We start from the raw sequence: 195,193 nt of genomic DNA on the forward strand, positions 1-195,193 counted from the left end.
CGAGGGCGTGTCGATCGTCTTGATCGAGTCCAGCAGGACCGCCGGACCGTTCTCGTCATTGATCTTGATGGTGCGCTCGAAGGAGAACTTCACGTCCTCCGAGGTCAGCGCCTCACCGTTGCTGAACTTCAGGCCCCCGCGCAGCGTGCAGTCGAAGGTCTTGCTGGCCTCGTCGGTGAACTTGCAGCTCTGCGCGGCCTCGGGCTCGGGCTTGGTGGCGCCCTTGGGGAAGCTCAGCAGCGACTGGAAGACGTTGTTGAACACGATCCAGGAACCGACGTCGTAACCGGCGGCCGGATCGACCGCGGTCACCTTGTCCGTGATGCCCATCGTGAGGGGGTCCCCGTCGGCCCCGCCGTCCGACCCTCCCGTACCACAGCCGGCGACCACGACCGCGGTCATGGTCGCGGAGAGCGGGAGCGCCAGTCGTTGGACTCGATTCCTCACGAGACTTCCCTCACTGCTTCGTGGTACGGGGCAGGCCCGTGCCGGCCGGACCGCGGGAATTCCCGGGTCCGGCCGACCGGTGGCTCATCCTGTCACACCGCGACCAATCTCCCAGAACTGGGCGCTGGAAGAGGAGTTGAGGAACCATTCGGCTCCCGTGATGCCGTCGCGGCTGGCGACGAACTGCTTGTCCTGGTACAGCGGGATCATCGGGAGGTCCTGCGACAGGATCTCCTGCATCTGCCCGAAGTCCTTGTCCGTCTTGCCGCGGTCCGCGGACCGGCGGGTGGCCGGCAGGAGCTGGTTCTTGATGGTCTCGCCCTTGTAGTTGAGGTCGAGGAATCCGTCGTCAGCGAAGAAGGGCGCGATGTAGGTCTCGGCGTCCGGGAAGTCGGGGAGCCAGCTCAGCGAGTAGGCGGCGAACTGCCCGGTGGCGGCACCCTTCAGGAACTTCTTCCAGGTGATCGGCTGGAGGCTCACGTCGAACAGCCCGGTGGCCTCGAGCTGCTTCTTCAGGTTCTCGGCCTCCTCCTTGTCCGGCGTGGAGGGGTGCTCGGTCGGGTAGGTCCAGGTGAACTTGACCGGGGTGCTGATGCCCGCGTCGGACAGCACCTCGGCGGCCTTGTCGCGGTTGGGCTCGCCGTAGGCGTTGAAGTACGCGTTGGTGTGGCCGGTGATGCCGGTCGGGACGGCGCCGAACAGCGGGGTCGCGGTGCGGCCGGTCACGTCGCGCGTGAGGCTGTCGCGGTCGACGAGGCGGGCGATGGCCTCACGGACGGCCTTGTCCTTCACCGAGGAGTCCTCGACGTTGAAGAACATGTAGCGGGCCGCGAGACCCGGGGTCTCGGTCAGCTTGACGTTCTCGACGGTGCCCTGCTCGATCTTGTTGATCTGGTCCGACTCGAGGGTGCGGTTCACCAGGTCGACGTCACCGGCGGCGAGCGCCTTCATCATCTCGGCGGCCGAGGGGAAGAAGTGGACCTCGACCTTCTCGTTGTTGCGCTTGCCGATCAGGCCCGTGTAGTTCGGGTTCGCGCTGAGGACGGCCTTGCCGTCCTGCCACGAGTCCAGCTTGTACGGACCGGAGCCCTCCATCTTCAGGCCCTTGAGCGGCTCGGTGGCGCTGTAGACCTCGCTGTCGACGATGGCCGCGGCCGGGGTCGCCAGCTTGTAGGGGAAGGTGGCGTCGGAGGTCTTGAGGTGGAAGACGACGGTCTTCGGGTCCGGAGCCTCGACGCTGTCGATGTTCACCAGGAGGCTCGCCGGGCCGATGTCGCTATTGATCTTCAGCACGCGGTCGACCGAGAACTTGACGTCCTCCGAGGTGAGCGCGTGGCCGTTGGCGAACTTCAGGTTGTCCCGCAGCGTGCAGCGGTACGTCTCCGACTTGGTGTCGGAGAAGGTGCACGACTTGGCGGCGTCGGGCTCGGGGGTGGTGGAGCTGCGCGTGTAACCGAGCAGCATCTGGAAGGTGTTGTTCAGGAAGCTGTACGTGCCGCCGTCGTACGCCGTGGCCGGGTCGAGGGGGGAAGGCTGGTCCGCGGACACCTCGAGGGGGTCCGTGGAGCCGATGACGATCGCGTCACCGCCACCGCCACCACCGGTCGAGTCGCCGCACCCGGCGAGTACGGGCGCGGCGAGGCCCAGCAGCGCCGGCAGCACCAGTAGCTTGCGATTCATCCTCGTTGTTCTCCCTCTTCCGGCCCTTGGCCGCGCAGTGTTGAGCGGGGCGACGATACCTGTAATTGCCGGGCCCCGGCATTCCGGCGGACCGCCCCCGAACACGGAGAAGTTGAGCCCACGTCACGGGCGGATAACAGGGCGTGGCGCACCGAAATCCGGGCAGCGGAACGAACAGCGCGCGGCTCCCCAATCCGGACACAACCCCACCGACTTCACCGCAATTTGACGGGCCGGAGCACGTCCGGTGCGCGCTGTCGACACCCGCGGATGTGAAAAGTATCACGCCCCGCCGTACTGGCCGGTAAACAATTCGGCACCCTGAATCGTCACGGAAAATAGCCGTGCAAACGCCTAGAGTTTCCGTTCAATTCACGACGACGCTCAGTGAACGGTTGTAATCAGAGAGCGCAGAAAGGGCACGTCGACGCGTTCCAGGGAGGTCACCACGGTCCGCCCGGGGGCCGGTGCGATGGCGGCGATGGACGGGACGGCCACGACCCGGCAGCCGGCGGCCTCGGCGGCCGCGACACCGGTGGGGGTGTCCTCGACGACCACGCACCGTGTGGGGTCGGCGCCCAGCCGCGCGGCGGCGAGCAGGTAGGGGTCGGGGTGCGGCTTGGTCCGCTCGATCTCGTCCCCGGCGAGGGAGAAGGCGAAGTGCCGCGAGCCGAGGGAGAGCATGACGGCGTCGATGATGCGCCGGTGGGAGGCGGAGACCAGGGCGGCGGGCACCCCGTGGGCGGCCAGATCGGTGAGCAGCCGCTGGGCGCCCGGCATCAGCGGCACGCCGCGGCCGATGAGCTCGACGAAACGCAGGTTGATCAGGGTGGACAGCTCGGCGAGCGTGGCGTCCGCCCCGGTGACCGAGATGAGGTGTCCCAGGCTGCGGGCCATGGGACCGCCGACGACGACCTCGCGGTGGGTGTCGTCCAGGACGTGGCCGAGCTCGGCGAAGACCTCGACCTCCGCGTTCCACCAGAAGCCCTCGGTGTCGACCAGCGTGCCGTCCATGTCCAGGAGCACGGCCTGCAGGCCTGCCTCCCGGGCCGGCCGGATCTCGGTGGCGGGAATACCGCTCGTCATGCGCCCCACTCCTCTGCTGCCAGGGGGCACAAAGGCCGGTCGCCTCGCGCCCGGGTGGTGGGGGCGTGCGACCGGCCAGGTGCCGTATCGGACCGTCCAGTGTACGACGTACGTCCGACTACCGCGCGTTGAAGTACTTGGCCTCCGGGTGATGGATGACGATCGCGTCGGTGGACTGCTCCGGATGGAGCTGGAACTCCTCCGACAGGCGGACGCCGATCCGCTCGGGCTCCAGCAGCTCGGCGATCTTGGCGCGGTCCTCCAGGTCGGGGCAGGCCCCGTAGCCCAGCGAGAAGCGGGCGCCCCGGTACTTCAGGGCGAACATGTCCTCCATCGCGCCCGGGTCCTCCCCGGCGAAGCCGAGCTCGGCGCGGACCCGGGCGTGCCAGTACTCGGCCAGGGCCTCGGCGAGCTGGACGGACAGGCCGTGCAGCTCGAGGTAGTCGCGGTAGGCGTCGGCGGCGAAGAGCTCGTTGGCCGCCTCGGAGATCCGGTTGCCGACGGTGACGACCTGCAGGCCGACCACGTCGGTCTCGCCGGACTCCTCGGGCCGGAAGAAGTCGGCCAGGCACAGCCGGCGGCCGCGGCGCTGGCGCGGGAAGGTGAAGCGGGTCCGCTCGGTGCCGTCCTCGTGGAGGATGATCAGGTCGTCGCCCTTGGAGACGCAGGGGAAGTAGCCGTGGACGACGGCGGCCTCCAGCAGCCCCTCGCTCTGCAGGCGGTCCAGCAGGCCGCGCAGCCGCGGGCGGCCCTCGGTCTCCACCAGTTCCTCGTACGTGGGGCCGCCGGCCCGGGACTGCTTCAGCCCCCACTGGCCCTTGAAGAGGGCGCCCTCGTCCAGCCAGGACGCGTAGTCCTTGAGCGGGATGCCCTTGACGACGCGGGAACCCCAGAACGGCGGGGCAGGCACCGGGTTGTCGACGGCGACGTCGGAGCGGATCTGGCCCCGGTTCTCCTCGGGCTCGGGCACGACGCTCTCGCGTGCGGCCACGCGGCGCTGCTTGAGTTCGGGGAGGGTGGCGCCGGGCACGCCGCGCTTGACGGCGATGAGGGCGTCCATCAGGCGCAGTCCCTCGAAGGCGTCGCGGGCGTAGCGGACCTCGCCGGCGTAGAGCTCGTGGAGGTCCTGCTCGACGTAGGCCCGGGTGAGCGCCGCGCCGCCGAGGATGACGGGGTAGCGGGCGGCGAGGCCGCGCTGGTTCAGCTCCTCCAGGTTCTCCTTCATGATCACCGTGGACTTCACCAGCAGGCCCGACATGCCGATGACGTCGGCGGAGTGTTCGTCGGCGGCGTCGAGGATCGCCGAGACGGGCTGCTTGATGCCGAGGTTGACGACGTTGTAGCCGTTGTTGGACAGGATGATGTCCACGAGGTTCTTGCCGATGTCGTGGACGTCGCCGCGGACGGTGGCCAGCACGATGGTGCCCTTGCCGGAGGCGTCGGACTTCTCCATGTGCGGTTCGAGGTGGGCGACGGCCGTCTTCATCACCTCGGCCGACTGCAGGACGAACGGCAGCTGCATCTGGCCGGAGCCGAAGAGCTCGCCGACGACCTTCATGCCCTCCAGGAGGGTCTCGTTGACGATCTCCAGGGCGGGCCGCGTCGTCAGGGCCTCGTCGAGGTCCGCCTCCAGGCCGTTCTTCTCGCCGTCGATGATGCGCCGCTGCAGCCGCTCCTCCAGCGGCAGCGCGGCCAGTTGCTCGGCGCGGCTCGCCCGGACGGACTTGGTGTCGACCCCCTCGAAGAGCTCCAGGAAGCGCTGCAGCGGGTCGTAGCCCTCGCGGCGCCGGTCGTGCACCAGGTCCAGGGCGACCTCGCGCTGCTCCTCGGGGATGCGGGCGATCGGCAGGATCTTGGAGGCGTGCACGATCGCCGAGTCCAGGCCGGCCTCGACGCACTCGTGGAGGAAGACCGAGTTCAGCACCATGCGGGCGGCCGGGTTGAGGCCGAAGGAGATGTTGGACAGGCCGAGCGTGGTCTGCACGTCCGGGTGGCGGCGCTTGAGCTCGCGGATCGCCTCGATGGTGGCGATGCCGTCCTTGCGGGACTCCTCCTGCCCGGTGGCGATGGTGAAGGTCAGGCAGTCGACGATGATGTCGCTCTCGGCAATGCCCCAGTTGCCGGTCAGGTCCGCGATGAGCCGCTCGGCCACGGCCACCTTGGCCTGCGGGGTGCGGGCCTGGCCCTCCTCGTCGATGGTGAGGGCGATCAGCGCGGCGCCGTGCTCGGCCGCGAGGCGGGTGGTGCGGGCGAAGCGGGAGTCGGGACCGTCGCCGTCCTCGTAGTTGACGGAGTTGATCACGGCGCGGCCGCCGAGCTTCTCCAGGCCGGCGCGGAGCACCTCGGGCTCGGTGGAGTCCAGCACGATCGGCAGGGTGGAGGCGGTGGCCAGCCGTCCGGCGATCTCGTTCATGTCGGCGACGCCGTCCCGGCCGACGTAGTCGACGCACAGGTCGAGCAGGTGGGCGCCCTCGCGGATCTGGTCGCGGGCCATCTCCACGCAGTCGTCCCAGCGGCCGTCGAGCATGGCCTCGCGGAACTTCTTGGAGCCGTTGGCGTTGGTCCGCTCGCCGATGGCCAGGTACGAGGTGTCCTGGCGGAAGGGGACGGTCTGGTAGAGCGAGGAGGCGCCCGGCTCGGGGCGCGGCGTCCGGGCGGTGACCTCGTGGCCGCGGACGCGTTCGACGACCTGGCGCAGGTGCTCGGGGGTGGTGCCGCAGCAGCCGCCGACCAGGGAGAGCCCGTACTCGCGGACGAAGGCCTCCTGGGCGTCGGCGAGGCCCTCGGGGCCGAGCGGGAAGTGGGCGCCGTCCTTGCCGAGGACGGGCAGTCCCGCGTTCGGCATGCAGGAGATCCCGACGCGGGCGTGCCGGGCGAGGTAGCGCAGGTGCTCGCTCATCTCGGCGGGGCCGGTGGAGCAGTTCAGGCCGATGGTGTCGATGCCGAGCGGTTCGAGCGCGGTCAGCGCGGCGCCGATCTCGGAGCCCAGCAGCATGGTGCCGGTGGTCTCGACGGCGACCTGGACGAAGAGCGGCAGGTCGAGTCCGGCCTCGGCGAGGGCCTCCTTGGTGCCGAGCACCGCGGCCTTGATCTGCAGCAGGTCCTGGCAGGTCTCGACGAGCAGGGCGTCGGCGCCGCCGGCGACGAGACCGGCGGCGTTCTGCCGGAAGCCCTCCTTGAGGACGGCGTAGTCGACGTGACCGAGTGTCGGCAGCTTGGTGCCGGGCCCGATGGAGCCGATGACCCAGCGCTGGCGGCCGTCCCGGGCGGTGAACTCGTCGGCGACCTCGCGGGCGATGCGGGCGCCGGCCTCGGACAGCTCGACGATGCGGTCGGCGATGTCGTACTCGCCGAGGGCGGAGAAGTTCGCGCCGAAGGTGTTGGTCTCCACGCAGTCCACGCCGACGGCGAAGTACTCGCGGTGGACGGAGGCGACGATGTCGGGGCGGGAGACGTTGAGGACCTCGTTGCAGCCCTCGTGTCCCTCGAAGTCGTCGAGGGTGGGATTCTGCGCCTGGAGCATCGTGCCCATCGCCCCGTCGGCGACGACCACCCGGGTCGCCAGGGCCTCTCGCAGTGCTGCGCCTCGGGCACCGCTCGTGGACGGAAGGGACGGCTGGGCCATGGGTGTGCTCCCTGGAGTGCGACGGCTGTCGGCTTGGTGTGCGCCGGTCCTACTGGTACACACCAGGCCAGCGTAGCCAAGACCCCGGATTCCGCCGCAGGGCATTCCGAGGGGCGGACGGCGGTGCCACACTCTTCTCTGGGATGATGACGGTCGGCATCGTCTGCCATCGTTCAGCATTGTCGAATCAGTCGTATCGGCGCGTGGTCGTTCCTTACGGAGGGGTTGTTCATGCCAGGTCCCATCCAGTCGCTCGCCAGGGCGGCCGCGATCCTGCGCCTGCTGGCCGGCGGAGAGCGCAGGCTCGGCCTGTCGGACGTGGCCTCCTCCCTGGGTCTGGCGAAGGGCACCGCGCACGGCATCCTGCGCACACTGCAGCAGGAGGGCTTCGTCGAACAGGACCCCGTCTCCGGCCGCTACCAGCTGGGGGCCGAGCTGCTGCGGCTGGGCAACAGCTACCTGGACGTGCACGAGCTGCGGGCCCGCGCCCTGGTGTGGACCGACGACCTGGCACGCTCCAGCGGCGAGGCCGTCTACCTGGGCGTGCTGCACCAGCAGGGGGTGCTCATCGTCCACCACGTCTTCCGTCCCGACGACAGCCGGCAGGTGCTGGAGGTCGGGGCCATGCACCCGCTGCACAGCAGCGCGCTGGGCAAGGTGCTGTCGGCCTACGACCCGGTCGCGCACAGCGAGGCGGCCGAGATCAAGCGCGAGCCGCTGACCGCGCGCACCGTCACCGACGACGCGGCGTTCGAGGGTGTGCTGGATCTCACCCGCGCCCGCGGCTGGAGCGCCGACCTGGAGGAGACCTGGGACGGCGTGGCGTCCATCGCCGCCCCCATCCACGACCGGCACCGCATGACCGTGGGGGCGGTGGCCGTCACCGGCGCGGTCGAACGGGTCTGCGCTGACGGCGAGATCAGGCCCCAGCTGGTCGCGGCGGTACGGGACTGCGCCAGGGCGGTCTCCCGCGACCTGGGCGCCGGCCGCTTCTGACGACCGGCCGAACACACCGGGACGACCGGCCGAACACACCGACTCGGAGACCTTTCCGCAACCTGACGAACCCTTGACGGGTCCGGTCACGCAGGAGAACACTCTCGTTCGACGGTCGACATTGTCGAACACCAGCCGACGGAGTCGGTAAGGTGTACGTAACCGTGGGACCGCCGAGGGCCTGGTCACAGGCCCACGGACTCCGGAACGGGACCGGGGTTCGCCTTCCCCTGGACGAAGGACAAAGGAGTCGCGAGTGTCCAGCGACCACATCTTCATCGGCGAGACCATCGGTACCGCTGTTCTGATCCTCCTCGGCGGCGGCGTCTGTGCGGCTGTCACCCTCAAGAGTTCCAAGGCCCGTAACGCCGGCTGGGTGGCCATCACCTTCGGTTGGGGCTTCGCGGTCCTGGCCGGCGCCTACATCTCGGGTTCCCTCTCCGGCGCCCATCTGAACCCCGCCGTCACGATCGGTCTTGCGATCGACAGCGGCGAGTGGAGCAAGGTCCCGGTCTACCTGGCCGGCCAGATGCTCGGCGCGATGATCGGCGCGACCCTGGTGTGGATCACCTACTACGGCCAGTTCCAGGCCCATCTGACGGACGCCGAGATCACCGGCGGTCCGGGGGCGCAGGCCACCGCGGCGGCCGAGAAGCAGACCACGGGCCCCGGCCCCGTGCTGGGCATATTCTCCACCGGCCCCGAGATCCGCAACGTCGCGCAGAACCTCGCCACGGAGATCATCGGCACCTTCGTCCTGGTGCTCTTCATCCTGTCCCTCGGCCTCACCAAGGGCCTCGCGGTCTCCGGTACCGGCACCCTGATGGTCGCGCTGGTCGTGGTCGGCATCGGCCTCTCGCTGGGCGGGCCGACCGGATACGCCATCAACCCCGCACGCGACCTCGGTCCGCGCATCGTGCACGCCCTGCTGCCGCTGCCCAACAAGGGCGGCTCCGACTGGCGCTACGCCTGGATACCCGTCGTCGGCCCGATCGTGGGTTCGGTCCTCGCGGCCGGCCTCTACAAGATCGCATTCTGAGAAGCAGCCCCCGACATCCCAAGGACCTGAGGAGCACACCGTGACCGACGCCCACACCACAGGCCCGTTCATCGCGGCCATCGACCAGGGCACCACGTCCTCACGCTGCATCATCTTCGACAAGGACGGCCGGATCGTCTCGGTCGGCCAGAAGGAGCACGAGCAGATCTTCCCCAAGCCGGGGTGGGTCGAGCACGACGCGGCCGAGATCTGGACCAACGTGCAGGAGGTCGTCGAGGAGGCGGTCAGCAAGGCCGGCATCACCTCCGCCGACGTCAAGGCGATCGGCATCACCAACCAGCGCGAGACCACCGTCCTGTGGGACAAGAACACCGGCGAGCCGGTGCACAACGCCCTGGTCTGGCAGGACACCCGTACGGACGCGCTGTGCAAGGAGCTCGGCCGCAACGTCGGGCAGGACCGCTTCCGCCGCGAGACCGGCCTGCCGCTGGCCTCCTACTTCGCCGGACCGAAGATCCGCTGGCTGCTCGACAACGTCGAGGGCCTGCGCGAGCGCGCCGAGGCCGGCGAGATCCTCTTCGGCACCATGGACAGCTGGGTGATCTGGAACCTCACCGGCGGTGTCGACGGCGGGCACCACGTCACCGACGTGACCAACGCCTCCCGCACGCTGCTGATGAACCTGCACACCCTCGACTGGGACCAGAAGATCCTGGAGTCGATCGGCGTCCCCGCCGCGGTGCTGCCGGAGATCCGCTCCTCCGCCGAGGTGTACGGCTCCGCCGCGGCCGGGGCGCTGGCCGGTGTGCCGGTGGCCTCCGCGCTCGGCGACCAGCAGGCGGCCCTGTTCGGCCAGACCTGCTTCTCCGAGGGCGAGGCCAAGTCCACCTACGGCACCGGCACCTTCCTGCTGATGAACACCGGCGAGAAGCCGATCAACAGCTACAACGGCCTGATCACCACCGTCGGCTACCGCATCGGCGACCAGAAGCCGGTCTACGCCCTGGAGGGCTCGATCGCGGTCACCGGTTCGCTGGTGCAGTGGATGCGCGACCAGATGGGCCTGATCAAGACCGCGGCCGAGATCGAGACCCTGGCCCTGTCCGTGGAGGACAACGGCGGCGCCTACTTCGTGCCGGCCTTCTCCGGCCTGTTCGCCCCGTACTGGCGTTCCGACGCCCGCGGTGTGATGACCGGCCTCACCCGCTACGTCACCAAGGCGCACATCGCCCGCGCGGTACTGGAGGCGACCGCCTGGCAGACCCGCGAGATCGTCGACGCGATGACCAAGGACTCGGGCGTGGAGCTCACCGCGCTCAAGGTCGACGGCGGAATGACCGCGAACAACCTGCTGATGCAGACCCTCGCCGACTTCCTGGACGCCCCCGTCGTGCGCCCGCTGGTCGCCGAGACCACGTGCCTGGGCGCGGCCTACGCCGCCGGTCTGGCCGTGGGCTTCTGGTCGGACACCGACGAACTGCGCGCCAACTGGCGCCGGGCCGCCGAATGGACCCCCCGGATGGACGAGGACGCCCGCGACCGGGAGTACAAGAACTGGCTCAAGGCCGTCGAGCGCACCATGGGCTGGATCGAAGAGGAGAAGTGAACCGATCATGACCACCCTGCAGCGCGTCCCGGCTCTCGGGACGCATCCGACCGCCGGCCGCAACCCGGGCCGCGCCGAGACCCGGGAACTGCTGAGCCGCGCCACCTACGACCTGCTGGTCGTCGGCGGCGGCATCCTGGGCACCTCCGTGGCATGGCACGCCGCGCAGTCGGGGCTGCGGGTCGCGATGGTGGACGCCGGCGACTTCGCCGGCGCCACCAGCTCCGCCTCCTCCAAGCTCGTGCACGGCGGTCTGCGCTACCTGCAGACCGGCGCGGTCAAGCTGGTGGCGGAGAACCACATGGAACGGCGGGTCCTGGCCAGGGACGTGGCTCCGCACCTGGTCAACCCGCTCACCTTCCACCTGCCGGTCTACCGGGGCGGCCCGGTCGGCGCCGCCAAGCTCGGGGCCGGCGTGTTCGCCTACTCGGCGCTGTCCGCCTTCGGCGACGGGGTCGGCAGGGTCATCTCCCCGGCCAGGGCGGCGGCCGCCAACCCCGCCCTGCGCACGGAGAACCTCAAGGCCGTCGCCGTCTACTACGACCACCAGATGAACGACTCGCGGATGGCGGTCATGACGGTGCGCGCCGCCGTCGAGGCGGGTGCCGTCGTCCTCAACCACGCCGAGGTCACCGGTCTTCGCTTCACGCACGGCCGGGTCACCGGCGCCGACCTGGAGGACCGCCTGGACGGCACCGAGTTCGGGGTCGACGCGCGGCTGGTCCTCAACGCGACCGGCCCGTGGGTCGACCACCTGCGGCGCATGGAGGACAAGGGCGCCGCCCCCAGCATCCGGCTCTCCAAGGGCGCCCACATCGTCCTGAAGCGCAAGGCCCCGTGGCGCGCCGCCATGGCCACCCCGATCGACAAGTACCGCATCACCTTCGCCCTGCCCTGGGAGGACCAGCTCCTGCTGGGCACCACCGATGAGGAGTACACCGGCGACCCGGCCGACGTGCGGGCCACCGAGGCCGACATCAGCCAGATCCTGGACGAGGCCGCCCACTCGGTGCGGGACGAGCACCTCTCCCGCGACCTGATCACCTACGCCTTCGCCGGCCTGCGGGTACTGCCCGGCGGCCCCGGCGGTGTGGAGAAGGCCAAGCGCGAGACCGTCGTCAGCGAGGGCAGCGGCGGCATGCTGTCGGTGGCGGGCGGCAAGTGGACGACGTACCGGCACATCGGCCGCACCGTGACGGCCAAGCTCGCCAAGCTGCCCGGCGGTCCGCTCACCGAGGACATGGAACCGCTGGACCGCCTGCCCAGGCGCATCCCGCTGCCGGGCGTCGCCAACCCCAACGCGGTCGCCCACCGGCTGCTGGTGGACCGGGAGCCGGGCCAGCGCCTCGACCCGCTGACGGCCCGCCATCTGGCCACCCACTACGGCGCGCTGTCCTTCGACATCGCCCGGCTGGCCAACGAGGACCCCGCGCTCGGTGAGCGGATCCACCCGGACGGCCCGGAGATCTGGGCCCAGGTCGTGTACGCCCGCGACCACGAGTGGGCGCAGACGGCGGACGACGTGCTGCGTCGCCGCACCACCCTGACGGTGCGCGGCCTGGACACCGCGGACGTCCGGGAGCGGGTCGAGTCACTGCTGGCCGGCCGGCGCGACTGACACCCCCGACCCGTGGGCCCGGGCGCCCCGGGGCGAGCGGAAGGACCTCCCCGCTCACCCCGGACGCCCGGGCCGCCGCGTTGACGGCGGGGCGTAGGCGGCCGCCAGGTCCTGGGCGTCGGCGTACGAGGGCAGGCCCGCCGGGAGCGGTGCGCCCTCCAGGGCGCGGCAGGCGCTGTCCACGGCGGCGTGGAGCGCGGCGCGGAAGAGCAGGGAGCCGGTGCTGACACGGCTCACCCCGAGGGCGGCGAGGCGGGACAGCCCCGGGCCGCCCTGCGGGAGCAGGACGTTGAGCGGGGCACCAAGGCCGTCGGCGAGCGCGGCGATGGCGCCCTCGTCGGCCAGGCCGGGCACGAAGATCCCGTCGGCGCCGGCCGCGAGGTAGGCGGCGGCGCGGCGGCGGGTCTCCTCCGCCCGCTCTGCCCGGTCGTCCGCCCGGTCGTCCTCGGCGGCGCCCAGCCAGTACGTATCGGTGCGGGCGTTGACGAAGAGCCCGGGAGCGGTGCGCTTCATGGCTGTGATCAGCTCGCACTGCAGGGCGGGGTCGGCCAGGCCCGCTCCCCCGGGGCGGCCGTCCTCGATGTTGACGCCGGCGACGCCCAGCCGTTCGAGGTCGGCGGCGAGTTCGGCGACGTCCTCGGGCGTGGCGCCGAAGCCGCCCTCGATGTCGACGCTGACCAGCACGGGCAGCCGGACGAGGTCGCGGGCGAGCCAGAGGGTCGTCTCCCGGGTGGCGCCGGCCGCGTCCGGCAGGCCCGCGGCGGCGGCCACGCCCAGGCTGGTGGTGCCGATCGCGGGAAAGCCGCGGGCGGCGAGGGCGGCCGCGGAGGCGCGGTCCCAGGCATTGGGCAGGAACAGCGGGCGGCCGGCCCGGTGGAGGGCGCGGAAGGCCTCGAAGCGGTTCATGCGGTGGGTGCCTCCAAGGCGTCGGGCGCGATGCCCAGGTGGGTGTGGAGAGCCGTACGGCCCCGCGCGGTGAGCTTCAGGGCCCGTCCGCTGCCGATGCGCACGCACCAGCCCGACGCGAGGGCGTGTCCGCACAGCGCGGCCCCGGCGACACCCGCGAGGTGCGGGCGGCGCTCGGTCCAGTCCAGGCAGGGCCGGGCGAGCGGGCGGCGGCCGGTGCGTGCGGCGGCGAGGTCGACACCGAGCCCGGTGAACCACTCCACGCCCTCGTCGGTGAGGGCGAAGCCGTTGCTCTGATCGAGCAGTCCGCGCCGGGTCAGGGCGTCGGTGACGAGGATGCCGAGGCGTCCCGCGAGGTGGTCGTAGCAGGTCCGGGCGCGGGCCATGGCGCTCCCGGCGCCCGCCTGGGCGAGGGTGCGGGGCGCGGCGGGCGGCGGCCCGGCGTGCGCGGCGAGGTCCTCGACGAGCTGCGCGGTACGGGCGTCGGCGAGGCGTACGTAGCGGTGCCGGCCCTGGCGTTCCTCGGCGAGCAGCCCGCCCGCGACCAGCCGGCCGAGGTGCTCGCTGGCGGTCGAGGGCGCCACCCCCGCGTGCCGGGCCAGCTCCCCCGCGGTCCAGGCCCGGCCGTCGAGCAGCGCCAGGCACATCGCCGCCCGTGTCTCGTCCGCGAGGAGTGCCGCGAGGGCGGCGAGGGCACTTCCCGCGTGGTCGTCTCGCACCATGTCCCCAGGATGCGCCCCGGACGTTTCGGCGCACGCCGAAGTGTCGCGGGCGACCCCGCCGCCGCCCGCACCTTGACAGGACGTCAGCCGAAGCCCCACCCTTTCACCACTTGCTTAGTGAAAGGGTGTTTAGCGCATGGTCGAGTTCCGCATCGACCGCCGCAGCGGTGTCGCCACGTACCTCCAGATCGTCCAGCAGACCAAACAGGCCCTGCGGCTGGGGCTCCTGGAGCCCGGTGACCGGCTGCCGACGGCGCGCGAGGTCGTCGAGGCGACCGCCGTCAACCCCAACACCGTGCTCAAGGCATACCGCGAGCTGGAGCGCGAGGGCCTGGTGGAGGCCCGCCGCGGCCTGGGCACCTTCGTCCAGAAGTCGCTGGGCGCGGGACCGGCCGACTCGCCGCTCGCGGGCGAACTGACCGACTGGATGCGCCGGGCGCGCACCGCCGGGCTCGACCGCGAGGACGCCGCGGCGTTGTTCCAATCCGTGCTCGACCAGGAGTTCTCCGAGGGGGAGAGATGAACCGGCAAGAGGCCGCCGTCGAGGCGGCCGGGCTCGGCATGCGCTACGCGTGGGGCCGGGACCACGTACTGCGCGACTGCACCTTCCGGCTGCCCGCCGGCCGGATCTGCGCGCTCGTCGGACCCAACGGCGCGGGCAAGTCGACACTGCTCGCGCTCGCCGCGGGGCTGCTGCGCCCCACCGAGGGGCAGCTCCGCGTGTGCGGCACGACGCCCGGCGCCGCCCGCACACGGCTCGCCTACGTCGCCCAGGACAAGCCGCTCCACCCGCAGCTCACCGTGGCGGCGACGCTGCGGCTCGGCGCCGAGCTCAACCCGGGCCGCTGGGACCAGGATGCCGCCGAACGCGTCGCGTTCGGCAGCGGCCTGACGCCCGGTGCACGCGTCCGCGCCCTGTCCGGCGGGCAGCGCACCCGCGTGGCGCTCGCCCTGGCGCTGGGCAAGCGGGCCGAACTGCTGCTCCTGGACGAGCCGATGGCCGACCTCGACCCGCTCTCCCGCCACGAGCTGACCGGCGCCCTCATGGCCACGGCGGCGGAGCACGGCACCACCGTCGTGATCTCCTCGCACGTCGTCGCCGAACTGGACGGTGTCTGCGACCATCTGCTGCTGCTCGGCCAGGGCCGGGTCCGGCTGGCGGGCGACACCGACGACCTGCTGGCCGCGCACCGCCTGCTCACCGGCACCGGCGCGGACTTCGGGCCGCACACCGTCGTCGAGGAGCACCCCAACGGGCGCGGGCGCACCGCGCTGGTCCGCCCCGGCGGTGCGCTGGAGGGCGGCGACTGGCTGGTGGAGGAGCCCACCCTCGAGGAACTGGTCCTCGCCCATCTGCGCAACCCCGGGGCGCCCGCCCTGCTCACCGCCGACGCCACGCCCGCACGCCGCGAGGAGATCGCCGTATGACCGCCGTCGCCCCCGCCCCCCGGCCGCCGTTCCTGCGCGGTCTGCCCTGGTCGGTGGTGCGGCTGCACCGTACGGCGCTGTGGCTGTGGATCGCCTTCGTGGCGGCCGGGACCGGCTGGCTCCTTCGCGCCCTGTGGCTGAGCGCGGGGGACGAACGGTACGACCCCGCCTGCGCCCCACGCTGCATCGACCCGGAACCGTTCGACGCCTACATTCCCCTCCACCTGCAGGGCCGCGTGATGGCGATCCTTCCCCTCGCGGTCGCGGTGTTCGCCGGTGGCGCCCTTGTCGGCCGGGAACTGGAGCGGGGGACCGCCGCGCTCGCGTGGGTCCAGTCGGTCACCCCCACGCGCTGGCTCGCCACCAAGCTCGCCGTACCGGCCCTGCTGCTGACCGGCGGCACGACCGGCCTGACGCTGCTCTTCCGCCGGGTGTGGAGCACGGGCCACCCCGAGGACCGCCCCGGCTGGTACGAGAACGACATCTTCCTCTCCACCGGCCCGGTCCTGGTCGCCTACGTCCTGCTCGGTCTGGCACTGGGCGCCCTGGCCGGACTGCTGATGCGTCGCACTCTCAGTGGCCTCGGTCTCGCCTTCTTCGCGACCCTCCTGGTGTACGTCCTGCTCGCCATGGGCCGAACCCATCTGTGGCCGGCAACCCGGTGGACCGGCTTCGAGGCGGCCCGCCTGCCCGGCGACGCCGAACGGCTGGAGGTGGGCGTCATCACAGCCGCCGGGGAATCCGTGCAGGGTCCCGAGTGCAATCTGGACCAGCCCGGAGAATTCGACCAGTGCCTAACGAACAACGAATACACGGACGTATACGCCGTGGGACACCCCGCCTCGCACTACTGGCCGCTGCAGCTCGTCGAGACCGGCATCGTGCTGGCCCTCGCCGCCCTCGCCTGCTGGGCCGCCTTCGCGCTGCTCCGCCGCCGGACGGCCTGAGCCAGGGCCGTAGGGTGATCCGCACAGCATCGTCCCGCCCGGCCCGGAGGCCCGATGACCACGGATCAGCTGCCCATCTCCCGCATCCCGCGCACCGGGCTGCCCGCGCACGCGGTCGTCGTGGGCGATCCGGCGCGCTCGGCGGAGGTCGCCGCCCTGCTCACGGACGCGCGTGAGGTGTCGCACCATCGCGAGTACCGCACCTTCACCGGTACCTGGAGGGGCACCCCCGTCGTGGTGTCCTCGCACGGGGTCGGCGGGCCGGGCGCCATGTGCCTGTTCCAGGAGCTGGCGGAGGCCGGCGTCGGCACGATCCTGCGCCTCGGCACGGCCGGCGCCATCCGCGCCGGCATAGGGGACGGCGACCTGGTGATCGCCGAGGCCGCGGTGCGGGACGACGGCGTGACGCAGCAGCTGCTGCCGCCGGAGTACCCGGCGTTCGCCGCGCCGGAGGCGGTGCTGGCGCTGCAGCGGGCGGCGCGTGCGGTGGGGGCGCCGCACCACCGGGGCGTGGTGTGGACGCGTGCGGCCTTCCAGCCGGGCTTCCTGCCGCTGCCCGGCGAGGCGTACGCGGCGGCCGGGATCGCGGCGATCGAGATGGAGCTGTCGGCGCTGCTGGTGCTGGCCTCGACGCGCGGGCTGGTGGCCGGCGGGGCGCTCGTCGTCGACGGCGCCAACGCCGACGACCTGGTCGACGTGGAGGCCACCGGCGGCTACGACCCGCACCGGGCGGTGGTCGCCGAGGGGGTCGCCCGCGGCAGCCGGGTAACGTTGGACGCCTTGCATCTGCTGGCCACCGAGTACGGAAGCGACGAGAAGTGAGCGCTCAGGACGCCGATCTGCTGGTGCACGGCGGCGATGTGCTGACCGTCGACGCGGCGGGCACCGTCGTCACCGACGGCGCGGTCGCCGTACGGGACGGCGAGATCATCGCCGTCGGACCGGCGGAGGAGGTGCGCGCGGCCCACCGCGCCGCCGCGGAGATCGACGCCTCGGGGTGCCTGGTGCTCCCCGGGCTGGTCAACACCCACACCCACCTGGCGATGACCCTGCTGCGGGGCTGCGCCGACGACGTCGACCTGCAGGAGTTCCTGGCCCGGGTGATCCCCCGCGAGGCCGAACTGCTGTCGCCGCGCGCCGTGGCCGCGGGCGTGCGGGTCGCCGTGGCGGAGAGCGTACGGGCCGGGGTCACCACGGGCCTGGACATGTACTGGTTCCACGAGGCCGCCGAGGAGGCCGCGCGGGCGGCGGGCTGGCGGCTGCTGGCCGGTCCGACCTTCATGGACGTGCCCGGGCCGCCCGACGGCCGGCCGTACGGCGACCGCATGGCCTGGGCCGCGGCCGACCTGGCCGCGCGCACCGCCCCCGCGCCGGGCACCCGGCCGGTGGTCTTCGCGCACAGCGCCTACACCCTCGACCCCGAGCAGCTCGTCGCCATCACCTCGCTCGCCCGCGAGCACGGCGCGCTGCTGCACGTCCACGCGGCGGAGAACGCGGCCGAGGTCGCGATGGTGGTCGAGGCGCACGGCAAGCGGCCGGTCGAGCTGCTGGACTCGCTCGGAGTCCTCGGGCCCGACGTGCTGCTGGCGCACGCCGTGGACCTGACCGACGGCGAGATAGCCGCCCTGGCCAGGACCGGCACGTCCGTCGCGCACTGCCCGGTCTCCAACCTGAAGCTGGGCTGCGGCATCGCCCGCGTCCCCGAGCTGCTGGCCGCGGGCGTCACCGTCGGCCTCGGTACCGACGGTGTGGTGAGCTCCAACACCCTGGACGTCCTGGGCGCGGTGCGGGCCGCGGCGCTGGTGCACAAGGCCGCCGGCGACCCGACGGCCGTCGGCGCGGAACAGGCGGTGCGGATGGCGACGATCGAGGCCGCCCGCGCGCTGGGCCTCGCCGACCACCTCGGGTCCCTGGAGCCGGGCAAGCGCGCCGACCTGGCCGTCCTCGACCTCGGCGGGCCGCACCTCGCGCCGCGCCACGACCCCTGGTCGATGCTGGCCTACGCGGCCGCGGCCGCGGACGTACGGGACACCGTCGTCGACGGCCGGATCCTGATGCGCGACCGGGTGCTGCTCACCCTCGACGAACCGGCCGCCCTGCGCGAGCTGGAGGCACTGGAGCGGGAGCACCCCGCATGACCTCCGCCGTCGAACCCACCCGCGGCTTCACCGGGCGCAGCCGTGCCGCCGACCGCGACCCGCGGCTGCCTCCCGGCCAGTACGACGCCCGCGACACATGGCCGGTCCTGTCCGCCGAGGTCACGCCCACGATCGCCACCGCGGACTGGACGTTCCGGGTGGACGGCCTGGTGGACGGCGCGCGCACCTGGGACTGGGACGCGGCGCACGCGCTGCCCCGCTCCGAGTACCGGGGCGACATCCACTGCGTGACCGGCTGGTCCAAGTTCGGCGTGCGCTTCGGCGGGGTGTCGGTCGACGCCTTCCTCGAGGCCGCGCGCCCCTCCCCCGCCGCCACGCACGTCGTCGCCTGGTCCCACACCGGCTACGCCGCGAACCTGCCGCTCGCGGACGTCACCGGCGGCCGCGCCTGGATCGTCTGGGAGTACGACGGCGCGCCGCTCGCCCCCGAGCACGGCGGCCCGGCCCGGCTGGTCGTCCCGCACCTGTACTTCTGGAAGAGCACCAAGTGGATCGCCGGGCTGCGCCTGCTCGACCACGACGAGTCCGGCTTCTGGGAGCAGAACGGCTACCACCACCGGGGCAACCCCTGGCAGGAGCAGCGCTACGCCCATGACTGACCTCGTCGCCCCCGCGCCCGCCCCGGCGTTCGTCCCGCCGGCCCGGTTCGCCGTGCCCGGCCGGATCGCCGTGCCCGAGGCCGCGTCGTCGGTCTGGCGGCGCGCGGTGATCACGGAGATCCGCCGGGAGACCCCGCGCACCGCCACCTTCCGGCTCGCGGTGCCCGGCTGGGCGGGCCATCTGCCCGGCCAGTACCTGACGCTGCGCCTCACCGCCCCCGACGGCTACACGGCGCAGCGCAACTACTCGGTCGCCTCCGCCCCGGACGACTCCGGCCACATCGAGCTGACCCTCGACCTCGTGGCCGGCGGCGAGGTCTCCGGGCACCTGCACACCGTCGCCCGGCCGGGCGACACCGTCGAGGTCCGCGGCCCGCACAGCGGCTTCTTCGCCTGGACCGGGGACCACCCGGCGCTGCTGCTGGGCGCCGGATCGGGGGTCGTCCCGCTGATGTCGATGGTGCGGCACCGCCGGCTGCGCGGTCTGGACGTGCCGCTGCGGCTGATCGTCTCGGCCCGCACCCGCGAGGACCTGATCTACGCCGCCGAGTACGGCCCGGAGACGAGCGTGCTGCTCACCCGCGCCGAGGGCCGCCTCACCGCCGCCCACCTGGCCCCGCTGCTGGCCGATCCGCCACCGGGCGGCTGGGAGGCGTACGTGTGCGGCGGCAACGGCTTCGCCGAGCACGCCTCGCGCCTGCTGGCGGCCGCCGGGCAGCCGCTCGACCGGATCCGGATCGAGCGATTCGGCTGATCAGCGAGGTTCGGGTATTCTCCTCTTTACGTGATCTTCCGGGGCACCGCTCCGGGGGACCTCACCGGGACGTGGCGCAGCTTGGTAGCGCACTTGACTGGGGGTCAAGGGGTCGCAGGTTCAAATCCTGTCGTCCCGACGGTGATTTCACAGGTCACAGGCCGTGTTCGCAGCAGCGGACACGGCCTTTGCGTGCCCGGCGTGCCGGTACCGCGGTCGGCCCCGTCGAGCGAGCCGCCGTCGAACCGGTTCTGCCGCCCGTGGGCATGCTGCCTCCGTCCTCCGCTCGCCGGCCCGGCGGCGCGATCCCTTTCCCGCGGAAGGTCACCGGCCCCGGAAGGTGCGGGCATAATGGCCCGATACATCGGATGTCCGGGGAGGCGAGGGGCTCATGGCGGTCACCGACGAGGCGATCGAGAAGATCAAGGAGATGATCGTCTCCGGCGCGCTGCGCCCCGGCGACCGGCTCCCCAAGGAGAGCGAACTCGCCGCGGATCTCGGGCTGTCGCGCAATTCCCTGCGCGAGGCGGTCCGCGCGCTGTCCCTGATCAGGATCCTGGACGTACGCCAGGGCGACGGCACCTACGTCACCAGCCTGGACCCGCAGTTGCTGCTGGAGGCGCTGAGCTTCGTGGTGGACTTCCACCGCGACGACACCGTCCTGGAGTTCCTCGCGGTGCGCCGCATCCTGGAGCCCGCGGCCACGGCGATGGCGGCCGCGCGCATCGCCGAGTCCCAGCTGGAGGCCCTGACCGAGCAGCTGGAGGCGCTGGGCACGGCGCCGTCGGTGGAGGAACTGGTCGCGTGCGACCTGGAGTTCCACCGGGGCATCGTGCAGGCCTCGGGCAACTCGGTGCTGTGCTCGCTGCTGGACGGGCTGTCCGGGCCGACCACGCGGGCCCGGATCTGGCGCGGGCTGACGCAGGAGGACGCGGTCAGCCGCACCCTGCACGAGCACCGGGCCATCCTGGCGGCACTGCGCGACCGGGACGCCGAGGCCGCGCGGTCCTGGGCGACGGTGCACGTCGCCAGCGTGGAGCAGTGGCTGCGCTCCACGCTCTGAGACCCGGCGGTTCCCCGCCGGATCCCACCGGCGGGCGAACCGCGCCGTGCCGGGGTGCGTCCGGTCCTTCGTAAGAGTGATCGAAAAGAGGGATCGGATGAATCCACGCTTCAGGCTGCGCCTGCGCCGCCCCTCGGCCCGTACGCTGCGCCGCGGCGCGCTGCTGGTCGTGCTCGCCGTCCTCCTCCCGGTGCTCGCCGCCGGGGTCGCCCTGCGCCTGGAGTACACCGGCGACGTCTCCGGCGCCGGCGGCAACCGCGACCGGAACGCGGTGTGGCTCGGGCACGCCTGGGTCGACGGGGAGCGCGACGAGGCGGACCTGACGGCGCTGGCCCGGGAGTTGCGCGGCAGCGGCACCCGGGACCTGTACGTGCACACCGGGCCCCTGGAGTTCGACGGCAGCCTCGACGCCCGACTGTACCCGGGCGCGCGGGACATGATCGACCGGATGCACACGGTGCTGCCCGGGGTCCGCGTCCAGGCGTGGCTCGGCCAGGTCCTGTCGCACGACGGTTCCGAGGGCCTGCACCTGGACGACCCGGCGGCCCGCGTCCGGGTACGGGACAGCGCCGCCCAGGTCCTGGCGGCCGGGTTCGACGGGGTGCACCTGGACCTGGAGCCGATGTACTCCGACGACCGCGGCTTCCTCGCGCTGCTGGACTCGGTGCACCGGCTCACCGCCGCCCGCGGCGTGCCGCTCTCGGTCGCGACCCACCAGATCGACCCGCTGCCCTCCCTGCACTCGGTGAGCGGCCCGCTGTTCAATCACCCCAAGTGGTGGTCCCAGCGGTACTTCGCGGAGGTGGCCCGGCGCGTGGACCAGGTCGCGATGATGACCTACGACACCGCCCTGCCCCTGGAGGGCCTGTACGGCGGCTACGTGGCCCAGCAGACCGCGCTCGCCCTGGAGGTGACGCCGCCGGAGACCGATCTGCTCGTCGGCCTGCCCGGGTACCACACGAACAATCTGGGCCGCCACGCGTGGGCGGAGACCGTCACGGCCGCCGTGCGCGGCGCCCGGCTCGGGCTCGCCCGCGAGGCGCCCTCCCGCGAGCGCTTCGGTCTCGCGCTGTACGTCGACTTCGCCGCGACCCCCGCCGACTGGGCCGCGTACCGCTCGGCGTGGAGCGGTGGCTGACCGGACGCGTACCTCCGATGACTCTGGGGATCATCCCCCTACGAAGGCGGCGGCACCTGTCCCGCGAAGCCGTAGGCTGGTGCAGCACGCGAAGGAACGGCAGCCGGCGGGGGTGGCACCATCCCCCTTCCGGCCGGAAGGAGGCGCTGGGTGATCGAGCTCGAGGGGGTTCCCGAGCTGATCGACCCGGTCATGGTGGCCGCGTTCGAGGGCTGGAACGACGCCGGGGACGCCGCCTCCGCCGCGGTCGGGCATCTGGACCGGGAGTTCAAGGGCGAGGTGTTCGCCGCGCTGGACGCCGAGGACTACTACGACTTCCAGGTCAACCGCCCCACGGTCTGGATGGACGGCGGAACACGGCGGATCACCTGGCCCACCACGCGGCTGTCCGTCATCCGCATCGAGACCCCCAAGCCACGTGACCTCGTCCTCGTACGGGGCATCGAGCCCAGCATGCGCTGGCGCTCGTTCTGCAACGAGATCCTGGGCTACGCCCATGAGCTCGGCATCGAGATGGTGGTGGTGATGGGCGCCCTCCTGGGCGACACCCCGCACACCCGTCCGGTGCCGGTCACGGCCGTCACCTCCGACCCGGACCTGGCGACCGCGCTCAACCTGGAGGAGTCCCGCTACGAGGGCCCCACCGGCATCGTCGGCATCCTCCAGGAGGCCTGCACCCATGCCGGCATCCCGGCGGTCAGCCTGTGGGCGGCCGTGCCGCACTACGTGTCGCAGCCGCCGAACCCGAAGGCGACGCTGGCGCTGCTCAACCGTCTGGAGGACCTGCTGGACCTGCGCATCCCGCTCGGCGAGCTGCCGGAGGACGCGCGCGCCTGGCAGGTCGGCGTGGACCAGCTCGCGGCCGAGGACAGCGAGGTCGCCGAGTACGTCCAGACGCTGGAGGAGGCCCGCGACACGGCGGAGCTTCCGGAGGCCTCCGGCGAGGCCATCGCCCGCGAGTTCGAGCGCTATCTGCGGCGCCGCGACCCGCAGGCGGGCGAGTCCGACGCGGGCCCCTACCTGCGGGACATGTCGCAGAAGCCCAAGGACGACCGGGACGAGAAGGAGGACGGCGCCGACGGGGAGTGACCCGCGCGGCGCCGCCCCGAAGAACCGGAGCGACCGGAGCGACCGAAGAAAGCGAAGAAAGCGAAGAAGCGAAGGAACCTGCAGAACGGCCCGGCCGCCGCCCCGCACAGGGGGCGGCGGCCGGGCCGTTCCGCGGGGGTGTCAGAGAGCGACGCCCAGCAGCGCGTCCACGGCGCGGGAGACCAGGCCGGGGGCGCCGGTGTCCGTGCCGCCCTCGGTCTCCTGCCGGGCCGCCCAGCGGTCCACGGCGGTGAGCGCGGCGGGGGCGTCGAGGTCGTCGGCGAGCGCCTCGCGGATCTCCTCCACCAGCGCCTCGGCCGGCGGGCCGTCGGGGCGCGAGACGGCGGCGCGCCAGCGGGCCAGCCGCTCCACCGCGTCGGCGAGCACCGCGTCGGTCCACTCCCAGTCCTGGCGGTAGTGGTGGGCGAGCAGGCTGAGCCGTATGGCCGCCGCGTCCACCCCGTCGCGGCGCAGCTGGGAGACGAAGACGAGGTTGCCCTTGGACTTGGACATCTTCTCGCCGTGCAGCGCGACCATGCCGGCGTGGACATAGGCCTTCGCCATGGGGAACTCGCCGGTGAGCACCTGGGCGTGCGAGGCGCCCATCTCGTGGTGCGGGAAGGCGAGGTCGGAACCGCCGCCCTGCACGTCGAAGCCCATGCCGAGGTGGTCCAGGGCGATGGCCACGCACTCGATGTGCCAGCCGGGGCGGCCCCGGCCGAGGCTGCCGCCGTCCCAGCTGGGCTCCCCCTCGCGGGCGGCGAGCCACAGGATCGGGTCGACGGGGTTCTTCTTGCCCGGGCGGTCCGGGTCGCCGCCGCGCTCGGCCGAGAGCGCGCGCATCGCGGCCGCGTCCAGGTGGGAGACGCTGCCGAAGTGCGGGTCGGAGTCGACGTGGAAGTAGATGTCGCCGTCCAGTTCGTAGGCGGCGCCGGCCTGGCGCAGCCGCTCGACCAGCGGGACGATCCCCGGGATGGCCTCGACCGCGCCGATGTAGTGGGCGGGCGGCAGCATCCGCAGGGCGGTCATGTCCTCGCGGAACAGGGTCGTCTCGCGCTCGGCGAGGGCCGTCCAGTCCTCACCGGTCTTGTCGGCGCGCTCCAGCAGCGGGTCGTCGACGTCGGTGACGTTCTGGACGTACTGGACCTGGCGCTTCGTGTCGAGCCACACCCGCTGCACGAGGTCGAACGCGTTGTAGGTGGCCGCGTGACCCATGTGGGTGGCGTCGTAGGGGGTGATCCCGCACACATAGATGCGGGCGACCGGACCGGGGCTCAGGGTTACCGGGCCACCGGTCGCGGTGTCGTGGAGGCGGAGGTCGCGCCCAGTGCCCGGAAGGGCAGGGACGTCGGAAGCGGGCCAGGCATGCATGTCATGAGATTAACCGCCCGCGTGATCCACAAACGACAGGCGGGCTCGCTCGCGACGACGGGCCCGGACCTTCAGATGGGCGGCCAGGGGATGGCGGGCCACTCCCCCGAGGGCTCCGGGTGACGTCCTGAGGCGAGCAGCTCGGCGACGCGGGTCCGCAGCGCGTCCAGCTCGGCGGGCGTGATGAGTTCCGCCAGCCGGGCGCCGAGGCCCCCGTCGGCGAGCTCCGCGGCGAGCTTGCCGAGGACCTCGGCGGTCTCGCCGGTGAGCGGTTCGCCGGCCCAGCCCCACAGGAGGGTGCGCAGCTTGTTCTCCGTGTTGAAGGTCACGCCGTGGTCGATCGCGTAGAGCTGCCCGTCGGCGGCCGGCAGCAGGTGGCCGCCCTTGCGGTCGGCGTTGTTGATCACGGCGTCCAGGACGGCCAGCCGGCGCAGCCGGTCGTCGTCGGCGTGCACCAACAGCGCGGTGCGGCCCTCGCCGACCTCGGCGAAGCCCACCGCCTTCCAGCCCTCGCCGGGTTCCTCGCCCTCGACGAGGGCGAGGAGGCCTTCGCCGCCCTCCTCCGGGGTCTCGATCCACAGCTGCACCATGCCCTCGCCGTACGGCCCGTCCCGCAGCACGGTCGGCGGCACCAGGCCCCAGCCGGTGGCCTCGGAGACCAGGTAGGCGGCGACCTCGCGCTGGGCGAGCGTCCCGTCGGGGAAGTCCCACAGCGGCCGCTCGCCTGCCACCGGCTTGTACACGCAGTGGGCGCGTACGCCGTCGTGCTCGACCGCGCAGTAGAGGACCGCGTTGGAGGCGTCCCGCAGCCGCCCGCGCACGGTCAGTTCACCGTGCGCCAGCAGCTCGGCGGCTATGTCCCCGTTCAGGCCGTCGCCGACCGCCGGTACCCGTTCTGACGCGGGCATACGTGTCCTTCCGGATCCAGGGGCAGGCTGCACAGCGGGCAGGGCGGGCGGCCGGCCGCGACGACGTCGAGGGCGCGCTTGGCGAAGGAGCGGGCCTGGGCGCCGGTCAGGCGCACCCGCAGCAGCGGGGGTCCGTTCTCGTCGTCCTGCAGGAGCATCTCCTCGGCCGCCTCGAGGTCCTCCTCGTCCTCCGCCTCGATCTCGACCAGCGCCTGGGCTTCCAGGATCATCCGTTCCTCGGCGCCGTCCCAGGCCAGGGCCATGGTGCCGACCCGGAACTCCTCGTCGACGGGGACCTCGAGCGGCTTGTTGTCGAGCAGCTCCGTGGGGGCCACGGCGGGCACGGGGGCGGCGCCGCCGGTGCGGCGCACGACCTCGTCCAGCAGCTCGTCGATGCGCTCGGCGAGTGCCTCGACCTGGGTCTTCTCCAGCGCGACACTGGTCGTCCGGCCGGCGGCGCTCGCCTGCAGGAAGAAGGTGCGTTGGCCCGGTTGGCCCACGGTGCCGGCGACGAAGCGTTCGGGCTTGTCGTAGAGGAACACCTGACGAGGCACGTCCTGCTCCGTTAGTTCGGTGTCTTCGGGGTTCGGTCCACCCTACTGCGGAAGCTGATCACGGTGCGCCCGCACCGCCCCCGACCTCCGCGTCGCCCGGGGCCGCGGTGGGCCGCTCCCTGGGACGCAGGCTGTCGAGGCTGCCGGTGTCGCCGAGCCGCAGCAGGAAGGGACGCTCCGGGGTGTAGCGGATCGCGGTGACCGAGCAGGGGTCGACGGCGATGCGCTGGAAGAGGTCGAGGTGCATGCCGAGGGCGTCGGCGACGATGGACTTGATGATGTCGCCGTGGGAGCACACCACGTAGAGGGCGTCGGGTCCGTGGCTCTCCTCGATGCGGGCGTTCCACTCGCGCACCGCGTCCACCGCGCGGGCCTGCATGGCGCGAACCGACTCGCCTCCCTCGCCGGGGAACACCGCGGCCGAGGGGTAGCGCTGGACGACACCCCACAGCGGCTCGTCGGCCAGCTCGGCGATCTTGCGGCCGCTCCAGTCGCCGTAGGCGCACTCCGAGATCCGCTCCTCGATGTGGAGCGGCACGTCGGGCAGTGCGTCCAGCAGCGGCTGCACGGTCTCCCGGCACCGCTGCAGGGGGCTGGTGACGACGGCCGCGGGCGGCAGTCCGGCCAGCCGGGCCGCGAGCGCGCCGGCCTGGTCACGTCCGGTCTCGTCGAGGGCGACTCCGGGGAGCCGTCCGGCCAGCACTTTCTCCGCGTTGGCGGTGGACCGGCCGTGCCGGACCAGGATCACGGTGGGCATGACCGCAACCATACGACCACCGGTTGTCCGGTGTGGCGCCGACGTAACGCGGAAGAAGACAGGTGTGATCGTCGACTGCGCCATTTACCGCGACGGGGAGCGCACTGCCGCCCCCGACGACCTCTCCGACGCGCTCGAGGCGGCGCGGTCGACGGAGGGGGGTTTCGTGTGGATCGGCCTGTACGAGCCGACGGAGAAGGAGTTCGACCTCGTCAGCCGCGAGTTCGGGCTGCACCCACTGGCCGTGGAGGACGCGCTCTGCGCCCACCAGCGGCCCAAGCTGGAGGTGTACGAGGGCTCGCTGTTCCTGGTGCTCAAGCCCGTCTCGTACGACGACGAACACGACACGGTCACCGCGGGCGAGTTGATGATCTTCGTCGGGGACGGCTTCGTCGTCACCGTGCGCCATGGCGAGGCGATCGCCCCGGGTGAGATCCGGCACCGCCTGGAGGCGGAGCACGAGGTCCTCAAGCACGGGCCGACCGCGGTGATGTACGCCATCAGCGACACCGTCGTGGACGACTACATGGTGGTCGCGGCCGATCTCCAGGCCGACCTGGAGGACCTGGAGACGGAGGTCTTCGCCCCGGAGGGCCGCAGGTCCGTCGCGCGCCGGGGCGCCGAGAGCACGGCGAGCCGGATCTACGGGTTCAAGCGCCAGCTGCTGGAGTTCCGGCGGGCGACCGCGCCGCTGATGCAGCCGATGATCCGGCTCTCGGCGGGCACGGTGCCGCATGTGGCGGCCGGCACACAGCCCTTCTTCCGCGACGTGGCCGACCACCTGACCCGGGCCAGCGAGCTGGTGGACAGCCTCGACCGGCTGCTCAGCGATGTGCTGAGCTCCCATCTGACCCAGGTGGGGGTGCGGCAGAACGACGACATGCGCAAGATCTCGTCGTGGGCCGCCATGGCGGCGGTGCCCACCATGATCGCGGGCATCTACGGCATGAACTTCCGCTACATGCCCGAACTCCACCAGGTATGGGGCTATCCCGCGGTCCTGGCGGTCATCGCCGTGTCCGAGATCCTGCTGTACCGGATGTTCAAACGGCACGGCTGGCTCTGAACGGTCTCCCGGCCGCTCGCGGGACGCGGGCGCGGGGCCGGGAGACCGCCCGGACCGGCCGGACCGCTCAGACCGCCGGTTCCGCCGCGGGTTCGGGGCCACCGAGGGCGTCGCGGCGCTGGGGCATGACGAGCCTGACCATCCGCCGCCAGCCGCCCAGGCGTTCGTACGCGTGGACCCCGTGGATGCCGGCCCGCAGCACCGCGGCCTTCGCCCCGGACCAGCCGAGGATCCGGCCCATGTGGTCCATGACGGCGAGGCTGACGTCGCGGTAGATGCGGATCTCGGCGCGGGCGCACTCGCGCAGGACGCGCTCGATGTCGGCGCCGTGGCCGGCCTCGGCGAACCTCAGCAGTTCCTCGTGGCAGTAGGCGAGGTGGTTGTCCTCGTCGGCGGAGATCATGCGGACCGCCCTGCCGATGTCGGCGTGGCCGGCGAAGTGCTTGGTGAGCAGGGCCATCTGCTCGGAGGCGCGCTGTTCGGTGACCCGGCTGTGGGCGAGGTAGGTGACGACGTCCCGCACGGTCAGGGGCTCGTCGCGGCGCAGCTTGTCGTGGGCGAGGCCGATGCCGCCGCGCTCGAGGAGCATGGTGTAGTCGGTCTCCGGGGGGACCGGGACGGGTTCGAGGCCGCGCTTGCGCATCAGGGCGTGGAAGATCCGGCCGTGCTTGTCCTCGTCGGCGCCGTGCCGGGCGATCTTGGGGGCCAGTTCACGCTGGGACTCGGGGACCAGCGCGGCGATCCTGCCGTTCTCCCAGCCGCCCTGCGACTCACCGCTGGCGGCGATCGAGCAGAACAGCCGGAAGGAGTCGTCGTTGTCGAGGATCTCCTGGAACAGACTCCGGGCGGAGAGCATGCCGTACCTCCTGCGCGAATCGGGCATACGCAAAAGACGAGTCAAGTCGCCCGCAAAGCATGAGGCAACAGGCCCGGGCGTCAACTCGGCCGAACGGATGAGGGCCGTACGGAAGCGGAGACGTAACCCCTGGGGCGTCCGGGCGTTGTGTTTGGTGACGGCCGTGGCGGGGAAGACCCCCGAGCCCCCACCACGGCCGCGGAAACCGAGGGGCCCCGCCGCCGGCCGAAGTGCCCGTGATTTCATAGCCCCTCGGAGGGGTTACGACCAAGACATGTTCAGCAAGGCGACGCGCAGCCGGACGACGGCACGCCCCGGAGGCCCGGCGGGATCGGACTGGGCCCCTTACCCACGCCTTGACGACGCGGCACGCGCCTACTTCCTCCACGCCGATGTGGCCCTCGAGGCGATCGACGGCGTCCTGGGCCGGCGGCGGGTCCGCGGTTTCACCCTCGAACGCGTCGTCGACCTGACGGAGGCCGGCACCTCGGTGTGGCAGGAGGCCGCGGTCTGCGACGGGCGGCGGCTCGTCCTGTGGCACAGCGAGGAGGTCGCCGACGAGGACGCACCGGGCGGTCGGGTGGTCGACTCCTCCGTGCAGGTGCTGCCTCTGGAGGCGATCGGCCACGTCGGCATGCGCACCCTGGTGGGCCGCGACGAGCAGGGCCGGCGGATCGACCGCGGGGTGTACGTGGTGCTGGCCACCGCCATGCCGCACGAAATGAGCGCGGTGCGCGGGGACGCCGACGGCACGATCGCCTCTGCCCGCTTCCGCCCGGAGTCCTTCCGCTTCAGCAAGTCCCTCGACGACGGCGGGGCCGGCCAGATAGCGCGACTGATCGCCTTCGGACGGATGATGGGGCGCCTGGTCCCGGGCTGAGCCGGGACCGGCGCCGAAGGCCCTCCGCCGCCGCGGCGGTCCGGCTACTGCGCGAGTCCGGCGCGCTCCAGCGCCTCGACACCCGCGCGCAGTGCGGCGACCCGCTCGTCCAGGGTGAACCCGGCCGGGGCCAGCGTCAGCGTGGTGACACCGGCCGCCGCGTAGGCCTGCATCCGGTCCGCGATCCGCTCCACCGAGCCCAGCAGGGTGGTGGAGTCGATGAGTTCGCGCGGGATCGCGGCGGCGGCGCCGTCCTTGTCGCCGGACAGGTACTTGTCCTGGACCTCGGCGGCCTCCTTCTCGTACCCCATGCGCTGCGCGAGCCGGTTGTAGAAGTTCTGGCTGCGGCTGCCCATGCCGCCCACGTAAAGGGCCGTGTAGGGACGGAAGATGTCGGCCAGCGCGTCGATGTCCTCGCCGACCGCGAGCGGCACCGTCGGGCAGACGTCGAAGCCCTCCATGGTCTTCCCGGCCTTCTCGCGGCCCGCCCGGATGTGGCGGAGCGCGGTGTCCTCCAGGTGGGCGGCGGAGGGGAAGATCAGCAGCGCGCCGTCGGCGATCTCGCCGGTCTGCTCCAGGTTCTTCGGGCCGATCGCGGCGATGTACAGCGGGATGCGCTCGCGCACCGGGTGCACCGTCAGCTTCAGCGCCTTGCCGGGGCCGCCGGGCAGCGGCAGCGTCCAGTGCTCGCCCTCGTGGCTCAGCCGCTCCCGGGACATCGCCTTGCGGACGATCTCGACGTACTCGCGCGTACGGGCCAGCGGCTTGTCGAATGTGACGCCGTACCAGCCCTCGGAGACCTGCGGGCCGGAGACGCCCAGGCCCAGCCGGAAGCGGCCGCCGGACAGGGAGTCGAGGGTGGCGGCGGTCATCGCCGTCATCGCGGGCGTACGGGCCGGGATCTGGAAGATGGCCGAACCGACGTCGATGCGCTCGGTCTGCGCGGCGACCCAGGACAGCACGGTGGGCGCGTCCGAACCGTAGGCCTCGGCCGCCCAGCACACGGAGTAGCCGAGGCGGTCCGCCTCCTGCGCCACGGCGAGGTTGTCGGCGTCCATCCCGGCGCCCCAGTAGCCGAGGTTGATCCCGAGCCGCATGGCGATCCCCTTACCGATGAGTAACGTCCTTGTTCCCCGGACCCTATCGCTCCGGGCGCGCGCCGGCGCCTGTCGGGTACGTCACTCCTGCCCAAAGCTCCCGGACGACCAGTAATCTCACCCCTCATGGAGCAAAGGCACCTCGGCCGTACGGGACTGCGCGTGTCCAGGCTCGGGCTCGGCACGCTGACGTGGGGGCGCGACACCGGCGAACTCGACGCCGCCGACCAGCTCAAGGCCTTCTGGGAGGCCGGGGGCACGCTCGTGGACACCGCCGACGTGTACGGGGACGGCGGCGCCGAGTACCTCCTCGGCCGGCTGGTGGAGGACCTGGTGCCGCGCTCGGACCTGGTGATCGCCACCAAGGCCGGGAGCGTCCCCGACCCCTACCGCCGCTTCGACGCCTCGCGCGGCCATCTGCTGACCGCCCTGGACGCCTCCCTGCAGCGGCTCGGCACGGACTACGTCGACCTGTGGCAGGTGCACGCGTACGACACGACCACCCCGCTGGACGAGACGCTGCAAGCCCTCGACCTCGCCGTGAGCTCCGGCCGGGCCCGCTACGTCGGCGTGTCCAACTTCTGCGGCTGGCAGCTGGCCAAGGCCGCCACCTGGCAGCAGGCCCTGCCGGCGCGCACGCCGCTGGCCAGCACGCAGATGGAGTACTCGCTGCTGCAGCGCGGCATCGAGCGCGAGGTGCTGCCCGCCGCGCTGGACCTGGGGGTGGGGCTGCTGCCCTCCTCCCCGCTGGGACGCGGGGTGCTGACCGGCAAGTACCGGCACGGGACCCCCCAGGACTCCCGCGGCGGCTCCGAGGACATGGCGCCCTTCGTCGCCCCCTACCTCGACGAGACGGCCCGGCTCATCGTGGACGCGCTGGCCATAGCGGCCGACGGGCTGGCCGCCAGCCCGCTGGAGGTGGCCCTCGCCTGGGTGCGGGACCGCCCCGGCGTCACCGCGCCGATCGTCGGGGCGCGCAACGCCAGGCAGCTCGCGGCGGCGTTGTCGGTGGAGACCCTTAGTCTTCCGGATGAGATCTGCCAGGCGCTGGACGACGTCTCTGCGCCGGTGCACCGCTATCCGGACCACGACTGGAGCACGCTGTGATCGGGCCCCGACCGTAGTCCGCCGTACAACGGAGGCCACCGTGACCGAGGACCGCGAAGACCGCGACCGCGAGGACCGCGCCGAGCCGGAGGAGACCGCCGGCGAGGAGACCGCGGCTCCCCGGCGGCCCCGGCCGTCGACCGAGGGCGTCGGTTCGCAGCTCCCCGCCGAACTCACGGACCTGGCCGCGGCGGTGCGGGCCATCGAGCGCGGGGAGCGCCCCGCGGCGCCCGTGAAGCGCGGCGGGCCCGCGCGGCCCGCGGCCGCCCCCTCCCCCGCGCCGGCGCCGGCGCCCGTGGCGCGGCCGTCGCTGCCCGCGCAGCTCAGCGGGGACGCCGTGGCGGCCGCGCGGACGGTGCTCGCGGCGGGCGGGGCCCCGGAGAGCCTGGCCGAGGCCGCCGTGGAGGCACTTGGCGAGCGGGCCGGGGACGCGCTGCGCGAGGATCCGTGGCAGATCCTGGCGCTCGCCGGGATCCGGGTGGAGCAGGCCGACGGCTTCGCCAAGACGCTGCTCGGCGGCGAGGGCGGCCCCGGCGACGAGCGGCGCGTGCGCGCGCTGGTCGTCTGGCTGCTGGAGCGGGCCGCCGAGCGGGGCCACACCGCGCTCGAGTGGGGCACGCTCGGCGCGGCGCTCGGGCAGAACGGGGTCGCCGACGCCGAGGAGACCCTGAAGGCCGCCGTCGCGGACGGCCTGGTGCTGGTCTTCCATGTGCCGGACGAGAGCGCCGGCGCCCGTACGGCGGCCGACGACGAGGACGAGGAGGCCCCGGTGCGGCTGCTCCTCGGTCTTGACCGCTTCGCGCTGGCCGAGGAGAGCCTCGCGGACGGCCTGAGCAGGCTCCTCAACACCTTCGACGCGGACGGCTCGCAGGACTGGGAGGGCGCGGCCGGCGCGGCCCCGTCCCCCTCCGCCGCCGCGCTGGTCCGCGCCGCCGCCGGGAGCGGGCTGGTCGCCCACACCGGCGCGGAGGCGGCCCGGGAGGAACCGGCGGCGCTGGTGGCGGCCGCCCGCTCCCTGGGACTGCGGGCCTGGGCCGTGGCGGCCACCGAGGACGGCAGGCGGCGGCTGGCCGGTGCCGTGGACGCGGATGCGACAGCCACCCTCGCCGGGCTGCTCTCGGGCCACGAGGGCCCCGGGCGGGACGAGGACGGCGCACTGGCGCTGGATCTGCTGGCGGTGCTGGACGCGCCCCAGCTCGACGTGGAGACCGCCGCGACCCTGGTCGAGTCCGTGCCCGACGGGGCGCGCCTGGTGCTCTCCGGCGACCCGGCGGTGCTGTGGTCCCCCGGGCCCGGCCGGGTCTTCGCCGACCTGCTGGCGGCGAAGGTGTGCCCGCAGGTCGCCTCGCGCACGCCCGACCCCGGCCCGGTCGGCGAGCTGGTCTCCGGGATCGGCTTCGGCGAGCTGGCCGAGGTCGACGCCCCCGGGAAGGAGGTCGTGATCGTCCCGGTGCGGGACGCCGGCGAGGCCGTGCACCGTACGGTCCAGCTCGTCGCGGACTCCGTGCCCCGTGTCATCGGGGTGCCCCCGGAGCACACCCAGGTGATCACCCCGGGCCACGGCGGTGCCGCCGGCACCCGGGCACTCAACGCCGCGCTCAAGGAGCGTCTCAACCGCGGGCCCGGCCGCTTCGGCGGCTTCGACCCGGGTGACCGGATCATGTACGCCCCGGCCGCCGGGACGGCCGTGCCGGGCACCGTCGTCTCCGCCGACGCGCAGGGGCTGCGGCTCGACTGCGGGGGTACGCCCGTGGTGGTCGCGCCGGACGCCGTGGCCGCCGAGGTGCGGCACGGCTGGGCCGTCACGGCGCACCAGGCGGCGGGCCGCCGCTGGCCGGCCGCGGTCGTGGTCCTGCCGGGGGACTCCGCACAGGCCCTGACCCGGGCCTGGGTCTACACCGCGTTCAGCCGCGGGGAGCGCCATCTGTCCGTGGTGCAGGGCATCGAGCAGGCGCTGCCCCGGGTCGTGGCGGAGGTCCCCGCCCGGGACCGGACCACCCGCCTGCGCGACATCCTGCGCGAGCAGGCGGCCGCCGCCGCGGCGGAGTGATCCACGGCGCGGGCCGGGGGCTGCTCCCCCTGGCCCGCGGCGAGGCCGCGCCGGCGCCGGATCAGGCCATGCGGTCCAGCTCGTCGGCGTCGGCCTCTTCGTCGTAGACCGCGCTGACGTCGAAGCGGCAGAGCAGATGCCGCGGGTCCGCCTGGTCGAAGGGCGCGGCGAGCCACTCGCCCGGCTCCGCGGGCCCCGCCGCGGTGACCCAGAGCGTGGAGTCGCCCTCCTCCAGACCGAACTCCTTGTGGCGCTCGGCGATCTCGTCGGGCTCGTACTCCCCGAAGAGGGCACCCACCGCCGCGCCGACGTCGCCGCCGCCTTCGGCCGTGGCGGAGTCGGAGACCCGTTCCGCCTGGCGGCGCAGCCGCTGCGGGTCGGCCACCGTGTAGTCCCGGCGGATCAGGACACTGATCGCGCCCGGTTCCTCGGGCCCGGAGTACTCGGGGAGGGTGTCCCCGAGCGGCACCTCGAAGGGCGTGACCTCGTCATAGGTGTCGTAGAGCAGCTCGTCGTAGGCCTCGGCAGCCGAGGCGAGAGCTTCGAAGGCCCCGTAGACCGCGGGATCGTCCTCCCCGGTGCGGTTCTCGATCGCGGCCAGGTGGCGGTCCAGCGCGGCTTTCACCGCCTCGACGGCGGCTCGTACCTCGGCAACGGTGGGCTGCGCGGCATCAGACATGCAGAAGACGCTATCCGTACCGAGGCGTTCCCCGCACAATAGATGCGATGCCTGAATACGAATTCAGAGATGTGTACGTGCCCCGGGGAGTCTCCCGCAAGGAGGCCCAACGCCTGCTGACCGACCACGCGGAGTACGGTCACTGGGAGCTCGACCGGCTCCGCCTCTACCCGGACGGCAGCCGCCGGGTACGGCTGCGCCGCCGGATCATCCGGCAGATACGCGCCACCTGGTGAGATCGCCCCGTACGCGGAACGGGGCCCCGCGAAACGCGGGGCCCCGCTCGAAGGGGTGAGACCGTGACGCTCAGTTCTTGACTGCGCGGGCGCGGCGGAAGAGCACCGCGCCGCCCAGCAGGAGACCGGCGCTGGTCAGCAGACCCGTGGCGATGTCACCGGCACCCGTGCGGGCGAGGGACGGACCGCCGTGGCCCATCGACTGCGGCTGGTTGCCGCCGCCGTTACCGCCACCGCCGTTACCGCCACCGCCGCCACCGCCGCCGTTCTCCTTGCCCGGCTTGTGGTGGTTGCCGTGCTTCCCGGGCTTGTGGTGGTGACCCTTGCCCCCGTGGTGGTAGCCACCACCGGTGTTGGCGCAGGTGTTGCCCGCCGCCGGGTTCAGGATCCCGATGACGTCGATGGTGTTGCCGCAGACGTTGACCGGGATGTTGATCGGCGCCTGGATCACGTTGCCGGACAGAACGCCCGGGGAGCCGACCGCCGCGGCACGCGCGGAGGCGCCGCCACCGCTGTGACCGTAGCCGTCGTCGCCGTAGCCCTTGCCGCCGCCCTTACCGCCGCCGTAGCCCTTGCTGCCGCCCTGGCCGTAGCCCTTGCCGCCGCCGTAGCCACCCTTGCCGCCGTCCTTGTCGCGGTAGCTGCCGCCGGACTTGCCGCCGTAGCCGCCGCTCTCCTTCTTCCCGTAGCCCTTGCCCTGGCCGTAGCCGTGGCCCTTGCCGTGGTCGATGGAGCCGTTGACGCAGGTGTTGCCCGCCGCCGGGTTGAGGAGCCCGACCACGTTGACGGTGTTACCGCAGGCGTTGATCGGAATGTTCACCGGCGCCTGGATGGTGTTGCCGGACAGAACGCCCGGTGAACCGGCGGCGACCCCGGACGCGTGGGAGTCCGCGTAGGCCATGCCGCCGGTGACGGCGAGCACGCCGCCTGTCGCGACTGCCGTGAGCAGCCCCTTTTTCGCGACTTGTCGCATTGAATGTCCCTGCCTCTTGCTTTTTCCGATACGGAAACCGGCGGACTATCGCCCGCCGGGGGAATGAATGACCCCCCGGGGCCGGATAACCGGTGTCCCACCCCTAGCCGGTGCGGCGGCCCCGGAACGCGAAGACGGCGCATCCGGGGCCGCCGGGATCAGGCCTGCAGCAGTGCGGCCCGCCGCGGCGTCAGTTGTTGAAGCAGGCGTTGCCCAGGGCCGGGTTCAGCAGCCCCACGATGTTGATCGTGTTGCCGCACAGGTTGACCGGGATGTTGACGGGCACCTGGATCACATTGCCGGAGAGGACCCCCGGGGAACCGACAGCGGCGGCCTGAGCGCCGGAGTCGGCGACGGCCACGCCGGCACCCGCAGCCACGAGCCCTCCGGTGACAGCGGCAGCAGCGACGACCTTCTTGATCATTTTTCCTCCTTGTTGGCAAAACGGCCCCAACCTCGGACCGCACACGAACCAACGACCAGGGAGGAGGCGCGCTACTGCCGCCGGGATTCATTCACTCTTTTCGGCTAAGCGGCAAGAAATGTCGATGATGCGAGCGTCGTTTCAGCAGTTCGCGAGAAAACGGTCGAGAACGCGCACGCCGAACTTCAGTCCATCGACCGGTACGCGCTCGTCCACGCCGTGGAACATCCCCGCGAAATCGAGTTCCGGCGGCAGTTGCAGCGGAGCGAATCCGAAGCAGCGGATCCCCAGGTCGTCGAAGGACTTGGCGTCGGTCCCGCCGGACAGGCAGTACGGCACGGCCCGGGCGATCGGGTCCTCGGCCTTCAGCGCGGCCTGCATGGCCTCGACCAGGGCACCGTCGAAGCTGGTCTCCAGCGCCTTGTCGGAGTGCACGTCCTCGCGCTTCACCCGGGGGCCGAGGATCCGGTCGATGTCGGCCAGGAACTCCTCCTCGTGCCCGGGCAGGAAGCGCCCGTCGACGTGCGCGGTGGCCTGGCCGGGGATGACGTTCACCTTGTAGCCGGCGCCCAGCATCGTGGGGGCGGCGGTGTTGCGCAGCGTGGCCCCGATGATCTTCGCGATGCCGCCCAGCTTGGCGAGCGTCACCTCCATGTCCTCCGGGTCGAGCTCGGTACCGAGGGCGTCGCCCAGCTCGTCCAGGAAACCGCGGACGGACTTGGTCACCCGCACCGGGAACTCGTGCCGGCCGAGCCTGCCGACCGCCTCGCAGAGCTCTGTGATGGCGTTGTCGGTGTTGGTCATCGAGCCGTGGCCGGCGGTGCCGTCCACGGTCAGCCGCATCCAGTGCATGCCCTTCTGGGCGGTCTCGATCAGGTAGAGGCGGACGTCCTCGTTGACGGTGAAGGAGAAGCCGCCGACCTCGCCGATGGCCTCGGTCACCCCCTCGAAGAGTCCGGGGTGCCGGTCGACCAGGTGCCGCGCCCCGTAGACGCCGCCGGCCTCCTCGTCGGCGAGGAAGGCCAGCACGATGTCGCGGGGCGGACGGCGGCCGCTGCGCAGCATGTCGCGCACGACGGCCAGGGTCATGGCGTCCATGTCCTTCATGTCGACCGCGCCGCGCCCCCACACGCACCCGTCGGCGATCTCGCCGGAGAAGGGGTGGTGGGTCCAGTCGTCGGCGTTCGCGGGGACGACGTCGGTGTGGCCGTGGATCAGCAGGGCCGGACGGGAGGGGTCCTCGCCGGCGATGCGGGCGACGGTGGAGGCCCGCCCCTTGTGCGACTCGAAGATCTGCGGCTCCAGGCCGACCTCGGCGAGCTTCTCCGCCACGTACTCGGCGGCGGCCCGCTCACCCGGCCCGGAGTGGTCGCCGTAGTTGCTGGTGTCGATCCGGATGAGGTCCCGGCAGAGGTCGACGACCTCGTCCTCTGCGGTGGTCGTACGGGCGGCCGAGTTCGACTCACTCACGCTGACTCCTTCGTTCGTCGGTCCCGGCCATCCTCCCCCGCGTCCTCCGCGGCCCGCGAGGGCCCCGGGGCGGCCGTCACGTTCCCGCCACGGGAAGCGTGTGATCGGGGACCTCCGGATGTTTGCTATTGTTTTCCACGTCGCCGGGCCGAGTGCCGGGCGGCGAACACCTTGTCCGGGTGGCGGAATGGCAGACGCGCTAGCTTGAGGTGCTAGTGCCCTTTATCGGGCGTGGGGGTTCAAGTCCCCCCTCGGACACCATGCAGACGCCTGTGGGCGGCACGACCGGGAGACCGGCGGGTGCCGCCCACAGGCGTTTGTGGCGTCTTCGCGTCCTCCGCCGGCTTCGGCTTTCGCTTCCGCTTCCGGTGGCGGGGCCGTCAGCCGCCGAGGATGGCGCGTTTCTGCGTCTGGAACTCCTCCTCGGTGAGGATTCCCTGCTCCTTCAGTTCTCCGAGCTGCTTGAGCTGCTCCAGCTTGCCCGCCATGTCGCCCGTGGGGGCGGGCGGAGGCGGGGCGGCGGGAGGCACGCTGGCGGGCGGCGGGGCGGGCGCGGGCTCCTGGACCGGGGCCTGTCCGTAGTCCTGCTGGGCCCATCGGCCCTGCTGCCGTCGCGCCACACGTTGTGAGACCGCGGTGGCCGTGCCCGCGACGACGGCCGTGCGTACCGCTCCACGCAGTAGACCGGGCATGATGCCGTCCCTTCCGGTGGCTCCTGGGCCTCCATTCGACCACCCTGCCGGGCGTGCCGCACGCCGTGCCGGGGCCGGTGCGTCGCTCCGTCCGGCCGGGCCGTCCGTGAGGGAGCGCCGACGTTCGCGTGCCCCTTCCCGATGACCGGGAAGCCCTGGTGACGGGCGCGAGCCCGGGCACCGGGAGGGACCACCGCGAGCGGGAGGGGGTGACGGGCGATTGAGCCGACTGGTCGCGCCCGGCATGACAGGTCCGGCGCTTCGGGGCAGCGTTGCCTTCGCACCGCTCTCCGCACAGACGAGGACGCTCACCATGGCAGATCTCCGGCGGCACGGCATCCGCGCCGGCGCCCTGTTCCTTCTGCTCGGCGCCGCGGGCTGCTCCGGCCTGACGCCCAAGGCGGTGGGCTCGTTGGTGTACACCACCCCCGACAACAAGGTGGTCCAGCTCGACAGCCCCTCGGTGGACGGCTGCCACCAGCTGCCCCCCACGGGCGCCAGGTCCGTCGCCAACAACACGCTCAACGACGTGATCCTGCACACCGGCCCCGGCTGCAAGAACCTGGAGGGCACGGAGAGCTACTACCTGGCGACGAAGACCAGCAACCCCGGCATGCCCGACGCCGAGCCGTGGATGAGCTTCACCGTCGTCGGCGGCAACGCCTGACCGGAGGTCATCAAGGCCCGGGCTCGCCGGCGTCCAGGGAGGCCAGCACGGCCTGCACGGGGATCCGGCCGCTGGCGACGAGCCTGCCCCCGCCCCGGCGCACCGCGACCGCGAGGGGCGCGGCCCACAGGTTCTCGTAGACCAGGACGGCGGCGGAGCTGCCCGGTTCGAGGACGGCGGCGGCGTCCTCGAGGTCGTCCTCGCCGAGCAGCCCGGAGGAAGCGCCCTGGAACACCTCGAGTTCACCGAGTCCCTCGGCGGTGAGGTCGGCGATCTCCAGGCCGGCGATGCTCCCGTCCGCGTCCTTGCGGACGAAGGTCAGGTCGAGGACGCGGATGAGCCCGCGGTCCACCAGGTCGAGCAGGAGGGGGAAGGCCTCGCCGGTCATGCGGTTGCCGGGGAACTCGATCACCACGTAGTCGATGGGGCCCATCTCGTCGATTGGGTCGCTCACGGCACTGCTCCCTTCCCCCGCTCGATCCCCCGTGCCATTGGACCACCGGGACGGGGCCGGCGCACCTCGGCCCGGGCCCCGCCCGGGAGCTGACGTGCCGCCAGGCGCCGCGCGCCCTCGGGCTCAGGCGGTGAGCTGGTACAGGCTCTTGGAGACCAGCACCAGCCCGATGACCAGGCACAGGCCGATGATCGCCTGGTCCTGGTGGCCGTCGAGCCAGGTGCGCAGGGCGAGCAGCCGGACGCGGGCGGAGCGCGGGGCGAAGAGGGCGTAGACCTCCATCGCCAGCAGGCTGGAGCTGGCGATCAGGCAGTAGGCCAGCAGCGCCAGATAGGACTCGAGGTGGGACAGGTCGGCCTCGACGACGGTCGCGGCGCCCGCCGCGACCAGGCCCCATGGCTGGAGGAGCACCGCGAGGCCCGCGGACGACCAGGCCGAGACCCGCTCCAGGCGGTTCGTCATCCGGGACGGCCGGTGGGGACGCGCCGCGCGGCGCCTGCGGTGCTCGGCGTAGCCCACCAGCCCGACGCCGACGGCGAGTTTGCCGGCGAGGGCGGCCGTCGAGGGGGAGGACTTCGGCTCCGGCGGCTCGCCCCCGGTCAGCAGCAGCACCGCCGCGACGACGGCGACCAGGCAGGCCAGCCAGGCCACGATGAAGGCCAGGCCCTTCCACACGCCGCCGCGGGTGCTCAGCACCAGCACGAACGCCATCAGCGGGAACGGGAACAGGGTGACGGCCAGCCCGATCAGGACGAGGTCAAGGACCATCGCCGCCCCCGCCGGGGGTCGGGGGCACGGAGGAACGGCCGGCCGCGTCCATGCGGTCATGGTCACCGGGGCCGCCCGCGGGCACAACTCCACGGCCCCGGGTCCGACTCGCCGGGCCCATGGGCCGGGCTTACGTTTGAGGTGGCCGGCGCACCCGCTCACTCCAGGCGGGGCCGAGCGGCCCGGAGGACGGTGACCGCGATGACCGTGGACGCCCGGTGGAGATCCCCCGGGGAACGTGCCGCGCACGGCAAGGCGGCCCGCAAGAAGGCGCCGCGTTCCGCGCACGCCGGGTACGAGCCCGCGGCGGACCGGGCCGATCCCGTGGACGTCGTGGCGGAGCAGTCGGCGCGGCGCGTGCCTGAGCTGGTGCCGATCCGCTACGGCCGCATGATCGAGTCGCCGTTCCGCTTCTACCGCGGGGCGGCCGCGGTCATGGCCGGGGACCTGGCGCACACGCCCCGCTCGGGGCTGCGGGCCCAGCTGTGCGGGGACGCGCACATGCTGAACTTCCGGCTGCTGGCCTCGCCGGAGCGGCGGCTGATGTTCGACATCAACGACTTCGACGAGACCCTGCCGGGCCCCTGGGAGTGGGACGTCAAGCGCCTGGCCGCCAGTCTGGTCATCGCGGGGCGCGCGAACGGTTTCTCGGCGTCCGAGCGCGCGGGGGTGGTGCGGGCTGCCGTCGGTGCCTACCGCCGCCGGATGCGCGGCTTCGCGGGGATGGGCAACCTGCAGGTCTGGTACACCCGTTTCGAGGCGGACCAGTTGCAGCAGCAGTTCGCCCCGATGATGGGCGGCGAGGACGTGGTGCGCTGGGAGCGTGCCCGGGCCCGGGCCCGTGCGCACGACACGCTGCAGGCCTTCGACAAGCTGACGCGGGTGATCGGCGGCAGACGTCTGATCGCCCCCGATCCCCCGCTGCTGGTGCCGCTGCGCGACCTGCTCGACGGCGACGCCCGCGCCTCCCTGGAGAAGGAGATCGCCCGGCTCGTCGAACGGTACGGCCACACCCTGCAGCCCGACCGGCGCTTCCTGCTGGACCAGTACCGGCTTGCCGACTGCGCCCGCAAGGTCGTCGGGGTCGGCAGTGTGGGGACCCGCTGCTGGATCCTGCTCCTGCTCGGCAAGGACGACGAGGATCCGCTGTTCCTGCAGGCGAAGGAGGCCGAGGAGTCGGTCCTTGCGCCGTACGCGGGGCCGGGCCCGCACCGTTCGCAGGGCGAGCGGGTGGTCGCCGGGCAGCGCCTGATGCAGGCGACCAGCGACATCTTCCTCGGCTGGGAGCACCTGTACGGCGTCGACGGGCGCCAGCGCGACTTCTACGTACGGCAGTTGCGTGACTGGAAGGGCATCGTGGTGGCCGAGAACCTGACCCCCGGCACGATGACGCTCTTCGGTGAGGTGTGCGGCGCCACGCTGGCCCGGGCGCACGCGCGGTCCGGGGACCGCATCGCGATCGCCGCCTACCTGGGGGGTTCGGACGTCTTCGACCGGGCGGTCGCCGGGTTCGCCGAGGCGTACGCGGACCAGAACGAGCGGGACCACCGGGCGCTCGTGGAGGCCGTCCGCGGCGGACGCCTCCGGGCGGAGAGCGCCTGAGGCCCGCGCGGCGGCGCTGCCGGCCGGCCGTCGTCGGTCGGACTCGCCGGGCGTCTCCTTGGTCGGCGGGTTGTGCTCGACGACGGGCGGGGTGACCTGGCGGGTCCCGGTCCCCGTCCCGGTCCCGGCCTCGTGGGCGAGCCGAAGGACGGTGGGGTGCGGGTTCGTGCCGACGGGGGCGACGGGGCCCACCCCGGCCGAGGGACCGCGGAGTTCACGGGTCCGGCGCCCGTCACGGCCGTGACGACGCGGGACGAGGCGTCCGCCCGGCCGGCGGACGCCCGCCGCCGAGCGGCGGCAGGGGCGGGATGTCCGGGCCCTGGGGCAGCAGTTCGGCCGCCACGAAGGCGACGACCACCGCGAGCACCACGACCGGCACCGACTCGATGTTGCCGAGCAGGAGCACCACGAGCACCACGCTGCTCACCGGCAGGCGCATCGCGGCGGCGGTGGCCGCCGCCATGCCCGCCGCCATCGCCGGTACGACCCCGAAGCCGGGCAGCGGGGCGGCCAGCAGCCCCGCGGCGCCGCCGAGGAAGAGCGAGGGGAAGATCGGGCCGCCGCGCAGGCTGCCCAGGCACAGCGCGTAGCCGGCGCCCTTGCACAGCAGCACCGCGACCAGGGCGCCGGCCGGCCAGAGGTGCGGGTCGGCGGCCATCTGCGCCAGTGCCGTCTGCCCGGAGGAGGCGACCTCCTCCGGTGTGCGGCCGGTGGCCAGCGCGTACACGGCGGCGCAGGCGCCGGCGGCGAGCGCGCAGAGCACGGTGTGCGGCAGCGGCCGGCGGGAGACGAACACCGCTGCGGCCTTGCCGCCGGTGACGACGAGGTGCACGGCCATCCCGACCACGAGGGCGAGGAGCACGCCCCACACCACGTCGCCCGCGTCGAGCGTGGGCGGGCGGGGCAGGCCGATGTCGAGGTGGGACGTCTTCAGTCCCGTCCAGCGGCCGAAGCCGGTGAACACGATGTCGCCCACGCCGCTGGCGAGCAGGGCCGGCAGCATCACGGCGAACAGCTGCGGCCCGCCGACCCCGGCCACCTCCATCAGGAGTACCCCGGCCACCACCGGGTTGCCGAAGATCGTGGCGATCGCCGCCGCGGAACCGGCCGCGCCCACCAGGGCGTTGCCCTGCGGGGTCGCCGGCGTGCGGACCAGGTCGCGGAAGAGCAGCGCCAGTCCGCCGCCGAAGGCGATGAGCGGGGCCTCCGGGCCGAGCACCGCGCCCAGCGGCAGTGCCGCCAGGGCGGCGAGGACCACGCCGGGCAGGGCGGAGGGGGTGAGCCCTCCGGTGTGCAGACCGCCCGCCGGGACGTGGCCGCCGCGGCCGGGCAGGCGGGTGACGACCAGGCCGACGATCGCACCGGCGAGGGTGAGCAGCGGCAGCGGCCACCACCACGGAGGCGTCTGCCAGCCGAACTGCCCCGGCAGCACCTGCCACAGCAGCCGCTCCAGTTCGTGCAGCGCGACGAGGAACCAGAAGGCCAGGAAGGACACCGGGATGCCGATCACCGCGGAGAACACGAGCGTCCTGCGGTACCCCGGACGGCGCAGTATGTCGCGCAGCTGGTCGGCTTCCTGGGGCTGGCTCCCGGGGTGGCTGATCGCCGGCCTCCTCGCTCGCGAATGGGGCGGAACGGGTGATGTCCGGCGAGACTACCGACGCGGGGCCGCACGGAGGCGCAGGCCACGCTGGACGTTAGGGTGAGCCGACCGCGCGAGGAAGCGCGGCCCCGACGTATCTGGAGGTGCCATGGCCGCCCCCACCTGGGTCGCCGTGCCGGACGACTCCCCCTTCGGCGTCCACAATCTGCCGTACGGGGTCTTCACCACCGCGGACCGGCCGCAGGAGCGCCGGATCGGCGTCGCGATCGGAGACCACGTGCTCGACGCGGGCGCCGCCGCCCGCGCCGCCGGAGCGGGAACGGCCGGGCCGGAGGCCGGGCTGCTGACGGCTCCGACGCTCAACCCGCTGCTGACGGCGGGGCGTTCCGCCTGGACGGCGGTACGGTCGCTGATCACCGCGTGGCTCACCGACGAGGCCCACCGGGCGGCCGTCGAGCCGCACCTGCTGCCGCGGGACTCCGTCACGCTGCATCTCGCCTTCGACGTCGCCGACTACGTCGACTTCTACGCCTCGGAGCACCACGCCACCAACGTCGGCCGGATCTTCCGGCCTGACGGGGAGCCGCTGCCCCCCAACTGGAAGCATCTGCCGATCGGTTACCACGGCCGCAGCGGCACGATCGTCGTCTCGGGGACGCCGGTGGTCCGCCCCAACGGGCAACGCAGGGGCGCCGGCCTGTCCGCCCCGTCCTTCGGGCCGTGCGAACGGCTGGACTTCGAGGCCGAGCTCGGCTTCGTCGTCGGCGGCCCGACGGCGCAGGGCGAGCCGGTGCCGCTGGCGGAGGCCGAGGAGCACGTCTTCGGGGTCTGCCTGCTCAACGACTGGTCCGCCCGCGACATCCAGGCCTGGGAGACGGTGCCGCTCGGCCCGTTCCTCGGGAAGTCCTTCGCGACCTCCGTCTCCCCGTGGATCGTGCCGCTCGACGCGCTGTCGGCGGCGCGCGTCGACCCACCGCCGCACGACGTGGGGATCCAGCCCTACCTGGACGACCGGGACACCGGGACGCCGCCGCGCGGGCTCGACATCGCCGTGGAGGTCCGGCTGAGGGGCGAGGTCGTCTCCCGTCCGCCGTTCTCCACCATGTACTGGACGTACGCCCAGATGCTCACCCACATGACCGTCAACGGCGCCTCGTTGCGGGCGGGCGACCTCTTCGCCTCGGGCACCGTCAGCGGCCCGAAGCGCGAGCAGCGGGGCGCGCTGATCGAGCTGACGTGGAACGGCGAGGAGCCGCTCGTACTGGCGGACGGCACGAAGCGGACGTTCCTGGAGGACGGTGACGAGCTCGTCATCTCGGCGACCGCCCCGGGGCCGGACGGCACCCGCATCGGCTTCGGCGAGGTCGCGGGCCGGGTGGTGGCGGGCCCGGTACTCGTGTGAATTGACCTGCTCACGGGTCTGTCCGAGTCCCGGTTCGGCGTGATCTCCTACGCCTGACGGCGCGGCGTCCGGCCACGGCGCGCCGCGCCGTCGCGCGGGTGGGTACGCACGCCCGCACCGAGACGACCCGGACCCGCAGGGGAGCCATGTCCGAGACGCTGCCCTCCGCACCCTCCGAGGACGCCGGCCGTGCGTCCGCACCGCCGCTGCCCCGGCAGGTGCGGATCGGCTACGGCCTGGGGTCGCTGGGCACCGGCACCTTCGGCACGGTGCCGGGGCTGATCCTGCTCTACTACCTCACCGATGTGCTGGCCGTCCCGGCGGCCGTGGCGGGCGCGGCCGTCTTCCTCCCCAAGGCGTGGGACGTGCTGATCAACCCCCTGGTGGGCGCGGCCGCCGACCGCAGCCGGCTGCAGGGCGGTTCGCGACGGCCGTTCCTGCTGGCCGGGGCGCTGACGCTGCCGCCGCTGTTCGCGCTGGTCTTCGCGGCGCCGCCGCTGCGCGGGGCCGCGGCCGCGGCCTACGTGGCGGTGTTCTTCCTGCTGGCCGCCACCGCCTACGCCGTCTTCCAGGTGCCGTACGTGACGATGCCCGCGGAGATGACGGAGGACCCGGACGAGCGCGCCCGGGTGCTGGGCTGGCGCGTGGGGTTCCTCGGGGTGGCGATCCTGCTGTCGGGGGCACTGGCACCGGCGGTCGCCCACGAGAACGGCGACACCCCCGCGAGCTACCGGGTGATGGGGGCGGTCGTGGCGGTGCTGCTGCTGGCCGGGATGCTGGGCGCCTGGCACTTCACCCGGCGCGCCCCGTCGGTCGCCCGCAGCGAGCCGGAACCGTCGCTGCGGGCGCAGTTGGCGACGGCCCGGGACAACCGGCCGTTCCTCTTCCTGGTGGGGATGTGGACGCTGCAGGCGCTCGCCGTGGGGATCATGCTGGCCGGGGTGCAGTACTACGCGACGTACACCCTCGGCGCGGCCGGTGCCGTCACCCCGCTGTTCGTCTGCATGATCGGCCCGCTGGTGCTGGTGATGCCGCTGTGGAACCGGCTGGCCCGGGCGCGCGGCGTGAAGTACGCGCAGTGGTGCGCCTCGCTGCTCTTCGTCGTCGCCGCCGCCCTGCTGGCCCTCACCCCGTACGCGGGGCCGGGCCTGGGCTACCCGGCGGTCGCGGCCGTCGGGATCGCCTACGCGGGGCTGCAGTTGCTGCCGCTGACGATGCTCGCCGACACCCTGGCCGCGGACGCGGTCCGCACGGGGCGGCGGCGGGCGGCCACCTTCACGGGGCTGTGGACGGCGGCCGAGACGCTGGCGTTCGCGCTGGGCGCCGGGGCGTTCGCAGTGGTGCTGGCGGTGAGCGGGTTCCGCTCCTCGGACGCCGCGCACCACGCCGACCAGCCGGACTCGGCCCTGACCGGCATCAACGCCGGTATGAGCGTGCTGCCCGCGGTGCTCGCCGCCGCGAGCCTGTGGCTGCTCCACCGCTACCGGGAGGACCCCGCCGGTCCCGCCCCGCAGACCCCCGCCCGTACCGACCCGCCCGAGGACACCGACGACCATGCCCAGTGAGCCCGTTCCCTCTCCCGCCCTCCCGCAGGGCCGCCCCGCCGGCGAGGTGCTGGCGCGGCTGGCCGAGCTGCGCGCGCAGGACGCCCCCACGCGCGGCGGCCGCACCTTCGCGTACGTCTACGACTCCGGGCTGTCCGGCGTCGACGAGCTGGCCGCTTCGGCGTACACGGAGTTCGCCACCGTCAACGGGCTGGACATGACGGTCTTCCCCAGCGTCGCGCGGCTGGAGAACGACCTGGTCGCCGCCGCCGTGGCGCTGCTGGGCACGCCCGGCGCCCAGGGCACCTTCACCAGCGGCGGCACCGAGTCGATCCTGCTGGCCGTGAAGACCGCCCGGGACCACGCCCGCGCGGTGCGCGGGGTGACCGCGCCCCAGCTGGTCCTGCCCTCCACCGCGCACGCCGCCTTCCACAAGGCCGCCGCCTACCTGGGCCTGGAGGCCGTGGTGGTGCCGGTGGACCGGGACACGCTGCGGGCCGACGCGGCGGCGACGGCGGCCGCGATCACCGAACGCACGGCGCTGGTGGTGGCCTCGGCGCCCTCGTACGCCCACGGGGTGGTCGACCCGGTCGCGGAGATCGCCGCCGCGGCGGCCGGCCGCGGTGTGCTGTGCCACGTCGATGCCTGCATCGGCGGCTGGCTCCTGCCCTACCTGCGGCGCGCCGGGCGGGACGTGCCGGACTTCGACCTGTCGGTGCCCGGGGTGACCTCGCTCTCGGTGGACCTGCACAAGTACGGGTACGCCGACAAGGGCGCCTCCGTGGTGCTCTACCGGGACGCCGCGCTCCGCCGCCACCAGTACTTCGCGCACGCGGGCTGGCCGGGCTACCCCGTGGTCAACCCCACCGTGCAGGGCACCAAGTCGGCGGGCCTGCTCGCCCAGGCGTGGGCCGTGCAGCGGCACATCGGCGAGGACGGCTACCGGGCGCTCGCCGAGCGCACGGCCGCGGCCGCCGACCGGCTGCTGCCGGGGCTGCGTGCCGTCGAGGGGGTGCGGGTGCTCGGCGATCCGCAGGCCGGGCTCGTCGCGTTCACCCTGCTCGGCGCCGACGGCGCGCCGGACCTGAGCCTGCTGCTCCACCTCGCCGACGAGATGCGCGAACGCGGCTGGTACCTGCAGCCGCAGCTGTCCTTCGACGGGCTGCCGCCCAACCTGCACCTGACTCTGACCCCCGCGGCGGCCGGGCTGGTCGACGCCCTCCTCACCGACCTGGTCGCCGCACTGAAGGCGGCGCGCGCCCTGGAACCGGTGGCGGTGGACCCGGCGATCGCGGAGTTCGCGGCCGGGCTCGACCCGGACACCCTGGGGCCGGAGGAGGTGGAGGCGGTACTGGCCTTCGCCGGTATGGGCGGGGGCACCGCGCTGCCGCGCCGGATGGCCCCGGTGCTGGCGCTCCTGGACGCGCTGCCCGTCCCGCTCAAGGAGCGACTGCTGACGGAGTTCGTCGGGGCGGTCTTCCACGTCTGACGACGCGCGCGGCAGCGGGGCTCCGGCGGTTCGCACCGTTCGCCGAATGGACCCCGTTTCCCGGAATCGGCCTCGCGAAATACCCGCCTTCAATACCGGGCGCGCGGTGTGAAACGCGGAGACTGGGCGAGGCATATATCTGCCCCGCCGTCCTCGCTGATTGAATCAGGCGAGCACTTCGGAATCATAGAATCTCAGCGCCGACTTCTGGCATTCTCGTACCACCGCCTCGGGTTCACCGCGCGCCGCCATAAAGATTCCGTGTCGCCATTGGGACATGGCCACGTTGTGCCATGGCGATTCGGTGACAGGCCCCTTTCTCACAACGGATGATTCCGAAGGGCTTGTGAACGGCGCCTGTACAGGGGGTTTGCTCATAACGCGAACTCCCTGGCGGCGGCGTTGACGCCGACTGCATGAGCGTCACCTTCCTGCACGCTCCGCGGACGCGGTCGCAATGGTGCGAGGGGGTGGCCCTCCACGAACTCGTCCCGCAGTTTCAACACCGACGACGCGGTCGGGTTCAACAGCGATGCGCCATGACGTTCACATTCAGACGCCCAACATGAATGCCGGGATGTCAGAGGGGACAGCGACACCAATGAAACAGATCCGCCTGTGGGCGGCGATATCGACGTCGGCGATGGCGGTGGCGGGTGTGATCACGCCCGCCACCGCCCAGGTCCCGACGGACGCCGCGGTACGTACACCGGCGCCGCAGCACCGGCCGGTCACCGTGCGGCTGATCACCGGCGACCGGGTCACCGTCAGCGACGCGCCGAACGGCAAGAAGACGGCCTCGGTGCAGCGCGCGCCGGGCCGTGACAAGGTCTTCTTCCAGATCACCGAGAAGGGCGACACCCTGACGGTGCTGCCCTCCGACGCGGCGATGCTGGTTCGTTCGGGACGGCTGGACTCGGGGCTCTTCGACGTCGCGGGCCTGGTGAACGAGGGATACGACGAGGCACACGCCGACGCCCTGCCCCTGATCGTCTCCGCACCCAAGGGCTCCGCGCGTAAGGCCGCCAAGAAGGCGGACGTACTCGCCGAGTTCCACGACGAATCGGCCGAGCCGCGGCAGTTGCCGAGCATCGACGCCCAGGCGCTGCGCGTGAGTGACGACGATCTCGCCGCGTTCTGGCGAAAGTTGGCGCCTGCGGCAGGTGCGTCCGCGGCAGGTGCGGCGGCCGCCACCCCGAAGATCTGGCTGGACCACAAGGTGCGTCCGACGCTGGACCGCAGCACCGCGCAGATCAACGCGCCGGCCGCGTGGGCGGCCGGTTTCCACGGCGAGGGCGTCAAGGTCGCGGTCCTGGACACCGGCGCCGACCAGGCGCACCCGGACCTGGCGGGCCGGGTCAGCGTGGCCAAGGACTTCAGCGGCAGCGGTTCGACCCAGGACCGCTTCGGCCACGGTACGCATGTGGCCGCCACCGCCGCCGGCAGCGGAGCGGCCTCCGCGGGCCTGCGCAAGGGTGTCGCGCCCAGCGCCGACCTGCTGATCGGCAAGGTCCTCGGCGACGACGGCTTCGGCAGCGAGTCCCAGGTCATCGAGGGCATGGAGTGGGCCGCGGCGCAGGGTGCCAGGGTCGTCAACATGAGTCTGGGCTCGGACATGCAGACCGACGGCACCGACCCCATGAGCCTGGCGGTGAACGAGATCTCCCGCAGCAGCGGCGCGTTGTTCGTCGTCGCCGCGGGCAATGCCGGTGAGATGGGTGAGAAGACGGTGGGCTCGCCGGGTGCGGCCGATGCCGCCCTGACCGTCGGCGCCGTGGATCGCGACGACTCACTGGCCTCCTTCTCCAGCCGCGGTCCCCGTTACGGCGACAGGGCCACCAAGCCGGACATCACGGCTCCCGGTGTCGGGATCGTCGCCGCGCGCGCCGCCGGCACGACCATGGGCGTTCCGGTCGACGACCACTACGTCGCCGCCAGCGGCACGTCGATGGCCACGCCTCATGTGGCCGGTGCGGCGGCGCTGCTGGCCGGGCAGCACCCGAGCTGGACGAGTGAGCAGCTCAAGGACGCGCTGATCAGCACCTCCCACACGGTGTCCGGGCAGGTGCCTACCGAGCAGGGCGGCGGCCGCGCGGACGTCAAGGCCGCCTTCACCTCCCCGGTCACCGCCACCGGCACGATCAACCTGGGCCGGTACGAAACGGACGGTTCGCGGGTGCGGCAGGCCGGCGTGGTCCGCTACACCAACCACTCCGGCGACGAGGTGTCGCTGAAGCTGCGGGCCGCGCTGACGGCCAAGGGCGGCAAGGAACTCCCCGCACAGGCACTGACGCTGGGTGCGGACACCGTCCGCGTCGCCCCCGGCGCGACCGTCGAGGTCCCGGTCGGCGTCGACCCCTCGAAGGCTGCCCGTGGCTCCTACTACGGTTACGTCACCGCCACGTCAGCCGACGGTGCGTCGGTCCACACCACGCTCAGCCTGTGGGTCCGCGCGCCGATGCATCAGGTCACGATCGATTCCCGCGGCCCGGACGGGGAACTAACGGCCTGGGCCCTGCTGGACGTCTTCGGAGGCGACACCGAGGTCCAGTTCACCGACACGGGCGTCGCCCAGGTCGAGGAGGGCACCTACCAGTTCGCCGGCACGCTGCTGTACGGCGGCGGAGGTGCCTCCGGCGTTCAGCTGTACCAGGTCGTCAACCCCGAGGTAAAGATCACCAAGAACACGACCGTCACCCTGGACGCGCGCAAGGCGAAGCAGGTGCGGGTGCGCACCCCCAAGCCCGCCGAGCGACAGAACAACCTGACCTACCAGACGTACCGGAAGATCGACGGCGTCGACCAGACCCTCGGCATCTACTACGAGGACGGCAACGGCAACGTCGACCTGTACGTGACCCCCACGTCCAAGGTCACCGAGGGCGAGTTCGAGTTCAACTCCCGCTGGGAGATGACTGCCCCCCAGATCCGGACCGAGGTCCGCGGCACGGACTTCGGCCTCGAGTCGTTCTACGCCAAGCAGTCCACTCCGTTCGATCCCCGGGGTGAGCAGTTGGTCGCCGTGGACGCGGGGACGCGGGACGAGCCGGACCTCCGCCCCGCCCACGTGCGCGGCAAGCTGGCCGTGATCCGCGACGAGTCCGGGTCCGGCGAACACGAACTCGCGGAGACCGCGGCGAAGGCGGGCGCGAAGGGCGTCATGATCGTCATGCCCGCGGGGCACCTTGCCTGGACCCGCTGGAAGCCGATGAACACCCGCACCGCCATCCCCGTGGTGAGAACGACCGCCACCGACGGCGGCAATCTGCTGCGGTACATGAAGACCCACAAGGCCGTCATCGACATCTCCGGGACGGTCGAGAGCCCGTACCTGTACGACATCGCGGCAAACTGGCAGCAGTACATCCCGAAGGACGTGACGTACACCGTCTCGGATCGCAACACCGCGCAGGTCAAGGCCGCCTACGCCAACAACGGCCCGCTGCGCTGGACCGCCGAGCAGCGCTTCAGCTGGCGCCCCTACACCAGGGTCGCCTGGGAGACCTCGCGATGGGTGCCGACCGGCAAGCCCCGCACGGAGTACGTCACGTCCGGCGACACGCAGTGGATGCACTACGCCGATTTCATGACCGGACCGGAGCTGTACTACGGCGGTCCACTGCTGGCGGGCCTGAACGACGCCCCTCGCACTTTCACGACAGGTGAGAAGGCCACCGAACAGTGGTACAAGGCCGTGGTACGGCCGTCCATCCCGCGCGGCTGGAACCGTCCCGCCGTCCGCAACGGTGACACTCTCAGCCTGTCGATCCCGGAGTACACCGACGCGGTGGCCGGTCACTGGGGCCGCAAGCAGGTTCCTCCCGCAGGGGGTGGCATCGGCGCGGGTGCCGGAACGCGTGCATCGGAGAACGATCCGTCCTATCTCCAGGGCGATACGGTGGCGGCGGTCCTCTACCGCGACGGCAAGAAGGTCAGTGAGGCCGCGGACGCCTGGAGGAAGTTCTCCGTCCCGGCCGGAGCGGCCGACTACCGCCTGGATCTGACGACCTCCCGCGAGACCGAGTTCTGGCGGACCGGCACCAGGACCTCCACGTCCTGGACCTTCCGTTCGGACACCACGGCGAAGGAAACGCTGCTGCCGCTGCTCCAGGTCGACTACGGCGTCCCCGCCGACCTGGACAACACCGTCCGCGGCGGGAAGCGGCACGACCTCGACCTGACCGTCAGGAACCAAGACGGACTCGCCACCCCCACCGGGGTCAAGTTGAAGGTCGAGGCCTCCTTCGACGACGGCGAAAGCTGGAACGGGCGGATCCGCGTCAAGGACCACGGCCACAACCGGTTCACCGCCACCATCGAGCGACCCGGTGACCGGAGCAAGAACGCGTACGTGACCCTGCGCGTCACCGCCACCGACAAGGCCGGCAACACGGTCCGGCAGACCGTGGAACGCGCCTACCGACTCGGCTGAACACTCCTCCGACCGATCCGGCGGGTGCCAGGGGCCAGTCCCCCGGCACCCGCCTCTTGAGGACCGGTGTCGTCCGGAGAGGAACGCGTGGGCGGCGGTCACGTGGGTTCCGGCTCCGCACATCCATGCCGGTCGTGCGGCGCGCCGCAACCGGCGCGCCGCGCGGCGCGTCAGCGTTCGCGGCCGCGGGGCTTCAGGGGTGTCGCGGGGAGTTCCGGGGCCAGGAGGCGGTCGCCGTCGTAGCCGTGCACGGTGCCGAAGGCGCTCCCGGAGTTCCACTCCTCGCGGGCGCGGGCGATCTCCTCGCCGCTGCGGGCGACGAAGTTCCACCACATGACGAGCTTCTCCTCGAACGGCTCGCCGCCCAGCAGCATCAGGCCCGCGTCGGAGTCCGCGCGCAGCGGCAGTCCGGTCCGGCCGCAGCCCAGGTAGAGCATCGAACCGGCCTCCACGGGCACGCCGTCCACGTCGGCCCGCCCGGACATCGACAGCACCGCGTACTCGAAGTCCCGCTCCAGCGGCAGCGTCACGTCGGTGCCCGCGGCCAGGGCGAGGTCGGCGCCGACGATGGGCGTGTGCACGGTGCCGGGCGAGGCCGCGCCGTCCAGCGCGCCGAGGATCACCGTGGCGGTGAGGCCGCCCCCGCCCCGCAGCACCGGCAGGTCGGCGTGGTGCTCGAAGGCGGGGTCCCCGTGCCGTGCGGCCTCCGGGAGGGCGACCCACAGCTGGGCGCCGTGCAGGAGGCGGGCGTGCTCGCGCGGGGACTCCTCGGAGTGGGCGATGCCCCGGCCCGAGGTCATCAGGCCCAGTTCCCGCGGGCGCACGGTCCGCAGGCTGCCGAGGGTGTCGCGGTGCAGCACCTCGCCCTCGTGCAGCCAGCTGACGGTCTGCAGTCCGATGTGCGGGTGCGGGGGCACCTGCATGCCGGGCTGGTCGGCGATGTCGTCGGGACCGTAGTGGTCGACGAAGCACCAGGCGCCGACCATGCGGCGGCCGAGGTTGGGCAGCAGGCGCCGTACGGCGGTGCTCTCGCCGAGCGGCACGAGGCGTCCGGTGAGCAGGTCGTGGACGGGTTTGGCGGACACGTCCTCGCGCCCGCCGCACGTGGCGGGCGCCGGATGGACATCGAGGTTGCTCATGGCGCGATCATGCCTCGCGGCGCTGCCCGGGGACGAGCACCGCGGGGATGTCGGCCTCCAGCCCGCGCAGGTACTCGCCGAGTCCCTTGGCCTGCGGGTCGGGGCGCGTGGAGGCGGCGACGCCCTCGCCGAGCAGGCCGTGCAGGACGAAGTTCAGGGCGCGCAGGTTGGGCAGCTCGTAGCGGCTGACGGGGAGTTTCGCGGCTTCCGGCAGCAGCGCGCGCAGCCGTTCGACGTCGAGCCAGTCGCGCAGCCAGCCGTAGGCGGCGTCGTCGCGGGCCCACAGACCGACGTTGGCGTCGCCGCCCTTGTCGCCGGAGCGGGCGCCGACGAGCAGGCCCAGCGGGGCGCGCACGGTGGGGCCCTCGGCCGGCCGCCCGGGCGGGGCCGGGGGCTGCGCGGGGACGCGTACGGACGTGGCGGGCGGGCGCGGCACGGGGATGCGGGTGCCGTCCTGGAGCACGACCTCGGGGTGGACCAGGGCGGCGGGGACGAGGGCCGGCCAGTGCACGCCGTACTCGGTGGGCCTGGGCGAGAAGTGCTCCATGTGCAGTCCGGGCGCGGTGGACAGGCCCGTTCCGACGACGGCGCCGAACAGGGCGCGGCCGACCTTGTCCTTGTCGGGGTCCTTGACGGTGAGGGTGAGCCGGGCGCCGGTGGCGGTGGGCTCGGTGCGCAGGTCGTACGTCCCGAAGCCGGCCGGGCCGCCGGTCGCGTCGAGCAGGGACGCCTCGGCGAACCGGGCCTTGGCCTCGATGTCGGGGCCGCTGAGCACGAAGGTGGCCGAATTGCGGTAGCCGCCGTGGTGGTTGAGGCACACCTTGAGGGTGTCCGGGGCGGGTTCGCCCCGGGCCCCGCTGACCAGGACGCGGTCGGGGCCCTGCTGTTGCAGGGTCACGGTGTCGAAGCGGGTGACGACGTCGGGGTTGAGGTAGGCGGGGCGGTCGATCTCGTACAGCAGTTGGGCGGTGACGGTGTCGACGGTGACCGCTCCCGCGGTGCCCTCGTGCTTGGTGATGACGCTGGAGCCGTCGGGCCGCAGCTCGGCGATGGGGAATCCGGGGCGCACGGGCCGCTCGATCTCGGTGAAGAAGGAGTAGTTGCCGCCGGTGGCCTGGGCGCCGCACTCGATGATGTGCCCGGCGGTGACCGCACCGGCGAGCCGGTCCCAGTCGTCCGTGGCCCAGTCGAACGCCCACGCGGCGGGGCCGACGACGAGGGAGGCGTCGGTGACGCGGCCGCAGATGACGACGTCGGCCCCGGCGCGCAGGGCCTCGGTGATGCCCCAGGCGCCGAGGTAGGCGTTGGCGGTGAGCGGGCGCACGCCCGCGTCGGCGAGCGGGAGGCCACTGGAGAGGTGGGCGAACGGGTGGCCCTCGCCCTGGAGTTGGGGCAGCCGGTCGAGCAGGTCGTCGCCCTCCAGGTGGGCGACCGACGGGTTCAGCCCCGCCAGGGCGGCCAGTTCGCGGAGTTTGCCGGCCAGCCCGGCGGGGTTGAGCCCGCCCGCGTTGACGACGATCTTGATGCCGCGGTCCAGGCAGGTTCCCAGGACGTCGCCCATCTGCGCGAGGAAGGAGAGGGCGTAGCCCGCCTCGGGGTCGCGCTGCCGGGCCTTCCAGAGCAGCAGCATCGTCAGCTCGGCGAGGTAGTCGCCGGTCAGTACGTCGATCGGGCCGCCCTCGACCATCTCGCGGGCGGCCGACAGGCGGTCGCCGTAGAAGCCGGAGCAGTTGGCGATGCGCAGGGTCTCACGTCGCTGGGTCATGTCCCTCGCCGTCAGCGGTGTCGGTGTTCAGATGTGGGTGGTGGTGGGTGGTGCTCGTGTGCGGGCTCAGGCGGCCGTCGCGCGCAGCGACTCGACGTGGCGGCGGATCTCCTCGGGCGAGAGGTAGATGTCGGTGACCTCGAAGTCCTTCAGCGCGGCCGGCCTGCGGGCCTGGAACCCGGTGCGGACGAAGTCGTCCCCGGCGACGGCGTTGAGGAACCAGCCCGCCGCGGCGCGGAAGCGGGCGGGGAAGGTGCGCAGCGCGCCGAGGTGGTAGCCGCGGGCGACGACCTGGGCGGGGAGGCCGCTGAGCGGGATGCCGAGGGGCTTGGAGACCGCCTCGACCCCGCCGAGGTCCACCACCAGGCCGAGGTCCCGGTGCCGGTACGGCTGGAGGGGGCGGCCGCGCAGCGCCGCGACCACGTTCTCGGCGACGGCCTTGCCCTGCCGCATGGCGTGCTGGGCGGTGGGCGGGCAGACCGCACCGCCGCCCACGTCGAGGTCGGGGACGGCGGCCGAGTCGCCGAGGGCGAAGACCCCGTCGGCGCCGGGGATGCACATCTCGGGGTCGGTGACGAGCCGGCCCTTGACGGTCTCGGTGCCGAGGGTGGTCACCAGGGGGCTGGAGACGACGCCGGCCGTCCAGATGAGGGTGCGGCAGGGCAGCTTGCGCCCGTCGGTGAAGGTCACGGTGTCGGGGGTGACCTCGGCGACGGACACGCCGAGCGAGACCTCCACCCCGCGCTCGCTGACGATCTGCATCGCCTTCAGCCCGAGCTTCTCGCCGAGTTCGGGCATCAGGCGGGGCGCGATGTCGATCAGGTGCCACTTGATGAGGGCCGGGTCGAGGCGCGGGTAGCGCTTGACCGCCGCCGTGGTCAGCCGCTGCAGGACGGCGGCCGTCTCGGTGCCGGCGTAGCCGCCGCCGACGACGACGAACTGCAGCCGCGACTCCCGCTCGGCCTGGTCCGTCGTTGCGGACGCCAGGTCCAGCTGTGCGATGACGTGGTCGCGGATGTAGGCCGCCTCGGCCAGGGTCTTCATACCGCGGCCGTACTCGGTCAGGCCCGGGATGTCGAAGGTGCGGGTCACACTGCCGGGGGCCAGCACGAGGTAGTCGTACTCCCTGACGAGCTCCTCGTCGGTGATCTTCTTGATGACGACGGCCTTGGCGGCCGGGTCGACCCCGATCGCCCGCCCGGGTATGACCTCGCTGCGGTGCACCATGCGGCGCAGCGGGACGGCTACCGCCTGCGGGGTGAGCACGCCGGCGGCGACATGCGGGAGCAGGGGCAGGTAGAGCTGGTGGCTCCAGGGCGTGACCAGGGTGATCTCGGCCTCGTCCTGGGCCAGCCGCCGCTCCAGCCGGTGCACGCACTCCATGCCCGCGAAGCCGCCGCCGACGACCAGGATCCTGGGTCGCTTCATCACTCGCCTCCCGTAGGACCGTTCGGGGCCCGATTCCCTACCCGCGGCGTGTGCGGATACGCCTCCGGCCACGCTCGCACACGCCTCGTCGCGGCGCGAACGGAGCGGGAGCCGGCATCGAGCGGCACGCTACCGGCCCCGGCGTGCGCGGATGAAGGGTTCGGCGGGACCGGCCCGGGGCACCGGACGCGGGTCAGCCCGCCGGTCGCACCCGGGCCCGGGGCGTGACGCGGCAGCGGGCCGGTCCGCGGGCCTGGAGGGTGATGCCGGCGCCGAGCGGTACGTCCTGGTCGACGGCGGTCAGTTCGTGGCCGCGCAGCAGGACGGCGAGGGCGAGCACGGACTCCAGCAGGGAGAAGTGCTTGCCGATGCAGGCACGGGGGCCGCCGCCGAAGGGCAGCCAGGCGTAGCGGTGGCGGGCGGCCTCCGCCTGCGGGGTGAAGCGGCCGGGGTCGAAGCGGTCGGGCTCCGTCCAGTGGCCGGGGTGGCGGTGGATCACCCAGGGGACGACGATGACGTCGGCGCCGGCCGGGACGGGGAGGCCGCCGATGCGGGTGGCCGCGACCGAGCGGCGCCCGATGACGGGCGCGGCCGGGTAGAGGCGCATGGCCTCCTTGAGGACCGCCGTGAGGTGGGGCAGGGCGTCGAGGTCCGCGGCGCCCGGGACGCGTCCGCCGAGGACGCGGTCGATCTCGTCCCTGGCCCGGGACTGCGTTTCGGGGTGACGGGCGAGCAGGTGGAGGGCGAAGGCGAGCGAGGTGGCGGTCGTCTCGTGCCCGGCGAGCAGGAAGATCAGTACCTGGTCGCGGATCTCGGCGGGGTCCAGGGGGCGGCCGTCCTCGTCCCGGGCCGAGGCGAGCAGGGAGAGCAGGTCCTGGCCGTCGCCGCCCTCCGCGCGGCGCCGCTCGATGATCTCGTCGCAGACCGCGTACAGCTCGGCGGTGGCGGCCGCCGCCCGCCGGTTGCCGGGGGTCGGCCAGTCGCGGGGCGTCCGCACCGGGGCGAAGCCGCGCCGCCGGACGTGGTCGTTGACGACCGGCATGCAGCGGCCGACGGTCTCCACGGCCGGTTCCACGGCGCCGCCGAACAGCACGCGGGCGATCGTGCGGAGGGTGAGGCCGTGCATCTCCTCCAGGACGTCGACGGTGCCGCCGGGCGCGGCGTGCCAGGCCGCGGCGAGGGCGGTCGCCTCGGTGGTGACGGCGGTCGCGTAGCCGTCGACGCGGCGCGGGGTGAACAGCGGCTGCAGCAGCCTGCGCTGCCGCTGGTAGTCGGCGTCCTGGCTGGTGAGGAGCCCGTTGCCGAGGGACAGCCGGACCTCCTCGTAGAACGCGTTGTCCTTGCGGAAGCCGGCCGCCTCGGTCGCCAGCACCTGCTGGGCGCCCTCGGGCGAGAACACCGCGTGCACCTCGGCGCGCAGCCCCGGCGGGCCGACGGTGAAGCGGACGAGGTCGCCGTGGTCGCGCCGCGCGCTCTCGTAGGTGCCGAGGGGATCGCGCAGCAGGTCGAGCATCGACCCGAGCAGCGGTGCGCCCGCCGGGCCCGGCACCTTCGTGTGAGCGGTCGTCATGGTTCGATTCTGCGCGCGGTGCGCCGGCGACGGGGCCGAGCCGGGGAGCTTGGCCGGAACCCGCCTCGGGGCCGATCATGGGGCGCGACGGACACCACGGGCACCACGGGCCCCGGAGGACGGGAGGCACCATGGAGGACGCTCCGCGCTCGGCGGACGAGCTGCTGGACATCGTGGACGAGCGGGACCGGGTGGTCGGCCGGACGACGCGCGGTGAGGCTACCGCGCGCGGCCTGCGTCACCGCTGCGTCTTCATCCTGGCCAGGGACGGCGAGGGGCGCGTGTTCGTGCACCGCCGTACCGCGCGGAAGCTGGTCTTCCCCTCGCTCCACGACATGTTCGTGGGCGGTGTGGTGGGCGCGGGCGAGGCGTACGACGACGCGGCGCTGCGCGAGGCGGAGGAGGAGCTGGGGGTGTCCGGTCTGCCGCGTCCGACGCCGCTGTTCAGCTTTCTCTACGAGGGGACGGGGGCGGCGGCGGGTCACACCTGGTGGTCCCGGGTGTACGAGGTGCGCTGCGACCTGCCGGTCGCGCCGCAGGCCGAGGAGGTCGCCTGGCACGACTTCGTGACGGAGGAGGAGCTGGAACGCCTCCTGCCGGAGCGGGAATGGGTGCCGGACGGCCTGGAGGCCTGGGAGCGGCTGCGCGACTGGCGACGACGAAGGTGACGCTGATCAGCAGCGCCCAGGCGCCGAACTTGGCGAGGGAGACCGGCACCCAGCCGTGCTCCTGGTCGGGGTAGCGCCAGGCGCCCACGTAGGTCGCGGCGTTCTCCGCGACCCACAGGAAGAAGCCGATGAGGACGAAGGAGAGCGCCAGCGGCATCCGCAGGCGCGCCCCGTCGACCGTGAAGTGCACCCAGGTGCCGGCGGTGGCCCACAGCAGCAGGACGGCCAGCAGCCACCGCGCGTCGGGCAGCCAGTGGTGGGTGAAGAAGTTGAGGTACACCGCCGCGGCCAGGATCGTCATGGCCCGTCGGCGGTAGCCGGTCAGGCCCAGTTCGAACAGCCGCCAGGCGGCGCACACGTAACTGCCGACGGCGGCGTAGAGGAAGCCCCCGTACAGCGGGACGCCGCCGAACTTGGTGAGCGCGGGTTCGGGGTAGCTCCAGGAGCCCAGGTGCACCTTGACGAGTTCGAAGAGCAGCCCGACGGCGTGGCACACCGCGATGACGGCGACGTCGCGGCCGCGCTCCCAGCCGCAGGCCCAGAACAGCGCGCTGAGCGCCACTCCGTAGCAGAGCAGCAGGTCGTAGCGGGCGACGGGCAGCGGGGGCAGCAGCCGCGAGCCCGCCACGCCCGCCATCAGCGCGACGGCGAATGCGCAGCAGCGCGCCTCCGTCCAGCCGAAGAGCAGGAGTCCGCGGATTCCGGTGACGATCGGTCCCATGGGGAGGGGGACACCCTGGGGCGCCGCTCCGGTTCCGCCCCGGTTCCGCCTTGGTCACGGGCGGGTTCGGGCCGGGCGGGGGGTCAGTCCAGGGAGCGCAGGGCGGTGTCGACGGCGTCCTCGACGAAGGCCCTGCCGAGGCGGGCCCGGCCGACGACGCGCAGGCCCTGGACGAAGGTGGTGAGGAAGCGGGCGAGTGCCACCGGTTCCTTGTCGGCGGGCAGCTCCCCGCGGGCCTTCGCCTTCTCCAGCGCCGCCGCGAGGGAGGACTCCAGCAGGCGCATAGTGATCGCGACGCGGTCCACGGTGCCGGGGTCGTCTCCGCGCTCGGTGGCGGCGTTGACCAGCAGGCAGCCGCGTTCCGGGTCCTCCAGGTCGGCCTCGACCATCTGCGTCAGCGCGGCACGGACGACGGGGCGGATCTCGTCCGCGTTCTGCAGCAGTTCGATGAGTCCGCCGGCGTACTGGGAGCAGTAGCGTTCCAGGGCGCGGGCGTAGAGCTTGTCCTTGGAGCCGAAGGCCGCGTACAGGCTGCCGCTGCCGATGGAGAGCTCGGTCAGCAGGTCCTGGAGGGACGTCGCCGCGTAGCCGCGGCGCCAGAACAGGTCCATCGCACGGTCGAGGGCCTGGTCGAGGTCGAACTCCCTGGTGCGCGCCATGGCGCGAGCATACCATTTCTGGATCAATTGATACACTATGGCTCCCGCGAGCCCCGGCCTCACGGGTCGCCCACGGCGCGCCCGGCCGCAGGCCGCTCGGTACTGTGGGGCCGTGATCAAGCATGTGCGGGCCGCGGCCGGGGCGGTCGCCCTGTGGTTCGCCCCGGCACGGGTGCGGGCCGAGGGGACGACGCCCGACTACCGCTTCTCGCTCGCCAACGAGCGGACCTTCCTCGCCTGGCTGCGCACCGCGCTCGCGCTGGTCGGCGGCGGCTTCGCGGTCGACCAGTTCCTCCGGGACCTGCGCCGCCCGGTCCGGGTGACGCTCGCGGTGGTGCTGGTGGTCGGCGGCGCGATGTGCGCCGTCCGCGCGGTGAACCACTGGGTGCGCTCCGAGCGGGCGATGCGGCGCGGGGAGGATCTGCCGGTCTCGCGCTTCCCGGCCCTGCTGGCCGTACTGGTGGCCCTGGTGGCGGTGGCGATGCTGCTCACGGCGGTGCTGGGGTGGGCGGGCTGATGACCGCCCCGGGCGGGGACACGCCCCGGGATCCGGGGCTGCAGCCGGAGCGGACCCGGCTGGCCTGGCGGCGCACCACGCTGGCCTTCGCGGTGGCGGCGCTGCTGGCCGGGCGCGAGGCGCTGCTGCACGGGGTGTCGCCGGCCGGACTGCTGGGGCTGTCGCTCTGCGCGCTGGCATGGCTGGCGTTCACCGTCGCCACCCAGCGGCGGATCGCCGCCCTGGGCTCGGCACGGCCCGCCGCGATGACGGCGGGGACGGCGGCCTGGGCGGTGCTGTGCGTGGTGGTGCTGGCCGTCGCGGGCGCGCTGCTGGTCTTCCTCGGCCCGCGCTGAGGGCGTTGACGCTTGAAGACATCAAGGTAATGATTTACCATCTCAAGCTTTTGAGTACACTCGCAGACATGAGCGCCCCGACCGCCGCGACGACCACGCAGCCCACCAAGATCGAACTGCTGGAGCTGCTCGCCGCCATCGGCACCGCCCAGTGGCAGGACTTCGCCGCCGCTGCCGCCCGGCACGGGCTGACCTCCATGCAGGCCAAGGTGCTCGCCCAGCTGGGCGGACCGGTGCCCATGCGCGGCCTGGCCGAGCGGCTGGTGTGCGACGCGTCCAACGTCACCGGGATCGTCGACCGGCTCGAGGCGCACGGCTTCGTCCGCCGCGAGGTCAGCGCCGCCGACCGCCGGGTCAAGAACGTCGTGGCCACCGACCTCGGGCGCGAGACCATCCGCCGCGTCCGCGACGAGATGCAGGCCACCCACGGGGCGCTGGACACCCTGGACGAGGGCGAGCAGGCGGCCCTCTACGCGCTGCTGGAGCGGCTGCGCCCGGTCATGGAGGCCCGCGGCAAGGAGCGCTGACGCGAGCCGGACCGGCCGCGGGAAACGGCACCGGGACGGGAGCGGGAGGGCGCCAGGCCGCGCAGCGGGGCGACGAGCGCGCGGACCTCGCGGTCCGCGAAACCGGGCTCCCGCGCGATCACCCGCACCAGCTCCCCGCGCACCGGCCGGCCGCGTCCCGCCTCGACCAGGGCCAGCGACTCGGCCAGCGCCGCGGGGAGGTCCGGTCCGCGCCAGGGTTCCGCGGCGTACGCGTCGAACCAGCGCGGCGGCGGGAAGGACGGCTGCAGCTTGGCCTGTCGGTCGCCGAAGTACGACCACACCCCCGGGTGCAGGGACACCCCGGCGACGTGCCCCGACGGCAGGGACCGCGCCCAGCCGCCCGCAGTGTTCTGCTGCCAGCGCCAGGTGTTCGGGCTGGTCCGCCGGCGGTGGGTGACCCCCACGAAGCGCAGCTTGCGGCGGATCACCGGCCACGGCTCGCGGCTCTCGCGCACCCAGTCCGCGAGGGCGGCGAACAGTGTGTCGTAGGTGCCGCCCCCCGCGACCAGGTCGACCAGTGCCACCGGACGGGTACGGCGGGCCAGGGCGTGCGGCGCGAGTCCGGCCGCGGCGAGGTGTTCGCGCAGCCGGGCCCTGTGCGCGAGCGGCGGATGCGGGCGCAGGCGCAGCGACAGCGGCAGGCGCAGCAGCCGCCCCTCCCGGGAGGAGCCCTCGAAGGCGCCGGTCAGCAGGTCGTACATGCTGTCCAGGGAGCGGCCGACGAAGCAGAGGTCGGCGCCGCCCGAGCGGGCGAGCACCTTCCCCGTGCACACGGTCAGTTCGGGCAGGTACCACAGAGCGGGGCGCGCGGCGCCCTCCGTCAGGGTGCCCAGCCGGTCCGGCGGCGCTCCTCCCCGGGCTCGCGACAGCGCCCAGCGGTACGGCTGGGGCGGCGCGGCCGCCGGTGTGGTCGTCATGATCCCCAGTGCAGCATCCCGACTCCGCGCCGGTCACCTGGTTTTCGGTCCGCCGAAACGTTCCGCTTGACGTGTCTCGAACATAGAGTCGCTCTGGGCGCCGCGCGGTGCCCGGCGGGGTGAGGGAAAGGGCACACGCGGTGAGGTGCGAGCGATGTTCCTGATCACCGGGATCCCCGCGTCGGGGAAGTCGACCGTGGCGCAGGCACTGGCCGAGCGGCTGCCCCGCTCGGCGCACGTCCGGGGCGACGCGTTCCGGCGGATGATCGTCGGCGGGCGGGCCGAGGCGCTGCCCGGCGACGGCACGGGGGACGTCGCGGGGCTGACGGAGGAGGCGTTGCGGCAACTGCGGCTGCGGCACTCCCTGGCGGCGGCGAGTGCGGACGCGTACGCGGCGTCCGGGTTCACCCCCGTCCTGCAGGACGTCATCCTCGGTGACGAACTGCCGCGCACGATCGCCCTGTTGCGCACCCGGCCGCTGCACGTCGTGGTACTCGTCCCCTCCCCCGAGGCGATCGCGGCCCGCGAGGCCGGCCGGAAGAAGCGCGCCTACGGCGCGTGGACGCCCACCGACCTCGACCGCGCCCTGCGGGCGGGCACCCCGCGGATCGGCCTCTGGCTGGACACCTCCCGCCAGACCCCGGCGGAGACCGTGGACGCGATCCTCCGCCACGCCGGACCCACCGGCTGACCCGTGCCCCCACCCCGGCACGGCACGGCACGGTCGTGCGGAGGGGCGCGGTCAGGGGGCCAGGACGTCGAGTTCGCGCAGCGCGCCGACGCAGATCTCGCGCATCAGGCGCTCCGCGGACCGCGCGTCGCGGGCGCGCACGGCCTCGGCGACGCGGACGTGGAGGGTGACCGCCTCGGGGTCGGGGGCGCTGAACATGACGTGGTGCTCGGTGCGCCCGGTCAGCACCTCCGCGACGACCTCGCCGAGGCGGGCGAACATCTCGTTGCCGGAGGCGGTGAGCATCACGCGGTGGAAGGCCACGTCGTGCACCAGGTACTCGTCGAGGTCCGCGGCCCGCCCGGCGGCGGCCATCTCGGCGGCGAGGACGGTCAGTTCGCGGCACTGCTCCGGGGTCGCCGCCACCGCCGCCAGACCGGCGGCCACGGGCTCGACGGCGGTCCTGAGCATGGTGAGCGAACGCAGTTGCCGGGGCCGGTCCGCGCCGGCGAGGCGCCAGCGGATGACGGCCGGGTCGAAGACGTTCCACTCCTCGGTGCGGCGCACCGTGATGCCGACCCGGCGCCGCGACTCGACGAGGTGCATGGCCTCCAGGACGCGTACGGCCTCACGGACGACGGTGCGGGAGACGCCGTACCGCCGCTCCAGCTCGTCGATGCGCAGCACCGTGCCGGGCGGGTGCGCGCCCGAGGCGATGGCGGGGCCGAGTTCCGCCAGGACACGGGCGTGCAGGCCGCCGTGCTCTCCCTGCCGATCCATGGGCCGATCCATGGGCGACAGCCTATGCGGGAATCGCTTCGTATGACGATTTCATTTCGGGCCCTTGAATAAGTAGTACCTATGGCGTTTCCTGGGTCGGTCACGAAGCAGAGCCAGGCACGCGCACGAGGAGGTACCCGTGGTGACCGAGGCAGGCCCGGAGGGCCCGCACCACCCCCTGGTGGTGGTGATGGGCGTGTCCGGCTCGGGCAAGTCCACCGTCGGGGGGCTGCTCGCCGAGCGGCTGGACGTCCCCTACGCCGAGGCGGACGACTTCCACCCGCCCGCCAACATCGCCAAGATGTCGGCCGGGCACCCGCTGGACGACGAGGACCGGGCGCCCTGGCTGGACGCCATCGCGGCATGGATCGTCGAGCGCGGCGACCGCGGCGGCGTGGTCAGCTGCTCGGCACTGCGGCGCCGCTACCGTGACCGGCTCCGGCGGGACACCCCCGGGCTGTTCTTCGTCCACCTCGACGGGTCCGAGGAGCTGATCGCCTCGCGCCTGGCGGCGCGGATGCAGCACTTCATGCCCGCCGGCCTGCTGCGCTCGCAGTTCGAGGCGCTCGAACCGCTGGAGTCCGACGAGGCCGGTGCCGTCGTCGCGATCGACGGCGGCCCCCACCAGATCACCGAACGCGCTCTGGCCGCGCTCGCACGCTGAGCCCGGCTTCCCCCCTCCCCCCACGCACCGTCCCCCCACCCCCTCCCCCCACGGAGTAGAACGTGTCTGCACTCAGCGCCGAGTTGCTGGCCGCGGCCCCCGCGGCGACGGAACCGATCACCAGCGCGGGCGACACCCAGCTCGCGGTGGCCGCGCTCGCCGGCATCGCGGTGATCGTCCTGCTGATCACCCGCTGGAAGATGCACGCCTTCCTCGCGCTCACCATCGGCACCGGAGTCCTCGGTGCCGTCGCGGGCGCGCCCCTCGCCAAGACCATCGCCAGTTTCACCACCGGCCTCGGCACGACCGTCGCGGGTGTGGGCGTCCTCATCGCGCTCGGCGCGATCCTCGGAAAACTGCTCGCCGACTCCGGCGGCGCCGACCAGATCGTCGACACGGTCCTCGCCCGGACGAGCGAACGGCGGCTGCCGTGGGCGATGGCGCTCATCGCCGCCCTGATCGGGCTCCCGCTCTTCTTCGAGGTCGGCATCGTGCTGCTGATCCCGGTCGTGCTGCTGGTGGCCCGGCGCGGCAACCACTCCCTGATCCGGATCGGCGTCCCGGCGCTGGCCGGTCTGTCCGTGATGCACGGCCTGGTGCCGCCGCACCCCGGCCCGCTCGCCGCGATCGACTCCATCCACGCCGACCTCGGCACCACCCTCGCGCTCGGCGTGCTCGTCGCGCTGCCCACCGTCGCGATAGCCGGCCCGCTCTTCGGGCGGTTCGCCGACCGCTGGGTGAAGGTCGCCCCGCCCGAGCACCTCACCCCCACCCGGGCCTCGGACGACCTGGAGAAGCGTCCGGGCTTCACCGCCACGGTGGCCACGATGCTGCTGCCGGTGGTGCTGATGCTCGGCAAGGCGCTGGTGGACGTCCTCGTCGACGACCAGAACAGCCTGGCCTTCCGGGTCTTCGACGTCATCGGCTCGCCGCTGATCGCCCTGCTGGCAGCCGTGGTCCTGGGCATGTTCACCCTGGGCAGGGCGGCCGGCTTCACCAAGGAGCGGATCTCCACGACGGTGGAGAAGTCCCTCGGCCCGATCGCCGGCATCCTGCTGATCGTCGGCGCGGGCGGCGGCTTCAAGCAGACCCTCATCGACGCCGGTATCGGCAACATGATCCTCGGCTGGTCGGACGGCTGGAACATCTCGCCACTGCTCCTGGCCTGGCTGATCGCCGTCCTCATCCGGGTCGCGACCGGCTCCGCCACCGTGGCCACCATCTCCGCCGCGGGCCTGGTCGCACCGCTGGCCGAGGGCATGACCCCCACGCACGCCTCGCTGCTGGTGCTCGCCGTCGGCGCCGGTTCGCTGTTCTTCTCGCACGTCAACGACGCGGGCTTCTGGCTGGTGAAGGAGTACTTCGGGATGGACGTCCCGCAGACCCTGAAGTCCTGGTCCGCCATGGAGACCGTGATCTCCGTCGTCGGGATCGTCTTCGTCCTGCTGCTCTCGCTCGTCTTGTAGGCGACGCCCCCGCTTCGTCGCCCGTACGCCCTTCCCTGGTACGTTCCATGCGTCTGACCAGGGAAGGGCGTCAAAATGTCACAGCTGCACACCGAGCACCCGTTCACCGAGGAAGTCGCTCCCGGGGTCCACGCCTACGTCCAGCCGGACGGGGGTTGGTGCCTCAACAACGCGGGCTGGGTGACCGACGGGAGCAGCACGCTGCTGATCGACACCGCCGCCACCGAGCGCCGGGCGCTGCTGCTGCGCGACGCCCTCGTCGCCTCCGGCGCGCCGATGCCCGCACACGTGGTCAACACCCACCACCACGGCGACCACACCTACGGCAACGGCGTCTTCGCGGACGGGGCCCGGATCGTCGGCCACTCCGCGTGCGTCACCGAGCAGGTCGCGGCCGGGCACCAACTGCACGCGATCTGGCCGGACGTGGAGTACGGCGAGGTGCCGGTGCTCCCGGCGACGGTCACCTACGAGGACCGCCTCACCCTCCACGTCGGCGAGGAGGAGGTGCAGCTCCTGCACCCGGGGGTGGCCCACACGCTCGGCGACACCATCGTCTGGCTCCCGGGGCGCCGGGTCGTCTTCACCGGTGACCTGGTCTTCAACGGCGGCGCGCCGTTCGTCCCCATGGGTTCGCTGCAGGGCTCGCTGAGCGCCCTGGAGGTGCTGCGCTCGCTGGACGCCGAGGTCGTCGTGCCGGGGCACGGCGGCATCTGCGACCCCTCGGTGTACGCCACCGTCGAGGGCTACCTGCGCTTCGTGGGCGAGCTGGCGGCCGAGGGCCACAAGGCGGGACGCACGCCGATGGAGGTGGCGCGGGCGGCCGACCTGGGCGAGTTCGCGACGCTGCGCGAGCCGGAGCGGCTGGTCGCCAATCTGCACCGCGCGTACGCGGAGCTGGACGGCCTGCCGCTCGGCTCCCCGCTGGACCTGATGCCCGTGATCACCGACATGGCCGTGCTCAACGGCGGCCGGATCCCGGAGTGCCTGGCCTGAGGCCCGGCCGGGTCACCAGCGGCGGGTGACCCAGCCCGGCTCGGCCTTGCGCATGGCGGCGGCGTCGTCCCGCTCGTGGAAGGTGCCGTCGTCCTCCAGCCAGCGCCGGTGCAGCGCGTCCAGGGCCGCCCGGTCGAGTTCCACTCCGAGTCCCGGGGCGTCGGAGACGTTCAGCCGGCCGCCCCGGAACTCGTGGCGGCGGGTGATGACGTCCTCGGCCTGCCAGGGGTAGTGCGAGTCGCAGGCGTGGTGCAGGCCGGGCACCGTGGCGGCGACGTGCGTCATGGCGGCCAGGCTGATGCCCAGGTGGGTGTTGGAGTGCATCGACAGGCCGACCCCGAAGGTGCGGCAGATCGCGGCCAGTTCGCGGGTGTTGCGCAGCCCGCCCCAGTAGTGGTGGTCGGAGAGCACGATCTGGACCGCGTCCTTGGCGAAGGCCTCCGCGATCTCCGGGAAGGTCGTCACGCACATGTTGGTGGCCAGCGGCACGTCCGTGCCGGCGGACACCTCGGCCATCAGGGCGGTGCCCGCGGCCGGGTCCTCCAAATACTCCAGGATGTCGCCGAGTTCCCGCGCCACGTGCAGCGAGGTCTCCACCGACCAGGCGCCGTTGGGGTCCAGCCGCAGCGGCTGCTCGGGGAAGGCCGCCGCCAGGGCCCGCACGGCGGCGATCTCCTGCTCCGGCGCGAACACCCCGCCCTTCAGCTTGAACGAGGTGAAGCCGTGCTCGCGCACCAGCCTGCGGGCCTGCGCGACCACCCCGGCCGGGTCCAGCGCGTCGCCCCAGTCGTCCTTCTCGCCCTGGCCGCCCGGGTGTTCGGCCCAGCGGTAGAAGAGGTAGGCGCTGTAGTCGACGGTGTCGCGGACCTTGCCGCCGAGCAGGGCGTGCACGGGCAGCCCGAGCGTCTTGCCGAGGGCGTCCAGGCAGGCCACCTCGAAGGCCGAGACCACGGAGAGCAGCAGCTTGTCGGCGGTCTGGACGCCGCGCAGGCCGCCGGCGTCCACCGCGTCGCTGGTCTCCTCGGGCACCGCGCAGACCAGCGCGGCGAGGATCGGCAGGTTGTTGAGGTCGTCGACGCGGCAGCCCTGCAGGGCGTCCGCCAGCGGCTTCGCGAGTTCCAGGTAGCGGGTGTCGCCGTAGGTCTCCCCGACGCCGCTCACGCCGGCGGCGGTGGTCACCTCGACGATCAGGCGAGGGGTGTAGGGCTGGTGCACGCCCTGGGTGTTGAGCAGCGGCGGGTCGGAGATGAGAACGGGGGTGAGTCTCACCCCGGTGATCGTCAGATCCCTCTGCTGCGCCACTGCACGCCACCCTTCGCGTTCACATATGTGAATCCCATGCGTCCACCAGAACGCGACCCTAGGTGGCGTCCGGATGCCCGTCAAGAACGCGCAGGTCGGCGGCGTTACGCCGTTTCACCGGACGGCTCCGGTACCCAGTCGGGCAGCGGCTCCAACGCCGCGCGCCAGGCGGGCGGAATCCCGTCGATCCCGGTGCGGGAGGCGATGACCCCGCCGGCGACGGCACAGGTGGTGTCCATGTCACCGAGCCCGGCGACGGTCTCCCACAGACCGTCCTCCAGGTCGTCCAGGTGCCGCGCGGCGCACCACAGGGCGAAGGGGACGGTGTCCTGCGCGGAGACCCCGTAGCCGGAGCCCAGGACCTCGGCCGCGTGCCGGACCGAGGTGCCCTCGGGGAAGCGGCCCGCGGTGCGCAGCCCGGAGCGCACGTCGCTGCCGGGGAGCCGGTCGGCCACCCGTGTCAGCAGGTCCCGCGGGGCCGGACCGCCGCGGCTGCGGGCCGCGAAGGCGGCGGCGAGCGCCACGGCGACCGCTCCGGCCTCGGCCTCGGGATGGTGGTGGGACACGGCGGCCTGCGCGGCGGCGGCCTCGGCGGCACCCTCCAGGTCGGCGGCGAGCCACGCGCCCAGCGGCGCCACCCGCATCGCGGCGCCGTTGCCGTACGAGCCCTGCCCGCCGAACTGCCCGGCCACGACCTCCGCCCATCGCTCCCCGTCGCCGATGCGGCGCAGAACGTCGTGCATGGAGGGGCCGTACTTGCGGTAGGGGTCGGCGGCATAGGCCCCGGCGAGGCCGGCGGCGAGGGAGTCCTGCCGGACGGAACCGCCGTTCTCCGCCAGGTGCCCGAAGAGCACCAGCGCCTGGGCGGTGTCGTCGGTCCAGTACCAGGGAACGTCCTCGGGGGTGATCCGTTGCGCGATGGCGCCCTCCCGCTCCTCGCGCGAGGCGAAGAACCAGCGGTCGCCGAAGGCGTCGCCGTGGGCCAGTCCGTACAGCGAGTCGAGGGCGGCGGGCGGGATCATGGCGTCAGTCTCGCAGCGCCGCGAACGCCGGTCACCTGCTTTTCCGGAGGCGGGCGGGGCGGCGGACTGGACGACATACCGACTGGTCGGCATGATAGCCGGGACAGCTACGGCAGCGGCGAGGAGCAAGGATGAGCGGGACGGAGAACCCACCGGGACTCGACCTGGAGCGGCTGCGGCGGCACCTCGACGCCGAGCGGCCCGGACTGCCGGCGGGCGCGCTTCAGGGTGAGCTCATCGAGGGCGGCCGGTCGAACCTGACCTACGCGGTGACCGACGGCGTCTCCCGCTGGGTCGTCCGGCGTCCCCCGCTCGGCCACGTCCTGGCGACGGCGCACGACATGGCCCGCGAGCACCGCGTCATCAGCGCCCTGCACGACACCCCCGTCCCCGTCCCCGGGGCCGTGCTGCTCTGCGAGGACCCAGAGGTCATCGGCGCGCCCTTCTACGTCATGGACTTCGTCGAGGGCACGCCCTACCGCACCGAGCGGCAGCTCACGGAGCTCGGGCCGGAACGCACCCGGGACATCGTGCTGCGGCTGGTGGACACCCTGGTCGCGCTGCACGCCGTGGACCCGCGGGCGGTGGGACTGGACGACTTCGGCAGGCCCGAGGGCTTCCTGGAGCGGCAACTGCGCCGCTGGGGCAAGCAGCTCGACGCCTCGCGCAGCCGCGAACTGGCCGGCATCGACGAACTCGCGGCGCTGCTCGGCACGCGCCTGCCCGCCTCCGCGCCCGCGGCGGTCGTGCACGGCGACTACCGGCTCGACAACGTCCTCATCGGCGCCGACGACACCGTCCGGGCCATCCTCGACTGGGAGATGTCCACCCTCGGCGACCCGCTTACCGACCTCGGGCTGCTGCTCATGTACGGCGAGCTGCGCCCCACCCCGGGCACCCCCGTCTCCGTCACCGGGGGCGCGCCCGGCCACCCCTCCCCCGCCGAGCTGATCGAGCGCTACGCGGCGGGCTCCGGCCGCGACGTGTCCTCGGTCGCCTGGTACACCGCCTTCGCCTACTTCAAGCTCGCGGTGATCCTCGAGGGCATCCACTACCGCTACACCCTCGGCCAGACCCTCGGCGCCGGCTTCGACCGGATCGGCGCCATGGTCCCGGCCTTCATCGACAACGGCCTGCGGACGCTTCAGGAAGGCTGAGCCATGGATTTCGCGTACGACGCCAGGACCGAGGAACTGCGCGGGCGCCTGCTCGCGTTCATGGACGAGCACGTGTACCCCGCGGAAGCGGTCTTCCACCGGCAGCGCGAGGAGGCGGAGGGCGAGGCCGTGTGGTCCGCGCCGCCGGTCGTCGAGGAGCTGAAGGCCGCGGCCCGCGAGCGCGGGCTGTGGAACCTCTTCCTCCCCGGTGAGCGCGGCGCCGGGCTGACCAACCTGCAGTACGCGCCGCTGGCCGAGATCACCGGCCACAGCCCGCACCTCGCCCCGCCGGCCCTCAACTGCGCCGCGCCGGACACCGGGAACATGGAGGTGCTCAGCGAGTTCGGCAGCGAGCAGCAGCGCAAGACCTGGCTGGAGCCGCTGCTCGCGGGCGAGATCCGCTCGGCGTTCGCGATGACCGAACCCGACGTCGCCTCCTCCGACGCGACCAACATCGAGACGCGGATCGAGCGGGTCGGCGACGAGTACGTCGTCAACGGCCGCAAGTGGTACATCTCCGGGGCGATGAACCCGCGGTGCCGGATCTTCATCGTCATGGGCAAGACCGACCCGGCCGCGGAGCGCCACCGCCAGCAGAGCATGCTCCTGGTGCCGCGCGACACCCCCGGCCTCGAAGTACGCCGCGGCATGAGGGTGTTCGGCTACGACGACGGCGACCACGGCGGCCACGCCGAGGTCGTCTTCCACGACGTGCGGGTCCCCGCGGAGAACCTCGTCGGCGAGGAGGGCGGCGGCTTCGCCATCGCCCAGGCGCGACTGGGCCCGGGCCGCATCCACCACTGCATGCGGCTGATCGGCATGGCCGAGCGGGCGGTGGAGCTGATGTGCCGGCGCGCCACCGGACGGGTCGCGTTCGGCAAGCCGCTGGCGGAGCAGGGTGTCGTCCAGGAGTGGATCGCCGAGGCCCGGGTGGAGATCGAGCAGTTGCGGCTGCTGGTGCTCAAGACGGCCTGGCTGATGGACACCGTCGGCAACCGGGGTGCCCACACGGAGATCCAGGCCATCAAGATCGCGACTCCGGAGAAGGTCGGGCTGATCCTCGACCGCGCCATCCAGTTGCACGGCGCGGGCGGCGTCAGCCAGGACTTCCCGCTGGCCGAGCTGTACGCGGCGGCCCGCACGCTGCGGCTGGCCGACGGGCCCGACGAGGTCCACAAGCGCTCCCTGGCACGGCGGGAACTGAAGCGGTACGCCCAGCAGGGCTGACCGCGCGCGGCGCCGCGGCGCCTCCCCGGCTCGGTGTGCGGGGAGGCGCCGCGATGCGCGCCCGCCGCAACTCCTGTGCACGGCGGGTGCCCGTCGGGAGTTCGGAGCGGCGGTGCCACAGCAGCGGTCGCGCCGAGCGCGTGGCCGGGAAGCGGGATCGGCCGCAGCCACAAGGTGCCACGGCCCGAAAACCCAGGCGTGACGACTGCCGCGCCACCCGGCCGCAACACCACCCCGCATGACCGGCACGCAAGGCGCCCGCACCGAACAGGCGACGGGGAGAGCCGAATCGGCCGCAAACACAAGATGCCGCGGCCCGAGAACCCGAACCGGCCACTCGACGACCGCTGCCGCCGCAGGCGGCACCCGGATGCGAGCCCGGATGCCACCACGTCGAGCCGGGCCGCGGCCCCAAACCGCGGTCAGCCGGGCACGACCACCAGGCGGCCGGTCGTCGTGCCGTCGGCGACCCGCTGGACGGCGTCGGCGGCGCCCTCCAGCGGAACGCGCTCGCTGACGAGGGGCCTGATCGCGCCCTCCGCGGCGAGGCGGGTGAGCTCCTCGTGGCAGCGGCGCACGGCGGCGGGGTCGTGGGTGTTGTACAGGCCCCAGTGCAGGCCGACCACGGAGTAGTTCTTGACCAGGGCGTGGTTGAGGCCGGGGCTGGGTATCGTGCCGCTGGTGAAGCCGACGACCAGGATGCGGCCCTCGAAGGCGACGCACTTGGTGGACCGGGTGTAGGCATCGCCGCCCACCGGGTCGTAGACGACGTCGGCGCCGCGTCCGCCGGTGGCCTCCTTGACGACGGCCACGAAGTCCTCGCAGGTCCGGTCGACCACGATGTCGGCGCCCAAGTCCCGCGCCGTCTTCGCCTTGTCGGGCCCGCCGACGACGCCGATCACCGTGGCGCCCGCCGCCTTGCCGAGCTGGACGGCGGCGCTGCCGACCCCGCCCGCCGCGGCGTGCACGAGCAGGGTCTCGCCCTCGCCGAGCCCCGCCCGCCGGTGCAGCCCGAACCAGCCGGTCTGGTAGCCGATGTGGAGGGCGGCGGCCTCGGCGTCGTCCAGCGCGGGAGGAGCGGGCAGCACACCCGCGGCGGGGACGACGGCGAGTTCGGCGAAGGCGCCGCCGGGCAGCGCGGCCGGGGTGATGACCCGGTCGCCCGCCGCGTGCCCGGTGACCCCCTCGCCGACCGCGACGACCTCGCCGCAGAACTCGACACCGGGGGTGAACGGCAGGGGCGGCCGCACCTGGTAGTGCCCGCGGCACAGCAGCGCGTCGGGGAAGTTGACGTTCGCGGCGCGGACCTTCAGGAGCAGTTCACCGGGGCCCGGCTGCGGGTCGGGGACCTCGTCCAGGCGCATCGCCGCGCGCGGCTCCCCGTTCTCGTGCACTCGCCATGCCTTCATGCGGTCTGCTCCCGGTTCGGTTCAGGGCTGCCGCACGGAGTGCAGCAGCATGTCTGCGAAGTCGGCGGCGACCTGGCCGGCGGACAGCGGCCCGTCCTCGCGGTACCAGGTGCCGAGGTGGTGGACGGCGCCGAAGAAGAAGTCGACGACGAGATCCGGCCGGACCTCCTGCCGGAACACGCCCTCGCGCTGCCCCTCCTCGACCAGTGCGCGGAACTTCTCGTGGTAGCGGCGGCGGTCGGCCCGCACCGCCTTCTGCTTCTCCGGGCTGAGCTGGTGCATCGACCGGAAGAAGATCTTGGTGTCGTCGAGGTTGCCGATGCTGGTGACGACGACGTCGGCGGCGGCCTCGACCAGGCGCTCCGCCACCGGCGTCGCCTCCTTGCCGGCGATCGCCTCCAGGCGCTGCATCTGCAGCCGCAGCACGCGCCCGTAGATCTCGTGCAGGAGGTCGTCCTTGCTGCCGAAGTAGTGGTAGAGCGCGCCCTTGGTGACGCCGGCGGCCTCGACGATCTCCTGCACCGACGTCCGGTCGTATCCGCGCTCGGCGAAGAGGCGGGTGGCCTCGGCGAGCAGCCGCTGGGGTACCGCGGCCGCGGTCGCCTTGGGTGGGGTGGTGCTCCGTGCCATGGCCTGCCCTCTCTCCGTACCGGTGCGCCCGGACAGCATACCGACCGGTATGTGACTCAATCCCGCCGTGCGCGCAGCTCCCTGCGGAGGATCTTGCCGCTCGACGTCTTCGGCAGTTCGGGCAGGACCTCGATCTCGCGCGGGTACTTGTACGCCGCGAGGCGTTCCCTGCAGTACCCGATCAGCTCGGACGGGTCCGCCGCGGCCCCCGGCCGGAGGCTGACGAAGGCCTTCACCGACTCCCCGCGGTAGGCGTCGGGGACCCCGACCACGGCGGCCTCGCGCACGGCGGGGTGCGTGTACAGGACGTCCTCGACCTCGCGCGGCCACACCTTGAAGCCGGACGCGTTGATCATGTCCTTCTTGCGGTCGACGACGTAGAGCCAGCCCTCCTCGTCCATGAAGCCGATGTCGCCGGTGCGCAGCTCGCCGCCGGGCAGGGCCTCCTCGGAGGCTTCGGGCCGGTTCCAGTAGCCGGGCACCACCATGGGCCCGCGGACGGCGATCTCGCCGTGCTCGCCGAAGGGGACGTCGGCGCCCTTGTCGTCCACGATGCGCACCATCGTGCCGGGGCCGGGGACGCCGACCGAGAGCGTCCCGGAGACGGGGTCGACCGGGGCCTCCAGCCCGGCGGGGACGGCGGCGCAGGGCGCGGTGCACTCGGTGAGGCCGTAGCCGTTGCGCAGGTAGTGGCCGAAGCGCTCGCGGAAGGCGGCGACCAGCGCGGGCGGCACGGGCGCACCGCCGGAGTAGAGCAGGCGGAACGAGGAGAAGTCCTCGGCGGTGGCGTCCGGCCGGGCCATGAGCGCCATGTAGGCGGTCGAGGGGCCGACCATGTACGCCGGGCGGTGCTCGCGCAGCGCGTCGAGGACGACGCCCGGCTCGAAGCGGTACGCGAGCGCCACGGTGGAGCCCGCGACGATGCCTGCGGCCAGCTGGCAGACCATGCCGGTGATGTGGAACAGCGGGGCGAGCGCGAAGAGCGTGGCGCCGTCGGGCAGGACGCTGTGCGCGCGCTGCCGGTCGGCGTTGTAGCTGATGTTGCCGTGGGTGTTCATCGCGCCCTTGGGAACGCCGCTGGTGCCCGAGGTGTAGCTGATCAGCGCGATGTCGTCGGCGGTCAGGCCGGGATCGGGCGGCGGCGGGCCGGGGGTGCCCGCCCGGGCGGCGGCCAGCAGGTCGTCCGTGTCCTCGGGCGGGGTGCGCCGACCGGGCAGCACGCGCTGGTCGTCCCTGGTCTGCAGGTCGAGTTCACTGGTCGTCAGCGGGATCCGCACCGGCGAGCCGGCCGCGGTCGCGCGGATGTGCGCGTCCCAGGCGCGGTCGGAGCAGACCAGGGCGGTGACCCCGGCGTCCTCCAGCACGTGGGCGAGTTCGCGCTCCTTGTACATGGGGTTGACCGGCACGACCGTGCCGCCGGCCTTCCAGGCGCCGAGCAGCGCGACCGCGAACTGCGGCACGTTCTGCAGGACGATCGCCAGCCGGTCGCCGCGCGCGAAGCCGCGGGCGGCGAGGTACCGGGCGAGCCCGTCGGACAGCTCGTCGAGCTCGCGGTAGCCCAGGCGTCCGTCGAAGTACGCGAGCGCGGTGCGGTCGGGGACGCGGGCGACGACCTCGCGGAACGCGTGCAGGAGGGTGACCGGCGGATCGGGGAGGGTGTGCAGCTCCTCGGCGAAGTGCCGCAGCCACGGTTTGCTCTCGTACGGGCTCACGCGCCGGACCCCTCCTCCAGCTTCCGCTGCACCCGGTTCATGCCGCCGATCCAGCGGTCGGTGTCCCCGGCGCGGGCGGTGTAGTAGGCGCCCGTCCCCGGGTGCGGCAGGATCAGGAAGCGCTCGTCGGCGATGCCCTGGAACACGGCCTCGGCGACGTCCTCCGGCTCGATGGCGGTGGGGGCGAGCACAAGGTCGCCCGCGGGCCCCGCCGCGCGCAGCATGTCGGTGCGCACGCCCTCCGGGCAGACGGCGTGCACGCGCACACCCCGGTGGCGGTAGGTGACGGCGAGCCACTCGGCGAAGGCCAGGGCGCCGTGCTTGGTGACCGAGTACGGGGCGTCGCCGACCATGGTCAGCAGTCCGGCGGCGGAGACGGTGGCGACGAAGCGGCCCTCGCCGCGCTCCAGCCACTCCGGGAGCAGTGCGCGGGCGGCGCGCACGTGCGCCATGACGTTGACGTCCCAGACCCGCTCCCAGACGGCGTCCTCGGCCTCGGCCCCGGCCATGGCGCCGATGCCGGCGTTCGCGCAGAACACGTCGACTCCGCCGCCGAGTGCCGCACGGGCCGGCTCGACGACCGCCGAGGCGTCGCCCGGGACGCAGATGCCCCCGATCTCGTCCGCGACGGTCTTGGCGGCGCCCTCGTCCAGGTCGTTGACGACGACGCACGCGCCCTGCGCCGCGAATCTCCGGGCCAGCGCCGCCCCGATCCCGCCTCCGGCACCGGTGACGACCACCCGGGCATCGCGCAGCGCTTCCATCGCGTCTCCTTCGGCTTCGGAACGGGCTCCCGTCGGCATACTAAGCAGTCGGTCAGGCCTTGGGAAGGGCACGCCGGGGCGGCGGCGGAATTCCCCCCGCGCGGTGTATGGCCGCATCCGCGCCGGATTGGGATGATGCGACGGCATCGGTCCGGGAGAACCAGGGGGACGGTCATGCCGGGGATGAGTGTCGAGCCGTACTGGGAGATCACCTTCGACGCGGACGGCGACCCCGACCGGGCGCAGCGCGACCGGCTCACCGCGGGCGTCGGCACGAAGGGCGTCACCGACCTGCTGATCTTCTCCCACGGCTGGAACAGCGACCGCTCCGGCGCGACCTCCCTGTACGACCGCTTCCTCGCCCCCGTCCCCGGACTGCTCGCCGGGCGCGCCCGTCCCGGCACGGTCATGGGCTACGCGGGGGTGCTGTGGCCCTCCATGCGCTTCTCGGACGAGCCGATCCCCGACTTCGGGACGCTCCTGCCCGGCCCGGAGCCCCTGCGGCCCGAGCCGGCGCTCGACACGGTCACCTGTGACGCCCTCGTGGCGGTCTTCCCCGGGCACGAGGACGACGTCCGCCGGATCGCCGGGCTGCTGGAGGAACGCCCGGACGGCGAGGAGCCGTTCGCGGAGTTCGCCGCGCTGGTGCGGCGGCTGACCGGGGTGCCGCCGGAGGCCGTGGCCGCCCTGTGCGCGGACGACACCTCCGACGCGGCGCCGGGGGCGGAACCGGCCGTCCTGTGCGGCGATCCCGTGGCCGCCTGCGAGGAGTACGCGGCGGCTCTGGAGGGCGGCACCGGCCTGCCGCTGGCGGGCGGCGGATGGACACGGCTGTGGAACGGCGCCAAGGAGATGCTGCGCCAGGCGACGTACTACGCGATGAAGCGGCGGGCCGGTGCGGTCGGCGAGCGGGGGCTCGGCCCCATCCTCGGCGGGCTCGCCCGCGCCCACCCCTCGCTCTCCGTCCACTTGGTCGGGCACAGCTTCGGCGGCCGGCTGGTCTCCTACGCGCTGCTCGGACTGCCCGACGGGGTGCGTGCCGTGAAGTCGGTGACCCTGCTCCAGGGCGCCTTCTCGCACTACGCGTTCGCGTCCCGGCTGCCCCACGACGGGGCGCACGGCGGCGCGTTGAGCACCGCCCGGCTCAAGGTGGCGGGCCCGGTGGTGTCCTGCTACTCCCGCCACGACACGGCGCTCGGCACGATGTACCCCATCGCCTCCCGGCTGGCGGGCGACGACCGCGGCTTTGGAGCGGACCTCGGTGAGCGCTGGGGGGCGATGGGCCACGACGGCATCAAGGCGGTCGGCGACACCATGGACGTGCCGCTGGCCGAGGCGCTGCGCGGGGCGTTCCCCCGGGCCGGGTGCGTGAGCGTGGACGCCTCGGCCGTGGTGTCCCGCGGGGGGCCGCCCTCCGGGGCGCACAGCGACATCTGCCACCCCGAACTGGCGCGGATCGTGTTGCGCGCGGGCCGGCTCCTGGCCTGAGGCCGTGGGCCGGTCGCCGGCCCGCGCGGGCCGTGCACGACGGGTCAACGGTGGGCGGGGAACTCCACGACCTGCTGGTAGGTCGGGCGGTTCTGCCAGCTGATCTTGCCGTGCTTGATGCCGCCGAGGGTGCGGTGGATGACCGTGTCGGCGCACCACTGGTCGCCGGCCGAGCAGTTCTCGTCACCCGGGTACACCTGCGCGGACGTCCGCGCGGCGGCCTGCTTGAGGGTGCCGGTCAGCACGTCCCGGCAGGCCGCGAGGTCGCCGCCGCCGCAATAGGTGCGGGCCAGGCCGCCCCGCACGGGTTCGCCGAGCACCGCCCGTATGTCCTTGTCGACATAGGACCACCAGCCGTACTGGAAGGCGCTGCCGGCGTGCGAGCCGGTCGGGCCGTGCCCGGCCGAGGGTGCCTCGTCCACCGTGAGGTTGGCGGTCAGCGCCCCGTACAGCTCGCTCCCCAGGCCCGGTTCGAACTGGGCCTTGACCAGCAGCGGCCACCACGCGTCCATGATCCGCACCGCGTCGGCGTCGGCGTAGGTGTGCGAACCCGGTGAGGTCTCCCGGCGCTTGGCACCGGCGGTCACCCAGTCGGAGAGCTTGGTGACGGCCGCGGACACCGCGGGATCGGAGACCGTGCCGCTGCGCAGCACCTTGAGCAGGTCGGGCAGCACGTCCTCGCCGCGCAGGTCGGTCAGCGCCGCGTCGGCCATCGCCTTGGTGAGCTGGGCCCGTGTGACGCCGCCCGCCGCGACCAGCTTCTTCACCCGGTCGTCCAGGAGGTTGCCGCGGTGCACCGAGCCGTTGCCGAACCCGGCCGCGTCGTAGTCCTTGGCCTGCCGGTTGTTCCACGACACGTAGTAGTCCTGGCCGACGGACTGCGGGTGCTCCGAGGCGGGCGTGTGGTCGGCGGTGTTGTGGGCGGGGTCGAAGCCGCTCCACTCGTAGGCGGGCTCGGCCCGTACCGGGAAGGTCGGGTCGACGTCGGCGGCCCGCACCGGGTTGGCGCCGCTGTTGAAGTAGGCGGCCTCCCGGGAGTCGGCGTAGAACCAGTTGAAGGTGTAGTTGATGTGCTGCACGGCCTGCTGGAAGGAGGCCGCGTCGGTGACGGCGGCCGGGTCGTTGAGCATCTGGAAGCCGACGACCGAGTCGGCCTCGTGCATGTAGGAACTGCGCAGCGCCACGTAGGCGACCTTCTTGCCGCCGACCGTCGCCCGGTGCGTCACCGGGCCGTACTTGGTGCGGTATATCTGCATCCGGTAGGAGCCGGCGGCGGTGCCGTCCGCGGTGGTGGGCTTCCAGGAGTTGCCGCGCTCCAGCTTCTCCATGGCCGTGCAGGTGCCCCGGTAGAGGTAGTGGACGTCGTCCTGGCAGAGCTCCACCGTGTAGGTGTCGGTGATGTCCTGGGCCGAGGTGGTGGCGCTCCACGCGTAGTCCTGGCCGCGGCCCAGCTCCACGTACATGCTCAGCCCCGCGAAGGAGGCGCCGCGGGCGCTGATCCCGGGGCCCTGGATCTCCTGGAGCATCAGCAGCTGTGGCGCGAAGTAGCCGGTCTGCGGGCCGAAGACGGCGATCGGGTGGCCGCTCGCGGTGTGCGCGCCGCTCACCAGCAGCGCGTTGGACATGCCCCGGGTGTTCGCGGACAGGGCCGTGGTGGTGGCGCTCTTCGAGGCCGCGGACGCCTTCGCGGTGCCGGCGCTGCCGGTGCGGTCGTAGACCAGCGGCTCCACCGTGACGCTCCCGGCGTCGGGCAGTGCCAGCCCCCGCGGGTTCTCCGGCCGGACGGCGTAGGGGAAGCTCTCGCCGTCGTGGACGGTCAGGACCGCCTCGGGGTCGTTGCGCTCGCGGAAGGACTCCCAGACCCTGGTGCCCTCGGCGACCCCGTACTTCTGCTGGGCGGCCAGCAGGGACAGCGCGTTGGTCACCTCTCCGCCGCCCCCGGTGCCGAACAGCGCGCCGATCACGGAGGCCAGGGCGATCAGGTCGGTGGACTTGAACCTCTCGATGGTTCCGGCGTTGGTGATGGCGTCCTTGTGGCCGGTCAGCACGTACTCACCGGGGAAGTAGCGGCCGCTGTCGGAGGCCGCGATGTAGGCGTTGATCCCGTCGACGTAGGCGTTGACGTCGGCCAGCGCCTGCCGGCCGCGCTCGCCGTTCTGCGTGGCGATCCAGTCGATCTGGGCCTGCAGGTCCTCCTCGGTGTACGGCGCGGCGCGCCAGAACTCCTGCTCCAGCCCCTGGTTGGCGGGGGCGCCGCCGGCGAACGAGGTCAACTGGCCGCGTCCCACGTGCCGGAACAGGTCCATCAGCCACAGCCGGTCCTGCGCCGCGGCGTACCCGGCGCCGAACTCCGTGCCGTACCGGGTCGTGCCGGAGATGTGCGGCACGCCCGTCTTCTTGTCGCGGGTGATCGTCACGTCGCTGCGGGGGGAGGTCGTCGAGGCGACCTGCCCGGCCGGGACCCCGAAGGAGGCGTCGTTGAAGAAGTTGTTGATCGTGGCGTCGGTGAGGTTCTGGTACCCGCCGGCCAGGTTCGCGTACGGCCCGAGCTGGTCCTCCGCGTGCTCCGGCTGGGTGCCGAAGATCTGGTTCAGCAGGATCTGGGCGAGGGTGGCGTTGCCGTTCTCGCCGGGCGGCAGGATGTCCGAGCACCGCCCCTGGCAGTAGTCGGTGACGGGGGCGGCGTGCGCCGCCATGGGCAGCGGCGCGACGAGGCTCGCCCCCAGAGCGAGGACGGCCGCCGCGGCGGCCGTCCTGATTTTTGTTCTGAACCTGCCAAACCTGGATCGCATGACCACTCCTCCCGAAGCGCGGTGTGACGCAGGTTACTTCGAAATATGACCGCCGAGTAAGGTGAACATGCGTCACGTTTCAGCTACGCCATCCCGGCTGGAACTCGCCGCCTCGGGGATGGATCCGGAACGCCGTCCGTTACGTCCATTCGAAAGCGATGCGACACCGACGACGGAGGTGGCACACCATGGCCGGATTCCGGAGCCTCGCCAGACAGGTGCGCGATCCCCGGCGCTCCCCCACCCAGCGCCGCACCTACCTGCGCAGGTGCCTCGAGCGCTTCGCGCCGTACGGGCACCGCGCGACCTGGGACCACCTGTGCACCGGCGCGGGGATCGCGCCCGACGACCGCGAGCCGGACCCGGTCCGGCTCGTCACGGCCCTCGCGGAACTGGAGGAGGCGCGGGCGGTCTGGCTCACCTACGAGCGGGAGTTCGCGGCCCGTCGCAAGGAGGAGAAGTTCTACGGCATCCGGCAGCCCGGCGCGCTCGACGACTGGCACCGGCGCACCTGGGGCGGCAACGGGGTCGCCTGGTGCGAGGACCCCCGCGTCCACCCGGACGACCGGCTGGCGGACGTCCTTCGGCGCCTCATCGCGGCGATCGACGCGGGGCCCGGGGCGGGGTGCCCGGTCTGCGGCGAGGAGCGGCTGCGGTGGCGCAACGGGCTCAACCACTACCCCGGGGCGGGGCCCGTGTGCGGGCGGTGCGGGATCGTCGTGCCGGTGCCGGTGCTTTGCGAGGCGGCGCTGGTGGGGGCCAGGGGGGCGCTCGTCCCTTCGGGATGAGCCGACGCGGGGCCGCGTGGTTGTGTGCGGCGCCGTTGTGGTTGCGGGCGGCTGCGCCGGGCTGCCCGGTGGTCGTGTGCGGCTCCGTTGCGCCTGCGGCGGGCTGTCCCCCGCCCGCCCTCCCGATTACCCGGCACGGTCAGTGACCGCCTCGCTGCGTACGTTTGGGGTCGGGGCCGCGCCGGCGCACGTCCTCAACGCTCGCGGTTTAGCCCAACATCATTCCGCGCCCGGGTCCGCCGCTCGTCGTTTCCGGGCGCACCCCGCCACACCCCCTCCCGTCTGTTGGGGCGCATGACGGCCGGAGGGGGGTGATGGGGGGACGCCCCTCCCCGCACCGCTGGGAGCCGCCCCCAGCGGGGGTCCCCGGCCGCAGGCCGAGATCGGTACCTCCCACGGGACAGCAGGCGCAACTCGCCCACCGGCGCTCGCAGGGTTTGCCTATGTCACGGCGACGCTGAAAGTCACGAGGCGGCACATCACGACGAGCGCCGGTTTGGGAACCCACCCCACGAGAACGCTCCTGGTCGAAGGCCGAATGGCCCCAGCTACCCCTTCAAGGGGCCCCCAAGGAGGACCTGAAGGCCGTGGGCGTTCAGTAGACACGTGCGGCAACCCCGGACCGCCCTCTCCCCCTCCGGCCGTCAGCCGCCCCACGATACGGAGGGGGCGGGGTCGGAGGGGTGGGCGTTCTGGACGCTGACGTGTATTTGTTGTGCGGCACAGACGGCCACGACAAGTACCGCCCGCCATGCACATAAATATGCGGTACAGAATGCCCAGCCCCGGAGGCCCCGCCCCCGGCCCACCACGCACGCGCGCAGGCCCGCACCAACCGCGCCGGGCAATCGGGAGGGCGGGCGGGAGAACCGCCCGCCGCAGGCGCAAACGACCCGCACCCGACAACGGGCCCCGGACAACGGACCCCGGACCGGAAAGCGCACCGCACCCCGCCGTACTGACACCCCACCGGGGACGATGCGACGATGCACCCCCAGGCAACGCACACCCTCGCGCGAAGAGGACGGGACCGGCCCATGGCTGAGCTGCACGATCTGACGGCGCTGGAGCAGGGGAAGGCGATCAGGGCCGGGGAGGTCTCCCCGACGGAACTCGCCGAGCACTATCTGGACCGCGTCGACCGGCACAACGACACCCTCGGCGCGTTCATCACCGTCACCCCGGAGATCGCCCGCAAGCAGGCCGCCGACGCCGAGTCGGAGGCGCTCGCGGCCCGGCGTGACGACGGCCGGCGGCCCCTGTCGCCGCTGCACGGCGTCCCGGTCCCGGTCAAGGACCTCAACTTCGTGGCCGGCGTGCGCTGCACCCTGGGTTCGCAGGCGTACGCCGACCACGTGCCGGACGTCGACGACCACGTCGCCGCCAAGCTGCGCGCGGCCGGCACGGTGCTGCTGGGCAAGACCAACACCCCGGAGTTCGGGCTGCCCTGCTACACCGAGAACAGGCTGGCCCCGCCCGCCCGCACCCCGTGGGACCTGGAGCGGTCCGCCGGCGGCTCCAGCGGCGGGGCCGCGGCCGCGGTCGCCGGGGGCCTCGCACCCCTCGCGCAGGGCAGCGACGGCGGCGGTTCGATCCGCATCCCCGCCTCCGTGTGCGGCCTGTTCGGCATCAAGCCCAGCCGGGGAAGGGTGAGCGCGGGCCCGGTGCAGCACGACGTGAGCGGTCTGAGCGGCAGCGGCCCGATCGCCCGTACGGTCGCGGACGCGGCGGCCCTGCTCGACGTCCTGGCGGGCCCGATGCCGGGCGACCCGTACAGCGCGCCCCCGCTGCCGCGGGGCGAGTCCTTCTCCTCGTACGTCGGCCGCGACCCGGGGACGCTGCGCGTCGTCGGGCTGCCCCAGCCCCCCGTGCCCGGGGTCGGGCTGCACCCGGACTGCCGTGCCGCGTACGACGGCGCCGCCGAGCTGCTGCGCGGGCTGGGCCACCAGGTGGACGAGGTCGAACTGCCCGTGGACGACGCGATCCTGCACGCCTTCACCCGGGTGTGGGGCGTGATGGCCACCGTCTACCCGGTGGCGCCGGAGCAGGAGGAACTGCTGATGCCGCTCACCCGGCACCTGCGCGCCGAGGGCGGCAAGGTGAGCGGCCCCGACTTCGCCGCGTCGCTGTACGCGTTCCGGGCGCTGGGGCAGCTCATCGCCGACGCTCTGCTCTCCTCGTACGACGTCGTGCTGACGCCGACGCTGGCGCGGCCCCCGGCCTTCGTGGGGAGCGCGGGTCTGCGGAACGACGGGGACCCGGCGGCGGAGTTCGCGGGGTTGGCCGGTTACACGCCGTTCACGCCGATCTTCAACGCCACCGGGCAGCCGGCCGTGAACGTGCCGCTGCACTGGACGGAGGAGGGGCTGCCGATCGGTGTGATGTTCGGCGGCCGCTACGGGGACGAGGCGACGCTCATCTCGCTGTCGGCGCAGCTGGAGTCGGCCCGTCCGTGGGCCGGCCGCAGGCCCGCGATCTGGTAGCGGGTGCGGGGCGCGGCGGCTCCGTGCCGAGCAGCCGCCGCGCGCCGGGCCCCTGGTCGCCGAGCGCGTCGCCGGGGTTGGACAGGGCGCAGCGGTCCAGGGAGAGGCAGCCGCAGCCGATGCAGTCGTCCAGGCTGTCGCGGAGCGCGGTGAGCCGGTCGATGCGGGCGTCGAGTTCGGCGCGCCATCCCGCGGAGAGCCGGGCCCAGTCGGAACGGTCCGGGGTGCGGCCCTCGGGCAGGCCGTCCAGTGCCTCGCGAATCGCGGCGAGCGGCATGCCGACCCGCTGGGAGGCCCGGATGAAGGCGACGCGGCGCAGGGTGTCGCGGGTGTAGCGGCGCTGGTTGCCGGTGGTGCGGCGGCTGCGGATCAGGCCCTGGGCCTCGTAGTAGCGCAGTGCCGAGACGGCGGCGCCGCTGCGTCCGCTCAGCTGGCCGACGGTCAGTTCACGGTGCTCGCCGGGGATCCTCGCCACGTCCCGACTCTACTTGCGGCGCGGGACGCTCGTGCGCCACAACCGGACGCAGGAGACGAGCGCGGCGGCGACCAGCAGGGCGTTGCGGACGGCGACGATGGCGGCGCCCTGCCAGGTGGCGGCGGTGACGTCCGTGAAGAACAGCGGGTAGTCGACCGTGGTGACGGCGGTGGCGAGCAGCACCAGGGCGGCGACCGGCCGCTGGGTGGTCTGCCGCATGGTCAGGCACACCGCGCCGAGGCCGATCAGCCACACCAGGTACTGGGGGCTGATGACCCGGCTGGTGACGGTGAACAGGAGCACGGCGGCCAGCGCGGCGTCGTACGGCGTGGCCGGGGTCCAACGGGCGGCCTTCATGCGCCAGATCAGCAGCCACAGCAGGGCGATCCCGGTGAGCAGGAGGGAGGCGGTCGTGATCTCGGCGACGTGGGGGCCGGTGAACTCCAGCGAGCCGTAGTGCGCGACCACCCGCCCCGGCCAGCCGAACATCTCGGCGACGTGCAGGAAGGTGCCGCCGAGGGACTCGATCTCGACCCCGCGGTGGTGCTGCGCGGACAGGAAGCCGAAGGCGCCGCGGAAGGCGGTGCACAGCACCAGGAGCAGCCCGCCGGCGGACAGGGCGAGCGCCGTCCAGGTCTGCCGGGTGGTCCGGCCGCGCGGGGTGCCGAGCACGGTCAGCACGGGCCAGAGCTTGATCAGGGCGGCGATCCCGGCGAGCGCGCCGCCGAGCCGCGGGCGTGCGGGCAGCGCGAGCAGCGCGCCGACGGCGATCACGGTGACCATCAGGTCGTACCGGGCGTAGGGCAGGTGCATCAGCAGCGGCAGGGCGAGCGCCCACAGCCACGCGCCGGCGGTGCTGCGGCCCGGCCGGCCGGTCCCGGCCCGCAGCAGGAGGAGCAGGACGACGGCGTCGGAGGCGAGCGACAGCAGGACGAAGCCCTCGAAGTAGCTGAGCCCGGGCAGCAGCGCCGGGGCGAGCATCACCAGTGCGGCGCCGGGCGGGTACTGCCAGGTCACGTCGCCGACGGGGAAGGTCCCTTGCGTGAGGCCCTCGCTCCAGTGGCGGTAGAGGAAGTGCACCTCGCGGGCGATGTCGCCCTGCCCGCTGCGCAGCAGGGCCAGCATGACGACGCGGCTGGCGAGCCAGTAGACGGCGAGCGCGAGCCAGGTCTGGGGCCAGGTCGCGGGGCGCAGCAGCGCGGTGCGGGCGGCGGCCGGGGAGGGGGTGCCGCCGCCGCTCCGGACCTCCACCGTGTGCCAGTCGGACGGGCTGGTCTCCGTGGGGGCCTCGGCCACTTCCGTCTCCTCCACCAGCGCGAACAGGGACATACGGAGATGAAAGATAGTCACAAACCGGACGAACGACCGTTGATACGCGCCGGGTGCGGGGCGTTGACAGGGGTCCGCCGCGGACACCATGCTGAGCAAGCGCTTGGACAGTACGGGAGGCATGACATGGGACAGCCCAGGATCTTCACCTCGGTCGGCGAACTGAAGGACGCCATCGGGGAGGACCTCGGCACGACCGGCTGGCTGGAGGTCGACCAGAAGCGGATCGACCTGTTCGCGGACGCCACCGGGGACCACCAGTGGATCCACGTGGATCCGGAGAAGGCGGCCCAGGGCCCCTTCGGCACCACCATCGCGCACGGCTACCTGACGCTGTCGCTGATCCCCTCCTTCACCCCGGAGCTGCTGCGGGTCGAGGGCGTGAAGATGGGTGTCAACTACGGGGTGAACAAGGTCCGTTTCCCCTCCCCCGTGCCCGTCGGCTCCCGCCTGCGGGCCGGCGGCCGGATCGCCGAGGTGAGCGAGGTGCCCGGCGGCGCCCAGCTCGTCGTGACGATCACCGTGGAGCGCGAGGGCGGCGACAAGCCGGTGTGCGTGGCCGAGACGGTCGTCCGCTTCTACCTCTGACGGGGCGCGTACCCGACCATGCGCAGGGCGAGATCGGCGTACAGCGCGCCGATCCCGTCCGGCGTCCGGCGCCCGCCGGGGTTGAACCAGCGGGCCACGTCGATGCAGAGCGACAGCAGCGCGACGGTGGTCCCGGAGACGTCCGGCACGTCGAACTCCCCGGCCCGCACGCCGTCGTGGATCACCGAGCGGACCGCGGCCTCGCTCTCCCGGCGCAGCTCCACCACCTCGGTGTAGTGCTCGGGGCCGAGCGCGCCGAGCTCGTACTGCACGACGCGGCCGGTGGTGTGGTGCTCCGCGTGCCAGCGGACGAAGGAGCGCACGGCCGCGGCCAGCCGGTCGGCCGGGCCGCCGTCGCCGTTCGCGGCGTCCTGGAGCAGCCCCAGGGAGAGCCGGTGCCCGACGACGCTGATCTGGTAGAGCAGCTCTTCCTTGGTCTTGTAGTGGATGTACAGAGCCGCGGGGCTCATGCCCGCCCGGCCGGCGATGTCGCGCGTGGTCGTCGCGTGGTAGCCGCGCTCCGCGAACGCCTCGACCGCGGCGATCACCAGCCGCCGGGCGGCATCAGGGGTGATGCCGCTCCACGCCTCGGTCCGCTCCGACTGCTCCGCCTCCACGTCCATGGCGGACACCCTACATGGGCACTGAGCAAGCGCTTAGATACCGAGCGGTCGGTCGGCGCCGGCCGGCCCCGTCAGAAGGCCGAGACCCCCGTCAGCTCCCGGCCGATCAGCAGCTTCTGGATCTGGCTCGTCCCCTCGTAGAGGGTCATCACACGGGCGTCCCGCAGCAGCTTGCCCACGGGGTACTCGTCGATGTAGCCGTAGCCGCCGAAGACCTGCAGCGCGTTGTTGGCGCAGCGCACCGCCGCCTCGCTGGCGAAGAGCTTGGCCTTGGACGACTCCGCCGCGAAGGGCAGGCCCCGGTCGATGAGGTCGGCGACCCGCCAGGTCAGCAGCCGTGCGGCGTCGACGTCCAGGGCGATGTCCGCGAGCAGCTCCTGCACCAGTTGGTGCGCGGCGATCGGCCTGCCGAACTGCTCGCGCTCCCTGGCGTAGCCCACGGCCGCGTCCAGCGCCGCCTGCGCGATGCCCACGCATCCGGCGGCCACCGACATACGGCCCTTGGCCAGGGCGGACATCGCCACCGAGAAGCCCTTCCCCTCGGGCCCGAGCATCGCCGAGGCCGGCACGCGCACGTCCTCCAGCACCAGTTCCGCCGTGGCCTGGCCGCGCAGGCCGAGCTTCCCGTGCACCTCGTGCCGGGTCAGGCCGGGGCTGCCGGCGGGCACGAGGAAGGCGCTGACGCCCTTGTGGCCGGGGAGGTCGTTGGTGCGGGCGAAGAGCAGGACGACGTCCGCCCAGGTGCCGTTCGTGATGAACATCTTGGCGCCGTTGATCACGTAGTCGCCGCCGTCGCGCCGGGCACGCGTGGTCAGGTTGCCGGCGTCCGAGCCGGTGCCGGGCTCGGTCAGCCCGAAGCAGCCCACCGCCTCGCCGGAGGCCAGCCGGGGCAGCCAGTCCCGCTTCTGCTCCTCCGTGCCCCAGTGGGCGACGGACTTCGCCACGAGCCCGAGCGAGACGGAGACGATCCCGCGCACCGAGGAGTCGCCGCGCCCCAGCTCCTCGGTGACCAGGCAGTACGCCAGGTGGTCACCGCCGGAGCCGCCGTACTCCTCGGGAATCGTCAGCCCCAGGAACCCCACGGCGCCCAGCTTCTTGACGATGCCCCGGTCCACGGCCTCGGCCCGGTCCCACGCGGCCGCGTGCGGCACTATCTCGCGCTCGGTGAACCCGGCGGCCAGCGCGCGGACCGCGGCCTGCTCCTCGGACAGCTCAAGATTCACGGCACACCTCGGTTCGGCTTTAAATTACCACTGCTAGTTTCCTGTGGGCAGCCTCTACTATGTGCCGCATGGCCCGTCCCCGCAAGCCCCTGCTCAGCCGCGAACGCATCGTCGCCACGGCGCTCGTGCTCGTGGACGGGGAGGGACTGCAGGCCGTCTCCACGCGGCGCCTCGCGGCCGAACTGGGCGTCAGCGGGCCGAGCCTCTACAACCACTTCACGACCAAGGACGACATCCTGGACGCGGTCGCCGACGCGGTCGTGGGCGAGGTCGACCTGTCCGTGTTCGACGACGGCCGCGACTGGCGGGACGCCCTCGTCGCCTGGGCCCGCTCCTACCGCGCCGCGCTCGCGGCCCACCCGCACATCGTCCCGTTCCTCGCCCAGGGCCCGGGCCGCCGTCCGGCCGGCCTGCGCATGGCCGACGCGGTCTTCGGCGGCATGACCGCCGCCGGCTGGCCCCCGGCCCACGCCACCCGCGTGGGCGCGCTCATGCGCTACTTCGTGGCCGGGTCCGCCCTGGGCTCCTTCGCGCGGGGCTTCGTCGACGACCCCTCGGCGTACGACCCGACGGACTACCCGCACCTCGGTCAGGCCCACCTGCTCGCGGAACGGCAGCAACAGGTGGACGAGGGCGCCTTCGAGACGGGCCTGCGCGCCCTCGTCGACGGGCTCGCCGTGCAGTTCGCCGCGCTGGACATCGACCGCTGAGGTCCGGGGGGCCCGCAGTTCGGGCGACGGGACCAGGCATCCCGTGGTCGCTCCGCACACGAAAGGCCCGGCGCGTCGATGCGACGTCCGCCGGGCCTTCGCGCGGGGGTCAGCCCGCGGGGGTGGACTCCACCGGAGCGGCGGGAGCGGGGGCCGGGGCCTCCGCCGGGGCGGCGGCGGGGGCCGGGACGGCGGGAGCGGCGGCCTCGACCGGTGCCGCGGGGGCCTGCGCCGGAACCGCGGGAGCCGCGACAGGAGGCGCGGGAGCGGCCACGGGGGCGGCCACGGGCGCCACGGGGGCCGCGGGAGTCGCGGCGGCGGCCGCGGCGGCAGCGGCGGCCTTGGCCTCCTCGACGGCCTTGGCCTCGGCGGCCTCCTCCGCCTCGATCTCCGCGGTGTGCTTGGCCACGAACGCCTCGCCCAGGACCTCGCGGGCCTCCTTGAGGTGGTCGAGCTCCACCTCGCCGTTCTCGGCGACGTGGCCCTCCAGGGCCTCGAACATCTTCTCCACCGGCTCGTGCGAGCCGCCGAGGCGCTGCTCGGCGTAGACCGCGACACCCAGCTTCAGGAAGAGCTCGGCCGTGCGGCGGTTGACGGTGAAGTCGTGGATGGCGTCGCCGCTCGCGTCGAAGCCCTTCTCGATGACTTCGAATGCCTTCTTGATGAGACTCACGCTGTGCTCCCCTGCACGTGCCTGTCGGACGACCGCCCGACTGCGACCTGATCTGACCTGAACTGACCTGAACTGAACTGACCTGAACTGCCCTGTACCGCAAATGACCGAGCGAGCCGTCCGCGCCGAACCCTATGGCAGTTTCCCGGCCGATGCGCAGCCGCCCCGCCGTCAATCCGTGCCCGGCGGGCGGGGCTTGGCGTGCCCGCGGAACCGTTTCACCGGACGTCCGTGTCCTCCTTCACACGTGGTTCCACGCCGCGGAGACCACACGCGAAGGGGGATGGCGATGGGGCAGGTACGCGAGGGGGCACGGTGGGGGACCTGGGCCGTCGGCGGGGTCATCGGCCTGGCGGTGTTGTACGTGATCGGGGTGTTCGCCTTCGGCGGCGCGGGGTGGATCACCGCCCCGTTCCGCGGCGAGGCGGAAGAGCGCGGGAACACCGTCGGTTCCGGCGAGTTCCGGCAGGCCACGTACGAGGAGTTCTTCGACCTGTGCGAGGCCGTGCAGAACGCCGAGGGGACGATCCAGGCGCTCCAGGAGGAGCGGAAGGCCGCTTCGGAGATTCGCACGACGCAGATCGACCAGTCGATCACCGCGCTGAAGGCCACGCGGATCGAGTCGGTCAACGCCTACAACTCGAAGGCCGCCCAGGAGCACCGCGCGCCCTTCCGCGACAAGGACCTGCCGTACCGGCTGGACGCCGCGGCCGAGCACACGACGTGCACCAACTGATCCCCATCTCAACCCGGGAAGAGGGCAGCACCGCATGAGGAATTTCGCACGCATCGCCCTGGCCGCCGTTGTCGCGCTCGTCGTGGGCCTCGCCCTGACGTCCTGCACCGACTCCAGCCAGGACAAGGAGAACCGGGCAAAGCAGGACAACTACGACCATCTCGTCGCCCAGCAGCCGGCGGGCCGCATGGAGTACTCACCGACCCGCGAGGCGATCAACCAGTGGATCAAGACATGGGGGCAGCGGGGCAAACTCTCGTACGTCTACATCCAGAACGCCAATGGCGAGTACGGGTACTTCATCATGAAGGGCCTTCCGGTGCCGCGCTGCAAGATGCTCACTCCGACGGAGCGGGTGGAGACCACCAACCACGGCGTCGGGGTCCTCGCCCAGCCCGGCATGGACGGCACGTACACGTCGGGTTCCACCTGCAACGCCTACTACGGCTTCGACGCGACGACGGGCGCGTACATGGAGTTCACGGTCGGCACGAACCAGTCGTTCTTCCTGTTCGACAAGCCCATGACGATGCCGGAGTACGCCAGCGCCAGGCAGTTGGGCCCGACCTCGGTGAAGGACGTCGCGAACCAGGCCTGAACGGGCCGAAGGCCGGCGGGTGGGCGGGGGAACCGCCCTCCCGCAGACGCGGACGACCCGTACGGTGCGCGGCGCCGCGCACCACGACGCACCCGCTCAGAAGACGACCAGCGCCCGCCCGCCCCTTCCGCCCTGCATCGCCTCGAACGCCCCGGGAATCCCCTCCAGCCCGATCCGCCCCGTGACCATCGCCGACAGGTCGAGCCGCCCGGCCCGCACGTGCTCCGCCAGCACCGGCAGGTCCCGCGCCGGGTCGCTGTTCCCGTACACGCACCCGGACAGCGTCCGGCCGAAGTGGAAGAGTTCCAGCGCGGAGAAGGAGACCATGTCGCTCTTCCCTCCGATGCCCACCACCGTCGTACGGCCGCCGCGCCGCGTCGAGGACCACGCGGCGCGGATCGTCTCGGCGCGCCCGACGCACTCGATGGCGACGTCCGCCCCGTGCCCGCCGGTCAGTGCCCGGATGCGCTTCGCGACGTCCTCCCCGGCGAGGAGGAACTCCGTGGCGCCCGCGGCCCGCGCCAGGGCCTCCTTCTCCGGGGAGACGTCGACGGCCACGACGGCGCCCGCCCCCGCGATGCGGGCGGACTGGAGGACGGCGAGGCCGACGCCCCCGACACCGAAGACGGCGACGGACTCCCCGGGGCGCACCCCGGCGCTGTGGTGGACCGCCCCGTACCCGGTGAGCACGGCGCACCCCAGGAGCGCGGCCTCGATCAGGGGGACCCCGTCCGGGAGCGGCAGGACGGCGCCCGCCGCGACCACGGTCTCCTCGGCGAACGCGGCCGTCCCGAGCCCCGGGTAGAGCTCGGCGCCGCCGCCCGCGAGCTTGGCGTAGGGCACCCCCGCCGCGGCGCCCGCGCCGGCGCACAGCCAGGGCTCGCCGAGCCCGCAGTAGTGGCAGGTGCCGCAGGAGGGCGCCCAGTTGAGGACGACGCGGTCGCCGGGGGCCACACCTGCGACGCCCTCGCCCACGGACACGACCGTGCCGGCGCCCTCGTGCCCGAGGACGGCGGGTGCCGGCTGCCGCAGCGTCCCGTTGGACAGGGACAGGTCGGAGTGGCAGACCCCCGCCGCGGCGAGCCTGACCCGTACCTGGCCCGGCCCGGGTTCGGGCAGGTCGATCTCGGCGAGGGTCAGGGGCGCGTTGACGGCGGGCAGTACGGCGGCGCGGACCACGGTGTTTTCTCCTGCGCTCAGGGCTGTCAGAACCAGCGGAACCGGTCAGAACTGGAGGGACTTGGTCTGGAGGTACTCGGTGAGGCCGTGCGGGCCGAGCTCGCGCCCGACCCCGGACTGCTTGTAGCCGCCGAAGGGCGCCAGCGGGTTGAAGCGGCCGCCGTTGATGTCGACCTGACCGGTGTCCATGCGCCGGGCGAAGGCGACCGCCGCGGCGTCGTCGCCCGCCCAGACCGCCCCGGCGAGGCCGTAGACGGTGCCGTTGGCGATGCGCAGCGCGTCCTCCTCGTCCTCGTACGCCAGGATCGACAGGACGGGGCCGAAGATCTCCTCCTGGGCGATCGTCATCTCCGGGGTGACGTCGGCGAAGACGGTGGGGCTGACCCAGTAGCCCCGCGTGCGCGGCACTTCCGTGCCGCCGGCGACGAGGCGGGCGCCCTCCTCGACGCCCTTGGCGATGTAGCCGAGCACGCGCTCGTGCTGCCTGGCGTTGACGACCGGACCGATGCGCTCGCCGGGCACGTACTTGGCGGCTGCCGTCACGGCGAGGGCCACCGCCTCCTCGTACCGGTCCCGGTGGACGAGCATGCGGGTCCAGGCGCTGCACGTCTGCCCGGTGTTGGACATGACGTTGGCGACGCCGACGTTGACGGCCTTGGCGAGGTCCGCGCCGGGGAGGACGACGTTGGCGGACTTGCCGCCGAGTTCCAGGGCGACGCGCTTGACGGCGGCCCCCGCGGTCGCGGCGATCTGCCGGCCGACGGCGGTGGACCCGGTGAAGGAGACCAGGTCGACGTCCTCGTGGGCGGCCAGGGCCTGTCCGGCGACCGGGCCCAGACCGGTGACGAGGTTGAACACGCCCGCGGGCAGGCCCGCTTCGTGGACGGCCTCGGCGAAGAGCTGGGCGACCAGCGGAGTGTCCTCGGCGGGCTTGAGGACGACCGTGCAGCCGGCGGCGAGCGCGGGGGCGACCTTGGCGACGATCTGGTGCAGCGGGTAGTTCCAGGGGGTGATCGCGCCGACCACGCCTACGGGCTCGTGGAGGACCGTGGAGTTGCCGATCCGCTCCTCGAAGGGGTGGGCGGCCGCGAGTTCCGCGTACGAGCCCGCGACCGCGACCGGGAGCCCCGCGTGGACGGCCCGGCTGAAGGCCAGCGGCGCGCCCAGTTCGGCGGTGACCGTCTCGGCGATCTCTTCGCTTCGGGCGGCGAGGACGTCGCGCAGCGCGGCGATGCGGGCGGCACGCTCGGCGGGCGGGGTGGCCGCCCAGCCGCGGAAGGCCGCGCGGGCGGCGCGGACGGCGGCGTCGACGTCGTCGGCGGTGCCGGCGGGCACGGTGGCGAACACCTGCTCGTCCGCGGGGTTGACGACGTCGATCGTCCCCGAGCCGGCGGCGGGCCGCCAGTCGCCGTCGATGTACATCCCGTCGTGCGGCTTCATCCCTTGTCCTCCCGGGCGTACCTGCCGTGGAACACCCAAACTAGCGCCGATAGTTTTCCGTTTCCAGGGCGGTACCCCGTGCGGTGGATCACGCCGGGGTGACCTGCACGGGGAATCCGTTCAGGACCGCGGTGCCCGACAGGGGGTCGAGCAGGGTGCCGTCGAGCAACTGGTTGAGGTTGGCCCCCGGTTCGCGGGCCGCGACCGTCAGCCGGGTGCCCGCGCGGTCGTGGCCCCAGCCGTGCGGCAGGCTCACCACGCCCGGCCGCACCGCCTCCGTGACCTCGACCGGGGCCTCGATCTCGCCGCCGTCGCCCTTGATCCGGGCGGGGGCCGCGTCGACGAGGCCGAGCCGTGTGGCGTCCTCGGGGTGCACCTGGAGGGTGCAGCGGTTGGTCCCGCCGGTGAGCGCGGGCACGTTGTGCATCCAGCTGTTGTTGGAGCGCAGGTGGCGGCGGCCGATGAGGACCAGCCCCTCCCCGGACGGACCGGTGACCGCCGCCAGCAGCCGGGGCACGTCGGCGGTGAGCGGCGCGGGCGCCAGCTCGATCGTGCCGGAGGCGGTGCGCAGCACCTCGGGGACGCGCGGGCGCAGCGGGCCGAGGTCGATGCCGTGGGGGTGGTCGAGGAGGCGGCGCAGGGTGAGGCCGCCGGGGTCGGCGCCGAAGCCGTCGCCGTACGGGCCGAGCCGCAGCATCATGTCGAGCCGCCGCTCGTATCCGGTCTCCCCGGTGAGCGCGGCGGCCAGTTCGGCGGGGTCGCGGCCGTGGACCGCGGAGTGCGGGTCGGCGGTCTCCTTGGCCAGGCGGTGGGCGACGGCCTGCTCGTCGACGAGCGCGGGGTCGGCGTCCGGGCCGAAGCCGCCGAGCAGGAGGGCGAGCCGGGCGAGGATCTCCGGTTCACCGGGCCGGCCGTCCTCCAGGGGGATCGCGGGCGGGCTGTAGCGGGCGTTGTTGCGCACGGAGAAGTTGCCGAACGCGAAGTCGTAGTGGGCGCCGCGGGAGGGCGGGGGCGGCGGCAGGACGACGTCCGCGTGGCGGGTGGTCTCGTTGAGGTAGGGGTCGACGCTGACCATGAAGTCCAGCCCCGCCAGGGCGCGGTCGAGGCGGGCGCCGTCGGGGGCGGACAGCACGGGGTTGCCGGCGATGGTGACCAGGGCGCGGATCCGCCCTTCGCCGGGGGTGTCGATCTCCTCGGCGAGGGCGGCGGCGGGCAGTTCTGAGGCGACCTCGGGGTGGCCGGAGACCCGGCTGTGCCAGCGGCCGGTGGTGAAGCCGCGTCCGGGGCCGGCCGGGCGGGGGGCGCGCGCGGTGGCCGGCAGCGGGAACATGGCGCCGCCGGGCCGGTCGAGGTTGCCGGTGAGGATGTTGAGGACGTCGATCAGCCAGCTGGCGAGGGTGCCGAAGCGCACCGCGGTGCTGCCCAGGCGCCCGTAGACGGCGGCGCTGGGGGCGGCGGCCAGGTCGCGGGCGAGGGTGCGGATCCGCTCGGCGGGGACGTCGCAGTACGGGGCGACGGCCTCGGGGGTGAAGTCGCGGGCCAGCGCCCGGACCTCGTCGACACCGGTGACGTGCCCTTCGAGGTGGCCGAGGCCGGTGAGTCCCTCGTCGAACAGCACATGGACGACGGCGAAGAGCAGCGCGGCGTCGGTGCCGGGGCGCGGGGCGATGTGGAGGTCGGCGAGTTCGGCGGTGCGAGTGCGCTTGGGGTCGATGACGGTGAGTCTGCCGCCCCGGCGGCGCAGCGCCTTGAGCTTGCCGGGGAAGTCGGCGGCGGTGGCGAGGCTGCCGTTGGACACCAGGGGGTTGCCGCCGATGACGACCAGGTGGTCGGTGCGGTCCAGGTCGGGCACGGGGACGGCGAGCGCGTCACCGTAGAGGTGCCCGCACGCCGCCTGCTTGGGCATCTGGTCCAGGGTGCTGGCCGAGAACAGCGCTCGGGTGCCGAGGGCGCGGATGACCATCGGCGGGTAGAGCCCGCCCGCGATGGTGTGCACGTTGGGATTGCCCAGGTAGACGCCGGTCGCCGCGGCGCCGTGGGTCGCGCGGACGCGGGCCGCGCCCTCGGCGACGGCGGCGTACGCCTCGGCCCAGGTCGCCTCGGCGAGCACGCCGTCGCGGCGCACGAGCGGGCGGGTGAGCCGGTCGGGGTCGCCGTCGACCTGGCCGAAGGCGGCGCCCTTGGGGCAGATGAAGCCCGCGCTGAAGACGTCGTCGCGGTCGCCGCGGGCACCGGTGACCCGGTCCGCGTCGATGGTCAGGGTCAGTCCGCACGTGGCCTCGCACAGCGGACAGATACGCAGGGCGGTACGGCTGCTGGCCATCGGGCCTCCCGGGGGCAGGGCGCTTCCTCGTGTGCGGTCACCATACCGACCGGTATGCATGTCGGCATAGCACTCGCGGGGACCTCGCCCGCGGCCTACGGCTCCAGAACGCCCGCGAGGTAGGCGCGGAGCAGCACCTTCGTCTCCGTGATGAGCGCGGCCTCGCCCTGCGGGTCGGCGCGGAAGGCCATCTTGAGCAGCGCGTCGGCGGCCTCCACGCCGACCACGAAGGCGGTCCGCAGCCGCCGGTCGTCCGTCACGGCCACGCCGGCGGCGCCGAGCGGGGCGATGAGCAGGGCGCGGAGCCGGTCGGCGACGAGGTGGTTGGCCAGGTCGTTCACGGCGGGGCCGGGGGCCGGGCCGGCGAAGCTGACGAGGGCGAAGCCCGGCACGGTGCGCCGCATGGCGACGTACTGGTCGACGACGACGTCGATCAGCCTGCGCCAGTCCCCGGCGTCGCCTCGGTCCGCGCCGAGGGCGTCGAGGCGGTCCGTGACCCCGGCGAGGTACTTGTCGAGGTTGCGGCGGGCGAGGGCGTCGGCCATGGCGCGCTTGTTGGAGAAGAAGCGGTAGACCGAGCCGATCGGCACGCCCGCGCGGGCGGCCACCTCGCGCGTGCTCAGCTCCTCGTAGCCGCCCTCGTCGAGGATCGCCGCGGCCGCGTCGAGGATCCGGGCGAAGCGTTCGGCGCTGCGCTGCTGGACGGGTATGCGCCGGAGACCGTTGCCGCTGCTGTGCACAAGGTCCATCATGCCGGTTTTCCACAGGGACCGGCCGATCCCTTGCGGGGTTGATTCCTATGGACAACCATAGGAATCGTGACCAGCACAGAGATCACCAGCACCGACATCCCGGACGGCAAGGACCTCGCCTACCTCTCCGGCTTCGGCAACGAGCACACGAGCGAGGCGGTCCCCGGAGCGGTTCCGGCCGGCCGCAACTCACCGCAGCGCGCCCCGCTGGGCCTGTACGCGGAGCAGCTGAGCGGCACCGCCTTCACCGAGCCGCGGCATCACAACCGCCGCTCGTGGCTGTACCGCATCCGCCCCTCGGCGGCCCACCCGCCGTTCCGCCGGATCGCCAACGGGCGGCTGCGCAGCGCGCCCTTCACGCAGGCCGAGCCCGATCCCAACCGGCTGCGCTGGAGCCCGCTGCCGCTGCCGCAGGAGCCGGCCGACTTCGTGGACGGCCTGGTCACCGTCGGCGGCAACGGTGACGTGCTGCGCCGCGAGGGCATCGGCATCCACTGGTACGCGGCCAACCGCTCAATGGACGAGCGGGTGTTCTCCTCCTCCGACGGCGAGCTGCTGATCGTGCCGGAGCGCGGCCGGCTGCTGCTCCGTACCGAATTCGGCGTCCTGGCCGCCGGGCCGGGCCACGTGGCGCTGGTCCCGCGCGGGGTGCGCTTCCGCGTCGAGCTGCCGGACGGCGAGGCGCGCGGCTACGTCTGCGAGAACTACGGCCAGCCCTTCCGGCTGCCGGACCTCGGCCCGATCGGCGCCAACGGCCTGGCCAACGCGCGGGACTTCATGGCGCCGGTGGCGGCGTACGAGGACCGCGAGGAGCCGGTGGAGGTGGTGAACAAGTTCGGCGGCAACCTGTGGGCCGCCGAGTACGGCCACTCCCCCCTGGACGTCGTCGGCTGGCACGGCAACCTGGTGCCGTACGTGTACGACCTGCGGCGCTTCAATGTGCTGGGCAGCGTGAGCTACGACCACCCGGACCCCTCGATCTACACCGTGCTGACCTCGCCCTCCGACACCCCGGGGCTGGCCAACGCCGACTTCGTGGTCTTCGCGCCGCGCTGGCTGGTCGGCGAGGACACCTTCCGCCCGCCGTACTTCCACCGGAACGTGATGAGCGAGTTCATGGGCCTCGTCGAGGGCGCCTACGACGCCAAGGCGGAGGGCTTCGTCCCCGGCGGGGCCTCGCTGCACAACATGATGTCGGCGCACGGCCCGGACCGGACGACCTTCGACCGGGCGAGCGCGGCCGAACTGGTCCCCCAGAAGGTGGACGACGGGCTGGCCTTCATGTTCGAGACGCGCTGGCCGGTGGTGGCGACCCCGGAAGCGCTGGGGGCCGAGCACCTGCAGCAGGACTACGACGGGGTGTGGCGCGGGCTGGAGCGGCACTTCAGGCCATGACGACGAGCCCGAGCAGCACCTTCGCCCCCGACTCGCTGGTCCTGAACCGCAAGCTCCCCCTGTGGTACCAGGTCTCGCAGTCCCTGCGCGCCTCGATACTCGGCCGGCGTCCGGACGCTCCGCTGCGGCTGCCGACCGAGGACGCGCTGGCGGGGCACTACGGCGTCAGTGTGCTCACGATGCGGCAGGCGCTGAAGGAGCTGGAGGAGGAGGGGCTGATCAGCCGCCACCGGCGGCGGGGCACGTTCATCGAGCCCACCGCACTGCGCGGGGCGCCGGTGCGGCTGCTGGGCTCGGTCGACGCGATCGTCGCCCAGCAGTCCGGGGACCGCACCAGCGTGCTCAGTCACGGCCCGGCGCCCGTGCCGCCGGAGTTCGCCGAGTACTTCCCCGGGCGGGCGGACACCGTCGCCTACCGCCGGCTGCGCTGCGACGAGTCGGGTGAGCCGACCAACTGGGCGGAGAACTTCGTCCTGCCGGAGCTGGCCGCCCGGATCGACCTGGCGGACCTGGCGCGCTGGCCGATGACGAAGGTGCTCCGGGACGCCCTCGGCGTACGGATCAGCCGCATCACCGACACCGTCGAGGCGCGGCTGGCCGACCCGGACACCGCCCGCCTGCTGCAGGTGCCCCTGCTCAGCCCGATCCTGCACTACACGGGGGTGACCTACGACGACACCGGCCGCACGGTGGACGTCGTGCGTATCCACTACCGGGGCGACCGCTTCTCCTTCACCGTGACCATGGAGGCGCCCTGAGGGCCTCAGTAGCATGCTCACAGTGAGCGATGAAGCGCCGACGCTGGCCGACCTGATGCCGTGGTCCGTCCCGCCCCTGCGCCTGGGGCGGAGCTGGGTGATGGCCCCCGAGGCCGCGACACTCGCCGCGCGCTGGGACCGGCTGGTGAAAGCCGGCGGCGCCGAGCGCGAGCGGCTGTTCCACCCCACCCGGGCGCGCACCCCGTACACCGCCGTCGCCCAGTTGCCGGGACACCCGGCGCCCACCACCCGGCTGCAGCGGGAGGACGGCCCGGTCGCGGAGCCGGTGCGGGTGCTGCACGGCCCGTACGACGAGCAGTGGCTCATCCCCGACCAGCGGCTGATCGACGACGCGCGCCCCGAGTTGTGGCGGGTCGCCGACGGGGACCGGCAGCTGTACGCGGTGGAACTGGCGCGCCTGCCGCAGGTCCCGGGGCCGCCGCTGGCCTTCTCCGCGCTGCTCCCCGACGGCCACTCCCCCGCCGGCCGGCCGGGCCGGATCCGGCCGCTGTTCCGCCGCCCCGGCGGCGCGGACCCCAACCTCGCGCCGGGCCTGCTGGACCGCGTCGCCGAGCGGCTGGACACCCCGGTCGCGGCGGAGGACGTGCTCGCCTGGATCGCCGCGCTCGCCACGGGCTCGCCCGCCGAGGTCCCGCTCACCGCCGATCCGGCGCTGTGGGCGGAGGGCGTCGCGCTGGGCCGCCGGATGCTGTGGCTGCACACCCGGGGCGCCCGCTTCGCCGATCCGGCGCAGGACCGCCCCGCCGGGCACCCCCGGCTGCCGGGCGGCCGGCGCCCCTACGTCCGGGCGGCGCTCCCCGACGTGCCGCGGGAGGCGCCGTCGTACGACCCGGAGGACGAGGCGCTGGTGCTGGGCAGCGGGCGGGTGGCACCGGTGCCGGAGGCCGTGTGGGAGTTCCACGCCGCGGGGACGCGGGTGCTGGAGACCTGGTTCGGGCGGCGGATCCCCGACGGGGCGGCGGAGGGCCTCGACGCGATCTCGCCCGCCGCCTGGCCGCGGGCGAGGACGACCGAACTGCTGGAGCTGATCAGTGTGCTGGCCCTGCTGGCGGAGCTGCGGCCGTCACGCCGCGCGCTCGCCGCCCGGGTCGCGGCGGGACCGCGGATCGGCGCCGCCGAGCTGCGCGCCGCGCACATCCTGCCGGTGCCGGCGACGGCGCGCCGTCCGGCCTCCGTGCTGGACCACCACGAGGAGGGGCCGGACGGGCAGTTCGTCCTGCTGTGACCACAAGTCGACATGACAACAGGCCCGGACGGAGTACACCGACGCGCCGCATGAAGCAGCGCGGTGCCGGGACGGTGTACTGCGCCCGAGCCTGTCCGCTGAGGGAACGCCGAGAACGCCTCCGGTCAGCCGCGGCTGCCGAAGAGCGAACGGCGCAGCCGCCGCAGCGGCGCGAACAGCGACACACGCGCCCCGCGGCTGGCGTTCGCGCGCACGTGGTCGCGCGAGGTCAGCTCGCGCATCAACAGCGTGGCCTCCTCCGCCTCCCGCTGCGGCGCGGCAGGGCCGGCCAGCACCGAGAGATGACGGTCGAGACGCGCACTGGACGCGCTGCTCCCGCACGTGACAGCAGGCACTCGCGGCCTGCTCCGCATTGCTATCTGATCCATGACACTCCCCACCCGTTCGAGGGCACCCGGCACCGGGCAGGGTAACCCTATCGTCCTGCGGCGTCACCTATGCATCCGCGTTCCCGGATTCACCTTTCCGTCAAGGGGGTTGACGTCACGAGCCGATCCCCAGTGCGAGCAGGGGAAGTTGGACCACGCCGTCCGAGCTCGGCACCGGGGATCCGCCAGTCGGCTCAACCGTGACGGTGAAGGCGTACGACCACTCGTCCAGCCCGCCGGTCACGATCGGCCCGGCTGTGCCGTCCGCCGACGGATCGGCGCCCAGCACGCCGAGGGAGCGGAAGGACGTCGGGCGCTCGCTCACCAGCCACAACTGGTAGACGCTGCGGCCCTCCAGCCGCGGCAGCCCGTGCACCGTCACCACGGCGCGGCGCATCCGCCGTGACACCACGGCGGTCACCCCCCGTCCGTGGTCGTCGCTGGCGTAGACGGGGCGGGCGTCGGCGGCCGTCAGCACCTCGTTCACCGCTCGCGCGTCCCCGCGCTCGCGGTCCAGTTGCGCGGCGGTACGCAGCAGCAGCGCGCCCAGCACCGCGCAGGCCAGGAGGGCCGCCCCGGCGCCCACGGCGGCCAGGCGCGTCGCGGACGGCCGGCGCCACGCCTCCCGCCACCGGCCCGGCGCCGGGCCGTCAGGGGCGCCCTCGCCCACGGGGTCCTCCGGGCCGTCCCGGTCGTCCGGCGCGCCGTCCGCCGGCAGCGGCACCAGCGGGGGCGGCGGCAGCATCGGAGGCGGCGCCGGCACGGCGGAACCCCCGGCACCGAGCCGCACGGTGTCCCCGGCCAGCCGCCGCACCCGGTCCGCGCACGCGTCGCAGCGCATCAGATGCCGTTCGAATCGGCGCAGTTCCCGCGGCGCGAGGGTGTCGAGCGCGTACGCCGCGGCCAGTTCGTGCACGGAACCTCTCAAGGGTCGCCCCGCTTCCCTTCGCGGTGCGCACACCGTCCGGCCGGGCCCTTATCACGTTACAACCCTGTGACACAAATTCACCCCGGTCCGCCAATCCGCCGTCCGCACGGCCCCGAACAACCCACGCAGGACCTCTTCCAAGGGGGAGGGGCCAGACTCGCGAAGGACCGACGCGATGACCGCACACAGCAGGAACAGGCTCAGGGCCCGCTTCGGGCGATCGCGCACGATCGCCCTGCTGGCCGTGGGCGCAGTGGCCGCGGGGGGACTCGCCGCCGTGGGCGTCACCGGACTGGAGCCGGGGACGGCACAGGCGTCCAGCCACCGGGAGGCACCGCTGATCTCGGGGGAGCCGCAGTACGACACCACGGACGTCTACGCGTTCGTCAGCCCCGACCGCCCGGACACCACCACCCTGGTGGCGAACTGGATCCCGTTCGAGGACCCGGCCGGCGGTCCGAACTTCTACAAGTTCGCCGACGACGCCCAGTACGACATCCACATCGACAGCGACGGCGACGCGCAGGGCGACTACCTCTACCGGTGGACGTTCCAGGACCACGTCCGCAACAAGAAGACGTTCCTGTACAACACCGGCCCGGTCACCAGCCTCGACGACCCGGACCTGAACTTCCGCCAGACCTACGACATCGACCTGTTCCGGCTGCACGACCAGCAGGTCACCGGCCGCTACAAGGTCGCGAACGACGTACCGGTCGCACCGTCGAACGTCGGCAAGGCCTCGATGCCGGACTACAACGTGCTGCGCCAGCAGGCCGTCAAGCACCTCGGCCGCGGCACCACGGTCTTCGCCGGCCAGGCCGACGACCCGTTCTTCCTGGACCTGCGGGTCTTCGACCTGCTCTACGGGGGCAACCTCTCCGAGGTCGGCGACGACACCCTCAAGGGCTACAACGTCAACACCATAGCCCTGCAGGTCCCGACGGCCTCGATCCGCCAGTCGGCGAAGCAGCCGGTGGTCGGCATCTGGTCCACCACGCAGCGGCGGACCGCGAACGGCGACTGGGCGCAGGTCTCCCGCCTCGGCATGCCGCTGGTGAACGAGGTGGTCAACCCGCTCAAGGACAAGGACCGGTTCAACGCGTCCTCGCCCTGGAACGACGGCCAGTTCCTCAAGAACGTGACGCACCCCGAACTGCCCAAGCTCATCGAGGGCATCTACAAGATCAAGGCCCCGGCCACCCCGCGCAACGACCTCGTCCAGGTGTTCCTGACGGGCGTGCCCAAGCTCAACCAGCCGCCGCACGTCCGCCCGTCGGAGATGCTGCGGCTCAACACGGCCGTGCCGCCGGCCGCCAAGCCGAAGCGGCTCGGCGTCCTGGACGGCGACACCGCGGGCTTCCCCAACGGCCGCAGGCTGGGCGACGACGTCGTCGACATCGCGCTGCAGGTGGTGGAGGGCGAACTGGTCGGGTCGAAGAACGACCTGGGCGACGCGGTCGACGCCAACGACCAGACGTTCGGCGCCAGTTTCCCGTACGTGGCCCTGCCCGCGTCCGGCTCGGACGGCCCGCTGGCCAAGCAGGCCACCGAATCGGCGCAGACCGACGGGGTCACGCAGCTCAACGCGGGCGGCCTGCTCCCCGGGGGCGGTGACGACAACACCGTGCTGATCGCCTCCGCGGCCTCCGGCGGCGCGGGCGTGCTGCTCATCGGTGCGGCGCTGCTGTGGTGGCGGATGCGCCGCCGCCCCGCCGGCCGCGGGGCGCACGGCCGGGCCTGAGGCCCCGGCCACCGGCCCACCGGCCCACCGGCCCACCGCAGGAAGCACACCGCACGGCACCCGGCCGGGGCGCACCGCGAGCGCCCCGGCCGGGCTCCACCCCATCATCCCGAAAGGCAGCAGCCATGGACGTACCGGCCCCGGGCCGACTGCGCGCCGTCGCCCTGTACGCGGCGCTGGTGCTGGGCCTCGCGCTGGCGCTCACCGCGGGCGCGCTGATCCTCGGCGGGCCCTCCGCACCGCGGGACACCGCGCGGGCCGCGGCGCCCGCCGCCGACGCCCCCCTGGACCGCCTCGCAGAGGGCGACCTCGCGGGCGGCATCGCGGCCCTGCAGACGCATCTGCGGGCCCAGCCCAAGGACGCCGCGGGGTGGGCCGCGCTCGGCGCCGCCTACGTCGAGCAGGCCAGGACCAGCGGCGACCCGACCCGCTACCCGCAGGCGCAGGCGGCGTTCAGCCGCTCGCTGCGGATCTCCCCGCGCGGCAACGACGCCGCTCTCGCCGGGCGTGCCGCGCTCGCCGCCGCCCGCCACGACTTCCGCACCGCCCTCACCGAGGCCGACCGGGCGCTGAAGGTGAACCCGTACGGAGAGCGCGCCCTGGCCGTCCGCGTCGACGCCCTGGTCGAACTCGGCCGCTACGACGAGGCGCTGCGCGCCGCCGAGCACGCCGACGCGGTACGCCCCGGCATCCCGGTCTTCACCCGCCTCGCCTACGTCCACGAACTGCGCGGCGACCCGGCCCGCGCCCGCCGCGTCCTGACCCGCGCCCTGGACTCCGCCGCGACCCCGGGCGACACCGCCTACGTCGCCACGGCGCTGGGCCAGCTCGCCTGGAGCCAGGGCCGGTACCCGGCCGCGCTGCGGCACTTCGCCACCGCGCTGCGGGCCGTCCCCGGCTACCTGCCGGCGGTCGAGGGCCGCGGCCGTACGTACGCGGCGCGCGGCGACCGGGAGAAGGCCCTGCGCGACCTGGGCCGGGTCGTCGACCGCTACCCGCTGCCCGCGCAACTCGCGGAGCTGGGGGAGTTGTACGAGGCCGCGGGGCAGAAGGAGCGGGCGGAGCAGCAGTACACGGTGGTCGGCACCTGGATCGCCCTCGCCAGGGCGAACGGCGTCGCCACCGACCTGGACGCGGCGCTGGTCGCTGCCGACCACGGGGACGCGGCGGAGGCGCTGCGCGCGGCACGGGCCGAATGGTCGCGCCGTCAGACCGTCCACACCGCCGACGCGCTCGCCTGGGCCCTGCACGTCAACGGCCGCGACCGCGAGGCCCTGCCCTACGCCGAGCGCTCCTCGGCCCCGGGCTACCGCAACGCGGCCTTCCTCTACCACCGCGGGGTCATCGAGGCGGCCCTCGGGAAGCGCGAGGCGGCCAGGACGTCGCTGGCCGCGGCGCTCCGCCTCAACCCCGGCTTCTCCCCCACCGCAGCCCCCGCCGCCCGCCGTGCGCTGGCCCGCATCGAAGGAGACCCGTCATGATCCTGCGCAGGACGGCCGCCGCGGCGGCCGCGGCAGCGGCGGGAGCGGCCCTCGCGCTGCTGCCCGCGGGGCAGGCGCAGGCGCATCCGCTGGGCAACTTCACCGTCAACCGCTACGACGGCCTGGTCGCCGCCCCCGGCGTGCTGCGGATCGACCACGTCGAGGACCTCGCCGAGATCCCCGCGGCGCAGGCCGTGCCCGCGATCGACCGGGACGGCGACCGGACGCCGGACCGCGCCGAGTTGGCGGACTGGGCGGAGGCCCGCTGCGACGCCGCCGCCAGGGGCGCGCGGGCGACCGTCGGCGGGCGCCGCGAACCGGTCGCGGTCCGCCGGGCCACGGCGGCCGTACGGCCGGGGCAGGCGGGGCTGACGACGCTGCGCGTCGAGTGCCGGATGACGGCGCGGCTGCCGTCCGGGGAGCCGGTGTCCCTGGAGTACCGTCCGGCGGACGTCGCCACCGGGCCGGGCTGGCGGGAGATCACCGCGCGCGGCGACCGCGTGACCCTCCACGACGCCGATGTGCCTGGGGAGTCGGTGTCGCGGCGGCTCACCGCGTACCCGAAGGACCTGCTGTCCTCGCCCGCCGACGAACGGGCGGCCGGCTTCCGGCTGACCCCGGGCGGCCCCGCGCTGGCGGCGGAGGGGGACTCCCCCGCCACCGCCGGTGTGCTGCCGCGCGGCGCGGACCGCTGGACGCGGGCCCTCACGGACCTGGTGTCGCGGCACGCGCTCACCCCGGGCTTCGCCGCCCTGGCGCTGCTGACGGCGCTGGCGCTGGGCGCGATGCACGCGCTCGCGCCCGGGCACGGCAAGACGCTGATGGCCGCAGCGGCCGCGGCGGGCGGGCGGCGGTCGCGCCGGGACATGGTCGCGCTGGGCGCGTCGGTGACGGTCACCCACACGCTGGGGGTGTTCGCACTCGGCCTGCTGGTGACGACCGGCTCGGCCGCGGCGCCCTCGGTCATCGGCTGGCTGGGTGTCGCGAGCGGCGTACTCGTCGCCGGCGCCGGGGCGGCGCTGCTCCGCCGCGCGTGGCGGCTGCGGGGGCACCACCACGGGCACGGGCACGGCCACGACCACCACCACGACCACGGGCACGGGCACGGCCCCCACCAGCACGGACACCCGCACCAACACCCCGCTCCCTCCCCCGGGACGGCGGCACAGGCCGCGCCCGCCGCCGTCCTCACCGCCGAACGCCCCGCGCCGCGGCCCCCCGTCCACACGCACCCGCACCCGCACACCCACACCCACGAGCCGCGGCCCACCCTGCGGGGCACGATCCTGCTGGGCTTCGCGGGCGGGCTCGTCCCCAGTCCCTCCGCGGTCGTCGTCCTGGTGGGCGCGGCGGCGCTGGGCCAGGCCTGGTTCGGCTTCCTGCTGGTCCTCGCGTACGGCGCGGGGCTGGCGATCACGCTCACGGCCGCCGGTTTCGCCGTCGTCCGCCTCGGGCGGCTGGCCGGGAAGGCGTCGGCGATGCGGGTCCGCGGCGGGCTGTTCACGGCGGCACGCCGGCTCGCGCCCCTGGCCACCGCGTCCGTGGTGCTGGTGCTGGGCTGCGGCCTGGTGCTCAGGGCGGCGCTGGCGATGGCCGGTTGAGGGAGCTTTCCGTCGAAAGGGTCCGTTCGGGAGGAAGTTCGGTCATGCTGGGCTGCGGGCGGCACGAAGGGGGGACACGCCGATGACACGGCTCGTGGCGGGGCGCTACCGGCTGATCAGCGAGCTGGGCCGGGGCGGCATGGGAGTGGTGTGGCTGGCCCGGGACGAACTGCTGGGCCGCGAGGTGGCCGTCAAGGAGGTCAAGGCCCCGCCGGGCCTGGAGGACCGGGAGGTCGAGCGCCTGTACGCCCGGCTGCAGCAGGAGGGGATCGCGGCCGCGCGGGTCGAGCACCCCAACGTCATCAAGGTGTACGACGTCGCCATGGCCGAGGGCAGCCCGTGGATCGTCATGGAGCTCGTGCGGGGCGTGACGCTCGACGACGTCCTCGACGCGGAGGGCCCCGTGGACCCGCGCCGCGCCGCGGGGATCGGCGGCAAAGTGCTGGAGGCGCTGCGCGCCGGCCATGCCGCCGGGGTGCTGCACCGCGACGTGAAGCCGGGCAACGTACTGATCGGCAACGACGGCCGGGTCGTGCTCACCGACTTCGGCATCGCCATGATCGAGGGCTCCTCGGCGATCACCCGCACCGGCGAACTGGTCGGCTCACCCGAGTACCTGGCCCCCGAGCGGGCGCTGGGCCGCCGCCCCGGACCGGAGTCGGACCTGTGGTCGCTCGGGGTGCTGCTGTACGTGGCGGTGGAGGGCGGTTCGCCGTTCCGCCGCGAGACGGCGCTGAGCACGATGCGCGCGGTGGTGGACGAGGAACTGCCCGCGCCGCGCCGGGCGGGACCCCTCGCACCGGTGATCACGGGGCTGCTGCAGAAGGACCCGGCGGCCCGGCCCACGGGCGAGGAGGTGCAGCGGCGGCTGGACGCCCTCGCCGCCGGGCGCACCCCGCCCGGGGCCGGAACGGCGTACGCCACCACCCAGGCCGCCGTACCGCTGCCGCCGGGGCCGGGCGGCACACCGTTCCGGTCGACACCGGTCTCCTCGACACCGATCGGGCCGACGGCCCCCGTGGGCGCCGGATACGGCGCCGCGCCCGCGGACGGTCCCCGGGCCCGGCCGCGCCGCGCGGCGGTGGCGATGGCGGCGGGCGTGCTCGCCCTCGCCCTGGGCATCGGGGGCGTGGCCTACGCCCTCCTCGACGAGGACCCGGCCGGCGGTTCCGGCCGCGGCACCACCGCAGGCAACACCCCTGACGGCGGCCGCACCCCGTCCGCCACCGGCTCGCAGGACGACGACGGCGACGCGGACGCCAGCGGTTACGAGGCGACGGCCGGGGGCGGTTCGGGTTCCCCGCACACCTCTGCGCCGCCCTCCACGCCGGCGCAGGTGAACGTCCACGTCACGGTGTCGGCCGTGCGCGACACCTACACCGGGAGCTGTCCGCCGCCCGCGGCGCAGGCGCCGTCCTTCTCCGCGGTCGTCACGGTCGACCGCACTCCGGTGACGGTCTCCTATCGCTGGACGTCGAGCGCCGGTGGTTCCGACCACGCCTGGCAGACCCTCGACTTCCCCGCGGGGGGCCCGAAGAGCCGCACGGTCCCGTACACGGAGCCGTCCTACGAGCCGGACGGCACGATCGAGGGCTGGGTCGCGTTCGCCGTGCGCAGCCCGGTGCGGGCGGAGTCCGTACACGTCCCGTTCACGGTCACCTGCCGGGCGCCGAGCCCGTCGCCGAGCGCCTCGGACGGGACGGCTCCGTCCCCCTGAGGACGCCCCGGCACGGGCGAGGGGTGCCGGGCGCCGGCCCGGCACCCCTCGTCTCACGTCGTGCGGGTGCTCCGTACCGTCGTCGTGCCGCGGGTCACGCGGCGGAGGTGAACACCGGCAGGTAGCCGCCGGACTGGCCGGAGGCGGTGGGGTGGTACGACTCGTAGACGGGGAGGGTGAGGCTGTGCAGCCACGCCGAGCCCGAGCAGAGCTCGTGCCCGGTGAAGGTGCCCCGGACGTCGGCGAAGGCGAAGCCGTGGTCGGCGGCGCGCTTGGCGGTGACGGTGTCGAGGAGGTCGGCCGCGTCGTTGATGGCCCTGCGCTTGGTCTCGCTGAGGCCGATGCAGGTGGTGCCCAGCTTGTAGAAGCGCGGGTAGCCGAGGACGACGACACGGGCCGAGGGCGATCGGGAGCTGATGGCGTTGTAGACGGAGTCGAGCCGTGCGGGCAGCTGGTTGTCGGCGAAGTCCCTGGCCTGGTTGATACGGCTGAGGCAGGTGCTGTCGGAGCTGAGGACGCAGGTGGTCATCACGTCGGCGAAGCCGGCGTCGTTGCCGCCGATGCTGATGCTGACCAGGGTCGTCGAGGAGTTGAGGGGACCGAGCTGGTTGTTGAGCACGTCGGTCGTGGTCGCTCCGGAACACGCGGTGAAAGAGAACCCGGACGGGCTATGCGCGTTCGCCCACAACCGGGGGAACGCCTTGCTGCTGCGGTAGCAGCTGCCGCTCGCGCTGTCGTAGCTGCCGGCCCCGACTCCGGCGGAGTACGAGTCGCCGAGGGCCGCGTAGACGGGGCCGGCGGCGTGGGCGGAGCCGGCACCGAACAGGGCGAGTGCGGTGGTAAGGAGAAGTGCGGATGCGGCTGACACGAAACGGGACAGTCTCATGGAACCTCCCTTAGCAGGATCTCTGCCGCATCTTTCGTACCGCGCAGTAACACGTTCGGGAAGTGTCCATGCCAAGATTTCTTGACATGGACATTCCTGTCAGTCGAGCGATCGCCGCCGCACGCGCCGAATGTGACGCCGCCTCGGCCCAGGGGCTGCCGTTCGAACACAGCGCCCCCGCCGGGCGAACAGTTCGACGGAAATCGCCCACATCATGAGGGCCCGTCACCCCTTCGTGGGCGGCGGCTGCTTCTGTTCGCCCCTTCCTTGACGCACGCGCCCGAATTGAGCGACATTGAACTACTGCATCCGGCGTTTTGGGGGGCAAAGTCGCCAATGCAACCAACGCGTAGAGACAACGCATCCGGTCACCCGATCGGCAACGAATCACTTCCCTTGCTGGCGGGCGCCGCCGTGGGAGTCGGCGGGGTCGGGGCGGTGCTCGCGCTGGCGGACATCGCCTCGCCCGTCAGGGCACCTTTCACCTTCTTCTTCCTGCTGGCCGCCCCGGCGGCAGCGCTCGCCGGGGCTCTGCGCTCCCTCGACCCGCTGAGCCGGGCGGTGGTGGCGGCCGGCGGCACGATCGTGATCGACCTGCTGGTGGCGCAGGGCCTGCTGGCCCTGCACATGTGGTCGGTCCGCGGGGGTGTCGCGGTGATCGCGGCGCTGAGCGCCGCACTGTTCCTGCTGCCGCTGCTGCGGCACTCCCTTGCCCGGGCCGAGAGAAGGCGGACTCCGTAAAGTGGACATCACCGTGTACCGCCCCGGCGAACTCACCGCCGCCGACCGGGCGGAGTGGACCCGCGTGCAGGACCAGGCCGTCGCGTCGGGCAGCCCGCAGATGGGGAACCCCTTCCTGTCACCCGAGTTCACGCTCGCCGTGGCGCACCACCACCGGGGCGTGCGCATCGCCGTGGTCCGCGAGGACGGCGTCCCGGTCGCCTTCTTCCCGTACCAGCGCTCGGCGGCCGGCGTGGGCCGGGCCGTCGGGCTCGGGCTGTCGGACTGCCAGGGGCTGGTGCACCGGCCAGGCTTCCAGTGGGACGCGCGGGAGCTGCTGCGCGCCTGCGGGCTGGCCGTCTGGGAGTTCGACCACCTGATGGAGGGCCAGAAGCCCTTCGAGGAGGGCGCGACCGGGACGTACCCCTCACCCGTCATGGACGTGGAACACGGGTACGAGGCGTATCTCGGCCATCTTCGCGCGCACTCGCCCAAGTTCCTGCGGACCACACTCGCCAAGGAGCGCAAACTCGGCCGGGACGTCGGCGAGGTGCGCTACGTGCACGACGAGCGGGACGTCGCGGCGCTGCGGCGGCTGATGGCGTGGAAGTCCGCCCAGTACCGAAGAACCGGGCGCAGCGACCGCTTCGCCCGGCCGTGGATCGTCGAGCTGGTGGAGCACCTCTTCCACACCCGCACCGAGGGCTTCGCGGGGCAGCTGTCGGTGCTGTACGCGGGAGAACGGCCGGTCGCGGCGCACTTCGGGATGCGTTCGCCCGCCGTACTGGCCTGCTGGTTCCCGGCGTACGACACGGAGTTCTCGAAGTTCTCGCCGGGTCTGGTGCTGCACCTGCGGATGGCGGAGGGAGCCGCCGCCGACGGGGTGGCCCAGCTCGATCTGGGCCGGGGCCACAAGGAGTACAAGGAGTCGCTCAAGACGCGGGATCTGGCGGTCTCCGAAGGGTGGGTGACCCGCCGGCATCCGGTCGCGCTCGGACATCGCGCCCGGCGCGCGCCGGTGCGCGCGCTGCGCAACGCGGTGACGGCCCGGCCCGCGCTGCGGGAGCCTGCGGACCGATTCCTCAAGCGTGTGGGGCGGTTGCGCGCCGGCGCTCAATAGCGGACATTGCCGTACAGGCATGATCAATCAGACGACTCCATGGCAATTTCTTAAAACGGTATTCACTCTGTCAGGTATTGCCATAGGGTCTCAATCCTCAATATTGTCGTACATCCACCCGCGGCGACCTGTCATGCACAGCGGCTCAAGGGGAGGGCCAGAGAGTCGCGACAGGGCAACCGCGGGGCGCGGTAGGGGGGTGCCGTGCTCGGTCACCGTCACACGTGTGCCGAGCCGCGAACCGCGCGGCCGGTCACGCATGCCCGCTCACCCGGCCGGCCTGCGCACGGGACACCGACATGCCTGCCATGCGCGGGGTCCCGGGCGGGGTGAGACCAACCCCCCTTTCGAACCGGACACGCCACAGGGCCCGCCCGTGCGGGCGGCCCACCGGACGAGAGGGAAACACGACTCATGAGCTCCTTCGTGCGCCCGGCAGCCACCGGGCAGGCGCAGACCGCCGCGGTCCTGGCGCCTGACCATTTCACGCCGGTCTCCACGCACTTGGCCATCGCTCCGCTGGTCAGCGTGGTCATCCCGGCGATGAACGAGGCGGAGAACCTGCCGCACGTGTTCGCCACCCTGCCGTCCTGGATCCACGAAGTGGTCCTGGTCGACGGCAACTCCACCGACGACACCGTCCGCGTCGCCCGCGAACTGCGGCCCGACGTGCGGATCGTCGCGCAGACAGGCAAGGGCAAGGGCGACGCGCTGATCGCCGGCTTCACCGCCTGCACCGGCGAGATCATCGTCATGGTCGACGCCGACGGGTCGGCGGACGGCTCCGAGATCGTCTCCTACGTCTCCGCCCTGGTCGCCGGGGCCGACTTCGCCAAGGGCTCGCGCTTCGCCAACGGCGGGGGCACCGACGACATGACCCCCATCCGCAAGCTGGGCAACCGCGTGCTGTGCGCCGCCGTCAACGCCAAGTTCGGGGCCCGTTACACCGATCTGTGCTACGGGTACAACGCCTTCTGGCGGCACTGCCTGGACAAGATCACCCTGGACTGCACCGGCTTCGAGGTGGAGACCTTGATGAACATCAGAGTGGTCACGGCCGGTCTGAAGGTCCAGGAGATCCCCAGCCACGAGTACGTGCGCATCCACGGCGCCAGCAACCTGCGGGCGGTCCGCGACGGGTTACGCGTCCTCAAGGTCATCCTCAAGGAGAAGAACGAGCGCCGGGCGGCCCGCCGCGAGGGGGCCCGGTGACCCACGAGGACCTCCTCCGGGTGTCCGTGGTCGTCTGCGCGTACACCGAGGACCGCTGGGAGGACATCCTCGCCGCGGTGGCCTCGGTGCACGCGCAACGCCTCCCGGCCCACGAGGTGCTGCTGGTGGTCGACCACAACCCCGTCCTGCTGGCCCGGCTGACCCGCCGCTACGAGGGCACGGCCGTGCGGGTGCTGCCCAACGCCGGGCCGCGCGGCCTGTCCGCCGGCCGCAACACCGGCATCGCCGCGTCGAGGGGCGAGGTCGTCGCCTTCCTGGACGACGACGCCGTCGCCGAACGCGACTGGCTGCACTGGTTCGCCGACGCCTACCGGGACCCGCAGGTCTTGGGCGTCGGAGGGCGCACCCGCCCGGTGTGGGCCTCGGGGCGCCGGCCGCGCTGGTTCCCCGAGGAGTTCGACTGGGTGGTCGGCGCCTCCTACCGCGGGCAGCCCGCCGGCCGCGCCAGGGTCCGCAACGTGCTCGGCGGCAACGCCTCGTTCCGGCGGATCGCCTTCGACATCGCCGGGGGCTTCGCCACCGGCATCGGCCGGGACGGCGACCGGCGCCCACTGGGCTGCGAGGAGACCGAGTTCTGCATCCGGCTCGCCCAGGCCAAGCCGGGCAGCGTGCTGCTCGTCGACGACCGCGCCGTGATCTGGCACCGCGTCCCCGAGGCCCGGGAGCGCTTCGGCTACTTCCGCACCCGCTGCTACGCCGAGGGCCTGTCGAAGGCCCTGGTCACCCGGAGCGTCGGCACGGACGCCGGACTTGAGACCGAACGGCGCTACGCCACCCGCGTCCTGCCCGCCGGTGCGGCCCGAGGGCTGCGCGACGCCCTCCGCGGGCGTCCGGGCGGCGCGGCCCGGGCCGGCGCGATCGTCGCCGGCGTCGCGACGACGGCGACGGGCTACGCCGTCGCCAGGTTCCGCACCCGAGGGGAGGCCGGCCCGGCATGAGACCGAGCGCCGCGTCCCCGTCCGACCACAACGCACCGGGAGGTGCCCTCGCATGACCGAGCCGGCCGGGCAGGGGAGCGGTCCCGTGCCGATCCTGATGTACCACGCCGTCACCGACACGCCCGCGCCGGCCACGCGCGGGCTGTCGGTGACCCCCGCCGCCTTCGCCGGGCAGATGACGCTGCTCGGCGCACGCGGCTTCACCCCGCTCGGCACCGCGGAACTGGCGGAGGCGTGGCGCACGGGGCGGCCGCTGCCGCGCCGCCCCGTGCTGATCACCTTCGACGACGGCTACGAGGGCGTGCACCGGCACGCCCTCCCGGTGCTGAAGGGCCTCGGCTTCCCGGCGACGCTCTTCGTCTCCACCGGCTGGCTGCGCGGGCCGTACGAGCTGCCGGGCGCGGCACTGGACACCATGCTCGACTGGGACCAGGTGCGCGAACTGGACGCCGCCGGCGTGGAGATCGGGGGCCACAGCCACACCCATCCCCAGCTGGACCAGCTCGGCGACGAACGCCTCTGGTTCGAGGTGCTGCGCTGCAAGGAGGTCCTCCGCGACGAACTCGGCACGGCACCGGTGTCCTTCGCCTACCCGTACGGCTACTCCAGCCGTCGCGTACGGCGCGCCGTGCGCTTCGCGGGGTTCACCTCCGCACTCGCCGTCGGCAACGCCCTCGCGGACCGCCGCCGCCAGGCGCCGTACGCCCTGGCGCGGGTGACCGTGCGCCGCAGCACCGGGATCGAGGAGTTCGAGCGGCTGGTCGAGGGCCGGGCCGTCGCACGCAACTTCGCCGGGGACCGGGCACTGACCAAGGGGTACGCCCTGGTCCGCAGAGCCCGCCGCTGCCTGCGGAAGGTGCACGAGACCCGTGTCTGAGACGACCGCCACCACGAGCACCACCCCCACGGACCCCGAGGCGACCGCCCCGCCGCCGCCCGCCGCCACGGGCGGCGGCCCCGTCGACGGCGGCGCGGGCGGTGGCGCGTCCGCCCGGCGCGGCGGCAACCAGCTGTTCCGCAACGCGTACGCGCTGATGCTCAACACCGGTGTCTCCGCGGTCCTGGGCCTGGGCTACTGGCTCGTCGCCGCGCGCTACTACACCGAGGACGCGGTCGGCCAGGGCTCGGCGGCGATCGCCGCGATGAAGTTCCTCGCCGGGCTCACCGCCGTGACGCTCACCGGGGCGCTGGCCCGTTACATCCCGGTCTCCGGGCGCCGCACCGGCCGGCTGATCTTCGGTACGTACGCCGGGAGTTCGGCCGTCGTGGCGCTCGCGGCGGCGGTATTCCTGCTGACCCTGGACTTCTGGGGCCCCTCGTACCGGTTCCTGCACGGGCCCGTCAACGGGCTCGGCTTCCTCGCGGCGGTCGTCGGCTGGTCGCTGCTGACCCTGCAGGACGGGGTGCTGACCGGGCTGCGCAGCGCGGTGTGGGTGCCGGTGGGCAACACCGTGTTCTCCGCGGCCAAGCTGGCGCTGCTGGTGGGCATCGCCGCGGCGGTGCCCACCGCGGGGGTCTTCGTCTCGTGGGTCGCCGCGATCGCCCTGTCGGTCGTGCCGCTCGGCTGGCTGGTCTTCCGGCGGCTGGTGCCGCGGCACGTCAAGGCCACCGAGGGGACCACCGAACCGCCCCGGCCGCGCGAGATGCGGCGCTTCGTCGCGGGGGACGCGACCGGCTCCTTCTTCGCCCTCGCCGTGGTCTATCTGGTGCCGGTGATCGTGGCCTCCCAGATCAGCTCCGCGGACAACGCGTACTTCTACATCACGATGACGATCGGCGGCACGATCGACCTGCTGGCGATCAACATGGGTTCCTCGCTGACCGTCGAGGGCGCTCACGACCCCTCGCGGATCGCCGAGAACTGCCGGGCCGCGCTGCGCCGGATGGCCAGGATCATGGTCCCGATCGCCCTGTTCATGGTCGTCTTCGCCCCGCAGATCCTCGGCGTCTTCGGCGAGGGCTACGCACGGGAGGGCGCGCCGCTGCTGCGGCTGCTGGCGCTGTGCTCGCTGACCCGGGTCCTGATCGAGGTGTACTTCGGGATCCTGCGCGCCCAGAGCCGCACCGGCCTGCTCGCCCTTCTGCAGGGCCTGCTGTGCGTCCTGGTGCTGGGGCTGACCCTCGCGCTGCTGGGTCCGCTGGGCATCACCGGCGCGGGCTGGGCCGAGCTGGTCAGCCTGGTCGTCATCGCGGTGGTCTCGCTGGTCGGGCTGCGCCGGCTGATGTCCGGCACCTCCGGTGCGCCCGCAGGGACGGGGAACCCGCCGGACGGGCCCGCCGGCACCGCGCCGGAGGCGGCGACGGCGGAGAAGGCGGCCGAGGCGGAGGGCGCCGGTGAGGACCTGGAGATCGTCTACGGCACGCGCTGGGCGCGCGCCGCCGCCCTGGACAGCGACACGCTGCAGCTGGGCGTGCGCATGGACTTCGACCATCCCGAACGCCGCCCCTACGTGACGCCGCCGCAGGGCACCGCCGTGCCCGTGCCACCGGCCTTGCCACCGGCCGCTACGGCGCTCCCGGGGCCGTCGCCGTCCGCCGGGCCCCGGGATCCGGGCCCGCCGGCGCAGCCGCCACCGGAGGAGGGACGGCGCGGCCGCGCCATGCTGCTCGAACTCGGCGTGTGGGGGCTGCTGCTGGGCGCGCTCGGGCTGTACTGGCTTCCCCTGCGCGGCATGGACGACTCCTCGCTGGACGCCATGAACGGGCTCGGCCTGGTCTCCGTCCTGCCGCCGGCGACACTGGCCGGCGCGGCGCTGCTCGTCCTGGCGTTCGTCTGCGGCCTGTGGCTGCCGGGGCGCCGGCCGTGGCTCCTGGCGGCCGTCCTGCTGGCGACCGTGGTGTCCCTGCACGCGGTCCCGGCCGTGCTGGAGGAGCAGCCGCGGTTCGCGACGGCGTGGCAGCACGCGGGCTTCATCGACTACATCGGCCGGACCGGGGACGCCGCGCCCGACATGGACGCCCGGTTCTCGTGGCCAGGCTTCTTCGCGGCGGTCACGCTCGTCGCCTCGGCCTGCGGGGTCACCGACCTCACCGAGGTGCTGCGCTGGTGGCCCACGGCCGTCCAGTTGCTCGCCCTGGCCCCGCTGGCGCTGCTGCTGCGCTCGGTGCGGGCCGGCCGGCGGGCCAAGTGGTGCGCGGCGTGGCTGTTCGCGCTGTGCGGCTGGGTGGGGCAGGACTACTTCTCCCCGCAGTCCGCCAACTACCTGCTCTACCTGATGTTCGTCGCCGTGCTCCTGGTGTGGTTCCGTGCCGCCGGCCCGCCCGCGGGAAGGCTCATCCCGGGCGAGGCCGACGTACCGCCGGTGGGCCGGAGCGACCGGGCGCTGCTGCTGGCACTGCTGGTGGGGTTGTTCGCCGCCTCCGTCGTCAGCCACCAGCTCACCCCGTTCGTCATGCTCGGCGTGCTGACGGTGCTGGTGCTCGTCCGCCGCTCGACGCCGCGCGGGCTGCCGCTGTTGTGCGGGGTGCTGCTGGTCGGGTGGATCTGCTTCGTCGCCGAGCCGTACTGGTCGGGTCACTTCGACGAGCTGTTCGGCGGCATGGGCTCGCTCGGCGGCAACGTCTCCTCCAGCGTGTCCGGGCGCATCGAGGGCGGCAGCACCGTCCACAAGCTGGTGCTGTACGTGCGGGTGGCCCTGGCCGGCGCGGTCATGGCGCTGGCGGTCCTGGGGTGGCTGCGCCGCCGCTGGGCGGGGATCGGCGACCGGGCGCTGCTGGTGCTGCTGGTCGTGCCCTTCCTGGGCTTCGGCATGCAGTCCTACGGCGGCGAGATGGCCCTGCGGGTGTTCCTCTTCGCCCTGCCCGGAGCCTGTGTGCTCGGGGCGCTGGCGATCTTCCCGCGCAGCTCCTCGGACCGCGGATGGCGCGGGCCCGTCGCCGCGCTGCTCGCCGGCTGGGTGCTCATCGCGGGCTTCCTCGTGGCGCGCTGGGGCAACGAGTCCTTCGAGCGGGTCCGCACGGGCGAGGTCGCGGCCATGGAGTACGTGTACGAGCACGACAAGCCCACCGCGCGGGTGGTCTGGCTCAGCACCGACCCCGTGGACGACGTCACGCCCAGCCTGCCGTGGAACGCCCGCGACATGGAGCGCGTGACATACGTGCCGGTACTCGCCCCGCGCGACCCGGTGCTGGTCGGTCCGCTGGTCGAGGCACTGCGCGACGCCGGGCCCAACTCCTACCTGATGGTGTCGCGCGGGCAGAACACCTATCTGCAGCTCGACGCGGGCTTCTCGGCGACCTGGCCGGACAAGCTGCTGCGCTCCCTCGACGCGCGTCCCGAGCTGCGGCCGGTGCTGCGCGACGAGGACGCGACGCTCTACGAGCTGCGGGAGCAGCCCACCGACTGGGCGGTACCGGAGCCGCGGCCCGGACGTGTCTTCCCGGTCGTCACCTGGAACGCCTGGACGGCGGCGGGCGTGCTGGCCGGGGTGGCACTACTGGTGCTGCTCGGCGCTCGCGAGCTGGCCCGTGCCACGGTGCCCGAGGCGCTGCGGCGGCGCGGCATGCGGATCTCGCTGCTGGCGGCGGTGCCGCTGCTGCTGGTGTTCCTGGCGGCCACGGTCGTGAGGTTCCTGACCCTGCACTGACCGGACGTGCCCCCGCCGGCAGCGGCGGGGGCACGCCGGGGGACGCCGGGGGAACACCTGTCCGGGCCTCCGCGTTGTCGTGGCAGGAGTGAAGGAGGTGGCCCGATGACCGAGGACCAGCGCCCCGACGAGGCCGCACAGGACGAGGCCGCGCAGTCCCGCCGTGCCCGGTTCGGGAAGCTGCCGGACCGGATACGCCCGGAGGACACCTTCGTGGAGACCCCGGCCACGCCCCCGGCCCCCGGCAGGGACACCTTCAACCCGGACGAGTGGCTGATCCGCAACGTGGGCTGACCGGGGCGTTCCGGCCGGTGGGTGGGTGCGGGTCCGTCTCTCGCCCTTCGGGCGCGAAGCGGCTGGCTGCGGACAGGAGGGTGGGGCTACCCTCCTCGGCGGTGTGCGGGGCGGTGGTCGGCGGGGGTTCAGGCTCCGGAGCGGGGCCGGTTGTTCGTGCGGTTCCGGTCTCGTTGCCGTCCGCGGGTGCAGATGGCCGGTGGCCACGCCCACCGTTCGTGGGTGGCGCGCCCGCCGTAACCGGCGTCTGCGGGTGCTTCCCCGACATCGGGCCCTGCTCCGCCGACACAGTCGGCGAAAGCAGGCCCGATCTCCCGCAGACCCCTCACCAGCACCCCGAAGCACCCGCGGACGCGGGTTACGGCGCGCGCGCCCACCACCCACCGAGGGCGTGGAAGCGCCCATCTGCACCGCGGACGGCAACGAGACCCCCGCCACCGGAAACGAAACCGCTCCGGAGCCTGAACCCCCGCCACGCGCAAACCCGCAGGACGCCGCGCAGGCCGGCCCCCACCCTGCCCTCCGCAGCCAGCCGCTTTGCGCCCGGAGGGCGCGAGACGGCGGGACAGCCGCACCACCACCGCAACCACACCCCCACCGCCACCCACCTAGCCGCGGCGCAACCAGCGGATGCCGTAGGCGGGGAGGTCGAAGGAGCGGCCGTCGACCTCGGCGCCGATCGTGCGGCCGAGCGTGTTGACGACCAGGACGGTGCGGTCGTCGGCGAGGACGCGGACGTTGGGCCGGTCCTCGTCCGCGACGGGGACCTCACGGAAGCGCGTGCCCGGCGGGAACGCGGCGGCGAAGCGCCGGAGCAGGTCCATCATCGGCAGCTGCTCGCCGCCGCCCGAGGCGAGTTCCGTGCTGGTCCACAGGCAGCCCGGGCAGGTACGGCCGCGTTCCTGGGGGTTCCAGTAGAAGGCGGTGTCGGCGCCGCCGCGGGCGAGTTCCATCATCGCGGTGGCCTGCACGGCGGTGCGGTGGGGCTCGTCCCAGCCGGTGCTGCCGTCGTCGGGCTCCACGTACCACTCGGCCCACCACAGGGGCAGCCCGCCGCTGCGTTCCTCGAGCCAGCGGCCGACCGCCGCGAACTTCTCGGTGGCGGCGAACTCGTCGGGCCGCATGCGGTCGTCGCGGCTGGTGCTGGAGCCGTCGGCGACGATGAAGTCGGCGCCGGCCTTGTGCTCCAGCCAGTAGTCGACGGCGTCGAGGACCCGCCGGTCGGCGGCGCCCCAGGGGCCCTTGAGGGTGCCGGAGGCGTCGCCGTTGCCGTCGTCGCCCGGGGCGAAGCTGTCCATGACGAGGTAGGGGCCGCCGACGAGGTTGCCGGGGTTCACCTGCTTCAGGGCCCGGAAGACCCGGTTGTAGAGGTCGGTGTAGCCCTCGTAGTCCCAGCGCTGCCGGCCGTCGTTCCAGAAGCCCTTGAACTCGTTCCACACGATGAAGTGCCGCACGTCCGGGTAGCGGCGGGCCACGGTGGCCGCGAGCGCGGCGAAGTCGTCGAAGTGCGCGCGGTCGGGGGCCACCTCGAGCCGTGACCAGTCCGTCGTCCCGGCCTTGCCGCCCTTCATCCAGTCCGGGGCGCAGCACAGGGTGATGACGGGTGTGCCGCCGCTGGCGCGGACCAGGTCGACACGGTCGTCGAGCTCCCCGAAGTCGTACGTCCCGGGCGAGGGTTCGGGGTTGTCGGCGCCCCAGCCCATGATCGCCTGGTTCTGCGGCAGCGAGCGCATCGACAGCAGCCGTTCCGCGGACCGCTTGGCCGTGCCGCCGCCGTGGTCCGCGCTGTACTCGGTGTGGGTCAGCCCGAAGCCCAGCCCGGTCGTGGGCCTGCCGGTGGGCGCGGTCGAGGGACCGTGCACCCCGCCGCCCGCGCCGCTGCTGCCGCGCGCCGTATTGCCCGCGCCGCCCCCGATGTCGCACATCGCCAGCAGGAGGACCAGTGCGGCCACACCGATGCCAAGGAGCACGGTGGCCCCTCGCCGCCCCGCCCCCGGCAACCCCATACGCACGTTCGCATGACGTCCCATCACCCGCCAGGGTAACCGCCGTGATGCCCGGATCGGGCCGATTTCACCGGCAGTTCAGGGATTCCCGGGGATTCCGCCACTCCGCAAAAACCCGGTGCGAATGCGGACCTTGTGCCGGATCATGAGCGGCATGCCCGACGCAACGCCCCCGCATCGCGCCCTGTCCATCCGTCTCGGCATGAACGACGACGACTCGCCGTCGGACGCCGTCGACGCCCTGTTCCTCAGCCGCTTCGTCACCGGCGAGCAGCCCTACTCGTGCGGTGCCTCCCTCGACCGGGTCAAGTCGGGGCTGACGCTCGTCCCGGGCGGCGGATCGGTGCTGCGCTCCGCGCGGGACAAGGACCGCGCCGCGACCCTCGCCGAGGGCGAGGGCTGGACGATCCTCGTCTCGCGCTGGCACCGCCGGGCCGATGTGACGGTGACGGCGGTCAGCGAGGAACTGGCGCAGCGCGTCCTGGCCGAGGCCGTCGAGGACGCCGAGGACCAGCCGGAAGCGCAGCCCGACGACGTGACCATGGGTTTCTGGTACGTCGCCCCGCGCCGCGGGCCGCACCGCATCACGCGGCAGATCAGCGCCGCCCCCTGGGACGACGTGCGGGGCAACTACACCGCCCCGGTGGCCGATGCCATGGACGGGCTGATGAAGCTCACCGCCGACGACGTCAGCGGCCGGCTGCTGCTCCTGCACGGCCCGCCGGGCACCGGCAAGACCTCCGCGCTGCGCACGCTGGCCCGTGCGTGGCGCGACTGGTGCCAGGTGGACTGCGTCCTCGACCCCGAGGTGCTCTTCAACGACGTCGGCTACCTGATGGAGATCGCCATCGGCGAGGACGACGCCGAAGGGCCGGGCCGCTGGCGGCTGCTGCTCCTGGAGGACTGCGACGAGCTCATCCGCGGCCAGGCCAAGCACCAGACCGGCCAGGCGCTGTCGCGGCTGCTCAACCTCACCGACGGCCTGCTCGGCCAGGGCCGCAACGTCCTGGTCGGCATCACCACCAACGAGGACCTGGAGCGGCTGCACCCGGCGGTGGTCCGCCCCGGCCGCTGCCTGGCCCGGATCGAGGTCGGCCCGCTGACCCGCGCCGAGGCGACCGGGTGGCTCGGCACGTCCGAGGGCATCGGCCGGGACGGCGCCACGCTCGCCGAGCTGTACGCGCTGCGCCGCGCCGCCTCCTCGGCCGGCGGCACCGCGCTCCCCCACCAGACGACCCCGGCCTCCGCCTCCGGAGGCCTCTACCTCTGATGGCCGGGGGTCCTCCCGGCGCGAAGGGGAGGATACGCACCCGCACCCCGGCCGAACTGCGCCGCGTCCGCCGCCCGCGGTCGCACGGCTGCTGGGACCACCTGTACGCGGCGCCGCTGTGGCCGCTGCACGGCGCCAACCTGGGGACGCTGCTGCGTACCTGCGACGCGGTCGGCGCGTGCCTGGTCGTCCCCCGCTTCCCCTGGGTGCCGGAGGCGCTCGCCCGCGGCAACACCCTGCGGCGGCCCGCCTGCGTCCACTGGACCGGTGATCCCCTGCGCTGGCTGCAGCGGCAGCGCGACCGCGGGGCGCACGTCGTCGGCGTCGAACTGGCCGACGAGGCCGTACGGCTGGCGGACCTGCCCGCCGCGCGGCGCACCACCGTCGTCGTGCTGGGGCACGAGCAGCAGGGCATCCCGCCGGAGGCGCTCGACCTGCTCGACCTCGCCGTCGAGATCCCCATGGTGGGCACGGGCGCCAGCCTCAACGTCGCGGTCGCCGGCTCGCTGGCGCTCTACAAGCTGGCCGGGCTGCTGTGAGCGGGGCGGGCTACTCCTCGTACGCGGCGCGCAGCGCCTCCCCCACCGCGGCCTCGGCGGTGGTCCGGTCGAGACCGAGGCGCCGGACGCGCTGGGCGTAGGCGGACGCGGCGGCGGCCGCCTCCCGGGCGGCGGCGTCGCCCGCGGCCGCGACGAAGGTGCCGTTGCGGCCGCGGGTCTCGATCACACCGTCCGTCTCCAGGGCGCGGTAGGCCTTGGCCACGGTGTTCGCCGCCAGCCCGAGGTCGTCGGCGAGGCCGCGGACGGTCGGCAGCCGGTAGCCGACCGGGAGGGCGCCGGAACGGGCCTGGTCCGCGATCTGCTCGCGCAGTTGCTCGTAGGGCGCGGTGGCCGCGTCGGGCCTGACGGTGATCTTGAGGCTCACGGTGTGTCGTCCTCCCGGCGGGACGGATCGGCGCTGTTTGTCGCGGCCATTGTGCTGCACGCGCCGTCCGCGAGGACGACGGCGCGGCCGGGCCCCGCCGGGTCGTGGGCGATCGTGTCGCCCGGCTCGTGCAGGTGCAGCACGAAGCGCTCGCCCGCCCGGTACGCCTCCAGGCCGGCCCTGCAGTAGGCCACCATGTCGTCCGGCAGCGCCTCCAGGGGGAACCAGCCGAGCTCCGAGCACTTCTCCGGCTCGCGGTTGACCGGTTCGTGGACCCCGCCGTCCGCCTCGAAGAACCAGCCGATGCGCTCGCCCCCGCCGGGCGCGCGGTGCTGCATGACGAGGGCGACGGAGACGTCCTCGGGCCGCAACGCGACACCCACCTCCTCGTGGGCCTCGCGGATCATGGCGGTCAGGACGTCCTCGCCGTCCTCGACATGGCCGGAGGGGGCGTGCAGCAGACCGTCGGCATACCCGGTGTTGACCCGGCGGCCGAGCAGGACCTCGTCGCCGCGGCGCAGGACGAGGTGGACGTCGACGATCTCCGTGTGCCTGCGGGGCTGCTTGATCCGCACGACCGCGGCGTAGCGCTCGTCGTGGACCGGGCGGCCCCACAGCGCGGTGTCGTGGGCGAGCTGCTCGACCTGGGTGTGCTCGGCGAGCGGCCGTACCATCGCGGCGAGTTCCGCGGCACCGATGCCCGCGGGTTCGGACTCTCCCCAGCGGCCCTCGACCAGCACCAGGCGTCCGCCGCGGCGCAGCAGCCGGGCCCAGCGGCGCAGCGCCGCCACCGGGTCGGGGAGCGCCCACAGCATGTGCCGGACGAGCACCACGTCGAACCTGCCCTCCGCGACGGGCGGTTCGACCGCGTCCCCGAGCAGGACGCGGGCCCCGGTACCGGCCAGTTTCGCCCGGGCCAGCGCGGCCATCCGCGGTGAACGGTCGACTCCGGTCACCCGGTGCCCCTGTTCGGCGGCGAGCAGCGCGAGGCTGCCCGTACCGCAGCCGAGGTCGAGCACGTCCGACGGGGCGCCCGGCAGCCACCCCCGCAGCCGGTCCCCCCACGCCTCCCGCACGGCGGGCTCCCGCAAGCCGTGGTCCGGCTCCTCGTCGAAGCGGTCGGCCACGGTGTCCCAGTACGCGTCACTGCTGAGTTCGCCCACGCCGTGATCCTTCCACCCCCCACTGACAACGCCTCCGGCGTCTCCCCCGGCGAGACGCGGCGGAACCCGGTGGGCGCCGCCCGCATCAGGCCCGGCGTCCAAAAGCCGGCGAGCCGTCGCCCGGCACCACGCACCTGCGCCGGCGTCAACGGCCGCTCCCCAACCGAACAGCAGCCATGGCGATCCCCCACCGCGCGAAGGCCGCCCGGCGCCCCCGGCGGAACCCGGTGAGCGCGCCAGCCGCATGCGGCGTAATGGTCGAGGGCGGGCAGTCTCCGGAGGCCGGGACGCCTCCTGGCCGTGGCCGGCGGGGCGCCCCCGCGGATTCCCGGCGGAGCGAGGCAGATCCCACCGCGGCCGAACGCCACCGGCACTCGCGGCGCGGGGCGCGGGGCGCGGGGCGCGCAGGGGCGTCAGCTCAGGCCCAGGTTCCGGTAGCGGGTGCGGCGGGCCGCGAGGCGGACGGCGCGGGGCCGGGTCCGCAGGGCCGCGAGTTCCGCGCCCAGGACGGCGCCGAGGCGGGCGAGGAACGCCTCGGGCTCGTCCGCCGCGTCGGGCGCCTCCTCCACCACGCGGTCGACGATCCCGTGCGCGGCCAGGTCCGCCGAGCGCACCCCCTGGCGCCCGGCCACCTCGTACGCCCGCTCCGTCGTCCGGTATAGGATCGCGGAGGCCCCCTCGGGCGGCAGCGGGGAGAGCCACGCGTGCCGCGCCGCGACCACCCGGTCCGCGGGCAGCAGCGCGAGCGCGCCCCCGCCGGCGCCCTGCCCGAGCAGCAGGCACAGCGTGGGCGCGGGCACGGTCATCAGATCGGCGAGGGAGCGGGCGATCTCGCCGGCCAGGCCGCCCTCCTCGGCCTCCCGGGACAGCGCGGCGCCCGCCGTGTCGACGACGGACAGCAGGGGCAGGTCCAGTTCCGCCGCGATGCCCATGCCGCGGCGGGCGACCCGCAGGCCGGCCGGGCCGAGCGCGGGCGGCCGCCCGTCGCCGGTCTCCCGCCGGTCGTGGCCGAGGACGACGCAGGGTGTGCCGCCGATCCGGGCGAGCGCGAGCAGGAGTCCGGGGTCCCGCTCCCCCGCGCCGGTGCCGCTGAGCGGGGTCACGTCGCGGGCGGCCACGGTCAGCAGGGCGCGCAGCCCGGGCCGTTCGGGCCGCCGGGAGCGCCGGATGGACTCCTCGGCCGTGGCGACGGGGACGGCCGGGGCGCGCACGGGCCCGGCCCCTGCGGGGTCCGGAGCGCCCGCCGTGTCGCCGCACAGCACCCCGAGGGCGCGAGCCGCGGCGTCCGCGAGCTCCCCGGAGGGCAGGACCGCGTCGACGATGCCGTTGGCCAGCAGGTTCTCCGCGACCTGGACGCCGGGCGGGAACTCCTCCCCGTACAGGGCCTCGTGGACCCGGGGGCCGAGGAAGCCGATGAGCGCGCCGGGTTCGGCGGCGGTGACGTGCCCGAGGGAGCCCCAGGAGGCGAAGACCCCGCCCGTGGTCGGGTGCCGCAGATGGACCAGGTAGGGCAGGCCCGCGGTCTTGTGGTCGGTGATGGCCGCCGCGACCTTGACCATCTGCAGGAACGCGATGGTGCCCTCCTGCATCCGCGTCCCGCCCGAGGCGGGCGAGGCCAGCAGCGGCAGCCGCTCGCGGGTGGCCCGTTCGACGGCCCGTACGAGGCGTTCGCCCGCGGCGACGCCGATCGAGCCGCCCAGGAAGCGGAACTCGCCCGCGACGACGGCGACCCGGCGGCCGCGGATCCGGCCCTCGCCGGTGACGACCGACTCGTCGAGCCCGGTGCGCTCACGTGCGCGGGCGAGGTCGGCGCGGTACCCGGGGTCGTCGAGGTACCCGGGCAGGGCGGTCACGGGCCCGTCCCAGCCGTGCCAGGTGCCGGGGTCGACGACGGCGTCGATGAGCTCGAGGGCGGCCGCGCGGCGGCGCGTCGGTTCGGTCATGGCGTCACCCTAGGCTGCCCGCCGTGGCCTGTGGCCAGGGCCAACACCTCACGGAACACGGGGCGGAGGTCACTCGAACGGCGCAACTCCATCACGGTCCGGAGGTCGTTGTGGGGATGTGGTCACAGTCGATCCCCAGAACGCGCCGGGTGCGCCGTCCGGGAGTGAGGTCCCCCGGACGGTCCCGGCGCCCATCCGCCGCAGCCGTCCGTACCGCCCGATGGAGGGCGTCCCCCTCGGGGAATGGGTCTTCGTCCCGGGAACGGCGGGATTCTTCGGTCGGAGTTCGGACGCCTACATCGAGCGCGGCGAGGAGCACATTCCACTCGTGTACTGCTCTTCGGAACTGGAACGGTTCGCCGACGAAATGCTCGGGATCGAGGGGGATTTCACCCGCCGCTGCTCCGGAATCGATCTGGATGCGAGGTATTAGGGCGTGCATTCCCCGTATCCCCCGCCCACGCCCGGCTCCGACAGGAATTCCTTCATGCCGCCTTTGCAGGACCGTTTCCGCTTCGAGAACGACGTGCCGTACGAGGACCACCTCAACGGGCACACCATTTACAGTCCCCGCCAGGCCCCGGACGACACCTCGGGGAACGGCGTCTTCTCCGCCCCGGACTACGACGTCCTGAACGGGGTGTGGACGTCCGAGGAGGAATTGGCCCAGCTCCTCGAACCCCCTTTGCTGGACGACGTGGACGAGGACGAGGAGGACGACGTCTTCGCCGTGCCCTCCCCGGAGGCCGCGACCCACGAACTGCCGCTCACCCGGCACCGGCACCGCCGGATCCGCCGGGCGGCGCTGCGGCAGAAGATGACCCGGACCCAGACCCTCAGCTTCGTCGTCGCGGCGGTCGCCGCCACCATCGTGGCCATGGTGAGTGTGCTCGGCGGGATGGTCGCCCACGACCCGCTGCGCCACATCGCCGCCACCGACGGGGCGTCGGGGCTGGCGGACTGGTGGCCGCTGCTGGTGTACGGCCCTTGGATGGTGGCCTCGTTGTCGATCCTGCGGGCCGCGCTGCACCAGCGCCGCGCCCCGCACTCCTGGGCGGTCGTGCTGCTCTTCTCCGTCTTCGCGATCCTGTTCTGCGTCGCCTCCGCTCCCCGGACGATCACCGACTGGACCGTGGCCAGCCTCCCCGCCATCGCGGCGCTGTCCTGCTTCCACCAGCTCGTGCGGCAGATCACCCTCACCCACCCGCCGCGCCGCACCTCCCGCAGCCGGCACTCCTCCTGACGCCGTGCCCCCTCCCCGGCCCGTCGACCGGGCCGGGGCCGCGGCGGGCCGCCGGGACCGCTCAGCCGGTGCCTCCGGCCGATCCTCCGAACGGCGGAAAGGTCAGGCCGATCGGCATGAGCCGGATGAGGCCCCCGCACGCCCACATGTCCGGCAGCGGGGCGGCCGTGAGCGGCCGGGAGTCACCGGGGATCCGGACCCGGGCGCCGTAGGGGGGAGCCCACCCGCCGGTCGCATCGCACTCGGGACGCCGCTCGTCCGACCAGAGAAGGCCGTACGAGGTCTGCTCCCCCGGTGCGAGCACGACGAGGTCGGCCGTGAGCCCCGGGACACGGGTGACGGTGACCGACCTCGGTTTCGTCGTGTCGGGCCCCTTGCCGCAGTCGGAGTTCGGATCGTCGGCGCCGTTGCAGACGACCGGTATGCCGTCGCCGAAGACCTCCAGTCCTGCCCAGCCCTGCAGCGAACAGGTGCCGTGGGAGGCGTTGCGCAGCACGATCTGCGCAAGGTATTCGCCGACACGACCGCCGGGCTGCCGCTCGGCGAACCGCCCGGCCATGGCCGTCAGGTCCACCGATCGGCACTTGGGCGCGGCCTCCTGCGGCGGCGCCTGCCGAGTGGTCGCTCGCGTGCCCGCGTGCGCCGGCCGGGACGCGGTACCTCGCGGGCGTGAGGGCGGCGTGGACTGCCGCGACGGCGGTGGCGCGGACACCGGCGGCACGGACCGCGGCGAGGGGGGAGCCGAGACGGCGCGCGACGGGGCTCCGGCGAGCCCCGAGTCGTCGGGGGGAGGCGGCGTCGCACAGCCCGCCAGGGCGCAGAGCAGCACCACGACGGCCGGGACGCACTTCCTGATGATCCTCACGCCGGGAACCCAACTACATCAGGGGCTTTTTCAGAACAGGCCGGACACGTCGTTCAACGCGCCTTAACGCCCCCGCCGTTTCAGCGGCCGCCCTCGGAGCCGGTGAGGTCGCGCTCCGGGCGCGTCCCGCATCCTCAGCCCCCGCTTAGCGATGCCTTAACGCCGCCATAAAGATCGTCCGCAGGTCCCCCGAACAGGGGTTCCGCCCCTGCGGCGCGGCTAGCGTGCTGATTCGCCGATGCCCGTCGGCGCCGCGCACGGGGGCGGCGCCGACGGGGTCCCGGCACCCCGCGCACCCCGGGCCACCGCCGAAGGAGAACCCCACCATGACCGCACGCCGCAGGGCCGCCCTGGCCGCCGTCCTCGGGATCGGACCGCTCGCACTGACCGGGCTGGCGGCAGGACCGGCGGGCGCGCACGGCACCATGGGCGGCCCGGTCAGCCGGGTGCTGACCTGCTACGCGGAGAACCCCGAGAACCCGGCGTCGGCGGCCTGCCGGGCGGCGGTCGCGGCGGGCGGCACACAGGCCTTCTACGACTGGAACGGGGTGCGCATCGGCGACGCGGCCGGGCGCCACCGTCAGCTGATACCGGACGGCAGGCTCTGCAGCGCGGGCAACGAGGAGTTCAAGGCCCTGGACCTGGCACGGGCCGACTGGCCGGCGACGCGGATGGCGCCGGGACGTCAGGACCTGGCGTACCGCGTGACGGCCCGCCACAAGGGCTCGTTCGAGCTGTACATGACGAAGGCGGGGTACGACCCGTCGAGGCCGCTGACGTGGTCGGACCTGGACGCGCGGCCCTTCGCGAAGGTCACCGACCCTCAGGTGCGGGACGGCAGTTACGTCCTGCCGGTGGACGTGCCGGCCAGGTCGGGGCGCCAGCTGATCTACGCGATCTGGCAGCGCTCGGACAGCCCGGAGGCCTTCTACTCCTGCTCGGACGTGGTCTTCGGCGCGGACACCGGCAAGGCCCCCGAGGCGCCCGCCGCGCCCGCGACCTCGGCCCCCGCCACGACCGGGGCCCCCGGCACGGCCACGACCGCCCCCGCGCCCACCGCCTCCGTGCCGGACGACGCGCGGATCGCCGCCGGGGCGGACCGGTCGACGGTGCGCCACCGCCATCACGCGCAGACCGTCGCGGAGGGCTCGGCGAGCCCGCTCGCGGAGCCGTCCGCGACGGCGGAGACGTCCCCGTCCGGCGCGGACCTCGCGCAGACCGGGAGCAGCAGCACCGGCACGACCTCGCTGATGGCGGCGGGGGCCGCCGCCGTCACGCTCGGTGCGTCGGTGCTGCTGCTCGCCGCCCGCAGGCGCCGGGCGGGGAACGTCGGCTGAGGCGGACCGTCAGCTGAAGACGTCCCCGCAGTCGGTCGCCTTGGCGTGCGCCGGGTCGAGGGCGTTGGCCGTCTCGTGGAACACGATGCGGTCGGTCAGCCCGGCGAAGACGTGCTCGGACAGGTCGAGCGGGCACAGGTCCTGCAGCACCACGTTGCGCACGTCGGGGCCGGACAGGAACTGCGAGGTGTACGGCGTCACGACCTCGTCGTACTTGGTCGCGATCACCGTGTACCGGACGCCGGGGAGGGTGTCCCCGCCGGCGTTCAGCTTGGTGAGGAAGGCCGATCCGGCCATCTGGTCGGTCAGTCCCTGCGGGGTGAGGTGCTCGATGGCCTCGGCCGCCCCGGGGAAGTAGGGCAGCAGTTTGAGCAGCCCGCCCAGGTCGGTCCCGTGGTTGCTGGGCGCGATGCCGACGAGCGCGTTCACCTTGGGGGCGCCGCCCAGGAACTTCATGTAGTAGCGCGGCATCATGCCGCCCTGGGAGTGCCCGACGATGTCGACCTTGCCCGCGCCGGTGGCCGCGAGGACCCGGTCGACGTGGTCGGCGAGCTGCTGGGAGGACGCGGTGATGGGGCCGAGCCCGTGGAAGAGGGGTACACCGGGCAGTTGGCCGTAGTCGAGGGAGTAGACGCAGTAGCCCCGCTTGACCAGGTAGGGCGCGAGGCCGAGCCAGTTGTCGATGGAGTTGCCGAGGGTTCCGTGGACGAGGACGACGGGCCGCGGGTGGGCGGCGGACGGCTTGCAGGACCAGTTGTTCCAGCCGCTGCTCGCGGTGGCGCCGGCGGCGGTGGCCGCGGCGTTGACGGTCGCGGCGGCCTTGGTGCCGGACGCGGGGGCCTTCGCCAGTGCGGCGGTGGTGGTGTCCGCCAGGACGGGGGTGGCGAAGAGGGCGGCGGTGAGAGTCAGCGCGGAGAGGAGCCGGAGCGCTGATCGCGGTCTGATGGGCAGCATCGAGCGATCTCCTCGCAGGTGGGGGAATGACTGGCTCCCGTGCAGCCTGTGATCCGGATCACCAGAGTGCTGAGCTTCCGTCAATTTACGAGCGAGTAACAAACGTCGCCAGCTACCGGTCGGTAAAGAATTCATCACGTCGGCTTCACGTCGATGTGATAATGGGCCGTCAGGCCGCACCCGACAGCGTGGCGGGCATCAGTGCCCGCGGGCCGAAACGGGCCCGCGCCCGGTCCGCGACCGCCTCGATCCGGCGCGCCTTCTCGTCCCCCGGGTCCAGGCTGAGCTGCAGCGTCGCGAGGCCGGCGTCCGTCAGCCCCTCGGCGCGCAGCGCGAGTCCGCGCACCCGGGCGCGCTGCAGCCCCAGCCCCTCGTAGAGCCGGTACGCGGCATCTGCGAGGGCCGCGCCGTGGCCGCTCGGTTCGGGCAGCGCGCGGGTGCGGGTGGTCGTGGAGCGGTCGGCGTAGCGGACGGTGAGGGTCAGTGAGCGCGTGACCCGGCCCGACGCGCGCAGCGAGGAGCCCAGTTCCTCGGTGAGCGACAGCAGGGCGCGGCGGTGCCGCACCGGGTCCAGCTCGTCGTGGCCGAAGCGGCGTTCGGCACCGGCCGAGCGGGCGGGGGCGTTCGGGACGACCGGGGCCGGGTCGATGCCGCGGGCCCGCTCGTGCGTCCTGCGGCCCGCCGCGGCGCCCAGGATCCGCTGCAGGGTGCTCAGGGGCGCGGCCGCGACCCGTCCCACGGTGTCCAGGCCGTACGTGCCCAACTGCCGTGCCGTCGCCGGGCCGACGCCGTGCAGCGCCGCCACCGGGCGCTCGGCGAGGAAGGCCGCCACGGCCGCGGGGTCGGTGGGCGCGGCGCGCACCGCGCCCTCCGGTCCCCCCTGTGCGGCCATCCGGGCGAGCAGCGGGTTCGGCCCTACGCCGATCGTGCAGTCCACGCCGTGGAGCGCGAGCAGCCGCACCCGCAGCAGCGTGGCCAGTTCGGCGGCGTCGCGCCCGAAGTAGCGCAGCGCCCCGCGGACGTCGGCGAGCGCGGCGTCGGGCGGCAGCGCCTGGACGACGGGGGTGAAGCCGCCGAGCAGCGCGAGGAGTCGCTCGTACAGCGCCTCGGCGGCGTGGAAGTGCACGTACAGCACGTGCAGGTCGTCCGTCATCGTCCCGCGCTCCCCGGGCTGGAGTGCCACAGCTTGCGGCCGGTCGGAGCGCCCTCGCCCGCGGGCCGCAGATCGGCCCAGGGGTGCATCTCGTAACCGGTGGACATCCGGACCCGGCGGCCCTCGGGCGGGGGCGCGGGGAGGTCGGCGGGTTCGCCCGGGGTCTCGGCCAGGCGTGCCGCGACCGCCTCCAGGCCGCCCTCCTTGCGCAGTTCGACCAGCTCGGCCAGGTTCCACGCGGCGGCGCCGACGACGGACAGGCTCTGCGGTCCGCGGCGCTGGACCACCCCGCGGACCAGCAGCAGCCAGGAGTGGAAGACGGTGTGGGCGCAGGCCTCGTGGCTGTCGTCGAAGAAGGCGAGGTCGACCAGGCCGGTGCCGTCGTCGAGGGTGGTGAAGACGACCCGGCGCCCGGAGCGGATGGGCGGGGTCTGGGTGGCCGCCTTGGCCCCGGCGACCAGCACGGTCCCGCCGTGCCGCACCTCGCGCAGCCGGTTCGCCGGGATCGCGCCCAGCTCCTCCAGGAAGGCCAGGTGGTCGTCCATCAGATGGCGGGAGGCGTCCATGCCGAGGACGCCGAGTTCGGCGCCGAGCCGTTCGCCGTCGTCCATGTCGGGCAGGCCGATCGGCGCGAACGCCGGCTCGCCCGCCCCCGCGGTCAGGGTGAGCTGGCCGTCGTACGCGGAGGCCCGGCCCTGCCGGTGCACCTCGGCGACCTGGAGCAGCATGTCGCGGCGGTTGCCCCCGAAGGGATCCAGCGCGCCGACCTGGACGAGGCGTTCGGCGGCGGCGCGGCCCGGGCGGGCGCGCTCCCACAGGTCCTGGAGGGAGGAGTAGGGCTGTCCGGCGGTGATCCGGGCGACCTCGGCCTCGCTGATGCCGTGCACCTCGGAGAGCGCGAGCCGCAGCCCCCACACCTCCGTACCGTCCCCCTCTCCGGGCACCGGTTCGATCCGATAGGCGGCGCCGGACCGGTTGACGTCCAGCGGCAGCACCGGCACCCCGCGCCGCCGGGCGTCCGCGAGCAGCAGCCGCTTGGGGTACATCCCGGGGTCGTGGGTGAGCACCCCGGCGTAGAAGGCCGCCGGATGGTGCGCCTTGAGCCAGGCGGACTGGTAGGTCGGCACGGCGAAGGCGACGGCGTGCGCCTTGCAGAAGCCGTACGCGCCGAAGGCCGAGACGATCTCCCAGGTGTGCCGGATGACCTCGCGGGAGTAGCCGCGTTCCCGGGCCGCGTCCGCGAACCAGGCCCGCAGCCGCCCCTGCCGGGTCTCGTCCGACAGCGCCCGCCGGGCCTCGTCGGCGAAGCCCCGGTCGCAGCCGGTCATGACGCACATGATGCCGATGAGCTGCTCGTGGAAGACGACGACCCCGTGGGTCTCGCGCAGCACGGGCTCCAGGTCGGGATGCGGGTAGTGGACGGGCGTGCGGCCGTGCCGGGCCTCGATGAAGGGCCGCACCATGTCGGCGGCGACCGGCCCGGGACGGAAGAGGGAGATGTCCACGACCAGGTCGTGGAAGGTGGCCGGCTGCAGCCGCCCCACCAGGTCGCGCTGGCCCGGGGACTCGATCTGGAAGCAGCCCAGCGTCTCGGCGGAGCGGACCAGTTCGTACGTCGCGGGGTCGCCCTGCGGGATGCGGTCCAGGTCGATCCGGCCGCCGCCGGTCCGTTCCACCTCGTCCAGGGTGTGCGCCATCGCGGACTGCATGCGCACCCCGAGCACGTCGAGCTTGAGCAGCCCGAGGTCCTCGACGTCGTCCTTGTCGAACTGCGACATGGGGAAGCCCTCGCCGCTGGTCGGCACGACCGGTGTGCGGTCCAGCAGGCCGGCGTCCGAGAGCAGCACCCCGCAGGGGTGCATGGCGACCCCGCGCGGCAGCGCGTCCAGCGCCTCGACCAGCTCCCACAGCCGGCCGTGGTCCTCCCCCGCCACCTGCCGCAGCTCGGGCAGTTCGGCGAGCGCGGCCCGCGCGTCGCGGGCCCGGATGTGCGGGAAGGCCTTGGCCAGCCGGTCGGTCTGCTCCGGGTCCATCCCGAGGGCGGCGCCCACGTCGCGCACCGCGTGCCGGACTCGGTAGGTCTCGGGCATGGCGACGGTGGCGACCCGCTCGCCGCCGAAGCGGTCCAGGATGCGCCGGTAGACCTCCAGCCGGCGGGCGGACTCCACGTCGATGTCGATGTCGGGCAGGGAGGCGCGCCTGCCGGACAGGAAGCGCTCCATGAGCAGGTCGTGCTCGACGGGGTCGGCGGCGGCGATGCCCAGCAGGTGGTTGACGAGCGAGCCGGCGCCCGAGCCGCGCGCGGCCACCCTGATGCCCATCTCCCGCACGTCGGCGACCACCTGGCCGACGGTGAGGAAGTACGAGGCGAAGCCGAGCCCCTCGATGATCCGCAGTTCGTGGTCGAGCCGCGCCCAGTACTCCGGGTCCCGGTCGTGGCCCTCCCGGACCATCCCGGCGGCGCAGTGGGAGCGCAGCACGCGGTCGGCGGTGCGGGCGCCGGCGCCGACCATCTCCGGCTCGGGGAAGTGCACCTGCCCGAGCCCCAGGTCCTCCTCCGGGTCGACGGCGCAGCCCGCGGCGGTCTCCTCGGTGGCCCGCAGCAGCCGGCGGGCGTCGCCGCGGGTGAACCCGGCCGCTTCCACGACCCGCTCGGCGGTGCGCGCCATGTCCCCGGAGTCCTTCAGCCAGCGCTCGCCGCTGTCCAGGCCCCCCGCGTCGCGCACGTCCACGGGCACCAGGCGGCGTGCCGAGTCCAGGACGTCGGCCACCTCCCCCTGGCCGGGGTCGGCGTAGCGGACGGCGTTGGTCAGCACCGGGACGACGCCCTGCTCGACGGCGAAACCGACGGTACGGGCGGCGAGCCGCAGCGAGCCGTACCCGGTGCCGGTGCGGCCGTGGTGCACGGCCTCCAGGCGCAGCGCGTCCCCGTACACCTCGCGCCAGGGGCGCAGCAGCCTGGCGGCACGGTCGGGACGTCCGGCCGCCAGCGCGCGGCCGACCTCGGAGTCCGCGCCGAGCAGCACGTACAGCCCCTCCCGTCCCAGGTCCTCCCAGCCGATGCCGCCGTCGGTGTGGGCGGCGCTGACCAGCCGGCACAGCGCGCCCCAGCCCCGGCCGTCCCGGGCGAGGAACACCGCCCGGTCGGTCGCCTCCGGCACGAAGGCCCCGCCACGCACCGGGGTACGCCGGCGGGCGGGCGGCGGGCCGGCCTGCGGTACGGCGCCCTCCCCCGCGTACGCCGCCGGCACCGCCAAGGAGGCGCCGAACAGCGGCCGCACCCCGGCCCGCGCGCACGCCTTGGCGAAGCGCACCACCCCGGCGACCGTGTCCCGGTCGGTCAGCGCCAGCGCGTCCATCCCCCGTTCGGCGGCGCGCTCGGCGAGCCGCTCGGGGTGCGAGGCCCCGTACCGCAGCGAGAAGCCGGAGACGGTGTGCAGGTGCGTGAATCCCGCCATACGCACCTCCGACCGCTCACGCCTCCCCCGTTCCGAACCCTCTGCCACCCACCATAGACCACTTGTCGAACACATGTACGAAGACGCGCCGGATCCCTGTCCTCCGCCACCCTCCGCGTGGTTTCATGCACACGACGTCACCGACGCTCGCACCCCGACGGGGAGTCGCCATGCCGATGCTGCTGGTCAAGGGCTCTTTCCAGATAAAGAACACCGAGCCGGACGGGGACACCGTGGGCTTCGTCCCCACCCGCCACCCCGACTGGAACCGGGTCAGGGGCGGTCTCGGGCTCGACCTCACCAACTCCTGCCGGGGCAAGCTGCGGCTGGACGCCGTCGACGCGCTGGAGACCCACTACGGGCCCACCTCCGCCCCGGCCCACCAGCCGCTGCCCTTCGCCCACGCGGCCCGCGACGAGCTGCTGCGCTGGCTCGGCTTCACCGCCGTGGAGCGCGCGCCCGGCGGCGAGAGGGTCGTCGCCGCCAGTCCCGAGAGCGTCCCCGGCTGGATCCTCACCGGCGGGGTGGACGTGCACGGCCGCTGCGTCGCCCTGGCCGGCCGGGGCGCGCTGCCGGAGGGCACCAAGAGCGGCCAGGAGGTCACGGTCGGCGTGCCGCTGCTGCGCGCCACCGTCAACCACCACCTGGTCGCCGAGGGCCTGGCCTACCCGACCTTCTACAGCAACCTCTACGAGGACCTGCGCCGCGAGCTGACCGACGTCGCCCGGCAGGCCCGGGACGCGGGCAGGGGGCTGTGGCCGGACGACGTGAGCACCACCGGCGCCAAGGTCACCGGACTCTCCTCGCTCACCGACGACGCGGTGCTCGTCCCCAAACTCTTCCGGCGGCTCTTCGACTACCTCGCCCTCGGCGAGCCCTCCCTCAGCGCCTTCCGCGCCTTCCTGGCCGGGGCGGCCGACACCTACCGGATCCTGTCCTCGGACACCCCGCGCGCGCAGGTGCGGGGACTGCACCACGTCGTCGAGGTGACCGGCGACCACACCGTGCGGATGACCGTCCCGGTCGAGGACCTGGTCTTCACCGAGGCCTGACGACCGAGGCGAACGCCGCGGCCCACCGCAGCAGTTCCTCGTCCTCGCCGGGGCGCCCGACGGCCTGCAGGCCCAGCGGCAGGCCGTTGGCGGCGAACCCGGCGGGCAGGCTCACCGAGGGGAAGCCCGCGTTGCTCCACGGCAGGCACATCACCGAGTCGCCGGTGCTGCCCAGCCCGAACGGGGCAGGGCCGGTGGCGGACGGTGCCAGCCAGACGTCGACCTCCCCCATGGCCGCCAGCAACCGCTCACGGAGGATCCGGCGCTCGCCCACGGCCCGTTCGTAGTCGTCGCGGCCGACGGCACGGCCCTCGCGGATGGCGGCGACCGTCTGCTCGCGGTAAAGGTGACCGTGCCGGGGGAACCACTCGGCGTGCGTACGGGCCACCTCGTAGCGGTTCATGACGTACAACTGCCGTACGACCGCCTCGAACTCACCCGGGCCCGCCATCATCGGCACCTCGCGCACCGTCCAGCCCGCCGACTCCAGCCGCCCGGCCTGCGCCGCGAAGGCCTCCCGGGCCTCCGCCCCGGCCCGTTCCAGGTACGGGCCCGCGGGTATGCCGAGCACCGGCCGGTCCTCGCCGGCCGGCGGCTCCCGCCAGTCGTCGCACAGGACGGACGCGCCGCGCGCCGCCATCGCGACGTCCTTGGCGAGCACCCCGACCGTGTCGAAACTCGGGGCGTTGGCGATCACCCCGTCCACCGGGACGCGCCCGAAGGTCGGCTTGAAGCCCACCACCCCGCAGTAGGCCGCGGGCCGGACCACCGAGCCGACGGTCTGCGTCCCGACCGCCAGCGGCACCATGCCCGCCGCCACCGCGGCCGCCGAGCCGCTGCTCGAACCACCCGGCGTGTGGGCGGTGTTGTGCGGATTGCGGGTCGGCCCCGGCGCGGTCACCGCGAACTCGGCCGTCACCGTCTTCCCCGCGACCAGCGCCCCGGCCGCCCGCAGCCGGTCCACCAGCGGTGCCTGCGGCCCGGCCAGCACCTCCGGCGGCACCGCGGACCCGGCCCTGGTCTCCATCCCGTCGATCCGGACGATGTCCTTGACGCCCACCATCACCCCGGACAGCACCCCCGGCGGCGCCCCGGCCGCCTCGGCCGCCAGCCGGCCCCGCCGGTCCGGCTCCCGCACGAACGCCTTGATCCGGGCGTCGAGCCGGTCGATACGGTCACAAGTCCGTGCCACCAGATCCGTCACGGCGGCCACGCTACGCCGAAAAGCCCCCGCCTTCCCCGGGCACGGCGTCATCGCCCCGCCCGCCGGGCCCCGCGGCCGGGGCGGGGCGGGCCGGGGCCCGGGAGGGGCGCGAGGGTACGCGTCCTCCCGGACGGCCCAAACACCGCATCGGTGCGAGATTCGTCACGTCCCGATGTCACGCGGGTGCTCCCCCGTCCCATACGTCAACCCGCGTCACGCGTACGTCACCCCAGTGGCTACTCAGGGGTTGCGAAGGCAAGGGGACGGCACGATTTACTGACCGCCATGACGGCGACCGACACCATCTCCAGACCCGTGGCACACCCCGGCCGGCTGCGCATGGTGGGCCACCTGCGCCGCCTCGCGGCCGCCGGTCTGGTGGAACCGCCGTGCGGCACACGGCCCCCGCGGTACCCGGAGGACGAGGACGCCGAGGTCTGGGACGACTTCCGGCACCGGCTGGCGGCCCTGCTGGTCGGCCTGCACGAGGAGGCCAAGGCGCCGCGCCCGGCGCACCGGGCCGTGCACGTCGGCGCGACGGTCATGGCCTTCCCCCTGCACCGCCGGTTCCGCTGACCCCCCGGGCCCGGCCGCACACGGCCGGGCCCCGGACTCCGCCGCAGCCCGGGGCCCGCCTGAACACGTGGACGTCAGCCGAGTTGCGCCCCGACCGCGGCCAGCGCCGTGGTCACCGGCTGGAAGAAGGTCTCCCCGCCCGCCTGGCAGTCCCCACTGCCGCCGGAGGTGAGACCGATCGCGCTGCCGTCACGGGTGAACAGCGCGCCACCGCTGTCGCCCGGTTCGGCGCAGACGTCGGTCTGGATCAGCCCGGTGACGGTGCCCTCCGGGTAGTTGACCGTCGCGTCGAGCCCGAGGACCGTGCCCCCGTTCAGCCCCGTGGTGCTGCCCATCCGGAACACCTCCTGGCCCACGGCGGCCTCCGCGGCCCCGTCGATGGCCAGGGCCCGGCCGTTGCCGAGGTTCACCTGGCTGGGCGCCTGGGTGTTCGGGTCGTCGTACGTCACGAGCGCGAAGTCGCCGTCGCCCGGGAAGGTCGCCTGCCGCACGGTCGCGATGGGCGCCCCGCCCTGGCTGTCCGACCAGTTCGCGAAGGCGACCCCGCAGTGGCCCGCGGTGAGGAAGGCCGGGGCGCCGTCCTTGACGACGTTGAAGCCCAGCGAACAGCGCGCCCCGTCGGCGAAGATGGCGTCCCCGCCGGCCACGAGGGGCTTGAACTCGCCCGCGGACTTCTGGATCCGGGCCATGCCGCCGCCCAGGGACCGCACCGTGGACTCCAGGGTGTCCCACCTGCCACCGGTGACGGTGCGGTCCGCGGTGACCAGGATCCGGTTCGTCCGGGGGTCGACGGCCCAGGCGGTACCGGGGATCGTGGCGCGCTGCTTCAAGGTCCGTGCGGCGGAGGTCAGTTCGGCGGCGCTGTTCTCCACCGTCCGGGTCGCGGCGCCGGCCTGCGCGACCCGCGCGGCCACGTCGCCGCCGTCCCCGGCGACCACGTTCACCACGAGCCGCCCGCTGCCCGCGTCGTAGTACGCCCCCGCGATGGACGGGCCGAACTCCGCGCCGAGCCGTGAGGCGAGTTCCGCGGCGGCCGCGGCGCCGAGCCGCTTCGGCGCGGGGGCTTGCGGGCCCTGCGCGGCGGACTGCGAGGCGTTGGCGTTGGGCAGCAGTACGGCCGCTGCCGCGATGGCGGCGGCACCGGCCGCGACGAACACGATCTTCCTCTTCGCTATCTGTTTGTGCTTCAACTCGTGACCTCCTGTGGGGGGATACAGGCCGGATCGTCGGGCGCAGGGGGAAGCGTGGTTCCGCCTGACATACGCGGCCCCGCCCCGTTGCGTTCACCGCGGCCGATCCGCTCGCGTCCGGGGTCACGGTTGTGGTGGAATCCGCCCGATGAGCACTTTCGACCCCTCCCTCGTGGCGCTGGAGTACCGCGCCGCCTACGACCGGCAGTTGCGCGCCCGCGTGCCCGCCGACCTCTCGCGGTTCCGCTCGGTGGAACGCGACGGACCGCTGCTGCGCAAGACCTACGAGCACGGGGAGACGGGGTTCCTGGACTACCGCGACCTCGGCGGACTCGACGGCCCCGGGCTGGACGCCCTGATCGCCCGGCAGCGGGACCACTACGCCGCGCTGGGCATGCCGGTGGAGTGGAAGTACCACGCCCACGACCTGCCCGCGGGGCTGCCGGACCGGCTGGTGGCGGCCGGCTTCGTGCCGGAGGAACCGGAGACGGTGCTGGTCGGCGAGGCGGCGGCGCTGACGGCCGCCCCGGTGCTGCCGGAGGGTCTGGCGCTGCGGGAGGTCACCTCACGGGCGGACTTCGAGCGCGTCCGGCGGATGGAGGAGACGGTCTGGGGCGTGCCCCACGACTGGCTGCCGGGGATGCTGGAGAGCGAGGTGTCGGGGCCCGGCGACCCCTGCGTGGTGGTCGTCGCCGAGACCGCCGACGGCACCGTGGTCTGCGCCGGCTGGGCCCGCTTCCACGAGGGCACCGACTTCGTGTCGCTGTGGGGCGGCTCCACCCTGCCGCAGTGGCGGGGACGCGCCGCCTACCGGGCGACGGTGGCGCACCGGGCCCGGCTGGCGGTCGCGGCGGGTCACCGCTTCGTGCAGGTCGACGCGTCCCCGGACAGCGCCCCGATCCTGACCCGGCTGGGGCTGCTGCCGGTGGCGGTCACCGTGCCGTACGTGTGGCGGCCCGACGTGCCGCGGGCGGAGGACGGGCTCAGCTGACGTCGGGGGGCCGCTGCGGCCGGACGGTCTCCAGCAGCGGGTCCGCCGCGAGGGTCTCGCGCAGGTCGACGGGGAGCTCCTCGGCGGGCTCCGCCGGCGGAACGCCGGACTCGGGCAGGTCGGCGGCGGCCCTCGGCGCGGGGCCGCGGGGAGGCGCTGCCGCCGCACGGGGTGCGGGCGCCGGCTGCTGTTCGACCGCCGGGTACGGGCCCTGCTGGGCGCGCTCGAGGAAGCGCAGCAGTTCCACCGGGAAGGGCAGCACGAGCGTGGAGTTCTTCTCCGCGGCGACGGCCACGACCGTCTGCAGCAGGCGGAGCTGGAGCGCGGCGGGAGTGTCGCTCATGACCGCCGCGGCGTCGGCGAGCTTCTTGGAGGCCTGGAACTCGGCGTCCGCGTTGATGATCCGGGCCCGGCGCTCCCGCTCGGACTCGGCCTGGCGGGCCATCGAGCGCTTCATCGTCTCCGGGAGCGAGACGTCCTTGATCTCCACGCGGTCGATCTGCACGCCCCACCCGATGGCCGGGCTGTCGATCATCAGCTCCAGCCCCTGGTTGAGCTTCTCTCGGTTGGAGAGCAGGTCGTCCAGGTCGCTCTTGCCGATGATCGACCGCAGCGAGGTCTGCGCCATCTGCGAGACGGCGAACCGGTAGTCCTCGACGTTGATGATCGCGTCGGTGGCGTTGACGACCTTGAAGTACACCACCGCGTCCACCTTGACCGTGACGTTGTCGCGGGTGATGCCCTCCTGGGCGGGCACCGGCATCGTCACGATCTGCAGGTTCACCTTCCGCATCCGGTCGACGACCGGCACGATCATGGTGAATCCGGGGGTCCGCACCCCGCCCCTGACCCGGCCGAGCCGGAACACCACGCCCCGCTCGAACTGCTGCACCACACGGGCCCCGGCCACGAAGTACAACGCTCCTGCCGAGAGCACGGCGGCTATCAACTCGACGACCATCACGGCCCCCTGGGGTCCGGAATCGCAGTACTTCCACGGTACCTCGCGGGTAACCCGCCGGATACGGGCCGGGATGCCCCGTTACGAACCCGCCGGCGGCCCGGCCCGGCCTACCGCGGCGCACCCGCCGCCCGGGCGAGCCGGTCCGCGACGACCCGCAGCCGTTCGGCCAGCTCAGGGGGCTCCCGCACCTCGAAGTCGACGCCGAGCATGCCGATGTAGACGGCGAGCGCGTCGAGGGACTCGGAACCGGTGCGCAGCACGCAGCTGTCCGGCCCGGTGGACTCCACGGTCGCGTACCCGGCGTACTCGGCCACGGCCTCGGCGGGCGCGTGCACGACGACGACGGCCTGGTGGCGGTAGGCCCGCGAGGTGACCCCCCGGGCGACGTACGACGCGGCGTCCGCCGGGGGCCGCCGGGGCGCGAAGCGGGGGCCGGTGGGAGACCTGGGGTCCATCCGGTCCACACGGAAGGTGCGCCAGTCCTGCCGGTCGGTGTCCCAGGCGAGCAGGTACCAGCGGCGGCCGTGGTGGACCAGGCTGTGCGGCTCCACCGTGCGGCGGCTCGCGGTGCCGCCGTGCGCCCGGTAGTCGAAGCGCAGCCGTTCGTGGTCGCGGCAGGCGGCGCCGATCGCGGTCAGCACCTCCTGGGCGACGGCGCCCGGCTGGGACGCGGGCCGGACGACCGCGACGGCCTCCATGGCCTGCGCCCGGCGGCGCAGCCGGGAGGGCAGCACCTGCTCCAGCTTGGCCAGCGCGCGCAGCGAGGTCTCCTCGATGCCCTCGACGCTGCCGCCGGCGCCGGTGCGCAGGCACAGCGCGACCGCGATCGCCTCGTCGTCGTCGAGCAGCAGCGGGGGCAGTGCGGCGCCCGCGCCCAGCCGGTAGCCGCCGGCGGTGCCGGGGGTGGCGTGCACGGGGTAGCCGAGGGCGCGCAGGCGCTCCACGTCGCGGCGCACCGTCCGGGCGGTGACGTCGAGGCGCTCGGCGAGTTCGGGCCCCGTCCAGTCGCGCCGGGACTGGAGCAGGGACAGCAGGCGCAGCAGTCGGGCGGAGGTTTCCAGCACGGCAGCAGTCTGGCAGGCATCGCGGACGGTTCCTGACCTCATTCCGGCCTACCGTGACACCCATGGAGACCATCCCCGAGGGCACCGTCCTGGACCGCCGGACGCTCAACCGCTCCCTGCTGGCCCGGCAGTCGCTGCTGGGCCGGGTGCCCACCGGCGCCGCGGAGATGGTCGAGCGACTGGTGGGACTGCAGGCGCAGGAGCCGCAGGACCCTTACGTGGCGCTGTGGTCCCGGATCGAGGACTTCGCACCGCAGGAGCTGTCCGGGATGCTCGCGGACCGGCGGGCGGTGCGGATGTCGCTGCTGCGGTGGACGGTGCACCTGGTGACGGCGCGGGACTGCGTGGCGCTGCGCCCGGTGGTGCAGGACGTGCTCGAACGGCGCCTGCTCGGGCAGTTCCGGCGGCAGTTGGCGGGGCTGGACCTGGCGGAGGTGGCCGGGGCGGGCCGGATGCTCCTCGAGGACGGCCCGCTGTCCCCGAGCCGGCTCGGGGACGCCCTGCGGGAGCGCTGGCCGGACCGCGAACGGCTGCCGCTCGCGCTGGCCGCCATGGCACGGGTGCCGACCGTGCAGCCGCCGCCGCGCGGCCTGTGGCGCACTTCCGGCGCTGCCCTGCAGACCCCGGCCGACCGGTGGCTCGGCCGGGACTTCGACCTCGCGGACGGCTCCGCGCCGGACGCGGCGGTCCTGCGCTACCTCGCCGCCTTCGGCCCCGCGTCGGCCGGGGACGTCGCCGTCTGGTCGGGGCTGACCGGGCTCCGCGCGGTCATGGACCGGCTCCGCCCGGGGCTGCGGGTCTACCGCGACGAGAAGGGCACCGCCCTGTACGACGTCCCCGGCGCGCCCTTCCCCGACCCCGGGACACCGGCGCCGCCGCGGTTCCTGCCGCAGTACGACAACATCGCCCTCTCGCACGCCGACCGGGCACGGATCGTGCCGCGCGACCCCCACGCCGGGCAGCCGCTGCCCGGCAGCGGCAGCAACCGCGGCTTCTTCCTCCACGACGGCTTCGTCCACGGGCTGTGGCGGATCCAGTCCGCCCGCGGCGCGGCCGTGCTCCACGTCCGGCCGCACGCACCGCTGGACGCCGGGGCGCGGAAGGCGCTCGCGGCGGAGGGCGAGCGGCTGCTGGGGTTCGCGGTGCCGGAGGCCGCGGCGCGGGAGGTGCGCTTCACGGGGTGACCGGGGCGCGCCTCCCTGGGCGCGCCTCCCGGGACGGCGGCCCGGGGCGGCTCAGTACACGCCGACCCCGTACGCCTTGAGGACCGCGGGCAGCGGCTGGAAGAAGGTGGTGCCCCCCTTGGCGCAGTCGCCGCTGCCGCCGGACAGCAGCCCCAGCGCCTTGGTCCCGTCGTACAACGGCCCCCCGGAGTCGCCGGGTTCGGCGCACAGATCGGTGCGGATCAGCCCGCGGACGATGTCGCCGTCACCGTAGTTGACGGTGTAGCCGAGCCCGGTGACCGTGCCGCTGCGGACGCCCGTGGTGGAACCGTCCCGCTTCACCGCCTCCCCGACGCGGGCCCGCGCGGCCTTGGTGATGTCCTGCCGGCCGACCTTTCCGGGCCGCGCGACGGAGCCGCTGTAGCGCACCAGGGCGTAGTCGTTGTACGGGTAGCTGAAGGCGGTGGTGGTGCCCAGCGTCCTGGTCCGGGCCGCATCGCCGTACCAGGTCGTGGCGGCGCGGCCGCAGTGACCGGCCGTCAGGAAGTAGTAGCTGCCGGCGGCGCGGACGTTGAAGCCGACCGAGCAGCGGAAGCCGCCGCCGTGGACGGCGTCGCCGCCGGCGGCCATCCTTTCGAAGGAGCCGCCGACGCGCTCGAAGCGGACCGTCCCTCCGTACCGTCCGGCGGCCTGCCGCAACGCGGTGAGCCCGGTGCGCGAGACGGTGTCGTCGGTGGCGATGACCAGCGCGCCGCTCTCCGGGTCGACCGCCCAGGCGCTGCCCGCGACGTCCGCCGACTCGGCCGCCAGGCCCGCCGCGGCCAGGTGCGCGGCCGAGGCCCCGTGGGCGGTGGCGGCCCGTGCGTCCGGCACGGCCACCGCGGTCGCGGCCAGCAGGCCGAGGAGCGCCGCTCCGGGCAGCGCGGCGCCTGAGGCGAGGCCGCTGCGCGGAGTGGTGCGCTTGTTCCTCATATGTTCCCCCCTACGAGGTTATGCGGTGCCTCGCGGAGTATTGCGACGATCAGCCCGGCGGACAAGAGGGCCATACGGGACGTGCCCGGCGGCCGTGGGGCCGCCGGGCACATCCGTGACGGAAGGGAGGGCGTGGACCTCCCGGAAGGTCAGAAGACGCTGACGCCGTAGACGCTGAGCGCCTCCGTCACCGGCTGGAAGAAGGTCGTCCCGCCGGAGCTGCAGTTGCCGCTGCCGCCGGAGGTCAGACCCAGCGCGATGCCGCCGGAGGTGTACAGCGCGCCACCGGAGTCGCCGCCCTCGGCGCACACGTTGGTGCGGATCATCTGGTACACCACGTCGCCGCCGCCGTAGTTGACGGTGGCGTTGAGGCCGGTGACCGAACCGCTGTGGATGCCGGTGGTGGAGCCGTCACGCAGAACGGCCTGGCCCACGAAGGCGTTGCCGGCGCTGGTGATGTCGGTGTTGCCGGCCGTGCCGCTCTTGGTCACGGAGGTGTTGCTGTACCGGACCAGCGCGTAGTCGTTGGTCGGGAAGCTGTAGCCGGCGTTCGAGCCCAGCACGGTGGTCTGGCTGGAGTTGGAGTACCAGGTCGAGGCGACCTCGGCGCAGTGCCCGGCGGTCAGGAAGTAGTTGGTGCTGCCGCTGCGCACGTTGAAGCCGAGCGAGCAGCGGTAACCGCCGCCGTAGATGGCGTCGCCGCCGGCGATCAGCCGCTTGAAGGTGCCGGCCGTGCGCCGGAAGGTGACCGCGTCGCCGTATGAGGCGGTGGCCTCCTGCAGCTTGGTGAGTTCGGCACCGGTGACGGTGCTGTCGGCGGTGATCTCCAGCCGGTTGGACTTCGGGTCGACGACCCACGACGTGCCCGCGATGTCCGCGGCGAGGGTGGCCTTCCCGGCCTTCTCCAGCTGGGCGGTGCTGTGCGCCACGAACTTCGGGACCGCGCCGGCCGCGCTGACGGCCTGGGCCGCCTTGTCGTTCGTGACGTTGACGACCATGGCCTTGGCCTTGGCGTCGTAGTACGAACCGGCGGTGGAGGCGGTGCCGAGGGACGTGGTGAGCGCGGCCGCGGCCTCGGGGGAGGCCTTGGACGCGGGAGCGGCCTGAGCGGCGGGCAGGGTGAGCGCGGTGGCCGCCAGCAGACCGGACGCCACGGCGATCAGCCGTGCACGTCTCGGGACGGGGGTGTGGGTGGTGCGCTTGATCCTCACGCGTTTTCCTCCTGTGGGGGAACGGAAGTTGACCCGCGTAGCGCGGGCCGGTGAGGCGCAGCGAGGGCGCCGCCGTACTGTGGGGGTGGCGTGCCCCTGACAAATGCTGCGCACACGGGAGTATTCAGAGTCACGCACAAGCGCACAAGGGCGGGTTTCGGCCTCGTCACGCCCCTGAAACGCCCCGACGACGCCCCCGCGCTCACCCCTGTGACGGCGTATCAGCTGGTGAGCCCGCCGCCCCCGCCACCCGTCGGCCGCCCCCGCGCCCCGCCCCCGGTTTGGCGCGAACGGACGGCCCGCACCAGGCCTGACGCCACCGGGTCGCCGCACGCCACCGCGCTGCGCGGCCACACGATCCGTGTCCGGAGCCCCGCCGCTCGCGCGGGAACACGCCTCCACAGCGCCGTACGACGCGCCTTCCCCGCACATGACGAGGCGCCGCGCCGCCACACCCCTTGACGCCGCCCCAGCCCGCCCTCGGCCCGTGGTCGCGCGCCCGCGCCCGCCCCTGTTCCCGGCGACGCCGTCGCCGTCGCCGGGAACGGGCCGCACGGCCCCTCAGCAGTCGCAGCCGCAGCAGTCGCAGTCGCAGCAGCAGCCGTCACCGCAGCCGCAGTCGCACCCGGAGCAGTCGCAGTTGGAGCACCAGCCCTCGCGCCGCCTGCCGCTCCAGGGGTCGTCGTAGTGGTCCCGGCAGCAGATCTGGCAGGTGCAGCAGAGCCCCGCGAACACCGCGCACCCGGCGAGCAGGCCGCGGCGGGGGCCCTGCTGGTGCGGGGGGCCGGGGGTCAGCCAGGGCGACTGCACCGGCCCGCCGGGGCCGCCCGGGCCCGGGTGGTGGGCGCACGAGGCGCCGAACGCGCGGTCCACGGACCGCCGCAGCTCGTGGGCGAGCAGGACGTGGGCGAGCGCGCCGTCGGTGAACTCGACGTCCCGCAGCGCCAGCCTGACCCCGTGCACGGCGTCGTCGCACAGCCGCCGGGCCTCGTCCAGGCTCATCCCGGTGGCGGTCAGCGGGTTCCACGCGCCCGCCGCGGCGTCGGCGTCCAGGTCCTCCACGGCGTCCAGCAGGTGCGCCAGGCGGCCGAAGAGCCGGCCCGCCTCCTCCAGCGGGGCGCGGTTGGCCGGACGCCCGGCCAGCACCGCCGTGTGGCCGAACGCGGCGGCGGTGGCGGTCTCGGTGGGCTCGGTGACGGTCAGCAGGGACGTGCCGGGCCCGGCGGCCGCCTCGACGGCGGTCTGCCGGCCGACGGCGTCCACCAGCACCGCGGTGTCGAAGCCGAGCACCGAACCCGTCGCGGCGCCCGCGCGGTCCCAGCGGCGGGCCACCGTGCGCGCGGCCGCGGCGACCGGACGGCGCGCCAGCACCCCGTCGCCGTCCGCCATGTGGTCGCGCACCTTCGCGGAGGCCAGCACCAGCGAGACCGCGGCGGCCAGCCGTGCTCCCTCCCCCTGGGCGACCGGCGCGGTCCGCATCGCCCGCAGCGGGCACGGCCCCGCGGTGCGGCGTCCGTCCCGCGTCCGCCCGGCCTGGTCCTCGACCAGCACCGAGACGATGAGTCCGTCGTAATTCGTGGCGACCCTGGCCAGTTGCCCGTGGTCATCCCTCAGGGCGAGGCAGAGACCGCACAGATGCGCCGTCCACGATATGGCCAGCTTCTCCGGCAGACGGTGCCTGCACGGTCTGACGATTCCGAACATCGCAATCCCCCGTACGTCATTCGCAGCAATGGAGCACGTCATCGGCTGGTCGTTCTGTACGCCACCCGTTCGGCTGTCCGGCGGTGCGGCATCACTCTACCGAGCGGGACTCTTTCCGATGATCCGTCAGGAGCCGTATTCCATGGGGTGACTGGGGGCCACTAGTGCGATTTATGCACCAGGTCTGTCACGAATCCACCCCACGGTGGGTATCCGCTTGGCGCATCATCCGCATCATGGACGACCATAGGGGTGCGGACGGCAAACTGACCGCGTGCGAGAGGAGGCGTCCATGGGATCGGTACGACGGGCGAGCGCCTGGCTGGGACTCGTCGACGACAACAGCGCCGAGGAGTACTACGACGAGGACTACGCCGATTACGGCGACGGCGCCGAGACGTCCTCCCCCGACTCCTGGGTCACGGACCCCCGCGTGCGCGTGGCCTCCGATTCGGCGGAGGAGCAGGGCCGCCGGATCGCCACGGTCACCCCGGACGGCTTCCGGGACGCCCGCGGCATCGGCGAGCTGTTCCGGGCCGGTGTCCCGGTCATCGTCAACCTGACGGCCATGGAGTCCTCCGACGCCAAGCGCGTCGTCGACTTCGCGGCCGGCCTGACCTTCGGCCTGCGCGGTTCCATCGACCGCGTGGCGAACCGCGTCTTCCTGCTGACCCCGCCCGACTACCTGGTCGTCAACGCGGACAGCAAGCGCGGCGGCGACGGCTTCTTCAACCAGAACTGAACCGCGGCGTCGGCGCCGGGACCCGGCGCCGGCCGCCGCGGCTACCGGAAGGCGTCGAGCCCGGTGAGCGCCTTGCCGAGCACGAGCTGGTGCATCTCGACGGTGCCCTCGTAGGTGAGCACGGACTCCAGATTGGTCGCGTGCCGCATCACGGGGTACTCCAGGGAGATGCCGTTCGCGCCCAGCACGGTCCGGGCCGTGCGGCAGATCTCGATCGCCTCGCGCACGTTGTTGAGCTTGCCGAAGCTGACCTGCTCGGGACGGAGCGTGCCCGCGTCCATGCGCCGCCCGAGGTGGTGGGCGAGGAGGATGCCCTTGTGCAGTTCGAGCGCCATGTCGGCGAGCTTGGCCTGGGTCAGCTGGAAGCCGCCGATGGGCCGGCCGAACTGCTCACGGGTACGGGAGTACTCCAGGGCGGCCTCGAAGCTGCTGCGCGCGGCGCCCATGGCGCCCCAGACGATGCCGTAGCGGGCGTGGTTCAGGCAGCTGAGCGGGCCGCGCAGGCCGGTGACCTCGGGGAGGACGGCGTCGGCGGGCAGGCGCACGTCGTCCATCACCAGCTCGCTGGTGACGGAGGCGCGCAGCGACCACTTGTGCTTGATCTCGGGGGCGGAGAACCCGGGGGTGTCGGTGGGCACGGCGAAGCCGCGGATGCCCTCGTCGGTGCGGGCCCACACCACGGCGACGCCGGCGACGGAGCCGTTGGTGATCCACATCTTGCGGCCGTTCAGGATCCAGTCGGATCCGTCCCGCTTGGCGTGGGTGCGCATGCCCGCCGGGTCGGAGCCGTGGTCGGGCTCGGTGAGCCCGAAGCAGCCGATGACCTCTCCGGCGGCCATCCGCGGCAGCCACCGCTGCTTCTGCTCCTCGGACCCGTACCGGTGGATGGCGTACATCGCCAGCGAGCCCTGGACGGAGACGAGCGAGCGGATGCCGGAGTCGGCGGCCTCCAGTTCCAGGCAGGCCAGGCCGTACTGGACGGCGGAGGCGCCCGCGCAGCCGTAGCCGGTCAGCGACATGCCCAGCGCGCCGATCGAGCCGAGTTCCACGGCCAGCTCGCGGATCCCGGGCAGCTCGCCGCGCTCGTACCACTCCGCCACGTGCGGCAGCACGCGGTCGGCGGCCCAGCCGCGGACGGTGTCCCGCACCGCGCGGTCCTCTTCGTCCAGCAGGTCGTCGATGCCGAGCGGGTCGTACGGGTCGAACTGCGGCTTTCCAGCGGACATCGTCGTCCTCTCCGGTGATCACTGCGCTTCGCCGACGAAGCTACTTCCGTGGCGGGGGCGGGTAAAGCCCCCGACGGTGTGCTCAGCGCGACACGTCGGCCCCGGCCAGGGCGTGCTCGCGCGGGGACGGGATGCCGGGGGCGGCCGGCCGCTGGGCCGCCGTGCCGCACTCCATGCGGCGGGGCAGCCGCAGCGCGGCGACCGCGCCGAGCAGCAGCAGGCCCGCGCTGACCACCAGGGTGATGTGCATGCCGTGGACGAAGGCGTGCCGTGCGGCGTGCCGCAGTGAGGCCCCGGCGGAACCGCCGAGGTGGTCGGAGACCTCGTAGGCCTCGCCGAGCGACTTGCCGGCCGAGGCGCCGGCGTCCGCCGGCACCCCGGGGACCCGGGCGACGCCGGGGGCGTAGGCGGCGTTCATGACACTGCCCAGCAGGGCGATGCCGAGGCCGGCACCCAGCTGGTAGGAGGTCTCGCCGATCGCGGCGGCACCGCCCGCCTGTTCGGCGGGGGCGTCGCTGAGCATGGACTCGTACGCCCCGAAGAGCGTGGTCTCCAGCCCGAAGCCCAGCAGGACGAAGCCCGCGGTGAGCACGCCCGGGCGGTCGTGCTGGCCCATGAGGGTCAGCACGAGCACCGCGCACGCGGTGAGGACGAAACCGGAACTCACCATGGCTCGCGGCCCGAAGCCGCCGAGCATCCGGGAGCCCAGGAGGCCGGCGCCCATGGCGGCGAGGGTGAGCGGCAGCAGCCGCAGCCCCGTCTGCAGGGGGCTCAGGCCGAGGACCAGCTGCAGGTACTGGACGGCGATCAGTTCGAGGCCGACGAGGGCGAGCAGCGCCAGCACGATGCAGCCCACGGAGGTGCCGAAGGCGGGCCTGACGAACATGCCTATGTCGATGAGCGGGTGCTCGCGCCTGCGCTGCCGGCGCACGAACAGCACCAGCAGGGCCAGGCCCACGAGCAGCGGGACCAGCGCGGAGGGCTCGTACGGTGCGGCGCCGCCGCCGATCCGCTTGACGCCGAGGATGGCTCCGAGGATGCCCAGCGCGGCCATCACCGCGCCCAGGACGTCCCAGGGGCCGTCCAGCTCACCGCGGGACTCCGGCAGCAGCCAGCGGGCCACCGGAAGGATGACGGCCATCAGCGGGATGTTGATCAGGAAGACCGAGCCCCACCAGAAGTGCTCCACGAGGAAGCCGCCGAGGACCGGACCGACGGCGGCGCCGACGGCCGCCACGGCGCTCCACACACCGATGGCGACGGCCCGCTCCCGGCGGTCGGGGAAGACCTGCCGGAGGATCGACAGCGTGGCCGGCATGATCATCGCGCCGCCGACGCCGAGCAGGGCGCGGGCCGCGATGAGGACGCGTGGGTCGGGCGCGAAGGCGGCCGCCGCCGAGGCGGCCGCGAAGATCGTGTAGCCGAGCAGCAGGATCCGGCGTCTTCCGACGCGGTCGCCGAGGGTGCCGAAGAGGATGAGCAGGGACGCGGCGACGAGCGGGTAGGCGTCGACGATCCACAGCAGCGCTATCGCGCCGGGGCGCAGGTCCTCGCTCACCGCGGGAACGGCGACGTGCAGCACGGTCGCGTCGAGGGCGACGAGCAGCAGACTGACGCAGAGGACGATCAGCACGGTCCAGCGGTTGACCGGCCGAGTGTGCCGTGGGACGGCGGCCGGCCCGGAAATGCCGGCCGAGGACGTCCCTGTCATGTACGTACCTCCCAGCGGTGCGCTCGCGGTGTCCCTGGGCAGGACGAGGGGGACGGTCCCGGGGGAACCCAGTGAGACGGGGCGAGTGAAGTCGTCAGACTACGCGAGTCCGCGCCGATGGTGGGTGGCGCAGGTCACGTTCCCACGTGGCCGTGGTCACGTGCCGGCCATGCACCGGAGATGTGCCGGACATTTCCGGTGCCCGCGGGGCGGTCGTCGGGGCGTCCACGCGGTGACGTGTACCCGCCCGTTCCGGTCGTACGCACGGCGGACAAGGGGCGCACGGTTCAACACGTACGCCCGCCGGGTGCGTTCACGCGCCCGCCGATCGGAAATCCGGCCAGGTCACCGACGTGCGTCCGGACCCGCGACGGGCGGGCCGCACGGAACCGGGGCGGGCCGGCCCAAGGCCGGGCGAACTCCAGGGGAAGTGACGGCAAATCAAAGATAAACAGGGCGTGCGGAAATCGAACATGCGATTTCCCAAGATCCTCCGGAAGCACTTCGAAACATAAAATCAAGGAGTTCCCGCATTCGGCTCAATGCGCATGACAGCACTACCTCCATTGGGTGGAGTGAGACGCAGTCCACATCACATCGTCATTACGAACCCGTCCCTCCGGCCGAACTCCGCCATCACACGCTGTAACGTCGATTGAGTGCGTACCGATGACAAGCTTCGCCTCATGGAGGAGCCCGCGACAGCCCAGGCTCCCCCGGGCATGAGCCGGACACGCGTGCTGCTGTTCGGCTCGACGCTCGTGGCCTATGTGGCCATCGTCGTAGCCGTCCTGACCACGTCCAAGCTCGTGACCCTGGACTGGCAGGTCATGATGTGGCGGCCGTACAAGCAGTGGCCACAGATCCACGCGTTCCTGGACTACTTCGTGGTCCTGGGCCAACGCGGCCCGACGGCCGTGATCGTGGCCTCCTGGCTGGGCTGGCGCGCCTGGCGCCAGCGCACCCTGCACCCGCTGCTCGTGCTGGGCACGTCACTGCTGCTGCTGAACGTCACCGTGGGTTCGGTGAAGTACGGCCTGGGCAGGCTCGGCCCGCACTACGCGACCAGCGCCGGATCGGCCGAACTCTTCGCCGGCGGCGATATATTTCCCTCCGGTCACACCGCGAACGCCGTGGTGACCTGGGGGGTCCTGGCCTATCTGGCCACCACCCCGTGGGTCCGCCGGGTCACCTCCGTGATCGCGGCGCTGCTGGCGCTGGGCGTCGGCATGACCACCATCTACCTCGGCACCCACTGGGTCAGCGACGTCCTGCTCGGCTGGGCGGCCGGCCTGCTGATCCTGCTGGCACTGCCCTGGTTCGAGCCCCTGATGGCCTCGGCCGAGCAACGGATCACGGCCGCCTGGGCGCGCCGCCGCGGCACCGGCCGGGCACCGGCCACGGCCCCCTCCGCCGACACGGCGATGGCCTCCGCGCAGCTCTCCGACAACCCGGACGGCGTACTCGAGCCCGTCGTTCTCAGCGGCCGCGCGACGACGCCCGCGTCGGGGATACCGCACCACCCGGCGCGCCCGCACACCACCCGCCACGAGCGCACCCCGGTGACCCCGGCCGGCAGCCGCCGCCCGTCCGCCGACCGGCCGGGCCGCCCGGCCGTCGGCCAGGCGGGAGTCACCCGCGGCCGCGGCACCCCCGGCTGAGCGCCCACGGGGCAGGTACGCACGCCTCCCGCCCCGTCCGCACCCGCACGAAGGCCCCGGCCGCACCCGAGAGGTGCGGTCGGGGCCTTCGTCGTGCGGGGCCCGTACGGAGGGACCTCAGCCGCTCCAGCAGCGGGTCACCCGGCCGCCCTCGACGGTGAAGTTGAGCCGGCCCACCCGGTACTCCATGGTGATGACCGCGCCCGGCGGCAGGGCGCGCACCGTGCTCCAGCCGTGCTCGGTGGCCCGGCGTTCGGCGTCGTCGGCGGAGAGGCCGACGTAGCTGTCCGGTTCGTCCTGCGGTTGCCGTGCGGCGGTCGGATCGGTTGCCATGTGAGCAACGGTAGGCGCACACGAGCCGTGACGGAAGGCACGGCCGACTTGATCGTCACACTTCTGTCACAGAATCCAGGACAGCGTTTGGCGTGCACCGTTCACTCTTTGGGGGCGACTTTTCCAATCGCCCGCCGAATTCACCGACGCGACCGCCGAAAACCGGCCGGGCCGGCCGCGGCGGAATTCCGGGAAACGGTCCACACACTTCCCTCACATCACGCCCCCAGCGTCGACAGCTCTTCGTCCGTCAGCAGCCGGGACCGAATCAGAAACCGGTTGCCCGTCGGCGCTTCCAGCGAGAAGCCGCTGCCGCGCCCCGGCACCACGTCGATCGTCAGATGCGTGTGGCTCCAGTAGGCGAACTGGTCGCGCGACATCCACACCGGCACCGGGTCGACGCCCGGGACGTCGAGGTCGCCGAGGTGCACGTCGGAGTCCCCGGTGAGGAACTCCCCCAGCGGATAGCACATGGGCGAGCTGCCGTCGCAGCAGCCGCCGGACTGGTGGAACATCAACGGGCCGTGCTGGTCGGCGAGACGCCGCAGCAGCCCCGCGGCCTCCTCGGTGACGGCGACCCGGCCGGCCCTCGGTGCGGTTGAGGTCATGGGGTCAGAGTGCCCCCGCCGAGCGCCGCCCGCCAGACCCCCCGAGGACATGCCGGCGGGCGGATCCCACCGTCGACTCAGCCTCGCGTTCCGACAGTCCCGTGCTGACGGCGGCTCCGACCATCTCCTCGGCGACCCGGTCCCCGTGCCCGTTCTCGAACGCCCTGCAGGCGGCCCAGAAGAGCCGCTCGTTGCGCTCCCCCACCGACGAGCCGAGCACGAAGCGGATCAGCGGCTCGGCCGTGCTCCCGCCCGCCCCCGGGCCCGCCCCCGGGCCCGCCGCCGCGCGCACGGGCCGGCGCTGCGGGGTCGTCAGCAGCAGCCGCAGCAGCCGCTTGGGCACGACGGCCGGCGGCATCGAGGCCGTCGGCGGGTCCCAGCGGTAGAGGCCGGCCGTGGTGACCGAACCCGGTCCCACGAGGTAGCCGCCGCTGCCGCGCACGTCGATCCCGTTGCCGAGCCGGCGCACGGAGTTGGGCACGACCACCTCCGCCGGGCCGCGCAGCCACAGGTGCCGGCCGCCGCTCGGGGTGATCACCGTGCGCGTCCACGGCACGGCGAAGCCCCACCGGGCGGCCAGGTCCACCAGGTCGGTCACGCCGTCGACGCCGTCCTTGCGGTCCAGGTCGAGGCCGATCAGGTAGTGCGGCGAGCGACCGCACGCGATCCCGTACCCGCAGGCCCAGGGCGCAGCCGCGAACAGCTCGGCTATCCGGGCGGGCTCGGTGGCGGCGTCGTGCACGCCGTGACCGAACCGTCCGCACTGGCCGCGGCACATACCGCGGGCGGTCTCCCCCCGGTGCGGTGAACGGACCGCCGGGAGTTTGGTCCGCGACAGCGGGATGACGGGAAAGCCGCGCCGCGCGGCGGCGAGCGCGCACTCCAGCGCGCGGTCGTGGTCCGGATGCGTCACGGGGTGCCCCCTCGATGCGCTACGGCATGGCCCCTTTATCGTACTTTCGTTCGACCGTCCGCTCAATGCCGCGCCGAGCAGCTCGGACGGGCTCCCGGCCCGCCCGGCACCCGGTGCCTGACGCGCCCTCACGCACGCGTTCCCGCCGGGCCAGGCCACCCCCATGGTGACGCGTCCGGCGCCGCCCGTCGACGACGCGTCACGGCCGTCGCGTCCCGGTCCGTCACTTGATGGGCCGTCTGCCCGAGACTGTACGGAAGATCGAGTACGGAAGACCGGGTCCCGGCAGGATCTCCTACCGCGAGGGAGCGCGCCGATGGGGACGTACACAGCGCAGACCGCGGCCGGGCGGGCGGCGACGCCCCGGCGGCCGGGACGGCTGATGGTGGACTGGCTGACCACCACCGACCACAAGAAGATCGGCCACCTCTACCTGATCACGTCCTTCTGCTTCTTCCTCGCCGCCGGGTTCATGGCACTGCTGATGCGCGCCGAGCTCGCCCGCCCAGGTCTGCAGCTGATGACGAACGACCAGTTCAACCAGTTGTTCACGATGCACGGCACGATCATGCTGCTGCTGTTCGCCACCCCGACCTTCGCCGGGTTCGCGAACGAGATCATGCCGCTGCAGATCGGCTCGCCCGACGTCGCCTTCCCGCGCCTGAACATGCTGTCGTACTGGCTGTTCCTCTTCGGCGGCCTCATCGTGCTGGGCGGTTTCCTGACGCCGACCGGCGGCGCCTCCTTCGGCTGGTTCGCCTACGCACCGCTGAACAGCCTGACCCGGTCGCCCGGGATCGGCGCCGACATGTGGATCATGGGGCTGGCGCTGGCGGGCTTCGGCACCATCCTCGGCGCGGTCAATTTCGTCGCGACGATCGTCGGGATGCGCGCACCGGGCATGACCATGTTCCGGATGCCGATCTTCACCTGGAACGTGCTCTTCACCTCGGTCCTGGTGCTGCTGGCCTTCCCGGTGCTGGCGGCGACACTGCTGGTGCTGGAGGCGGACCGGCGCTTCGGCTCGGTGGTCTTCGAGCCCGCGAACGGCGGGGCGCTGCTGTGGCAGCACCTGTTCTGGTTCTTCGGCCACCCGGAGGTGTACATCATCGCGCTGCCGTTCTTCGGCATCATCACCGAGATCATCCCGGTGTTCTCCCGCAAGCCGGTCTTCGGCTACACGACGCTGGTCGGCGCGACGATGGCCATCACCGGGCTGTCGATGGTGGTGTGGGCGCACCACATGTTCGTCACCGGCGCCGTGCTGCTGCCGTTCTTCTCGCTGCTGTCGTTCCTGATCGCGGTGCCGACCGGGGTGAAGTTCTTCAACTGGATCGGCACGATGCTGCACGGCTCGCTGTCCTTCGAGACACCGATGCTCTGGGCCGTCGGCTTCCTGGTGAGCTTCCTGTTCGGCGGCCTCACCGGGGTGATCCTCGCCTCGCCCCCGCTGGACTTCCAGGTCAGCGACTCGTACTTCGTGGTGGCCCACTTCCACTACGTGGTCTTCGGGACGGTGGTCTTCGCGATGTTCGCCGGCTTCTCCTTCTGGTGGCCGAAGTTCACCGGGAAGCTGCTCGACGAGCGGCTGGGGAGGATCCACTTCTGGACGCTCTTCGTCGGCTTCCACACCACCTTCCTCGTCCAGCACTGGCTGGGCGTGGAGGGCATGCCCCGGCGGTACGCGGACTACCTGGCGGCGGACGGCTTCACCGTGCTCAACACGATCTCGTCGATCGGGGCGTTCCTGCTGGGCCTGTCCACCCTGCCGTTCCTCTGCAACGTGTGGTGGACCGCCCGGCACGGCCGGCGGGTGGAGACCGACGATCCCTGGGGCTTCGGCCGTTCCCTCGAATGGGCGACCTCCTGCCCGCCGCCGCGGCACAACTTCACGACGCTGCCGCGGATCCGCTCCGAGTCCCCCGCCTTCGACCTGCACCACCCGGACGTCGCCGCCCTCGACCAGGCACGGTCCACCGGGCGCCGTGACGCCGTCGAGCCCGGTGCCGGCGGCCACGACTGACCGCTGCGGGGGCGGTACGACCTCGCACCGCCCCCGCCCGCGCAGCGGCCCCCGCCGGGCCGGGGGCCCGCGCCGGGCCGTGTCGTCAGATGCCCGCCGGGGATCCGTCCTTGCGGCCCCTCGCGCGGAGTTTGGCCCGCACCTTGTTCCGCAGCTTCTTGCGCAGCCTGCGGGCCCGCCGCCTGGCCGCGCCGGCGACGTCCCGGCCCGAGTACGCGGCGCCCACGCCCAGGCCGCCGACGTAACGCCCGGCGGCTCGTAACCGGCCCGCGGCGCCCACCCGGCGGGCGACGAGGTCCTCCAGCAGGGCTTCGCAGGCGGCGGCGATCTCCGCGGGGTCGTACCGGGCGCCCTTCTCCAGGGCCGCCTTGCCCATCCGGTGGCGCAGTTCGTCGTCGTTGATCAGCCGGAGAATCCCCGCGGCCAGCGCGTCCACGTCCCGCGGGGGCACCAGCAGCCCGTCCACCCCGTCGCTGATGATCTCGCCGGGACCGAGCGGGCAGTCGGTGCTGACCACGGGCAGCCCCACCCGCATCGCCTCGACGATGGTCATGCCGAACGACTCCATGCTGGAGGAGACCGCGAGCAGCGAGGCCTTGGCCATCTCCGGCTCGATCGGCGAGGCCGTGCCCATCATGGTCACCCGGTCGCCGATGTCCAGGCGCTCGATGAGCCGCTTCAGCTTCTCGCGCTGCCCACCGGTGCCGTACAGCCGCAGACCCCAGTCCGGGCGTTCCGCCGAGACCTTGACGAAGGCCCTGATGAGGTCTCCGTAGCGCTTCACCGGGGCCAGCCGGCCGACCGCGACCACGTACTTGGCGTCCAGCGTGCTGGGGGCGACGCCCGGGTCGGGGACGCTGTTCGGCAGGGTGACCACCCGCACCCCGGGCAGCCGCAGCCTGCGCCGGTAGGCGGCGGCGTCGGCCTCGGTGGTCGTGGTGACGGCGTCCAGCCGGGGGTACAGCCGGCGCAGCGTGAGGATGAGCGGTACGGAGTGGGTCTCCAGCGTCAGGTGCTCCTGCGCGACCCGGACCACGTGACGCGGGGCCTGCAGGGCGATGTGGACGTTCAGCCCGGGGCGGGTGCCGATGACGACGTCGGCGTCGAGGGACTCCAGGTGGGCGGCGATGCGCTGGTCGGTGAGCGCGTTGTACTGCTCGTAGCGGTTCTCGCCCGAGGGGAACACCGAGGAGGGCCGGCCGTACAGCGGATCGCCGAGGTCGCAGGTGTCGCTCTTGCGGCGGAGGTCCACCAGATGGCGCAGGCCGACGCGCGGATCGAGGGTGAAGACGGGTGTGTCACGATGGCGGAACACGGAGACGATCTCGACCTCGTGCCGCTCGGCCAGGGCACCGGCCAGGTTGTAGGTCGTCCTGATGGTGCCCCCGACGCCGTAGGCGTTGTGGATCAGTATGGAAATGCGCATGCGTCCCCGCGTTCTCCTGCTCGCCACGGACCGGTGTCCGCCCTCGTGCTGGCAAGACGGCCTCCTGCAGCCACAGGTTGTCCCCGTTCACCTTCCCGTTTCCTCGTTGTGTCCCCACTGTGACGTTCATGTGGGTTCCTGATCATCCTCCCCGGATCGCGCGCCTCCAGGCGGCGAGCCCGGTCGCGGTGCGGAGGGGCGCCCGCGCCCCCCACTGCGTTCCCCGGTCGCCCCGGCCATCCGAGCCGCCGTTCACGGTGTCACCCCACCGGACTACGGGCAAAGGGCCCACCGGGTGACGGAGGGTGCCGCGGGCATGGGCGTGGGGCGTTGGGCCGGGGAGCGGGCCGGGGAAGGGCACGCTCACGGCGTGCCCGCCGGGCTCACTTCGGCAGACGCAGGAGTGTCCCGGGGGTGAGCTGCCGGGTCGGGTCGGAGCCGATGACGTCCTGGTTGAGGCGGTACAGCTCGGCCGCGCCGCCGCTGACGTCGAAGCGCCGGGCCAGGGTCTCCAGGGTCTCGCCGGACCGGACGGCGTGCGCCCGGCCGGACAGCCGCAGGCGCTGCGCGCAGGTGGGCCAGGCCTCCCAGCCCTGATCGCGGAGGATCTCCTCGGCGACGGTCACCTGCTGGTCGGGGGTGGCGCGGTCGGGCCTGGAGGCCATGTCGAGACCGCCGTGCTCGACCCAGGTGGGCTGGAAGATCTGCAGCCCACCGTAGAAGCCGTTGCCGGTGTTGGTCTTCCAGCGGTTGCTGCTCTCGCAGTGCGCCAGTTCCAGCCAGACGGGTGCGTGCCCGTCGGCCTGCGCGGCCCCCTGAGGGAGGGCAGCCCACGTGGCGAGCAGAGCGAGCGCGGTCACCGCGAGACGGCGGGGACGGAACATGCGGGCCAGGTTAGGCAGGGCGCGGCGGGCGTCGTCGCCCGCCGCGCCGTGTGCGTGCCCGGGCCCACCCGGTCGGAGCACGGCCGCCGGGTGGGCCGGGGCACGCGGTGGGTCAGACCGACAGCCGCTGCCCCGGGAGGATCAGATTGGGGTCGGCGCCGATCACGGACCGGTTGACGGCGTACAGCTTCTTCCAGGTCGTCCCGTGGGCGGCCGCGATGCCGCTCAGGGTGTCGCCTTCGCGGACGCCGTAGTTGCCGTGCCCCTTCACCCGGTTCTGGCCGCGGTCGGCGTGGCCGCCGGTGCCGCGCGACTGCTTCGCCGGCGCCGGGGCGGTGTGCCGCTTCGCCTTGGGCGCGGCCGGGGCGCTGCCGCGGCCGGGCGCGCTCCCGTAGGCGCCTGCGCGGGCGGAGCAGGTGGGCCAGGCGCCCCAGCCCTGCGCCCGCTGCACCTTGGCGGCGACGGCGATCTGCTGCTCCCGGCTCGCCCGGTCGGCGGTCGCCGCGTACGCGGTGCCGCCGTAGGCGCGCCAGGTCCCGGCCGAGAACTGCAGTCCTCCGTAGTACCCGTTGCCGGTGTTGATGTGCCAGTTCCCGCCGCTCTCGCAGCCGGCGATGCGGTCCCAGACCCCGTTGTCGGCGGCCTTCGCGGGCCCCGCGACGGCCATGAGGGCCAGCGGGGTCAGAACGGTGACGCCGGCTACGACTGCGGACCGGCGGTACTTGGCTGATACGGCCATGGAATCCCTCTCCACGGACCCGGGGTTCCCCCATGGCGCCGTACCCCTGGTACGGCACCCGACGGACGGGGGCCCCGCGCGTCCGCCGCGGTCCCCGCCCCCTTCGCTCGCCGGCCGATGGATTTCCGATCCTCGGCCGTCCTCCGTGCGAGCCCTCCCGGGCGGTGCTCTCTGCACACGGCGGGCAAATCTAGGCAGGGTCGCGCTCGGTCACCAAACAAATCCCCTACGCTGCAGGCCAGTTGCTGGTTACCGGGAGTAAAGACCTATTTAGGACACCGGATTGATGGTGTTTTTTGCGGCATATCCCTACAGCGCATATGCGCCATGTGACCCGTCTCATAGGCGCGGAGGCTTCCGGGGGTGAAAGGTAGGACGAGGAGTGACCGGCTCCGCACGTCCGATCACACTCCGCACGCGGACGCGCGAGCACGCGCCAAGAAGGCCGTGACTCCCGCCACAGATCGGCCGTTGTCACTATGTGCCGGGCGAGGCCCGGCAAAGGAGCCCGTAGCCGTACATTTCCAAGGAGGCTTCAGTGCCGCCCATGCTCGACGTCAGCGACGAGGTACGAGCCGAGATCGGCGATGAGGAGGCGGCACGCCTGCTGGCCGGCGACAGCGCGCCCGGCACGTACGACTGCACCTCCTGTCGCACGCCCGGGGACACCTCCATGGAGCGCACCAGCACGGTGCTCTTCGTCGGGGAGGAGACCGCGGTGCTCGCCTTCGCCCATGCGACGTGCATCCCCTCCCAGGTCGTGCCGGTCTCGGAGGAGCAACTGCAGGGCGCGGTGCAGAGCATCGCCGGCGAGGAGACGGCCGGTGCCACGGCGGCGGCCGCGCCGCGGCAGGCGGTGCTCGGCATCACCTGCGGCCTCGTCCTGGTCAAGGACGAGGTGTGCCCGGCCCTGGTCATCGAGCCCACCGGGCCGATCGCCCGCCCCGGCGACAACGGTCCGGACGACGATTTCCTGCCGATCCTCATCGAGCAGGGCTTCCTCCCCGTGAACGACCTCTCCACGCCGCCGTCCCCGCTGCCCGGCTGGTCCGTGCTGCTGGCCATGGGGCAGCTGCACGCCATCCTCCAGCCCGGCTCCGCCGGCGCGTGGTGGCAGGCGCACCAGCCGCTCGCGGTGAGCGAGGGCTGGCGCCAGGCCGTCCACAGGTCCAACGAGGTGTACGTGTACGCCGCCCCGCACGGCACCATCGGCCAGCAGCCCCGCGAGGACCTGCTGCGCGACGCCCTCGAGCGCGCCTGCGGGCGCGGACTCCTCGTCGCGGCGACGATGCCCCTCTCCGGCACCTGATCCACCGGCTCCGGCCAAAGGCGCGTACGGCCCGCCGTACGCGCCTTTGGCCTATGGCAGTGCATATGCGTGATTCATCCGTACGACCCGCATCCCCGCAGATGAGCCGCTCGTTGCCACGACGTGCACACCTTTGACGCTTCCTCACGAGCCCAGTACCGAAGCCCCATTCCCCCCATGCGCACCGCGCAGGATGCGTCCGTGAGTGAGGGCACGCCGATCTACGACGCGCTCTACTCCGAGTACCGCAGGCTCTTCCGCACCCTTCCCGGCGACCGTACCGGCGAGGAGGACCTGCAGTTCAACGGTTTCGCCGACCGCGGTGGCGCCAACTCCGCGTACCGCGTCGCGGGCCGCCATCGGGGCGACCTCCCCGCCCTCCCGCCGGGCCTCGCCGAGAACCGCATGCACGGCGGACTCTGACCCGCCCCGCACGACGAACCGCCCGCCCGATCGCCCCATGGAGGCGACCCGGCGGGCGGCGCCATGTCCGGCCCCGGCAGGGCCACTTCACGCGGCCGCCGCACCCCCGTACCCCACGAAAAAGCGCCCGCCCGGCCGCCCCCGCGGGGACGACCGGACGAGCGGCCGCATGCCCTGCAGGCGCAGGGGCTACTTCTTGCGTCCGCGCTTCTCCCGGACCCGCACCGACACCTGGATCGGCGTCCCCTCGAACCCGAACTCCTCACGCAGCCGGCGCTCGATGAAGCGGCGGTAGCCGGCCTCCAGGAAGCCGGAGGCGAAGAGCACGAAGCGCGGGGGCTTGGTGCCGGCCTGGGTGCCGAAGAGGATGCGGGGCTGCTTGCCGCCGCGGATCGGGTGGGGGTGGGCGGCGACGAGCTCGCCCAGGAAGGCGTTGAGGCGGCCGGTGGGGACCCGGGTCTCCCAGCCCGCCAGCGCGGTCTCGATGGCCGGGACGAGCTTCTCCATGTGGCGGCCGGTACGGGCGGAGACGTTCACCCGGGGTGCCCACTGGATCTGCACGAGGTCCTTCTCGATCTCGCGCTCGAGGTAGTAGCGCCGCTCCTCGTCCAGCACGTCCCACTTGTTGTAGGCGATGACGAGGGCGCGGCCCGCCTCGACGGCCAGCGAGATGATGCGGGTGTCCTGCTCGGCGAGGGACTCGCCGGCGTCGATCAGGACGACGGCGACCTCCGCCTTCTCCAGGGCGGCCGCGGTGCGCAGCGAGGCGTAGTAGTCCGCGCCCTCCTGGAGGTGGACGCGGCGGCGGATGCCCGCGGTGTCCACGAACTTCCAGGTCTTGCCGCCCAGCTCGATGAGCTCGTCGACCGGGTCGCGGGTCGTGCCGGCCATCTCGTTGACGACGACGCGCTCCTCGCCGGCCACCTTGTTCAGCAGCGAGGACTTGCCGACGTTCGGGCGGCCGATCAGCGCCACCCGGCGGGGGCCGCCGACGCTGTTGCCGAAGGACTGCATCGGCGCCTCGGGGAGCGCCTCCAGCACCGCGTCCAGCAGGTCGCCGGTACCGCGGCCGTGCAGCGACGAGACCGGGTAGGGCTCGCCGAGGCCGAGGTTCCACAGCATGGCGGCGTCCGCCTCGCCCGAGGGGCCGTCGACCTTGTTGGCGCACAGCACGACCGGCTTGCCGGCCCTGCGGAGCAGCTTGACCACGGCCTCGTCGGTGTCCGTGGAGCCGACCTTGGCGTCCACCACGAAGACCACGGCGTCGGCGGCCTCGATCGCGAACTCGGCCTGCGCGGCCACGGACGCGTCGATGCCCAGCACGTCCTGCTCCCAGCCGCCGGTGTCGACGACCTTGAAGCGGCGGCCGTTCCAGTCGGCCTCGTAGGTCACGCGGTCACGGGTGACGCCGGGGCGGTCCTCGACGACCGCCTCACGGCGGCCGATGATCCGGTTCACCAGTGTCGACTTGCCGACGTTCGGGCGGCCGACGACCGCGAGGACCGGCAGCGGGCCGTGGCCCGCCGCCGCGAGGTCGCCCGCGACCTCGTCCAGGTCGAACCCCTCCTCGGCGGCGAGCTCCATGAACTCGGCGTAATCGGCGTCGTCGAGCGCGCCGACTTCGCCGTACTCGTTCTCGATGTCCATGAAAGCTTCTCCGTCGATCGTCAAATGTGCGGGGGCTTGCACGCCCCAGTGTGGGTCAGGCCGGCGCTAGGAGGCGCGGCCCGTGGTACGCCGGGCGTACTCGAGGTGGCCGGTCAGGTGCTTCTGGATGCGCACGGTGGCGGCGTCCAGTGCCGTACGGGTACGGCGCCCGGACCCGTCGCCGGCGTCGAAGGGGTCGCCGAAGACGACGTCGACCCGGCCGCGCACCGGCGGCAGGCCGCGGATCAGCCGTCCCGGCCGGGACGTGCCGAGGACCGCGACCGGCACTATGGGCGCGCCGGAGCGCACCGCGAAGTAGGCCAGGCCCGCCCGCAGGTCGGCGAAGTCGCCCTCGCCACGGGTGCCCTCGGGGAAGATCCCGAGGACCCCGCCGCGCTCCAGCACGCCGAGCGCGCTGGTCACCGCGGTGCGGTCGGTGCTGTGGCGGTCCACCGGGAGCTGGCCGATCCCACGCAGGAACGGGTCCAGCGGCCCGATGAAGGCCTCCTTCTTGATCAGGAAGTGCACCGGGCGCGGGCAGGTGCCCATGAGCACCGGCCCGTCCACGTAGTGCGAGTGGTTCACGGCCAGGATCACCGGCCCCGTGGCGGGCAGGCGCCAGCCGCCGAGCACCCGGGGGCGCCAGAGGCTGTTGATGATCCCGATGCCGAGGCGGCGGCCGACGGCCACGCCCTTCGGCCCCGGAACCGCGGAAGTGTCCCTCACGAAGCGGCCCGCTTCTCCTCGATCAGGGTGACGACGCACTCGATGACCTGGTCGAGGGTGAGCTCACTGGTGTCGACCTCTATGGCGTCGTCCGCCTTGGCCAGCGGGGAGGTCTTGCGGCCGGAGTCGGCCGCGTCACGCCGCACCAGGGCCTCGCGGGTCGCCACCAGGTCGACCTGGGCACCGCCGGTGGCCTTCAGCTCGCCGCCGCGGCGGGCGGCGCGGGCCTCCGCGGAGGCGGTGAGGAAGATCTTGACGGTGGCGTCGGGCAGCACGGTGGTGCCGATGTCCCGGCCTTCGACGACGATGCCGCCCGGCGCTCCGGCGGCCGCGTCGCGCTGCAGCCCGACCAGCCGGGTGCGCACCTCCGGCACCGCGCTGACGGCGCTGACCGCCGCGGTGACCTCCTGGGTGCGGATCGGGCCGGAGGCGTCCACACCGTCCACCGTGATCGTGGGCGCCGCCGGGTCGGCCCCGGAGACGATCACCGGCTTCTCGGCGGCGGTCGCCACGGCGGCGGAGTCGTTCACGTCGACGCCGTTGCTCAGCATCCACCAGGTCATCGCCCGGTACTGCGCGCCGGTGTCCAGGTAGCTCAGGCCGAGCTTGGCCGCGACCGCCTTCGAAGTGCTGGACTTGCCAGTGCCCGAGGGGCCGTCGATCGCGACGATCACCGGATTCGACACAGTCGGGGGACCTTCCTTGTGCGTGGAGCAGGTACACGGCTGGCGCAATGCCATCCCCACAAGGTTACCGGCCCACCCATTCGGCTCCGTACCGCGAATTCCCCGGCCCCCGCCCGGGCCGCCGGCAACCGCGCCGCGGCGGCCGGCTCCACCGTCGACTGCGCCGGACCCGCCTGCCGCCCCGGCGCATGCTCGATCCGCACGTCCTCGACGTCGGCCCCCGCCGCACCCGCCTCCGCGAACAGCCTCGCCGGCTCCCCGGGCCGGACCGGACCCCCGACGCCGCCCTCGCTCGGCTGCGCCGGACCCCGTCCGCCGACCCGCTCAGGCGCGCAGCGACCAGCCGCGCTCCCGCAACGCCGCCGACAACCGCGCCGCCGCCGCCGGCTCCACCATCAACTGCGCCAGACCCGCCTGCTGCCCCGTCGAATGCTCGATCCGCACGTCCTCGATGTTGACCCCCGCCGCACCCGCCTCCGCGAACAGCCTCGCGAGCTCCCCCGGCTGGTCCCCGATGAGGACCGCGACGACGTCGTACGTCTTGGGGGCGGAGCCGTGCTTGCCGGGGACCTTGGCCCGGCCGGCGTTGCCGCGGCGCAGGAGGTCCTCGATGCCGGCGGCGCCGTCGCGTCGCTTGGCGTCGTCCGCGGACTGCAGGGCCCGCAGCGACTCGACGGTCTCCGTCAGGTCGGCGGCGAGGTCGGCGAGGACGTCGGCGACCGGACCGGGGTTGGCGGAGAGGATGTCGATCCACATCCCGGGCTGGGAGCCGGCGACCCGCGTGACGTCGCGGATGCCCTGGCCGCACAGGCGCACCGTGCTGTCCTCGGCGTGCTGCAGGCGCGCCGCGACCATGCTGGAGACGAGCTGCGGGGTGTGCGAGACGAGGGCGACGGCCCGGTCGTGGGCCTCGGCGTCCATGACGACCGGGACGGCGCGGCAGAGCGCGACCAGCTCCAGGGCGAGGTTGAGCACCTCGGTCTCGGTGACCGGGGTCGGGGTGAGCACCCAGGGACGGCCCTCGAAGAGATCGGCGGTCGCGGCCAGCGGGCCGGAGCGCTCGCGGCCGGACATGGGGTGGGTGCCGATGTACGAGGTCAGGTCGCAGCCGAGCGCCTCCAGGTCGCGGCGCGGCCCGGACTTCACGCTGGCGACGTCGAGGTAGCCGCGGGCGAGCCCACGCCGCTGGGCCTCGGCGACGGTCGCGGCGACGTGGGCCGGCGGCACGGCGACGATCGCCAGGTCGACCAGGCCAGACGGGGGCTCGTCGGTGCCCGCGCCGAGCGCGGCGGCCGTACGCACCATGGAGGGGTCGTGGTCCTCCAGGTGGACCTCGACGCCGCGCGAGGCGAGCGCGAGGGCGGCGGAGGTGCCGATGAGGCCGGTGCCGATGACGAGGGCGGTCCTCACTGGGCGATGTCCTTGCGGAGGGCGGCCGCGGCGCCGAGGTAGACGTGGGAGATCTCGTCCTTGGTCAGGCCGGACTCCACGTGCGCGAGGATCCGTACGACCCGGGGCATGGCACCGGCGATGTCGAGTTCCTGCGCGCAGATCAGCGGCACGTCGGTGATGCCCAGCTTGCGCGCGGCGACCGCCGGGAAGTCGCTGTGGAGGTCCGGGGTGGCGGTGAACCAGACGCTGATCAGGTCGTCCACCGCGATGCCGTTGCGTTCCAGGATGGCGGTGAGCAGCTCGGCGACCTGCCCGTGCATGTGCTCCGCCTCGTCCCGCTCCAGCTGGACGGCTCCGCGGACCGCTCGTACCGCCACGTCATCGCTCCCTGTGTTGCTGCGCGCACGTACCTGGTCAGCGTAGTCGCGGTGGACGGGGAGCGGCGGACACGCCCGCCCTGCGAGACGCGGGAGGTGCTGCGGTACACCATGAAGCATGATCTTCCACCTGGTTCCGCTGGACGACTGGCTGCGCGACCCGGACCGTCCGTACGCGCCCTCGTCGCTCGCCGAGGACGGGTTCGTGCACTGCGCGCCCGACGAGGCGGTGGCGCTCGCCGTCGCCGACGCCTTCTACCGGGGCACCCCGGGCCCGCTGATGGTGCTGCTGATCGACGAGGAGGCCCTGGAGGCCCGTGTGCTGTGGGAGGACGCCGATCCGGTGCCGCCGCCGGGGGTGCCGCAGGAGACGCGCTTCCCGCACGTGTACGGGCGCGTCAACCGCAGCGCGGTGGTCGGGATGCTGGAGGTGCAGCGGGACGCGGAGGGCCGCGCGGTGGCGCTGGCGGTGTGGTCGTAAGCGCTGCTTTGTCCCGACACGCCCCTGGACGGCGGGGCGGCCGTCCGGTTCGATGGTGACCCGACCGTGCGGCCTCGGGGGAGACGGACATGCAGCGTTCCGGACCGCTCCACACGCTCCTCGCGGGGCTGGTACTCGCTCTGATCATGCTGTCGCTCAACGCGACGACGGAACCGCCGGCGGCGGACGCGAAGGGGGGCGCCCCGCCGTCCCCGGCGGCCCCCTCCGCGCCGCCCTCCTCGGCTGCCCCGGCGCCGAGGTCGCCCGCCGCCTCCCCCACCGCCACGGCCACCGCCCCACGCCCCGACGCCGACTACGCGGGCCGCACCGGCGACGGCGCGGCGAGCGTCGCGATCGCGCTGCGCGACGACGGCAAGGCCGTCGCGTACGTCTGCGACGGGCGCGCCAAGGAGGCCTGGCTGCGCGGCGACGTCGGGGACGACGGCGGCATGCGCCTGACCGGCGACCGCGGCGCCCGGCTGGAGGGCACCCTGGAGGGCGGGCGCGTCACCGGCGAGGTGCGGCTGACGGGGCTGGAGCAGCCCTTCACGGCGCGGCGCGCGGTCAAGCCGTCCGGTCTGTACCGGGCGGCCGCCTCGGTGCGCGGCGCGCGGGTCGTCGGCGGCTGGATCGTGCTGCCGAACGGCAAGCAGGTGGGGATCGTCTCGCGCGACGGCGAACCGTCGGCCGCACCGGCCATCGACCCCGCCACCGGTGCCGTGACCGTCGACGGCACGCGGCTCACCGCACGGCCGATCCCCTGACCGTCCGCCCGCAGGCAGGAGCAGGAGCCCCCCATGAACGTGGACCCGAACGCCGCCACCACGTCCTTCCCGGCACCGCCGCCCCGCCCCACGCCGCGGGCGGCCGTGTTCCTCGTCCCCGCGCTCGCCGCCGCGGCGGTCGCCGTCGCCCTCGGCGCGTACGGCAGGGTGCACGACCCGGCCGGCACCGCCTTCAACCTCGCCGGCTTCTCCAGCACGGGCGCGGTCAAGTCCTGGCTCGCCACGGCCGCCTTCGCCTTCGCCCTGGTGCAGATCGCCTCGGCGCTGGTGATGTACGGCAAGGTGCCGGGCGTCCGCGCCCCCTCCTGGACCGGCGGCCTGCACCGCTGGTCGGGCCGGGTCGCGTTCCTGCTGAGCGTCCCGGTCGCCGTGCACTGCCTGTATGCGTTGGGCTATCAGACGTACAGCAGTCGCGTCTTGTGGCACTCGCTGCTCGGGTGCTTCTTTTTCGGGACATTCACGGCAAAGATGCTGCTGCTGCGGACCGAGCGACTGCCGGACCGGCTGCTGCCGGTCATCGGCGGGCTGGTCTTCACGGCGTTGACGGTGCTGTGGCTCACGTCAGCGTTGTGGTTCTTCCGAACGGTCGGGGTGACGACATGAAGCGACGCATGGTGCTGCTGTCCACGGCGGCACTCGCGGGATGCAGCAAGTACGGCGAGCAGAGCGCGCCGCAGGCCGCGGCGACCTCCGCGCCACCGGCCTCGGAGCCCGCCTCCGCGCCGGCCACGGCGTCGGCCACGACGTCGCCGCCCTCGCAGGGCGAGGTGCTGGTGAAGGCCGCCGACGTGCCGGTGGGCGGCGGCACGGTGATCACGGACAAGAAGGTCGTGGTGACCCAGCCCACGGCGGGTGAGTTCAAGGCCTTCTCCGCCGTCTGCACCCACGAGGGCTGCCTCGTGAACACCGTCTCCGACGGCACCATCAACTGCCCCTGCCACGGCAGCAAGTTCCGCATCACCGACGCCTCGGTGGTCGCCGGACCGGCCCCGAGGCCGCTCCCCGCCGAGGCGATCACCGAAAAAGACGGCGAGATCCTCCTCACCTAGCCCGTACGATCCCGGTCCATGCGCGACCACGACCTCGTACGCCATCACACCGTCTACGCCTGTGTGATGGGCTCGCGCGCCTTCGGGCTGGCCACGGACGGCAGTGACACCGACCGCCGCGGGGTGTACGTCGCGCCCACCCCGCTCTTCTGGCGCTTCGGCAAACCGCCGCGGCACGTGGACGGCCCGGAGCGCGAGCAGTTCTCCTGGGAACTGGAGCGGTTCTGCGAGCTCGCGCTGCGCGCCAACCCCAACATCCTGGAGTGCCTCCACTCCCCGCTCGTCGAGCACGTGGACGACACCGGGAGGGAACTGCTCGCCCTGCGCGGCGCCTTCCTGTCCCGGCACGTCCACGAGAGCTTCGCGCGCTACGCCACCGGCCAGCTGCGGAAGCTGGAGGCCGACGTCCGCACGCACGGCGCGCCCCGCTGGAAGCACGCCATGCATCTGCTGCGCCTGCTGATCAGCTCCCGCGACCTGCTCCGCACCGGCGAACTGCGCATCGGGGTCGGCGACCACCGCGAGCGGCTGCTGGCGGTAAAGCGGGGCGAGGTCGGCTGGGCGGAGACGGAGTCCTGGATGCTCCGGCTGCGCGAGGAGGCCGACGCCGCCGCCCGGCGCAGCCCGCTCCCGGACGAGCCGGACCGGGCCCGCGTCGAGGACTTCCTGTTCCGGGTCCGGCGGGCGTCAGCCGCCGTCGCCGTCCCAGAGGGCGCCGAAGGCGAGTAGTTCGTCGCGGTGCTCGAGCCGCTCCAGCCAGGCGTCCGGCCAGGCCGCCAGGCCGTGGTGCGCCCCGGCGAAGGCACCCGCCAGGCAGGCGATGGAGTCGGAGTCCCCGGAGGAGCACGCCGCCCGGCGGACCGCGGTGACGGGCTCGTCCGGGAAGAGCAGGAAGCACAGCAGGCCGGTCGCCAGCGCCTCCTCGGCGATCCATCCGGCGCCGGTGGCCAGGCACGGGTCGGCCTCCCGGTCGGGGGCCGCGAGCGCCGCGTCGAGGCGGTCGAGCACCCCGAGGCACTCGTCCCAGCCGCGCCGGACGAAGGACACCGGGCCGTGGTCGTGGGCGCGCAGCCACAGGTCCCCGAGCCACCACTCGTGGTACGTGTCGCGCTGCTCCGCCGCGTAACCGCGCAGCAGGGCGGTCAGTTCCCCCGGGGCCGCGCCCTGCGCGAGCAGGTGCACGGCGTGCGCGGTGAGGTCGGAGGCCGCGATCGCCGTGGGGTGGCCGTGGGTGAGCGCGGACTGCAGCTGCGCCGCCCCGGCCCGTTCGTCGGGGCGCAGCCCGGGGACGAGCCCGACCGGGGCGACCCGCATGTTCGCGCCGCAGCCCTTGGAGCCGGTCTGGCTGGCCTCCTGCCAGGGCCGGTCCGGGTGGTCCAGCTTCTCGCAGGCGACCAGGCAGGTGCGGCCGGGGGCGCGGTTGTTGTCGGGCGAGTGGTACCAGTCCACGTACTCCTCGCGCACCGGGCGGGCCAGCCGGGACGGCGTGAGCGGGCCGCGCTCCACGGCCGTGCGCAGCCCGCGTGCCAGGGCGAGGGTCATCTGCGTGTCGTCGGTGACGAACGCCGGGCGGGGCAGTTCCATCTCCCGCCACGGGCCGCACTTGGCGAGGATCGACGGGATGTCGTTGAACTCCGTGGGGAAACCGAGCGCGTCACCGATCGCCAGGCCCGCCATCGCGCCCGAGGCCGCGCGGCGCCCGGTCACGGCGGGGCTCACGCGGCGGCCACCCGGGTGCGGACGACCAGGTCGTGGAGGGCGTCGTAGGCCGTCGGCTCGCCGGGCAGCCGGGTGTCGCGCTGCGCGTCGTCCAGGACCTCGTGGAGGACGTCGACGTCGGCGCGGACGCGGCGCGGGTCGAGGTCCATGGCGAGGCCGTGCTCGGCGACCGCCTTCTCATGGATGAGATCGCGGACGTACCCCGGGGCGGTGACGTGCTCCAGCAGTGTCGGCAGGTGCGCCTCGACGGTGCCGGTGCGCATCAGGTGGATGCCGGTCAGCAGCACCCTGAAGGTGTAGAGCAGCGGCTTGAGTTCGCCGGTCTTCTCGTACAGCTCCCACTGCGTGCGGGCGAAGCCCCGGTAGTGGTGGGCGTGGTGGCCGGTGATGACGCCGGGCGCCAGGTCGACGAGTTGGGCGTGGACGCCGCTGGTGTGCACCACGAGCGGGGACAGCAGCTGCTCCAGGACGTAGCCGTTGCGCCGCAGCATGAGCCGGGCGAACTTCAGCAGGTCGTGGGTGACCAGGTCGAGCTCGAGGCCGTCCTGCTCCCACATGCGGGTCTGGGTCTCCTCGCCCTCCCGCAGCCCGATCAGGTCGGCCAGCGGGAGGAGGTGGACGCCGCGCAGGTCCACGTCCGAGTCGCGGGACGGGAAGCCGCACAGGTGCGCACCGGAGACGGTGGCGAACAGCAACGGTTGTCCCCGCTGGGCGAGGGCCGGGGTGAGTTCGGGCAGCCCGGCCCCGCGCAGGCGTTCGGCGTGGATGGTCATTGCGCCATCCTTCCCGGAACGGCGGCCTCCGGGAAAGTCCTTATCCGTGGGCAGACCGCCGTACCGGCGCGGGGACCGGACGGCTCAGAGATCGACCTCGCGCATGAGCATGCCCACCTCGGTGTTGGTGAGCCGCCGCAGCCAGCCCGACTTCTGGTCGCCGAGCGCGATCGGGCCGAAGCTGGTGCGGACCAGCTTGTCGACCGGGAAGCCCGCCTCGGCCAGCATGCGCCGCACGATGTGCTTGCGGCCCTCGTGCAGGGTGACCTCGACCAGGTAGTTCTTGCCCGTCTGCTGCACGACGCGGAAGCTGTCGGCGCGGGCGTAGCCGTCCTCCAGCTGGATGCCGTTCTTCAGCTGCTTGCCGATGTCGCGCGGCAGCACACCGTTGATCGCGGCGAGGTAGGTCTTCTGCACGCCGTAGCGGGGGTGGGTCAGACGGTGGGCCAGCTCGCCGTGGTTGGTGAGCAGGATGATGCCCTCGGTCTCGGTGTCCAGCCGCCCCACGTGGAAGAGCCGGGTCTCGCGGTTGGTGACGTAGTCGCCGAGGCACTGGCGGCCCTCGGGGTCCTCCATCGTCGAGACGACGCCGGCGGGCTTGTTCAGGGCGAAGAACAGGTACGACTGCGTGGCGACGGTCAGTCCGTCGACGCGCACCTCGTCCTTGTCGGGGTCCACGCGCAGGCCCTGCTCGGTGACGATCTTGCCGTTCACCTCGACACGGCGCTGCTCGATCAGCTCCTCGCACGCGCGGCGCGAGCCCATGCCCGCCCGGGCCAGGACCTTCTGCAGGCGCTCGCCCTCCTGCTCGGCCCCGGGGAAGGTCTTGGGCAGGTTCAGCTTGGGCTTGCTGTGCCGCTCCCGGTTGCGCTCCTCGATCTGGGCGTCCAGCTCGCGGGGGCGCGCGGGGGCGGACTTGCGGGGCTTGCCGGACGCGCCGCCCGGCTTGCCACCGGTGCCGCGCCTGGCGCCTCCGCCCGCTCCGCCGGGCCCACCGGAGCCGCCGGATCCGCCGGAGCCGCCGGATCCGCCGACGTCGTAACGGCGCTCCTCCGGACGGGGCCGGCCCGCGCGCTTCTGCTGGTCGTCGCGCTGTCCCCCGGTCCTCGACCGGGAGCCGCCCCCATCGGCACCCCGGGAATTCCGGTTGCCGCCACTGTTCCTGCCGCTGCCGCTACTGCTTCGCATCAACTGTCCGTCGTCGAGTCCGGGTCGAATGAGGGGACGCCCTCCAGGGAGTCCGCCTCGACGGCGTCCGCCTCCGGGAGGAACGGGGCGAGCTCGGGCAGCTCGTCCAGGCCGCGCAGGCCCATCCGCTCCAGGAAGTAGTTCGTCGTCCTGTACAGGATCGCACCTGTCTCGGCTTCCGTCCCACACTCTTCCACCAGACCCCTCTGGAGGAGGGTGCGCATCACGCCGTCACAGTTGACTCCGCGCACCGCGGAGACCCGGGACCGGCTGACCGGCTGCCGGTACGCGACGACCGCCAGGGTCTCCAGCGCGGCCTGGGTGAGCCGGGCCTGCTGGCCGTCCAGAACGAACTTCTCGACGGCCGCGGCGTAGGCGGGCCGGGTGTAGAAGCGCCAGCCGCCCGCGATCAGGCGCAGGTCGAAGCCGCGGCCCTGGGCGGCGTACTCCTGCGCCAGGTCGTGGAGGGCGGTGGCGATCTCCCGGCGCGGGCGCTCCAGCACCTTCGACAGGGTCTCCTCGGTGACGGGCTCGTCCACGACCATCAGGACCGCCTCCAGGGCGGGGCGCAGCTCCAGCCCCGCCACGGAGAGCAGCCCCGCGGGCGCGCCCTCCGCCGCCTGCGTGGTCGCCTCGACCGTCTCGGACGCCTCGGATGCCACCTCGGTCACTCCGGTCACCTCCGTCACGTCAGCCATCCTTCCCGTCCTTCCCGGCGGCGGGCACCTGGTCGAATTCGTCGGTGACCAGCGGCTGGTCCGGCGCCTCGGCGCCGCCCGTCCAGCGGACCTGGAGCGTACCGAGGGCCGCCTCCTGGTCGAGCGCGACCGCCTTCTCCCGGTACAGCTCCAGCAGGGCCAGGAAGCGTGCCACGACCGTCAGGGTGTCGGGGGCGTCGAAGGTGAGCTCCTTGAAGCTCGCCTCGCCGCGTTCGCGCAGCATCGCGATGACGTGCTCCGCCTGCTCGCGCACGCTCACCAGCGGCGCGTGGATGTGGTCCACGTACACCTGGGGCTTCGGCTTCGGCTGCATCGCCTTGACGGCGAGCTGCGCGAAGCGCTCCGGGCCGATGCTCAGCACGACCTCGGGCAGCAGCTCGGCGTGCTGCGGCTCCAGCCCCACGGTGCGGGGATGGTGCAGCGCCTCGGCCTCCAGGCGCTCGGCGAAGATCGCGGCGATCTGCTTGTAGGCGCGGTACTGGAGCAGTCGGGCGAAGAGCAGGTCCCGGGCCTCCAGCAGGGCGAGGTCCTCCTCGTCCTCGACCTCGGCGGCGGGCAGCAGGCGCGCGGCCTTCAGGTCCAGCAGCGTGGCCGCGACGACCAGGAACTCCGTGGTCTGGTCCAGGTCCCAGTCCGGTCCCATGGCGCGGATGTGGGCCATGAACTCGTCGGTCACCTTGGACAGGGCGACCTCGGTGACGTCGAGCTTGTGCTTGGAGATCAGCTGCAGCAGCAGGTCGAAGGGGCCCTCGAAGTTCGCCAGCCGGACGGTGAACCGGCCGTCGTTCGCGGCGGCGGCGTCCTCGCTCCCCCCTTGGTCTCCCACGTCACCGGCGGGCCGCGTCCCGGGCACGGGAGCGGGAGGGGCGACTTCCACCGCCTCCGGTGCCGGCGGCGGATCGGCGGCGAGCGGCTGCCCCTCGGCTTCGACGGCGGCGGGCGGAGGCGGCACCGCGGGCGCGGTGTGGCCGAACTCACCGACCGCGTCGCTCGCACCCGGCCCGTCCACGCCCTCGCCGGCCACGGCCGGGGGCGGCACGGGGTTCGCGCCGGGACCGCGGCCGAGGAGGCGGCGGGAGCGCTGCGGGCTTGCGGTGTCGTCGGGGGGCATGGGGGTCCAGATGGTGCTGACGGGGCCGTGCGGAGGACGGCACCGTATCGCGCGGAGCGCGTCAGCGGCCGCGCAGGCGGCGTACGAGGATGCTCGCGTCGCCGCGGGACTCGAGGTCGGCCAGGACCACCGCGACCGCCTCGCGGACGATCCGCCCGCGGTCCACGGCGAGCCCGTGCTCCCCGCGCAGGACGAGGCGGGCATGCTCGAGGTCCATGAGCTCCTCGGCGGAGACGTAGACGGTGATCTTCTCGTCGTGGCGCTCGCGCCCGCTGGGCCGCCTGGGGGCCCGTCCGGACTTGCGGCGCGGCTGCGGGGGCTGTGGCGGCTGCGGGGCCGCCTGGGGGCCCGCGGAGCCCGTTCCGGGGGCCCCCAGGCCGCGCCGCACGGGCGGACCGGGAGGACCCGCCTGTTCGGGGACGGAGCGGGCCGCAGGGGACGGCGAGGCGCCGGGGTCGGCGCCGGTGTCCCGTCCGCCGTGCTCGGCGGCCTCGGAGGGCGTCGCCGACTCGCTGACGGGCGCCTCCTCCGGCGCCGGCTCCTCGGCGGGGGCCGGCACGGGCCGCAGCGGGCGTTCTCCGGGGGCGGCGGGGTCCGTGCCCGGGCCGCCGCCCGGGCCCGCGCCGGGAGTCTCGCCGTTGGCGTGCTGCCGCGGCGTCGAGGACTGGAGCCCCCGCCCCCCTGTCGTACGGAACAGCTCGTCGGCCCCCGGGAGACTCACTCGGCGTGACACCGGGCGAGCACCTCCCTGGCGAGCTGGCGATAGGCGGCGGCACCCACCGAGTTGGAGGCGTAGGTGGTGATCGGCTCACCGGCGACCGTGGTCTCCGGGAAGCGGACGGTCCGTCCGATGACGGTGTGGAAGACGTGGTCGTCGAAGGCCTCGACGACACGCGCCAGCACCTCGCGGCTGTGCACCGTGCGCGAGTCGTACATCGTGGCGAGGATGCCGTCCAGCTCCAGCTCGGGGTTGAGCCGCTCCCTGACCTTCTCGATGGTCTCGGTCAGCAGGGCGACACCGCGCAGCGCGAAGAACTCGCACTCCAGCGGCACTATCACCTGGTGGGCCGCCGTCAGGGCGTTGACGGTCAGCAGGCCGAGCGACGGCTGGCAGTCGATGATGACGTAGTCGTAGTCGGGCAGCAGCGGCTTCAACGCCCGCTGCAGCGAGGACTCGCGGGCCACCTCGCTGACCAACTGGACTTCCGCGGCCGACAGGTCGATGTTGCTGGGAAGCAGGTCCATGCCGGGCACCGCGGTCTTCAGCAGCACCTCGTCGGCCGAGAGCCCGCGCTCCATCAGCAAGTTGTAGACGGTGACGTCCAGTTCCATCGGGTTGACGCCGAGGCCGACCGAGAGGGCGCCCTGCGGGTCGAAGTCGACCAGGAGGACGCGGCGGCCGTACTCGGCGAGCGCGGCACCCAGGTTGATGGTGGACGTCGTCTTGCCGACGCCGCCCTTCTGGTTGCACATCGCGATGATCTTCGCCGGGCCGTGGTCCGTCAGCGGGCCGGGGATGGGGAAGTACGGCAACGGGCGGCCGGTGGGACCGACGCGCTCGCGGCGCTGGCGCGCCGCGTCGGGCGCGAGGGTGGCCGCGTACTCGGGGTCGGGTTCGTACTCCGCGTCGGGGTCGTAGAACTGACCGTCCTGCAGCTCTTCTTCGTATTGCGCCATGGGGTTCGCGTAACGCGTCTCGTTGTCTGTGCCGGCCCTGCGCGCCTCGAAGGTCCGGACGGCCACGGAGGCCACCGGTCCGAGTCGTGCGGAACCGTCGGTCTGCACGGTCATTCCTGGCTGACCACCCCCGGGAGCAAATGTCGACTCATTCACAAGTCGTCTTACCTCCTTGGTGACCAGGAAACTTCTCAATAGGTCAGCGTTGCAGCATGCCGACGGTTGGCGACTCTATGGCGTGTCGGTGGTTCACAGCAACACAATCCACCGGACACGGCACGATGTGTCGGCAACCGAACGTCTCGCTGTCAAGGGTGTAACGACGACGCCGGGGATGTTTCGCGGGGGAACGAATCGGCAAAACAGTATGGTTCCACGCGAACGGCCGGGTCTTGGGACTCAAGACCCGGCCGTGCGTACCGGATTGGCGACAAGTTGACGCCGACGTGAAAAATCGATCAATCGATGAGGCGGTCGTCAGCCGAGAACGGTGGCGAGGTCCACCGTGTCCAGGCCGTGCGCCTCGGCGACCGGACCGTAGACGACCTGGCCCTCATGGGTGTTGAGGCCCTTGGCGAGCGCGGCGTCACGGCGCAGCGCCTCGCGCCAGCCGCGGTTGGCCAGTTCGACGATGTAGGGCAGCGTCGCGTTGGTCAGCGCGTAGGTGGAGGTGTTCGGCACCGCGCCCGGCATGTTGGCGACGCAGTAGAAGACCGAGTTGTGCACCGCGAAGGTCGGGTCGGCGTGCGTGGTGGGACGGGAGTCCTCGAAGCAGCCGCCCTGGTCGATGGCGATGTCGACGAGCACCGAACCCGGCTTCATCCGGGAGACCAGCTCGTTGGTGACGAGCTTGGGGGCCTTGGCGCCCGGGATCAGGACCGCGCCGATGACGAGGTCGGCGTCGAGGACCGCCTTCTCCAGCTCGAAGGCGTTGGAGACGATGGTCTGCACCCTGGTGCCGAAGATCTTGTCGGCCTCGCGCAGCTTGTTGATGTCCCGGTCGAGCAGCGTGACGTGGAAGCCCATGCCGACGGCGATCTGCGCGGCGTTCCAGCCGGAGACACCGCCGCCGATGACGACGGCCTTGGCCGGGGCCACGCCCGGGACGCCGCCGGGGAGCACGCCGCGACCGCCGGCCGAGCGCATCAGGTGGTACGCGCCGACCTGCGGGGCGAGCCGGCCGGCCACCTCGGACATCGGGGCGAGCAGCGGCAGCTGGCGGTTGGCGAACTCGACGGTCTCGTACGCGATCGCGGTGGTGCCGGACTCCAGCAGCGCGTCGGTGCACTCGCGGGACGCGGCCAGGTGCAGGTAGGTGAAGAGGGTCTGGTCCTTGCGGAGCCGGTGGTACTCCTCCGCGATCGGCTCCTTGACCTTCAGCACCAGGTCGGCGACGGCCCACACCTCGTCGGCGGTGGGGAGGATGGTCGCGCCCGCGGAGACGTACTCCTCGTTCGGGATGGACGAGCCGAGGCCGGCGTCCTGCTCGACGAACACCTCGTGGCCGCCTCGGACGAGCTCGTGCACGCCGGCGGGGGTGATGGCCACGCGGAACTCGTTGTTCTTGACCTCGCGGGGGATGCCGACCTTCACGTCGATCACGGTCCTGTTCACGGGAGTGGAGGGTTTTGGCAGGTCTCCGGACATGTCACCCGATCATGGGGTACGTCGGACCTGACCGCGATGTTCTGCGGTGCGACCAAGTGTAGTGAAGGAAGAGTCACTGTCCAGCCTTACAAAGTGACTACTTTCAGCGAAGGTATTGGCAGTTTCGTAGGTACAGCCCGTTTACGGCGCGATCTGAGGGTCCCCGGTGGGCTCTTGGCCCCGGAAACAGGGGCCCTCAGTCCTCCTCGGGCTGCGGAATCTCCTCGGCGGGCAGCAGCCGGCGCGCCGCGGCCCGCTGCAACCGGGCTCCCGCCGGGTCCCCCAGTCGGTCCAGGGTGTCGGCCATGCGCAGCAGCACCGCGCCCTCCAGGCGCCGCTCCTTCGCCTGCCGGGCCCAGTACAGGGCGTCGCGGCAGGTCCGCAGGGCGTCCTCCGGATGCCCCGCGTACTCCTGGACCCGCGCCACCTCGCTGAGCGCGCGGGCCTGCGCGGGCAGGTCCCTCAGCCGACGGTGCGCGGCGGCCGCGGCACGCCACTCGCGCAGCGCGTTGCCGTAGCGCCCGGCGTAGGTGAACAGGGCGCCGAGCCGGGAGTGCAGCCGCGCCTGGTGGACCAGCTCGCCGCGGGCCTGCCGCAGGGCCAGCGCCCTGCCGTACCAGTCGGAGGCCCGCTGCGGGTCGTCCAGTTCCAGGTACGTCCCGGCGATGGCCTCCAGCGCGCGGCCCTCGGCGTCCCCGTCGTAGGCCTCCCGGGAGGCGACCAGCGCCGCCCGGTAGCGGTCGAGGGCGTCCAGCGGCCGGGCCGCCTCCACGTCCAGGTCGCCGATGTTCAGCAGGGCCGCCGCCTTCTCGCGGTGCAGTCCGCGCCGCTCGGCGACGTCCAGCACCAGGTGGTGGAGCCGGTAGCGCTCGGGCGCCGTCGCGCCGCCGTCGGGGTCCGCGGCCAGGGCCCGTACGAGCGCGGCCATGAGGCGGCGGGCCAGGGTGTCGAGTTCGCCGTCCGCGACCGCCAGCCGAGCGGCGGCCAGCAGGACCGGCAGCCGCACCCGCAGCCACCCGGCCGCGACCGGACGGCTGGGGAAGCGCAGCGACTTGGGCAGCCCGTCGGGTTCCGTCTCGCCGTCCAGGCACATCCGGCACGCGTGCAGCAGCCGTACCGTGCGCTCCAGCATCCGGGCGCGGGCGAGCTGCGCCTCGGACGGCTTCTCCGTGCTCTCCAGCAGCGCCCGCAGCGGCGGGGTCAGCCAGCCCGGCACGCGGTACTGCGCCGGCAGGTCGCCGGCCGCGGGCTCGGGGTGGAGCAGCCCGCAGGCGGCCAGGTCGGCGAGCGTGGCCTGCGCGGCCTCGACCGAGCAGCCGCCCAGCGCGGAGGCGGTCTGCGCGTCGGTCAGGCCCGAGGGGGCGAGCGCGAGCAGCCGCAGCATGCGGGACACGGCGGGCGAGAGCGCCCCGTACACGAAGCGGAAGGCGCGCAGCAGCTCCGGAGCGGGGGTGGCGCGCGGGGCGCTCGGTGCGGTGCGGCTCCCCTTCTCCTTCGCCTCCCCGGAGGCGTCCGGGACGCCGGCCGCCTTCGCGGCCGGGTCGGCGACGATGCCCGCCCGGCGCAGCACACGTGCCTGCCCGTCCACGGCGGCCAGGCCCCGCAGCGCCTCCGGCAGCGGGCCGCTGCCCGTGCGGTGCCCGACGTCGGCACGGAGCATGCCGTTGCCCCGGGTGGCCGCGCCGCCCTCGGCGACCGCTGCGGCGGCCGGTCCCGCCGCGGGCTCGGCGGCCTGGGCGTGCAGCCGGCGGGTGGCCTCGGCGACGGAGGTACGGGGCTGGGCGGCGAGCCACGCGGCGACGAGCCGCAGCGCCGCGGGATGGCCCCCGCACTCCTGGGCCAGGCCCTCCGCGGCCCGGGGGTCGTTGGTGATCCGCACCCGCCCCACGGCCTCGGCCAGCAGGTCGACGCACGCCGCCGGGTCGAGCCCGCCCAGGGTGCACGGGCGGACGTCGTGGACGCCGGGCAGCGGCCCCTCGGCCGTGGCGACCAGCAGGTTCCCCGAGCCCTTCGGCATCAGGTCCAGCAGCTGCCGGGAGTCGACGACGTCGTCCAGGACGACGACGGCCTTGCGTCCGTTCAGGGCCGTGCGCAGCGCGGCGAGCAGTTCCTCGCGCTCCGCGGCCGGCTCGGCCTCGACGTCCATCGCGCGCAGCAGGGCGCGGGCGGACTGCTCGGGCGGCACGGGACGGCCGTCGTTCTCGCTGAGCCGTACGTAGAACTGACCGCCGGGATAGCGGTCGGCCACCTCGTGGGCGAGCCGCACGGCCAGCGCCGTGCGTCCCGAGCCCGGCCGGCCGGCCACGAGGAGCACCCGGCTCCCGTCGGGCGTCTGGCCGCGCAGCGCCGCCAGGCCCGGCCGGTCGATGTCGGCACGCAGCTCCTCGAGTTCTCGGCGGCGGCCGAAGAATCCCGGCAGGCCGGGGGGCAACGTGCCGTGTGCCGGGGTCTGCGACGCCGGCCCCCACGGGCCGTCGTCAGAGGCCGCCGCCGATGCGTCGGCGTCCAGCACGTGATCCGCCACGGGCCCACTCCCGTTCTCCTACGAACGGCATGAGCCTAGTTCACGGTGGGGGTCCAACCCCCGTACGCGACGCGGCGGATCCGGCCAATGATCACCCTCTCGGACGATCGGATGGTCAGACCGAACGGGTCACACGGAGAACGGGCGCGCGGGCCACTCCGCCTCGGCCGGGCGCAGCGACTCCAGGCCGTCCCCGGCCCGGACGGCCTGCAGCGACAGCACGCCGACCACGAGGCAGTTGTTGTGCAGCTCCCCCGCGAGGACACCGCGGACCAGCTCGTCCACCGGGACCCGGGCGAACTCCATGTCGGCCTCTTCCTCCGACACCTCGAAGCGCTCGCCCTCCACCTCGGACAGGCCCCGGGCCAGGAAGATCCGCACGGCCTCGTCGCAGCCGCCCGGCGTGGTGTACACGTCGGTGAGCACCCGCCAGTCCTCCGCCTTGACGTGCGCCTCCTCGTACAGCTCCCGCTGGGCGGCGTGCAGCGGGTTCTCGCCGGGGACGTCGAGCAGCCCGGCGGGGATCTCCCAGAGCTTCATCCGCACGGGGTGGCGGTACTGCTTGAGGACCAGGACGCGGTCCCGGTCGTCGAGGGCGAGCACGGCCACCGAGCCGGGGTGGACCTGGTAGTCGCGCCGGGCCACGCCGCCGTCGGGCATGACGACGTCATCGGTGCGGACGCTCGTCTTCTTCCCGGTGAAGGGGGTGGCGGTGGCGGTGACCCGCCACTCCTCGGGAGTGTCCTTCAGCATGGTGCCCTCCGTACGCGGTGCCGGGGCGGGCCGTGCGCCGGCCCGCCCCCGCAACCGTATCGATCAACCCTTGAGGCGCTCGACCGCGGCCGCGACCAGACCCGCGAACAGGGGGTGCGGACGGGTCGGGCGCGACTTGAGCTCGGGGTGCGCCTGGGTGGCCACCAGGTAGGGGTGCACCTCGCGGGGGTACTCGACGTACTCGACCAGGGTGTTGTCCGGGGAGGTGCCGGAGAACTGCAGACCGGCCTTCTTCTCCAGCTCGCCGCGGTAGGCGTTGTTCACCTCGTAGCGGTGGCGGTGCCGCTCCTCGACGTAGGGCTCGCCGCCGTAGACCTCGCGGACGATGGAGCCCTCGGCGAGCTTCGCCGGGTACAGGCCCAGCCGCATGGTGCCGCCGAGGTCGCCCTGGCCGGCGACGATGTCGAGCTGCTCGGCCATGGTGGAGATCACCGGGTGCGCGGTCGCCGGGTCGAACTCGGTGGAGTTGGCGTCCGGGATGCCGGCCAGACTGCGGGCCGCCTCGATGACCACGCACTGCAGGCCCAGGCACAGGCCCAGCAGCGGGATGCGGTTCTCGCGGGCGTAGGTGATCGCCGAGACCTTGCCCTCCACACCGCGGTCGCCGAAGCCGCCGGGCACGCAGACCGCGTCGACGTCCCCGAGCTGACGGGCCGCGCCGGCCGGGGTCTTGCAGTCGTCCGAGGTCACCCACTTGATGTTGACCTTGGCGTTGTTGGCGAAGCCGCCGGCGCGCAGCGCCTCGGTCACCGACAGGTAGGCGTCGGGCAGGTCGATGTACTTGCCGACGAGCGCGACCTTCACCTCGTGCTCGGGCTGGTGGACCCGCCCCAGCAGGTCGTCCCACTGCGCCCAGTCGACGTCCCTGAAGGGCAGGTTCAGCTTGCGGACGACGTACGCGTCCAGGCCCTCGGTGTGCAGCACCTTGGGGATGTCGTAGATCGACGGGGCGTCGATCGCGGCGACCACGGCCTCCTCGTCGACGTCGCACATCAGCGAGATCTTGCGCTTGATGGAGGTCGGCACGTCGCGGTCGGCGCGCAGCACGATCGCGTCGGGCTGGATGCCGATGCTGCGCAGCGCCGCCACCGAGTGCTGGGTCGGCTTGGTCTTCAGCTCGCCGGACGGGCCGATGTACGGGAGCAGCGAGATGTGCATCACAAAGACGTTGTCCCGGCCGACCTCGTGCCGGACCTGCCGCACGGACTCCAGGAAGGGCAGCGACTCGATGTCGCCGACGGTGCCGCCGACCTCCGTGATCACCACGTCCACGTCCTCGGTCGCCATGCGCCGGATGCGGGACTTGATCTCGTTGGTGATGTGCGGGATGACCTGCACGGTGTCGCCGAGGTACTCGCCGCGCCGCTCCTTGGCGATCACCGAGGAGTAGACCTGGCCGGTCGTGACGTTGGCCGAGCCGGCGAGGTTCACGTCCAGGAAGCGCTCGTAGTGGCCGATGTCCAGGTCGGTCTCGGCGCCGTCGTCCGTGACGAACACCTCACCGTGCTGGAAGGGGTTCATCGTGCCCGGGTCCACGTTGAGGTATGGGTCGAGCTTCTGCATGGTGACGCGCAGACCCCGGGCCTTGAGCAGTGCGCCGAGGCTCGACGCGGTCAGACCCTTGCCGAGCGAGGAGGCGACACCCCCCGTGACGAAGAGGTGCTTGGTCGTCGTGGATTTGGGCGGCAGTGCCAACAGGGGGCTCCCGTGGTCGCGAGGTGGTGGTCGGGACGGCACCATGGTGGTGAAGAGGGGTGTCGTCGCGGCGGTTCAGTGGTTCAGGCCACCGGCCCACGGGCTACCAGGGTATCAGTGACGCGCACCAGACGGCGCGGACGGCTCTCTGCCGAAAAAAGCGGTCACCGGGAGTTTGGTACGACAAAATGCACCCGACCGGCCCAGCGGGGCGGTCAGGTCTTCCGCACAGCCCGCGTCGACGTCGTATCCTGCTCGGACACATCGATTCGATGCGAGTGAACCGGCACGGCACTACCCCGCCCGCTCCCGGGAAAGAGCTCGTCGACAGATCCACAGACCGCAATCACCGCCCCAGTCCCAAGGGGCGCCGCCGTCGTTCGACTGGGAGACCTACGTGGCCGGGCGTATCGAGGATTACGCACTCATCGGCGATATGCAGACCGCCGCCCTGGTGTGCCGGGACGGCACGGTCGACTGGCTGTGCCTGCCCCGCTTCGACTCCCCCGCGATCTTCGCGGGCCTGCTCGGCACGGAGGAGCACGGCTACTGGCGGCTCGGCCCCGCGCACGCCGACGGCACCCCTTCCCCGGCCGCCACCCGGCGCCGCTACCGGGGCGACTCCCTGGTTCTGGAGTCCGAGTGGGACACCCCCCGCGGCACGGTCCGCGTGATCGACTTCATGCCGCCGCGTGACGGCGCCCCCCAGCTGATCCGGATCGTCGAGGGCGTCAGCGGACGGGTCCCGATGCGGTCCGCGCTGCGCATGCGCTTCAGCTACGGCTGGGTCGTGCCCTGGGTGCACAAGGTGGGCGAGCGCACCGTCGCCGTCGCCGGCCCCGACTCCGTCTGGCACGACACCGATGTCGAGACGTACGGCAAGGACCTCACCACCTACGCCGACTTCACGGTGTCGCCCGGCGACCGCATCGCCTTCACCATCAGCTGGCAGCCCTCGCACAAGGAGCCGCCCCCGCTCGCCGAGCCCGAGGCGTCGCTGGAGGCCACCGAGGACTTCTGGCGCGAGTGGGTCGCCCAGTGCACCTACCACGGCCCCTACCGGGACGCCGTGGTCCGCTCCCTGATCACGCTCAAGGCCCTGACGTACGGGCCGACCGGCGGCATCGTCGCCGCCCCCACCACCTCGCTGCCCGAGGACATCGGCGGCGTCCGCAACTGGGACTACCGCTTCACCTGGCTGCGTGACGCGGCGATCACCCTGTCCTCCCTGCTGCGCACCGGCTACCGCGACGAGGCCCGCGCCTGGCGCGAGTGGCTGCTGCGCGCGGTCGCCGGCGACCCGGAGAACCTGCAGATCATGTACGGCATCGCCGGCGAGCGCGAGCTCGGCGAGACCGAGCTGGACTGGCTGCCCGGCTACGAGGGCTCGATCCCGGTCCGGGTCGGCAACGGCGCGGCCCACCAACTGCAGCTCGACGTCTACGGCGAGGTCACCGAGGCCCTGCACCTGGCGCACATGACGGGCCTGGCCCGCAACGACTACGCCTCGCTGCTGCAGATCCGGCTCATCCAGTACCTGGAGGACCACTGGGACGAGCCGGACGAGGGCATCTGGGAGGTCCGCGGCCCGCGCCGGCACTTCGTCCACTCCAAGGTCATGGCCTGGGTCGCCGTCGACCGCACCGTCAAGCTCATCGAGTCCGGCGAGGTCGACGGCCCGCTGGAGCGCTGGCGCGAGCTGCGCGACGAGATCCACCGCGACGTGTGCGAGAAGGGCTACGACAAGGAACGCAACACCTTCACGCAGTCCTACGGCTCGCGCGAGCTGGACGCCTCGCTGCTGCTCATCCCGCAGGTGGGCTTCCTGCCGCCGGACGACAAGCGCGTGATCGGCACCATCGAGGCGATCCAGCGGGAGCTGTCCACCGAGGACGGCTTCGTGCTGCGCTACCCGACCGACGCCCCGCCCGGCGGCGAGAACCTGGACGGCCTCCCCGGCGACGAGGGCGCCTTCCTCGCCTGCTCGTTCTGGCTCGCCGACGACCTCGCCATGATCGGCCGGGTCGACGAGGCCCGCAGGCTCTTCGAGAAGCTGCTGGCGCTCCGCAACGACCTCGGCCTGCTGGCCGAGGAGTGGGACCCGCGGCTGCAGCGGCAGGTCGGCAACTTCCCCCAGGCGTTCAGCCACGTCCCGCTGATCGACACGGCGCTGCGGCTCACCGCGAGCGGAGCGTACGGGGGCTGACCGCTGGGCCGTCGTACGCGGCGGCCTTCAGCAGGAGGTCAACTCGTCGTAGATGCTGAGCACTTGGGCGACCGTGTCATCCTCGGTCGGCCAAGTGGCGGCCTGCACGGGACCGGCCGCGGCCAGTCCCGCACGCCGTGCCGGGTCCTCCAGAAGACGTGTGACCGTGTCGGCGAGCGTCTTCGGGTTGCCGTACGGCACCAGCACCGCCGCCTCTCCTACGAGTTCGGGCGTACCGCCGACGGAGGTCGCCACCAGCGGTGCCCCCGCGTGCAGCGCCTCCTGCGCGATCAGCGAGCGCCCCTCCCAGCGCGACGGCAGCACCACCACGTCGGCGGCGGCGAGGAGTTCGGGCACGTCGTCACGGCGGCCGAGCAGCCGCACCGGCAGCTCCTCGGCGTCGATCCGTTCCTGGAGCTCGGTCCGCAGCGAGCCCTCGCCCGCGACGACCAGCAGCGGAGCCGGGGCCGCCCCCGCCCAGCCGTGGGCCGCGTCCAGCAGCAGGTGGTATCCCTTGCGCGGCTCCAGACGGCCCACGGCGAGCAGCAACGGCCGCTCCCCCACAGCGAATTCGTCCCGGGTCTTCTGCCGGCGCCGCTCCGCCTCCGCCACCGCCTCCACGGACGGCGCGACCCGCGGCGGCGCCGGCACCCCGATCGGCCCGAGCCGGGCGTCCCGGGCCCCGGCCGAACGGGCCCGGTCCACCAGGTCCGACGACGCGCCCAGCACGACCTCCGCCGCCCGCGCCACCCGGCGCTCCAGGAGCCGCAGCACCCGCCCCCGCGCGCCCTCGGCCAGCACCGCGCCGTGCCAGGTCACCACGAGCGGCGTACGGCGCCCGCTCAGCGCCATCGTGGCGAGCAGTCCGGCACGCAAGCCGTGCGCGTGCACCACGTCCGCGCCGGCGCACGCCGCCCGCAGCGCCGTGACCACGACCGCGTCGGCCCTCGGCTGCGAGCGCCGTGTGATCTCGACGGGCGCGAACCGCGCCCCCGCCGCGCCGAATCCGTACCGCTCCTCGGCCTCGCCCGGCCCGCAGACCGTCACCTGCACGCCGCGCGCCACCAACCCACCCGCCACGGAGGCGACATGGGCCCGCGCCGTCTCGCCCAGCACGTGGACGGCGTGCAGCTGCCCGTGCAAGGGGCTCGGTGAACTGCTCACGCGGGGTAGGGCTCCTGACTCGGCATCGTGCGGAGGGCGGCGGGTCTGCTCCCTCAAGGATGCCAGGCCGATAGGCCATCCAGGGAGCGATGCCCCACCCCCACCCGGCCACACGTACGCGGGACCACCCTTACGAGTGCCCCCCGCTCCCCCATCACGCCGACCCCGCGCCCGTAAGCCGGGGTACCCGCCGTCGGGCGTGGCGCGCGCGGGCGCACCTCGGTCGGACCCGGGACGCACTCCGAGTGCGGTGGGACGAACCCCCTCCCGGGGCCCGCCGGACCGCGCCCGGCAGGAGGGACGATGCCCGCCCGCCCACGCGGCAAAGCCGCACGCCCGTTGCCGAGACCCGACAACAGTGCCTGCCCTCCACATCCGGCAGGCGAGAAGAGCGGCACCCCATCACGCCGGAGACCACGCCCGGCCACCCACCACGGCAAAACCGCACCCCCGTTGCCGAGACCCGACAACAGTGCCTGCCCTCCACATCCGGCAGGCGAGAAGAGCGGCACCCCATCACGCCGGAGACCACGCCCGGCCACCCACCACGGCAAAACCGCACCCCCGTTGCCGAGACCCGACGACAGTGCCTGCCCTCCACATCCGCCAGGCAAGAAGGGCGGCACCCCGTCACGCCGGAGACCACGCCCGGCCACCCACCGCGGCAAAGCCGCACCGCTCGGTGGCCCGGGACCGGGCGCCCTCCCGGCGTCGAACCCACGCCGGCGCGCAGCCCCGGCCACGACCACCGCAGCGGGCCCCCGGTCCACAGGGCCCGGCGGCACGCCGCGTACCCCGGTCCCGGCGCGCGTCAGCGCGCCTCGCGGGCGGCGGCCAGCAGTTCCTCGGCGTGGGCTCGGCCGAGTTCCGAGTCCTCCAGGCCGGCGAGCATCCGGGAGAGCTCCCGCACGCGTTCCTCGCCCTCGAGGACACGCACCCCGCTGCGCGTGACGGACCCGTCGTTGGTCTTCTCGACCAGCAGCTGCCGGTCCGCGAACGCGGCCACCTGGGGCAGGTGCGTGACGACCACGACCTGCGCGCTGCGCGCCAGCTTCGCCAGGCGCCGGCCGACCTCGACCGCCGCCTTGCCACCGACGCCTGCGTCGACCTCGTCGAACAGGTACGTCGGCACCGGGTCCGACCCGGCGAAGACGACCTCGACGGCGAGCATCACGCGGGACAGCTCACCGCCGGACGCGCCCTTGGCGATGGGCCGGGGCGGGGCGCCGGGGTGGGGTGCGAGCTGCAGCTCGACCTCGTCCGCGCCGGTCGCGCCGAAGGCGACCCGGCGGCCGCCGACCTCGATGCCCTCCGCGTCCTCCGTCTGCCGGAGGGCGACGCCCACACGGGCGTGCGGCATCGCGAGCTGCGCGAGTTCCGCCGTAACGGCCGCGGCGAAGCGTTCCGCCGCCTCCGTGCGCGCGTCGGTGAGGGCCTGGCCGAGGTCGCCGAGCTCGGCGCGCAGCGCGTCGCGCTCCGCCGTGAGCTCCTCGATCCGCTCGTCGTCGCCGTCCAGCTCGCCCAGCCGGGCCGCGCCCTGCTCGGCCCACGCCAGGACGGAGTCGATCGTGTCCCCGTACTTGCGGGTGAGGTGGGCGAGGACGGCCCGCCGCTCCTCCACGGCCGCCAGCCGCCGCGGATCGGCGTCCAGGTCGTCGGCGTACCCGGCGAGCTCACCGGCGACATCGCCGAGGAGGATGCCGATCTCGCCGATCCGGTCCGAGAGCACGGCCAGCGCCGGATCGTGGGAGCGGACGGCCTCCAGGGCGCGCTGGGCGCCCGCGACCAGCATCCCGGCGTCCACACCCTCCGGGTCCTCGGGGTTCCCCGCGAGCGCGGCGTGCGCCAGGGCCGCGGCCGACGCGAGCGCCTCGGCGTGGCCGAGACGTTCCGCCTCGGCGGCCAGGTCGGCGTCCTCGCCGGGCAGCGGCTCGGCGGCCGCGACCTCCTCCAGGCCGAAGCGCAGCAGGTCCGCCTCCTGGGCCCGCTCGCGGGCCCGCGTGGTCAGCTCGTCCAGCTCGCCGGCGACCTCGCGCACCCGCCGGTAGGCGGCCGCGTACTTGGCCAGCGGCACGGCGACGGCGTCGCCCGCGTACCGGTCGAGCGCCTCCCGCTGGCGGGCCGGCCGCAGCAGGCCCTGCTGGTCGGTCTGGCCGTGGACGGCCACCAGCTCGTCCGCCAGCTCGCCGAGCAGCCCCACGGGGACCGAGCGCCCGCCCACGAAGGCCCTGGAGCGGCCCTCCGCGGAGACGGTACGGCTGATCAGCAGCGCACCGTCGTCCAGCTCGGCGCCCGCCTCCTCGGCCCGTACGGCGGCGGGCGCGTCGGCACCCAGCGTGATCCGTCCCTCGACGGACGCCGATTTCGTCCCGATCCGGACCAGACCGGGATCGGCACGGCCGCCCAGCAGCAGCCCGAGGCTCGTGACGACCATGGTCTTGCCCGCGCCGGTCTCACCGGTCACCGCCGTGAAGCCGGGCGACAGCTCCACCACGGCGTCCTCGATGACTCCCAGCGACCGGATCCGCATTTCCTCCAACACGGATACGACCATACGAGGTTTGCGGGCCGCCGCGCGACGGGCCTCACCCCTGAGGGGAAACTCAGTGCGGCGCGCCGCGCCAGCCGGCCACCGGCAGCGCGAACTTCGCGACCAGCCGATCGGTGAAGGAGGCGTGGTGGAGCCGCGCCAGCCGGACCGGCACCGCCCCCCGCCGGACCTCCACGCGGGCCCCGGCCGGCAGGTCCACCGAGCGCCGCCCGTCGCACCACAGCACCCCGTGCGGGGTCTTCGGCTGCACCTCCACCGCCAGCACCGACCTCGGCGAGGTCACCAGCGGCTTCGCGAAGAGCGCGTGCGCGCTGATCGGCACCATCAGCAGCGCCTCGACCTCGGGCCAGACCACCGGCCCGCCGGCCGAGAAGGCGTACGCGGTCGAACCGGTCGGGGTCGCCATCACCACCCCGTCGCCGCCGAAGCGGGAGACCGGACGGCCGTCGACCTCGGTGACGACCTCCAGCAGCCGCTCGCGTGCCTGCTTCTCCACCGACGCCTCGTTCAGCGCCCAGTCGGTGTGGACGACCCGGCCGTCGTTGCGCACCAGGACGTCGATCGTCATGCGCTCCTCGACCTCGTAATCGCGGGTGACCACGCGGTCGACGACCTTGTCCAGGTCGTCGCGCTCGGCCTCCGCGAGGAAGCCGACCCGGCCGAGGTTGACCCCCAGCATCGGCACCCCGGAGGCCCGCGCGAACTCCGCGCCCCGCAGCAGCGTGCCGTCACCGCCCAGGACGATGATCAGCTCGCAGTCCGCGACCGTCTCCGGGCCGATCTCCTGCACGCGCTGCACCGCGCCGTTGCCCGGCAGCGTCAGGTCCTCGGCCTCCTCGGCCAGCACCCGGACCCCGATGCCGCAGCGCTGCAGCCCCTGGACCACCCGCTCGGCGCTGCGGATGGCCGCGGGCCGTCCGGTGTGCGCGAGGAGGAAGACGGTGCGGCCGGACGTCCCGTGCACCTCGTGTGTCTCGTGCGTCTCGCTCAACGGGGCCCCTCCGCCACAGCGCGGTCGACATCCGCCGGGTCGAGCTCGGGCGCCCCGGCGCGCAGCCACAGAAAGTACTCCACATTCCCCGACGGTCCCGGCAACGGGCTCGCGGTCACGCCCAGCACCCCCAGTCCCAGTGCGGCCGCCTGCCCGGCGACCTGTCGTACGGCCTCGGCGCGCAGTTGAGGGCTGCGGACGACACCGCCGCTGCCCAGTCGCTCCTTGCCCACCTCGAACTGCGGCTTGACCATCAGGACCAGGTCCGCGTCGGGCGCGGCGCAGCGTACGAGGGCGGGCAGGACGAGCCCGAGCGGGATGAAGGACAGGTCGCCGACGACAAGGTCCGCCGGCCGGCCGTCGATCTGCTCGAGCGTCAACTCGCGGACGTTGGTACGGTCCTTGACGGTGACGCGTTCATCGCTCTGCAGCGACCACGCGAGCTGCCCGTAGCCGACGTCGACGGCGACGACGTGCGCCGCGCCGTTGCGGAGCAGGACGTCGGTGAAGCCGCCCGTGGACGCCCCGGCGTCCAGCGCGCGGCGCCCCTCCACGCCCAGCCCCAGGGGCACGAACGCCGCCAGCGCCCCCGCCAGCTTGTGCCCGCCGCGGGACACGTAGTCCGGGTCCGAGGCGTCCTCGGCCACGACGACCGCGGCGCTGGTCTCCACCTGCGTCGCGGACTTCGTCGCGGTCGTCCCGCCCACGGTCACCCGGCCGTCGGCGATCAGCTGCCCGGCGTGCTCCCGCGAGCGGGCGAGGTTCCGGCGCACCAGCTCGGCGTCGAGTCGGCGTCGTGCCACGTGAGGTTCAGCTCCTGTTGTCGTCGTCGAGTCTCGTGAGCGTGTCGCGCAGCCCACGGTGTACATCCTCGTACACCTCGACGTGGTCCTCGGTGGGAAGCAGGTCGGCATCCTGCAGGCGGACAAGGACGGCGTCCACCTCGGTATTCCCCGTGGCGTCCAGGACGACGCCCAACGGGCGCGGCCCGGCGTCGGCGACCGGCGGCCCGGCGGCTTCCGGTCCGGGCGCGGGGACCACGCCCTCGTGCCCGGTCTCAGTCACGTCCCTTCGCCTCCTGCGGGCGGGCCGCCGTCTTCCCGGCGGTCGCGGCCTTCTTCGCCGGGGTGGCCTTCTTGGCCGGGGTGGCCTTCTTGGCGGCGGGAGTCTTCTTCGCGGGCGCGGCCGCAGCGGTGCGGGTGGGCGCCGCCGCGGACTTCTTGGCGGGGGTGGCCGAGGCGGCCTTCTTCGCGGCCGGAGCGGCCTTCTTGGCGGCGGGCGCCGCCTTCTTCGCCGGCGCGGCCGCCGCGGTCTTCTCGGCCGCGGCCGTGGTCTTCCTGGCGGGAGCGGCCTTCTTCGCCGCGGAGCCGGTGCCGGAAGCCGCGGTCTTCTTCGCGGGGGCCGCGGTCTTCGCCGGGGCAGCCTTCCTCGCGGGGGCGGTCTTCCTCGCGGCAGGCGCCGTCTTCTTCGGCGCGGGCGCCTTGGCCGGGGCTGCGTTCTTGCGCGCGACCGGTACGGCCCCCGTACCCGCGTTCCTGACCGGCTCCGGAGCCGCAGGCGCCTCAGTCGCCTCAGTCGCCTCAGGCGTCGTGGGAGGGTGCGCCGGCGCGGCGTTCTTGCGCGCCACCGGGGTGACCCCCGCGGCGCCCGTCCGTTCGGGCTTCCGCGCGGGCTTCGTCGCGGGCGCGGGCGCCGACGCGTGCCCGTCGACCGGTGCGTGCTCCACGGGCGGCTGCGGCGGCACGTACAGGCCGGGGTCCGGCTCCTCGTCCGTCGCGTCGGCCCAGGCCGGCTCCCGGTCCTCGTCCTCCAGGTTGCGGATGCGGCGTTCCAGGGCCTCCAGGACGACACCGACCTTGGTGACCTCGTCCGCGAGCCGCCCGACCCGGCTCATCGCCTTGTCGATCTCCTCCCGGATGAGTCCCACGAGCAGGTCGCGGTTGGCCCGTCCCGATGCCATCAGCTCGTCCGCGAGCGTCTGCACCTCGGGCGGGATCCGCTCGCCGATGCTCCGCTGGACCGCGTCGACGTCTATCCCGGTCTGGTCGAGCAGTTCCTTCGCCGCACCGACCGCCCGTCGCCGGGTGGCCTCGGTCAGGCCGCCCGCGATCTGCAGACAGGTCCGCAACGCGTCCCGCATACGCCCTCACTCCTCGCCTTCGCCAGTTCCCCAGACTTCGTCGGTCACGACGCTACCGCCTATGGCGCCGCATCTCCCCGACGGTCCACTGCGGTACCGTCGATCAGCACCAGCACGAGCCGACGTCCGAACGGGAGACGCACAGCCCATGGCGACCATCGAGGAGTGCCGCAGCGCGCTCGAGCGGCTGTCCGAGAACCTCGCCGGAGCCGAGGGCGACCTGCACAGCGCGGCAGCGCTCGACCGCTCGCTCAGCTGCCGCATCACCGATCTCGACGTCACCTTCGTGGGACGTCTCATGGACGGCCGCATCCAGGACGTCGTCACCGTGCAGGGCCCGCCGGCCGAGCGCGCCGAGATAAGGCTCACCATGGCCGGTGACGACCTCGTAGCGCTGGTGGACGGCAGGCTGCACTTCGCGAAGGCCTGGGGCAGCGGCAGGGTCAAGCTGGAGGCGGGCTTCCGCGACCTGCTGCGGCTGCGCAAGCTCCTCTAGAGCCCCAGCCGGTCCAGCGCCTTCCCCGCGTCCAGGCCGCAGGAGCCGTCCCCGGCCTGTGTCCAGGCCGCCGCGCACAGCGCCCGCAGCCCGTCCATGGGTCCGCCTTCGCCGTCCTCGTCACGGTGCAGCACCAGCGCCCCGTCGCCCACCGAGACGGTCCAGCCCCCGCAGCGGTAGGCGCCCTCACCGGCGTCCGTGACGTCGGGCTGCGGGGTGAGCAGGCCGCGCAGGTCCGCGTCCACATAGGTGGGCCGGTGCTCGGGCGGGGCGGCGAGCAGCAGCGCGGCGGTGGTGACCCCGGTGAGCACCAGCAGCGAGTCGACGCCGCCCGCGTGGGCGCCCTCGATGTCCGTGTCGAGCCGGTCGCCGACCACCAGCGGCCGCCGCGCGCCGGTCCTGATCACCGTCTCGCGGTGCATGGGCGGCAGCGGCTTGCCCGCGATCTGCGGGTCGCCGCCCGTCGCGATCCGGACGACCTCGACGAGCGCGCCGTTCCCCGGCGCCGTGCCGCGCGCGGTCGGGATGGTCAGGTCGGTGTTGGAAGCGAACCACGGCACGCCGCGGTTGACCGCGTACGCCGCCTCGGCGAGCTGCCCCCAGCCCACCTCCGGCGAGTAGCCCTGCACCACCGCGGCGGGGTCGTCGTCGGCCGAGTCGACCGGCCGGAGCCCGCGTTCGCGCAACGCCTCCACGAGTCCCTCGCCGCCGATCGCGAGCACCCGCGCGCCCGCCGGGACCTGATCCGCGATCAGCCGGGCCACCGCCTGGGCGGAGGTGATGACCTCGCCGGCCTCGGCCGGCACGCCGAGCCGCGTCAGGTGCTCCGCGACGGTCCGCGGGGTGCGGGCGGCGTTGTTGGTGACGTACGCCAGGCGCATGCCGTGCGCCCGCGCCACGCCGAGCGACTCGACGGCGTGCGCGATCGCGTCGCCACCCGCATAGACCACTCCGTCGAGGTCGAGCAGAGCCGTGTCGTACGCCTGGTCAAGAGGCCTTTCACTGCCGGCCGGGCCGGTCCGGTGGTTCATCGGGCGGTCGCTCCTCGTATGTCGTCGATCACTCGGCACACTTAGCGGACATGACCCGCGTAGCATGCCCGGATGAACAATTCCGGACCCGCTGTACGGGGCTTGCGGCTGGCGCCGTTCCGCGCGCTCCGCTACGTCCCCGAGCGGGTCGGCAGCCTGGCCGCGGTCACCTCGCCACCGTACGACGTCGTCGTCCGGCCCGAGGGACAGCGGCACCTGGAGACAGCCGACCCGCACAACGTCGTGCGGCTCATCCTGCCCACCGCCGAGCCCCCGGACGGCCGGCACCGCAAGGCCGCCTGGGCGCTGTTCCAATGGCAGGAGGAGGGCGTCCTGGCCCTCGACCCCAAGCCCGCCCTGTACGTGTACGAGCAGCGCGAGGGCGATCATGTGCAGCGCGGCCTCATCGGCGCCCTGCGGCTGACCCCGCCCGAGGAGCGGATCGTGCTGCCGCACGAGGACGTGATGCCCGGCCCCGTCGCCGACCGCGCGGCCCTCATGCGCGCCACGGCCGCCAACCTCGAACCGCTGCTGCTGGCGTACCAGGGCGACGACGGGGAGGCGGCCGAGGTCGTCGAACGCACCGTCGCGGGCCCGCCGTTGCTGGCCACGACGACCGAGGACGGCATCCACCACCGGCTGTGGGCGATCACCGACCCGCGGGCGATCGCGGCCGTCGACGCCGACCTGTCCCGGCACCAGGCCGTCATCGCCGACGGCCACCACCGCTGGGCCACCTACCTGCTGCTGCAGGCCGAGCACGAGGCCCCGAGCCCGTGGGACTACGGCCTGGTGCTGCTGGTCGACACCACCCGCTACCCGCTCCGGGTCCGCGCCATCCACCGCGTACTGCCGCAACTGCCCGTCGCGCGGGCCGTCGAGGCGGTCCGCGGCGCCTTCCGCGTACAGGAACTGCCCGGACCCCTGCCGGAGGCCCTGGCCGCCCTGGAGGCCGCGGCCGCCGAGGGCAACGCGTTCCTGCTCACCGGCGACGGCCGCTTCCACCTCCTGGACCGGCCGGACCCCGAGGCCCTCGCACGGGCCATCCCGGAGGACCGCCCCGACGAATGGCGGCAGCTGGACGCCACCGTGCTGCACAGCCTGCTCCTGGACCGGATCTGGGAAGTCCCCGACGCCCCGGAGCACATCCACTACATCCACGACACGGAGGCCGCGGTCGAACACGCGGAGCAGTTCGGCGGCACGGCCGTGCTCATCCACCCCGTGCGCGAGAGCGTCGTCCACGACCTCGCCAAACAGGGTGTGACGATGCCGCGCAAGTCGACGTCGTTCGGCCCGAAGCCGGCGACCGGCCTGGTGCTGCGCAGCCTGGAACTCGACGGCACCTCCGCCTGACCCCGCACAACGCGAAGGGCGGCATCCGCATGACGCGGATGCCGCCCTTCGTTTCGGCGATCAGCCCTCGGTGTTCTTGGAGGGCTCCTTGAACGGGTCGTCGAGGAACGCCGTCGGGTCGGCCTCGTCGGTCAGGTCGACGTCCGGCTCCCCGGCGTCACCGGTCTCGCGGTCCGTGCGGCCCTCGTCGTCCCGGTCCCGGTCCTCGTCGTCGTCGCCGTGCTCGCCGTCCCCGTCCTCGGAGGCCTCGGCATCCGCGGCGTTCCCGGTGTCCGAGCCGTCCGCGACGTCGTCGCGATCCGCCACGGCGGACCCATCCGCCGCCGGCTGCTCGTCGTCGGCGTCGTCCAGCGCGTCCACGAAGGCCACGCCGTCCAGCTGCGCCAGCCGGTCGGACGCGTCCGTGGTGCCGCTCTGGTCGGCCTCCAGCGACTTGGCGAACCACTCGCGCGCGTCGTCCTCACGACCCGCCGCGAGCAGAGCGTCGGCGTACGCGTAGCGCAGCCGCGCCGTCCACGGGTGCACGGCGTTGGACGCGAGCTCGGGGCTCTGCAGGGTGACGACGGCGGCGTCGTTCTGCCCCATGTCACGCCGGGCACCGGCGGCCACCAGGCGCATCTCCACCTGACCCGCGCGGTCCAGCTTGTGCACCTCCGGCGCACCCGCCATCTCCAGCGCGCGCTCCGGACGGCCCATGCCCCGCTCGCAGTCCGCCATGACCGGCCACAGGTCGACCGTGCCCGTCATCCGGCGGCAGGCGCGGAACTCGGCCAGCGCCTCGGCATACCGCTCCGTGGCGTACGAGGCGAACCCGGCCGCCTCACGCACGGCGGCGACACGGGACGCGAGTCGCAGCGCGACCCTGGAGTAGCCGTACGCCAGGTCCGGGTCCTCGTCCAGCAGCCGGGCGACCATCACGAGGTTCCGCGCGACGTCCTCGGCGAGCGTCTTCGGCAGGCTCATGAGCTCCTGACGCACGCTGGGGTCGATCTCCTGGCCCGTGACGTCGTCCGGGATCGGCAGCCGCTTGACGGGCTCCCGCTCCTCACGGCGCTCGTCGCGGCCGCGGGTGTTCTCGAACCGCCCACGCCCCTGCACGTACGGCCGGCGGCCGCCCTGGCCCCGATCGTCCTCACGGCGCGGGCCGCGGGGACGCTCGTCCCGGCGGTAGCCGCCACGGTCGTCGTCCCGCCGCGGCCCACGGGGCGGGCCGTCACGGCGGTCGTCGCGCGGACGGTCGTCACGGGGGCGGTCGTAGCGCGGCCGGTCGTCACGACGGAAGCCACCGCGGTCGTCACGGGGGCGGTCCTCGCGCGGGCGGTCGTAGCGCGGGCGATCGTCACGGCGGAACCCACCACGGTCGTCACGCCGATCATCGCGCGGACGATCCTCACGCGGACGGTCGAAGCGCGGCCGATCGTCGCGAGGACGGTCAGAACGCGGCCGGTCATCGCGGCGGAACCCACCACGGTCGTCACGCTGGTCGTCACGGGGACGGTCCTCGCGGGGACGGTCGTAGCGCGGGCGATCGTCACGGCGGAACCCACCACGGTCGTCACGCCGATCGTCACGGGGACGATCCTCACGCGGGCGGTCGAAGCGCGGCCGATCGTCGCGAGGACGGTCAGAACGCGGCCGGTCGTCACGGCGGAACCCACCACGATCGTCACGCCGATCATCGCGCGGACGATCCTCACGCGGACGGTCGAAGCGCGGCCGGTCATCGCGACGGTAACCGCCGCGGTCATCACGCCGGTCGTCGCGACCCCGGTCCTCGTACCGCCCCCGCGGACGGTCGTCGGGCCGGCGGTAACCGCCGCCGGCTCGGTCGCCTTCGCGCCGGGGGCCGCCGCTGCGGTTTTCACCCCGGTCGCCGCCCTGGCGCGGAGCGCGCCGCTCAGGCCGATCCGGCCGTTCCTCGGGCGAGTTGGACATCGACGTGACTCCTGTCGTTCGTACTGCTGTAGTGCCAGTCTCTCGTACCCGTCCGCGAGTTGCGCACCACGCCAAAAACAAAAAGACCCTCGGTCCCAGCGCTTTGGCCAGGACCGAGGGTCCATAAAGATTGTTCGGCGGCGTCCTACTCTCCCACAGGGTCCCCCCTGCAGTACCATCGGCGCTGAAAGGCTTAGCTTCCGGGTTCGGAATGTAACCGGGCGTTTCCCTAACGCTATGACCACCGAAACACCATCGGGTGTTAGGCGAACAAGCACACTTTTCAGTTAAGTGACTGGTTCAACCGGTGCGACCGTTCGCAACCCGGGAACCAAACAGTGGACGCGAGCATCTGAGGACAAGCCCTCGGCTTATTAGTACCGGTCAGCTCCACCCATTACTGGGCTTCCACATCCGGCCTATCAACCCAGTCGTCTACTGGGAGCCTTAACCCCTCAAGGGGGTGGGAGTCCTCATCTCGAAGCAGGCTTCCCGCTTAGATGCTTTCAGCGGTTATCCCTCCCGAACGTAGCCAACCAGCCATGCCCTTGGCAGGACAACTGGCACACCAGAGGTTCGTCCGTCCCGGTCCTCTCGTACTAGGGACAGCCCTTCTCAAGACTCCTACGCGCACAGCGGATAGGGACCGAACTGTCTCACGACGTTCTAAACCCAGCTCGCGTACCGCTTTAATGGGCGAAC

At 73.4% G+C, this 195,193-nt stretch carries 171 protein-coding genes, 2 tRNA genes, 2 rRNA genes and 1 pseudogene; 80 read left to right on the forward strand and 96 right to left on the reverse strand.

Annotated elements, in window-relative coordinates; translation table 11 throughout:
- The 4 genes from CHF15_RS25035 to metH all read right to left on the reverse strand — a co-directional run.
- On the reverse strand, positions 1-447 hold a 447-nt coding region (locus tag CHF15_RS25035), incomplete at its 3' end, for an ABC transporter substrate-binding protein (RefSeq protein ID WP_245939034.1).
- Between the two features lie 84 nt (positions 448-531).
- The gene (locus tag CHF15_RS25040) at positions 532-2,127 is read right to left on the reverse strand and encodes an ABC transporter substrate-binding protein (RefSeq protein WP_089226139.1); all 1,596 of its coding nucleotides are present in this window, start codon (positions 2,125-2,127) and stop codon (positions 532-534) included.
- Between the two features lie 384 nt (positions 2,128-2,511).
- Positions 2,512-3,213: an HAD family hydrolase gene (locus CHF15_RS25045; protein ID WP_089226140.1), complete on the reverse strand. Its 702-nt coding sequence runs from the start codon at positions 3,211-3,213 to the stop codon at positions 2,512-2,514.
- A gap of 118 nt (positions 3,214-3,331) precedes the next feature.
- Complete coding sequence (metH, locus tag CHF15_RS25050; protein ID WP_089226141.1) at positions 3,332-6,838, reverse strand: methionine synthase; 3,507 nt, start codon at positions 6,836-6,838, stop codon at positions 3,332-3,334.
- 231 nt (positions 6,839-7,069) lie between these two features.
- Between metH and CHF15_RS25055 the strand changes: the two genes are divergently transcribed.
- The 4 genes from CHF15_RS25055 to CHF15_RS25070 all read left to right on the forward strand — a co-directional run bounded on the left by CHF15_RS25055 (position 7,070) and on the right by CHF15_RS25070 (position 12,058).
- Positions 7,070-7,834: an IclR family transcriptional regulator gene (locus CHF15_RS25055; RefSeq protein WP_089226142.1), complete on the forward strand. Its 765-nt coding sequence runs from the start codon at positions 7,070-7,072 to the stop codon at positions 7,832-7,834.
- 256 nt (positions 7,835-8,090) lie between these two features.
- Positions 8,091-8,873 carry an MIP/aquaporin family protein gene (locus tag CHF15_RS25060; RefSeq protein WP_089226143.1) on the forward strand — a complete coding sequence of 261 codons (783 nt, stop codon included), beginning with the start codon at positions 8,091-8,093 and terminating at the stop codon, positions 8,871-8,873.
- A 40-nt stretch (positions 8,874-8,913) separates the two neighbouring features.
- On the forward strand, positions 8,914-10,440 hold the full coding sequence (gene glpK, locus CHF15_RS25065; RefSeq protein ID WP_089226144.1) for a glycerol kinase GlpK: 1,527 nt from the start codon (positions 8,914-8,916) through the stop codon (positions 10,438-10,440).
- Between the two features lie 7 nt (positions 10,441-10,447).
- Positions 10,448-12,058: a glycerol-3-phosphate dehydrogenase/oxidase gene (locus CHF15_RS25070; RefSeq protein ID WP_089226145.1), complete on the forward strand. Its 1,611-nt coding sequence runs from the start codon at positions 10,448-10,450 to the stop codon at positions 12,056-12,058.
- 54 nt (positions 12,059-12,112) lie between these two features.
- Here CHF15_RS25070 and CHF15_RS25075 read toward each other — a convergent pair whose 3' ends face one another.
- Together CHF15_RS25075 and CHF15_RS25080 are read right to left on the reverse strand one after the other, a co-directional pair.
- On the reverse strand, positions 12,113-12,964 hold the full coding sequence (locus tag CHF15_RS25075) for an isocitrate lyase/PEP mutase family protein (protein WP_089226146.1): 852 nt from the start codon (positions 12,962-12,964) through the stop codon (positions 12,113-12,115).
- Positions 12,961-13,686, reverse strand: coding sequence for an ArsR/SmtB family transcription factor (locus tag CHF15_RS25080; protein WP_089226147.1), 726 nt, complete (start codon positions 13,684-13,686; stop codon positions 12,961-12,963). The genes CHF15_RS25075 and CHF15_RS25080 overlap by 4 nt, the downstream gene beginning before the upstream one ends.
- 136 nt (positions 13,687-13,822) lie before the next feature.
- Here CHF15_RS25080 and CHF15_RS25085 point away from each other — a divergent pair, with 136 nt between their 5' ends.
- From CHF15_RS25085 to CHF15_RS25135, 11 genes are all read left to right on the forward strand, one after another.
- A complete protein-coding gene (locus tag CHF15_RS25085) occupies positions 13,823-14,209 on the forward strand; it encodes a GntR family transcriptional regulator (RefSeq protein WP_089226148.1) in 387 nt (128 codons plus the stop codon).
- Positions 14,206-15,114 carry an ABC transporter ATP-binding protein gene (locus CHF15_RS25090; protein ID WP_089226149.1) on the forward strand — a complete coding sequence of 303 codons (909 nt, stop codon included), beginning with the start codon at positions 14,206-14,208 and terminating at the stop codon, positions 15,112-15,114. The genes CHF15_RS25085 and CHF15_RS25090 overlap by 4 nt, the downstream gene beginning before the upstream one ends.
- Positions 15,111-16,061, forward strand: a complete 951-nt coding sequence (locus tag CHF15_RS25095; RefSeq protein WP_245939035.1) for an ABC transporter permease — start codon at positions 15,111-15,113, stop codon at positions 16,059-16,061. The genes CHF15_RS25090 and CHF15_RS25095 overlap by 4 nt, the downstream gene beginning before the upstream one ends.
- Before the next feature lie 54 nt (positions 16,062-16,115).
- Positions 16,116-16,883 (forward strand): nucleoside phosphorylase, encoded by a 768-nt coding sequence (locus CHF15_RS25100; RefSeq protein ID WP_089226150.1) that lies wholly within the window; start codon positions 16,116-16,118, stop codon positions 16,881-16,883.
- On the forward strand, positions 16,880-18,199 hold the full coding sequence (locus CHF15_RS25105; protein WP_089226151.1) for an amidohydrolase: 1,320 nt from the start codon (positions 16,880-16,882) through the stop codon (positions 18,197-18,199). Before CHF15_RS25100 ends, CHF15_RS25105 begins: the two co-directional genes overlap by 4 nt.
- Complete coding sequence (locus tag CHF15_RS25110; protein ID WP_089226152.1) at positions 18,196-18,819, forward strand: sulfite oxidase-like oxidoreductase; 624 nt, start codon at positions 18,196-18,198, stop codon at positions 18,817-18,819. The genes CHF15_RS25105 and CHF15_RS25110 overlap by 4 nt, the downstream gene beginning before the upstream one ends.
- Positions 18,812-19,573, forward strand: a complete 762-nt coding sequence (locus tag CHF15_RS25115; protein ID WP_089226153.1) for a ferredoxin reductase — start codon at positions 18,812-18,814, stop codon at positions 19,571-19,573. Before CHF15_RS25110 ends, CHF15_RS25115 begins: the two co-directional genes overlap by 8 nt.
- Before the next feature lie 65 nt (positions 19,574-19,638).
- A tRNA-Pro gene (locus CHF15_RS25120) sits at positions 19,639-19,712 on the forward strand.
- 252 nt (positions 19,713-19,964) lie between these two features.
- Positions 19,965-20,636, forward strand: a complete 672-nt coding sequence (locus CHF15_RS25125) for a FadR/GntR family transcriptional regulator (RefSeq protein WP_089226154.1) — start codon at positions 19,965-19,967, stop codon at positions 20,634-20,636.
- Positions 20,637-20,733: 97 nt separating this feature from the next.
- On the forward strand, positions 20,734-21,774 hold the full coding sequence (locus CHF15_RS25130; protein WP_089226155.1) for a glycoside hydrolase family 18 protein: 1,041 nt from the start codon (positions 20,734-20,736) through the stop codon (positions 21,772-21,774).
- A 150-nt stretch (positions 21,775-21,924) separates the two neighbouring features.
- Positions 21,925-22,863 carry a PAC2 family protein gene (locus tag CHF15_RS25135; RefSeq protein ID WP_089226156.1) on the forward strand — a complete coding sequence of 313 codons (939 nt, stop codon included), beginning with the start codon at positions 21,925-21,927 and terminating at the stop codon, positions 22,861-22,863.
- Positions 22,864-23,004: 141 nt separating this feature from the next.
- On the opposite strand, the gene mshC is transcribed toward CHF15_RS25135, so the two are convergent.
- The 4 genes from mshC to CHF15_RS25155 form a co-directional block, all read right to left on the reverse strand.
- The gene (mshC, locus tag CHF15_RS25140) at positions 23,005-24,234 is read right to left on the reverse strand and encodes a cysteine--1-D-myo-inosityl 2-amino-2-deoxy-alpha-D-glucopyranoside ligase (RefSeq protein ID WP_089226157.1); all 1,230 of its coding nucleotides are present in this window, start codon (positions 24,232-24,234) and stop codon (positions 23,005-23,007) included.
- 71 nt (positions 24,235-24,305) lie between these two features.
- Positions 24,306-25,142 carry an SCO1664 family protein gene (locus CHF15_RS25145; protein WP_089226158.1) on the reverse strand — a complete coding sequence of 279 codons (837 nt, stop codon included), beginning with the start codon at positions 25,140-25,142 and terminating at the stop codon, positions 24,306-24,308.
- Complete coding sequence (locus CHF15_RS25150) at positions 25,100-25,696, reverse strand: DUF3090 domain-containing protein (RefSeq protein ID WP_078619872.1); 597 nt, start codon at positions 25,694-25,696, stop codon at positions 25,100-25,102. Before CHF15_RS25150 ends, CHF15_RS25145 begins: the two co-directional genes overlap by 43 nt.
- 58 nt (positions 25,697-25,754) lie before the next feature.
- Positions 25,755-26,453 carry a histidine phosphatase family protein gene (locus tag CHF15_RS25155; RefSeq protein ID WP_089226285.1) on the reverse strand — a complete coding sequence of 233 codons (699 nt, stop codon included), beginning with the start codon at positions 26,451-26,453 and terminating at the stop codon, positions 25,755-25,757.
- 64 nt (positions 26,454-26,517) lie between these two features.
- On the opposite strand from CHF15_RS25155, the gene corA reads away from it, so the two are divergent.
- Positions 26,518-27,519 carry a magnesium/cobalt transporter CorA gene (gene corA / locus CHF15_RS25160; RefSeq protein ID WP_089226159.1) on the forward strand — a complete coding sequence of 334 codons (1,002 nt, stop codon included), beginning with the start codon at positions 26,518-26,520 and terminating at the stop codon, positions 27,517-27,519.
- Positions 27,520-27,586: 67 nt separating this feature from the next.
- Here corA and CHF15_RS25165 read toward each other — a convergent pair whose 3' ends face one another.
- A complete protein-coding gene (locus CHF15_RS25165) occupies positions 27,587-28,375 on the reverse strand; it encodes a hypothetical protein (protein WP_089226160.1) in 789 nt (262 codons plus the stop codon).
- Between the two features lie 274 nt (positions 28,376-28,649).
- Between CHF15_RS25165 and CHF15_RS25170 the strand changes: the two genes are divergently transcribed.
- Complete coding sequence (locus CHF15_RS25170; RefSeq protein WP_089226161.1) at positions 28,650-29,255, forward strand: hypothetical protein; 606 nt, start codon at positions 28,650-28,652, stop codon at positions 29,253-29,255.
- A 44-nt stretch (positions 29,256-29,299) separates the two neighbouring features.
- On the opposite strand, the gene CHF15_RS25175 is transcribed toward CHF15_RS25170, so the two are convergent.
- The gene (locus tag CHF15_RS25175; RefSeq protein WP_089226162.1) at positions 29,300-30,352 is read right to left on the reverse strand and encodes an LLM class F420-dependent oxidoreductase; all 1,053 of its coding nucleotides are present in this window, start codon (positions 30,350-30,352) and stop codon (positions 29,300-29,302) included.
- A 126-nt stretch (positions 30,353-30,478) separates the two neighbouring features.
- On the opposite strand from CHF15_RS25175, the gene CHF15_RS25180 reads away from it, so the two are divergent.
- The gene (locus CHF15_RS25180) at positions 30,479-31,459 is read left to right on the forward strand and encodes an aldo/keto reductase (RefSeq protein ID WP_089226163.1); all 981 of its coding nucleotides are present in this window, start codon (positions 30,479-30,481) and stop codon (positions 31,457-31,459) included.
- 40 nt (positions 31,460-31,499) lie between these two features.
- A complete protein-coding gene (locus tag CHF15_RS25185; RefSeq protein ID WP_089226164.1) occupies positions 31,500-33,509 on the forward strand; it encodes a helix-hairpin-helix domain-containing protein in 2,010 nt (669 codons plus the stop codon).
- Positions 33,510-33,570: 61 nt separating this feature from the next.
- On the opposite strand, the gene CHF15_RS25190 is transcribed toward CHF15_RS25185, so the two are convergent.
- Positions 33,571-34,188 (reverse strand): hypothetical protein, encoded by a 618-nt coding sequence (locus CHF15_RS25190; RefSeq protein ID WP_089226165.1) that lies wholly within the window; start codon positions 34,186-34,188, stop codon positions 33,571-33,573.
- 47 nt (positions 34,189-34,235) lie between these two features.
- On the opposite strand from CHF15_RS25190, the gene CHF15_RS25195 reads away from it, so the two are divergent.
- Positions 34,236-34,424, forward strand: coding sequence for a DUF5703 family protein (locus tag CHF15_RS25195; protein WP_026250995.1), 189 nt, complete (start codon positions 34,236-34,238; stop codon positions 34,422-34,424).
- A gap of 70 nt (positions 34,425-34,494) precedes the next feature.
- On the opposite strand, the gene CHF15_RS46610 is transcribed toward CHF15_RS25195, so the two are convergent.
- The 3 genes from CHF15_RS46610 to CHF15_RS25210 all read right to left on the reverse strand — a co-directional run bounded on the left by CHF15_RS46610 (position 34,495) and on the right by CHF15_RS25210 (position 37,291).
- Entirely contained in the window at positions 34,495-35,397 is a 903-nt protein-coding gene (locus tag CHF15_RS46610; protein WP_089226166.1) for a chaplin, read from the reverse strand.
- A gap of 190 nt (positions 35,398-35,587) precedes the next feature.
- A complete protein-coding gene (locus CHF15_RS25205) occupies positions 35,588-35,821 on the reverse strand; it encodes a chaplin (protein ID WP_018559022.1) in 234 nt (77 codons plus the stop codon).
- Positions 35,822-35,962: 141 nt separating this feature from the next.
- Positions 35,963-37,291: a M20/M25/M40 family metallo-hydrolase gene (locus CHF15_RS25210; protein WP_089226167.1), complete on the reverse strand. Its 1,329-nt coding sequence runs from the start codon at positions 37,289-37,291 to the stop codon at positions 35,963-35,965.
- Between the two features lie 173 nt (positions 37,292-37,464).
- Here CHF15_RS25210 and CHF15_RS25215 point away from each other — a divergent pair.
- Positions 37,465-37,552, forward strand: a tRNA-Leu gene (locus CHF15_RS25215).
- 119 nt (positions 37,553-37,671) lie between these two features.
- Here the strand turns inward: CHF15_RS25215 and CHF15_RS25220 are convergent.
- Complete coding sequence (locus tag CHF15_RS25220; protein ID WP_089226168.1) at positions 37,672-37,983, reverse strand: SHOCT domain-containing protein; 312 nt, start codon at positions 37,981-37,983, stop codon at positions 37,672-37,674.
- Positions 37,984-38,296: 313 nt separating this feature from the next.
- On the opposite strand from CHF15_RS25220, the gene CHF15_RS25225 reads away from it, so the two are divergent.
- Complete coding sequence (locus CHF15_RS25225) at positions 38,297-38,650, forward strand: hypothetical protein (RefSeq protein ID WP_089226169.1); 354 nt, start codon at positions 38,297-38,299, stop codon at positions 38,648-38,650.
- 10 nt (positions 38,651-38,660) lie between these two features.
- Here CHF15_RS25225 and CHF15_RS25230 read toward each other — a convergent pair whose 3' ends face one another.
- Entirely contained in the window at positions 38,661-39,083 is a 423-nt protein-coding gene (locus tag CHF15_RS25230; protein ID WP_089226286.1) for a DUF6325 family protein, read from the reverse strand.
- Between the two features lie 144 nt (positions 39,084-39,227).
- Positions 39,228-39,872, reverse strand: coding sequence for a GAP family protein (locus CHF15_RS25235; RefSeq protein WP_089226170.1), 645 nt, complete (start codon positions 39,870-39,872; stop codon positions 39,228-39,230).
- A 201-nt stretch (positions 39,873-40,073) separates the two neighbouring features.
- Here CHF15_RS25235 and CHF15_RS25240 point away from each other — a divergent pair, with 201 nt between their 5' ends.
- Positions 40,074-41,474: a DUF2252 domain-containing protein gene (locus CHF15_RS25240; RefSeq protein ID WP_089226171.1), complete on the forward strand. Its 1,401-nt coding sequence runs from the start codon at positions 40,074-40,076 to the stop codon at positions 41,472-41,474.
- A 232-nt stretch (positions 41,475-41,706) separates the two neighbouring features.
- On the opposite strand, the gene CHF15_RS25245 is transcribed toward CHF15_RS25240, so the two are convergent.
- The gene (locus CHF15_RS25245; protein WP_089226172.1) at positions 41,707-42,996 is read right to left on the reverse strand and encodes a chloride channel protein; all 1,290 of its coding nucleotides are present in this window, start codon (positions 42,994-42,996) and stop codon (positions 41,707-41,709) included.
- Positions 42,997-43,225: 229 nt separating this feature from the next.
- Here CHF15_RS25245 and fahA point away from each other — a divergent pair, with 229 nt between their 5' ends.
- The 4 genes from fahA (at position 43,226) to CHF15_RS25265 (ending at position 51,944) form a co-directional block, all read left to right on the forward strand.
- On the forward strand, positions 43,226-44,479 hold the full coding sequence (fahA, locus tag CHF15_RS25250; RefSeq protein WP_089226173.1) for a fumarylacetoacetase: 1,254 nt from the start codon (positions 43,226-43,228) through the stop codon (positions 44,477-44,479).
- 146 nt (positions 44,480-44,625) lie between these two features.
- Positions 44,626-46,044 (forward strand): MFS transporter, encoded by a 1,419-nt coding sequence (locus CHF15_RS25255; RefSeq protein WP_089226174.1) that lies wholly within the window; start codon positions 44,626-44,628, stop codon positions 46,042-46,044.
- Positions 46,034-47,512 carry a pyridoxal phosphate-dependent decarboxylase family protein gene (locus CHF15_RS25260; RefSeq protein WP_089226175.1) on the forward strand — a complete coding sequence of 493 codons (1,479 nt, stop codon included), beginning with the start codon at positions 46,034-46,036 and terminating at the stop codon, positions 47,510-47,512. The genes CHF15_RS25255 and CHF15_RS25260 overlap by 11 nt, the downstream gene beginning before the upstream one ends.
- A 601-nt stretch (positions 47,513-48,113) precedes the next feature.
- The gene (locus CHF15_RS25265; RefSeq protein ID WP_179279957.1) at positions 48,114-51,944 is read left to right on the forward strand and encodes a S8 family serine peptidase; all 3,831 of its coding nucleotides are present in this window, start codon (positions 48,114-48,116) and stop codon (positions 51,942-51,944) included.
- A 170-nt stretch (positions 51,945-52,114) separates the two neighbouring features.
- On the opposite strand, the gene CHF15_RS25270 is transcribed toward CHF15_RS25265, so the two are convergent.
- From CHF15_RS25270 to CHF15_RS25285, 4 genes are all read right to left on the reverse strand, one after another.
- On the reverse strand, positions 52,115-53,083 hold the full coding sequence (locus CHF15_RS25270) for a pirin family protein (protein WP_089226176.1): 969 nt from the start codon (positions 53,081-53,083) through the stop codon (positions 52,115-52,117).
- Positions 53,084-53,090: 7 nt separating this feature from the next.
- A complete protein-coding gene (locus CHF15_RS25275) occupies positions 53,091-54,848 on the reverse strand; it encodes an acyclic terpene utilization AtuA family protein (protein WP_107418566.1) in 1,758 nt (585 codons plus the stop codon).
- A 66-nt stretch (positions 54,849-54,914) separates the two neighbouring features.
- The gene (locus tag CHF15_RS25280) at positions 54,915-56,276 is read right to left on the reverse strand and encodes an NAD(P)/FAD-dependent oxidoreductase (RefSeq protein ID WP_089226177.1); all 1,362 of its coding nucleotides are present in this window, start codon (positions 56,274-56,276) and stop codon (positions 54,915-54,917) included.
- A gap of 193 nt (positions 56,277-56,469) precedes the next feature.
- A complete protein-coding gene (locus tag CHF15_RS25285) occupies positions 56,470-57,846 on the reverse strand; it encodes a cytochrome P450 (RefSeq protein WP_089226178.1) in 1,377 nt (458 codons plus the stop codon).
- Positions 57,847-57,977: 131 nt separating this feature from the next.
- Here CHF15_RS25285 and CHF15_RS45495 point away from each other — a divergent pair, with 131 nt between their 5' ends.
- Entirely contained in the window at positions 57,978-58,514 is a 537-nt protein-coding gene (locus tag CHF15_RS45495) for an NUDIX hydrolase (protein ID WP_220093331.1), read from the forward strand.
- On the opposite strand, the pseudogene CHF15_RS25295 reads toward CHF15_RS45495, so the two are convergent.
- Both CHF15_RS25295 and CHF15_RS25300 read right to left on the reverse strand, forming a co-directional pair.
- Positions 58,465-59,235, reverse strand: a pseudogene (locus tag CHF15_RS25295) (DUF817 domain-containing protein); the annotation flags it as partial. The gene CHF15_RS45495 and the pseudogene CHF15_RS25295 overlap by 50 nt on opposite strands.
- 83 nt (positions 59,236-59,318) lie before the next feature.
- A complete protein-coding gene (locus CHF15_RS25300; RefSeq protein WP_089226181.1) occupies positions 59,319-59,894 on the reverse strand; it encodes a TetR/AcrR family transcriptional regulator in 576 nt (191 codons plus the stop codon).
- A 112-nt stretch (positions 59,895-60,006) separates the two neighbouring features.
- Here CHF15_RS25300 and CHF15_RS25305 point away from each other — a divergent pair, with 112 nt between their 5' ends.
- The 3 genes from CHF15_RS25305 (at position 60,007) to CHF15_RS25315 (ending at position 61,273) form a co-directional block, all read left to right on the forward strand.
- Positions 60,007-60,411, forward strand: a complete 405-nt coding sequence (locus tag CHF15_RS25305) for a YidH family protein (RefSeq protein ID WP_245939036.1) — start codon at positions 60,007-60,009, stop codon at positions 60,409-60,411.
- Positions 60,411-60,746, forward strand: a complete 336-nt coding sequence (locus CHF15_RS25310) for a DUF202 domain-containing protein (RefSeq protein ID WP_089226289.1) — start codon at positions 60,411-60,413, stop codon at positions 60,744-60,746. Before CHF15_RS25305 ends, CHF15_RS25310 begins: the two co-directional genes overlap by 1 nt.
- Before the next feature lie 68 nt (positions 60,747-60,814).
- A complete protein-coding gene (locus tag CHF15_RS25315) occupies positions 60,815-61,273 on the forward strand; it encodes a MarR family winged helix-turn-helix transcriptional regulator (protein ID WP_089226182.1) in 459 nt (152 codons plus the stop codon).
- Here CHF15_RS25315 and CHF15_RS25320 read toward each other — a convergent pair.
- Positions 61,216-62,211, reverse strand: a complete 996-nt coding sequence (locus CHF15_RS25320; protein WP_089226183.1) for a hypothetical protein — start codon at positions 62,209-62,211, stop codon at positions 61,216-61,218. The genes CHF15_RS25315 and CHF15_RS25320 overlap by 58 nt on opposite strands.
- A gap of 154 nt (positions 62,212-62,365) precedes the next feature.
- Here CHF15_RS25320 and CHF15_RS25325 point away from each other — a divergent pair, with 154 nt between their 5' ends.
- Positions 62,366-62,902: an AAA family ATPase gene (locus tag CHF15_RS25325; RefSeq protein ID WP_089226184.1), complete on the forward strand. Its 537-nt coding sequence runs from the start codon at positions 62,366-62,368 to the stop codon at positions 62,900-62,902.
- Between the two features lie 51 nt (positions 62,903-62,953).
- Here CHF15_RS25325 and CHF15_RS25330 read toward each other — a convergent pair whose 3' ends face one another.
- Positions 62,954-63,661: a FadR/GntR family transcriptional regulator gene (locus tag CHF15_RS25330; RefSeq protein WP_089226185.1), complete on the reverse strand. Its 708-nt coding sequence runs from the start codon at positions 63,659-63,661 to the stop codon at positions 62,954-62,956.
- 190 nt (positions 63,662-63,851) lie between these two features.
- Between CHF15_RS25330 and CHF15_RS25335 the strand changes: the two genes are divergently transcribed.
- The 3 genes from CHF15_RS25335 to CHF15_RS25345 all read left to right on the forward strand — a co-directional run bounded on the left by CHF15_RS25335 (position 63,852) and on the right by CHF15_RS25345 (position 66,787).
- Positions 63,852-64,325, forward strand: a complete 474-nt coding sequence (locus tag CHF15_RS25335; protein ID WP_089226290.1) for a gluconokinase — start codon at positions 63,852-63,854, stop codon at positions 64,323-64,325.
- A 62-nt stretch (positions 64,326-64,387) separates the two neighbouring features.
- Positions 64,388-65,791 carry a GntP family permease gene (locus CHF15_RS25340; RefSeq protein WP_089226186.1) on the forward strand — a complete coding sequence of 468 codons (1,404 nt, stop codon included), beginning with the start codon at positions 64,388-64,390 and terminating at the stop codon, positions 65,789-65,791.
- Positions 65,792-65,866: 75 nt separating this feature from the next.
- The gene (locus CHF15_RS25345) at positions 65,867-66,787 is read left to right on the forward strand and encodes an MBL fold metallo-hydrolase (RefSeq protein ID WP_089226187.1); all 921 of its coding nucleotides are present in this window, start codon (positions 65,867-65,869) and stop codon (positions 66,785-66,787) included.
- A gap of 12 nt (positions 66,788-66,799) precedes the next feature.
- Here CHF15_RS25345 and CHF15_RS25350 read toward each other — a convergent pair whose 3' ends face one another.
- Both CHF15_RS25350 and CHF15_RS25355 read right to left on the reverse strand, forming a co-directional pair.
- Positions 66,800-68,089 carry a glucarate dehydratase family protein gene (locus CHF15_RS25350; RefSeq protein ID WP_089226188.1) on the reverse strand — a complete coding sequence of 430 codons (1,290 nt, stop codon included), beginning with the start codon at positions 68,087-68,089 and terminating at the stop codon, positions 66,800-66,802.
- 104 nt (positions 68,090-68,193) lie between these two features.
- Positions 68,194-69,111 carry an ADP-ribosylglycohydrolase family protein gene (locus CHF15_RS25355; RefSeq protein WP_089226189.1) on the reverse strand — a complete coding sequence of 306 codons (918 nt, stop codon included), beginning with the start codon at positions 69,109-69,111 and terminating at the stop codon, positions 68,194-68,196.
- A 131-nt stretch (positions 69,112-69,242) separates the two neighbouring features.
- Between CHF15_RS25355 and CHF15_RS25360 the strand changes: the two genes are divergently transcribed.
- Positions 69,243-70,268 carry a phosphotransferase family protein gene (locus CHF15_RS25360; protein WP_089226190.1) on the forward strand — a complete coding sequence of 342 codons (1,026 nt, stop codon included), beginning with the start codon at positions 69,243-69,245 and terminating at the stop codon, positions 70,266-70,268.
- A 3-nt stretch (positions 70,269-70,271) separates the two neighbouring features.
- The gene (locus tag CHF15_RS25365; RefSeq protein ID WP_089226191.1) at positions 70,272-71,495 is read left to right on the forward strand and encodes an acyl-CoA dehydrogenase family protein; all 1,224 of its coding nucleotides are present in this window, start codon (positions 70,272-70,274) and stop codon (positions 71,493-71,495) included.
- A 422-nt stretch (positions 71,496-71,917) separates the two neighbouring features.
- On the opposite strand, the gene CHF15_RS25370 is transcribed toward CHF15_RS25365, so the two are convergent.
- From CHF15_RS25370 to CHF15_RS25385, 4 genes are read right to left on the reverse strand one after another with little or no spacing between them, the layout of a single operon-like run.
- Positions 71,918-72,904 carry an NADPH:quinone oxidoreductase family protein gene (locus CHF15_RS25370; RefSeq protein WP_089226192.1) on the reverse strand — a complete coding sequence of 329 codons (987 nt, stop codon included), beginning with the start codon at positions 72,902-72,904 and terminating at the stop codon, positions 71,918-71,920.
- A 21-nt stretch (positions 72,905-72,925) separates the two neighbouring features.
- Positions 72,926-73,534, reverse strand: coding sequence for a TetR/AcrR family transcriptional regulator (locus tag CHF15_RS25375; RefSeq protein WP_018558991.1), 609 nt, complete (start codon positions 73,532-73,534; stop codon positions 72,926-72,928).
- A 56-nt stretch (positions 73,535-73,590) separates the two neighbouring features.
- A complete protein-coding gene (locus CHF15_RS25380; RefSeq protein ID WP_089226193.1) occupies positions 73,591-75,246 on the reverse strand; it encodes a long-chain-fatty-acid--CoA ligase in 1,656 nt (551 codons plus the stop codon).
- Positions 75,243-76,010: an SDR family oxidoreductase gene (locus tag CHF15_RS25385; RefSeq protein WP_089226194.1), complete on the reverse strand. Its 768-nt coding sequence runs from the start codon at positions 76,008-76,010 to the stop codon at positions 75,243-75,245. The genes CHF15_RS25380 and CHF15_RS25385 overlap by 4 nt, the downstream gene beginning before the upstream one ends.
- A 183-nt stretch (positions 76,011-76,193) precedes the next feature.
- Between CHF15_RS25385 and CHF15_RS25390 the strand changes: the two genes are divergently transcribed.
- The gene (locus CHF15_RS25390; protein WP_089226195.1) at positions 76,194-77,498 is read left to right on the forward strand and encodes a serine-threonine protein kinase; all 1,305 of its coding nucleotides are present in this window, start codon (positions 76,194-76,196) and stop codon (positions 77,496-77,498) included.
- A 44-nt stretch (positions 77,499-77,542) separates the two neighbouring features.
- On the opposite strand, the gene CHF15_RS25395 is transcribed toward CHF15_RS25390, so the two are convergent.
- A complete protein-coding gene (locus CHF15_RS25395; protein WP_245939037.1) occupies positions 77,543-80,290 on the reverse strand; it encodes a penicillin acylase family protein in 2,748 nt (915 codons plus the stop codon).
- 188 nt (positions 80,291-80,478) lie between these two features.
- Between CHF15_RS25395 and CHF15_RS25400 the strand changes: the two genes are divergently transcribed.
- Positions 80,479-81,078, forward strand: a complete 600-nt coding sequence (locus tag CHF15_RS25400; RefSeq protein WP_089226197.1) for a hypothetical protein — start codon at positions 80,479-80,481, stop codon at positions 81,076-81,078.
- 1,037 nt (positions 81,079-82,115) lie between these two features.
- Entirely contained in the window at positions 82,116-83,561 is a 1,446-nt protein-coding gene (locus CHF15_RS25405) for an amidase (protein ID WP_089226198.1), read from the forward strand.
- Here the strand turns inward: CHF15_RS25405 and soxR are convergent.
- Together soxR and CHF15_RS25415 are read right to left on the reverse strand one after the other, a co-directional pair.
- Complete coding sequence (gene soxR / locus CHF15_RS25410; RefSeq protein ID WP_089226199.1) at positions 83,494-84,036, reverse strand: redox-sensitive transcriptional activator SoxR; 543 nt, start codon at positions 84,034-84,036, stop codon at positions 83,494-83,496. The two genes, CHF15_RS25405 and soxR, sit on opposite strands and share 68 nt — an antisense overlap.
- A gap of 9 nt (positions 84,037-84,045) precedes the next feature.
- Complete coding sequence (locus CHF15_RS25415) at positions 84,046-85,365, reverse strand: glycosyltransferase family 87 protein (RefSeq protein WP_089226200.1); 1,320 nt, start codon at positions 85,363-85,365, stop codon at positions 84,046-84,048.
- A 126-nt stretch (positions 85,366-85,491) separates the two neighbouring features.
- Between CHF15_RS25415 and CHF15_RS25420 the strand changes: the two genes are divergently transcribed.
- A complete protein-coding gene (locus tag CHF15_RS25420; protein ID WP_089226201.1) occupies positions 85,492-85,953 on the forward strand; it encodes a MaoC family dehydratase in 462 nt (153 codons plus the stop codon).
- Here CHF15_RS25420 and CHF15_RS25425 read toward each other — a convergent pair.
- Together CHF15_RS25425 and CHF15_RS25430 are read right to left on the reverse strand one after the other, a co-directional pair.
- Positions 85,944-86,576: a TetR/AcrR family transcriptional regulator gene (locus CHF15_RS25425; protein WP_089226202.1), complete on the reverse strand. Its 633-nt coding sequence runs from the start codon at positions 86,574-86,576 to the stop codon at positions 85,944-85,946. The two genes, CHF15_RS25420 and CHF15_RS25425, sit on opposite strands and share 10 nt — an antisense overlap.
- Before the next feature lie 71 nt (positions 86,577-86,647).
- Entirely contained in the window at positions 86,648-87,799 is a 1,152-nt protein-coding gene (locus tag CHF15_RS25430; RefSeq protein WP_089226203.1) for an acyl-CoA dehydrogenase family protein, read from the reverse strand.
- A gap of 68 nt (positions 87,800-87,867) precedes the next feature.
- Here CHF15_RS25430 and CHF15_RS25435 point away from each other — a divergent pair, with 68 nt between their 5' ends.
- Positions 87,868-88,509 carry a TetR/AcrR family transcriptional regulator gene (locus CHF15_RS25435; protein ID WP_089226204.1) on the forward strand — a complete coding sequence of 214 codons (642 nt, stop codon included), beginning with the start codon at positions 87,868-87,870 and terminating at the stop codon, positions 88,507-88,509.
- Positions 88,510-88,618: 109 nt separating this feature from the next.
- Here CHF15_RS25435 and CHF15_RS45055 read toward each other — a convergent pair whose 3' ends face one another.
- On the reverse strand, positions 88,619-89,182 hold the full coding sequence (locus CHF15_RS45055; protein ID WP_179279958.1) for a hypothetical protein: 564 nt from the start codon (positions 89,180-89,182) through the stop codon (positions 88,619-88,621).
- Positions 89,183-89,465: 283 nt separating this feature from the next.
- Here CHF15_RS45055 and CHF15_RS25445 point away from each other — a divergent pair, with 283 nt between their 5' ends.
- A complete protein-coding gene (locus tag CHF15_RS25445) occupies positions 89,466-89,918 on the forward strand; it encodes a hypothetical protein (protein ID WP_089226205.1) in 453 nt (150 codons plus the stop codon).
- A 34-nt stretch (positions 89,919-89,952) separates the two neighbouring features.
- Positions 89,953-90,516, forward strand: a complete 564-nt coding sequence (locus CHF15_RS25450; protein WP_089226206.1) for a hypothetical protein — start codon at positions 89,953-89,955, stop codon at positions 90,514-90,516.
- A gap of 96 nt (positions 90,517-90,612) precedes the next feature.
- Here CHF15_RS25450 and CHF15_RS25455 read toward each other — a convergent pair whose 3' ends face one another.
- The 4 genes from CHF15_RS25455 to CHF15_RS25470 all read right to left on the reverse strand — a co-directional run bounded on the left by CHF15_RS25455 (position 90,613) and on the right by CHF15_RS25470 (position 96,210).
- Positions 90,613-91,695 carry a zinc-binding dehydrogenase gene (locus CHF15_RS25455; protein WP_089226207.1) on the reverse strand — a complete coding sequence of 361 codons (1,083 nt, stop codon included), beginning with the start codon at positions 91,693-91,695 and terminating at the stop codon, positions 90,613-90,615.
- 45 nt (positions 91,696-91,740) lie between these two features.
- A complete protein-coding gene (locus tag CHF15_RS25460; protein ID WP_089226208.1) occupies positions 91,741-93,135 on the reverse strand; it encodes an aldehyde dehydrogenase family protein in 1,395 nt (464 codons plus the stop codon).
- 88 nt (positions 93,136-93,223) lie between these two features.
- A complete protein-coding gene (locus tag CHF15_RS25465) occupies positions 93,224-95,458 on the reverse strand; it encodes a molybdopterin oxidoreductase family protein (RefSeq protein ID WP_089226209.1) in 2,235 nt (744 codons plus the stop codon).
- A 95-nt stretch (positions 95,459-95,553) separates the two neighbouring features.
- Entirely contained in the window at positions 95,554-96,210 is a 657-nt protein-coding gene (locus CHF15_RS25470; RefSeq protein ID WP_179279959.1) for a TetR/AcrR family transcriptional regulator, read from the reverse strand.
- 66 nt (positions 96,211-96,276) lie between these two features.
- Between CHF15_RS25470 and hmgA the strand changes: the two genes are divergently transcribed.
- From hmgA to CHF15_RS25485, 3 genes are read left to right on the forward strand one after another with little or no spacing between them, the layout of a single operon-like run.
- On the forward strand, positions 96,277-97,605 hold the full coding sequence (gene hmgA / locus CHF15_RS25475; protein WP_245939038.1) for a homogentisate 1,2-dioxygenase: 1,329 nt from the start codon (positions 96,277-96,279) through the stop codon (positions 97,603-97,605).
- Positions 97,602-98,363: a GntR family transcriptional regulator gene (locus tag CHF15_RS25480; protein WP_089226210.1), complete on the forward strand. Its 762-nt coding sequence runs from the start codon at positions 97,602-97,604 to the stop codon at positions 98,361-98,363. The genes hmgA and CHF15_RS25480 overlap by 4 nt, the downstream gene beginning before the upstream one ends.
- Before the next feature lie 13 nt (positions 98,364-98,376).
- Entirely contained in the window at positions 98,377-99,609 is a 1,233-nt protein-coding gene (locus tag CHF15_RS25485; RefSeq protein WP_089226211.1) for a type ISP restriction/modification enzyme, read from the forward strand.
- 125 nt (positions 99,610-99,734) lie between these two features.
- Here the strand turns inward: CHF15_RS25485 and CHF15_RS25490 are convergent, their stop codons facing one another.
- Both CHF15_RS25490 and CHF15_RS25495 read right to left on the reverse strand, forming a co-directional pair.
- Entirely contained in the window at positions 99,735-99,998 is a 264-nt protein-coding gene (locus CHF15_RS25490; RefSeq protein ID WP_026250983.1) for a hypothetical protein, read from the reverse strand.
- 115 nt (positions 99,999-100,113) lie between these two features.
- A complete protein-coding gene (locus tag CHF15_RS25495) occupies positions 100,114-100,926 on the reverse strand; it encodes an anti-sigma factor (RefSeq protein ID WP_179279960.1) in 813 nt (270 codons plus the stop codon).
- 175 nt (positions 100,927-101,101) lie between these two features.
- Between CHF15_RS25495 and CHF15_RS25500 the strand changes: the two genes are divergently transcribed.
- From CHF15_RS25500 to CHF15_RS25515, 4 genes are all read left to right on the forward strand, one after another.
- Entirely contained in the window at positions 101,102-102,670 is a 1,569-nt protein-coding gene (locus CHF15_RS25500) for a DUF4331 family protein (RefSeq protein ID WP_089226213.1), read from the forward strand.
- Positions 102,671-102,795: 125 nt separating this feature from the next.
- A complete protein-coding gene (locus CHF15_RS25505; protein WP_089226214.1) occupies positions 102,796-104,151 on the forward strand; it encodes a tetratricopeptide repeat protein in 1,356 nt (451 codons plus the stop codon).
- A complete protein-coding gene (locus tag CHF15_RS25510) occupies positions 104,148-105,752 on the forward strand; it encodes a nickel transporter (RefSeq protein WP_089226215.1) in 1,605 nt (534 codons plus the stop codon). The genes CHF15_RS25505 and CHF15_RS25510 overlap by 4 nt, the downstream gene beginning before the upstream one ends.
- Before the next feature lie 82 nt (positions 105,753-105,834).
- A complete protein-coding gene (locus tag CHF15_RS25515; protein ID WP_089226216.1) occupies positions 105,835-107,469 on the forward strand; it encodes a serine/threonine-protein kinase in 1,635 nt (544 codons plus the stop codon).
- A 94-nt stretch (positions 107,470-107,563) separates the two neighbouring features.
- On the opposite strand, the gene CHF15_RS25520 is transcribed toward CHF15_RS25515, so the two are convergent.
- A complete protein-coding gene (locus CHF15_RS25520) occupies positions 107,564-108,355 on the reverse strand; it encodes an SGNH/GDSL hydrolase family protein (protein ID WP_089226217.1) in 792 nt (263 codons plus the stop codon).
- Between the two features lie 396 nt (positions 108,356-108,751).
- Here CHF15_RS25520 and CHF15_RS25525 point away from each other — a divergent pair, with 396 nt between their 5' ends.
- The 7 genes from CHF15_RS25525 to CHF15_RS25555 all read left to right on the forward strand — a co-directional run bounded on the left by CHF15_RS25525 (position 108,752) and on the right by CHF15_RS25555 (position 117,246).
- Entirely contained in the window at positions 108,752-109,096 is a 345-nt protein-coding gene (locus CHF15_RS25525) for a hypothetical protein (protein ID WP_245939039.1), read from the forward strand.
- A gap of 1 nt (position 109,097) precedes the next feature.
- A complete protein-coding gene (locus CHF15_RS25530) occupies positions 109,098-110,195 on the forward strand; it encodes a GNAT family N-acetyltransferase (RefSeq protein WP_089226219.1) in 1,098 nt (365 codons plus the stop codon).
- A gap of 414 nt (positions 110,196-110,609) precedes the next feature.
- Positions 110,610-111,407, forward strand: a complete 798-nt coding sequence (locus CHF15_RS25535) for a glycosyltransferase family 2 protein (RefSeq protein WP_089226220.1) — start codon at positions 110,610-110,612, stop codon at positions 111,405-111,407.
- Positions 111,404-112,366, forward strand: coding sequence for a glycosyltransferase family 2 protein (locus CHF15_RS25540; protein ID WP_179279961.1), 963 nt, complete (start codon positions 111,404-111,406; stop codon positions 112,364-112,366). Before CHF15_RS25535 ends, CHF15_RS25540 begins: the two co-directional genes overlap by 4 nt.
- A gap of 52 nt (positions 112,367-112,418) precedes the next feature.
- On the forward strand, positions 112,419-113,243 hold the full coding sequence (locus tag CHF15_RS25545) for a polysaccharide deacetylase family protein (protein WP_089226221.1): 825 nt from the start codon (positions 112,419-112,421) through the stop codon (positions 113,241-113,243).
- Positions 113,236-116,952, forward strand: coding sequence for a lipopolysaccharide biosynthesis protein (locus CHF15_RS25550; protein WP_410169660.1), 3,717 nt, complete (start codon positions 113,236-113,238; stop codon positions 116,950-116,952). The genes CHF15_RS25545 and CHF15_RS25550 overlap by 8 nt, the downstream gene beginning before the upstream one ends.
- Before the next feature lie 105 nt (positions 116,953-117,057).
- Positions 117,058-117,246, forward strand: coding sequence for a hypothetical protein (locus CHF15_RS25555; protein WP_089226222.1), 189 nt, complete (start codon positions 117,058-117,060; stop codon positions 117,244-117,246).
- A 608-nt stretch (positions 117,247-117,854) separates the two neighbouring features.
- Here CHF15_RS25555 and CHF15_RS25560 read toward each other — a convergent pair.
- A complete protein-coding gene (locus CHF15_RS25560) occupies positions 117,855-119,276 on the reverse strand; it encodes a xylan 1,4-beta-xylosidase (protein ID WP_410169661.1) in 1,422 nt (473 codons plus the stop codon).
- A 130-nt stretch (positions 119,277-119,406) separates the two neighbouring features.
- On the opposite strand from CHF15_RS25560, the gene CHF15_RS25565 reads away from it, so the two are divergent.
- Both CHF15_RS25565 and CHF15_RS25570 read left to right on the forward strand, forming a co-directional pair.
- A complete protein-coding gene (locus CHF15_RS25565) occupies positions 119,407-120,522 on the forward strand; it encodes a DUF5925 domain-containing protein (protein WP_089226224.1) in 1,116 nt (371 codons plus the stop codon).
- The gene (locus tag CHF15_RS25570) at positions 120,522-121,061 is read left to right on the forward strand and encodes a TrmH family RNA methyltransferase (protein WP_089226225.1); all 540 of its coding nucleotides are present in this window, start codon (positions 120,522-120,524) and stop codon (positions 121,059-121,061) included. The genes CHF15_RS25565 and CHF15_RS25570 overlap by 1 nt, the downstream gene beginning before the upstream one ends.
- Positions 121,062-121,071: 10 nt before the next feature.
- On the opposite strand, the gene CHF15_RS25575 is transcribed toward CHF15_RS25570, so the two are convergent.
- From CHF15_RS25575 to CHF15_RS25585, 3 genes are all read right to left on the reverse strand, one after another.
- Positions 121,072-121,446 (reverse strand): GntR family transcriptional regulator, encoded by a 375-nt coding sequence (locus CHF15_RS25575; protein ID WP_089226226.1) that lies wholly within the window; start codon positions 121,444-121,446, stop codon positions 121,072-121,074.
- On the reverse strand, positions 121,443-122,609 hold the full coding sequence (locus CHF15_RS25580) for a methyltransferase domain-containing protein (protein ID WP_089226227.1): 1,167 nt from the start codon (positions 122,607-122,609) through the stop codon (positions 121,443-121,445). Before CHF15_RS25580 ends, CHF15_RS25575 begins: the two co-directional genes overlap by 4 nt.
- Before the next feature lie 413 nt (positions 122,610-123,022).
- Entirely contained in the window at positions 123,023-124,552 is a 1,530-nt protein-coding gene (locus tag CHF15_RS25585; RefSeq protein ID WP_089226228.1) for a carboxyl transferase domain-containing protein, read from the reverse strand.
- Between the two features lie 220 nt (positions 124,553-124,772).
- Between CHF15_RS25585 and CHF15_RS25590 the strand changes: the two genes are divergently transcribed.
- Both CHF15_RS25590 and CHF15_RS45895 read left to right on the forward strand, forming a co-directional pair.
- Positions 124,773-124,985 carry a hypothetical protein gene (locus tag CHF15_RS25590; RefSeq protein WP_143681634.1) on the forward strand — a complete coding sequence of 71 codons (213 nt, stop codon included), beginning with the start codon at positions 124,773-124,775 and terminating at the stop codon, positions 124,983-124,985.
- A 54-nt stretch (positions 124,986-125,039) separates the two neighbouring features.
- On the forward strand, positions 125,040-125,795 hold the full coding sequence (locus CHF15_RS45895) for a DUF2637 domain-containing protein (protein WP_107418567.1): 756 nt from the start codon (positions 125,040-125,042) through the stop codon (positions 125,793-125,795).
- A 61-nt stretch (positions 125,796-125,856) separates the two neighbouring features.
- On the opposite strand, the gene CHF15_RS25600 is transcribed toward CHF15_RS45895, so the two are convergent.
- Positions 125,857-126,369 carry a DUF4232 domain-containing protein gene (locus tag CHF15_RS25600; protein WP_089226230.1) on the reverse strand — a complete coding sequence of 171 codons (513 nt, stop codon included), beginning with the start codon at positions 126,367-126,369 and terminating at the stop codon, positions 125,857-125,859.
- A 617-nt stretch (positions 126,370-126,986) separates the two neighbouring features.
- Here CHF15_RS25600 and CHF15_RS25610 point away from each other — a divergent pair.
- Positions 126,987-127,997: a lytic polysaccharide monooxygenase auxiliary activity family 9 protein gene (locus tag CHF15_RS25610; RefSeq protein WP_089226232.1), complete on the forward strand. Its 1,011-nt coding sequence runs from the start codon at positions 126,987-126,989 to the stop codon at positions 127,995-127,997.
- 9 nt (positions 127,998-128,006) lie between these two features.
- On the opposite strand, the gene CHF15_RS25615 is transcribed toward CHF15_RS25610, so the two are convergent.
- From CHF15_RS25615 to CHF15_RS25625, 3 genes are all read right to left on the reverse strand, one after another.
- Positions 128,007-128,951 (reverse strand): esterase/lipase family protein, encoded by a 945-nt coding sequence (locus tag CHF15_RS25615; protein WP_089226233.1) that lies wholly within the window; start codon positions 128,949-128,951, stop codon positions 128,007-128,009.
- Between the two features lie 169 nt (positions 128,952-129,120).
- The gene (locus CHF15_RS25620; protein WP_089226234.1) at positions 129,121-130,104 is read right to left on the reverse strand and encodes a DNA polymerase Y family protein; all 984 of its coding nucleotides are present in this window, start codon (positions 130,102-130,104) and stop codon (positions 129,121-129,123) included.
- Positions 130,101-133,562, reverse strand: coding sequence for a DNA polymerase III subunit alpha (locus CHF15_RS25625; protein ID WP_089226235.1), 3,462 nt, complete (start codon positions 133,560-133,562; stop codon positions 130,101-130,103). Before CHF15_RS25625 ends, CHF15_RS25620 begins: the two co-directional genes overlap by 4 nt.
- Positions 133,563-133,732: 170 nt before the next feature.
- Between CHF15_RS25625 and CHF15_RS25630 the strand changes: the two genes are divergently transcribed.
- Positions 133,733-134,614 carry a nuclease gene (locus CHF15_RS25630; RefSeq protein WP_089226236.1) on the forward strand — a complete coding sequence of 294 codons (882 nt, stop codon included), beginning with the start codon at positions 133,733-133,735 and terminating at the stop codon, positions 134,612-134,614.
- Here the strand turns inward: CHF15_RS25630 and CHF15_RS25635 are convergent.
- Complete coding sequence (locus CHF15_RS25635; protein WP_322975704.1) at positions 134,601-135,818, reverse strand: amidase; 1,218 nt, start codon at positions 135,816-135,818, stop codon at positions 134,601-134,603. The genes CHF15_RS25630 and CHF15_RS25635 overlap by 14 nt on opposite strands.
- A gap of 285 nt (positions 135,819-136,103) precedes the next feature.
- On the opposite strand from CHF15_RS25635, the gene CHF15_RS25640 reads away from it, so the two are divergent.
- The gene (locus tag CHF15_RS25640) at positions 136,104-136,394 is read left to right on the forward strand and encodes a hypothetical protein (protein ID WP_089226238.1); all 291 of its coding nucleotides are present in this window, start codon (positions 136,104-136,106) and stop codon (positions 136,392-136,394) included.
- 74 nt (positions 136,395-136,468) lie between these two features.
- On the opposite strand, the gene CHF15_RS25645 is transcribed toward CHF15_RS25640, so the two are convergent.
- Positions 136,469-137,584, reverse strand: a complete 1,116-nt coding sequence (locus CHF15_RS25645; protein WP_089226239.1) for a S1 family peptidase — start codon at positions 137,582-137,584, stop codon at positions 136,469-136,471.
- A gap of 148 nt (positions 137,585-137,732) precedes the next feature.
- Here CHF15_RS25645 and CHF15_RS25650 point away from each other — a divergent pair, with 148 nt between their 5' ends.
- Positions 137,733-138,575, forward strand: a complete 843-nt coding sequence (locus CHF15_RS25650) for a GNAT family N-acetyltransferase (protein ID WP_089226240.1) — start codon at positions 137,733-137,735, stop codon at positions 138,573-138,575.
- Here the strand turns inward: CHF15_RS25650 and CHF15_RS25655 are convergent.
- Complete coding sequence (locus tag CHF15_RS25655; protein WP_089226241.1) at positions 138,568-139,536, reverse strand: slipin family protein; 969 nt, start codon at positions 139,534-139,536, stop codon at positions 138,568-138,570. The two genes, CHF15_RS25650 and CHF15_RS25655, sit on opposite strands and share 8 nt — an antisense overlap.
- A 110-nt stretch (positions 139,537-139,646) precedes the next feature.
- Positions 139,647-140,603, reverse strand: coding sequence for a helix-turn-helix transcriptional regulator (locus CHF15_RS25660; RefSeq protein WP_089226242.1), 957 nt, complete (start codon positions 140,601-140,603; stop codon positions 139,647-139,649).
- 62 nt (positions 140,604-140,665) lie between these two features.
- Between CHF15_RS25660 and CHF15_RS25665 the strand changes: the two genes are divergently transcribed.
- Entirely contained in the window at positions 140,666-141,787 is a 1,122-nt protein-coding gene (locus tag CHF15_RS25665; protein WP_089226243.1) for a winged helix DNA-binding domain-containing protein, read from the forward strand.
- Between the two features lie 51 nt (positions 141,788-141,838).
- On the opposite strand, the gene CHF15_RS25670 is transcribed toward CHF15_RS25665, so the two are convergent.
- The 3 genes from CHF15_RS25670 to CHF15_RS25680 form a co-directional block, all read right to left on the reverse strand.
- The gene (locus tag CHF15_RS25670; protein ID WP_089226244.1) at positions 141,839-142,738 is read right to left on the reverse strand and encodes a S1 family peptidase; all 900 of its coding nucleotides are present in this window, start codon (positions 142,736-142,738) and stop codon (positions 141,839-141,841) included.
- Positions 142,739-142,887: 149 nt separating this feature from the next.
- Positions 142,888-143,949, reverse strand: coding sequence for a S1 family peptidase (locus CHF15_RS25675; protein WP_089226245.1), 1,062 nt, complete (start codon positions 143,947-143,949; stop codon positions 142,888-142,890).
- 561 nt (positions 143,950-144,510) lie between these two features.
- Positions 144,511-145,653, reverse strand: a complete 1,143-nt coding sequence (locus CHF15_RS25680; protein WP_089226246.1) for a DUF5685 family protein — start codon at positions 145,651-145,653, stop codon at positions 144,511-144,513.
- A 292-nt stretch (positions 145,654-145,945) separates the two neighbouring features.
- Here CHF15_RS25680 and CHF15_RS25685 point away from each other — a divergent pair, with 292 nt between their 5' ends.
- Positions 145,946-146,395, forward strand: coding sequence for a cell division protein SepF (locus tag CHF15_RS25685; RefSeq protein WP_089226247.1), 450 nt, complete (start codon positions 145,946-145,948; stop codon positions 146,393-146,395).
- A gap of 41 nt (positions 146,396-146,436) precedes the next feature.
- Here CHF15_RS25685 and CHF15_RS25690 read toward each other — a convergent pair whose 3' ends face one another.
- Together CHF15_RS25690 and CHF15_RS25695 are read right to left on the reverse strand one after the other, a co-directional pair.
- Complete coding sequence (locus CHF15_RS25690; protein WP_089226248.1) at positions 146,437-147,621, reverse strand: acyl-CoA dehydrogenase family protein; 1,185 nt, start codon at positions 147,619-147,621, stop codon at positions 146,437-146,439.
- A gap of 82 nt (positions 147,622-147,703) precedes the next feature.
- Positions 147,704-149,332 carry an MFS transporter gene (locus tag CHF15_RS25695; protein ID WP_089226249.1) on the reverse strand — a complete coding sequence of 543 codons (1,629 nt, stop codon included), beginning with the start codon at positions 149,330-149,332 and terminating at the stop codon, positions 147,704-147,706.
- A 659-nt stretch (positions 149,333-149,991) separates the two neighbouring features.
- Here CHF15_RS25695 and CHF15_RS25700 point away from each other — a divergent pair.
- Positions 149,992-150,993, forward strand: a complete 1,002-nt coding sequence (locus CHF15_RS25700) for a phosphatase PAP2 family protein (protein WP_410169662.1) — start codon at positions 149,992-149,994, stop codon at positions 150,991-150,993.
- 117 nt (positions 150,994-151,110) lie between these two features.
- On the opposite strand, the gene CHF15_RS25705 is transcribed toward CHF15_RS25700, so the two are convergent.
- The 3 genes from CHF15_RS25705 to CHF15_RS25715 form a co-directional block, all read right to left on the reverse strand.
- Positions 151,111-151,326, reverse strand: coding sequence for an I78 family peptidase inhibitor (locus CHF15_RS25705; RefSeq protein ID WP_089226251.1), 216 nt, complete (start codon positions 151,324-151,326; stop codon positions 151,111-151,113).
- A gap of 218 nt (positions 151,327-151,544) precedes the next feature.
- Positions 151,545-151,934 (reverse strand): DUF779 domain-containing protein, encoded by a 390-nt coding sequence (locus CHF15_RS25710; protein ID WP_089226296.1) that lies wholly within the window; start codon positions 151,932-151,934, stop codon positions 151,545-151,547.
- A 4-nt stretch (positions 151,935-151,938) separates the two neighbouring features.
- Positions 151,939-152,847, reverse strand: a complete 909-nt coding sequence (locus CHF15_RS25715) for a bifunctional DNA primase/polymerase (RefSeq protein ID WP_089226252.1) — start codon at positions 152,845-152,847, stop codon at positions 151,939-151,941.
- Between the two features lie 316 nt (positions 152,848-153,163).
- On the opposite strand from CHF15_RS25715, the gene ctaD reads away from it, so the two are divergent.
- Positions 153,164-154,870: an aa3-type cytochrome oxidase subunit I gene (gene ctaD / locus CHF15_RS25720; RefSeq protein ID WP_089226253.1), complete on the forward strand. Its 1,707-nt coding sequence runs from the start codon at positions 153,164-153,166 to the stop codon at positions 154,868-154,870.
- 85 nt (positions 154,871-154,955) lie between these two features.
- Here the strand turns inward: ctaD and CHF15_RS25725 are convergent, their stop codons facing one another.
- The 3 genes from CHF15_RS25725 to CHF15_RS25735 form a co-directional block, all read right to left on the reverse strand.
- Complete coding sequence (locus tag CHF15_RS25725) at positions 154,956-156,296, reverse strand: glycosyltransferase family 4 protein (RefSeq protein WP_089226254.1); 1,341 nt, start codon at positions 156,294-156,296, stop codon at positions 154,956-154,958.
- A gap of 383 nt (positions 156,297-156,679) precedes the next feature.
- The gene (locus CHF15_RS25730) at positions 156,680-157,180 is read right to left on the reverse strand and encodes a transglycosylase family protein (protein ID WP_089226255.1); all 501 of its coding nucleotides are present in this window, start codon (positions 157,178-157,180) and stop codon (positions 156,680-156,682) included.
- 112 nt (positions 157,181-157,292) lie between these two features.
- The gene (locus CHF15_RS25735) at positions 157,293-157,919 is read right to left on the reverse strand and encodes a LysM peptidoglycan-binding domain-containing protein (protein WP_089226256.1); all 627 of its coding nucleotides are present in this window, start codon (positions 157,917-157,919) and stop codon (positions 157,293-157,295) included.
- A gap of 538 nt (positions 157,920-158,457) precedes the next feature.
- Between CHF15_RS25735 and CHF15_RS25740 the strand changes: the two genes are divergently transcribed.
- Both CHF15_RS25740 and CHF15_RS25745 read left to right on the forward strand, forming a co-directional pair.
- Positions 158,458-159,228, forward strand: coding sequence for a hypothetical protein (locus tag CHF15_RS25740; RefSeq protein WP_089226257.1), 771 nt, complete (start codon positions 158,458-158,460; stop codon positions 159,226-159,228).
- 201 nt (positions 159,229-159,429) lie between these two features.
- Positions 159,430-159,651 (forward strand): hypothetical protein, encoded by a 222-nt coding sequence (locus tag CHF15_RS25745; protein WP_245939041.1) that lies wholly within the window; start codon positions 159,430-159,432, stop codon positions 159,649-159,651.
- Positions 159,652-159,840: 189 nt separating this feature from the next.
- On the opposite strand, the gene der is transcribed toward CHF15_RS25745, so the two are convergent.
- The 5 genes from der to aroH form a co-directional block, all read right to left on the reverse strand.
- A complete protein-coding gene (gene der / locus CHF15_RS25750) occupies positions 159,841-161,298 on the reverse strand; it encodes a ribosome biogenesis GTPase Der (RefSeq protein WP_089226259.1) in 1,458 nt (485 codons plus the stop codon).
- Between the two features lie 66 nt (positions 161,299-161,364).
- A complete protein-coding gene (locus tag CHF15_RS25755; protein WP_089226260.1) occupies positions 161,365-162,024 on the reverse strand; it encodes a lysophospholipid acyltransferase family protein in 660 nt (219 codons plus the stop codon).
- Positions 162,021-162,764 carry a (d)CMP kinase gene (gene cmk / locus CHF15_RS25760; protein ID WP_375821653.1) on the reverse strand — a complete coding sequence of 248 codons (744 nt, stop codon included), beginning with the start codon at positions 162,762-162,764 and terminating at the stop codon, positions 162,021-162,023. The genes CHF15_RS25755 and cmk overlap by 4 nt, the downstream gene beginning before the upstream one ends.
- 270 nt (positions 162,765-163,034) lie before the next feature.
- The gene (locus CHF15_RS25765) at positions 163,035-164,120 is read right to left on the reverse strand and encodes a prephenate dehydrogenase (protein ID WP_089226261.1); all 1,086 of its coding nucleotides are present in this window, start codon (positions 164,118-164,120) and stop codon (positions 163,035-163,037) included.
- Positions 164,117-164,479, reverse strand: a complete 363-nt coding sequence (gene aroH / locus CHF15_RS25770) for a chorismate mutase (RefSeq protein WP_089226262.1) — start codon at positions 164,477-164,479, stop codon at positions 164,117-164,119. Before aroH ends, CHF15_RS25765 begins: the two co-directional genes overlap by 4 nt.
- A gap of 118 nt (positions 164,480-164,597) precedes the next feature.
- On the opposite strand from aroH, the gene CHF15_RS25775 reads away from it, so the two are divergent.
- The 5 genes from CHF15_RS25775 (at position 164,598) to CHF15_RS25795 (ending at position 167,523) form a co-directional block, all read left to right on the forward strand.
- The gene (locus tag CHF15_RS25775) at positions 164,598-164,960 is read left to right on the forward strand and encodes a DUF952 domain-containing protein (protein WP_089226263.1); all 363 of its coding nucleotides are present in this window, start codon (positions 164,598-164,600) and stop codon (positions 164,958-164,960) included.
- A gap of 89 nt (positions 164,961-165,049) precedes the next feature.
- Complete coding sequence (locus CHF15_RS25780; protein WP_089226264.1) at positions 165,050-165,724, forward strand: hypothetical protein; 675 nt, start codon at positions 165,050-165,052, stop codon at positions 165,722-165,724.
- A gap of 33 nt (positions 165,725-165,757) precedes the next feature.
- Positions 165,758-166,348, forward strand: coding sequence for a DUF6529 family protein (locus CHF15_RS25785; protein WP_089226265.1), 591 nt, complete (start codon positions 165,758-165,760; stop codon positions 166,346-166,348).
- On the forward strand, positions 166,345-166,794 hold the full coding sequence (locus CHF15_RS25790) for a Rieske (2Fe-2S) protein (protein ID WP_245939042.1): 450 nt from the start codon (positions 166,345-166,347) through the stop codon (positions 166,792-166,794). Before CHF15_RS25785 ends, CHF15_RS25790 begins: the two co-directional genes overlap by 4 nt.
- An 18-nt stretch (positions 166,795-166,812) precedes the next feature.
- Positions 166,813-167,523, forward strand: coding sequence for a nucleotidyltransferase domain-containing protein (locus CHF15_RS25795; RefSeq protein WP_089226267.1), 711 nt, complete (start codon positions 166,813-166,815; stop codon positions 167,521-167,523).
- On the opposite strand, the gene CHF15_RS25800 is transcribed toward CHF15_RS25795, so the two are convergent.
- From CHF15_RS25800 to CHF15_RS25850, 11 genes are all read right to left on the reverse strand, one after another.
- Positions 167,482-168,471: an ADP-ribosylglycohydrolase family protein gene (locus CHF15_RS25800; protein ID WP_089226298.1), complete on the reverse strand. Its 990-nt coding sequence runs from the start codon at positions 168,469-168,471 to the stop codon at positions 167,482-167,484. The genes CHF15_RS25795 and CHF15_RS25800 overlap by 42 nt on opposite strands.
- Positions 168,472-168,509: 38 nt before the next feature.
- A complete protein-coding gene (locus CHF15_RS25805) occupies positions 168,510-169,286 on the reverse strand; it encodes a nucleotidyltransferase domain-containing protein (protein ID WP_089226268.1) in 777 nt (258 codons plus the stop codon).
- A gap of 84 nt (positions 169,287-169,370) precedes the next feature.
- Positions 169,371-170,474 carry a pseudouridine synthase gene (locus tag CHF15_RS25810; RefSeq protein WP_089226269.1) on the reverse strand — a complete coding sequence of 368 codons (1,104 nt, stop codon included), beginning with the start codon at positions 170,472-170,474 and terminating at the stop codon, positions 169,371-169,373.
- Positions 170,474-171,172, reverse strand: coding sequence for an SMC-Scp complex subunit ScpB (gene scpB, locus CHF15_RS25815; protein WP_245939043.1), 699 nt, complete (start codon positions 171,170-171,172; stop codon positions 170,474-170,476). The genes CHF15_RS25810 and scpB overlap by 1 nt, the downstream gene beginning before the upstream one ends.
- Complete coding sequence (locus tag CHF15_RS25820; RefSeq protein ID WP_089226270.1) at positions 171,165-172,304, reverse strand: segregation and condensation protein A; 1,140 nt, start codon at positions 172,302-172,304, stop codon at positions 171,165-171,167. The genes scpB and CHF15_RS25820 overlap by 8 nt, the downstream gene beginning before the upstream one ends.
- 61 nt (positions 172,305-172,365) lie before the next feature.
- On the reverse strand, positions 172,366-173,037 hold the full coding sequence (locus CHF15_RS25825; protein ID WP_089226271.1) for a hypothetical protein: 672 nt from the start codon (positions 173,035-173,037) through the stop codon (positions 172,366-172,368).
- Positions 173,022-174,095 carry a ParA family protein gene (locus tag CHF15_RS25830; protein ID WP_018558909.1) on the reverse strand — a complete coding sequence of 358 codons (1,074 nt, stop codon included), beginning with the start codon at positions 174,093-174,095 and terminating at the stop codon, positions 173,022-173,024. Before CHF15_RS25830 ends, CHF15_RS25825 begins: the two co-directional genes overlap by 16 nt.
- 363 nt (positions 174,096-174,458) lie before the next feature.
- On the reverse strand, positions 174,459-175,574 hold the full coding sequence (gene ald, locus CHF15_RS25835; RefSeq protein ID WP_089226300.1) for an alanine dehydrogenase: 1,116 nt from the start codon (positions 175,572-175,574) through the stop codon (positions 174,459-174,461).
- A 250-nt stretch (positions 175,575-175,824) separates the two neighbouring features.
- Positions 175,825-178,152, reverse strand: coding sequence for a tetratricopeptide repeat protein (locus tag CHF15_RS25840; protein WP_245939044.1), 2,328 nt, complete (start codon positions 178,150-178,152; stop codon positions 175,825-175,827).
- A 129-nt stretch (positions 178,153-178,281) separates the two neighbouring features.
- Positions 178,282-178,905, reverse strand: coding sequence for an NUDIX domain-containing protein (locus CHF15_RS25845; protein ID WP_089226272.1), 624 nt, complete (start codon positions 178,903-178,905; stop codon positions 178,282-178,284).
- A gap of 63 nt (positions 178,906-178,968) precedes the next feature.
- The gene (locus tag CHF15_RS25850; protein WP_375821047.1) at positions 178,969-180,615 is read right to left on the reverse strand and encodes a CTP synthase; all 1,647 of its coding nucleotides are present in this window, start codon (positions 180,613-180,615) and stop codon (positions 178,969-178,971) included.
- Positions 180,616-181,018: 403 nt separating this feature from the next.
- On the opposite strand from CHF15_RS25850, the gene CHF15_RS25855 reads away from it, so the two are divergent.
- Positions 181,019-182,827, forward strand: coding sequence for a glycoside hydrolase family 15 protein (locus CHF15_RS25855; protein WP_089226274.1), 1,809 nt, complete (start codon positions 181,019-181,021; stop codon positions 182,825-182,827).
- Positions 182,828-182,854: 27 nt separating this feature from the next.
- On the opposite strand, the gene CHF15_RS25860 is transcribed toward CHF15_RS25855, so the two are convergent.
- From CHF15_RS25860 to CHF15_RS25885, 6 genes are all read right to left on the reverse strand, one after another.
- Complete coding sequence (locus tag CHF15_RS25860) at positions 182,855-183,991, reverse strand: glycosyltransferase family 4 protein (RefSeq protein ID WP_179279964.1); 1,137 nt, start codon at positions 183,989-183,991, stop codon at positions 182,855-182,857.
- A gap of 811 nt (positions 183,992-184,802) precedes the next feature.
- A complete protein-coding gene (gene recN, locus CHF15_RS25865) occupies positions 184,803-186,545 on the reverse strand; it encodes a DNA repair protein RecN (RefSeq protein ID WP_089226276.1) in 1,743 nt (580 codons plus the stop codon).
- A 49-nt stretch (positions 186,546-186,594) separates the two neighbouring features.
- Positions 186,595-187,533 (reverse strand): NAD kinase, encoded by a 939-nt coding sequence (locus CHF15_RS25870; RefSeq protein WP_245939045.1) that lies wholly within the window; start codon positions 187,531-187,533, stop codon positions 186,595-186,597.
- Positions 187,530-188,336: a TlyA family RNA methyltransferase gene (locus CHF15_RS25875; protein ID WP_089226277.1), complete on the reverse strand. Its 807-nt coding sequence runs from the start codon at positions 188,334-188,336 to the stop codon at positions 187,530-187,532. Before CHF15_RS25875 ends, CHF15_RS25870 begins: the two co-directional genes overlap by 4 nt.
- Before the next feature lie 7 nt (positions 188,337-188,343).
- On the reverse strand, positions 188,344-188,598 hold the full coding sequence (locus CHF15_RS25880; RefSeq protein WP_089226278.1) for a hypothetical protein: 255 nt from the start codon (positions 188,596-188,598) through the stop codon (positions 188,344-188,346).
- Entirely contained in the window at positions 188,591-189,673 is a 1,083-nt protein-coding gene (locus CHF15_RS25885; RefSeq protein WP_089226279.1) for a hypothetical protein, read from the reverse strand. Before CHF15_RS25885 ends, CHF15_RS25880 begins: the two co-directional genes overlap by 8 nt.
- Positions 189,674-189,821: 148 nt before the next feature.
- Between CHF15_RS25885 and CHF15_RS25890 the strand changes: the two genes are divergently transcribed.
- Positions 189,822-190,169 carry a sterol-binding protein gene (locus tag CHF15_RS25890; RefSeq protein ID WP_089226280.1) on the forward strand — a complete coding sequence of 116 codons (348 nt, stop codon included), beginning with the start codon at positions 189,822-189,824 and terminating at the stop codon, positions 190,167-190,169.
- Here the strand turns inward: CHF15_RS25890 and CHF15_RS25895 are convergent.
- Positions 190,166-191,200, reverse strand: a complete 1,035-nt coding sequence (locus tag CHF15_RS25895; RefSeq protein ID WP_089226281.1) for an HAD-IIA family hydrolase — start codon at positions 191,198-191,200, stop codon at positions 190,166-190,168. The two genes, CHF15_RS25890 and CHF15_RS25895, sit on opposite strands and share 4 nt — an antisense overlap.
- A gap of 72 nt (positions 191,201-191,272) precedes the next feature.
- Here CHF15_RS25895 and CHF15_RS25900 point away from each other — a divergent pair, with 72 nt between their 5' ends.
- A complete protein-coding gene (locus CHF15_RS25900) occupies positions 191,273-192,556 on the forward strand; it encodes a DUF1015 domain-containing protein (RefSeq protein WP_089226282.1) in 1,284 nt (427 codons plus the stop codon).
- Positions 192,557-192,616: 60 nt separating this feature from the next.
- Here the strand turns inward: CHF15_RS25900 and CHF15_RS25905 are convergent, their stop codons facing one another.
- The 3 genes from CHF15_RS25905 to CHF15_RS25920 all read right to left on the reverse strand — a co-directional run.
- Positions 192,617-193,534 carry a tetratricopeptide repeat protein gene (locus CHF15_RS25905; protein WP_245939048.1) on the reverse strand — a complete coding sequence of 306 codons (918 nt, stop codon included), beginning with the start codon at positions 193,532-193,534 and terminating at the stop codon, positions 192,617-192,619.
- A gap of 1,089 nt (positions 193,535-194,623) precedes the next feature.
- Positions 194,624-194,740 (reverse strand): 5S ribosomal RNA (gene rrf / locus CHF15_RS25915).
- A 105-nt stretch (positions 194,741-194,845) separates the two neighbouring features.
- Positions 194,846-195,193 (reverse strand): 23S ribosomal RNA (locus tag CHF15_RS25920); the annotation flags it as partial.

Source organism: Actinacidiphila glaucinigra (assembly GCF_900188405.1).
Classification (GTDB): domain Bacteria; phylum Actinomycetota; class Actinomycetes; order Streptomycetales; family Streptomycetaceae; genus Actinacidiphila; species Actinacidiphila glaucinigra.

Excerpts from the sequence above, each read along its gene's own strand:
- CHF15_RS25040 (WP_089226139.1), bottom strand. The coding sequence starts at position 2,127 with ATGAATCGCAAGCTACTGGTGCTGCCGGCGCTGCTGGGCCTCGCCGCG.
- CHF15_RS25045 (WP_089226140.1), bottom strand. The coding sequence starts at position 3,213 with ATGACGAGCGGTATTCCCGCCACCGAGATCCGGCCGGCCCGGGAGGCA.
- metH (WP_089226141.1), bottom strand. The coding sequence starts at position 6,838 with ATGGCCCAGCCGTCCCTTCCGTCCACGAGCGGTGCCCGAGGCGCAGCA.
- CHF15_RS25055 (WP_089226142.1), top strand. The coding sequence starts at position 7,070 with ATGCCAGGTCCCATCCAGTCGCTCGCCAGGGCGGCCGCGATCCTGCGC.
- CHF15_RS25070 (WP_089226145.1), top strand. The coding sequence starts at position 10,448 with ATGACCACCCTGCAGCGCGTCCCGGCTCTCGGGACGCATCCGACCGCC.
- CHF15_RS25075 (WP_089226146.1), bottom strand. The coding sequence starts at position 12,964 with ATGAACCGCTTCGAGGCCTTCCGCGCCCTCCACCGGGCCGGCCGCCCG.
- CHF15_RS25080 (WP_089226147.1), bottom strand. The coding sequence starts at position 13,686 with ATGGTGCGAGACGACCACGCGGGAAGTGCCCTCGCCGCCCTCGCGGCA.
- CHF15_RS25085 (WP_089226148.1), top strand. The coding sequence starts at position 13,823 with ATGGTCGAGTTCCGCATCGACCGCCGCAGCGGTGTCGCCACGTACCTC.
- CHF15_RS25090 (WP_089226149.1), top strand. The coding sequence starts at position 14,206 with ATGAACCGGCAAGAGGCCGCCGTCGAGGCGGCCGGGCTCGGCATGCGC.
- CHF15_RS25095 (WP_245939035.1), top strand. The coding sequence starts at position 15,111 with ATGACCGCCGTCGCCCCCGCCCCCCGGCCGCCGTTCCTGCGCGGTCTG.
- CHF15_RS25100 (WP_089226150.1), top strand. The coding sequence starts at position 16,116 with ATGACCACGGATCAGCTGCCCATCTCCCGCATCCCGCGCACCGGGCTG.
- CHF15_RS25110 (WP_089226152.1), top strand. The coding sequence starts at position 18,196 with ATGACCTCCGCCGTCGAACCCACCCGCGGCTTCACCGGGCGCAGCCGT.
- CHF15_RS25115 (WP_089226153.1), top strand. The coding sequence starts at position 18,812 with ATGACTGACCTCGTCGCCCCCGCGCCCGCCCCGGCGTTCGTCCCGCCG.
- CHF15_RS25125 (WP_089226154.1), top strand. The coding sequence starts at position 19,965 with ATGGCGGTCACCGACGAGGCGATCGAGAAGATCAAGGAGATGATCGTC.
- CHF15_RS25130 (WP_089226155.1), top strand. The coding sequence starts at position 20,734 with ATGAATCCACGCTTCAGGCTGCGCCTGCGCCGCCCCTCGGCCCGTACG.
- mshC (WP_089226157.1), bottom strand. The coding sequence starts at position 24,234 with ATGCATGCCTGGCCCGCTTCCGACGTCCCTGCCCTTCCGGGCACTGGG.
- CHF15_RS25145 (WP_089226158.1), bottom strand. The coding sequence starts at position 25,142 with ATGCCCGCGTCAGAACGGGTACCGGCGGTCGGCGACGGCCTGAACGGG.
- CHF15_RS25155 (WP_089226285.1), bottom strand. The coding sequence starts at position 26,453 with ATGCCCACCGTGATCCTGGTCCGGCACGGCCGGTCCACCGCCAACGCG.
- CHF15_RS25165 (WP_089226160.1), bottom strand. The coding sequence starts at position 28,375 with ATGCTCTCCGCCCGGAGTCTGTTCCAGGAGATCCTCGACAACGACGAC.
- CHF15_RS25170 (WP_089226161.1), top strand. The coding sequence starts at position 28,650 with ATGTTCAGCAAGGCGACGCGCAGCCGGACGACGGCACGCCCCGGAGGC.
- CHF15_RS25175 (WP_089226162.1), bottom strand. The coding sequence starts at position 30,352 with ATGCGGCTCGGGATCAACCTCGGCTACTGGGGCGCCGGGATGGACGCC.
- CHF15_RS25180 (WP_089226163.1), top strand. The coding sequence starts at position 30,479 with ATGGAGCAAAGGCACCTCGGCCGTACGGGACTGCGCGTGTCCAGGCTC.
- CHF15_RS25190 (WP_089226165.1), bottom strand. The coding sequence starts at position 34,188 with ATGTCTGATGCCGCGCAGCCCACCGTTGCCGAGGTACGAGCCGCCGTC.
- CHF15_RS25195 (WP_026250995.1), top strand. The coding sequence starts at position 34,236 with ATGCCTGAATACGAATTCAGAGATGTGTACGTGCCCCGGGGAGTCTCC.
- CHF15_RS46610 (WP_089226166.1), bottom strand. The coding sequence starts at position 35,397 with ATGCGACAAGTCGCGAAAAAGGGGCTGCTCACGGCAGTCGCGACAGGC.
- CHF15_RS25205 (WP_018559022.1), bottom strand. The coding sequence starts at position 35,821 with ATGATCAAGAAGGTCGTCGCTGCTGCCGCTGTCACCGGAGGGCTCGTG.
- CHF15_RS25220 (WP_089226168.1), bottom strand. The coding sequence starts at position 37,983 with ATGCCCGGTCTACTGCGTGGAGCGGTACGCACGGCCGTCGTCGCGGGC.
- CHF15_RS25225 (WP_089226169.1), top strand. The coding sequence starts at position 38,297 with ATGGCAGATCTCCGGCGGCACGGCATCCGCGCCGGCGCCCTGTTCCTT.
- CHF15_RS25230 (WP_089226286.1), bottom strand. The coding sequence starts at position 39,083 with ATGGGCCCCATCGACTACGTGGTGATCGAGTTCCCCGGCAACCGCATG.
- CHF15_RS25235 (WP_089226170.1), bottom strand. The coding sequence starts at position 39,872 with ATGGTCCTTGACCTCGTCCTGATCGGGCTGGCCGTCACCCTGTTCCCG.
- CHF15_RS25240 (WP_089226171.1), top strand. The coding sequence starts at position 40,074 with ATGACCGTGGACGCCCGGTGGAGATCCCCCGGGGAACGTGCCGCGCAC.
- fahA (WP_089226173.1), top strand. The coding sequence starts at position 43,226 with ATGGCCGCCCCCACCTGGGTCGCCGTGCCGGACGACTCCCCCTTCGGC.
- CHF15_RS25255 (WP_089226174.1), top strand. The coding sequence starts at position 44,626 with ATGTCCGAGACGCTGCCCTCCGCACCCTCCGAGGACGCCGGCCGTGCG.
- CHF15_RS25260 (WP_089226175.1), top strand. The coding sequence starts at position 46,034 with ATGCCCAGTGAGCCCGTTCCCTCTCCCGCCCTCCCGCAGGGCCGCCCC.
- CHF15_RS25265 (WP_179279957.1), top strand. The coding sequence starts at position 48,114 with ATGAAACAGATCCGCCTGTGGGCGGCGATATCGACGTCGGCGATGGCG.
- CHF15_RS25270 (WP_089226176.1), bottom strand. The coding sequence starts at position 53,083 with ATGAGCAACCTCGATGTCCATCCGGCGCCCGCCACGTGCGGCGGGCGC.
- CHF15_RS25275 (WP_107418566.1), bottom strand. The coding sequence starts at position 54,848 with ATGACCCAGCGACGTGAGACCCTGCGCATCGCCAACTGCTCCGGCTTC.
- CHF15_RS25280 (WP_089226177.1), bottom strand. The coding sequence starts at position 56,276 with ATGAAGCGACCCAGGATCCTGGTCGTCGGCGGCGGCTTCGCGGGCATG.
- CHF15_RS25285 (WP_089226178.1), bottom strand. The coding sequence starts at position 57,846 with ATGACGACCGCTCACACGAAGGTGCCGGGCCCGGCGGGCGCACCGCTG.
- CHF15_RS45495 (WP_220093331.1), top strand. The coding sequence starts at position 57,978 with ATGGAGGACGCTCCGCGCTCGGCGGACGAGCTGCTGGACATCGTGGAC.
- CHF15_RS25300 (WP_089226181.1), bottom strand. The coding sequence starts at position 59,894 with ATGGCGCGCACCAGGGAGTTCGACCTCGACCAGGCCCTCGACCGTGCG.
- CHF15_RS25310 (WP_089226289.1), top strand. The coding sequence starts at position 60,411 with ATGACCGCCCCGGGCGGGGACACGCCCCGGGATCCGGGGCTGCAGCCG.
- CHF15_RS25315 (WP_089226182.1), top strand. The coding sequence starts at position 60,815 with ATGAGCGCCCCGACCGCCGCGACGACCACGCAGCCCACCAAGATCGAA.
- CHF15_RS25320 (WP_089226183.1), bottom strand. The coding sequence starts at position 62,211 with ATGACGACCACACCGGCGGCCGCGCCGCCCCAGCCGTACCGCTGGGCG.
- CHF15_RS25325 (WP_089226184.1), top strand. The coding sequence starts at position 62,366 with ATGTTCCTGATCACCGGGATCCCCGCGTCGGGGAAGTCGACCGTGGCG.
- CHF15_RS25330 (WP_089226185.1), bottom strand. The coding sequence starts at position 63,661 with ATGGATCGGCAGGGAGAGCACGGCGGCCTGCACGCCCGTGTCCTGGCG.
- CHF15_RS25335 (WP_089226290.1), top strand. The coding sequence starts at position 63,852 with ATGGGCGTGTCCGGCTCGGGCAAGTCCACCGTCGGGGGGCTGCTCGCC.
- CHF15_RS25345 (WP_089226187.1), top strand. The coding sequence starts at position 65,867 with ATGTCACAGCTGCACACCGAGCACCCGTTCACCGAGGAAGTCGCTCCC.
- CHF15_RS25355 (WP_089226189.1), bottom strand. The coding sequence starts at position 69,111 with ATGATCCCGCCCGCCGCCCTCGACTCGCTGTACGGACTGGCCCACGGC.
- CHF15_RS25360 (WP_089226190.1), top strand. The coding sequence starts at position 69,243 with ATGAGCGGGACGGAGAACCCACCGGGACTCGACCTGGAGCGGCTGCGG.
- CHF15_RS25365 (WP_089226191.1), top strand. The coding sequence starts at position 70,272 with ATGGATTTCGCGTACGACGCCAGGACCGAGGAACTGCGCGGGCGCCTG.
- CHF15_RS25370 (WP_089226192.1), bottom strand. The coding sequence starts at position 72,904 with ATGAAGGCATGGCGAGTGCACGAGAACGGGGAGCCGCGCGCGGCGATG.
- CHF15_RS25375 (WP_018558991.1), bottom strand. The coding sequence starts at position 73,534 with ATGGCACGGAGCACCACCCCACCCAAGGCGACCGCGGCCGCGGTACCC.
- CHF15_RS25385 (WP_089226194.1), bottom strand. The coding sequence starts at position 76,010 with ATGGAAGCGCTGCGCGATGCCCGGGTGGTCGTCACCGGTGCCGGAGGC.
- CHF15_RS25390 (WP_089226195.1), top strand. The coding sequence starts at position 76,194 with ATGAGTGTCGAGCCGTACTGGGAGATCACCTTCGACGCGGACGGCGAC.
- CHF15_RS25395 (WP_245939037.1), bottom strand. The coding sequence starts at position 80,290 with ATGCGATCCAGGTTTGGCAGGTTCAGAACAAAAATCAGGACGGCCGCC.
- CHF15_RS25400 (WP_089226197.1), top strand. The coding sequence starts at position 80,479 with ATGGCCGGATTCCGGAGCCTCGCCAGACAGGTGCGCGATCCCCGGCGC.
- CHF15_RS25405 (WP_089226198.1), top strand. The coding sequence starts at position 82,116 with ATGGCTGAGCTGCACGATCTGACGGCGCTGGAGCAGGGGAAGGCGATC.
- CHF15_RS25415 (WP_089226200.1), bottom strand. The coding sequence starts at position 85,365 with ATGTCCCTGTTCGCGCTGGTGGAGGAGACGGAAGTGGCCGAGGCCCCC.
- CHF15_RS25420 (WP_089226201.1), top strand. The coding sequence starts at position 85,492 with ATGGGACAGCCCAGGATCTTCACCTCGGTCGGCGAACTGAAGGACGCC.
- CHF15_RS25425 (WP_089226202.1), bottom strand. The coding sequence starts at position 86,576 with ATGGACGTGGAGGCGGAGCAGTCGGAGCGGACCGAGGCGTGGAGCGGC.
- CHF15_RS25435 (WP_089226204.1), top strand. The coding sequence starts at position 87,868 with ATGGCCCGTCCCCGCAAGCCCCTGCTCAGCCGCGAACGCATCGTCGCC.
- CHF15_RS25445 (WP_089226205.1), top strand. The coding sequence starts at position 89,466 with ATGGCGATGGGGCAGGTACGCGAGGGGGCACGGTGGGGGACCTGGGCC.
- CHF15_RS25450 (WP_089226206.1), top strand. The coding sequence starts at position 89,953 with ATGAGGAATTTCGCACGCATCGCCCTGGCCGCCGTTGTCGCGCTCGTC.
- CHF15_RS25460 (WP_089226208.1), bottom strand. The coding sequence starts at position 93,135 with ATGAAGCCGCACGACGGGATGTACATCGACGGCGACTGGCGGCCCGCC.
- CHF15_RS25465 (WP_089226209.1), bottom strand. The coding sequence starts at position 95,458 with ATGGCCAGCAGCCGTACCGCCCTGCGTATCTGTCCGCTGTGCGAGGCC.
- CHF15_RS25470 (WP_179279959.1), bottom strand. The coding sequence starts at position 96,210 with ATGATGGACCTTGTGCACAGCAGCGGCAACGGTCTCCGGCGCATACCC.
- CHF15_RS25480 (WP_089226210.1), top strand. The coding sequence starts at position 97,602 with ATGACGACGAGCCCGAGCAGCACCTTCGCCCCCGACTCGCTGGTCCTG.
- CHF15_RS25485 (WP_089226211.1), top strand. The coding sequence starts at position 98,377 with ATGCTCACAGTGAGCGATGAAGCGCCGACGCTGGCCGACCTGATGCCG.
- CHF15_RS25490 (WP_026250983.1), bottom strand. The coding sequence starts at position 99,998 with ATGGATCAGATAGCAATGCGGAGCAGGCCGCGAGTGCCTGCTGTCACG.
- CHF15_RS25500 (WP_089226213.1), top strand. The coding sequence starts at position 101,102 with ATGACCGCACACAGCAGGAACAGGCTCAGGGCCCGCTTCGGGCGATCG.
- CHF15_RS25505 (WP_089226214.1), top strand. The coding sequence starts at position 102,796 with ATGGACGTACCGGCCCCGGGCCGACTGCGCGCCGTCGCCCTGTACGCG.
- CHF15_RS25510 (WP_089226215.1), top strand. The coding sequence starts at position 104,148 with ATGATCCTGCGCAGGACGGCCGCCGCGGCGGCCGCGGCAGCGGCGGGA.
- CHF15_RS25515 (WP_089226216.1), top strand. The coding sequence starts at position 105,835 with ATGACACGGCTCGTGGCGGGGCGCTACCGGCTGATCAGCGAGCTGGGC.
- CHF15_RS25520 (WP_089226217.1), bottom strand. The coding sequence starts at position 108,355 with ATGAGACTGTCCCGTTTCGTGTCAGCCGCATCCGCACTTCTCCTTACC.
- CHF15_RS25535 (WP_089226220.1), top strand. The coding sequence starts at position 110,610 with ATGAGCTCCTTCGTGCGCCCGGCAGCCACCGGGCAGGCGCAGACCGCC.
- CHF15_RS25545 (WP_089226221.1), top strand. The coding sequence starts at position 112,419 with ATGACCGAGCCGGCCGGGCAGGGGAGCGGTCCCGTGCCGATCCTGATG.
- CHF15_RS25555 (WP_089226222.1), top strand. The coding sequence starts at position 117,058 with ATGACCGAGGACCAGCGCCCCGACGAGGCCGCACAGGACGAGGCCGCG.
- CHF15_RS25560 (WP_410169661.1), bottom strand. The coding sequence starts at position 119,276 with ATGGGACGTCATGCGAACGTGCGTATGGGGTTGCCGGGGGCGGGGCGG.
- CHF15_RS25565 (WP_089226224.1), top strand. The coding sequence starts at position 119,407 with ATGCCCGACGCAACGCCCCCGCATCGCGCCCTGTCCATCCGTCTCGGC.
- CHF15_RS25570 (WP_089226225.1), top strand. The coding sequence starts at position 120,522 with ATGGCCGGGGGTCCTCCCGGCGCGAAGGGGAGGATACGCACCCGCACC.
- CHF15_RS25585 (WP_089226228.1), bottom strand. The coding sequence starts at position 124,552 with ATGACCGAACCGACGCGCCGCCGCGCGGCCGCCCTCGAGCTCATCGAC.
- CHF15_RS25590 (WP_143681634.1), top strand. The coding sequence starts at position 124,773 with ATGGAGGGCGTCCCCCTCGGGGAATGGGTCTTCGTCCCGGGAACGGCG.
- CHF15_RS45895 (WP_107418567.1), top strand. The coding sequence starts at position 125,040 with ATGCCGCCTTTGCAGGACCGTTTCCGCTTCGAGAACGACGTGCCGTAC.
- CHF15_RS25610 (WP_089226232.1), top strand. The coding sequence starts at position 126,987 with ATGACCGCACGCCGCAGGGCCGCCCTGGCCGCCGTCCTCGGGATCGGA.
- CHF15_RS25615 (WP_089226233.1), bottom strand. The coding sequence starts at position 128,951 with ATGCTGCCCATCAGACCGCGATCAGCGCTCCGGCTCCTCTCCGCGCTG.
- CHF15_RS25620 (WP_089226234.1), bottom strand. The coding sequence starts at position 130,104 with ATGACGGACGACCTGCACGTGCTGTACGTGCACTTCCACGCCGCCGAG.
- CHF15_RS25625 (WP_089226235.1), bottom strand. The coding sequence starts at position 133,562 with ATGGCGGGATTCACGCACCTGCACACCGTCTCCGGCTTCTCGCTGCGG.
- CHF15_RS25630 (WP_089226236.1), top strand. The coding sequence starts at position 133,733 with ATGCCGATGCTGCTGGTCAAGGGCTCTTTCCAGATAAAGAACACCGAG.
- CHF15_RS25640 (WP_089226238.1), top strand. The coding sequence starts at position 136,104 with ATGACGGCGACCGACACCATCTCCAGACCCGTGGCACACCCCGGCCGG.
- CHF15_RS25650 (WP_089226240.1), top strand. The coding sequence starts at position 137,733 with ATGAGCACTTTCGACCCCTCCCTCGTGGCGCTGGAGTACCGCGCCGCC.
- CHF15_RS25655 (WP_089226241.1), bottom strand. The coding sequence starts at position 139,536 with ATGGTCGTCGAGTTGATAGCCGCCGTGCTCTCGGCAGGAGCGTTGTAC.
- CHF15_RS25665 (WP_089226243.1), top strand. The coding sequence starts at position 140,666 with ATGGAGACCATCCCCGAGGGCACCGTCCTGGACCGCCGGACGCTCAAC.
- CHF15_RS25670 (WP_089226244.1), bottom strand. The coding sequence starts at position 142,738 with ATGAGGAACAAGCGCACCACTCCGCGCAGCGGCCTCGCCTCAGGCGCC.
- CHF15_RS25680 (WP_089226246.1), bottom strand. The coding sequence starts at position 145,653 with ATGTTCGGAATCGTCAGACCGTGCAGGCACCGTCTGCCGGAGAAGCTG.
- CHF15_RS25685 (WP_089226247.1), top strand. The coding sequence starts at position 145,946 with ATGGGATCGGTACGACGGGCGAGCGCCTGGCTGGGACTCGTCGACGAC.
- CHF15_RS25690 (WP_089226248.1), bottom strand. The coding sequence starts at position 147,621 with ATGTCCGCTGGAAAGCCGCAGTTCGACCCGTACGACCCGCTCGGCATC.
- CHF15_RS25695 (WP_089226249.1), bottom strand. The coding sequence starts at position 149,332 with ATGACAGGGACGTCCTCGGCCGGCATTTCCGGGCCGGCCGCCGTCCCA.
- CHF15_RS25705 (WP_089226251.1), bottom strand. The coding sequence starts at position 151,326 with ATGGCAACCGATCCGACCGCCGCACGGCAACCGCAGGACGAACCGGAC.
- CHF15_RS25710 (WP_089226296.1), bottom strand. The coding sequence starts at position 151,934 with ATGACCTCAACCGCACCGAGGGCCGGCCGGGTCGCCGTCACCGAGGAG.
- ctaD (WP_089226253.1), top strand. The coding sequence starts at position 153,164 with ATGGGGACGTACACAGCGCAGACCGCGGCCGGGCGGGCGGCGACGCCC.
- CHF15_RS25725 (WP_089226254.1), bottom strand. The coding sequence starts at position 156,296 with ATGCGCATTTCCATACTGATCCACAACGCCTACGGCGTCGGGGGCACC.
- CHF15_RS25730 (WP_089226255.1), bottom strand. The coding sequence starts at position 157,180 with ATGTTCCGTCCCCGCCGTCTCGCGGTGACCGCGCTCGCTCTGCTCGCC.
- CHF15_RS25735 (WP_089226256.1), bottom strand. The coding sequence starts at position 157,919 with ATGGCCGTATCAGCCAAGTACCGCCGGTCCGCAGTCGTAGCCGGCGTC.
- der (WP_089226259.1), bottom strand. The coding sequence starts at position 161,298 with ATGGACATCGAGAACGAGTACGGCGAAGTCGGCGCGCTCGACGACGCC.
- cmk (WP_375821653.1), bottom strand. The coding sequence starts at position 162,764 with ATGGCATTGCGCCAGCCGTGTACCTGCTCCACGCACAAGGAAGGTCCC.
- CHF15_RS25775 (WP_089226263.1), top strand. The coding sequence starts at position 164,598 with ATGATCTTCCACCTGGTTCCGCTGGACGACTGGCTGCGCGACCCGGAC.
- CHF15_RS25780 (WP_089226264.1), top strand. The coding sequence starts at position 165,050 with ATGCAGCGTTCCGGACCGCTCCACACGCTCCTCGCGGGGCTGGTACTC.
- CHF15_RS25785 (WP_089226265.1), top strand. The coding sequence starts at position 165,758 with ATGAACGTGGACCCGAACGCCGCCACCACGTCCTTCCCGGCACCGCCG.
- CHF15_RS25790 (WP_245939042.1), top strand. The coding sequence starts at position 166,345 with ATGAAGCGACGCATGGTGCTGCTGTCCACGGCGGCACTCGCGGGATGC.
- CHF15_RS25795 (WP_089226267.1), top strand. The coding sequence starts at position 166,813 with ATGCGCGACCACGACCTCGTACGCCATCACACCGTCTACGCCTGTGTG.
- CHF15_RS25800 (WP_089226298.1), bottom strand. The coding sequence starts at position 168,471 with ATGGCGGGCCTGGCGATCGGTGACGCGCTCGGTTTCCCCACGGAGTTC.
- CHF15_RS25805 (WP_089226268.1), bottom strand. The coding sequence starts at position 169,286 with ATGACCATCCACGCCGAACGCCTGCGCGGGGCCGGGCTGCCCGAACTC.
- CHF15_RS25810 (WP_089226269.1), bottom strand. The coding sequence starts at position 170,474 with ATGCGAAGCAGTAGCGGCAGCGGCAGGAACAGTGGCGGCAACCGGAAT.
- scpB (WP_245939043.1), bottom strand. The coding sequence starts at position 171,172 with ATGGCTGACGTGACGGAGGTGACCGGAGTGACCGAGGTGGCATCCGAG.
- CHF15_RS25820 (WP_089226270.1), bottom strand. The coding sequence starts at position 172,304 with ATGCCCCCCGACGACACCGCAAGCCCGCAGCGCTCCCGCCGCCTCCTC.
- CHF15_RS25830 (WP_018558909.1), bottom strand. The coding sequence starts at position 174,095 with ATGACCGTGCAGACCGACGGTTCCGCACGACTCGGACCGGTGGCCTCC.
- CHF15_RS25845 (WP_089226272.1), bottom strand. The coding sequence starts at position 178,905 with ATGCTGAAGGACACTCCCGAGGAGTGGCGGGTCACCGCCACCGCCACC.
- recN (WP_089226276.1), bottom strand. The coding sequence starts at position 186,545 with ATGGTCGTATCCGTGTTGGAGGAAATGCGGATCCGGTCGCTGGGAGTC.
- CHF15_RS25885 (WP_089226279.1), bottom strand. The coding sequence starts at position 189,673 with ATGCGGGACGCGTTGCGGACCTGTCTGCAGATCGCGGGCGGCCTGACC.
- CHF15_RS25890 (WP_089226280.1), top strand. The coding sequence starts at position 189,822 with ATGGCGACCATCGAGGAGTGCCGCAGCGCGCTCGAGCGGCTGTCCGAG.
- CHF15_RS25895 (WP_089226281.1), bottom strand. The coding sequence starts at position 191,200 with ATGAACCACCGGACCGGCCCGGCCGGCAGTGAAAGGCCTCTTGACCAG.
- CHF15_RS25900 (WP_089226282.1), top strand. The coding sequence starts at position 191,273 with ATGAACAATTCCGGACCCGCTGTACGGGGCTTGCGGCTGGCGCCGTTC.